Source organism: Streptomyces sp. cg36 (assembly GCF_041080675.1).
Lineage (GTDB): Bacteria > Actinomycetota > Actinomycetes > Streptomycetales > Streptomycetaceae > Streptomyces.
The window spans coordinates 8,098,443-8,329,128 of sequence record NZ_CP163520.1 but is presented as its reverse complement, the minus strand read 5'-3'; the positions used below and the strand labels follow the sequence as shown (position 1 = coordinate 8,329,128).

The window sequence follows — 230,686 nt, the reverse complement described above, 5'->3', positions numbered from 1 at the left end:
GAGCGGGGTGGGTTCGGCCTTGCCCAGCACGCAGGTCAGTCGGGAGACGCGTCGCGCTGGGACCCGGCGACCAGCTGCTGGGCGGACACCCCCGCCTGGTCGGCCCGGGGCGAACTGTCCTCTGCTGTAACGGACTTGAGGCTGCCGGGTACGACGAGTGCGTGCAGGCCCTCCTCTTCCAGGAGGGTCCGTGCCGGAGGGTTCTCGGCGCAGAACACGTCGGCCGGTGAGGCTGAGCCCTCCCCGCAGAATCTGAGGGGCCAGCTCCGCCTCGTCGCCCGGGCGCAGCCCCACCGTGAGCCCGGCACGCTTTCCGAATGCCGTGGTCAGGGCCTTGAGGATCCGCTCGCGCCGCCCGCTGCGGACGGTGGTCGACCGACCGGCCAGAGAGCGGGGGCCGCCTGCTGCGGGTGTGCCGTCGGCGCGCTCGTCATCCTGCGAGATGCCACCACCCGCCAGTGCGAGAGGCGATGGGGCCGTTGTCGACGGAGCCAGGAACGGCCGCCCAAGTCGGGGCAAGGTCAACGTCCTTACATCGATCGGGGAGCGGGCAGCGCGCGGTCACGGGCACGTGCCGACGGGAGAAACAGGGAGGAACCGCGCGAGATCGGGCGCCGCACGGTTAGCTGCGGGATACCTTAGCCAGCCAATCGGGCTGCGTCTACACGCCTGTAGACGTTTACCTGTTCCCCGGCCAGGCGGCCCACGCCGCCACACCCCCGTTGCCGCAGCGCCGCAACGCTTGTACGCCTTGATGGCATCCAGGCTTGCGGCCTCACGGCTTCGCGCCCGCTCAGTACCCCGACATCCCCCTCGGGGCCGACTTCACCCCCCTTTGGCCCGCTTCAGCACCTCGTGAAGGTCTTGGACCGCGTCCGCCGTGCACAGCGCGGCAGCCGTGACGTAGGCCGCCGCGACAGTTCCCCGCCATCGGCCACCGGCCGGCCGGGGCGAGAGCAGGGCGGCGACGCGCCGGGGAACGGGCCCCGGCTCCTCTCGGCGCCGCGGGCGGCCGAGCAGCCCCAGGGCCGCGGCCGGCAGACTGCGCCGACCGCCCGAGTGCTTCGCCGCGAGCGCGGCCTTCCCCACGGTCACGGCCACCCGGCGCCGGTCGCCGCTCTCCAGGACGGCGGCCTCGTCCGCCCAGCGCTCCAGCGTGTACGCGACCTGCCCCACCAGCGGGCGCAGCAACGGGTTGACGGCGGCGGCCAGTTGGACGGCCGCCATGAAGAGGTAGTGGTGGCCTCGCAGATGGGCCCGCTCGTGGGCGAGCAGGATCTCCCGCTCGGCGGCGTCGAGGGAATCCAGCATGCCGGTGGAGACCACGATGCGGCCGGGCAGTCCGGGCATGGCGAACGCGTCGGCCGCCCGTTGTTCCACTATGACGAGCGGGTTCTGCCCGGGGAAGCAGGCGGCCTCCAGGAAGGCCGCGCACACCGCCCGCAGCCGCCGGTACGCGAAGCGCGCGCCGGCCACCGCGACGACCGCGAGCAGCAGCGCGGCCACCACGGCGACCGGGACCCGTGCGGGGTCGTCGCGCGCCAGCACCGCCGGTGACAGCTCCGCCAGCCGGGCGACCAGCGGTATGCGGACCAGACCCGCCAGGGCCAGCAGCCCCAGCACCGTCGTGCTGCCGGCGGCGAGCACCACCGCACCCCCCGTCAGCAGCAGGGTGGCCGGCCGCGGCTCCAGGCGATCGGCGAGGCGACGGGCTCCCGGCGCGGCGAACAGCGGGAAGAGCAGGGGGAGATAGACGGCGAGATGCACGGCCTGCCTCGCGCCTACCGGCCCGTGTCCAGGTCGCCGCCCAGCAACCGGCGCAGCAATGCCTCGTCCCGGCTGGAGAGGTCGTCGACGAACCGTGTCAGGACCCTCTCGCGGTCCGGCACCTCTTCCATCGCCTGGCGCATCTTGCGGGCGGCGAAGCCAGGTTCGTCCGTGGCGGGGGCGTAGGCGAAGGCCCGGCCATGAGCCGCCCGGGTCAGTACGTCCTTCTCATACAGACGGGTCAGGATCGTCACCACCGTGCTGTACGCCAGGTCGCCGCCGATGCGCTCCAGCACCTCCCGGGGCGTGAGCGGTCCGGAGGCCGCGCGGAGTACGGCCACCACCTCGGCCTCCCGTTGCCCGTTGGCCAGGCGGCGGTCCCCCTCGTGCGGGATGCCGGTGCGGTCGTGCCCGTCCACTGTTGGCTGCCTCCTTGCCCATCCTCTACAGTCACCCTCGTCTTCTACGCGCGCGTAGAAGACGAGGGTCTTCCCCGAGTCTGCCATGCCTGCTGTCCCCCGTGCCCCGCGCCGTTCGCGGGGCGACGACAGGAATCCCGTGCTCTTCGCGGACGGCGGCACAGGCGCACCGGCCGGCCCACCGCTCCACCGCCATCGCATCGGACCCAACCTTTCAGGGACGGACGAATTGAGCACCATCGACATCGGGCAGGCAACAGTCCTCGGCATCGTCGAAGGGGTCACCGAATTCCTGCCGGTCTCCTCCACCGGACACCTGAAGATCACCGAAGGGCTGATGGGCATTCCGGTGGACGACAAGGCCGTCGTCGCCTTCACCGCCGTCATCCAGGTCGGGGCCATCGCCGCGGTACTGGTGTACTTCTTCAAGGACATCGTGCGGATCGTGCGGGCCTGGGGGCGCGGCCTGGCCCACCGCGAGGAGCGCCACCACCACGACTACAGGTTCGCCTGGTGGGTCATCTACGCCACCATTCCCATCGTGGCCGTGGGACTGGCCGCCAAACCCCTCATCGAGGGCGCGCTGGCGTCGCTGTGGGTGGTGGCCGCCTCCCTGATCGTCGGCAGCGGCCTCATGTGGGCCGCCGACCAGATGGGCCGCCACAAACGCGGCGAGGACGACACCACCCTCAAGGACGCCATGCTGGTGGGCTGTTCGCAGATCCTCGCCCTGCTCTTCCCCGGCTTCTCGCGCTCCGGCGCCACCATCTCGACCGGCCTCATCCTCGACCTCGACCGCGTCGCCGCCACCCGCCTTTCCTTCTTCCTCGGCATCCCCGCCCTGACCGGCGCGGGCCTGTACGAGCTCAAGGACGCCATCGGCGCCGGCGTCGACACCCTCCCGCTGGTCGTCGGCACCGCGGTGTCCTTCGTCGTCGCCTACGCCTCGATCGCCTGGCTCCTCAAGTTCGTCGCCAAGCACTCCTTCAACGCCTTCGTCACCTACCGGATCGCCGCCGGAGTCCTGCTCTTCGGCCTGCTCGCAACCGGCGCCCTCAGCGCCTGACGACAGCGCCCGCGCCACGGGCCCGGCACCTGGTGATCCGACCATCGCCCCCGATCCCCGCCTCGCCATCGTCTACAGTGCAGTAGACCGTCCCTGGGGCCGCAGCCACCCCGTGCCCCGCCCTGCGCCCGTCTGCCCGGCCCCCATGAGAGGCCCCATCCGCATGGCCGCTTCCGTCCACGCCACGCCCGACCCCGCCGCCGCATGCCCTCAGCACCCGCTCCCCACCGGCCACGCTCGGCGTGCTCGACGCAGCGGCGGCGACGGGCGCGGAGACCGGGCTACCGGTCGGATCCTTCCGGCCCGGGGACGCCGACCGGTACCGGCCGCCAACTTCCCCGCGCCCTTCGTGATGGCGTGCGCACTGCCGCCCTCCCGGCGGAGGGACCAGCACCGCAACGGATCCGCCCGGCGTACGGCCGCCCGGCCTCCGGCCGAGGTCTGACGTGCCTCGGCGCATCCTGGTCGTCGAAGACGACCACGCCCTGCGGGACGTACTGCTGCGCGGCCTGCGCGACGAGGACTTCGACCCGGTCCCGGCGCCCGACGGGGCAGCCGCGCTGCGACTGGCCCAGGACGGCTTCGACGCGGTCGTCCTGGACGTCGCACTCCCCGACGCGGACGGCAGGGACGTCTGCCAGGCGCTCCGGGCACGCGGATTCAGCGCCCCCGTCCTCTTCCTGACGGCACACCACCACCTCACCGACCGGCTGACCGGATTCGCCGCCGGGGGCGACGACTACCTCCCCAAGCCCTTCCACCTCGCCGAGCTCGCGGCCCGTCTGCGGGCGGCCCTCAAGAGGGCGGCCCCGCAGCCGCCCGCCGCAGCGGGCGACCTGCTGCTCGACCCCATCCGCTACACCTGCACCATCGCGGGAACGCCGGTGGACCTGACACCGACCGAGTTCCGGCTGCTGGCGGCGCTCATCAGCGCCGCAGGCGCACTCGTGACCCGCCGCGACCTCGTCCGCGCGGGCTGGCCCGAGGGCGCCCAGGTCAGCGACAACACCCTCGACCAGTACCTCAGCCGGCTGCGCCGCAAGCTCCGTACCGCGGGCAGCGACCGCGCGATCACCACCAGCCGCGGCATGGGGCACCGCCTGTCATGACGATGCACCCGCGCGGCTGGCGGCCCCGCACCCTGCGAGGGCGGCTCTCACTGGTCGCGTGCGCCGCCGCGGCGCTGCTGATGGTCGTGCTCACCGCAGGCTTCAACGCCGTCGTGCGCCAAAGGCTCCAGCAACAGGCAGACGACCACCTCTACACCCGCGCCGCCGCCATCGCGGCGACCGTGGACACCACCGGAGCCAGGGCCCGCGTGGTGGAAGTGCCCAACGACGACGCACTCGACGCAGACGTCTGGATCTACGCCGGACCGGTACGCCTCGAAGCCCCGCCCGGCACCGTACCCGGCGGCCCGCTCAACAGGGCCGCGGACACCCTCGCCGCCGACGGCGGCCGTCGTTGTGCCACCGCCGAAGCACCGGAGCCGGTCCGGCTGTGCGTCCAGCCCGTCACCGGTTCCGGCAGTGCCCCAGCCGCCGTGGTCACCGCCCGCGGCCTCGCGCCCTACCGCAGCACCGCAGACACCGTGCTGTACGCGTCGCTCGCCCTGGACGCGGCCATGCTGGCCTGCACCTATGTACTGACACGCCTCGCGGTGGGCCGTGCGCTGCGCCCCGTACGCACCATGACCGAGCAGGCCACCGCGTGGAGCACCCACGCCTGTGACGACCGGTTCGGCAACGCCCGCAGGCCCGACGAACTCGCCCGGCTCGGCCACTCGCTGGACGCCCTGCTCGACCGCATCCGGGCCGGGCTGCGCCACGAACAGCAGCTCACCCGCGAGCTGTCCCACGAACTGCGCAACCCGCTCGCCCGGATCATCGCCGAAGTCGACTGGTGGCAGAGCAGGCCACGCTCCGCCGCCGAGACACAACGCGTCTGCGCCGCCGTCGAAGACGCCGCCCAGAGCATGCGCACCATCTGCGACACCCTGCTCGACGATGCCCGCAGTAGCTCCGGCGCCCACCGCGGCACCGCCGACGTCCGGTCGACACTGATCCGCCTCACCGGCAGGCTCTCCCCACCGCAGCCCATCGACGTCCAGATCACACAGGTCGCCGGAGACCTGACGGCCGGTGTGCCACAGGCCCTGCTCGAACGCACCGTGAGCCCCCTGCTGGACAACGCCCTGCGCCACGCCCGCTCCCAGGTCCGCCTCAGCGCCTGCCGCCAGGACACGGGCATCCGCATCGACGTCAGCGACGACGGACCGGGAGTGCCGCCGTCCTTCGCCCCGGAGCTCTTTCGCCCGGGACGGCGCGCCAACCCCGACGACGGGCACGGCGGAGCCGGCCTCGGGCTGCCGCTCGCGCGACGCCTGGCCCGCTCCGTGAACGGTGACGTACAGCATGACCAAGGGCACCGTCCAGGTGCACGGTTCACCGTCACACTGCCGGCCGGCTGACCCGTTCGCGGTCCGTCACACCGCGTCGGGACACCGTGGGGAAGACCACGAGGCCCAGGGCCGCCTCAAGGAACACCGCGAGAGGACACCGTGCCGAGCTCCAGGCCGCCCCTCGCCGACCAGCTGTGACCGACAACCGCTCGCGGGCGCCCCCGGGCACCCACAGAAACGTTGCACCTCATGCGCCATGGCACGGACGCCGCGAGTAGCAGCCTGAACACATCCTGAGCACGTCGGCCACCACACCCCGAACACCCCACCCCCGAAGCGGCGCCGCGCCTACGCTCCCCGCCATGCCGACCGCGCCACCCTCCGCAGTCCCTCTCGCCGCGCCCCTGAACTTCCTGCGCAGACGGCTCGGACGGGCCACCTGCGGTGCCTACCTCGCCGCCGCGGCCCTGCCCGCCCCGGGCCTGTGGCTGCGCCACGCCCACACCGCTCCCCTCGGCGCGCACCTGCGCGTCGGCCTCAACATCACGCAACTGCTGCTCGCCGCCGTACTCTTCACGGCCGGGCTGCGCGCCTGCCCGCACGCCCTGACCCGGCTGCTGGGCCGACCCCGCGTCCTGCTGACCGGCCTCATCCTTCACCTCACCGCGCCGCTGCTGGTCATCCCCGTCATCGCTCTCACCCTGCGCTGCTCGCCCGACTCCGACGGCGGGAGCGGCATGATCGCCGCGATGATCCTCACCGTCTCCATGCCGGTGGCCGCCGGCGCCACCGTATGGACCGGCGGTGGCCGCGGTGACGAACCCGCCATGCTGGGCCTGGTCCTCGCCTCCACCGCCCTCAGCCCGTTCACGCTCCCCGCCACCATCAACACCCTCACCCCCCTGCTGAACACGGACTACGCCCAGAGCCTGGCGGGTGCCGCGCGCGGCACCGGCAGCGGCTTCGCCCTCACCGGCGTCCTGCTCCCCTGCGCCGCGGGCATCGGCTGCCGCCTCCTGCTCCCCCAACGCGCCAAGCCCACGGTGATGTCCCTGGCAGCACTGACCGCGGTCCTCGCCTCGATCCTGCTCACCTACGTCAACGCCGCGGGCGCGATCGGGCAGTTCCTCATCCACCCGCGCCCGCTGCTGCTCCTCGCGGCAGCGGGTACCGCAGCGGCCGCCTGTGCCATGTCCTTCACCTGGGGCCGCTGCTCCGCCCACCTCCTGCGGCTGGCCGCCCCCGCCCGTACCTCCGTCACCCTGGCCTGCGGCATGAGCAACAGCAGCGCGGGCGCCGTGCTCATCACTACGGCGATGCCCGACCGGCCGCAGGTCCTGCTGCCCGTCCTCGCCTTCAGCCTGCTGCAAAAGCTCGCCGCGAACCGGCTCACGCGTCCCCGTCCAACGGCAACCGCAGGGTGAAGCGGGCAGGAGCCGCTGGCCCGCGGAGCGAGCCGGTACGGGCAGTTGTCCCGCCCCCCTCCCAGCACAGTGCGAGTCGGTGGTGACGTACGCCTTGACCGTCTCTTCGGTCAGACAGCTCTGCCCGGCGATCCGGGCGTTGGACCGCCCCGGCGCCAAACGGAACAGGACGTTGCCGCACAGCGCATCCAGGGGGTGCTGCCCGGGACGCCCGTCGGGCTGCGGCGGACGGGGCGGGCGTCTTCGGGCCAGCCGGGATCTGCGGCAGCCGACCTGACAGCCGCCCCCACCGCGTTCCCGTCCCGCACGGAGGGCGGCCGAGCGCCCGACGTCGCGGCGCGCGATACGCGACACCGCCAGCCGCCGGAACTGACGCATCAGGTTCCGGCCCGTTCGCATCGACCTCAAGCCGCACTTTGCGGCGGAAGATCGACTTACCGGCCGGGCGTACCCCTACGAGACTGGAGGGCCTGATCCGAAGGAAGGCTGAGGTGCCGGATGACGGAACCGGATGAGGATGCCCAGCTCATCCACCTCGTCGTGGAGCGGTTGATGAAGACGCACCCTCACCTGGACGACAGGGTCGTACGGGTATCGGTGCAGACGGCGTACGACGAGCTCAGATACGCACGCGTGCGCACGTACCTGCCTGTCCTCATGGAACGCCGGGCCAAAGATCTGCTCCCTGACGACGAACGAGGCGAACGCGATGTTTGACGTCCAGCGGCTACCCGTCGGAACAACACGTCTGCGTGAGGCCGGCCTTGACCAGGGTGGCTCGGAGTCGGCGGTCAGCGGCGGCGATGCCTTCACCCGGACGTGGCGGCCACGGGTCTCGACAATTACTCGGCCAGCGGCCAGCACCAGCAGGCCGGGCCCTGGGTGCCCGCCCGGTCCGGGTGTGCCGGCTCCGTCATCCACTAACCGGTTGCACGAACACCGCAATTGAGGCCACCGCGTACGGGACAGGGAGATCCGCCAAGAAAGCACTTGCGTTACTGGCTGCACCTGCGGACCGCTTCCGCAGGAAGGCAGGTCTTCCCTGATCCAGCACCCGCACACCATACGTTCGCGTGGCGCGCCACCCATTGACCCTTGGCCGGGTCCCACATGATGACACGAATCAATGACGGATCAAGCCAGATCACCCCTACCGATTCACGCATTAGAACACCACGCAGAAGCCCTGCGTGAACCGCAAATTAGTGTTTACCGACCGCGAACCTGTGGAAATTCCGGCAAGCCGCACAACCGATTAACCCTTTCGGGTACTAGCAGAATTCGTCCCGTCTCGCCACGCTGTCAATGTCTGCTTTCCCCAGCGGAGAAGGAACCTTCATGCCGGTCGAGGTACGCCCGCAAGCACCTGCCGAACAAGGACGCGCACAGCAGAGCCTTGGCACCGCAGCCGCGCGCAATCTGGCGACGACCACCAAATCCGTCCCGCAGATGCAGGAGATAACCTCCCGGTGGCTGCTGCGGATGCTGCCGTGGGTACACGTCCAAGGCGGTACGTACCGGGTCAACCGGCGGCTGAGCTACTCAGTGGGTGACGGCAAGATCTCCTTCGTGCAGACCGGCGAGCGGATGGCCGTGATCCCGGCCGAGCTGGGGGAACTGCCCGCGTTACGCGGATTCGAGGACGGCTCGGCACTGACCGAGCCGGCGCACCGCTGCGAACAGCGCGAGTACGCCGCCGGCGAGGTACTGGCCGAGCTGGGCGGAACCAAGGACCAGTTACTGGTGCTCACCCGCGCGGACGTCCTCAACCTGGCCGAGCGCGCGACCTCACTGAGTGAACACCTCTCCGCATACGCGCTGATCCCGGAGCAGCGCACCAACAAGTACGGTGAGGCGGCCATCGACCTGGCGGCCGGCCATCAGCAAGTTCTTCCGGGCCCACCCGCGGGCCATCGCCGCCTTCGGCCGCGAGTGCAACAAACGCGGTCTGATCCCGGAGTCACTGGACTTCAACGGACACCGGATCCCCGCGTGGCGCGGCGCGCCCATCTTCCCGTGCGGGAAGATCCCCGTCCCGCCACAGCGCACCACCTCGATCCTGTGCATGCGTACGGGTGAGGACGAGCAGGGGATGATCGGCCTGCGCCAGGACGGTATCCCCGACGAGATCGAACCGAGCCTGTCCGTACGTTTCATGGGCATCGACGAGCAGGCGATCATCTCCTCCCCGGTCACCGCCTACTACTCCGCCGCGATCCTCGTCCCGGACGCCCTCGGTGTCCTGGAGAACGTGGAAGTCAGCCGCTGGCGCTGACCGTACAGGCCCCGGGCGGGCGACTAGGCGCTGTTTCTTGGATCATGTTCGGAGCCAGATGGTGAGGGCTGCGAGGGTGATGGTGCCGAGGTAGATGTAGGCCCGTTTCTCGTAGCGTGTGGCGACGGCACGGAAGCCCTTGAGCCGGTTGATGGCACGTTCGACGGTGTTGCGTTTCTTGTAACGCTCGCTGTCGAAGCCGGTGGGACGGCCGCCCCGGGAGCCTCGGTTGTGCCGGTGACGCTGCTGGTCAAGACGTTCGGGGATGGTGTGGCGGATCCCGCGTCGTCGCAGGTAGCGGCGGTTCTTGCGGGAGGTGTAGGCCTTGTCCGCCAGGACACGGTCGGGCCGGGTGCGGGGCCAACTCCGATACGGGGCACGGACAACCGCTCCAGCACACGCTCGAGTTGTGGGCCGTCACCGTAGTGACCAGGTGTCAGGACGAGACAGAGGGGCCGGCAGCGTCCGTCGGCGGCGAGGTGGACTTTGGTGGTGAAACCCCCGCGGGAACGTCCCAGGCACTCGCCGATCTGACCACCTCCTCCAGCCGGACGGCCAGTTTCCGAAGAACCGGATCGACCTGATTCGTCCCCGACGCGACCCCCTTTTGAGGAATCACAACGGGCGGCTCCTTCTTCGCACCGGCAGCATGCTGGTGAGCCCGCACCGTGGTGGAGTCCACCGACACGTCCCAGTCGATCCGCCCTTCGGCGTCCTCCGCAGCCTGCACCTTCGACAGCAGCATCGTCCACGTCCCATCCGCTGACCAGCGGCGATGACGTTTATAAACCGTCTCCCACGGCCCGAACCGCTCAGGCAGATCCCGCCACTGCACACCCGTCCGCACCCGGTACAACACCCCGTTGATCACCCGACGGTGATCACTCCACCGATCCCCACGAGCACCACCACGAGGCAAGAACGCCTCCAGCCGATCCCACTCCGCATTCGTCAGATCCCCACGACCCATACAGCCAGCGTGACCCCAACACCCCACACCTGTCAGGAGATCCAAGAAACAGCGCCTAGTACTCAGCGAGGGGCGCGGGCTGTCCGCAGGCACGAACACGCGGCCACGGGGCAGCCCGCTGCCGTGCCCTGGGCGGGGACCGATCCCAGGCGGCGTGCCCATATGGGCGGACCACCTCCAAGCCCGGGGGGCCACTGCCGCCTGGCGTGCCTTCACCGTCACCGGTCGCCCGCCTGCTCCGGAGTGCCCCGTGACCGCCGTACAGCGCCCTTGCCCACCCCGCCCGGGCCGAGTGGGTAAGGCGGCGGTACCGCCCTGCTCCCCGGGCCCAAGCAGCGGCCCCCGTCGTAGGCCCGGTGTTCCAGTGCCGCCCCGGTGCGACCCGCCTGCACCTCGGACGAACCGTCAGCTACCGCCAGCACTCCGCTGGCCCCAACACTCTGCTGAGGGAAGCAATGACCACGGATTCCGATGCGTCTCATGCCTGGCAGGGCAGTGGGACAGCGACACTCGTCAACACCGTGCTCGACACCTTTCTCGCCGACAAAATGCGGCAGGCACGCTCGGCCGGTCTGCCACTGGAAGTGGGCGAAGTACTCGGCCGATACCTCGGCGCAGGCGGCAAACGCCTGCGTCCCCGCCTGTGCCTGGCGGGCTACCGGGCGGCGGGCGGCCTGCCCGCCCTGCAGGACGAAGCAGTCCGCGTGGCGGCGTCACTGGAACTGTTCCACGCCTTTGCCCTGATCCACGACGACATCCTCGACCAGAGCAGCCTGCGGCGCGGCCAGCCCACCGTCCACTGCCGACTGACCGCCCGTCATGCCCGCAGCCGGGCACGCGACGCCGACTGGCTCGGCATCAGCCAAGCCATTCTTGTCGGAGACATGGCCTTCGCCTGGGCCGATGAACTGCTCTTCGCGGAGACCTGCGCGAAGCCCTGCCTCAACCAGCTGCGCCAGATCGTGCAAGCGATGCGGGAAGAGGTGCTTTACGGCCAGTACCTCGACCTTCTCAATCCCCTCGGCCCGGCCGACGACCTCGACGCGGCCCGCAGGATCATACGCTACAAGACAGCCAAGTACACGGTCGAAAGGCCCCTGCACATCGGAGCGGTCCTCGCCGGAGCCGACGAGGCGTTCTGCGCCGCGCTCAGCCGCTACGCGCTCCCGCTGGGTGAGGCGTTCCAGCTCCGCGACGACCTTCTCGGTGTCTTCGGCGACCCGCACCACACCGGCAAGTCCACGCTCGACGACCTGCGTGAGGGCAAACACACCATGCTGCTGGCCCTGGCTCACCAGCGCGCCGCCGCCGATCAGAGCCGGGAGCTCACCACCTTGGTCGGCAACCCGGACCTCGACGAGCAGGCCGCCGACCACATCCGGTCCATTCTCGATGCCACGGGCGCCCGCGCGACCGTCGAGGACACCATCGACGAACTCGCAAGCCAGGCACGGCTCGCCCTGCAGCACGTGGAGAAACACGGCGCGCCGGTGCAAGAACTGCACGCCCTCATCGCCATCGCCACCGACCGGGCCTCCTGAACCCCACACCCGGAGCCCCTGCACCCCACGGCCTCCTCCCCGCTCCCAAGACGTCATGCCGAACGAAGCGAGCAGCAGCGGTGGCCCGCAACTCACCGCTGCCCACGCTCGCGGAGAGGACAGCAGCACGTGCACCTCCCACTCGCAGCCGCGCCGAACCGCACGAGGACCGTCCCGCCCCCGGCCTTGTGGTCCGCAAGTGCGGCCCTTGCCGCACTCTTCACGCTCGCACTGCCCACCCACGCCCGGGCAACCACACCATTCCCCCTCCCGCCCCCATCCGTGGCCGCACCGCATCACGTACACTCCCCCGCCCTGCCCCCGGCAGCTCGCCTGCCCGCCTGGACACCAGGACGAGGCCGCCTGCCGCTGCCGCACGTCACCATCTCCCGTACCGGCCCGCGCGCCACCGTCGAATCGCACTTCGGCTGCGTCCACGCCGAGGTCCGCGCCGACCACGCCCAGGCCGGTATCAGTCTCTACTGCACTCCACCGCCCCGCCCCCGTCCAACACCCGCGCCAGCACCCGCACATCAGCGCCCGGCCCCCGCTCTACCGGCTATCCACCCCAACGCCCCGGCCACGCTCCCGCCGCCTCCCCCCGCCTCCAGTGCGGCCCCCGCACCGCCGCCGCGCACCCGCCGTATCCCGGCCTATCGCCCCCTCAGCAAAAAGAAGCCCGCCGCCGGCACCTCACCCGTCACCGCGATGCTGCTGCTCACCGCTCCCGCCGTCCTCGCCGCAGCCGCACTGCGCTCACGCTCCGGCGCCGGCGGGGGCAGCACCGGGGGCGGTGGGACGCGCTGACATCCGCACCAGATCAGGAGAAGACGTGAACCCGTGGCTCGTCCTGGCCCTCGCGATGGCCTTCGTCTGCGCCGTCGTGCTCGCCATCGTCCTGTGGCGCCAGCGCAGAATCGGAAGGCAGAGGATCCCAGCGAAACCCCCGACGTCATCGAATACATGACCATGATGATCGGAGTCGTCTACGCGATCGTGGTCGGCCTGGCGATCGCCGGGGTCTGGGAAGCCCGCAACTCTGCCCAGGCCACCGCTCTGGCGGAGGCACAGGCACTGCACGAGATCAGCAGCCGCGTCCAGGTCTATGAACCCGTTGCCCGCGACCGGCTGCGCGCCGACGTCGGCGCCTACACCGACTACGTCGTACACCATGAGTGGCGCACCATGCTGCGCACCGGCGACCTCACCCCCGAAGGTGATGACCTCCTCGCCAAGCTCCGCACCGACCTCAGCGCCTACCAGCCGCGCAACGACCACGAGATGCAGTCCTACCAACCCCTGCTCGACCAAGCCTCAGCCGTCGACACCGCCCGCTCAGCCCGCGCACAGAGCGCCGGTCCCACGATGCCCGGTGTCGTGTGGTTCGGGCTGATCACCGGCGCCGTGGTCGCCATCGGACTCATCTTCACCTTGCAGATCAGCCGCACCCGCCGCGAACTGCTGCTGGCCGCCCTCTACAGCGCCCTCATCGCTTTCCTGCTCTTCCTCATCTGGGACTTCAACTCCCCCTTCGGCCATACAGTCGCCGACAACACCAGCGTTTTCACCACCCTGCCCTGAAGCACACCAGCCGATCGAACTGCTGGAACAGGAGGGCGAGGTCCTGTGATGAGCTGTCGACGGATCGGATCTCTCGGGCCGATCCGTGCCTTCGCCCCACACACAGGCGCATCCAGCACCTAGGACAGCGCAACGACGAGCGGGGAGCAGCCGCACTCGGTGCCGGGGGCCACCACCCCGTAGGTGGTGGCCCCCGGGCGAGGTGCGCGGCGCTCCCCGGTCATCGCGCGTCCTCGCGGCAGCGGCCGAGGCCGGCACCGCGGGACAAGTGCCGCGCCAGGGGCTCGCGCCGGGCCGAAGCCACGTCGTTCACAGCTGTGACTGCGGCCCCTTCGGTGAAGACCTGCTGGTCAAGCCGCTGGAACCTGGTCGAGGATGTCGAAGCCGAGCCCGAGAGCCGGATGCCGGAGCAGCCACAGAGTGATCGGGTGGGTGCAGACCAGCCGCAGCCGGCCCTGCCGGTCCTCGGCCCGGCCGCGCACGTCGGCCAACGCGGCGACACCGGTCCCGTCGATGAACGTCAGGTGGCGGAGGTCGACGACGAGATCTGGTGTCGGCCCTTCAAGCAGCAGCATCAGACCGCTGGTGAGCCCGGGAGTCGTGAGGATGTCGATCTCGCCGCGCAGAGTGGCCAGGGTGGCCGCCCCATGTGCGTGCGCGGTCAGCAGAGACACTTCGCTGGGAACGGGCATAATGCCCCTCGATCCAAGTCGCCGTACATGGCGCCAACTTGGATCGAGGCAGGATCACCGAGCCCCAGGCTGACCTCACCAGCCTACCGCCGCACGAGTGCGACGCACAGCTACAACGAGGAGCCGGATTCAGGCGCTCCGTGAACACGCACGCCTACGCCGACGCCCGGGCGGAGAGCTACGGGATCGCGTGGACTCCCCGGCTCCGCTTGCCTGCCTCGGTTTCCAGCTCGACGACCGGCCACTCCTCAACCCGCACTTCACCACCGCCCTCGGGCACACACTCGGACACCGTATCCGCGTCGTCACAGGAAAGACCTGAGCCCCGCAAGCCCGGGAACTCAGGCTGGGGGAGGATCACGTGGACACCCGCCGCACGCACCGGTCAGTGCCGACGGGCACCAGGCCCGCTCCGAAGTCGGCGGCCGTGCGGACTTGTTCGATGGTCTCGTCAAAGGCCGGGCCATGCCTCCGCGGCGGCTGCTCCGACCGAGCCAGCGCAGCTCCACCGTCCAGCGGTCAGCCACCCCCGCCACCGTGGTCGCCGCGGCAGGGGCACTCGTCGGAATCGAGCAGTGGTGACGCCGCTTCCGACCGTCCCCTGATGCGGCCCGGCCGTCATACCGTGCTGCGGCATCCGGCGAGGAGGAGGGCGACCATGCGCTTGGCGTCGGCCTGGCCGTAGTCGGGGCCGGTGATGCAGAGGTTTCCGATGGCGCGCAGGAGCGTGTAGGCGGCGACGCCGGGGCGGAGTTCCTTGGTGGCGGCGCAGGCGTCCAGCAAGGACGCGCAGGCCGGGACCAGGGTGTCGAGCATGAGGGCGTGGAGGTTTTCCAGTCCTGGGTCACCGGATCCCAGCGCCGCGCCGAGGCCGTGCTTGGTCACCAGGAAGTCCACGAACGCGTCCGTCCACAGGGTCAGGGCGGTGAACGGCGAGGCGGATTCCTCAAGGAGGCGGGGCGCGAGAGCGGCGCAGGCGTCGATCTGGTGCCGGTAGACGGCGGTGACGAGATCCGCGCGGGTCGGGAAGTTCCGGTAGACCGTGCCGAGACCGACGCCGGCGCGTTCGGCGATGTCGCGGACGGGTGCCTGGATGCCCCGGTCCACGAAGACTGCCGCAGCGGCCTCCAGCACGCCGCTGCGGGTGCGCTGGGCCTGCGCTTGGCGGACCCCGACCGGCTCCGGCACGGATGCCTCCCCTTGTTCGCGGAACAATGTTCCGCTAATTTGGCGGAACGACGCTCCGCCAAATTATGGCATCCCGGTACTCACCGAAAGCGCAGGACCCTCATGTCCTCGTCCCACTCGCTCAACCAGCAGATCGTCTCGGTCAAGCCCATCACCGTTCCCTCGCCCGGGCGCGGCATCGACCTTCAGGTAAAGGTCACCGCACCCCGGTCGGGCCGGAACCTGCCTGTGATCGTCTTTTCCCACGGGAACGCGTGGTCACTGGACGGGTACGCGCCCCTCGTCGACCGGTGGGCCGCCGCCGGATTCGTCGTGGTGCAGCCCACGCACCTGGACTCCCGGCGCAACGCCATCGCCTGGGACGACCCGCGCTTCGCCACCATCTGGCGCGTGCGGATCACCGACCTGCACGCCGTCCTCGACCACCGCGCAGACGTCCTGGCCCACGCCGGCCTGGAGGCCCGCGCCGACCGCGAACGCATCGCCGTGGTCGGCCATTCGTGGGGCGCCCAGACCGCAGGCGCCCTCCTCGGGGCGCGCGTGCTGGACACCGAGGGTGTTGCGGGAGAGGACTTCTCCCACTCCGCGGTGTCGGCCGGCGCCCTGATCGGGGCGACGGGAACCGGCGACACCCTGACCCCGTTCGCCGCCGAGAACCTTCCGTTCATGAAGCCGGACTTCTCCACCATGACCACCCCGGCCCTGGTTGTCGCGGGCGGCAAGGACGACTCGCAGCTCTCCACCCGCGGACCGGAGTGGTTCACCGACGCCTACCACCTCAGCCCGGCGCCCAAGAGCCTGCTCAGCATCACCGAGGCCGAACACACCATGGGCGGCATCGCCGGCGAGAAGGTCGCCGAGACCACCGACGAGGACCCCGCCCGTGTCGCCCTCACGGCCGACGTGATCTCCGCCTACCTCCGCGCAGCCCTCACCTCCGACAGCACCGAATGGACCGCCCTCCACGCCACCGCCGAAGCCCACGACGGCACCTGGAGCCTCACCAGCAAGTGAACCCAGCCCGACCGCCCGGGCACACACGGCATTCAGCGCAGAGAGGGACGGAGTTCGACACCGATGCGGCGCCGGCGCCCCCTGGACCGTTTCGCGTGTGAGTAGTCGGCGTACAGAAAGTACCGCTGGGATTGTTCATCGTCGCCCGTCACACCGACCGCAGACTGTGCCGAGCTTCACGGAACCGAGCCGCGCGGCCAGGTCCTCGACCACCGGCCACAGCGCATCCAGCGGGTCGCCCGGATGGAACCGGCCGCCGCAGCACACCGTACGCTCGACGGGCCGGTGGTTGGTGCGACCCAGAGCACGCAGGATGTCCCGCGGCAGGTAGCCGGTGCGGGACGTGCGCGGGGTGAGGTCGACCGTGGCCTGGCGACCTGGGGGCCGGAACCGGCCCCGGCCGCCTGGAGCACGCGGGTGTCGTCGTAGGGCGAATGCCCGTGCGGCAAGGCGGCCTTGCTGGTACCGCCCCCGTGGCCGCGCAACCATCGTGGCGGCCAGGACGTCGGATCCGGTATGACGACGCCGCCCGGCACCCCCGCGTTCATCCCGCCGTCCTGGCCGCACTGCGATGATCCCGCCGGCTGCCGCGGCCGTCGCGCCGATCCCCACGCCCAGTGCTTTGCTCACCTCGCCGCACCCGAGCGGGCCGCCCATCTCGCAGGCTTGGCCCCTGGCGCCGACCTCGACCACCGCGGCACCACCTTCACCTCCGAAGACCTGACCGATCTCCTGGACGCTTTCCGCGACCCCGCCACCTCCGCACCACGCCTCGGTCTCGCCGAGTTCAGCGGTTCGGTGTTCAGCGGCGACGCCCCGTTCAGCGGTGTGATGTTCGCCCGCGAGGCATGGTTCATCGATGCGACGTTCGCCCGCGAAGCCTGGTTCGACGGCGCAACTTTCACCGGCGACGCCCGTTTCAGCGGCGCGAAGTTCACCGGCAGAGCCTGGTTCGACGGTGCGGCGTTCTCCCGCAACATCCGTTTCAGCGAAGCGCTGTTCACCCACGACGCCTGGTTCGATGACGCGGTGTTCGCCCGAAAAGTCTTTTTCGACGGCGCGACGTTCACCCGTGACGTCATGTTCCAAGGCGCCACATTCACCGGGACCGCTTCGCTGGGGCCGTTGGTGTGTGCCGGGGAGGTGGCACTGTCCCGGGTGGTGTTCGGGACGGCGGTGACCATCGAGGCCGCCGCCGCGCGGGTGAGGTGCGACCGGACACGCTGGGAGTCGACGGCAACGATGCGGCTGCGCCACGCCCAGCTCGATCTGACCGGTGCGGTGCTCACCCAGCCCCTCGCCGTGAGCGCCCACCCCGTCCCGTTCACCAGCAGGGCCCCGGTTCCCACCCCATTGCCGGAGCCGGGCCTGCCGGGCCCCGGCACGGTGCGCATCACCTCGCTGGGCGCCGTGGACACGGCACATCTGGTGCTCACCGACGTGGACCTGTCCGGCTGTCTGTTCGCGGACGCCTTCCACCTCGACCAGGTGCGGCTGCGGGGCCGGCGGCTGCGGTTCGCCGAGGTCCCGCGCGGTGTCCGGTGGCGCCACGGGTTACCCCGGCACTGGACGCGGCGCAAGACGCTACTGGAGGAGCACCACTGGCGGGCCACTGCCTACCCGGCACCACCCGGCGCCCCCGCCGACCAATGCTGGCGCCCCGGCCGCACGCCTTCCGATCCGGACCGGACCCTGGGTCCCGGTGACCTTGCGGTGCTGTACCGGGACCTGCGCAAGGCGTTCGAGGACGGCAAGAACGAGCCGGACGCCGCGGACTTCTACTACGGCGAGTGCGAGATGCGCCGCCACGACCACGACCGTCCACGTGCCGAACGCGCCCTGCTCGCCGGGTACTGGGCACTGTCCGGGTACGGGCTGCGCGCCTCGCGCGCACTGGGCTGGCTGCTGACGGCAATGACCTCGACGGTACTCGCGATGATGCTGTGGGGCCTGCCCACCCACGACCCCGAACCGGTCACCACCGGCACCCTGCCCGCCACCGGCCGGCCCCTCCGCCTCACCACCCAGAACCCCGACCCGCAGCTTCGCGGGCCGTACACGAGGCGCTTCAGCGCCGACCGGACGGAGAAAGCCGTACGGGTCGTCGTCAACTCCGTCGTGTTCCGCTCCTCCGGCCAGAACCTCACGCCCGCCGGCACCTACACCGAAATGGCCTCCCGCTTCACCGAGCCCGTCCTCCTCGCCCTCGCCGCCCTCGCCATCCGCGGACGCGTCAAACGCTGACACCGGCCAGCATCCACACGGTCACGCAGAGCACGGATGCCGGACTCGGGAACGGCACCTGCAAGATCCCGCGCGTCACCGCCGAGCTCCGGGAGGAGCAGACCCGCGCGGTGCAGGGGCATTTGGCGCATCCCGCTCTTCGAGGTGTGCGCTGGCAGAGCACGAGTGAGCCCAGCACCGAAACGCGCTCCAGGGCACCTCCGGACGGTGTGCACACCTCGTCCGCCTGTCACGTGCGCCCCCGGGATACGGCGACCCCGTGGCGATCGCCAGTGTCCGGAGGCTACGGCCTTGGCCCCAGCGGACGGGGCGGCTGGGACCTCGGGAGCACGTCTGGCGGGGGTTCCTCACGACTGGTCATGTGCTGCGGGGCGCTTGGGGTGCAGGAGTAGCGAAGACGGCCCGGACGGGCGAATGCGCGTCGAGGTGATGTGCGCGGTGGTGCGCTTTGTGGTGCCGACTGCGCCCTCCGGAGACACCGTGCGCAGCGCCATCCTTGGCTCAGACGGCGCCGCGTCTCCGGAGCGACACCGCGCCCTCCGAATGCCTCGGGGGAAGGCAAAGCCTGACGGCACCGGCCGGGCATTCCACGGATGACCACGTCACAGGTCCCATGCTCCACCCGTCACCCGCACGAGGGTCCTCCATGAGCACTCCCGGTTCATCCCCCGACCGTATTCGCTCCCTCACTGGCATCAGGGCGTTTGCTGCCCTCGCGGTCTTCCTGCCTCACGCGCTGTCTGTCTCCGGAGTCTTCGCCGGGTCCGCCGCGCGCAAGGCCGCAGACGCCACGATTCCGTTGGCCACCAGTTCGGTGACACTGTTCTTCGTCCTCAGCGGACTCGTCCTGACGTGGTCCGCCCCCACCAGACTCGACGCGAACGCCTTCCGAAGACGCCGTCTGGTACGGATCTTCCCCGCCCATCTGACGGTCTGGACCCTCGCGGTGCCGCTGATCGCCGGGTACGGCATCTCCGCGCAGATGCTCACGGTCTCCGGCCCCCTCAAACCCGGCCCGGCGCTGGCCGATCTCTTCCTGCTCCAAGCCTGTTACCCGAGATACGACCTCATGACCGCGGTCAATCCGGTCACTTGGTCCCTGGCCTGTGAACTCCTCTTCTACCTGGCCTTCCCCCTGCTGCTCACACTGGTACGGCGGATCCCACGACACAGGCTGTGGCACTGCACCGCACTCACCACCGGCATCGGCCTGAGCGTCCCCTGCCTCGCCCTGCTGCTGGACGGGCCCGACTTCATGCCCTCTGTGCCGGTCTCGCTCGAACAGCTCTGGGCGGCCTACATGTTCCCGCCGAGCCGGCTGCCGGAGTTCGTCCTGGGGATGCTGCTTGCCCGCATTGTCATGGAGGGGATGTGGCGTCCACTGCGCCTGCGGTGGATCCTTCCCCTGCCGTTCACGGCGATCGCCACCCTGGCGGTGCTGCCGCCGGTCTTCGCCTTCGGTCCGTACTTCGCAGCACCCGTTGCCGTCATCATCGCTGAACTGGCCTCCCGCGATGCCCGCCGCGCTCCGTCACCTCTTCGTGGTCGTGCCCTGGTCTTCCTCGGGGACCGGGCCTTCGCGTTCTACCTCGTCCACTACGTCGTGATCATGTACACCAGGCACTTCGTCCTCGGCCCCGGCACGCGGTACGGGACCTGGGCGGGCCTCGGCTGGGTGTTCCTGGCCTTCCTGCCCCTGTCATGCGCGGCCGCGTGGCTCCTCCACCGGTATGTCGAGAAGCCGGCCGTCGACCGCTTCTCGACGGGCAGGCTCCCGCACCCCGGTCTACACCGCCGAACCCGCCAAGTTCCCGGGCCGCCTCCGGCGTGACCCCATGGCCGGTCACGGCCCGATGCCGCTCTCCGACCGCCGGGCGTGCTCCCGGCGGTCCAGCCGAGGAGCAAGTCATGTGCCCCACCCGACCCACCCGAGACGACTGCCTTCGCGTACCCGTGGCCCAACCCGGTGACGTTGCCCTGGAGGCCGCGGTCGCGGCCACGGACCTCGACGCCTTCCGGGAGTTCGCTGTCACCCTTCTACCCGAACGATCCTCTGGCATCATGGACCACCGGGCCCTGGCCCTGATCGCGGGCCGGGGCTGCCTGGTCGTCGACGAGGAAATAAGAGATCTCCTCGCCCGTGAGCACCAGTCGGGCGCCGCCCACGACGCCACCGTCGCAGCGCCCTGCGTCAACCGCCGTCCAGGAAAACCCGCCGACAGAGCCGGCTCACTGCGGAGCTTCCTCGACGCCGCAGACCGGGTCCACCTCCACCTGGCAGATCTCGGCCTGACCGAAGAGTTCCAAGCCCTGCTGCACCACCTGCTCGCTGTCGAGACCTGGGCCACCGAACCCGACGACCTCGTGCTGCACCGCTGTCTGCACGCCGCATACGCCATCACCGAGACCCATGCCAGAGCCCTGCTCGCCGCACTCGATCCCACGGCCCACCACGAAGGCTTCGAGGAGGCCGGCTACGAGAAGGGCGACGCCAACACGGCCGTCCTGGACAGCGCGGCCGGCCCGGTCCTGGGCCACCACCACTACCTGAGCCCACTGGTCGCCACCTGCGCGGACAGCCGTGTCGGCCTGCGCGCAGCCTTCCTCTCCTACGCCGACGCGATCATGACCTACATGCCCGACTGGGAGAGCCTCCCGCGCGAACAGGGCATGGCAGCCGCCATCACCACCGCCTTCGGCACCTCCGTCGCAAAAGCCCGCCGCACCAGCCTCGCCATGGCCGACCCGCAATGGCGCTGGCTGCGGCGCAACGCCATCGGCACCATCACCCTGCGCTGGTTCGCCCGTATCGACGAGGTCGCCCGGAGCACCGGCAACGGCTCCCTGCTCCACACAGGCATCCTGTGCGCACTGCCGGACCCTCTGCGCAGACTGACCCTCCTGTGCCTGGGATACGGTCAGTTCGGCCTCTAGCCCCTGCCACGCGATCTGACGGCCGCCGACTACGGCCGCTACGTCTGCGCCGCCTTGGGCGAAATGGTCCGGGGATGGGCCTCGGACCATGACGCCGAGGCAGCCCTCGGCGAGCACAGCCCCCTGAACTGGCTGTGCACCGCCTGCGCGACCCGGGCCACGCGCACCTCCCTGCTCCGGGACAATGCGACCGCTGCACGCTCCACTTCCGAGATGCGCATCGCCTGGGCACCCCAGACCTTCAACTTCATCGGCGCACGCCATCAGGGCCTGCGACGCCGCACCGACAACCTGCGCAAACGCACACCGGCCCCGGACATCCCGCTGACCCGAGCAACCACACCCGCCTGCATCCCGGTCACCTCCGCGGATCCCCTGGAGACCATCACCGCCAAGCTCCTCGCCCTGGCCGGCCTCGCCCCCCGATCCGAACTCGTCCGACAACTGCGATTCGACCACTGGGACGTACATCCACGGATCTGCCCAACCTGCGACTTCCCCCGGAGCCGAGACCACCTGTTCATGCTGTCCGTGGGCTCCGCCAGGCTCGCGGCTCTCCTGCCGCACCACCTCGTGGAGAAATGGCTCCCGCTGATGGAGAAATACGCCTACCGGCTGCTCCCCGCCCTCCAGGTCCGGCTCCTGCTCCCGTGCGACTGCGTTCCGTACTGGGTCGCCGACGTCATGAGCGCCGGCTACGAGGAAGCGGGAACCCACTGCGGGCTCAGCCCCTGCAGGGCCACCCGTGACCCCATGCCCCGGACCGTGACCTGGGACCATCCAGCCGAAGACGAGACCTACGACGGTGTACCGCTGCGCCGTCAGCTACTCGGGCAAGCCGTGGCCGAAGCCCGCGAATACGCGGCACGGACAGGCAGCACGGACTGGCTGGACATCGTCACACGCCCCATCTCCGCCCTTTAGGCCAGAGAACCACCCTCCCACCACCGGTCGAATCCAGCACCGCTGTGACGGAGCACAGGCACATCCGAAGGCCGCATTCACGTCAGGCACTCAGCTCAACGCCAGCAACTTCGAGACAACGTACGACCGTAGAAGATTGAACGTGAAGCGCAGCGCCTGCGAATGCGGCGGTGTCTATGCAAGGCAGGTGACTGATACGGGAGGCGCGGGTGCCGACAAGCGGCATCCCGGTCAGCCCGGCATCGGTCTGGACGAGGTTGAGGGAAGCTGCGATGAGTACGTGTTGAAGGCGGCGCCAGTCGAGGCCGAACCCGTTGTGAGCGTGCATCCTGCCAAGATCCAGCCTCGCCCGTGGCGTGAACAAGCCCTTCCGAGAGCGCGGCGCATGGTCCGCCAGGCAACTGGGCACCGATGCCCGCGTGCCCCTCACAGACGACTTGCCTCGCTTCACCGACCTGTCGGCGCGGCTGACCGGCTTCGACGAAGCATCCCTGCAAACCACCGGGTTGACCGAGGTGTACCGGGCGGTCGCTGCGCAAGAGCTCGGCGTCGAGCGGTACGGGCGGCTGCTGCGCGAGGTGCGCGAGCCGGACGCCGCCATGGATGACGAACTGCTGGCAGCGGCCAGGGCGGTGACGTACCTCTGGTACACGGGCAGCTGGCCGGGACCGCCGCCGACCGTGGTCTCTCCGCGCGCCTACGCCGAGGGCCTGGTGTGGAAGGCGGCCGGCCTCAAGGCTCCGGCCACCGATCCTGGCGGGTACGGCAGTTGGGGCGAGACGGGCGACCGGACCGATCCCGACGCCGGGGCCGAAGGGAGCGGTCGGTGACACGGTACGACGTGATCGTCGTCGGCGCCGGTGTCGCGGGCTCGCTCGTCGCGCACCAGCTCGGTCGGCACGGCAGGCGGGTGTTGGTGCTGGAGGCGGGCGCGGCCGGCCCCGGCGCCCACGAGCCGCCCGCCGATCCGCTCACCACGTACCTGACGGCCGCTGCCAAGGTACCCGGCTCCCCCTACCGGGCCGACCCGGCGGCGCCCTGGCCCGAGGTGACGGATCTGTCCGGCCTCTCCGCAGCGGAAGGGATCTCCAGCTTCCGGGCGGACGGTCACCTGCGCCAGAACGGGCCGCTCCCGTACGCCAGCGGATACGTCCGCGTCAACGGCGGCACCGGCAACGTGTGGACCGGCCTCGCGCCGCGCATGCTGCCGGAGGACTTCGACACCGAGTCCTTCGGGTACGGGCGGCGCTGGCCCCTCACCTACGACGACCTGGAGCGCCACTACCGGGCGGCCGAGGAGGAGATGGGGGTGGCCGCCGACGCCGACGAACAGCGCACGCACGTCGGCCTGCCCTTCCCCGACGACTATGTGTTCCCCATGCGGGCCCTGCCCGCCTCGCGTGTGGACCGCATCCTCTCCGCCCGCCTCGACGGGCGGCGCGTCAAGGACCCCGTCTCCCTGAGCGAGGTCGAACTGCGGGTGGTCGGCACGCCGCACGCGCGCAACGGCGTCCCGGACCCCCGGTACGACGGTGGCCGCGGCTATGTGCCGCGCGGGCGCAACGGACAGCCCGCTGCGGACAGCCGGTGCGTGGGCAACGCGAGTTGCGTGCCGCACTGCCCCTCGTACGCCAAATACACTCCGCTCAAGACCCAAGGGCGCTGGAGTACGACCGTCACGCTCCGGGACCGGTCCGTGGTGAGCCGGGTCCTCGTCGACGGGCGGGGACGCGCCACGGGCGTGGAGTACCACGCCTACGATGGGCAGGTGTCCCTCGCGCACGCCGATGTCGTCGTGCTCGCCGCGCACGCCGTGGAAAACGCCCGCCTGCTGCTCCTTTCCGGGCTCGCCGGCCGCAGCGGCCAGGTCGGCCGCAATCTGATGGACCATCCGGTCCTGCTGACCTGGGGCCTCTTGCCCGAGGACACCGCGCCGTACCGGGGCCCGGGTTCGGTCTCCGGCCTGGAGGGCTTCCGCTCCGGTGCCGCACGCCGGCTGCGGGCGCCGTTCCGTATCGAGCTCGGGGCGTGGGGCTGGGTCTGGGCGAGGGGTTCCGTCGATGCGGAGGTACACCACTTCCTCACCGAGCGGGGCTTGTTCGGGGCGGAGTTGCGGCGGGCGGTCGGGGACCGGGTCCGCCGCCAGTTCACCCTCCAGTTCGAGATGGAACAGGGCGCCGCCCCCTCCAACCGGGTCACCCTCCACCCCTACGAACGCGATCCGCTCGGCCTGCCCCGCCCTCTCGTCACCTACGACCTCGACACACATGTCAAGGAAGGCATGGCGGCGGCCCGGGCGGTCTCGGACCAGATCTTCGCGCTGCTCGGCGCCGAGGACCACACCGACTACACTCCCGCGGCGTTCTGGCCGGGCCGCTTCGAGCACGACGGCCGCGTCTACGGCTACCGCGGCGCCGGCCACGCCGCCGGCACCCACGTCATGGGCGACTCCCCCGCCACCTCGGTGGTCGACGCGTGGCAGCGCTGCTGGGACCACCCCGGCCTGTACGCGATCGGCTGCGGCAGCATGCCCTCGGTGGCCACCTCCAACCCGACGCTGACGATGGCCGCCCTCGCCTTGCGCAGCGCGGAGCGCATCGAGGCGGACCTGGCAGCCCGCGACCACCCGGCCCCCCTCGTCGCACCTCCGACGTCGCCCGCGCCCAACGGGCCGTCACCGACCCCAGGAGTCCCGACATGACCGCCCCCCTGCCGCCCGTGCCCGAGCCTTTCCAGCTCCCCTTCCACTACGGCGCATTGCACCAGATCGGCATCGACTGGCTCGTCGACCCGGAACCGGTCCGCAAACTGCTCGCGCAACAGCACCCAGATCTGACCGCGGCCGTCTTCGAGGACGGGCAGGCGCTGGTATCGCTCAACTATCAGCTGTACTTCGCCCAGTACTCGTTCGGCGGCGGCACCACCCAGGAGATCGAGTTCAACGTCATCGCGTTTCCCACGCACGAGGGCGACCGGCTCCCACGGCTGACCTATGCCCAGTACGTTCAGGGCTGGGACCAGACGAAACTGCTCGGCATCGCCCGCCTCCACGTCGTGTGCGACAACCCCTTCGCCATCAGAGCCGGGCAAGAGCTCTACGCGGAACCGAAGCACCCGGGCTGGTTCGAGGTCGACCTGCCCTCCCTCAACGGACCCGTCGGTGACACCTGGACCGTCCAGTGCAAGGCCGCCACGATCAGCCCGGACGGCAATCTGGAGAAGGACCCGCGCCCGCTGCTCGACATCACCGCGAAGCTGGACGGCCTCACCTCCACTGCCGCCAACTCCGCCCCCATCACCGGTTACGGCACCGACCCCGAGGGGCGCCTGCTGGCCGGCCCCATGAACGTCTACCAGCCCTACCGCTGGTACGACCTGACCTCCCCCGAACACGCCGCCCGCACCCGGCTCACCGTCCACGCCCCACACGACAGCCTCGGCCACGGCATCCGCACACTCCTCGGCGACACAACACCGGCCGCCGGGGCATGGACCTACCAGTCTCCCCCCGTCGCCGCCCACAACCGCCCCTACTACCCGCCGACACGGCCACGCCCCTGACCACCGGGCCGGAACCGCTCCACCCCGACGATGTGCCGCACCTTGACCGGCCGTCTGCAGGTCAAGGTGCGGGCTGCGTGGGCGAGCGGTTCACTGATGGCTGCCTGGTCGCAGGCCAGAGGCCGGCGAGGCCACTCCTCCGGTATCTCCCCCACGGTGTCTCGGCGGCCTACACGTGTTCCGTCAGGTCATGGTCGCGTGCCGTCACCTCCCCGACCAGGTTGCGGCCCGTACTGACGACGGCTCGGCCATCCTCACCCTCATCCGCACACGCCTGGGGGCTCGATCCGGTATCCCGGACCGAGCCCCCAGCCGTTCGCCCTACCCACCCGTGTCGCAGCCCGACACCATTGGCGCCGACCCTCAGAAAACGTCGAAGATGTTGAGGGAGTGCTGCCGAATGCCCTTGCCTCTCAGTTCACCCAGGACATATAGGGATTCTTTTGATCGCAGCTCTTGTTGTACACGTAACTGTTTCCGTCTGCGACAAGGCAGGTGCCCTGGCCCTTGTTCACCAGCAGTGACACGCCATTGGACGAGTCCATCCTCCACCGCATGTACGGATTGTTGAGGTTGCAGTTGCGGTTGTAGGACCGACCACCCGACTTGTCACTGTCCAGACAGGTGTTCTGCCCCAGGTTCTGGAGTACGAAATAGCCATTGTCGTCGGTGTCCACCTGCCGCCAGTGCATGTACGGGTTATCGCTCTGGCACTGCCGGTTGCGGACCTGACCGCCTGCCTTGTCAGAGTCCAGGCACTGATTGTTGCCCTGGTCCCGGTACATCAGATAGGGCTGGGACTGAACGGCCTTGGCGCCCGGCGACACCGCGGCACTGGTGGCTGATGCCACCACAGGGGTTGCGACGGTGAGCGAGCCCGCAGCGGCCAGCGCCAGCATCCCCGCACTCATTCTGCGCACGATGGAATTCCTTTCCTCTACCGGCGAAAAGCGCCGGATTCACCTCACAGCACAGGATGTTATTAACGGGACGCCGGGCACGGAAGGACGCCCAATACGATGGAATATTATTCCACCCCCACCACCCTCACGGCCTTTCGAGAAGTCCCGTCACCCCATAGCCGGGAACCTTGCCCACTCCACCGCCACGCGCTTCCTCCTGACGCAGAGTGGGGTCGTGCGGTCACGGGAGCCTTCTGCTCTCCGGCGAGGCCCCCGACCACATCACGCTGATCGATGGCCCCGAGGACGTGGCGGGCATCGAGGTCCTGGTCGAGGGCGTCCTGGAGTGGCTCGCCCAGCGCGGCCTCAAGGACGTGGAGATCGTCGAGGCGGCCGAGGAATCGATCACGTTCTCCCTGCCGAAAGAGCTGCGCCGCGACCCGCACGCGGAGACGCCACCCCTTCTGCTCCATGAGGATGCCTGCAGGTGCTTGCGGCGCTCCGTGGCCGTTGGTATCGGTAAGAACGGCGGAACAGTCGTCAGTGTCGAGAAGCGGCCCTGCTCGCCAGCACAGCCTTCCCTTGGCCAGGCAACACCCGAAGGCTCCCCGCGCTGCCGAGAGGATCTCTCGTGGTGCCTACCAGCCATGCGCGGGTCGACTTCACCAAGCCATTCCAGGGACGCGTCAGTCCCTACGTCCCGCACACCAACGAGCACAGCGCTTCATGGGCGCTGGGCCTTGGGCTGCTCCCACACCCTGGCGCAGTACGCGCATCAGATACCCACGCATCTCAGCCCCGACCCGCAGTCAACAAACCACCGCTCGTCCAGGGTACCGATGACGAGGACTGCGGCAAGGCCCCCGGGCACGTCGGGGTCAAGTCCGCGGCTGCGAGGCTCCTGGCGACTTGACCGACAGATAGTTAGCTGCCATATTATTTTTCATGAGTGACGAGGATGCGAACCCCGGCGCTGCGCCCACGCTCGAACAGGCGCGGAAGCAGATCGCGCGGTACGGGCTTGAGGCCGACCCGCAGGCGGTGCTGGTCGCGGTGCGCCTGATGGCTGCCGGGGCACGCCTGGACCGGGCGTCCGAAGTGCACTTTGCGCGTTCCGGGCTGTCGACCGGACGCTACCGCCTCTTGGTGGATCTCGAGGACAGCGACGGGGAGAAGTCACCGTCACACCTCGCAAAGAGTCTTGGCGTCTCGCGCGCCACAGTGACGGGCCTGGTCGTCGGCCTGGAGCGCGAGGGCCTGGTGGCCCGCCGCGCCTCAGCGGAGGACGGGCGGGGCTCAGTGGTCGTACTCACGGCGCGCGGCAGCCATCGGTTGCGCGACATGGCCGGGGACCACTTCGCACGGCTTGAGGCACTGGTCGGCGGACTGGCCGCCGGCGAACGCGGACTGTTCCTCGACCTCCTGGAGCGGATCACCGAGCGGATCGACGCGCTGACTGCCGACTAGCTGCCGCACCACATCCGCGCGGGGCGGCCACCCCGACCGCACGGCGCCCTTTCGCGCACTCTACTAGTTAGCCTCCTAAGCATATGATTAGCCAGCTAATTTATTTTGGAGGAACCACATGAACCCCCCTCCCAGAACCGCCCAGCGCGCTTTCGCCACGCGTCCGTTCACCCTGTGGAAGGAAGTCGCGACCGCCTACCTGGCACCTGCCCTCACCGCCGGGCTCGGCGGACTCCTCAGCGGCCAGCCCGAACTGACCAGGGCGGCCTTCACCTCCATCGGGGCCACATCGGCCTTGATGGCCTGCATCATCGGCGCGTGGCTGCACCGTCGTGGCCGGCCCCGGCGCTGGACGGCCTCGGCACCGCGAGCAGTACTCACCCTCGGAGTTGCCCTGACAGCGGCCGGAATCGCCGCCCTGGCCGGATGGTTCGGATCCGGCTGGCTGCCGTCGCACACACCGGTGCCCGATGCGGGATGGCTGGAGCGGCTGCGGATCGACCTGCCGCTGTCGGCCGGCCTGGCCGCCGCCATCGTCACCTGGCGGTGGCACGGCACGGCATCCCGGCAGTCGGCCTGACCCACCCCTTCCCCATCCGGTACTCCCAACCCCTCACCTACGAAAGGCACACTGTGATCACCATCATCGGCGCCAGCGGCGCCACCGGCAGCGCCCTGCTCCGGCGGCTCTCCGAACGCGAAGTGCCCTGCCGCGCCGTCAGCCGTACGCCCGGCAATCTGCGCGCCGCCATCGGTACACACATGCCCGTCGAGATCGTCGGTGCGGACGCCGCAGATCCTCAGACGCTCCGCGCCGCGTTCGAGGGATCCACGCAACTGTTCCTCGCCATGGCCAACAGCCCGCGTCAAGCCGAGCTGGAGACCAACGTGATAGACGCGGCAGCCCACTGCGGGGTACGGCACGTGGTCAAACTCTCCGCCCCGGCAGCCGAGCCCGCCTCACCGGTGGCCTTCTCGCGCAGCCACTGGCAGGTCGAAGAACACCTGGCCAACACCGAAATGACGGCCACGCTGCTCCGGCCCTACGCGTTCATGCACAAGCTGCTCCTCAACGCCCCAGCCATCGCCGAGGGCGTACTCATCGGGGCCATGCGCGAGGCACCCTGCAACTACATCGACGTCCGGGACATCGCCGACGTCGCCGCCGAAACCCTCCTGTGCCCCAGCCTTGCCGGCGCCACCTACACCCTCACCGGCCCGCAAGCCTTCAGCCACCCCGAGCTCGCCTGTCTGCTCGGCGAGCTGACCCGCCGCCCCGTCCGCTACATCGACCTGCCTCCGAGCGATTTCCACCGCCACCTCGTGTCCGCCGCACACATGCCGCCCTGGCTCGCCAATCACGTCGTAGAGATCCAGCAACTGGCCATCGCACAACCGGAATCCCCCAACGACACCATCGAGACCGTCCTCGGCCGCCCCGCCAGGACACTGCACGCCTTCCTCCGCGAGCACCTCCACACGTTCACCAAGACCGCATGACCCACCACCCAACCGCCTGCCCCGCCCCTCACTCTTCTCCGGTGAGGGCGGCTCTGTCGGGGTATGCACGGTCAACGGTGGATCTTGAAAGTGGAGTGACATCTGATGACGGACGTGACCGTGTCGGCTGGGGCCGTGGAGGAAGTGCAGCCTGCCAGGCTGAGGACGGATGCTCGAAGCTGTCGGCAGAAAGCACACGAGGAACCGCAGGAGGGCGCCATGTCCATCCGGCACACGGTTGAGGAGAACGTCCTGCACGTGACCCTCCCCAGCGGCCGGGACGTATCCTCCCGGGCCGCGGCCGCGCTGGAGATCCAGATTGCTCCTGTTCGCCCACCGGCCGCGTCACGTACGGATCCAGCCGCCCGCCACCGACCTTTCACCGGCGTCCCTCAGCGTCCTGGCCCGTGCCCGCCGCCTGTGCGAGCACCTGACCGCCGCCTGACCGTCGTCGGCCCCGCCACCCCCCGCACCCCGCGCAGCCCGGCAGTTGCCGCTGCTCCCCGGAATGCTGCTCCTGGGCGTACCCGTGCGGCGCTCATGACCCACCGCATCACCTGATGCGCCCAAGCCTCCGCCGCCACTTCTGGCGCGGTCACTCCATTGGCGGGCGTGTAGCGCGCAATGCCCGGCCTATGGGGCTAGGCGCTGTTTCTTGGATCTCCTGACAGGTGTGGGGTGTTGGGGTCACGCTGGCTGTATGGGTCGTGGGGATCTGACGAATGCGGAGTGGGATCGGCTGGAGGCGTTCTTGCCTCGTGGTGGTGCTCGTGGGGGTCGGTGGAGTGATCACCGTCGGGTGATCAACGGGGTGTTGTACCGGGTGCGGACGGGTGTGCAGTGGCGGGATCTGCCTGAGCGGTTCGGGCCGTGGGAGACGGTTTATAAACGTCATCGCCGCTGGTCAGCGGATGGGACGTGGACGATGCTGCTGTCGAAGGTGCAGGCTGCGGAGGACGCCGAAGGGCGGATCGACTGGGACGTGTCGGTGGACTCCACCACGGTGCGGGCTCACCAGCATGCTGCCGGTGCGAAGAAGGAGCCGCCCGTTGTGATTCCTCAAAAGGGGGTCGCGTCGGGGACGAATCAGGTCGATCCGGTTCTTCGGAAACTGGCCGTCCGTCCGGCTGGAGGAGGTGGTCAGATCGGCGAGTGCCTGGGACGTTCCCGCGGGGGTTTCACCACCAAAGTCCACCTCGCCGCCGACGGACGCTGCCGGCCCCTCTGTCTCGTCCTGACACCTGGTCACTACGGTGACGGCCCACAACTCGAGCGTGTGCTGGAGCGGTTGTCCGTGCCCCGTATCGGAGTTGGCCTACCCCGCACCCGGCCCGACCGTGTCCTGGCGGACAAGGCCTACACCTCCCGCAAGAACCGCCGCTACCTGCGACGACGCGGGATCCGCCACACCATCCCCGAACGTCTTGACCAGCAGCGTCACCGGCACAACCGAGGCTCCCGGGGCGGCCGTCCCACCGGCTTCGACAGCGAGCGTTACAAGAAACGCAACACCGTCGAACGTGCCATCAACCGGCTCAAGGGCTTCCGTGCCGTCGCCACACGCTACGAGAAACGGGCCTACATCTACCTCGGCACCATCACCCTCGCAGCCCTCACCATCTGGCTCCGAACATGATCCAAGAAACAGCGCCTAGGGCGGCCCTGGCCAACCCACCTGGCTCCGCCCCGGCACGGAGCCGTTGACCGGCTCGTGCCGGGGCGGGGGCCGGGGATCAGTCGAACAGGACCGAGCGGAACTTGGTGCTGCTGCCCAGCATCTGGCCCGGGGTCATCACGGTGGACGTGCCCTCGCAGTCCTGCTTGAGGTAGACGGTGGCAGTGGCGGTGGTCTTGTTCTGCGGTGAGTGCGCGGGAAGCAGGGCGTTGACGGGCTCGGGCAGATTGATGCACTCGCCGCTGGCGGGATCCGTCAGCTTGTGCGCCTTGCCGAGGGGCCCCGTGTAGAGGAAGTCGCCTTCGGTGGCGTGGGCGGATGCGGGCAAGGTGACGATGAGTGCCACGGCGCCAAGAGCAGCCGCGAGGGAATGACGAAGACGCACGTGGTGAGCTCCTTACCTTGGCGGACGTCGGCCGACGGCCAACCATCCGGCACGGAGTCTGCACCAGCGCATGGCCTCCGGTGGGTAGACGTTGCGACGCCGCAGGGTGATCTTGGGGGCGCACAGAAGCGCGCTTCACCCCGGCTGCGCGCGGCTGACCGCTCCACCATGCGAGTACGCCCCCCGGGGCATCGCCGGCGTTCCGGCATGGCACCCACGACGACGGTCACCATCAATGGCCCCGCCGGATCCCGCGCCCCACTGGCGACGGTCGCGGAGGCCGGGGCCGCCCGCGAACAGACCTGGCCCACCGAGCGCCGCGCCCTTATCCAGCAGTGCACCAAGGCGCTGCCGCGCCCGGCCGGACCAGACGCCGGCCCCACCGCCGAGCGCCGCACCGCCCATCTGGTCGACCTGGCCCGCCTGCGTGTCAACCTGCTCGCACCGACCGCGCCGCCCCGCGTGGCACGGGCCAGCTGCGTGGCACCCGCGCCTGGTGGCCCACAGCGTGCGCGACGTCTTCGTGGCCCTGGGCTGGAACGCCCCCGTCGCCACCTCTACCCACCGCCACGGCTGCGGGTGCTCCCGGCCGTTTGTGCAGGCCGGTTTCGATCTGGCGCCGTCCGAGCGGGACCCGTACGGGTTGTGGGTCCGCCGGGAGGCGGATGCCGTCGTGGTGTCGTGGGAGCCGGGTTCCGGGCTTGATCCGGAAGGTCTGCACCAGTCGGCTCACGAGGGGATGCATTCGACTCTGCCGCGCGCTGACGGTGATCCTGGCGCAGACTGGGCACTCGGCGCGAGTCGACCGCGACACGGGCAACGTGCAGGTGAGACGGCAGGATGACGCGACACCGTAAGCCCACGCCTGCTGCGTCGAATACCGCCGCACTATCTGTGGCGACCGGAACTGTGCCGCGCTGGCAGGCTCGACCAGAACCCCCAGGCCGGTCGAGCCTCACGCATTTGGTGAAAATACATTCTTCTCAGGGCGCCATGCACTCAATACCGGCCTCTCCATGCCCAGAACTGGCGAAACTTGCTGGGGACCCAGCTCGTTCTGAGTGATGCCACGGGGCAGCATGACGCGGCGGTACTTGTCGAAGTCTCGGCGCCGTCAGCGAAGAGGCGGTGAGAACAGTCCTGACACGGTTCCCACGGCGACTGCTGCCGTTGGTCTTCCCGGCACAATCGCGCATCCCATGGCCGACGTGATCGGTGACCCTCCCCTTTCAGAGCCGACTCGCGCACCTTGACCCACTACTCCCACAGCCCGCCCCCACCGGTCCGTTGCAGGCCACTGCTGCGAGCCGGTCAACCACCACCCGCTCAACGGCCCGTCCGACGTGGCCGCATCAATCGACTCGGAGGCAAGCTCATCCTTTACTGCCAGCTCCCTCACTTGACGGCTCCATGATCAACAGATCGCCGTTGCCTGCCCGCCCGGTCATGGCACGGCGGAAGTGGGTGGGGGCTTGTCCATGGGTGCGGGTGAATGCCTTGCTGAAGGCGTACGAGGATGCGTAGCCGCTCCGGTGCGCGATGGCTTCGATGGGTGCGTCGGTGTCGCGCAGCTGCTGGGCGGCGAGGGTCATGCGCCAGCGGGTGAGGTAGGACATGGGCCCTTCGCCGAGGTGGTCGGCGAATCTGCGCGCCAGGGTGGGACGGGACACCTGGAGGTGATCGGCCAGGGCCTGGACGGTCCAGGGGCGGGAGGGCGCTTCGTGGAGGGCTTGAAGGGCTCGTTGCGTGAGCGGGTCACGCAGGCCGGTCAGCCACGGCGGGCAGGACTCGTCGGCGGGCTCGGAGTCGAGCCATGCCCGTACGGCCAGCACGAGAAGGATCTCGACCAGCCTCGCGACGACTGCGTCGGTTCCTGGCTGGCGCGTTGCGGTCTCCGCTGCGAGGAGGTCGACGGCGGCGGCCAGGTCCCGGCGGCGGCCGTGCTGGCTGGAGACGACCAGCAGCGGAGGCAGAGCGGCCAGCAGCGGGTGGGCGGTGGCTGCGCCGTGCTCGAACCAACCGCACAGCAGCGCCGCGTCGGCGGCCCCCGGGCAACCGGGGTCGGCCGCCGCCCGATGCCGAGCAGGCGCGTCGGCGATGACGTGCCCCTTCCCGGCGGGTGACAGCACGATGTCTCCGGGACTCAGCCACATGACCTGCTCGGGGCGGTCGGTCTCCCAGATGACGGCGGCGCCCTTGAGGACCACGTGGAAGCCGGTCCGGTCCGGGTCGTTGATCTCCATCGTCCACGGGCCGCGCGGCGTCGTCTGCACCGATCCGGCCTGACCGGTACGTGTCGCGGCCAGCACGTCCGTAAGTACGTCCATGTCCCCCAGCGTCGCATATCGATACAGATGGACATCCTTTTGATCCCCTGAGCCATTTTGCATATCAGGGTGGCTGCCTAGCGTGGAGGTATGAATAACTACACCGTGACGGTCACCGGCTCGACCGGCAAGACCGGCCGCCATGTCATCACCCAGGCCCTGCAGCGTGGCTGGCGCGTGCGGGCCGCCTCCCGCCGGGACGGCGGCCAGGGCGAGTGGGTCCCCATGAACTGGTCGGACCAGAACACGTGGGCCCCTGCCTTCACCGGCTCCGACGCCGCCTACATCGTCCTGCCGGCCGAACACCCCGGCATCCTCGACCAGGCACCCGCGATGCTGCGCACCGCTGCCGACGCGGGCGTGAAAAAGATCGTGCTGCTGTCCGCCATGGACGTCGACACAGCCCCCGCAGGCACACTCCAGCCCGTTGCCGAGCAGGCCCTGCGCGAGCTTCCTGTGCAGTGGGCCATCGTGCGGCCCACCTGGTTCATGGACAATTTCACCACCGGCGGCTTCGCCGCGATGACTGCCGCCGGGCACCTGCGTTTCCCCACTGGAGAGGGACGGCTTCCGTTCGTCGACAGCCGTGACCTTGCCGCCGTGGCAATCGCGGCCCTCGCCGAGGACGGGCCGGCCGGTATTCTGCCTGTCACTGGCCCGCAGGCCATCACCCACAGCCAGGTGGCCGCATCCCTCACCGCTGCTCTGAGCCGACGCATCGAGTACACCTCCATCCCGGCGGAAGACTTCGTCACCGACCTCACAGCGATGGGCTTCCCCCTCGAACACGCCTGGCACATGGCCAACACCCACATCCAGCCCTCCACAGGGCAACTCCTCGTCCCGGTGACCGACACCGTCGAACGCGTCACCGGAAGTCGCGCATACACATTCGAAGACTTCGCCCAACACCACGCCCGCACGGCTCACTGACTCCCGCACACCCGGGCGCCGAAACGACAGCACTGGCAAAGCCACAGCGCCGCGGACGGCGGGTAAGGGTGACTGCGGTACTCGTCAACGCGGCGTCCACCTGCTGCGGTTGACCCGCATGTTCGCCCAGACAACGCCCAGGCGGATTCCTTGCACGCGGTGGGCGGGGCGGTCCTTAAAGTTCGACGGCGGTGGTGGGCGTCGTGTCGTGCAGCGCCTGTTGCGCCCGGGCGGCCACTGACCGGGTGAAAGCGTTGAGTGCGTCGAGGCCGACGGTGCTGCCGTCGTCGTCGGAGACGACGACCCGCACCACGATGCTCCCGCAGCGCACTACCGAGAGTCCCTGCGACACGCGCGACCCCGTGCCGGGCACGGTGCCGGTCATCGTGACCGCCTCCGACTCGTCCCCATAGGACGGCAGAGTCGCCTGCGTCACCTGCTTCGCGTCGTTGCTGTCAGCGTTCTCGACCTCCACTCCCGCAAAGCCCTCGGCCGCCGCGGCCACCGAAGGGTAGGCCAGAACCTCGACATTCACCTTGTCGTAGTCGGTCCCGGGGCCCGGGCGGTACTCCGACTGCAGGTCGAGAACCGGACCGGTCTCGCAGATGGGGTGGGACTGCCCGTCCTTCGAAATGCCGACGCGACCGCGACGGCACTGCTGCGTCGTCGGCGAGCCGCTCGCGACGGCCCAGCCCTGCGGCAGGCTCGCTGCGTCCGGGAGGATCTGCTGGACCTTCGCCGCGTCACGCACTGCCGGGGCGCCGCCCTCCGACGCACCGGACGCCGAGCGGGAAGGCGTTGCGGCAGGGGACTTTCCGCCGGAAGACGGCGCGGCTGAGTGGGGAGAATCATCACCGGTGTGCAACTGCACGCCCCGGTAGAGGCCCAGGGCGAGCAACGCGACCAGCAGGGCGGCGATCCCGGTGAGGGATACGCGGGCGGCACGCGTATTGGTAATGGTCAGCGGGCCCAGTGAGATCTGGCTGTTCCGTACCTTGCTGCCACCCCCGATGATGATGCTGCCGGTGTACTGGGGACTGACAGCATGCGCGGGCGGCGCGTCCGGCGGCGGACCGGCAAGTGCTGCCGCCATACGGGCCCGGAACTCGGGATCGGCAGCCAGCACTTCCCGGATCGCCTCCTCCAGCCCGCGGACCGCCGACGGATCCGCGGGATCGGTGCTGACCCCGTCCAGAGCGGCGCGCCCGTCCTCGGAAGTACCCAGCCGCGCCCGGACGATGTCGCCCAACGCCCGGCCCGCCTCGTTCCCCACCGCCGTGGCCGCCCCCGTGGCCAGGCCGGTCAGTACCTGTACGGCAGATGACGCCATGCTCCCTGCCACATCCATGTGACACCCCCAGCCGTCGGACCTTGAGACAACCACAGCCCGGGCATCAGCGCCAGAATGCCCGGCACGTGCTCACGCACCACCTGCCGCCTGACCACGCCGCGCGCAGTGCGTCCGGGGCACGGCCGTGTGATCAGGCTTCGACGTACGCCATGATCGCGATCGTCTCCGGATCCGTCAGCAGCCGGTCGTCGGCAGGGGCGGGATCCGGTCAGGCCGTGCAGCGGCTCGGCACGGCAGGAGGAAGCGGGGTCAGGTGCGAGGCCAGCCGTAGCCGTCGATGAACTGCTCCAGGACCGGGGAGGTGCCGAGCCCCAGCATGATGCACGCCTCCAGCCCGTCACTGAAGGTCGCTCCGGGCCGGCGGGTGGCCTGCCTCATGCGCTCTTGGGTGGTGATGCCGAGCAAGCCGCCGCCGACGATGTGGTGCCAGATCCCCGCGTACTGGTTGCCCAGCAGGATCAGTCCCGCCGCCCCCTTCTTCGGGTGTGGGCCATGGAATTCCAGCTTCAGCTTGACCAACGGGTCGTGGCCGCCCATCCCGGACCAGCCCGTACCGACATCCATCCGCTCGTTCAGCGCGAACGTACCGATCTCATCCAGCAGAGTGAACGCCTCGCGCAGCTGCGGCGCCGGGCCAAAGGTCCGCTCGTCCTCGTGAACGTAGACCACGAACAGCGCGCCGATCGGCATCGCGCCCGGACCGTCCTGGGGTAGAGCGACATCGGCCCCGGCCGCGAACACCGTGCCCGCCAGGAAGTCCTGACGCTGCCTCGCCTCATCGGCCTCGGTGAACGCCGTACTGCGAATCAGCCGACCCTGCGCGGGTGAGCTCAACGACGGCCCGCCGTCAGCCTCGTTCTTACGCTGGGCACGCTCTGCGCGCCGCCGTTCCTCACGATTCACCGCGTCACCCCTCCCCGGGTCCGGTCAGGCCAGCCTGTCACAACGCAGATCGACAGGGCTGCATATTCGTGAGCATCAGGGGGCTGTGAGCGCAGGCCGAGATGCCGAACTGGCCGCGGGTCAGATGCGGCTACGTGCTGCGGACCGGCACCGGGTGCCCTGGCGAGTCGAGCCATGCCCGTTCACCTTCGTCGTCCACGGTCAGTCCGAAGCGCGTGAAGCCGGGGCGGCCTTGTCCCTGCCACCATCGGTGGGCGGCTTCGGTCTCGTCCCACAGCCGGCGTGGACCCGATTGCCATACGCGGGTGGTGTCTTCGTCCCGGAACTGCGCACACGCCCATGAGCGGTCCGACAGTCCGTAGAACCAGACGGCGCGTGCCCCGTCCTCCTTCGCCGCCACCGCACGCACACAGTCGCGGACGCCCAGACCCAGGACGAATTCCTGCGGGCTGAACCGGCCACTCAGGAACTGGTCTTCCGTGACCGTCGTCGACGACTCGTCCCCGTCGGCGACACTGCCGGGAACGTAGTCGGCGTGCCGCACAGGTGGCCGGCGCTGGGCTCGTGCCTTCATGAACTCCACGGGCCCGGTGAACGGCCCCGTGGCGCTCCTTCCGTCGTCCGCGACGGTCAGCCGGGCCACGGCGTCCCCGTTGCCGTAGTGCGTTCCCCACGGCGCCACGACGACCCCGCCGGGGCGGCACTGCTCGATCCATGCGTACGGGATGGAGCGCAGCCCGCACGTGGCGATGATCCGGTCGTACGGCGCCCCTGCCGGGTCCCCCTCGATGCCGTCGCCGTGGACCACGCGCACCGGCAGACCGAACCGGTCGAGAGCGGCCCTCGCGGCAGCCGCCACAGCCTCATCGACCTCCACGCTGACGACGTTCCCGGGGCCGAGCCGGTGGGCGAGGAGTGCGGCGTTCCACCCCGTGCCGGTGCCGATCTCCAGCACACGGGAGCCGGGTTGGACGTCCAGGTCCCGGAGCATGGAGAACACGACGCTCGACATGGAGGCGGAGCTGGTGGAGAGCTCCCCGGGTTCAGCTCCCGTGTGCGTGCCGTCGTCCCATTGGGTGACCACGGGAGCGTCGGAGTCCGCGTATCCGTACCAGGTCTTCGGGTCGTCGGTCCGCGACACGGGGACGCTCTGTCCCGTCTTCATGTCCCATGGCCAGATGAGGTCAGAGAGGAAGCCGGCGCGTGGAACGGCAGCGAATGAGGGCGCCCAATCCGAGGTGAGGACGCGCCCGGACATGAGGGCACGCCCCAGCTCTGTGAGGCTGGGGCGTTCCTGGTCTACGTCAGCGGCCACTAGCCCATGGCCTTCGGCGGGTTGGGGACGCGGGGGCCGCCGCCAGGGGTGGGCGACTGGTGCGGACCGGGGTAGGGCTCACCCGGCAGCTTGTCGCCGCCATTGCTGCGCAGAATGGCGTCCGTCTTGCGTCCTCTCCTCGCTGTACCGACACAGAGACCCTCCCCCGCGCCGCCGCGCACGTACTGACCCGTTCTAGCAGTCTGCCCCGAGCCACGGACAGTGCCCCGAGAGCTCCGCCCTCCCGGTTCCGCTGTCTTGCGTGGTCTGCCGGCCGGCGCGTCGAGGTCGTTCCCGGTTCAGGGAAGCAGCAGGAGTTTGCCGGTGGTGGCGCGGGACTCGATGTCGCGGTGGGCTTGGGCGGCGGCGTCGAGTGGGTAGCGGTGGCCGATCCCGGGGTCGAGGTCCTTGTTCCGTACGAGGTCGAAGAGGTCGGCGCTGTGGTTCAGGAGTGCCTCGCGGGTGGGGATGTGGTCGCTGAAGACGGGATAGGAGATCTTGATGCTGCGGGGCAGCTCCCGCATGTTGATGACGGGGGCTGAGCCCAGGAAGGCCCCGTAGTAGAGGAGCAGCCCGTGCCGGCGGAGCACGCTCATGGAGGCGCGGAACGTGGTCTCGCCGCCGCCGTCGAAGACGGCATGGACACCCTCTCCGCTGGTCAGGTCCAGCACCGGCTCCACGAACGCGGCGCCGCTGGACAGCACGACGTGATCGGCGCCTGCACGGCGGGCGATGTCGGCCTTCTGCGCACCGGACACGATCCCTATGACGGTGGCGCCGCGCGTCTTGATGAGCTGGGTCAGTTTCTGGCCGAGGCCGCCGGCGGCGGCGTGCACCACCGCGGTCTGGCCGGGCTGGATGTCGGCGGCCTCGGTGACGAAGTGATGGGCGGTGATGCCCTGCATCATCAGGCTCGCGGCCACGTCATCAGGGATGTCGTCGGGCAGCGGTACGGCGTCGGCTGCGGGCAGCACGATCTGCTCGGCGTAGGAACCGTACGCGTACACCCAGGCGACCCGGTCTCCGACGGCGAACTCGCTCACGTCCGGCCCCAGCGCGCTGATGCGGCCGGCGCCCTCCACCCCGAGCACGAAGGGGAGTTCACCGGTGGCCGGGCCGAGTCTGCGGGCCCCGGTGTCCATGAAGTTGGCCCCGGCCGCGGTGACGTCCACGCGGATCTCTCCCGGCCCGGGTACGGGGGTGGGGAGTTGGGCGATGTGCAACTGCTCGGGTCCGCCGAGTTCTTCCACAACGATGGCGCGCATGTCAGGCACCTTTCTTCCGGATGCCGTTCACTTTCCCCCGCATAAAATGGACCGGCAAGTCCACTTCTGGAGCCTCGGGAGGCACCCGTGACCATCGGCCAAGACGCAGCGGACCGGTTGACCCGCAAGGGCAGGGAGACCCGGCGGCGCATCGTCGAGGGCGCGGCCCAGGAGATCCGCGAGCGGGGTGCCGCCGGCGCGACCCTCGACGACATCCGCGCCCGGACCGCGACCAGCAAGAGCCAGATCTTCCACTACTTCCCGGGCGGGAAGGAGGAGTTGCTCCTCGCGGTCGCCGCCCGCGAGGCCGACCGGGTCCTGGAGGACCAGGAACCCCACCTGTCCGACCTGCGCACATGGGCGGCCTGGCAGGACTGGCGCGACGCGGTGCTGCGGCGCTATGAGCAGCAGGGCATCAACTGCCCGCTCGGAGTGCTGCTCACCGAACTGGGGCGCACCACTCCGGCCGCGCAACAGCTGACGGGCCAGTTGATCAGTACGTGGCAGGCGGCCCTGCGCGAGGGCATCCGGGCCATGCAGAAGACCGGCCAGATCGACCACCGCCTGGACGCCGACCGTACGGCCGCCGCACTGGTCGCCGCGGTGCAGGGCGGCGTGACCATCCTGACTGCCACCGGCAGCACCACGCACCTCGAAGCCGCCCTCGACACGACACTGGCCCTGCTACGGGCCAGCGCTCCGGATGTGCGGTGAGCTCGGCCAACCGCGCGGGCGCACAGGAACCGTGGCCGAAGGACGGCTCAGGAGGCGGACGGACCGATCTCCCCAGCGAAGACGATCACCTGGTCGATGAGGCTCCGCCGCAGATGGACGACGTCCGTTCCCGCCAGGCGGGGGCCTCCGCCCGGCGTCGTGAAGACCCACTCGTACCGGGCCCACTCATCAGGCATGTCCACCGCTGAACAGCGCACCATCGTGCCCGTCCCCGCCGGGTGGCGGCGGATGTCCAGCACGAACCGCTCGACCGCCTCGATGCCCTCGCTGCGACCCAACGGCCCCCAGAACACCACATCTGAGGTCAGGGCCTGGGACAGCAGGGCAGTCACAGAGCTGTCGTCCGAGGCGTTGAACGCGGAAATGAACGTGTCGATCGCGGAGCGTGCCGTCTCTTCCTGCATACCCCAGTAATACCAGCCGTGCGTTCGACGACGTTACGGCGCCGGTGGACGACGTGGTCGAGGCGGGAGAGGATCTCGCCACGTCGTTGACGTTGCGCCCCTGATCCCGCCGCCCCCGACCGGGCATCATGTCGCCATGATCCAGAACGACCGGCACGCGCCCAAGACCCTCCCTCAGCATCCGGACGTCACCGAGGCGATCGTCCGGGAGCGACGCCTCCACGACCCCTCCATCCGTCTCTCCACCTCTCTGGCCCAAGCCCTCTTCGACCCCGATTTCATCGAGGTCGGCGCCTCCGGACGACGGTGGACGCACGCGGAGATGGTCGCCGCCCTGCCCACGCTCCACGGCGGCGCCGAGAACAGCACCCCCATCACCGCAGAACACTTCGAGGGCACGGTCCTCGCCCCCGGGATCGTCCACCTCACCTACGAGACCCACATCGAGGACCGGCATGCCCGCCGTTCGTCGATCTGGCGCCGCGACGCCGCCGGGGAGTTCCGGCTCTACTACCACCAGGCCACACCGGTGCCGGACGGGACGGCCCAGCCGTAGGTCCGTCCCGGGGCCAGTCTGGCGCCGTGACGACGTGGTGGGGAAAGGGATTGAGGGGGTAATCGTCGGGCTGGTAGCTTCCAGTCGACCGTGACGCCGCCCGAGGAGGTGAGACCCATGAACGCTGTATCCATGTGGGTGCTCCCCCTTGCCGTCACGGCCGGCGATTGACGTGAGTGTCGCCGGGAGCGCCTCACCAACAAGGCACTCCCGAAAGGCAACACCTATGCACTCTCTGCACTTCACCGCCGAGTCGTCGTCCAACGGCATGATCGAACGCGACTTCACCCTGGCCCGCGTCCCCGGCGTCCTCTGGTCGCCGGCCTCCCATGCGGCCGATCGCGCACCCCTGATCCTGATGGCTCACGGGGGCGGCAACCACAAGAAGCACCCGGCGATGTCCGGCCGTGCCCGTCTCCTCGTGACCGGCTGCGGTTTCCACGTCGCCGTCATCGACGCGCCCGGCCACGGCGACCGGCCGCGCACGGCACACGACGAGGCGGAAATCGCCGAGCTGTTCCGGGCGAGGGCGGCGGGCGAGCCGGAAGGCCCGATCGTCGTGCGCTACAACGACCACCTGGCCAACCTCGCCGTGCCCGAGTACCAGGCGACCCTGGACGCCCTCCAGGAACTCCCGGAGATCGGCGCCGACGGGCCGGTCGGCTTCTGGGGCATCAACATGGGCACCGCGATCGGCGTGCCGTTCGTGGCGACCGAACCCAAAATCACCGCCGCGGTCTTCGGTCAGCACTGGCCCGACGCCCTGGCCGAGAAGGCGAAGCAGATCACCATCCCCATCGAGTTCGACCTGCAGTGGGACGACGAGCACATCGCGCGCGAGGAGGGTCTCGCGCTGTTCGACGCCTTCGCCTCGAAGGAGAAGTCGTTGCACGTGAACTCGGGCAAGCACAAGGAACTGCCCAGGTTCGAGGCCGACAGCGCGGTCCGGTTCTTCGCCCGGCACCTCGGCCGGGCGGTCACCCCACCGGCCTGACGCAACTGGTCGCGGCGTCCGCTTGCCGGCCGGACACCGGGGCTACGGCCCCGGGTTGAGACGGCGCATCCGGATGACTGCCACTTCCGTGACCCGGGCCTCACCCCGGAACGGACCAAGCAACTGGGCGGGCAAGCTCACCAGCGCCCTGCGGCACCAGCTCGGACGGCAACTCGACCAAGCGGCCCGGGCCGCCGCCGCCCTGGCGATGGTCTTCAAGCTCGTCGTGTCCACCCAGGCTCATCGGCGAGCCGTGCATGCCCCTCACCTCGTTGCCCTCGTTCGCGCCAGGGCCCGCTTTGAACGCGGCCAGCTCGCTGAACCGCCGCGGACGAGCGCAGCGTGAAGAGGGTGGCGGGCCTGTCTCGAAGTTCGAGACCATCCGGTCATGTTGGATGGCACGGCAGGACAGGACCTTCCGGTCGGCTTCGGGTTCCGGCCGTATCGGGGCGACGAGGACCACGGCGTCATGGCCGCGGTGAGGCTGGGGTGCGTGGAACGGGACCGCGTCGATGTCCATTCGGTGGTGGAAGGACTCCCGACTGCGGCCGAGATCGCTGAAGCTTCTGCCGAGTTGGAGGAGCCGTCCAAGAACCAGATCCTGGTGGTGTTCGACGGGAGCGTCGTCGGATACTCGACGATCCGGCGGTGGCAGGAGCGGGACGATACGTGGCTGTACCTGCACCGCGGCCACCTCTTGCCCGAACATCGCGGCCAGGGCATCGGCTCGGCCATGCTGAGCTGGGCCGAAGAGCGGATCCGCCGGCTCGTCGAACAGCACGGAACGACGCGGAAGGCAGTGATCGGCGCGAACGCTGCGGCCTCCGAGCAGGACGCCACGGCGCTGCTGCGCACAGCCGGCTACCGACGTGTCTTCAGCCTGGTCGAGCTGGAACTGGGCGATCTGCAGCAGTTGCCCGAGCCGGACGGCGAACTGCCGGACGGGATACGAACAGGGCCGATCGGGACAGGCCACTACCGTGCAGCTTGGAGGACGGTCGTTGATTCGTACGCGAATACCGGTTTCACTCAGAGATGGCCTTTCCAGGACTTCGTCGACGCCGCCGACCCGGCGTGCTGGCGGGCTGCCTGGAACGGGCAGGACATGGTGGGCGTCGCCCTCTGCTCCATCCGCCGTCACGACCACACCGTGGGCGAGGTGGAGGAGCTGAGTGTCCGGACGGACCAGCGGCGCCTCGGAATTGGCCGGGCCCTGCTGCTGGACGGGTTGCGGAGCCTTCGCGAGCGGGGTGCAACGACCGCCCGGCTGTTCACGGGCACGGCAAATCCGCACCGGTCCTACGACCTTTACGAGGGTGTGGGGTTCCGCCGGCAGAACGAGTACGTCCGTTACCGCAAGCCCCTTGCTTGATCGACCGCCCCTGGGGCTGTCTGGCCAGTCCACAGGCTCTGGCAATGCCTCCGGCCATCCCGCTGGACATGCATAAGGACGCCTCGGGCTCACCGTCCGGGATGCTGCGATCGGATCCCAGGGCAGCGCTTCGTCGGTCACGTGCGGATCTGCAAGTGCCGGGCAGGCCGCGTTGTCAGTGGTGGGTGCCATGCTGCACTCATGACTGCACCTGTGAAGGGCCCGGCCAGCTACTTTCCGTCGATCGAGAAGAAGTACGGCCGCCCCATAGCCGAGTGGAAGCACCTCATCCGTACGTCCCCGCTGTCCCAGCACATGGAGCTGGTCGCCTGGCTCAAGGCCGAACACGGCTTGGGACACGGCCACGCCAACGCCCTTGTCGCCCACACTCTCGCCGAGGCCGCCGGAAAGTAGAGACCCTCCGGGCCCGTCTCGGCGTCCGGTTGCGCGCCCAGGACGGAACGGGCCCGCTGGGCACCTTCAACTACACGTACATCTGCGACGGCGGTCATCGTGAACGGCAAGGTGACCAACCCCGAGAACGGGCAGTGCCCGGACCAGCGCGGTGGGCCCGTACGGACAGGTGCATGATCTGTTGACCAGGGCTGAACCCTTTGGGCAGCATGCGCTCTCGGCCGTCCCGGGCACACGCCTGGCTGCGTGAACTGGCCGCATGCGAACTGCGGAAGGCCACCGACGCGGAGGTGCCCACTTCCGCGGGCTCTTCCGCGCCCCCCGAGCTGCCCGGCTCAGAGGCCGCGCCGACAGGCGCGGTGGGAAGCTCAGCAGGCCGGTCGTCCGCGTCCCATCCATCCCAGGGCCACGTGCAGCAGCCGCCGGAGTGCTCTGATCATGGTCGTCCCAGCGTGGGCGGGCAGTCCGCTGGTGCCCTCCCCCGATCGGGGGAGCACTTTCTCCCTCCTTACCGCGATGCGCATCCGCACTCCCGACGGCCAAGATCGTTCTCGCAGCAGTCGACCGGAGGATGTTTGATGAACACGCAAGGAATCCAGATGCCGCCGCAGCGCACGGCATCGGCCAACGGTCTGGCCCGGGTGGCCAGGGTGCTCGGGATCGTCGGCCTGAGCACGTCCGTCTTCTTCATCGGCGGCCTGATCGGCGTCATCGGCCTGATCCTGGGCCTGATCGCCTTGGCCACGGGCCGACGGACCGGTACCGGCCGTGGCAAAGCCGTCACCGCCGTGGTGACGTCGGCCGTCGCGATCACCGTCTCCGTCCTGGCCGCCGTCCTCTTCCTCTGGTACGCCGACAAAACGCAGGACTGCTACCGGCCCGACAGCTTCCAGCAGTACAAGCAGTGCGTCCGCCAGCAGCTCACCGAGAACTGACCAGCGGCGGACGGCTTCTCCCCCGCGCGGACGGAGATCACTGTGCGCAGCTCGCCGATATCTCTCTCTGGTTCCCCTGCTAGCGACACGCCGGCCCCAGCGACCTGGCTCGGCGTACGGTCCAGGAAGGACCGTCAGGCCGCTGCTGGGGGATACTCCCTCTCCTGGCAAGATCGTGCCCATGAACTGCATGCCCTTCGACGCAGTGCTGTGCGACCTCGATGGAGTCCTTCGCCTGTGGGATCCAGACGCGATGTCCGGCCTTGACCGTGAGTACGGGCTTGCGGCCGGAACTCTTGCAGCGACAGCCTTTCGTCCCGAGCGCCTCGTACCTGCCGTCACGGGAGAGATCACGGACGAAGAATGGCGTTCGGCGGTCGCAGAGGACCTTGCCGAGGCATGCGGATCGGCCGAGAGAGCGCAGGCCCTGTCCGCCGCGTGGGGGCTCCTGACCGGCCGGGTCGACGGAGACGTCCTGGCCCTCCTGGCAGCGGCGCGTCGGCGGGTTCCTGTCGTGCTTGTCTCCAATGCCACCACCCGGCTGGAAGCGGACCTCGCCCAGCTGGGGCTGACCGACGCGGTGGACGCCGTAGTGAACACCGCGCGGATCGGTGTGGCCAAGCCCGACCCGCGCGTCTATCAGATCGCCGCCGAACGGGCCGGGGTTCCGGTCTCGCGGTGTCTGTTCATCGACGACACCCTCGCGAACGTCACCGCGGCGACCGCAACCGGCATGACCGGCCTGCACTTCCAGCGGATCCAGCAACTACGTGATGCGCTCGCACCGCTCCTCGGCGCCGACCTGCCACGGTAGGCAAGCACCGCCCCTCGCGAGACTCATGCCCCTGTGAACGTCAAGCGAAGTGCCCCGGCCGCCGCCTCAACGCCCTCGATGTCCCGTGGCCACCGCGGCGTTCGCGTCCGCCGACAGTGCCGGGGCTTGGCGGGACCACAGCCGTATCGTCCCCAGAAAGGCGCAACCCGATGAACACGACATCATTGCCGTCCCAGACGGGGCATGCAGACGGGTCGTCCGTACGCCTGGGTGCTCTCGTCCCGCTGACGCGGCCCGGCTGGGTCGAGACGGGCCGGCACTTGCTCGCCGGTCTCGATCTGGCCGTTCGCGAGGTCAACGATGCCGGCGGGATCGACGGCAGACCACTGGAGCTGGTGGTCCGGGACACGGCAGCTGATCCGGAGCGGGCGGCGGCGGCCGTGGACGAGCTGGCCGGCCTGGGCGTGGCCGCGGTGGCGGGCGAGTACCACAGCGTCGTCGCCCGCGCCGCCGCCACCCGGGCCGACGCTCTCGGCGTGCCGTTCCTGTGTTCGTCCGCGGTGCTCGACGCGCTCACCGAGGAGCCAACGCAGTGGGTCGCGCGCCTGGCCCCGGCGCAGTCGCGCGGCTGGGCGATCTATGCGGACTTCCTCCTCCGTACGGGCCGGAGCCGGATCGCCGTGGCGACCCAGCCGAGCGCCTACTGGGCTTCGGGGGCCCGGATCCTGCGGGACCGGCTCGTGCCCCGCGGTGGCACCGTCCTCGAACTCGACGCGAACACGCTGACCCCCGAGGCCCTGTGTGACAAGCTCGTCGATCACGGTGCGACAGCGCTCCTGCTGCTGGTGGGCCATCCAGAGCCAGCGGTGCCGATCGTCGAGGCTGTCCGCGGCGACCGTCGGCTCGCGCAGATCCTGATCGGTGCTCCGGCCGGGCAACCGGAGTTCGCCGAATGGGACGCCGCGCTGGGCCAGGACGGCGCCGGGATTCCGTTCTTGCGCTACCTGCCCGAGCGCCTCGGTCCGCTCGGCCAACGCGTCGGCAGAGAGCTTCGTGAGCGGCTGGGCGCAGCGCCCTCCTTCGTCGCCTTCGAGGGTTGGGACACCGTCACTGTCCTGGCTGCGGTGTTGCGTTCCCACGGCACGAACCGGGCGGCCATTGCCGAGTCATGGCCGCGCGTGGCGGTCGAGGGCACTCGCGGGCCCATCCGGTTCTCCCGCACACCAGGCATCAGCGTCTGGCAATGGGCTTGGCCATCCATCCATGTTGTCGATCGGGACCCGGCGGAACCCGACCGTTTCCGGGTGCTCCACACCGGCCAGGAGAGCGCGGGAGTCCGACGGCCACTGCCCGGCCTGGCCGGTCGTTCACATCCGCCCAGCCATGAGTCGCCATGTTGAACAGCATGGGGCGGGACCTGCACGAGGTCACTGACACGTCCTACCCCGGTCTGGCAGACGGGTTCGGTCAGAAGAGGCTCGCCAGGCGCTTGCCGACGGCCCATGCTTCATCGACGGTGCAGGCGGCCGGGTCGGTGTCGTGCTCTGCTGCGGCTTCGGCGAGTTGGCTGGTGGAGAGAGGGGCGAGTGCGGCCCCAGCCGAATGAACCGTGGCCAAGGCCGGCCAGGGCAAGGAGCGGGAAGGGGTACGGCCGCCTCACTCTCGCGATGCGCGGACACGGAGTCCGGTCATGGCCGACCAGCACAAACCCCTCACCAACACCCGACTGCGTACCGTGCGCGGGCTCGACCTACTGTGCGCGGGCTCGACGTCCAAACGCGCTGCTCAATTCCCCGATCTGTGATGTCTGATGACGGTTGGCAGGTCGCTTCACGGCATGCCGGGACCGGGTCGCGTTGACGTGGCAGCCCCCGGACGGCGCCCCGAGCAGCCCCTCCCACGCCGACGGCTCCGGCCGCGCCGGGGTTGACAGATCCACGAATACCTAAAATGCTAACGCTGTTAGATTTTCTAACGGCGTTAGGGTTTTTCGTGGGGAAGCGGGAAGAGGTACGTCGGCAAACGTTCGCCGAGATCCTGGAGGCAGCGGGCCGGATGGCCGAGGCCGAGGGCTGGCGGGCCGTGACCATCCGGAAGGTCGCTGCCGAGATCGGCTACAGCGCGCCGGTGATCTACCAGCACTTTCCGAGCAAGGAGGCCCTCCTGCACACGCTGCTGGAGCGGGCCAACGGCGAGTTGGCGCAACGGATGCGAGCCGCGGTGGCCGATGAGCCGGCGTCGCGGGGCCCGCACCTGGCGGCAGCCGCGTACCTGGAGTTCGCCAGGTCACAGCCGGGCCTGTACCAGCTCGTGTCGGGGGCGCCGGGCACGGACGTCGATGCCTCCGCCCGCCGCACCGCCGCCGCCGACGTGATCGCCTTCACCAGGCAGTTGATCGGCGCGTGGGCGGCCGAGACCGCAGCCGAACCTGTCAGCGTCGAGGACGCCTGCGACCTGTTGTGGGGCACGCTGCACGGCCTCGCGGGCATCGGGTCGATCGAGGACGTCGGCTTCGACCGCACTCTTCGCCTGGCCGACCAAGCGGTGAGCGCACTGCTCGGCTACTGGTCAGCCCCGACCGCGACACCCCGAAGCCCCGAGCAGACCGCCAAGGGAGAGAAATGATCTACCACCACAACCGCTTCACCTTCAAGGCGACCGCCACCGCCGAGCAGCGCGAGGCAGCACTCGCCAGCCTGCGCAATCAGGGCGAGTCGATCGACGCGGTCACACGTTACGTAGTCGGCAGGGACATCGGCGGCGAGTTCGAGTACGGTGCCGTCTTCGTTCTCCAGGATCTCGACGGCTACTGGGAGTACCTGATGGCCCCCTCCCACGCCCACACCGACCGCATCGGCCTGCCGCTGCTGGAGTCCTTCGTCTCCTACGACACCACCGACAGCGACGACCCCGACATCGCCCGCAAGATCACCGACCTGCACACGCGGCGCTATGCCGGCGACCCGGCTCTCACCGAGCTGGTGGCCAACCTCCCTTCCTACACCGGCAGCGGCGCACCGACCCCCGCCAACCCAGGCAGCGCATACCAGCCCACCGAGCCCCTCAGCCCGTGAGCGTCAGCCGAACAGCCAACACCCGCACCCGCACCCGCACCCGCACCCGCACCCGGAATCGTCTCGAAGAGCACCCGTCACGTGTCGGGCTGCGATGAGCGGCGGAACCGCCGAGGTACGCGAACCCGTGGCACCGGGCTGGGAGGGCGCCCACTGCGGAGCCCCCGCCGCCTCGGCGGGGTCGGGCTCCTCGGCATCCGACCAAGATTAGCCTGGTCCCCCACCGGGCTGCCGGGCTGCGCGAGTACGCCGCCCGGCTGCCGTGCCTGGGGCCGCCGGGGGTGCGGTCAGTTCAGGCGGAGTTCGTAGATCGAGTATCCGTAGGGGGTGCCGCGTTCGATGCCCTGCATCCTGACGTAGCGGGCGCTGGTCGGGGGAAAGTGCAAGTCGTCAGCGTCGGGGGAGGTTCGGTTGCGCCGGCTCGCAACGGTGGTCCAGTGCGTACCGTTCGTGGAAACCTCAAGGTCGTAGTCCTTCGCGAAGGCGGCCTCCCACACCACGGTCGCCTCGGTGACGGTCTGTACGGATCCCAGGTCGACCTGCAGCCACTGGTCGTCGCTGCGACCGCTCGACCAGCGCGTGGTGCCGTTGTTGTCGAAGGCACGGTCGGCGGTGAGGCCGGCGGTCTCGTCGGACGAGGACGTGGCCGGCCTGCCTGCGGCCAGATCGCCGGCGCCCCACACCTCCAGCTCGTGGAGCGAGTATCCGTATGCCGTGCCGCGTGTGATGCCTTGCATCCTGACGTGGCGGGCGTCGACGGCCGGGAAGGAGAGTTTCTCCGTCGTCGGCCCGGTGAGGCCGCGGCGGCGGGCCACGGTGGTCCAGTCGGTGCCGTTGACGGAGACCTGGAGGTCGTAGTCCTTGGCGTAGGCGGCCTCCCAGATGAGCGTGGCCGAGGCGATCCTGCGGACCGAACCGAGGTCCACCGTCAGGGAGGCGTCGTCGGTGCGGGCGCTGGACCAGCGGGTCTCTGTGATGCCGTCGGTGGCGTTGGATGCCTGGAAGCGCAGGGACTCCACAGAGGAGGCCGTGGTGGTGCGCCCGCGAGCCAGGTCCGCGCTCACGCTGTTGGAGCCGAGGGTGTCGGGCAGGAAACTGGTGCCGGGGCCCTGGCCGACGCCGCGCACCGTGTTCAAGAACGCCTGGTAGTCGGTACCGGCCTTGGTACCCGACCACATCTTCTGGGCAAGGGCGGCCATGCTCTTCTCCACCATGCCGTGCACTTCGATCTCGGTGTACGGGGTGTGCACCAGGTCGTTCCAGACGGCCGGCATGGCTCCCAGCAAGTGCGGCTGCTGGGGGGTGAGGCACTTGCCGCGCGGGAAGACGTGCGGCTCCCACGATTCGAAGATCTGCCGGCCGTCGAGGCCGTAACCGTGGTCGTTGCTCGCGTGCGGGATGACGTACAGCAAGTCGTCGTTGGAGTTGATGACGTCGTAGCCGTCGTCGATGGCCTGCTGGGGACCGTACCAGCCGTTGTTCCAACTGTTGACGGTCAGATCGGGGTCGTAGCCCGCGCCGCCGCCGGACATCATGTTGAAGCTGCCCCATACGTGGACCTTCTTGCCAAGGCTGCGCACGTAGGTAGCGATGGTGTTGATGTACGTCTTGTACTGGTCGACGAGCTTGCCCTCGTACTCGTCGGCGCCGATGTGGAGACTGGGGCCGCGGAACCAGGGGGCGAACTCGGAGTAGACCGACTTCATGAAGGTGGTGGCGGCCGGATTGCCCAGATCGAGGTGATCGGAGTTGCCGCCCCTGAGTCCGATGTCCGGCCGGAACTTAGTGAACGCCGCCGCGTGGGCGGGTGCGTCGATTTCCGGAATCAGCGTGACACCGGCGGCTGCGGCGGTGTCCTCGAAAGAGTCCCAGTCGGCCTTGGTGTAGGACCCGTCCGGGGCAGCCAGACCGGCGAAGGCCGGGTTGTCCGTCCGAAGGCGGAACGCGGACTGTGCCTTCGACCAGTCACCGCCGGGCGCGCCGATCTCGTTGTCGTTGAGGTGGATCTGGAGAGTGTTGAGCTTTTGATAGCCCATCCAGCGGATGTAGGAGCGCAAGAACTCCGGTGTGAAGTACCGGCGCCCGACGTCCAGCATGAATCCGCGCACGGCGTAGTTCGGGTAGTCGACCGCTGTCCCCACGGGCACGCTGCGCCGGTCGGGCGAGCTCACCAGGGCCTGCAGGAGGGTGTGGGCGCCATTGACGGCACCCGGTTGACCGCCTGCCGTAATGGTCACCCGCCCCGCGTTGACGTCGAGCCGGTACGCCTCCTGCTTGAGCTGGGGCAGCACGTTGCCGAAGTGCGCGGACGGGTCGATCCTCAGTGTGACGTCACCCGGTTCAGGCGCTCCGGTGGCCGTCTCCAGCCGAAGAGCCACCAACTCCTCGGTGTCTAGACCTAGTTGGTGTGCTGTCTGCTTGAGCTGGACCGAGGCGTCCGGCGGGGTGACGATGCGGCTTCTCGCGGTCAGGGCGACCCTCCCCGTACCGGCGCTCCACTGCTGGGGCGCGGGTACGACGGCGGGAGCGATATTGAGCGGGGCGGAGTGGGCGCCGTCGGCGGCCGCAGCCGACGGTGCGGGAAGTATCGGGGCCGTGCCGACGGCCAGCAGACAGCCGAGCGCCATGCCGGCCAGGAGGGTGCGTTTCACGGGAGTCCTCGCGGTAGGGGGTGGCATGTCCGGACCCTCGACCGTGACGATCGGAGGGACTGGAGTTGGGCAGGCGACACCGGGGCGGAAGACGGCCCGCCAGCACCAAGTGGTCTAAACCACTGGCTAATTCTTAACACGGCCGTGTTACGAAGGGAACCTCCATAAGGCGCGGGTTCTCGACCCAACTGGAGGGGGCCCTCTGACCAGTTGACCTGACCAATCCGCCGCATCCGTACGCGGGCCACGATGGCGCCCGGCAGGCCACTGCACCTGCCGACCGGGCGGGGGTACACCTGGATGCCCCCTTCCCCACGCTTACGGCGAGGTACGTCCGGACACGGCGACCACCACGCCACCGGTCGCCGCGTGGAGCCCGCCGCGGCGTCGGTACGTCAGCCAGATGCCCACCACCACGAGGGCGCTCGCCGGCCAGGTCGTGATGCTCAGCGGCCCCGCGAGCAGCGGGTCGACGAGCTCGCCCGAGACGTGGCGGGTCAGCGGCAGTGCGAACTCGTTGAGCGAAACGTGCGCCGCCACGGCCGCCCACACCGACCCGGTTGCCAGCCGCACGGTCGCGATCACCGTTCCGAACAGCATCGCGGTCACCACCGCGACCGGTATCCCCAGCACCACCGGATGACCGGGGTAGCTCCCGCCGAGCGCGGTCATCGGAACGTGCCACGCCCCCCAGATCGCCCCGCCGAGCAGCAGTCCGCGGAACCTGCCGCGCGCCACCAGCCGAGGCAGCATGTAGCCCTGCCAGCCGAGTTCCTCGCCGAAGTACAGCGGTACGGACACCAGCGCGCTCAGCACGAGTGGCGCGACCGTGCCGGGCCCGGGCAGGTGCGCGGGGACGTACCAGCCGGCGAGGGTGGAGAGGGCCAGGCCGGCGGCGGTGAGGCCGAGCGGGATCGTGAGCGCCGCGGCCACGCAGCGCAGTTCGTGCCGCCACGGTGTGGACCGCAGGAGGCCCAGGACACGTACGGCCTCGCGCGCGCCCCGCCGGTGTGCCGTGAGGCCGAAGGCGGTCAGGGCCGGCACCACCATCATCAGGAGCATGCAGACTGCCGCGAGTGGCGGCGTCTCCTGCTCGGCGCTCGTGCGGCGCAGGCCGTCGAGCCACAGGGGGACCATGGTCAGCCACGCGCCGACGAAGCTGATCACGAGGAAGGGGAAGAGCCCGGGGCTCGTACGTTCTGGGGAGTTCGCTCGTTTCATGGCGGCGACGCTACGAACCGACGGGTGACCGGGGCGATCGTGTGCGCTCCCTTGCGCATGGTGTAGCTGGCTCCACTGTGGCCGGAGGCCCGCAGAGGAAGACTGGGTCCGTGATGGACCTGTCAATGGCGCGTACGCACGCGCTGCGCTCCGCCCGGGCCGCCGGATACTGCGCCACCGCGTCCGCCCGCGGCCTGGCCCTGGTCATACTGGTACCCGTACTCCTGTACTCGGCCGTGCTCTGCCTCGTCGGCGTGGGCCTGCTCGTCCTGCCGCTCGAACTCCGGCTGCTGCGCCGCCTGGCCGACGCCGAGCGCGCCCGCCTGGGCCGCTGGGCGGCGACACCCCCAGCGCCAGCCGGGCCGCACGCGCGAAGCACCCTGGTGGCCGTGCTGTCGGACCCGGCAACCCGCCACGACCTGCGCTGGGCACCCTGCATGGCGGTCGCCGGCACCCTGCTCGGGCTCATCGGCACGGCGCTCTTCCTTTTCCCCGCCGCCGTGCTCGTCCTCGTCGCACTGTGGTGGGTGTTCCCCGCGGACGAGCCGATCAAGGTGATGATGAACATCCCGATCGACGGCTGGGGATCCGCGTTGTACGTCGGCGTGCCCCAGCTCCTCCTCAGCCTGCTGCTCGCCCTCCTCGGCCCGCCCCTGATCGCCCGGCTGGTGGCGGCATCCAGCCGGCGGCTGCTCACCGCCTCGGCCGCCGTGGTCCTCGCCGAACGCGTGGCGGCCCTGGACCGTACGCGCACCGGGGCGATCAAGGCGCACGGCGACGAGCTGCGTCGCATCGAACGCGACCTGCACGACGGCACCCAGGCCCGCCTGGTCTCCCTCGCCATGCAACTCGGCCTCGCCGAACGGACCCTCGGCTCCAATCCCGAGGCCGTGGGCCCGCTGCTGACCCGGGCGCGAGAAGGCGCCGAGGAGGCGATGGCCGAACTGCGTGACCTCCTGCGGTCCGTCTACCCGCCGGTGCTCGCCGACCGGGGCCTGGCCGGGGCGCTCTCGGCCGTCGTCGCCCGCTGCCCGGTACCCGCCACCGCCCACCTCGGCGAACTGGACGACATACCGGCGCAGGTCGAGGTCGCCGTGTACTTCGCCATCACCGAGGCCCTCACCAACACGGCCAAGCACAGCCAGGCCCGCACCGCATCGGTCACCCTGGCCAAGGCCGGTGACACGCTCCGCGCGGAAGTCACCGACGACGGCCGGGGCGGGGCGGCCGAGGGCCGCGGCACCGGACTGCGCGGCATGCGCCGGCGCATCGAGGCGGTCGACGGCGTACTGCGGGTGCAGAGCCCTCCCGGCGGCCCCACCGTCATCACCGTGGAGTGCCCGTGCGCATCCTGATCGCCGAGGACAACGCCCTCCTCGCCCAAGGTCTTTCCGCGCTGCTGGAGGCCCTGGGGAACGAGGTCCTCGCCATCACCGAGGACGCCGACTCCTTCGTGACGGCCGCGCTCACCGACCGTCCGGACGTGGCCGTGGTCGACGTCCGCCTCCCCCCGTCCTTCACCGACGAAGGCATCAGAGCCGCACTCCGCGCCCGGGAACACCTCCCCGGACTCCCCGTCCTCGTGCTCTCCCAGTACGTCGAGGACACCTACGCACGCGAGCTCGTCGCCGACGGCACCGGCGTCGGCTACCTCCTCAAGGACCGGGTCGCCCGCGTCGACGACTTCCTCGACGCCCTCCACCGGGTGGCGGCGGGCGGCACCGCACTCGACCCCGAAGTGGTCCGCCAACTCCTCGCGGCGAGCGCGGACCCGCTGGCGCGGCTGACCGAACGCGAACGCGAGGTACTCGCGATGATGGCCCAGGGATACGGCAACACCGAGATCGCCGACCGGCTCGTCGTCACCGAGCGGGCCGTGCACAAGCACGTCGGCAACATCTTCATGAAGCTGGAACTGCCCCCCGAGGACAGCGGCCACCGGCGTGTCCTCGCGGTCCTCACCTACCTCGGCGCCCCGCAGAGACCCGCCTCGCCGCCGCTTCCCGCAGAGGGCGCGCGGCACGCGGCACGGGCCGAGCCGGACACTGCGTCACGGACCGGTCCAGCGCGGCTGTCCACGCGCACCGCGCCATGGTCATTGCCGGGACTGTCCCGCAGGCGGCCCGGCCCCCGGGACAGAGACTGGTGACCGAAGTACGGTCCCGAACCCGCGCTCCCCCGCTGCTCCTCCCGTACGGCCCCGCACTCCAGGACGACATCCTCACGAAGGGAGCCCTCCCAGTACCTGTATCACCAGGAACTCCCAGCCGCACGAAACGCCTGTCAACCTGGTTGAGCCGAGGAAGCACCCCGGAGTGCGTGACCGTCTCGGCGAATTCCGTCACGCCGGACTACAGAAGGGATGGTGGCCAATGACGATCAGTCAATTCACCACTCACACAGGGCTTTTCGATCTGAGCGGGAAGCACGCACTGGTCACTGGTGGCACCAAGGGCATCGGGATGATGATCGCGCGCGGCCTTCTCCAGGCGGGCGCCCGCGTCACCATCAGCTCGCGCAACGCGGACACGTGCGCGGAGGCACAGCATCTGCTGTCAGAATTCGGCGACGTCGAAGCAATCCCCGCCGATCTGTCCAGGCACGACGAATGCCAACGCCTCGCTGATCTCGTCCAAGCCGACTCGGAACGCCTGGACATCCTCGTCAACAACGCGGGAGCGATGTGGCGCGAGCCGCTGGCCACATTCCCGGACGAGGCTTGGGACTCAGTGATCGACCTCAACCTCAAGTCGCCGTTCTGGCTGGTGCAAGCGCTGCTTCCCGCACTTCGCAGAGCGGGCACCGCCGACGATCCCGCGCGGATCATCAACATCGGCAGCATCGCCGCCATCCATGTCGCCCAGTCGCCCAACTACTCGTACGCCAGCAGCAAGGCTGCACTCCATCAGCTCACCAGAGTGCTTGCCAGGGAGCTGGGCCCACAGCACGTCACGGTGAACGCGGTGGCACCGGGGGTGTTCCCGTCGCAGATGATGACGTCCACGCTCGAGGCGATCGGCGACACGATCGCGGCGGCGACCCCTCTGCGCCGGATCGGCCGCGACGACGACATGGCGGGCATCGCCGTGTTTCTCGCCAGCCGGGCCGGCTCCTACCTCACGGGCACCATCATCCCGGTAGACGGCGGCATCGCGACGACCGCGTCGGGCACGCCATAGACTGCGGGCCGAGCTCACGGTGAGAGGAGGGCCATGATGGATCTACGCACCGAGATCCGGGAGTTCCTCAGCTCGCGCCGCGCCCGCATCGCACCCGAGCAGGCCGGTCTGCCCGCTTTCGGCGGCAACCGTCGAGTCAAAGGTCTGCGCCGTGAAGAGGTGGCGCTACTGGCGGGGGTGTCGGTCGACTACTACGTGCGCATGGAGCGCGGCAGCCTCGCCGGTGCCTCCGATGGCGTACTCGACGCATTGGCCTCTGCCCTGCAACTCGACGAGGCCGAACGCGACCACCTGTTCCAGCTCTCGCGCCAGTCCAGGACGCCCGGCGGCCCACGTCGGCGCAGGCGTGCCGTGCCGCTGCGCCCGGCACTGCGGCAGGTGCTCGACGCCATCTCCGGTGCGCCCGCCGTCATCGGTAACGGCCGTTATGACGTGCTCGCCATGAACCAGCTCGCTCGCGCGCTGTACGCACCGATGCTGGCCGACCCGCGAAGGCCCGCCAACACAGCACGGTTCGTCTATCTGCACCCCGAGGCGGCCAGAGACTTCTTCGTCGACTACGACCGCATCGCCATGGACACGGCCGCAAAGCTACGCATGGAAGCCGGCCGCAATCCGCATGATGAGGATCTGATCGCCCTGGTCGGCGAACTCTCCACGTGCAGTGAGCTGTTCCGGCACCGGTGGGCGTCTCGGGACGTACGGTTGCACCGGTCCGGACGCAAACGGCTGCACCATCCGATCGTGGGCCAGCTCGACTTGGACGTCGAGTCCCTGGAACTGCCCGCCGAACCCGGCCTGATCCTCAACGTCTACACCGCGTCGGCAGACACACCGACCGCTGAGAAGTTGGCGCTCTTGGCGTCCTGGACAGCCACCCAGCAGACGCTGGCAACCGAGCTCGAAGCGAACAACGGATAGTCCACGCGCACCCCGACCGGCGTGCTGACGCATTTCGAGCTCTCAGAGGTCAGCCGGTCTGGGGCAGCTCGCTTCAGGGCGACACCTTCCTGTGGACTGTGGCTGGCAGCAGCCCGCAGGAGCCGTCGAGTTCACCTCTGAGCTGATGTCCGGGGCTACGGTCAGGGCAGCAGAAACCGCAGGCCGCGACGCCCCCGGCGAGCGCCGCGAGGGCCTGCTCGCGGGTGATGAGGTCGACCCGCTCCTCGGCCATCGTGCAGCCCCCGACGTGCACGTCGTGTGGGGCCGAGCCGCGGGCGGTGCGCTGGTAGGCGATCACCCAGTCCGGCGGCGGTGGGGGCGGACAGCGGGCAACCTCCTCGGCGGCGCGCTGCCGTCTCTGCTCAATCCAGCGCTGTGTCCGGGCGAGGTCGGCTCGCTGCACGCGCTCCAGGAACAGGAGCGCGGCAAGGAGGGGCGACGGATCTTCGGATGCACGTTCGAGTCTGGTTGAGCGTGGGAGACCGGCCGCGACGCCCGGTCTCTTCTGGGTAAAGAGGGGGCATGCTCCGTCTTGGCTACACCGGGAGGGCCGCGATGGCCGCCGCCCACGGGTACCCGTCCAAGTCACCATGCCGAGGGCGGTGCGGGGTGAACCCGCCGTCGCCCAGCAGCACAATGACACCCTCCTCGCGCAGGGTAGAGACGTGCCGGGCGATGGCCGGGTGCGCACCCTGCGCGTTGTTCCAGTGGGGCAGGGCAACGATCGGCAGGCCGAGCCCGATCCCCTCAGTGATGAGCCCGAGCGCGAGGGTGTCACTGACGGCCATCGCCCACTTGGCCAGGGTGTTGGAGGTCAGCGGGGCCACGAGCAGCGCGTCCGGTGGCGGCAGCACATCGTCCTGACTCGGCAGCTTGTACTGATGGCGTACCGGGTGCCCCGTAAGCGCTTCAAGGGCCTCGATCTGGATCTCACCCTCGGAGTCTTCGGCGGCCCATCGATACGCGGAGGGCGTGAGGATCACGCATACGTCCCATCCGGCCTGCTGCGCAGCACGGATGGGGGTTTCGAGACGCCGTACGGGCGGAGCCGCGCAGGCGATCAGATACAGAGTGCGGTTCTTCACCGGGACAGTCCACAGCGATCAACGAGCAGACGCAAGCGGCTCTCGGCGGTACCCACGCCGAGAAGGCGCAGATCCTCGACAAGTGCCTTTGTCCGGGGTCGGCACCGCACCTCCTCCGGCGCGAGTTCATCGGCCTCCAGGAGGGTATCGACGGCCCGCTCCCGCAGCCCGGCCTGCGTCTCGCCGATCGCTCGGTCGGTGAGTAGGTGGGCTCGGCGCTCGCGCGGAAGATCGTTGAAGGCGGCGGCGGGGATGTCCCCGGCGACGGCGTCCGCGCCTTCGGACAGGTAGATATGGGAGGCGACCCGGTAGAGGTTGCAGTTGGTCGGGCCGAATGCGGTCCAAAGCCGGTTCTGGTCGCCGCCGAGCCGCTCGGCGTGCTCGTCAGCCTCGTCGAGATAGTCGGGCACGCGGCGGGCGTAGCGAGCCGGATCGCGGTCCTCGGCTTCGCTCGCTGCGGCGGCTGCCATCGCTGCTTTGAGGTAGAGCATGCCGAGCACGCTGAATCCGTCGGGCCCGCTGCGGAGCAGGTCCGGCTCCAGGCGGCGCGCGGCGCTGAGCACGAACTCGGCAGCGGCTGCCGCCCGGCCGTGATTGGTCATCGCGTCACCGAGATGCCGCGCGGCACTGGCCATGATGACCGGGTTCCCAGACCGCTCAGCAGCGGTGACCGCACGGTGTCCGGCAATGACGGCCAACTCTGAGTCGCCCCATTTGATGGCTGCGGCCTCGGTGAGTTCCAGGGCGAGGGAGAGCACTTCATACGCGGCGAGCCGGTCGGCGCCCTCGTAACGTTGGGCAGCGCGGGTGGTGTCCACCAAGAGCACGGGGATCTCGGTTCCAAGCTGCGCGAAGTGGCCGGCCTGGAAGCCGGTGCGGGCATGGGCGAGCCTCCGAGAGAGCGCGGCGACGGGGAGCGGGTCGGTTGAGGAATCGTCACAGGACCCGGTAAGCACGTCGTGACGCTGAAGCGCGGCGCGCACAGCATCGATCTCGCTCTCGTCGACGCACTCGGCGTCCAGAGCATCAGCCATGAGTCGTTCCGCAGTGATATTGAGGCGCAGGGCCGCGAGCTGGATCACGGACCACTGGGGGTCGGCCTGGCGACGCCCGGCCTCAAGTTCCTCGACCCAGCGCAAGCTTTTGCCCATGAGGCGGGCGAACTCGGCACGTGGGATGCGTCGGCGGGTGCGCCAGTAGTTGACACGACGGCCGAACTGGGAGCTGTCCATGGCGTGCTCCGGAAGCAGGTGAAGAACCCACACACATCGTGTGGTCTGCTTTCGGTATACCGCCCGTACGGTCTGGTCATGGCCGAACCCAAGAACTCTGCCCAAACGGGATCCACAGACCCCGCACAGCTGGCGACCGAGGTGACCGCGCCGTGACGGACCAGACCGCGGCCATCACCGACTGGCTCGCGTCCGCGCACCCAGCACCCCCGGCGGCCCGCGGGGAGTGGATGATGAGTGGCCTGGCGATACTGCCGACCGGCCGGGCCTTCGACACCGTCCGCATCTCCGCCGCCATCGTCCACGCCGCCGCACAGAGCGGCGACTCGGACACGGTCGCCGCGTACCTGGACCACATGATGGACGGGCCCGTCATCCACGACGCCTACAACTCAGGCGTCTGGTACTACGCCCTCGTCCCCCTCGGCACCTGTACCCACCACAACACCCCGGACGCGCAGTTGCTCACCCCCGAGACGACGTGGCTGGGTGTCCCCGCTGTGCACCGCACGGCCCGCCCGGGTGCGTACTGGATCTGCCCGCCGCGCCGTCGGGAGGACTTCTGCGTCCCGGCCGGGGTCGACGGGGTCATCCGCCTCGGCCGCCGCCGCGCCGCCGAGCCCGGGGGCGTCGCTGCTACGGTCCGGCCCGACCTGGCCAGGATCACGCACGAGTGCCGCAGCCTCCTCGACGGAACCCCGGCCCGCGCCGACACCCTCACGCTGGACGACGCGACGGCACGGACACTGCGCTACCGCGGCCACCTCATGATGCTGCTGCCCGCCCTCCAGGACACCGAGGCACACCTGCCCGTGGACGACCCGTCACGCAGCCGCGTCCTCCTCGGCGTCACCGAAGCCCACCGCCAACTCGCCCTCGACAGCAAGTCGGAGCACCTCTCGACGCAGTACGCCCACGCGCATCGCCTCGCCAGATGCTGCCTCGACACGGTGCAGCTGCTGCGGGCCCTCGATGCGCCGGCGGCGGCGCGCTGACCGCCCGGTGCACGGCGGGTGCTGGCGTCAATTAGTTGAGGAGCTGGTACGCGGTGAAGTGCGCCTGGCGAAGGCGGAGATGTCGCAGAAGGACAGGCATTCCGGCAGGGGCGGACGACTTGAGCGCTGGTGCGCCGGACCTCACGCCCGGGCAACCGGCGTTCACTCCCGCCCCTCACGTACGCGAATCCCCCAGGGCCCCGCATCACCCCCCGCGCCGTTCCGGCACCCCGAACTCCGCCCGCTCCTCGGCCGTGAGCGGGCGGCGCAGCCGGGCGCGGGCCTCGCCGGTGAGGGCGGACAGGTCGCGGGCGGCGTCCCAGACGCGCAGGGTGAGGTCGTGCGAGACCGACGCGACCGCGCGACCGTCGGGCGACCAGGCCACCGCCGTCACGGGCGCGGCGTGGGTACCGATCACATCGGCCTCGGCGTCCTCCGCCGGTGACCAGGAGCGGACGGTGCAGTCGTTGGACCCGGTGACCACCCGGGTGCCGTCCGGGGACCAGGCCAGATCGCGGACGAAGTCGTCGTGGCCGCCCAGGACACGGATGAGGGAGCCCGTGCGGGTGTCCCACAGCCGGGCGGTGCGGTCCCGCGAGACGCTGGCAAGCACGGTGGGGTCCGGGGACCAGCGAATATGGGTGACCGTGTCGGTGTGTCCGCGCAGCACGTGCAGGAGTCGTCCGCTCGCCGCCTCCCACAGGCCGACGGTGTGGTCCCATGCCATGGTCGCCACCAGTGCCCCGTCCGGTGACCACGCCACCTCGAACACCGTCTTCTCGTGGTGGCGCAGCACCCGCACCGGTTCGCCGGTCTGCGCGTCCCAGATCCGGGCCGTACGGTCGTGGGAGCCGGTGACCAGATGCCGCGCGTCCGGCGACCAGGCGAGCGTGGCGACGATGCCGTCGTGGCCGCGCAGCACCCGCGCCGCACCGGCGCCGTCGGGCTGCCACAGCCGGGCCGTGCCGTCGGAGGACGAGGTGGCGACGAGGCGCCCGTCGGGCGACCAGCGCGAGCGCCACACATAGTCCTCGTGGCCCGTCAGGACGACCGGCGCGGCGGAGCCGTCGAGCGGCCAGATGCGGGCGGTCCGGTCGTGGCCTGCGCTGGCGAGACGGCGGCCGTCGGGCGACCAGCTGGCCTCCCACACGGGCAGTTCGTGTCCCTCCAGGACGCGCGCCACCGCGCCGTTCGCGGCGTCGGTGACCCTCACCGTCCCGTCGTCCGAGGCGGTGGCGACCAGCGCACCGCGCGGCGCCCAGGACACATCCCGCACCAGCGCCTCATGTCCACTCATGACCCACCGCTCGGTGCCGTTGCGTACGTCCCAGATCCGGGCGACGGAGTCCTGGCAGCCGGTCACGAGCCGGTCACCGCGCGGGGACCAGGCGACGCTCCACACCAAGTCGCGGTGCCCGGCGAGGACTTGGAGCGGAGCCATCGAGCCCGCGTCCCACAGCCGCGCGGTGTAGTCGGAGGAGGCGGTGGCCAGCCGTCGGCCGTCCGGGGACCAGGCCACGTCCCAGACCGTGTCGGTGTGGGCGGGCACCGCCAGCAGGAGCGCACCGTCGTCGGCGGCCCAGACGCGCAGCGTACGGTCGTCGGAAACGCTGGCGAGCCGGTCGCCGCCCGGCGACCACGCCACCGAGGTGACGGCCGAGCGGTGCCCGGTCAGGACGCGGGCGCCCCGGGTCCGGTCCGCGGGCCAGATCCGCACGGTCCCGTCGGCACCCGCGGACGCGAGGCGCCCGTCGGCCGACCAGACCACGCGGCGCACGTTGCCCTGGTGCCCCGTCAGCACGTGCAGGCACGCTCCGGTGTCCGCGTCCCACACCCGTACCGTCGCGTCGGCCGACCCCGAGGCCAGCAGCCCGCCGTCCGGAGACCAGGCGAGGGCGTCGATACGGTCGGTGTGGCCGGACAGCACACGCAGCGGGGCACCCGTTTCGGTCTCCCACAGCCGCAGGACCAGATCGCGCCCGCCCGAGCAGAGCCGCCCGCCGTCGGGCGACCAGCACACGGCGTCAACGGCATCCGCGTGCCCGGTCAGCACCCGCACAGCGGACCCGTCGTCCGCGCTCCACATGCGTACGGTGCGGTCGTGTGCGGCCGTGGCGATGAGGCGGCCGTCCGGTGACCAGGCCGTCTGGCGGACCATGTAGGCGTGGCCGCGCAGCACCTGCCCGAGCCGGAACGCGTCGAGCCCGGACACCAGCGCCCGGCGGGCCCGCGCGGTCGGCGCGTACTCCTCCACCGCCGTCAGCGCCAGCAGCAGCCCGAGCTCCGGGTCGCGGCGTTGGCGGTCGAGCGCCTGCTGGGCCAGGGCGTCGGCCCGGCGCCGGGCGCTCTCGCCGTCCGCCGCTCGGGCGGCCTCCAGGAAGGCGCGGGTGTCGGCGTCCGCGCCGAGCTGCCCGTCCTGCGCCAGCCACTGCTCCACCGTGCGCAGCCGCTCCTCGCGGACGAGATAGGCGGGCTCGCGCCCGGACCGGATCCAGTCCTGGACGAGGGCGCCCAGCTCCGCCAGCCGCTCCAGGAACACCGCCCGCGCGGCGATCTCGTCGGCCAGCGGGCGCCAGTGGACGAGCAGGGCCTCGTGCGAGAGGGTCACCACCTGGCCGTCCCCGTCGTCCGAGGTGGTCAGCAGACGGGCCGTCACAAACGCTTCCACGACGGCCCGTTCGATGGCGTCGAGTTCGTCACGGCGCACGGGGCGCCGGGCGGGCGCGCCCTCGCTGAGGGTGACGAAGCGCAGCAGGGTGGGCAGCGCTCGTTCCCGCTGTTCCGGGCCGAGGCCGGCGAGTGCCTGGTCGGCGTGGGCCGACAGGGCGCCGTGGACCCCGCCCGACTCCTCGTAGGCCCGGGTCCGCACGAGGCCGTCGCGCTCGGCGCGCCGGGCGAGCCCGGCAAGGGTGAAGGCGAGCAGCGGGAGTGCCTCTCCGCTGCCGGTGTCGGCCACGATCCGGGCGACGAGGCCGGGCTCGAAGGAGAGCCCGGCCCGGGCCGCCGGCCCCTCCACCACTTCGGCCAGCGCGTCAGTGCGCAGCGGCGCCACGAGCACGGGGTCCTGGAACAGCGCACCGTAGGGCTGTGCGAGGAGCGCCGCCATGAAGTCGAGCCGCGTCACGAACACCAGACACAGCCCGGGATCGACGGCCTGCGCCCCGCTGAGCACGGCGAGGAAGGAGGCCGTGGACCGCTCCTCGGCCAGGGTCAGCAGCTCCTCCGCCTGGTCGACGACGAGGAGGACCCGGGCGGGACGGCCCGTCTCGCGGCTGCGGACGCGGTCCAGCGCGCGCACCAGTTCGGCGGACCCCTGGGGACCGGCCAGCGCGGTGGCGAGCGTGTGCGGGTCGCTGTCCGGCAGCAGCTGTCCGAGGGCGAGCGCGAGCCCGTGCAGCGGTGAGCGGCCCGGGGTGAGGACGGACGGGGCGATCCACTGCCGGGTGCTCTTGAGCCGGGGCAGCAGACCGGCGCGCACCAGTGACGACTTGCCGACGCCGGAGGCTCCGGCGACCGCCAGCACCCGCGCGGCGGGGGCGTCGCCGAACGCGGCCACCTTGGCGGCGAGGCGGTCGATGTCGGCGGTGCGGCCGAAGAACACCGCGGCTTCGTCCGTGTCGAAGGACCGGAGGCCGGGGTAAGGGATGCGGTCGGTGGACCATACGGGACGCGAGGGCGGGGCACCGTCCAGCAGCGAGGCGGCGAACTGGGCGGCGACCGCCAGGACGACCGCCCCCACCAGGATGCCCAGGGCCCACCGCTGCACCCAGGCGACGGCGGTCGGCGGGTGGCCGGCGTCACCGGTGAGGAAGTTGGCCGCCAGACCCGCCACCACGCCGATCAGCAGCAGCGCCACCTGTAGCCCCGCAGCGACGAACCGACGCACCTCGCCCCCACCCCCTCGAACGGTGCGGCCCGTCCGTCCGGGCGTCGCCCCTCATCTCCCGTAAGGCTAGGGGTACTTCGCGCGCGGCGCGGCGAACGGCCGGTGCCAGGAGGACACTTTTACCAGGCGCTGATGCCATGTCCCGGGCCGAATCCGCCAGGCACTCCGGCAGTGGTCGAATCGGACCGGCCCGGGGAGATGCGCCAGACCTCACTGCACCGATCACGCGAGCGATGCGCGCACTCCGTGTCCTCCCCCGGCACGCCCAAAGCGGCGATTGGCCACCGAACACGCCGAAATCGCGGCCGGGCCGCAGGAGTTACACGTAAGGCCGCCCCCAAGACCCGCGCGATGGACCCCGCCGTCCGGGTCCGAGGGCGGCCGGGGCGCCGGGTGGCGGGCGGCCACCGCGACCCATGTTCTCCCGTGCAACCGCGACTCCGGCACACCGACGGGTCGGTATTGTCGCGGCCATGCCGAGTGCCGACGAGCTGCCGCTGAACGAGCTCGGCGACGAGCAGCTCCCCAAGCTCCCGTGTGCGATCGCCTCGGGCGCTACCAGGGCTGGGGGCTGACGGTGCGTCGACCGACGGGACCGGTGGACGAGGTCACCCGGGGTTCCTTCCCCGGCCGGCACTTGTGCGGAGCATCGCGCATGGCCCGATTCCCCCACTTCTCAGGAGCCGTGATTCCGGCCCGAACTCATCGCAGGCCGGAGGCGTCCTCGTCGCGGGGAGGGCGGCCGACGAACGCCTCCCGCCCCGCTACGGGTTCGGGCCCGGCCCAGTTGGCTCAGCTGAAGACGACGGAGCGGAGCTTCAGCCGCTCGCTGCCGCGGCCGACGAGCGGGCGCAGCGTGAAGTAGTCGCCGTCGCAGTCGGGTCCGGTGAAGACCGTGGCCGTCGAGGTGGTGCGGTTGCGCGGGGAGTGCGCAGGCTCACTGGCGGCGGGGTCGGCGACCTCGGACAGGGTGATGCACTCACGGCTGTCGGGGTCGAGCAGGATGCGGACGTGGGGCTTGCCGTCCAAGCCGACGTAGGAGTACTGGAACTCGCCCACGGCGGCGGAGGCCGAGGACGGGATGGCCAGCAGGAGGGTGAAGGCGCCGAAGGCGGCGAGGGAAGCACGGCGAAGCAGCATGGGACGTCTCCTCAAGAAGCGGTAGACCTACGGCAGTCACCCTTCCGGCTTCCTTCTGGCCCGGTCACTCCCCGCCACACGCTGAACCGATTTTCCTCACCCGAACGGATCACACGCCCTCGGCGGGCCGTTTACGACCTCCATAGGGAAGTTCACCGACGGCCACCGGAAGCCGTGGAAGCCGTCGACTCGAACCGGCCACAGGCCACAGACCCGCGCTACCGCGAGGTCTGCCGGACCAGGGCAGGGGCGGCACAGCGGCAGGCCGAAGCCGGCGAACGCAAGGGCCAGGACGTGGTCAGGGCACTCGGGGGCACCCACCCCGAGGGATCAGCCGATGCCGCGTTCCTTGAGCGCCTTCGTGAAGGCGCCCGCCTCGTACAGCGCGTCATCGGGTCCGAGGGGCCTGCCGTCCAGGAGGACCGTGGGCGTGCCGCGTGCGCCCGACGTCTCGAATGCCTTCTCGGCGCGGGCGGACCAGTCGGCGTGGGCGCCGGAGCCGACCGCCTTGTCGAAGGCGGCGCCGCGCAGCCCGGGCACCTGGTCGGCGACCGTCAGCAGGAAGGCGGGCGTGAAGCCGTCGACCGACTCCTTGGGCTGGGAGGCGTAGAGGGCCGCGTGGAACTGCGGGAACTTGCCCGCGTCGACGGAGGCGCGCAGGGCCCGGGCGGCGTTGGCCGAGCCGCTGCCGCCGAGGTTCGCGTCGAGGAACGAGGCGATGGTGTACTCGATCTTGATCTTGCCGTCGGCCGTGAGCTCGGCGAGCTTCGGGCCTGCCGCGGTCTCGAACTTGGCGCAGTACGGGCAGCGCGGGTCCTCCAGCACCTTCACCGTGTGCGGAGCGGAGTCCTTGCCGACGACCAGCGAGACCCCGTCGGCGCCGAGCTTGGCGGGCAGGGTGGCGAGCGTCGCCATCGCCTGCCCGGCGCGCGCGGTCGGGCCGACCGTGGAGACGGTCGGCGCGGGCTCGGCCTTTTCCCCGCTCCCGGAGGAGCAGGCAGCAGCGCCGGTGCACAGCAGCACGGCCAGTGCCCCCAGGGTGGTGCGGCGTCGGGTGGAACGGTTCAGCACGGGGACGGACTTCCTTGAGCAGACGTAGAGGGAACGTGGAGAGGGAGAGGCGGGCCGACCGCGTGGGCGTGCGCCCGTGGCGCGCGCCCCGGGTGGTCAGAGCCAGCGGCCCCAGACGAAGGTGACCAGATACGCCCGGCGGACAGACTCCCAGGTGAAGCCGGCCAGACACTGCGCGCCGAGGACGACGAGGAAGATCGCGGCGAAGGCACCCGCGACGAGCAGCCCGTAGAGCGGTGCGACGAAGGCTCCGACGAGAGCCGACAGGATGATGGCGGCGGCCAGTCCGAAGTGCGCGTCGGGCAGGTCGGCGCGCAGGGCCTCCCGCTCGGCGGCTTCGTCGGCGGCGGCGCGTGCGTGGGGGTCGTGCCCGTCGCCGGGTCCGGTCCCGAAGTTGGGGTCGTGGCTCACTTGGTACCGCCCGTGCTGGTGCCGGGGCGGCCGAGCAGCGCCGTGACGGCCTTGGTGTCGGGGGCGCTCGTCATGATCCGGATCTCCTGGCCGTCCAGGGTCCGGTAGAGCAGGTCGGTGTTCCCGGCCCGCCAGCTGTTCGCCGTCTGCGCGATCCGGCCCGCCGGGACCGGCACGGCAGAGCGCATCGGGCGGACGAAGAGGACCTGGCCGCCGTCCGGGGCCGCGGTCAGCTTTCCGTAGACCGACCGCCGGCTGCCCGTCCCCTGCTTCCAGGTGATGCGGCAGGGGATCTCCACGCGGTTTCCGTCCCGCAGCTGGGCGGACCGCTCGGCTGCCCGGCGGCGTCGCACGGACATCACGACCCGCGTCGTGGCACCCGCCACCGCGAGGATCAGAAGCATCTCGATGATGGTCGACATTTTCCTTTTCCGTATCCGCTTTCGTGTCGGCTTCCGTGTCCGCGGATTCCGCGTCCGGCAATTCTGTCTGCGCTTTTCCGCGCCGCCGCTCCGGGAGTGGAGCGGTGGCGCGGCAGGTGGGCGCCGGAATGCATCCGACGCCCACCGGGACCCACCCTAGAAGAGGTTCCGCACGTGGTTCACGATCGTGCTTCCCCACTGGCTTCTGGGTACGCCGTACAACAAGGGCGACGATCCGGACCGGCTGCTGAGCGCGGAGACCGCCGGGGACTTCGCGCCCTTGAGCAGTCCGCCCACCAGGCCGCGGCCGAACAGTGTTCCGCTGATGATGCCCTTGGCTTCCGCCTTGCCCGTGCGCAGCAGGAACTGGGTTCCGCCCTTTCTGCGCTCGTCGTCCGAGGCGACCGCCATGTGGGCGCCGAGGCCCGCGGTGAACAGGGCCGCGGCGCCGACGATGAACAGACCGCCACCGCAGACGACCGAGGCGACGCAGGCCGCGGTACCCGCGGCCGCGACCGCGCCGATGGCCACGTCGACCACCTTGTGCTTCCAGTCACTCTTGAAGGAGTCGACCTTGTGCGAAATCGCGTCGGACGCCTTCTTCGCTCCGCTGGAGACCGAGTCCCCGGCCTTGCGGATCCGGTTGCCCGCCGCCTTGACCTGCTTGGCCACGTATTTGCGCGTGGCGTGATAGGCCCGCTTGATTGTAGGCCAGACCTTGGTCTTCACCCACCGCTTGGTGGACTTCCAGATCTTGGTCGCCTTCTGCTTGACGCTCCGGACGATCTTCTGGAGCTTTTTCGGTACGTACTTGTGGTAGACCTTCTTGACCTGCTTGACGACCGGGGCGACGACTTTCTGCTTCACCCAGTTCGTGGCCTTGTGGGTGACCGTCGCCACCTTCTTCTTGGCCTTCTTCCACACGCTTTCGCCCCACCAGGTCCCGTCCGGGTCCGAGATCGTCGCGGGCGCGCTGTTGGCGTACTGGTACGCGTTGAGCTGCTGCGGACTGGTCGGGTCCAGGACCGGGTCGACCGAGATGAACCGGCCGAGCTGCGGGTCGTAGGGGCGGGCGCCGAGCTGGGTGAGCCCGGTGGTCCGGTCGAGCGTGCCGCCCACGAACCCCTTGTTCCCGGTCCACGGCGCGGACTGCTTGAGCCGCTCGTTGCCGAACTCGTCCAGGGTGCGCCGCGTCACGTCCAGGCCGACCGAGCCGATCTGGGTGACGTTGGTGCCGTGGTGGTCGTTGATGAGGTAGCTGACCGGGGTCGTGCCGTCGTCGGCGGCGGTGCGTACGGCGACCTGCTCGTCGCCGTGGGTGTAGTAGCGCGTGCCGCGCAGCGACTTCTTCGCCGGGTCCCAGGTGAACTGCTCGTCGCCCAGGTTGAGGGTGACGCCCTGCGGGCCGCGGGTGATGAGCTGCTTGCCCTCGGCGTCGTAGAGGTAGCTGCTGGTGTTGCCCTCGGTGTCGGCGGCGACGAGGTCGCCGCTGGCGTCCCACTTCAGCGACTGGCCCTTGGGCAGCTCCGGGAGGGTGCGCTTGACGGTGTTGCCGGACTCGTCGTAGTCGAAGGACGACTCGCCCGTCATGCCGCCGGTCGTGGTGACCTTGCGCACGGCGTGCGGCTGGGCGGTGCCCGGCGCGTTGTAGGTGTAGGTGTCCTTGATGTCCTTGGCGGTGTTCCCCGTGGTGTCGTGGGTGGTCCGCGAGGTGCGGTTGCCCATCACGTCGTAGGTGTAGGAGTGCCAGTACGGGGCGAGCCCCGCCAGGTCCTCGGCCTTGGGCGCGGAGTCCGCGGCACAGCCGGACTTCGGCGTCCAGGAGTCCGTGGTACGGCCGAGGTAGTCGTAGCGGAAGCACTGGTTGTCGGTGCCCAGCGCGTTGTTGTCCTGCTTGGAGTTGATCCCCAGGACGTTGCCCATCGGGTCGTAGACGTAGGAGCGGTCGTCGGTGTTGGCCCCGCCCGTGACTTCGCGGTCCACGACCGAGCGCTCCAGGCGCCGGGTGGCCTCGTCATAGGTGGTGGTCACGCCGACGCGCGCGCCGGCGGTGCCGTGCACCAGCTGCGTGGCCTCGCCGAACGGCGAGTAGCTGCTCTCCTGGACGTAGCGCACCCCGCCGCCCGTGGTCGCGGCCGGCACGCCGTCCGCGGTGTAGGTGTGGGTGACGCGCTCGGCCTTCAGGCCGCCCTTGGCCTCGTACTGCTCCCAGGCGATCTGGCCGGTGGTGGTGTAGCCGAACTTGACGTTGTACGTGCCCGCCAGGCCCGTCTCCTCGGCCGGGACGGTGACCGTCATACCCGTGGGCTGGTAGTCGTCGGTGTAGCCGTCGATGGCCTCGGTGTAGGCGCGGCCGTCCTGGTAGCGGGTGGAGGAGCTCAGATATCCCTTGGCCAGGGAGTCGTAGGACCAGGAGGCGAGCTTGGTGCCGTCGGTGCCGCCCTCGTACTCGGCGGTCTTGCGGCCCGCGATGTCGTACTCGTACGACGTCTTCTTGCCCCGCGCGTCCGTGGTGGAGGTGAGGTGGCCCTGGTCGTCGTAGGCCATGGACTGGGTGCCGGAGTCGGGGTCGGTGACCTTGGTCCGGTTGCCCGCGACGTCGTAGGTGTTGGTCCAGGTGTTGCCCGCCGCGTCGGTGATGGTGGCGAGGTCGCCCTCGGGGGTGTAGGTGTACTTCGTGGTGTCGAAGGTGCCCGGCCCGGTGGTGGTGCGGTGCTGGCGCTGCTCCACCACGTGCCCGCGGACGTCGACGACCGTGGTGGTGGGCGTGCCGCCCCTGGGCGGGACGGTGGTGGTGACGTTGCCCGCGTACGTCGTGGTGGTGCGCCACTTCTCGTCGCCGAGGGAGTAGAACACCGACGCCGTGGGCCGGCCGGCGCCGTCGTAGACGTAGCCGGTGGCGCGCTGGAGCTCGTTGTCGTTGGGCTTGAGCAGGTCGCCGGTGACGGCCTGGTCGTTGTAGTAGGGACCGTTGTGGGCGATCTCCAGGCCGCGTGAGTCGAAGACGCTGTCCTCGTTGACCCGGCCGCCGCCGACCGCGGGAACCTGGGTCTGGCGCTCGCGCAGCAGGGCGTCGTAGATCACGTTGGAGGCGGCGTAGTTGCCGTCGTCCTTCAGCGTCTCCGTGGTCACCACGGAGGGCTTGGTCTGCGACATCTCGTAGCGGTAGCGCACCGAGGGCGTCTGGGTGTCCTTGGTGCGTCCCGGTGCCCAGACGGCGAGGGTGCGGCCGAGCGCGTCGTAGTCCGCGTCGGTGCGCCGCCCGTTGGGGTCGGTCTGCGCCAGCGGCAGGTCGCGCGTCGGGTTGATCTCCAGGGTGGTGACGTTGCCCAGGACGTCGGTCTCGGTCGTCTTGACCGGGTTGGCGCCGGTGGCCGGGACGTACTCGGTCCGGCTGGTCCTGCCGCTCGCGTCGACCTCGGTCAGCGGACGCCCGTAGGTGTCGTACGTGGTCTTGGACGCGCTCTTGTACTGCGCCTTGCCGTCGGCGTAGTCCTTGAGGCCCTTGACCTCGGTGACGTTGCCCTTGTCGTCGTAGGAGGTGACGGTGTCGGTCACCACGTCCCCGGGCCGCTGCACGGTGGCCGCGCAGGACACCGAGACGGTCTCGGCGCGCTCGGGGTCCTCGAACATCCACTTGTCCGCGTTCTCCGCGTACGTGGTGCGCGTGCAGAGGTTGTCGGAGTCGGTGGACAGGTCACCGGCGTCGTCGACCTCGACGGCTTCGCCGTGGTCGTTGTACGTGGTGGTCTTGCGGGTGCGGATCCACTGCTCGCCCTCGCCCAGGGTGCGGGTGCGGGTCTCGGCGGTGGCGGTCATCCACGCGGTGAGCGGGGCAAGACCGGTGCGCGGGCGGGACGCGGTCGCGCCGCGCAGCCACGGGTCGGACGCCTCGGCGCCGAGCAGCTTGCCGCCCTCGCCGTCGTAGCTGAGCGTCTCGCGGACGGTGCCGGCGAGTGCGTCGGCGTCGGTGATCTCGCGGCCCTCGGAGTCGGCGACCTTCACCGAGCGGGTTCCGGAGGCGGCCTTGTCGCCGTCCATGCCGCGGAAGAAGACGGCCTCGGTCTGGGTCCGCCCGGCCTGGCCCTTGGTGCCCAGCAGGGTGCGCACCTTGCCGTAGCCGCGCCACTGGCTCCAGGTGCGGTGCTCGGGCTTGGCCATCTCACTGTCGTCGAAGTGCCAGGCGGGGGCGCCCAGATACTCGTAGGAGCTCTCCTTGGCGGCGGCGCCGCCGGTGGTGTCGCTCTCGACGACGCGGGTGACCACGTACTTGTGGAACCAGTCGACGGTCGGCTTCTCGGCGCCGTCCTTGGCCCAGAACACCGGGTAGCAGCGCTTGGCGTTGGTCGCGGGCTCGGGCAGCGAGGAGGGGGTGCACTCGGGGGCCGAGTAGGTGGCGCCGATGACGCCGCCGGCTTCGGTCTTGATGGACGCCACGCGCCAGCGGACCATGGGCGCCAGGCCCTCCAGGCCGTCGACGCGGTTGGCCAGCTGCTCGCCGGTGAAGGTGACCGGCGGCAGGGTGACGGGAGTGCCGTCCTTGCCGGTGCGGGTGATGGACTTCAGCCACAGCGGCGGCGGCATGCCGTCGCCGGTCTCGGGGAAGCTCTGCTCCAGCTTGTAGGAGTCGACGTCCTTGAGGGCGCCGCCGACGAGGACACGGGTGGTGATGTCGGTCAGGCGCTTGCGGCTGAAGAAGGTCGGCGACTTCTGCGTGGTGCACTTGGCGCCGTCCGCGCAGATCTGGTCGAACGGGGTGTCCGGCCAGTTCTTCGCGGTGGTCTTCGTCAGCTTGGCCGGGTCGCAGTCCACACCGGCGCCGGGCACACACCGCTCGGCGGTGGTGAAGGCGACTTCGGCGGGCGGCTTCGCGGTGAACAGCTCGTCGGACTTCTGCCCGTAGCGGATGGCGTTGAGGTGGCCGCCGCGCACGTAGGAGGTACCGGTGTCGCCGTTGTTCTTGCCGTAGTTGTTCCGCTCGGCGGTGTACCAGTACGTCGAGGTGTTGCCCTGCGGGTCGACGACGTAGTCCAGGTTCCAGCGCCAGCCCTGGGTCTTGAAGGAGTTCGCGAACGCCGTGGCGTAGCCGGGCTCGCCCTTGTTGTTGCCGGCGACGGGGACGGTCCAGGCGGAGTTGGTCTCCTCCTTGCCCGTGCCCCAGCCGGGCAGGCGGTTCAGGCCGAAGAAGTACTGGGTGCCGTCGGTCGCGGTGACCTTCCAGTGCTCTCCCTCGTCGGTGCCGTTGCTGGCGCCGCTCAGGCGCTCGACCTTCTCGCCGGCGTCCTTGGTGGGCCGGTAGACACCGGTCTTCTCGTCCTTCACCAGCTGTGAGGAGGAGCCGCCCAGGGAGAGCGTGACGATGTCGGGGCCCCAGCACAGGTCGCCGGTCTTGGCGGTGTTGTTGGCGCCGCCTCCCATGTCCTGCGAGCAGGACTTGTAGGAGCGCTCGACGTAGCCGGTGGAGTAGTCCCAGCCGTCGCCGATCCAGGACGACTGGTTGTTGGTGGCCGAGGTACGGCCGTCCAGCGCCTGGGAGTTGTAGGAGAGCGCGACGGTGGGGCCTTCGCCTGCCGGGGATTCCGGCGTCTCGACCGGGTACGAGTAGGTGAAGGCACCCGAGGATCCGCCCTCGGCCCATGCCTGCGAGGCGGAGAGCGAGGAGGCGCTGAAGCTGCCGCCGTCGCCGGCTGCCTGGGCGGCCAGGGCGTAGGTGGCCGGGGCCGCGCCGAAGGCCGCGAGGGGCACGTCGGCGCTGAGTGTGCGCAGCTTGGGGTTGTTCTTCACCCCGGTGAGCGGGACGGCCGGGCCGCCGTTCTTGCCGTCGCCCATGCGGAACAGGGTGAGCCGGGAGGCCCAGTCCCCTCCGTATGCCTGAGCAAAGGCGGAATAGTCCATTTCGACCCGTATGGACCCGCCTGCCGTCTTGCCGTCCTTGCGCTCAAGGCGAACGAGCAGGCCGTCCACGCCGGCCTGCTGGGCCGCCGTGCGGTCGAGGAGGGAGATGCCGACCTTGCCGGGGGCGGGGTCGAGGGCAGGGGCCGAGGCGGCACTGCGCGCGGCGGCCTTCAGCGGGGCCGGGGCCTCGGTGCGGCCCACCTTCACCGGGAGCGTTCCGGCCTGCTTGAGGCCCTGGGCCGCGGCGCGTCCGGCGGCCGGGGCGCCCGCGCCCAGGGAGCGCAGGGCGGGCGCGGCGGGTGCGTCGGAGAGGTCGACCTCGGCGGTGCCCGCGGCGGGCCAAGTCGCCTTGGCGGGACGGTAGTCCCGGCCCCTCATCGGGTCGCCGCCCGGTGTTTTCACCGCTACCGGGGTGCCGGAGACCGACTTCTCCTGCTGGGTCTTGCGGAGGTGGAAGTCGAGCAGTGCGCGCTCGGCGGCCAGTGCGGGCCAGCTGCCGAGGAGGGGGGCGAGCAGCGCGGTCAGCAACACGCCCGCCAGGAGTCTCACATGGCTCCGGGACCGAGGTCTCCGGGCCCTACGAAGGCACCCAAAACCGGCATACCTATTTGAAGATATCAAAACGAACTTCCCGCTCAAAAGCATTGAATGCATGACGGCATGACTGGGACGCCACATGACCTGTCGGTCAAGGGCGACTCAAAGCACATGGAAGCACAGGCAAACCATTAGTAAATGCTGTGTAAAGTGTGCGCGTTCTACCCGTCATGTCTGAGAGGACCACCTGTGCCTCGGCCCCCGAGCCATCGCATCCGCACCACCGCGATGGCCACGCTGCTCGCGCTGGCCGCGCCCGCAACCGCCGCCCACGCCTATGGGCTTCACGTCCAGAGCAAATCGCCTGAATCACCCCGAACCTCAGCGGAGGACGGCGCCCGCGCCGAGGCCCGCAAGACCGGCAAGCGGGTCCGGGTCGACCGGGCGACCACCGAGACGAGCGAGCTCTTCGCCAACCCCTCGGGCACCATGACGCTGGAGGAGACCCTCGGCGCACCCAAGCGCGTCAAGCGCGGCGACACCTGGATCCCCGTCGACACCGCGCTGCACAAGAACGCCGACGGGCGCTGGCAGCCGGCCGCCACCGCGATGCAGATGTCCTTCTCCCCCGGCGGCGACGGCCCGCTGCTCACCATGGAGGGCGCCGACGGCAAGGCCCTCTCCTACCACTGGCCCACCGCCCTGCCCGCACCGCGCGTCGACGGCTCGGGCGCCCTCTACCCCGAGGTGCTGCCCGGCGTCGACCTGCGGCTGACCGCCGCCGCGGCGGGCGTCGAGCAGGACCTGGTCATCAAGGACCGCAAGGCCGCCGACAACCCCGCGCTGGGCGAGATCAAGCTCACCGCCCGCTCGGCGGACGGCCTCAAGCTCAGCGCCGACTCCACCGGAAACGTCGCCGCCGCCCCCGCGCGCGGCGCCGACGAGCCGTCACTGGCCGCGCCCGCCCCGGTCCTGTCGGACTCCACCGGCGGCGGCCCCGGCCGCGACGACGCCCCCCAGGGCCCCGACCGCTCGCGCACCGCGCTCGGCGGCGCCCAGGTCGAGGGCACCACCCTGCGCCTGGCCACCGACACCGCCTTCCTGCGCGCCGCCGCCACCCAGTACCCCGTGCAGATGAGCCAGCAGTACGCGCAGGGCAACCGCGCCAACTGGAGCCGGGTCTACAAGCGCTACCCCACCACCAGCTTCTGGAACTCCACCGACCCGGCACGCGTCGGCTTCGAGAACGAGACCGACGGCCTCTCGCGCTCGCTGTTCACCATGGACTCCCGCAACCTCAAGGGCGTCAAGGTCACCAAGTCGACCTTCCGCGCCTACGAGACGTGGTCCTGGTCGTGCTCGGCGCGGCCCGTCGAGCTGTGGCAGACCGGCCAGATCAACTCCGGCACCAACTGGAACAACCAGCCGAGCTGGATGTCCAAGATCGGCTCCGCGAACGTCGCCAAGGGCTGGGGCAGCGACTGCCCGGCGGGCGGCGTCGAGTTCGACGTCACCCCCACCGTGCAGCAGGCCGCCGAGGGCAGCTGGAACGACATCACCCTGGGCCTGCGCGCGGGCAACGAGTCCGACACGTACGCCTGGAAGAAGTTCAAGAACGACCCGGTGCTCGTGACCGAGTACGACCGGGCCCCCGACACCCCCTCGGACGTCGTCACCGACCCCGCCATCCCCTGCGGTCGCACCCAGCCCCTCCCCAAGATCGGCAAGGTGCTCACCGAGAAGGGCATCGGGCTCCAGGCCACCGTGAACGACCCGGACGGCGGAGACGTCACCGCGAAGTTCACCTTCAAGCACTTCGGTGGCGCGGACATCACCACGCCCGAGACCACCGTCAAGTCGGGCTCGCCCGCCAAGGTCCGCATCGCCACCGAACTCCTCAAGGACGGCGAGTCGTACTCCTGGAACGTCCAGGCACGCGACCCGTACGGCGTGACCTCGGCCACGACCGCGACCTGCTCCTTCGGCGTGGACTTCACCCGCCCCGCCGAGCGGCCCAAGGTCTCCTCCGAGCAGTACCCCGAGGACAAGGCCGGCGCCGCCGCCCGCACCCCCGGCGTCTTCGTCCTCGACGCCAACGGCATCGCCGACGTCGAGTCCTTCCAGTACTCCCTCAACCACGACTTCACCACCGGCTCCAAGCCCGCCACGGTCAAGGCCGACAAGCCGGGCGGCACCGCCCAGGCAAAGCTCACCCCGTTCAAGTGGGGCGCCAACACCCTCTACGTCCGCAGCGCGGACGGCGCGGGCAACCTCTCCGACACCTACAAGTACGCCTTCAAGACCGGCACCTCGCACGCCGACCCCGAGGGCGACATGAACGGTGACGGGTCCACCGACGTCTTCACCATCGACGGCGACAAGCTCTCGCGCCACCCCGGCAACGGCAAGGGCGGCTTCGGCGACGCCAAGGTCTTCGGCGGCGGCTGGTCGGGCGGCAAGCTCAGCCACCGCGGCGACTGGACCGGCGACGGCTACGAGGACCTGCTGGCCCTGCTGCCCCTCGACCCGAAGAACCTGCGCCTCTACCCCGGCGACGGCATGGGCGACTTCCAGGCCACCACCACGCTGCCGCGCCCGGCGGGCGCACCCAGCCCCGACTGGTCCAAGGTCACCAGCTTCGTCTCCGCCGGCGACGTCACCTGGGACACCTACCCCGACCTCCTCACCGTCGAGGACGACAGCCTCTACCTCTACCCGGGCACCGGCGACGGCAAGGTCGACACCCCGGTGAAGCTCGGCGCCACCGGCTGGGCCACGACCGACCTGCTCGCCCCGGGCGACGCGGACGGTGACGGCCTCGCCGACCTGTGGCTGCGCGACGGCGGCTCCGGCGACCTCTTCCAGATCCTCAACAGCACCGACAACCCGGGCAACTCGCTGGGCGAGACGGACCGCCGGGTGCGGATCGCCGAAGGGCTCACGCGTGCCGGTCACCCCCAGCTCGGCGCCGACGGCGACCTGACCGGGGACGACCACGGCGACCTGTGGATCCAGACCGCGACCGGCCGCCCGGCCATCGTCGCCGGCCACCCGGACCCGGCGGCCGGAACGGTCTTCCGCGGCCCCTACCCCAAGGCCACGCTCGGCGACGCCGCGCAGTGGAAGGGCGTCAAGCTCAGCACCGGCGGCGACTTCACCGGCGACGGCAAGACCGACCTGCTGACCGTGCGCACCGACGGCGAGATCCGTATCGCCCCGGGCACCGGAACCAGCTGGTTCGGCGCCGAGATCCAGGCCCAGGCCGCCGACGGCCTGTGGGCCAACCACGCCACCGTCATCACCGCCGGGGAGTTCACCGGCGACGGCAAGACCGACCTGGTCGTCCGCTGGAGCGACGGCGAGCTGAGCCTCTACCCCGGTACCGGGGACGGCAGGTTCGCCAAGGACATCATGCTGGCCGCGCCGAGCGAGGCGTGGAAGAGCGCCGTCGCGCTGGCCGCCGCAGACTTCACCGGCGACGGCAAGACCGACCTGGTCAGCGCCCGCTCCACCGGTGTCCTCAGCCTCTACCCCGGCAACGGCACGGGTGGCCTGGGCGCCGAGAAGCAGCTGGCCGCAGCCGGTTCCGTCTGGAAGTTCGACGTCCAGCTCACCTCGGGCGACTTCAACCAGGACGGCAAGGCCGACCTCGTCGCACGCTGGGTCGACGGAGAACTCAGCTTCCACCCCGGCAACGGCACCGGCGGACTCGGCCAGGACGTGACACTGCTCGCGCCGAACGCCGAGTGGAAGGAGACCAAGGCGATCGCCGGCGGTGACTTCACCGGCGACGGCAAGGCCGACCTGCTCACCCTCTGGAACAACGGCCGCCTGGCCCTCCAGAACGGCAACGGCACCGGCGGCCTCGGCACGGCGAACAATCTCGTCACGCCGTAACACCGTGCGATGACCTGTTGGCCGGGGAACTCCAGGCCAACAGGGACGCGCCGCCAGGGGGGGAGCGAGGCCGGACCACCGGCCCCGCTCCCGCCCCCACTCAGTTGCCCGGGGTGGAGGCCGCCCTCGGGCGGATGGGCCATCGGGCAACCACGGTCGAGAAGACCATCCGGATGACCGGCACGATCCTGGCGGACACCGCAAGACCGGCGTTCACACACTCCCTCGCCCGCTTCCGCTCCAGCCCGAGGGTGCCTCTCCGACAGCGCGCGGAGGCCGATCACGCGGAAGGGGAGAGCTGTTCGCGCACCCACTCAGGACCCGGGTTGGTGTGTGGCCGACCCGCCACGGCGACGGTCGGCACGGTCTCGTTGCCGTCGTTGGCCGCCCGCACCGCCGCTGCTCCCGCCGGGTCACGCCAGATGTCCACCCAGTACAACTGGCGGGCGCTGCGGCCCAGCCGGATGCGCAGTCGTATGCAGTACTTGCAGCCCGGCCGCCAGAACACGACGGGCCGGCCGTCGGCCGCGCTGCGGCGCTGTGCCTCCAGTGCGCCGATCGACCGGGGGAAGATCAGGGGCGAGTGCATGCCTGCGAGCACCAGGAACACCAACAGGAGTACTGCGGCTGAGCCGGGGCTTCCCTGGACGAACAGCCCCGTCGCGGCGGACGAGCCGCCCAACACCAGCAACAGGGGCAGCCCCCAGGTACGCATCATGGTGACGCAGCCTATCGGTGAGCCGGAAGTGCCACGGGGGTCCGCCTGGGACTGGGCGGCCAGGGCGCGATCAGCTGGTGGTCGGACGCGCCCTCCTCCCCCATCGGTCCAGCCTCGGCTGGTGATCCTGCCAAAGCTCCCTCAGCGGTCCCGAAGACCTTTCGCCGTACCAACGGGCCACCGCCGGGTGCGTGAACGTGATGCCCCGGCCGGTGCACTGCAGCAGACCTCGGCGCCGTGCGAGGTCCAAGGCTTCCTCAAGGCGCGGCGGGGTGAGGTCGTTCAGTTGCAGGAGCGAGCGGATGTTCGCCCGCAGCCACGCTCCATCGAGCGTGGCCAACAGCAGACAGCAGCACCCCAGCACCGTCACGGTCGACAGAAGTCTCGCCCAGAACGCCAGTTGCGTGCTCTCGGCTGCTGAGAAGGTGGGGACGAGAGCCACACCGAGGAGGCCGAGGAGACATTCGCCCAGCAGGCTGAGCCTCGCCCAGCGCGGCAGGCTGGGCAGTCGGCCGCCGAGGAGGGGCCGTTCCAGGTCGTGGCGCAGGTACAGGTAGCCGCCGATCGCCGCCATCAGTGCGAGGGGCAAATCGGCGATGAGGAGGCACAGGAAGAAGAAGGCGACGCCGTACGCGGCGGCGGACCGGCGGCGTTGGCGACGCCGTAGGTACACACTGCGCAGCTTGCGGACGGGTTCGCCGGTTTGGTTCGTTGCGCTGGCCACCAGCCGGAGCGCCTTGTCGACCTGGGCATCCGTCACCGGCTCGCTGCCCGTGCGCCGCGGCGGCGGCGCCGTCGCACCCAGCAGACGCTCCAGCAGGCGGGCCTCCAGGCCGGCCGTGGTCACGCCGTCACGGACCAGCTCGCCCGGGTCGGCGCGGCCGTCGCTGTACAGCAGCCGGGCGGCGCCCGCGAAGAACGGGTCGCTCAGCAGCTCCCGGGCCGGAGCGTTCGCGTCGGCGCGCAACGCCTCCAGCACTTGGGACCACTCGGCGGTCTTGGACACCGTCCGGAAGGTGCGCTGGATCCAGCCGTCCAGGTCGGCGACGTCCAGTCGGCAGATCCGGATCCCGACGCTGCGGGCGATGACGGTGTCGGTCCGCTCCACCGTGTCGGTGAACTCCTTCCAACCGCTGACCAGCACGAACGGCGCCTGCTGCGGGAGCTGGTCGAGTGCATGCAGGACGTGGGCGCGCGCTCGCGCGGGGAGCTGGTCGAAGTCGTCGAGTATGGGCAGGAGTCGGCGCTGGGTGAGGAGTGCGTGTACGTCGTCGGCGCCGGTGCGGGTGCCGGTGAGCCGGCGGGCCAGCCAGCCCGCCATCCCGTACGGTTCGTCCTCGGCCGTCCAGTCGGTGAGCGAGATCATCACCGGCAGGGCGGCGCCTGTTCCCGCGACAGCTGCGGTGACGTCCTGGCCGGGATCCGCATCCGTACGCGCCCCTGGACGCGGGACGCCCTCCGCGTCGGCGAGGAGCGAAACGCCCAGCTGCCGGGCCAGTTCGGTCTTGCCGCTCCCCTCGTCGCCCAGGATCACCAGACGGTGCGAGCCGGCGAGGGCGAAGACCTCGCCGATGTCGTCGTACGTACCGCTCAGATCCGGGGCGGTCGGGCCGGGGTCGGTGAAGTCCGCGCCCACGGTGGCGTACCGCAGCGGGATCGGCGCCGGATGCGCCTTCGGCCCCCAGGCCCGCTCGTCCTCGGCCAGGGAACTCCGGGCATATTGGCGCAGCGCTTCGTCCGCTGCGGGCAGCGGTGTCACGGACACGGCCGGCCCTGGGTCCGGGCCTGGTGCCGGGGCCGCAGATGGCGCCGTGGCCAGGGCGGAGGCAGGGGGTGGCGGCCCACCCCGTCCGAGACGAAACCGACCGTAGTCCTCGGCGGCCCGCGCGTAACGGGCCAGCCACAGGTCCGCGTTGGCCCCGGGAGCACAGGTACGCACCCACGCCGCGACGAGCTCCGGGCTGGGCAGATCCCGGCCCGTGGTCGCCTTGCTGAGTGCGCCCTTGCTCCAGTTCGTCGCGTGGGACAGGTCTTCGAGGGTCAGCCCGGCCGTGCGGCGGAGCCCGCGCAGGTGGTGCGCGAGCTCCGCCAGGGCCGGGACGGTGGTGTCGAGCGGGCGCTGCGGGCGTCCGGGCCGTCCCGTGCCCACGGCGCTTACCGCCGCTTCCGCGAAACAGTGGTGAGCTGGCGGGCCAGCTCACCGGCCGTGGCCGTGGCCATGGCGACGAGGGAGAGTGCGGCGCTCGCGCTGTACCCGCTGCGCGTGAGCGCGGTGGTGATCACAGCGATGACTATGACGATGACGACAACTCGGACGGATGGAACGGAGGCGGACGAGCGGGAAGGGAAACCGGAGATCAGCATGGTGGCGACTCCTGCCGCGAAGTGACGGTCCGATACCTGGCGCCTGGTCCCCGCCCTGCACGGGCCGCAGTTGGCGCTGCGACCCGCTCGCTCCGCCGCCGGGGCGGCGGAACGGGTGGCGACCGGCACCCTCAGCATGCCCCCGGCAGGGCTCTCTGGACACCTATAGCAAAATGACCGACTTACGCCATAACAGCTACATTGTCCTTCGCGATGAACTAATCCACAGCCCATCCACCCGGCGTGAACAATTGCCGCACCACCAGCGTTCTTCCTGTTCACAGCCTTTCCGGGGACTGTGAAGAAGCAGACGCGATGAACAAGTCCGCACAGCGGCATACTCACGGCAAGGGACAGAACCATGAAGAATGGCTGCCTTTGCGCCGGGACTGACGGTCCGACGCGCAAGCTCCACCGGGAGGGGCCGTTGGCGCGGCCCCTCCCCCTCCCCCTATGTCAGCCCAACGACCGCCCCCCGCCACTGCACGGCTGAGGACGCCAAGAGGGGCTTCTGACACCCCAGTTCGGCCCGGTCTGGGCGCGGCGTTCAGCGGTAGTAGGGCTCGACCGCGGCCCGTACCTCGTCGAGCAGTGCGGGGCCGTCCTGCGGCACGGGCGGTCGGTCGGTGCCCGGTCTGATGTCCAGGAGCTGTTCGTTGGACAGGGCGAAGACCACTCGGCGCAGTCCCGCCAGTTGGATGACGGCCTCGCACATTCCGCACGGCTGGCAGCTGGTGTACATCGTGGTGCCTGCCGCTGTGTGCGCGTCGAGCTCTCTTGCGGCCCACCTCGCCAGTTTGAGTTCGGGGTGTGCGGTGACGTCGTTGTCGGTGAGGGTGGTGTTGTGTTCCTCGGCGAGGATCGTCCCGTCCGGTCCTGCCAGCAGGGACCCGAAGGGCGGGTTGCCGCTCACGCGTGCCTTGGCCGCGAGAGCGATGGCCCGCCGGAGGAGGACGTGGTCGTCCGGTGTGATCATGGCTGCTCCGTCTTGGGACTGGGTGGGATGCTGGGTGGCGCGAGGTGCGCGGCCACGGTGGCGAGAGCCTGCCAGGCCGCCTGTGGGCGACATGTCGTGCGGGGGTCACCCGTGTAGGTGTCGAGGACAACGGATTCGGCACCCAGTCGCCGCAGTTGGTCAAGGTCGTCCATGACCTGGTCGATGGTGCCTTCACCGGCGAGCCGTTCCGGTTTGTCGACCGGTTCCTTGGTGAGTCGCAGGGCGATGCGGGGAGCCAGGGCGGGCGTGGGCAGGTCTTGCTGGCCCGCGTACGTCGTGAGCCTGCCGGTGGCTTCCCGCAGCCACGGCAGGGTGGGGCGCAGCGGATGCCAGGCATCTCCATGGAGAACGGCCCGGCGCAGCCCTGCGTCGCTGTTGCCGCCGACCCACACCGGGATCCGCCGCTCTCCGTAGGAGGCGGAGTCCTTCCAGGCGGCCCGCATGTCCCGCAGATGGCTGTCGGTCAGCCGTCCGCGCTGTGTGAACGGGATGCCGAGGGCGGCGAACTCCTGCCGTGCCCAGCCCACTCCCATGCCGAGGACGAGGCGGCCGCCGCTCAGCTCGTTGAGGTTGGCCGCCATGCGGGCGGTGAGCAGCGGGTGCCGGTAGGGAGCGAGGAGGACCGTTGTGCCGAGCTCTATCCGGGTGGTGAGGGCGGCCAGCCAGGACAAGGCCGTGAAGGGCTCGTAGAAGGGGGGCGGATAGCGCTCGGCGACATCCGGTGTGATGGCGATGTGGTCCGAGATCATCAGGAGGTCGAAGCCCAGGCCCTCCATGGTCTGGGCCCAGCTCCGCAGCGCTCCAGGGTCTGTGCCCGGGCCGAAATTGGGGACGTTCACTCCGATCTTCACAGGGCCCAACCCTAGGCAGGGCGTAGGGGTCGGCAGAAGGGATTCCCGCCTGTTCAGAGGCGGTTCTGCCGTGGATACGCCGGTAGAGTGGGCGTATGACCGTGATTCTCGACGCGACGGACTGGGCGATCCTGGCAGAGGTTCAGCGGGACGGCCGGATCCCGTTCACCGAGCTGGCACGGCGGGTGAACCTGAGCGCGTCGGCGACCAAGGAGCGGGTGCGCCGCCTTGAGGAGGCCGAGGTGATCACGGGGTACCGGGCAGAGGTGAACCCGGAGCGGACCGGTTACCCCGTGATGGCGGTGGTCCGGCTCAAGTACCCGGGGCCGGGAACCCGGCACCAGCCGCTGCGCCGACTGCTGGAGGAGCGCCCGGAGATCATGGAGTGCCTGCGCACCACCGGAGACGACTGCTACGTCATGAAGGTGGCGGCCACGTCGATGGCCCACCTGGAGGAGATCGTCGACGAGCTGGCCGAGTTCGGGAGCACCACCACCAACCTCGTCCTCAGCCGCACGCTCCCGCTGCGGGGGCCAGGGGTGCCTCGGGTGGACACCGTCGGGTAGGCACGAAGACCCTCCGTCGCCGAGCCGCTCGCCGCCCCCGAGCGAACTGCACCCAAAGGAGCTTCGCCCGCCGCCACCACGTATCCGGCGCGGCCGTGCGCTCCGCACGGGACGGCTCTCGCTGACCAGGCGGAAGGAGCACCCGGCAGCGCTTCGCGTCATGCCTACCCGCGAGCGAGACCGACCTCGCTGATCGCGCCCCGCTCCCGGACCAGGACACGCGACGGCGTGGAGAACGAACCCCGAAGGAGCAGCTCGCCCAGTCATGCAAGTGGCAAGCAGGCTTGCAGGGCGCGCTCGACGCCGGTGCCCATGCAGCCCCTTCAGAACTGGCCGGGACACTGTGCGGGGACTGGTCACTCGGTGGACGCCTCGCCGGCTCTCGACACCCTTACTTACTGGTAAGTAAGATGGCGCGCCATCCGTGCCCCGATCACAGGGAGGCCCCCATGCCCCGCGCCCGTTCCCCGCACCTCCTCGCCGGACTGCTCGCCGGGGCGGGGGCAGCCCACTTGCTGCTGCCCAAGCCGTTCGACGCGATCGTGCCGCGCGTCCTGCCAGGATCAGCACGCGCCTGGACCTACGCCAGCGGCGCGATGGAGCTTGCCCTCGCCGCCGGCATCGCTCTGCCGCGCACTCGGGCACGTACAGCCTCCGCGGCCGCCGCGTTCTTCGTCGCGGTCGTACCCGCCAACGCGCAGATGGCCCTCGACTGGCGTGACAAGCCCACGCCGTTGAAGCGTGCCGCTCAGGCGCGGGTGCCGCTCCAGATTCCCCTGGTGCTGTGGGCGCGCCAGGTGTCCCGCGACGCTGCCGCCTAGCGACACCGCACCCGCCACGGACGTCCGGCACGGGCGCCATCCGGACCCGCCCAAGGCTCCAGTATCCACTCAGGGATCCCAGCGCACGGCGGCTCCTGCGGTGCGTTACAAACCCCCGGAACAGCAAGCCGCCTTGGGACCGCACCGTCTCCGTTGGGAACATGGCGGCGAAAGCGGGCGCAGACCTTCTGCCTCCGATCACCTCGGCGAAGCCCCGCGCGACGGCCAGCCCGAGGCCGACTCCAGCACCACGCAAGACATCTCCGCACCGTGGGAAGGGCGCGAAGATTTGGCCCTTCGCCGCGTCAGCATCACGAAGGCCCTGGTCGACTACACGTACCTCGGCCGACCGGTGATAGTGCTCGCGAAGACGAGTATCCGTTCACCCCGGGGCCGTTCGGTTCGCGAAGTCGTGCGCAGCGCATGAAGTCCGCCCGATCTTCGGCGCTGTCCTGGCGGTTGCCTTCACGAGGATGGGTGATGGATTCACGCCTGTCCCCCGGCCCACGCCCGAGCCACGCCGATCTCGCGACCCGGCGGTCCCGTCCCGCCTCCGATCCCAGGCGGGGCGTCAGTCCGCGGAGCCTCTCTCCTGCGCCCCGTCGTCCACGGTGTCCGGGCGTGAGACGCGGGCGGGCTGGTCGTCGATGTGGTCCGCGCCTTGTGGATCGATCGTGGCTGCCCAGCGTCCCGCCCACTGGGCGAGGGGGTTGAGGGCGTCGCGCGCCTCCTGTCCCAGCGGGGTGAGTTCGTAGCGGCTGTCCGGCAGTTGGTGAATCACACGCGCCTCCAGGAGTTCGGTCAGGCGCTGCCGCATCACGCTGGAGGACATGTCGTCGCACCGCTTCTGCAAGGGGCGGAATCCGAGCGGCCCTTCGTGAAGCTCCCACAGGATGCGCAGACTCCACCGTCGCCCGAACAGATCGAGTGCGGCCATGAGGGGGCGGCCGGTGGTCGAGCCGCGAACAGGACTGCCAGGTCTGGGTGTTGCCATGTGGGGATGCCCTGCCTCCGGGGTTGATGCTTCGAATACCGACACGCTAGCATCAGCGACCGCTTCGGAAATCGAAACATAGGAGAGTGTCGTGGCATCTGCCCCAACGGCCTCGGTGACAGGCGTTCCTCAATGCCCGTGTCGCCCAGGCCAAGACCGGCCGGGCGGGCCAGTACATGCACATGGCGCCTCGGGTCCGACGCCGCCACCGAGTCACACGAACGACTCACCTGGCATCTGTGCATGGTGGTGGGACGGATGACCAGCGTGCGGGAGACCGAGTACGGCGTCCGCCGAGCCCTGTGGACCGGCCCAGCGGACCTTCGGTGCTGCCCCGTCGGCAGTTGCCGCCACCAAGCCCAGATCAGCTCAGACATGGAGACCAGATGACCACGACCGAGTTTCCCTCGGCCGCAGCACGGGCCGCCGCCGCTACCGCCCTGGCCGAGGACGCGTCAGGGCGGGACATCACCACCATGTGGAGCGTCCCCGAGGACCTGGTGGCCACGGCCGAGATCCGCACCCGGCAAAGCGGCATCGCCGCCGGCCTCCCCCTGGTCGCTGAGGTCTTCGCGCAGGTCGACCCCGAGGTCAAGGTCGAGCCGGCCGTCGCCGACGGCACCCGCCTGGCCGACAGTCAGGTTCTGGTGCACCTGTCCGGTTCGGCGCGCAGCCTGATCACCGGGGAGCGTACGGCGCTGAACTTCCTGCAGCGCATGTGCGGCATCGCGACCCTGACCGACCGCTACGTCCAAGCCGTGGCAGGGACCAAGGCGCGCATCCTGGACACGCGCAAGACGGCGCCGGGCCTGCGCGCCCTGGACAAGTACGCGGTCACCGCAGGCGGCGGCCACAACCTTCGCCTCGACCTCGCGGCGATGGTCCTGCTCAAGGACAACCACATCGCCGCGGCGGGCGGGGTGACCGCCGCGATCGAGGCCGTCAGGCGCGGGATGGCACGCACCGGGCAGACCGTGGAATGCGATGTCGAGGTACAGACCGTCGCCCAGGCCGTCGAAGCTCTCGACGCCGGAGCCCGCTGGATCATGCTCGACAACATGCCGATGGCCGACATCAAGCAGGTCGTGAAGATCCGGGACGCGGGGGACGACGCCTCCCAGATCCTGCTGGAAGCTTCGGGCACCATCCGGCTGGACACCGTTATCGCCATCGCCGAAACGGGCGTCGACCTGATCTCGGTCGGGGCGTTGACGCACAGCGCGCCCGCACTGGACCTGACCATGCTGCTGACCACCGGCCCGGCGCCATGTCCGAGGTAGCAGTCGCCCTCGCTTGTCAGCGCGACGGCGCGGGTGGCAGCCCGACCGCCGTTCTGGACGATGGGCCGTTCACCGACGAGGAGCGGTGCCGATTTCCCGCGGAGTGGGGGACATCGCACGCCGTCTTCCTCTGCCCGGCCGGAGTCGAGCGTGGTCGCCCCTCTTACACCCTGCGATTCTTCACCGCCCAGGGTGAGCTGCCCGCCTGCGGTCACGGCACCGTCGCCGCCCTTGCCATACTCGCCGAACGGGAAGGCGACGACGACTACCGCGCCGTCCTGCATACGGCCCACCGCAGCTTCGACGGCCGGGCAAACCGGAACGGCGTCGGCCTGATGGCATCGTTCGATCCGGGTCCGGTCAGCCTGCGTAACACTGGTGGAACCGAACTGAGGGCAGTCGCAGGGGGCCTCGGACTGACGGAGGACGCGATCACGGGCGACGCCTGCGTGGCGTCGAACGGGCGGCCGAGGCTCCTCCTGCCCGTACGGTCCCGCGCCGCACTGGCCGAACTCGCCCCGGACTTTGCCCTGTTGCGCGCAGCCTGTGACCGTAACGGCCTGCTGGGCTGCTACGCCTACTCGCCCCCAGACCGGCACGGCCGAGCAGGAGCCCGGATGTTCGCCCCGTCGATCGGCGTCCCCGAAGACATCGCCAACGCCAACAGCACGGCCTGCCTGGCAGCGCATGTTGCCGGATTCGGCACACACCATCTCGCTGTCGACATGGGTGACCACCTCGGCAGCCCGTCCACCATCACGGCGACCGTGCACCGCGACCGTACGGGACCCCGGATCCAAGTCGGCGGCCAGGCAGCAATCGTGCGCGCCGTCATGCGATGAGGCGCGCGCGTCCAACGCGAGGGTGCCGGTTGCAGCAGGTCCAACTGCTGCGGCGAGAGGCCGGCAGGTTCAGGCGGTACCTGCGGGCGGAGCCACAGCTTCAACGCCGACCCCGTCGGCTCGCTGACCCACAGCGCGTCGGCCATACATCTGAGCAAGCTTCCGATCATCCATTCCAAACACCGGAGGTACCGTGGCCAAGGGCTATTGGGTCAGCGTCTACCGCGCCATCACAGACCCTGAGACGCTTGCCGACTACGACAAACTGGCCGGTCCAGCCGTCAGGGCCGCAGGCGGGCGGGTGCTCTCCCGCGACGGCCGGGTCGTCGCACATGACGCCGGAATCGCCGAGCGCACCATCCTGATCGAGTTCGACAGCTTCGAACAGGCGGTGGCCGCACGCACGAGTGCGGCCTACCAGGAGGCACTGGCCGTACTCGCTGACAGCGTCGAGCGCGATTTCCGCATCGTCGAGGGCCTCGACTGACGATCGATGCCGCGTCGGGGAGGAACACGATGCAGGCCGCGGGGATCGCCCCAGCCCGTCCGCGCGCCCTACCGCCCTACGCCAGTGCCGCCGGCCTGCCACTTTGCGCGGCGGCCAAGGGGCACATGGGCGACGTCCGCCAACACACCGCGCACTCCACGGGGAACGGCCCGGTACGCATCGCGCGTACCGGGCCGCTCCCCGTGTTGGACCGCTACTTGGTCTGGACGCTGAAGCCGCGCAGGAAGTTCTTGAACCCGCACTGCACCTTGGACTTCTGCCCCGGACCGACCCACGCCCCGTGCAGCGTGAGCGTCACGACGCGCTCCCGGGCTCCCTGGACCTGGTCACACTTGATCTGGACCCGGTGCTGCGAGACGTTCTTGCTGCCGCCACCGTTGCACACGGAGTAGGCGTTCGGCCGCCCCGCCCGGTCCATGTCGGCGTACGCCTTGCAGGTGTACTTTCCGGCCGCCTGAGCCGGAGCCGCAGCGATGAGACCTGTACCGCCGGCCCCCAGCACGACGGCGAGTGCTCCTGCGGCAGCCTTGTTCCCCCAACGCATCATGTGCGTTCCTTTCTCTGTGCAGTCGAACCCGTAGTACGACGGTGGTCAAACCGTCGGGTCACGAGCTCAATGAAATTGATAGTCGCCGCTCCCCCTGGCGCCCAGCGAGGAGGAGCTGCCCCCTTGGGGCTGCGGCTTGATCGGGAAACCGACCCTGAACCGCCCCTGCAATAGCTTGCCAAGGCGATCACTTCCCTCAAATCGCCCAGCGGACTGATCCCTCCCCCGCCAGCCGGCGGGTACCTGCCCCGCCGAACGGCTCACGGGCAGGGTGGTGAGAGCCACCACGCTCGTGAAGGCACGGAGGCACCGGGGCCATAGGTGGCGAGCGCCACGAGCAGCGCCCACCCCTCTACAGCCTTGCCTCTCAGGCTCCGCGGTCAGGGCGAGTGGTGGGGCTCGGCGCTCCGCTCACCGGTCCAGTCGGCCCAGGATGTAGGCCACCAGGACTGCTGTGACGGCGGTGAAGAGGAGTTCGCCCCAGAGCGGTTCGATCCAGAATTTGTTGACCACCGCCAGCGTGGCGGACCACACGGCTAGAACGGCAACCTTGCGGAGCATGCGCATACCTCGACCTACTTGATCATGGAGGAGAGGCAGGCAGCCGCCCCCGCTCCCACGGTGTTGACGGCGATCTCACGGGCGACCTTCTTGTTGATCCGCCCCACGATCAGTGCCGCGGCGCTGCCGACTCCCGCCCGCAGAAGGCAGTTCCTGGCCGCCTGGGTCATCGGGCGGCCTTCGAGTGCCTTGCAGTACTTCGCCCTCTGCTGGCCCGTCTTGCTCTTGTCGAAGTAGCAGTTCGAGATGTTGTGCTCCTGCCGGGGGTCCACAGCCTGGGCCACGGGAGCGGCACCGAGGACGATCGCGCCCGCCAGGATGCCCGTGATGATCTTCTTCACTCTGTTCCTTGCCTGATGCGAGGGAGAGGGCAAGGCGTTCCTCACGTCACTCCGATGACCTCACCGGGGCCGTCGCGACGGAGGTGACGGCAGCACGAAGCGCACGCAGGAGCGCTTGACGTACTCTCCCCCTGTGGTTTCCACACGGTGGAGCAGCCGTGATCTTTGGCGGATGCGGCTGCTCCACGCCCGCCCCGGACCGGGGCGAACAGGTGGGATTTAAAAGCACCTTTCATAAATGGGTCAAGATTCGGCAAGCCCGCTATGAGATGAGTCATGCCGAAGGTCACGCGGCGGTCTCGATAGGGGAAAAGCGGCCTGCTCGGAGCAACCTGCCAGCCCCCGAACCACCTCTTCGTCCAACCCGACCGCGCACCTCCCCGGCCACCCCCACCCTTACGACCGCCGCCCCGCCCTGGTCGCCACGATCGGCATGACACGACATCCCGGCATCTGCGGGCTATCTCGCCCGGCCCGGGGCGAGAGCGGAGGAGGGACATGGACGGCCAGGGAAACGGATCGGACACGGCTCATGCCAAGGTGACGTCCATGCCGGCCCAGGTGTTCGCGGCGGCCGGCGGTCCAGCGAGCCGCCGCTCCCAGATCGAGCGGGCATGTTCGGGGACCGGTGTGAAGCGGCCTCCGTCGAGCTCCAGGTCGATCAGGTCCGCGCCGCAGGAGGATGGCCGCCAGGCGCTGATCGTGGCCCACAGCAGCCGACCCGACCACGTTTGGACGACAGGCGCCAGGATCTTCCGGCCGACCGGGCGGCAGGGGCCGTTCTCAAACATCAAGGACAGCCTCCGCCCACCTCCTAGCACGTGGTCAGGCTGGGTGGTGGTCAGGGACCGCATTGAGCTCGATGCCGTGTTCGAGCAGGGCTTTCATCGCGCACAGAGCGGTGGTGAAGCCGCCGACGGTGTCGTTGACCCAGCGGACGGCGTCGTCCCCCGAGCCCTGGAAGCCGGTCTCGGTGACCTCGACGAAGGTGGTCTCTTCCGTGCGCGGGCTGAACTTCAGCTCGACCGTGGTCGGCTGCTGATAGTTGCCCCACTCGAACCGGATCAGACGTCCCTCCTCCGCCTCCTGGACCCGGACGTCGGCCGATGCCCCGTAGGTCTCCCACTCCCAGCGCACTTCGGCCCCCGTCACCATGGGTCCGCTGCTCTTGCTGTACCAGAACCGGGTCGTGACCGTCGGATCGGCAAACGCCCGGAACGCCTCCGCCGCGGGCGCGCGCACCATCATGCAGGCGTATGCCGCAGGGGCGTGGGTGAGGTGTTGGTTCTCCACAGACATGATCATGCTCCTCTACGGGGTCACTTCGGTGGATCTGACGCGTTACGGCTCGTCCGGCCGGCTGGCGATTCCCGCTCTGCGGCCTCGGCGATGTGCTTGATGCGTGCCAGGCGCCGGTCCCAGTCGACGGCGAGCGCGGCCATCCACTGCGCCGTCGCATCGAGCGCCGCCGGCTGCACCGCATAGCGCACCTCCCGCCCGATACGGCCGCCGCTCACCAGCCCGGCGGCGTCCAGGACACCGAGGTGTTTGACCACGGCCTGACGCGAGACGGGAAGATGCGCGGCGAGCGTCGTCGCGGTGGCCTCGCCCTGGGCGGCGAGCAGTTCAAGCAGTCGGCGCCGTGTCGGGTCTGCCAGGGCGGCGAGGACGGTGTCGACCGCCTCTGCGGCGCCGCGGGGTTGGTCGGTCACGCGGCGGGCTGCTCGGCGCGCGTCTTGAGTGCGTCGAGCTCCTGCTGCCAGCCGCCGGTGTTGTCCTGGACGGCCCTGCCGCGCAGCTCCTCGGATCCGGCCAGCGCCGAGAACCCGCTCTCGACCACGCGCAGCCGCGTCCTGCCGTCTTCCGGCGTCAGCGTGAACTCCACGAGAGTGCTGTTGTCCTCTCGCAGTTCTTCTCCGGGGAACGCGCTGGCCCAGCGGTAGGCCAGATAGGTCGGCGGTTCGACCTTCTCCACGCGCACCGGGAAGTCGCCGTACTCCGGGTTCTTCGCCACCACGGTCTCGCCCTCCCTGGCCACCGTGCCGGGCAGGCTCGCCTTGTCGGCCACCCAGAAACCGGGCTCAGCCACCAGGGACCAGACCCGCTCCAGGGGTGCTTCGATCAGGGTCTCGCGTTCGATACGGTCCTCGCTCATCAGGGGACTCCTTTCATCACCACCATCGAGATGCAACTCAAGGGTTGCATGTCATGGCGTTGAGTGCAACCTGACGGTTGCACCTCGACGGGGCCGGCTGCTTGCCGGAGGTGATGAGGACGAGCTGACGACATCTGCCGCCGACGCGCCCCTTACGCTCTGGCGTCCTCGCCGGATGGCGACGGACAGATCAGGCCGCCGGGCCTGTGGCCGCAGCCGCTTCGACGCGGCGGTCGAGCCGGACGTACACGCCTCGGACCACGCCCCCGGGGAACATCGGCAAGCCCCGGACAGGCTCGCCCGGTCACTCAGGGGGCCCACCGGAGACCTCGATGCGCTGGCCGGTCATTCAGCGCAGGCCATCGGGCGACACCGTGCACATCTCCGAGACGTTCCGCCTTGTGCGCGGCAACCAGTACATCCTCGACATGCTCGACGTCCTGCACCGCGACCGCCTCGCCCTGCGCATCCACAACGGCGCCTCCTCCGCGATGGACCTCACCGCCCGCCACCCGCGCACCGGCGAGCTGCTGTCCACCGTGAGGGTGCTGTACGGGCTCCTGGCCAGCGAGTTGCGCGGACAAGCATCCACTCACTTCGCCAGATCGATGGAGAGGAAGGGAGCAAGGAGCGCGAGCAATGCGTCCGGGCGGTCGAGGGGAATGATGTGGCCGCAGTCCTGGAGGTGGTATCCGACCAAGTCATCAGTGATGGGACGGAGTTGGCGTTCGAGCGCCGCGCCGACGGGGTGAGAGCCAACGGCGATGGTGGGCATGGTCAGCCGAGCCGTCGCGACGGCGTCCTGGATCTGCTGCGCACTGGTCGGCAGGGCCCGGTAGTAGGAGAACGCGCAGCGAAGGGCCTCGCTGCCGGTGTACGCATGGACGAAGGCCGCGCGGACGTCGTCGGGTACTCCGCGCCCGAGCGTCCCCGAGTTGAGGAACCAGTCGATGTATGGGGCCTCGTTGCCGGCCAGGACGGTCTCGGCGAGGCCGGGGACGGTGTGGAAGCCGAACCACCACGGTGTGCCGCCCGCGACGGCGTGCTCCGCCCCGGGCAGGTGGCCGAGCAGTGCTTCCATCACGACCAGGCGCCGGACAAGGTCGGGTCGGCGCAGTGCGAGCAGGACAGCGGGGGCGGTGCCCGCGTCGATGGCGACCACCGCTGCAGAGGGCTCGCCGAGGGCGTCGAGCAGCCCTTCTGCGTCGGCGGCGAGGGTGCCCGCGTCGTAGCCCTCGACGGCGCGTGTACTGGCGCCGCAGCCTCGTAGGTCCGGGGCGATGACCCGGTAGTGGCTGGCCAGTTGGCCCATGATGCCGCTCCAAAGCTGCCAGGTGTGCGGGAAGCCGTGCAGCAGGAGAACCGCAGGTCCGTCCCCGGCGATTGCGACGTTGAGCTGGACGCCGTTCGTTGCGATGCGGCGCAGATCGGGTGCGTTGGTATCAGGCATGACGGTTCCCCTTGAGCGGTTACTATTAGTGACCACAAAACGATAAGTAACTGTCCGATCGCTTCCAAGACGGCACTTTCAGGGAAGGTGGTGAGCCACAGGTGACCACCGCAGGAACCGGGGCCGCCGACCGCGGGGCACGCGGCGATCTGTTCGATCCCCAGTGCCCGACGCGGCAGTTGCTGGACCGCATCGGTACGAAGTGGACGTCCATGGCCGTCAAGACGCTCGCCGATGCCGCACCGGACGAGGTGCGCTTCGCGGAACTGAAACGCCGGATGCCCGGCGTCTCGCAGAAGATGCTGTCCGTGACCCTGCGAAGCCTGACCCGCGACGGGCTGGTGTCACGCCGGGTCGAACCGACCGTGCCACCACGGGTCTTCTACCGACTCACCGAACTCGGGCTGTCCCTGGAAGCCGCGCTAGCGGGACTGCGGAACTGGGCGGAGGAGCACATGGCCGAGATCGACCGTGCCAACGAAGCCGACGACCAGGAAGCCGATGAGGGATAGGCAGCACGATCCGGTACCGAGCACTGAAGTTCCCGCTGCGGCGCGACCGGGGGCCGAATTCCACCACCTGACCTGACGCCCTGACCGACTCATATCGAGTTCGGCAGCGTAGCGTCCGAGCCACGTGTGGCAGGAGCTCGATCAAGTAAGGGCAACAGCAGAGGCGCTGCTGGCGGGACCGCAGGTGCGCTCGGCAGGCCCGGACCGGCGCTCAGGGGCGGGGGTCTTCGCCCCCCATTGACATGCCCGCCCGCCGCCCCCTCTTCCGTCAACTCCGCCTCCCGACAACGGCGTTGATGAGTCGCCGCCACGCGATTTCAAATCGTTCACATGAAGAACACTTGATCTTCACACAAGCTGTGCAATATCACATGTCATACGAGCCGAGCGGGATCCACTCGACGGCCTCTCCTTGTAGGGAGATCCACCATGAAGTCTTCGATGTTCCTCACTGCCGCAATCACGAGCCTGAGCCTCGCCGCCCTCACCCCGGCCATCGCCGTCGCCGCCCCTGCGAACTCCGCCCAGACCGTAGTCACCTGCGGCAACTCGGGTCTGCAGTCCGGCCTTTCCACCCGTCTGTGCGCCGAAGTCGCCGGCAACACCATCACCTTCGTCGGCAAGGTCGGCCTCGCCGGCCCGCCCTCCCCCGGCAGCCCGGCCCCCACGCCGAAGGAACTCACCACCACCTTCACCGCCACGGTCGATGGCGCTCTGCTGCCGAACGCCACCAAGTACGCCCTCTTCAACAGCGCCAACCTGGACGTTGCGGGTCTGAGCACCGACGTGGCCTGCGGCTCCACCGTCCGCGCCACCTTCGGTGTCACCACCTACCCCTGGACGGCGCGCCCGGTCACCCACGAGGTGACCGTCACCTGCTGACCGCTCCCCGTCTGCTCCTGCTACGGAGCCGTCTCGCGCAGATCCGGGCGGTTCGCCGGATTCACCACAACGTCCTGGACGTAACAGATGTGCTCGTCGTCGGAGAGGGTGCGGGCCAGGCGCAGGAGGGGTCCCGAACCGTCTCGTGCCGTGATACGGGGTGGCGGGACTTCGGCCGCCACGCCAACGGGCTTCACTCTGGCCGTTGCTGATTGCGCAAGGGGCCGTCCACGACGCTCTCCCCGTACAGGAACTCCCGCAGCAGCATCCGACGCTAGCCCCGCTCCGCGCGCCACACGAAGGTGTGCAGCACCGCCGTGCCCTGCTGGGCGCGGCGTACGAGGGCGACCTCGTGACCGTCGTACTCGCTCGTAGTCAGGAGGTGTATCTCGCCCGTCCGCTCCCCCGCGCATCGTTTTGGTGCGTGCGGGCCGGACAGCAACTCTTGCCGGGTCAGCTTCACGACGCGCCCGGCTTCGTCGCACCGGATGCTCTCGAAATCCGGGGCGCAGGCGGCGTCCAGTGCCGCCGTGTCCCCGGCCAGGCCGGCGCTCAGCCAGTCCAGTACGCGCTCCACGAGTGGCTGGTCCATCCGTGATCGTCCCCTGTCGTGTTCGGTGTCGCGGCCTTCACGACATCGAACAGCCTGGTCGACGGGGCTTTGGGGGCGACAGAGATCTCTGTCCCAGGAACCTTGGGACATTTGTCCGCCCTTGGGGTCAACGGGCGCTGTGTTTCGGCTCGTTGCCCCAAGGACGGTGTCTTGATCCGTAGTGGCTCGTCAGGTGTACGGGCAGGTCACCAACCCGTACCGACCTGGGTGCGGTCGCCCAGGGCGCCCGTGCCGGTGCCGGGGTAGAAGTAGAGCGGGCCGGTGGTGCCGGTCGGGGCCTGGACGGCGTCCACGTCGCCGGCGCCGTCGCCGTTGAAGTCCGCTCCGACGAGCTGGCGCATGCTGTCCCAGTTGGTCCCGATCTGGGTGCGCGTGCCGAGGGTGTTCATGCCGTTCAGGGAGCCGGTGGCGGGGTAGTTCCACAGCGCGCCGCTCTTGTCCACCGCCACCACGTCGCTCTTGCCGTCGGCGTTGAGGTCGCCCGGGGAGGTGAGCTCGGTCAGGGTGTCCCAGCCGGCGCCGATCTGGGTCCGGTCGCCCAGGGTGCTGGTGCCGTTGAGGGAGCCGCTCGCGGGGTAGGCCCAGAACCCGCCGCGCACGTCCACGGCCAGCAGGTCCGGCTTGCCGTCACCGTTGACGTCGATGGCGGTGAGTTCGCGCATGCCGTTCCAGCCGGTGCCGATCAGGACGCGGTTGCCGAGGGCGGCGCTGCCGGTGCCGGGGTAGAGGTAGAGGTTGCCGGTGCTCTTCTCGACGCCGACGAGATCGGCTTTGCCGTCGCCGGTGTAGTCGGCGGCGGTGAGCTTGTCCATGGTGTTCCAGCCGGTGCCGATCTGGACGCGGGGGCCGAAGGTGCCGTTGGCGGTGCCCGCGTAGAGGAACAGTTTCCCGGTGGCCGCCTCGATGCCGGCCAGGTCCTGCTTGCCGTCGCCCGTGAGGTCGGCGGCGGCCAGGTCGGTCATGCCCGCCGGTGCGGGGTCCTTCGGCCAGGCCGTGCGCGCGACGATGCGGTTGCCGGGGTTCTCGTTGACCATCCACAGTTCGTCGGTGCCGGGCCAGTACGAGAGGTTCTCCAGGTTGATGGCCGTGCGGGTGACCAGGCGTACGGGCTCGTCGGGCCATGCGTGGTAGAGGCAGCTGGGGATGTTGGTGCCGCCGTGCTCGGCAGGAACGAATTCCGGGCAGGGGCCGGACAGGGCGAAGCGGCCCTTGTTCATGGCGATGCCCTGGACGCCGCCCAGGGGTGAGGCGAACGCCTCGGCGGCCTGCACGCGACCCGTGGCGTCGGCCTTCAGGCGGCCGGTGGCGGTGTCGATCGGCCAGCGCACGATGCGGGCGGCGACCTTGCCGAAGTCGCCCTCGACGCCGGCCGAGTCTCCCTCCGCGGTGACCAGGGCGGGCTGGGCGCCGGTGAGGTCGAGGGAGGCGGCGGTGATGCAGGGGCGCTGGGGGACGTCGGCGCCGGGGTAGCTGCCGCAGCCGGTGCCCGCGCCGGTGTACTCGTAGGTCCCCTGGCGCGGCAGGACGTAGTCGTGGCCACCGCCGTGCGTCTTGCCGTTCGCGTCGATCCCGACGGCGGTGTCCGAGGTGATGTACATCTGCCAGATGTCGTTGAGGTCGAAGACGTCCAGGGTGCTGCCCGTGCTCGCCACGTACAGCTTCGAGCCCGACCAGACGATGCCGTGCGCGTGTCCGCCGATGACGGGGACGTAGTTGTTCCCGTCGCTGGAGGACGTCACCAACTGGGCGTGCTTGTAGGTCACGTGGGCCGGGTCGGTGACGTCGGCGAAGGTGATCCGCTCCATGCCGTTCGGCGAGTTGGTGCCGTACCAGCTGGTCAGGAGGACTTTGCGGCCGTCGACCAGGGTTTGCGACTGGGGTGACTCACCGGAGCCGGTGAGACCCTGCGGGATCCAGGTGCTGGTGGCGTCGTCGGCGGCGGACCAGCAGAAGCCCTGCGCACCCGCCGTGTTGGAGGGGTGGCACAGCGGTCGGGCCTGGGTCTGCGACGGGCTGGTGAGGACGCCGTTGATCGTGGTGCGCTTCAGAGCGGGGTGGGCGGACTCGAAGTCCGCCGCCCAGCGGGCCTGCGCGCCGCTGTCCCGCAGGCCCATGCCGTCTGCGGCGACGTGGGTGATGGTGTTGTACGTGGCGATGGCCCCGTTGGGGACCGTGGGGGCGGTGGTCGCGGCGGCCGGGCTCGCGCCGGCGGCCCCCGCGAGCAGCGAGGTCAGCGCCACGGCGGCTGCGGCGGCGCCGCGTGCCGAGGTGCGGATCCTGCGGACTGGGATGGTCATGGCGGTGCTGGCCCTTCCTGGTAGATGGTGCGTGGACGTGGTGCGGGGCAGCTGCCGCACCGGTGGTGCGGCGGCTGCCCGAAGGTGGAGCGGGTGCGGTGTCGCCGGAAACTACCAGCCGGTGCCGATCTGGGCGCGGTCGCCCAGGGTGTTCATGCCGTTGAGGGAGCCGGTTCCCGGGTAGGTGTAGAAAGTGCCGGTGGAGCCTACGGCAGCCTGGACGGCGTCCACGTCGCCGACGCCGTCACCATTGAAGTCACCGCTGACCAGGTTGGTCATGGCGCCCCAGCCGGAGCCGATCTGCACCCGGTCACCCAGGGTGTTCATGCCGTTGACGGAACCGGCACCCGGGTAGGCGTACAGATTGCCGGTGGACACCTCACGGGCGACGATGTCGTCCTTGCCGTCCTTGTTGAGGTCGCCGGGGCTGACGATCTGGTCCATGCCGTTCCAGCCGGCGCCGATCTGCACGCGGTCCCCGAAGGTCCCGTTGCCGTTGCCGGGGTAGAAGAACAGCTTTCCGGTGGACGACTCGACCGCCACCAGGTCGCTCTTGCCGTCCTTGTTGAGGTCGGCGCCCGCCAGGTCGTGCATACCGTCCCAGCCGGTGCCCGCCTTGGTGCGCTCCCCGAAGGTGCCGTTGCCGTTGCCCGGGTAGATCCACAGCACACCGTCGGCGTCGACGGCGGCCATGTCGAGCTTGCCGGACCCGGTGAAGTGGCCGGAGGTCAGCTCGCTCATGGTGTCCCAGCCGGTACCGATCTGGACCCGCTCGCCGAGCGAGCCGCCACCGGTGCCGGGGTAGAAGTACAGCTTGCCGGTGGCCGCCTCGACGCCCACGACGTCGGCCTTGCCGTCGCCGGAGAAGTCACCGCCCGCGAGGTTGGCCATGCCCGCGTCCTTCGGCGGGGTCGGCGCACCCTCGACGATCTTGTTGTAACGGTACGGCTTGAAGCCGTTGCTGTTGATGTAGCTGCGGCTGTACGTGGCCTTGCGGGCGTTGGTGCCCGTGTGGGCCTCTTCCATGATGTTCGCCGTGGCGTGGCTGGAGTCGGTCCAGCTCACGAAGAGCACGACATGGGAGTTGATGTTGTCGAGCATGTCGCCGGGCTGGAGCTGGTCGAGGTTGGAGAGCGGGGCGGACACGTCCGGCAGCGACCAGGTGGTCAGGCTGGTGGGCAGGTGCCAGGCGAGGGAGACGAAGCCGGAGCAGTCCTGACGGTAGTTGCGGCCCTGCGGGTCGCCGGTGTAGCTGGACTGGCTGTACGGGACGCCGTTGTTGACCCAGTACTGGGCGCGGGAGAGCACCTCGGCGGTGGTGATGCTGCCGCCGACCGAAGAGGTCCCGGCGGCGCCGGCAGTGGCGGCGCCCGGTCCGGCGACCGACAGACCCGTCACGGCGGCGGCTGCGACGAGGGTGGCGACGGTGGTCTTCTTCAGCTTGGCGGTGAACTGCGACATGGTGGATTCTCCTGTGGAAAAGGGCGCGGTGAACCGCGTCTGGAATGAGGGAAGTCGGTAGTGCGCAAAGGTGCGTGGCAGTACGCGACCGCGGTGTACGCCCGCGGTGGTGGCCGTCGCTGCCGGAGGTCGTGAAGCAGGTGGTGACGCAAGGCGCGTCGGGCCGGCGCTGCCGGGTGCGCTGCTGGGTGCGACGAAGGACGTGAGCGGGTGGGCCCGCTGCTACCAGCCGGTGCCGATCGCGGCGCGGTCGGCGAAGCCGCCGCCGCCGTTGCCGGGGTAGAAGTAGAAGGTGCCGGTGGATCCGGCGGGGGCCTGGACGGCGTCGAGGTCGCCCTTGCCGTCGCCGTTGAAGTCGGCGCCGACGAGCTGGCGCATGGTGGTCCAGCCGGTGCCGATCTGGTTGCGGTCGCCGAGGGTGTTCATGCCGTTGAGGGAGCCGGTGCCGGGGTACTTCCACAGCCCGCCCGCAGTGTCGACGGCCACGAGGTCGGCCTTGCCGTCGCCGTTCAGGTCGCCGGGGCTGGCGAGTTCGGCCATCCCGCCCCAGCCGGAGCCGATCTGAACGCGGTCGCCGAGGGTGTTGGTGCCCTTGAGCGAACCGGCCCCGGGGTAGGCCCACAGCGCGCCGGCGGAGTCGACGGTTAGCAGGTCCGGCTTGCCGTCCTTGTCGACGTCCATCGCGGTGAGGTCCCGCATCCCGCCCCAGCCGGTGCCGATCTGCACCCGGTCCCCCAGAGTGCCCATGCCCGCCGCGGTACCGGCGCCCGGATATACGTACAGGTTCCCGGCGGTGGAGTCGACGGCGAGCAGGTCCGGCTTGCCGTCACCGGTGTAGTCGGCGGCGGTCAGACCGCTCATCGCGCCCCAGCCCGAACCGATCAGCACCCGCTCGCCCAGTGTGCCGTTGCCGTTGCCGGGGTACAGCCACAGCTTGCCGGTCGCGGCCTCCACACCGACGAGGTCGGCCTTGCCGTCGCCGTTGAAGTCGGCGGCGGTGAGCTGGACGATGCCGACGGGCGCGGGCGGGATGTTCGTCGTGGGGTAGGGGTCGATGCCGTCGTCGGTCAGGCCCGCCTGTCGCCCGCAGCTGCCCCATGCCTGCGGCCCCTGGTGTCTGAGGACCTTCTCGGCGATGAGTATCTGCTGTTGTTTGGTGGCCCGGTTGGGATACGTGGCGTACTGACGGCCGCCGAAGGCGTCCCAGGTGGAGAGGAGGAACTGGAGGCCGCCGTAGTACTGGTGGTTGGACGAGATGATGGTCCAGTCGTCCGTCGACTCGCAGTGGGCGACCTTCTCCCATGTACTGAGAGAGGCGGCGTTCGCGGTGCCGCCGCAGGTCAGCGAGAGGGTCACCCCGGCAAGGGCCAGGGCGGCGGTGGCCGTTTTCGCAGCGGTACGGGAGGGGGTACGGCGTGTGGGCATGGCGGAACCTTCACTGGGCGAGGAGGAGAGACAGGAAGCGGTGTCGCCGGGCGGCAGTTGCCCGGTTCTGCACCGACGCGGGCGCCGACGAATGAGGCGGCCTGGCCGGGCGGCACGGCACGGCACCGGGTATTGAGGGTGAGGGCCCGGGGGGGGGTGCGGGGAGGGCGACTGCTACAGCTGCCCTGCAGGAGCAGCTGGCGCGGCGCTCACAGGCCGTGCGGCGGGAGGCCGCAAGACGTAACGGGCGCTCTGGGCCCGGCGGTTAGGACCAGCCCATGGTCTGCGGGGCGGCGACGGGAGCCGTGGCGGAGGTGCTGTGCGCAGGTGCGGGGCACAGGGCGCTGCTGAGGCCCAGAACACTGGTGAGCAGGGCAGTGACCGCGGTGGCCCGGGCGAGCGTGGTGCGGAGCATGGCAGGTCCTCTTCTTCTGACGTGGTGTCGGTGACGGGAACCGGTTCGCATCCCGCGGTGACGCTGTCCGGTTCCGCCTGCCAGGTGGTGTTCCCTGCTGGCGAGAACTACTTTCGCCGCTGGTCAGGTCCAGTGGAAGGGTTTTCCGGTGGCCCCAAACGGCCATGGCCGCTTCCGTCCTCGCCGGACCGCGCCGGGCCGGAAGCGGACAGCAGCGCCTCATAGAACGGCGCCACCAGGGGTACCTGGGCCGACAGCAGTGACCAGCCGCCGAACTCGGGGCGGCTCAGCACCCGCAGGCACACCTCGGCCGCCCGCTCCTCGGCGTCGGCAAGGCTGTCCGCGCGTACGTAGAGACCGAGTACGGGGTCGGGCGAGGCGTTGGCGTGGACGGCGACGTGCTCGATGCCGCCGCCCTCGTGGGCCTGGGCACGGACCAGCGACCGCGTGTCACCGGGCAGACGGGCACCGAGCGGCCCGCGCAGACGGGCGTGGACGAGATACATGCGCCGAACTCTTCCAGAAAGTCAACCCGCCTCCCAGGCGCGGCCGATGGACACTTTGGGCCATGGCCGCTTCCGCACCCCTGAACTGCCGCCCGCGCCGCCTGAGTCACGCGTGGCGTGGCATGATCTTTGTGGACCCGAGTGGGGGTCACGGCACAGGCTCTGGGGGGTTGCTCGATGCTGACGGAACTGGGACTCGACGCGGCAGCTGAATCCGTCTACCGCGCCATGCTCGCCGATCCGGCGGGCGGGGTGGCCGACATCGTCGCCAGAGCGGGTCTGCCCGAGCACGAGGTATGCGCAGCCCTGGACGTCCTGAGCGAACTCGCCCTGGTGCGGCCCTCGGCCGACCACGAGGGCGGCCTGCGGGCGGTCTCGCCCGACCTCGGCATGGAGATCCTGATGGCCCGTCAGCAGGCCGAACTGGCCGCGCAGCAGCACCGTCTCGAAGCGTCCCGGGCCGTGGCGGCCCAGCTCATCGCCGAGTACGCCGACCTGCGTCCCACCGCCGCCAGCCCTGGCGTCGAACAGCTCATCGGCATCGACCGGATCCGCGACCGGCTCGCCCGCCTCACCCGCGACGTCACCGCCGACGTCATGTCCTTCGCTCCCGGAGGCGCCCAGCCCGAGGCTCAGATGCAGGCATCACGCCCCCTCGACGAGGAGCTCCTCCGGCGCGGGGTGCGGATGCGCACCGTCTACCTCAGCAGTGTCCGCAACGACCAGCCCACCGTCGAGTACGCCGACTGGCTCGCCCAGCGCGGCGGGCTCGTCCGCACCGTTCCGGCACTGCCCACCCGGATGATCATCACGGACCGGTCCACCGCCGTCATCCCGGTCAACAGCGACGACACCTCCGCCGGAGCCGTCGTCCTGACCGGACAGGGCACGCTCACCGCGCTGTGCGCGCTCTTCGAGAGCGTCTGGGACACCGCACAGCCCCTCGGCCAGGCAGCGCGCCAGGACCCCAACGGGCTCAGCCCGCAGGAGTCCACCACCCTGCGGCTGCTGGCACAGGGCCACACCGACGAGGCCATCGCCAAACGGCTCGGCGTCTCCCCGCGCACCGCCCGGCGCACCGCGACCGAACTGATGGAACGCCTCGGCGCACGCAGCCGTTTCGAGGCGGGCGTCCGCGCCGTCCAGCACGGCTGGCTCCCGCCTCAGCCCTCCTGATCACTCCGCAGCCCGACGCGTGACCGTCCGGGCGAGAGGAGTTCACGGGCCCGCGGTGGTCCGCAGTCTGCGGCGGAGCGCCGCGGAAGACTGGCACGCCCGCGGCTCGCCCCGAACCCGAGTGCATCCCTGTGCCGCGATTCCCCGGGGCATCCGCGCCTTCACCCTCCGATCGCCGGATCGGCAGATCACGCACTCCCGAGCATGCTGGTGGCCAGGGCATGCGCCTGGGTGCGGATTTCGGGGATGGCGGTGGATTCGAGGTGAGTGCCGCGCAGCAGGGGGCCGAGGGCCCAGAGCGGGGCCTGCATGGACTCGTCGCTGCCACGGAGGCGGCCAGATGAGGTGGTGTGGAAGCCGCCGAGGCCGGTGGGGTCGGGCGCTGCCAGCCCAGTGGCGAGGAGGTCGGTGACCAGCGGGTCTTTCACGCGGCGGACGTCCGCCTCGGGGCCGGTGCAGTTGACGACAGCGGCGACACGCAGCGTGCGGCCGTCGCGCAGGCGGACCGAGACGCCGTCCTCCCCCGGTACCGCGTCGGCGACCTCGCCCGCCGCGACCTGGATCCGGCCCGCGCTGATCCCTTCCCGCAGGGCCCGGGCACTGGCCGGCGGGATGCGGTGCCGGTGGGCGTTCCACAGGCATTGGTCGTGGCGGAGGAACTGGGTGCGGTCGGCAACGGTGAGCTGCTGCCAGAGCTCGGCGGTGACCGGGCGCAGACTGTCGATCCCCACCCGCCAGTTGCCATACGCACGACGGCAGGCCGAGACGTGGCGCAGCAGCGCGCGGCGGACGTGGTGCAAGCCCGCGCTCGGGTCGATGGTCGGGGCAGGGATCGTGGGAAGGGCGGACTCGGCGTGCGGCTGGGGCAGGAGGCCGCGCCGGGAGATCGCCAGGGCGGTACGCCCTGCGCGGCTGACGGTGAGCGCCACGTCGACCATGGTCAGGCCGGTGCCGACGAGGAGGACGTCCCCGTGGCGCGGCAGCCTGGCGAGAGCGCCTGGGGCCCAGGGGTCGGGCAGATACCGGGGAGACCCGTGCAAGGCGGATGGGACCCATGCCTCGCCGGGCGGAAAATTGCCGAGGGCAAGGACCGCCGCGTCCGCCCGCAGGGCTTTCCCGGAACCGACGGCGACAGTCATGCCACCCCCGTGCTCGCGCACGCTCACAACCCGCTCGTGGACCCGTCGCAACCGCCCCGCCCCAGGACGGGCTGCTGTGGTGGAGAGGACATCGGCGAGGTACTCCCCGTACAGCGCCCGGGGGACGTGGTCGCCACCGCCATGGGCTCCAGGCGCACGCCGTGCCAGCCACCCGACGAAGTGGTCCGGCGCATCGTGGTAGGCGCTCATTCGACCGGCGGGCACGTTGAGGAGGTGGTGCGGGGCGTCCGTGGCGTAGGCCGCACCCCGCCCGGTGGTGGCGGCCGGGTCGATCAGCTGCACCTCCAGGTCGGCCTGGAGTGCGGCAGCCCTGCGAAGCAGCTGCATCGAGACCAGAGTGCCCGCGGCTCCGGCGCCGATTACGGCGATGCGGCGAGGGGGTTGGGACATCGGTTCGTTCACCTCAGAAGGGAGAGTTCGGCTCGCCGATCATGCCTGCGGTGAGTGTGGTGCCGTCGGTGGGGTCGATGAGGATGAAGGCGCCGGTGCGGCGGGAGTCGGCGTAGGTGTCGAGGGGGAGGGGGTGGGCGGTGCGGATTTTGACGCGGCCGATGTCGTTGGCGGCGAGGTGGCCGGGGTGGGGGTGCAGGGAGAGGTCGTCGAGGGTGAGGCGGGAGGGGATGTCCTTGACGACGGCTTTGACGGTGCGGGTGCCGTGTTTGAGCAGGACGCGGTGGCCGACGGTGAGGGGCTGGTCGGCGACGTGGCAGACGGTGGCCTCGACGTCCTGGGTGGTGGCGGGTGCGTCGCCGCTGGGCACGATGAGGTCGCCGCGGGAGATGTCGAGGTCGTCCTCCAGCAGGAGGGTCACCGACTGGGGGGTCCAGGCCACGTCCACCGGCTCGCCCAGCAGGTCGATGGCTTTGATGGTGGTGGTGCGGCCGGAGGGCAGCACGGTGACCTTCTCGCCGGTGCGGAAGGTGCCCGCGGCGATCTGCCCGGCGTAGCCGCGGTAGTCGGGGTGCTGGGCGGTCTGGGGGCGGATGACGTACTGGACGGGCAGGCGGGCGTGGCAGGTGGTGAGGTCGTGGCTGACGGGGACGGTTTCCAGGTGTTCCAGGACGGTGGGGCCGCCGTACCAGTCCATGTGGGCGGAGGGCTCGACCACGTTGTCGCCCTCCAGGGCGGAGAGGGGGATGGCGGTGATGTCGGGGATGCCCAGTCCGGCGGCGTAGGCGGTGAACTCGGCGGCGATCGCCGCGAAGACCTTCTCCTGGTAGCCGGCCAGGTCCATCTTGTTGACCGCCAGGACCACGTGCGGCACCCGCAGCAGGGCGGCGACGGCGGCGTGGCGGCGGGTCTGCTCGACCACCCCGTTGCGGGCGTCCACCAGGACCAGGGCGAGGTCGGCGGTGGAGGCGCCGGTCACCATGTTGCGGGTGTACTGCACGTGTCCGGGGGTGTCGGCCAGGATGAAACGGCGCCGCGTGGTGGCGAAGTAGCGGTAGGCGACATCGATGGTGATGCCCTGCTCGCGCTCCGCGCGCAGCCCGTCGGTGAGCAGGGCGAGGTCGGGGGTGTCCTGGCCGCGGCGGGCGGAGGCGGCCTCGACGGCCTCCAGCTGGTCGGCCAGGACCGACTTCGAGTCGTGCAGGAGTAGGCCCACCAGGGTGGACTTGCCGTCGTCGACGGAGCCGGCGGTGGCGAAGCGCAGCAGGGTGGTGGCGGCCAGGCCGGCCAGCGGCTGGTTCGTGGTGGTGGTCATGTCAGAAGTACCCTTCGCGCTTGCGGTCTTCCATCGCGGCCTCGGACATCTTGTCGTCGGCGCGGGTCGCGCCCCGCTCGGTCAGGCGGGAGGCGGCGATCTCGGCGATCACGGCGTCCAGGGTGGCCGCGTCCGAGTCGACGGCGCCCGTGCACGACATGTCGCCCACCGTGCGGTAACGCACCCGCCGCCGCTGCACCCTCTCACCGCTCGCGGGGCCGCCCCAGCCGCCCGCCGTCAGCCACATCCCGCCCCGCTCGAACACCTCCCGCTCGTGCGCGAAGTAGATGTCCGGCAGCGCGATGCCCTCACGGGCGATGTACTGCCACACATCCAGCTCGGTCCAGTTCGACAGCGGGAAGACCCGCACATGCTCGCCCGGCGCGTGCCGGCCGTTGTAGAGCTGCCACAGCTCGGGGCGCTGGCGGCGCGGATCCCACTGCGAGAACTCGTCCCGCAGCGAGAACACCCGCTCCTTCGCCCGTGCCTTCTCCTCATCACGGCGCCCGCCGCCGAACACCGCATCGAAGCGGTGCGCCCGGATCGCGTCCGTCAGCGGCAGCGTCTGCAGCGGATTACGCGTCCCGTCCGCCCGCTCCCTCAGCTCGCCCCGGTCGATGTAGTCCTGCACCGAGGCGACATGAAGCCGCAGCCCGTGCCCGGCCACCACCCGGTCGCGGTAGGCCAGGACCTCGGGGAAGTTGTGGCCGGTGTCCACGTGCAGCAGCGTGAAGGGCACCGCGGCCGGCGCGAACGCCTTCAACGCCAGATGCAGCATCACGATCGAGTCCTTGCCACCGGAGAACAGGATCACCGGCCGCTCGAACTCACCCGCCACCTCACGCACGATGTGCACCGCCTCCGACTCCAGCGCATCCAGATGGGTGAGCGCGTACGGACTGTCCGCACCCCCGCCCGCACAGCCCCCGTCATGCCAGACCCCTCTCACTCAGCACGCCATGCACCGCGGCAGCGGACTCCCCCACTCTGCAGATGCGACTCGATCCGCAGATCCGGCGCCAGGGGCACCTCACGGGTCATCCACCCCCGTCAGACCGGCGAGCTCCCCCGCCGCCTGCCGCGCATACAACCCCTTCACATCACGTACCGCACACACCTCCACCGGAGTCGCGACATGCACCTCCACAAACGCCGTCCCCGCCTCCCGATGCCGCGCGCGCACCGCCTCCCGGCTGTCCGCGAACGGCGCGATCACCGGCACCAGCACCAGCACCCCATGCGAAGCCAGCAACTCCGCCACAAAACCGATCCGCTGCACATTCACAAACCGGTCCTCACGGCTGAACCCCAGCCCCGCCGACAAAAACTCACGCACCTCATCCCCATCAAGCACCTCCACACGACGCCCCCCACCCCGCAACCGACCCGCCAACTCACACGCAATCGTCGTCTTACCCGCACTCGGCAGCCCGGTCAGCCACACAGTGGCACCAGCGGTGACCACTGGAGATGGACGGAGGGTGCGGGATCGGCGGGGTTGCATGGTGGATATCCGTAATTCGGGAGTGGCCGACGGGTGTGAGACATCAGTGTGGTGGCGGCGCAATGGCGGGCCTTGTTCCGTGAACCCAACGGTGGACTGGCGGATTGATCGTGGCGTGTGGAATTTCCCCTGGTCATCATCATCCGCCAACGCGAAAGAGCTCAAGTCCCGAGTTGGATGGGCCGATTGTGTGGTCCAACAGATCCGGGACTTGACAGCTGCCCCGCCGGGGAGCGTATCGGCCGGTGCTTCCAGGCACGCTCTCCGAAGGTCCCAGGCCCGCGGTACCGGATTCACGTGGCTGCCGGAGGACGAGGCCGTCTGGCATCGTTGCCCCCCATGGATACGAACCTGGACCTGCATCCGGAAATGCGGCAACCCCGGATCGGCGACGCGGTGGGCCGCGTGATGGGCCGCTGCTGGGACGCCGGCGCCGCACCGTGGTCGGCGGTGGAGGTCATCGAGCGCGACGACGGCCTGATCGAGGCCAACGACGCGTCGCGGTACTTCGACGCCCCGGAGCGCTGGTCCGACCTGGAGCGTTGGGGCTGGGAGCAGGCCACGGGGCGGATCCTGGACGTCGGGAGCGGCGGTGGGCGACACGCTGTTCCGTGGGTGGAACTCGGCCGTCAGGTCGTGGGTTTGGAGCCGTCACCGGAGGCGGTGCGCGTCTCGCGTGAGCGGGGTGTCGAGACGGTGGTGGGCGAGGTGCCGAACCTGCCCGAGGGACTTGGGATGTTCGACACGATCGCCCTGTTCGGCAACAATCTTGGCCTGTTGGGCGGACCCGTTCAGGCGCCTGAGATCCTGGCGGCGCTCGCCACGGTGGCCCGACCCGGCGCGCGGCTGATCGGCAAGGGCATGGACCCTCTCTACGGCGCCGAGGCCCATGCCGAATACCACGCCTGGAACCTCAGCCGCGGGCGGGCCCGCGGGCAGCTGCGCATCCGGATGCGGGACGGCGACACGGCGACCCCGTGGTTCGACTACTGGTTTGCGACGCCGGACGAAATCGCCACCGCTGTCGCCGAGTCGGCGTGGACGCTGGAGGTCCTGGAACGCGAACCGGCAGGCCCCGGATACGTCATCTGCCTGCGCCGCTGAACCCACTGTTCACGAATGTCGGATGCCCCCGCGGGGGGCTCAGACTCGGGCCGCCCGTTGCGCTGCCTCGCCCAAGGAGAAGAACTCTTCGGGCGAGGGCGTTGTCCGGTGCAGTGGCGAAAGGCATGGAGTGCGAATCCCCTCTCCCGCGCCCGCTTTCCCCATTACCCCCTGCGGAATGGACCGGGATATATACCAGAAATGTTCCAACAGCCTCTAATGTCACGACCATGACAGATCTTTTTGCCTTCACGGTAAACGAACTCCGCCGATCCGTCCGCCCGCACCCGGCGCCCCAACGGATGAGTGTGCAGATCGCCGATCTCTGCGATTCCATGTACACGATGTTCTGCTGGACGGGCCGCCAAGCCACGGAGAACCTGGCGTACGAGTCCGCGGGGGCGATATGAGCGCCCGTCCCATCCCGCCGCTCGTCTCCCCGGAGAACGGGCGTGACCCGTACCCGCTCTACCAGTTGTTGCGGGAGCACTCGCCGGTGCACTGGGACGCGGCGACCTCCTCCTGGTACATCAGTCGCTACGCCGATGTGGCGGAGCTGCTGCTCGATGCGCGCCTCGGCGCGCACGACTACCCCGATGTGATCCACACACTGCCGGAGCAGGACCGTGCCGTGATCGCGCCGGTCGAAGACCACCTGGCGCGCTGGCCGGTGTTCTCCGACCGCCCTTCCCAGGCCCTGCTGCGCAGGCGGCTCCAGTCGGTGCTCACCCGGTCAGCGGTCCAGCCCCTGGAGCCGGAGATCCGGGCGGCGGTCCGCCGCCACGTCCAGGAGGGGCTGGCCGGGCCGGCCGATCTGCTGGACGACTTCGCCCGCCCGGCCGCCCGATGGACCGTCAGTCGGCTGCTGGGGGTGCACGCGGAGCAGGAGGGCCGCCAACTTGAGGCGTGGTCCGACCTATTGATCGAGTACTTGCGGCACGCCGGACTGGATGCCGAGGTGGCGCGTGTGGCCCTGCCGGCCGTCACGGGGCTCACCTCGTTCGTGCGCGACGAACTGCTGCCCCGGGCGACCACGCCGATGGCCGTCCAGTTGGCCCGGGCGACGGAGGATCCCCGGATCGAGCCGGCAGACGTGGTGGCGATGGTCGCCCAACTGGTCACCGGCGGCATCGAGCCGACCGCGACGGCCACGTGCACCGCTGCCCTGGGCATGTCCGTCCAGAGCTCGCGCACCGCAGGAGAAGGGGGCGTGCCGACGGATGACGCGGCGGTGGTCGAGGCCGCGTTGCGGGCCGAGCCACCGTTCCAGTTCGCACCGCGCGAGGCGAAGGCTTCCTTCGACTACAAGGGCCACCAGATCATCAAGGGCCAGCGGGTGGTCCTGCTGCTGGCCTCGGCCGGGCGTGAGGACATGGCGGAGGCAGGCACCACCGGCTGTCCCGTGACGGGGGCTGGGGGCGCCGGTCACCGGCCGCGCCCCCACCTGGCCTTCGGGCGGGGACGGCACTACTGCCTCGGGGCACCGTTGGCGCGCATGCACCTCCAGGCCGCTGTGGCCGAGCTGCGCGCGGCCGGGGTCCCGGAGCGACTCGACCGGACGGCGGTGGTGCGCGACGAGGTCTTCGGGCTGGCCGCCTACCGGTCCGTGCCGTTGAGGGCATAGCCATGGACGGGCCCTGAGCGGACGGGCGCTCAGGGCCCGGGGCCAACTGTCGCGCGGAGGGTCACACGGGATAGCCGAAACGCTGGAGGTTGTTGCGCATCAGCACGGTGGACAGCGTCCGTTCGACGGGCTTCATCTCCTTGCGCCAGCGCAGGGTCTTGCCGGGGTTGTACGGCTGGCGGTAGAGCTCCTTCGTGAAGTAGGCCCCCTCCAGCACCACGCCCGTCTGCTGCTCAGTGATCGCTTCCGGACTGCGCTGGAGGTCCTCGATGGGGAGGTCGAGGAAGCCGAACAGCTTGGCCAGTTCGGGCTCCGGGTCGGAGACCAGCTTCTCGAACTCCACCAGGTGGACCCGGTCGCGAAGTTCGGGGCGGGTGCTCAGGGCGAAGTACTGCTCGGCGCTGGCGTTCCAGTAGCGGGAGACGTTGAGCAGGTGGTCCCGCTCGGGGTTGCGCTCCCCGCGCTCCCGATAGCGCCGATTCACGTCCCGGTGGGAGAGCACGACGTCGCGTCCGTCCCGGACGACGTTCACGAAGACCGCGTCGGGCCACAGGCGAAGCAGGGTCTCGGCGACGGCCAGGTTGCTGGGCGTCTTCTCCGATATGAAGCGGGCGCTGGTCTTGTCAGCCGCCACATCGGTGAAGAAGCCCTCGTAGAACTGCTTGAACGACTGGGCCAGCCCAGCGGCGTCGTAGTAGAAGGACTGCCGCTCCAGCCGCCAGGGCTGGGCCATGTCCCGATACATCCGGAAGATCGCCGCCGTGTGGTCGAACTCCGGGCCTCCGGCAATCGCCGAGTGGCTGACCAGCAACTTCTGGACCAGTGAGGTGCCAGAGCGGGCTGAGCCGCCGACGAAGATGAATCGCATTTTCTCTGCTCCTGTCACAGGGGACACGTATCCGGTTGGGGTCTGTGTGGTGGGTTGGCTCTGCGGGTGCGGCGGTTCAGCGGGAAGGCGGGAGGACAGGGCGGCGCTGGCTGGTACGCCGCGATGAGCCGAGGAGGGAGGAGCCGGGCAGAGGGCGGCCTGCTACCACCTGGGCGCGGGGCTCGGGTCGGCGGTGACCGCGACGCGCGGGTTGGGGCGGTAGGACGAGAAGCCGAGCTGGGCGGCCAGGACGGCCAGCTCGGTGCGGTTGGCCGTACCGGTCTTGCCGCGCAGCCGCCGGATGTAGGTGTCGACCGTGTGCCGACTGAGCCCCAGGCTGTGCGCGATGGCCTGGTAGGTGGTGCCGTCCGGCAGTTGGGCAAGGATCTCGCGCTCACGCGGGGTGAACGAGTGCTGGGTGGCCGTGCTGTGCACCATGGGCGGGCTCCTAGAGGGCGGGATCGGCTCGATCACCAAGCGTGGCCGCTCCGGCGCGCGCTCTCCACTTCGACGGCCCTCAGCAAAGTGCCTGGCAGTAAGGCGACGGGCGGCAAAAAGGGAAATTGGGCCCACATTGGTCGTGACGGGTGGGGTTGGCGACCGCGGTCACGTCAGTGTCGGGGACCCGACCGGTCCCCCGGCGGATGGCTGGGGATGGCGTCGGCCGTCGGGTGGTGGTTGCGCAGCACCCGTGCGACGACGGCCGGTTCCAGCAGGGACGCGGGCGGGCGGAGCATGTTGAGTACGCGCAGGAACGCCAGCTGGACGGGGAAGTCGTGGGTACCGGCGAGCAGGACGCGGTCCAGGTAGCGCCGGGTGATCCGCTGCCGTGGGGTGGGCGGCGGCCCGTCCGGGTATCCGCAGTCGGCCGTGGTCGCCAGGGTCCAGCAGTTGGCGAGGAGCGGGCGGACACGGCGGTAGTAGTGGCTGCTGATCCTTGAGCGGCTGCCGTCGGCGTCGTGGCGGTCGAGGCAGTCGCCGAGCAGGGCGGCGCAGGTCGCGGCGGCGGTCATGCCTTGGGCGTAGACCGGGTTGAACGAGCAGAGAGCGTCGCCCGTGACGAGGAGGTTGTCCGGCCGCTGTGCCACCCGGTCGGGGTGTCGGCGGTGGTTGCTGGTGGCGGTGCTGATCGCGATGTCGGTCAGGGGTTCGGCGTTGTGGAGGGCCTCGGCGACGATCGGGCTGGGCAGGCTGCGGGCGAACGGGAGGAAGTCTCCTTCCCGGCGAGTGGGCCTGTGGGGGCCGATGCCGATGAGGGTGACCACCCAGCGGTTGTGCTCGATGGGCATCAGTGCCGCGCCGCGCAACGGGCCCGTGGGGGTGGTCTGCAGGAGGCAGAGTTTCCAGGTGGCGCAGTGCTGGGCGGGAATCTCGTACAGGCGGCTGGCGTAGCCCACACGCGAGTTGAGGGTCTGCTCGGGAGGCGGCGGGCACCCCAGGTCGCGGAGCCAGTGACTGGATCGCGAGCCGCGTCCGGTGGCGTCGACGACCAGGTCGACCGGCAACTCCTCAATGGCGTTCTCCGTGAACCCGGGGCGGACGCGGACGGCCGCGATACGGGTGCTCGTTCCGGCCAGTGCGACCACCTGGGTCCGGTCCCGGATGGTGATGGTGGACCGGGTTGCGACCCTGCGGCGGATGACCCGTTCGACCAGGATGCGGCTGGCGCTGACCGTGCGCAGGTCGGAACGGGCGCGCCGACCCCAGCCGAACGGGCTGCGGATCGCGAGGTCGGCGGCGAGGTCGATGGTGGGTGCGCCGTGCGCGATGAGGTCGTCGGTGAAGCCCGGCACAAGCTGTTCGACGACTTGCCGTCCGCGTAGGAGCAGCCCGTGCAGATGCGCGTCCTGGGGGGTGCCCCACCGGTGCGCGGGGTGATCGGGCAGTGTGTCCTTCTCGATGACGGTGACCCGCTCGAAGTGGTCGGCGAGCACCCTCGCGTTCAGCAGACCCGCGATGCCGGCGCCGATGACCACCGCGTGTGCACGCCCCAAGGGTCGGGCACGCTGCGGCGGGGTGTGCGGGGTCAATGCAGGCTCCAGAGCCAGGCCGGAGTGTCAGGCGGGAGGGGATCCGGTCCGGAAGCGGTGACCAGGAGCGGGGTGAGGATCCAGTACGCGGCTACGACGACGTTCATGAAGCCGATCCCCGCCAAGGCCCGCAGCCAAGGGCGGGTGCGGTCGGTGAAGCGTTCTTCGCCACGGAAGATGTGCGCTGTCCTGCCCCGGCGTTCGGCTGACCACTGCATGGCGGTGGGCATGCAGGCCAGGGTGATTCCGCCGATGGCCACGTTGACCAGAGGGAGTTGGTACCAGTGGCCGCCGAAGACCGCCCATGACCGGTTGGCCGTCAGATAGGCGTAGCCGCCCATGCCGCTGAGGAGCACCCCTTCGATGAGCACATCGGCCAGCAGGCCGGACAGCAGCAGGGAGAGGACGATCCGCGGCATCCGTGAGTGGGGCGTGCAACGGAAGACGTACCGCAACAGGAGCTGCTGGACCCAGGCCCAGTAGATGATCCCTATGTACATGAAGGTCTGTGCCGCGAACAGCGTGTCGATCTGCCGTTCGGGGTGTGGTCCGTGCCAGCCGGGAACGTACGGCGCCCAGCTGGTGACGTTCAGCGCGTACCGGTTCCCGGCGGCGTACTGGCGGTCCCAGCAGCTCAAGAATCCGAGCCAGAAGGTGAACGCCGAGCCGATCACGATGGCCGCGGTCCACGACACATTCCGCTCTCGTCGACTCTGGACGATCGCTACGGCGATGCACGCCGCGACGAGCAGCAGCCCCAGGGCCTGTTCGGTCCATATCAACGCTGCTCGGTACGTGGGCACGGCGAAGTCGCGCGGGGCGGCGTGGATGTCACCCGCCGCGATCCACCGGGCGAAGACCGCCGCTTGCAGGCCCAGGGCGACGGCTCCACCGGCTGCCCAGAGCATGAGGGACGTGCGCCAGCGATGTCTGCGCGACGGGATGGGGCCCGGTGTCCCTCCTGCCAGGTCAGTTGTTGCTGACCCCGTGACACCTCCCGTCCCTCGACCGGTTCCGGGGCCGTGGTGATTGACCGGGTCCGCCTTCATCCGGGTGTCCCAGGTGGTGAAGTGGCCGAGTCGGGCTGGTAGCCCATCTTGTGCAGGATCCAGTCGGTGATGCCGGCCGCGGTGGGCTTGAGCCACACGACACCGGTCTCGAAGGAGATCTTGAGGGCGTGTTGCAGGCGCTGTTGGAGTTGCACCGCCCCCAGTGAGTCCATGCCCAGTGCCACCATGGACGTGACCGGGGTGACGCGGCTGGTGGTACCGAGGATGTCGCGTACCACCTCGATGATGTGCTCGTGCAAGATGTCCCGCCGCTGCGTGTGACTGTCGGCGGCACGCAGGTCGGCGAGCAGTCGCTCGCTGTCGTCGTGGCCGTGGCCCACGCCTAGGATGTCGGTGAACAGAGCCGTCTCGGCCGCCCCTGGATAGGGCTTGGTCCAGCGTGCCAGGTCCGGCGGGGCGTAGGCGATGGTGGTGTAGCCGGCGGCCAGGATGCGGTCCAGGGCGTCCAGGCCGTCGTTGGGGGAGATCATCGCGTAGCCGCGTTCGGCCATGTGCTGGCCTTCGCCGACCTCGCTCCATCCACCCCACTGGATGGAGGTGGCGGGCAGGCCCTGGGCGGCACGCCACGCGGCCAGTTCATCCAGCCAGGCGTTGGCCGAGGCGTGGGCGGCCTGGCCGGGCGAGCCGACCAGGGCCGCCATGGACGAGTACAGGACCCACCAGTCCAGGTCCCGGTCGAGAGTGGCCTCGTGCAGGGCCCACGCCCCGTGCGCCTTGCCGCGCCACACCTGTGCCAGCTGGTGCAGGTCGCCTGCGGCGAGGGTGGCCAGGGTGGCGTCCTGTACGACGCCGGCACAGTGGAACACTCCGCGCAGGACCGCCCCTTCCTGTTCGGCGGCCAGCACCGCGGCCTGCGCGGCACCGGGCTCGCCGATGTCGCCTTGCAGGACGGTGATCTGCGTGCCCTGCTCGCGTAGCGCCTCCAGGGTCTGCTGAGCCTGTGCCGAGGGCGCGGAGCGGCCCACCAGGACGAGGCGGTGGGCTCCGTGGCCGGCCAGCCAGGCTGCGGTGACCAGTCCGATCCCGCCGAGCCCGCCGGTGATCAGGTAGGCGCCGTCGGGCCGCGCGACTGGTTTCGGCGGAGCGGGGGTTGGGCTGTCGGGGGCGGTGAAGCGCAGGCGGGCGATGTGGCGACGGCCGCCCCGCCAGGCGACCTCCACAGGGGGTCCTGGTCGCAGGATCTCGGCGGCCAGGTGATCCAGAGGGGTGTCGGCCTCGGCTTCGACCATGCTGGGGGCCAGCTGCGGGCATTCGTAGGTCGCGGTGCGCAGCACGCCCCGCATCCCGGCTGCGGTCAGGGACGCACCGTTGGTGCGGGCGGCCACCCAGAGCCGGGCTGGGTGCGGCCGAGTGGCCAGCAGTCCGGCGATCCGGCAGGCCCGGCCGACCCGGGAGCGAGCCGCCTCGCACGGGTCGTTGCCGTCGCCGTTGCCCAGCGCCAGCACGATCCCGGCGCATCGGCCGTGGTGGAGGAGGTCCTCGATGTGGGGGGCGGGATCAGCGTGCAGCGCGATCTTGTGTACGTGGGCCTCGGCGCCAGCGCCGCGCAGGGCTCCGGCCAGGGCCTCGGCCCACGGGTCGGTGGTTTCGGCCACCACCACCCAGCTCCCCTGGTCCGTGAGGGCGGCGGCGGCGGTGGAGGGCCGGGGAGTCTCGGCCGGTACCCAGGCCAGGTGGGCCAGCCGGGAGGCGAAGCGTTGCTCGGGTGGGGTGGCGTTGACGATGCGCAGCCCCTCGACCTGGGCCACCACGTGTCCGTCGGCCAGGCTCAGCAGGCCGGACACGGAGGTCGACGTGTGGTCGGCGGCATCGAGCTGGACGTGGGCGCGGCGGGCGTGCGCGGCGGGCCCGGACACGGTCAGCCGGTCGATGCCGGCGAACACCACGGGGCCGGGGGCCAGCACGTGGCGATCCCGCCACACCGCCGCCCCCGTCTGAGCCAGCTCGTCCAGCAGGGCCGGGTGCAGCCGCATCATCCAGGAGGACACCCGGGCTTCATCGGTCAGCCGGAGCGTCGCCACCGCCCGCGCGCCGGTGGGTTCGAGCTGGATGCGTTCCAGGCCGGTGAAGGCCGGACCGTGCGTGACGCCGTGCCGTTCACGGAAATACGCATAAAGGTCGCTGGGGGCGATGTCGGTCCAGTCCGCTGCGGGCACCCACTGCTTCACGTCCGGCTCACCGGGATCTTCGTGCAGCGGCGCCACGGTCGCGTGGCCGTGCCGGACATGGTCCTGGTGTGCGTCCGCTCCCGTCGCGCGGGAGAGGACCTCCACCCGCGCGCCGTCCCCGTCGCGGACGGCGACCACGGACACCAAAGGCTCGGGGTCCAGCACCAGGGGCCGCTCAAGCCGCAGGTCCCGCAGTTGCACCCGGTCGGTCTCGAAGATCGTGGCGGCGGCGGCCAGCATCATCTCGCAGATCCCGGCGCCGGCCATGATCGGTACTCCGGCGACCTGGTGGTCGGACAGCCACGGCAGGCGGTCCGGGCTGATCGGGGTCTGCCACAGATGCCGCTCGGAGTGAGCCGGGTCGTGGACATGGCCGCCCAGCAGAGCATGCTCAGAGGCGCCCACCAGCTTCGGGGCGACCAGCGTGTAGGGCGGGTCCACCCGGTGGTGCACCCGGTTCCAGGTCGTCGTCGGCGCCTCCACCAACTCGCCGTCGCCGTAGTGGTCGGCCCAGCCGACGGGGTGGCCGCAGGTGTGCACCGTGGCCAGGTTGGTCAGGAACATGTCGTGTTCACGGGCGCCGCGCCGCAGACTGCTCACGGCCGCCACATCACGCGTGCGGGCTTCCCGGGCGATGTCAGCGATCGCCCGCATCGCCAGCGGATGTGCCGAGCACTCGATGAACAACCGGTAGCCGTCGGCCAGCGCGGCAGCACAGGCGGAGGAGAACCGCACCGGCCGGCGGGTGTTGCGTACCCAGTAGTCGGTGTCGAGCACCCGGGCACCGTCGTGCGGATTCTGAGCGACGGTCGAGTAGAAGGGGATGCGCGGCAGCCCGCCGGCCAGGTCCACCTCGTGCAGCAACTGCCGGTACTGCTCCAGCACCGGGTCCATGTCGCGGGAGTGGGAGGCAACGTTGACGGCCACCCAGCGTGCCGTCACGCCACGCTGCTGCCAGGTCCGCATCAGACGCGTGATCTGGACACGGTTGCCGGAGACCACGGTGGCCCGCGGAGATACGTACACGCCGACCGAGACCCTGTCGGCACCCACGGCGACGATGTCCCGTTCCACCTGATCGGCGGGCAGCAGCACCGAGGCCATGCCGCCCCCGGCAGCGGCCTCCAGGATGACGGCCCGCGCATGGGTCACCGCGACCGCCTCGTTCGGGCTCAGCGCACCGGCGACCACCGCGGCGGGCACCTCTCCCAGGGACTGTCCGATCACCGCCGCTGGAGTGATCCCCCAGGACCGCCACATCGCGGCCAGCGCGATCTGCAGGCCGACCATGGTGTGGTAGATGTTGCCTGCCTCGTCCCACAGCCCGGGCCGGGAGATCAGGGTCCGCAGCGACCAGCCGCATGCCTCCAAGGTCGGCGCGTCGAGCTCGTCGACCGCAGCGGTGAACGCCGGTTCCGTGGCCAGCAGTTCCTGCCCCATTCCGGGCCACTGCCCGCCCAGACCGGGGAAGACCAGCACGGGACCGGCGTGGTCGGGCGGCAGGACCGTCTGCCCGGCCACGACCCCGTCGCTGTCGCGCCCCTCCCCATGCGGCCCAGCGGCGAACGCCCGCAACCGCGCGACCAGCTGCTCCCGGGAGGAGGCGACGACCCCGAGGCGTTCAGCGGCATGCCGGCGCCGCAGCGTCAGCGTGTGGGCCAGGTCCCCCAACTCGACGCCCGCGCCGTCGGTATCGAGCCACTCGGCGAGTCGGGCCGCGGCGGGTTGCAGGGCCGGATCGGAAGCCGCCGACAAGGTGAACACCCTGGCAGGTTCCGGCGAGCCGGGGGCCCGGAGCCTGGACTGTCCCTTTCGCCGGGCAACGGTGGTGGGGGCCTGCTCGACGATCACGTGCGCGTTCGCGCCCCCGATTCCATAGGAGCACACCGCCGCCAGCCGGGGCCCGTCGTGCACCGGCCACGGCTCCTTCTCGGTCGGGACGAACAACCGTGAGCCCTCGTCGACCGGGATGGCCGGATGCCACTTACGGAAATGCAAGTTGGGGGGAACGGTGCCGTGCCGAACGCACAAGACCGCCTTGATCAGCCCCGCAGTTCCCGCCGTGGCCTCCGTGTGTCCGATGTTGGTTTTGATCGACCCGATGGCACACCGGCCCCGGCCGCGCCCGTACACAGCGTTGAGCGAGGTGTACTCGACCGGGTCGCCCACCTCGGTGCCCGTGCCGTGTGCCTCCACGAACCCCACATCACCCGGATCGACGCCCGCCCGCTCCACAGCGGACCGGAAACACGCCTGTTGCGCCACCGTGGACGGCGCGGTCGCACGTTGGGTCTGGCCGTCATTGGTGACCGCCGACCCTCGGATCACCGCGAGCACCCGGTCCCCAGCAGCCAAGGCATCGTCCAGGCGCTTGAGCAGCACCACGCCGGCGCCCTCACCGCGCACGTACCCGTCGGCCCGCTCGTCAAAAGCGTGGCACCGGCCCCGCCTGGACAGCAGCGAGCTCTCCAGCATCTGGGTCACCGGCGCCGGTATCAGCTGCGAGGCACCGGTCAGCGCCGCATCGCAGTCTCCCGACTGCAGCGCCACGCACGCCAGGTGCGTGGCGACCAGACTGGACGAGCAGAAGGTCTCGACCACCATGTTGGGGCCCCGCAGATCCAGCCCGAACGACACCCTCCCCGCCACGGCCGCGTTGAAGTTGCCGTACATGAACAACGGGTCGGGGTGGTCCTCCACCGGACGGGCCGAACGCCACTGGTTGTCCCCGGCGAAGTAGCCCAGATACACCCCGGTACGCGTACCGCGGACCCGGTCCATCGGGACACCCGCGTGCTCGATCGCCTCCCGCACCACCTCCAGCATCAGCCGGTGCTGCGGGTCGACCACGGCCGCCTCCAGCTTCGCGATCGACAGGGCTTCCGGGTCCCACGCCCAGATGTCACCGTCCAGGAAGCAGCCCCAGCCGATCCGGGGCGCGTCATCGGGGTGCTGAAAGGCCATCAACCGCCCCGCGTCCCAGCGGTCCTCCGGCACCCGCCCCGCCGTGTCGCGGCCCTCGACCAGCAATCGCCACAACCCGGCCGGTGAGTCCACGCCCCCCGGGAACCGGCACCCCATCCCCACGATCGCGATCGGCTCGTAGCCCGACGGACCGTCCACGGCCATCGCTGTTCGGGACATCGTGCGGCCTCCTCGCTGAGGTTCGGTGTGCATGTCTCCAGACCGGCGCGATCACGCTGACGCCGGTCGTCCAGGAAGGCGGTTCAGGAACGTCTTCTGCGGTTCGGGAGGGGTGCCTTGGCCCCTTGGCTCCTCCCCTTGCGACGACCACTGCCGGGGCCCACGCCAGACCGGGGTCCTGCAAGCCGAACCGCAACCGCGAACTCCCCATGACCCGCAGAGCTTTCCCCAACCCTCCAGTCCCCCACGTACGTGCCACACCCTCACGCGCCCCGACCGTCCGGCACGCGGGCCCGGGGCACAGAGCTCCCGCGGCTACACGGTTCCCGGGCGGGTGAGCTCGGTCAGCGCGGGGGCAGCGGCGGGCCGGTCGGACGGGTCCCGCTCCGCCGGCGGCACCTCGCCGGCCACGGCGAACCGGGGCGCGGTCAGCGGCGCCCTGCTCACGGCGGAGACCGCGTCCCGGGGTCGTTGCTGCCGGCCGACCAGGCGCGCGAGCACATCGGGCACCGAGAGCGCCTGGGCGCCGTCGGACAGGAGCGGAACCGCCTGCGCGGTCGCGGGCAGGTTCGCGGCGACCAAGCCGGTGAGAAGCTGGCCGGCCCCGCACTCCACGAAATCGGTCACACCGTCGTCGTAGAGGTGGAGCAGCGCCTGCCGGAAGGCGACGGGCAGCACCAGCAGCCCCGCCAGGAGCTCGCGCACGTCCCCAGCACTCCTGACATAGCGACCGAGCTGGGGCGAGTACACCCGCCCGAGCGGGGCCCGCACCTCGATGCCGGCCGTGGCCTCGGCGAATCGGTGGGCGGCCCCGCCGAACATCGGATTGTGGAAGGCCCCGGGCGCCTCGAGGACGGTCGCACGCACCATGAGCGCCTCCGCCAGCCGCTGCAGGCGGTGGACCGCGTACGAACGGCCGGAGACGACGACTTGGCGGGGGCCGTTGTCGACGGCCACCGCCAGGGAGACATCGCCCACCGCCGCACACATGTGTTCCACGCGCCGGGCCGCAGCCTCGACGGCGATCATCGCGCCGGTGGGCAGGGCCGTGTCGTTCACCGCCCTGATCCGCTCACACAGCACGCGCGCACCGGCATCAGCGGTCAGCGCGTCGGCCGCGACCAGGGCGGCCACCTCCCCACTGCTGTGGCCCACGAGAACGTCCGCCGCCACGTCCGCACTCCGCAGCATGGCGGCCAGGACCAGCGAGGTGGAGTAGAAGGCCAGCCAGTAGTGCTCCGGGCGCTGCTTCACCTCACCGGCGTGGGCCTCGTCGGCGCGCAGCAGGAGATCGGACACCGGCTCCCAGCCATACTCCGCCGCAATGCGGTCAATCCGCTCCAGCATGCCACGCAGCTCGGCGCTGCCGCTGACCAACGGACCCAGCGAGCCGGCGCTATGCGCCCCAGGTCCCGGAAACATCCACGCGTAGACTGACACGGATCCATGCCTTCCTCTTCGCCGGACGTGCGCTCAACACCGCAAGTGCCTTCGCACCCATCACAAGTGGCACAAGAAACGTCATGCGTCCCAGGCCGGTTCGACCGGTACAGCCGAGACCCTCGTGAGTCGTTCCGACTGCGACACAACCAGCCCGCACCGCCTCTGGCCAAATGCCGGAACTGGCGTCCGCACCGCCCCAGCGCCCGGCCGTTCGACCCTGCTGCCGCGTGGCTCGCTTGAGGGGATCCCCATCCGGAGCGAATGCACAAACAGGGGCGCAGGTGTTCTGGGGAGCACTGGGCGCGCACGGCGCGTTCACTCCTCACATGCATAGAACAACGAGTTATGACACGCGCTCCTGCGCTCTTATGCGCCTCCGCGCGCCCGCCGGGAGGCGAGTACGGTCGATGCAGTGGGCATCTGGGCAGGTGCACCGACCGGCGTTGCCCGCGGACTTGCTCGTAAGGGATCGGGGTACGGCGGGCCGCGCCAGGGAAACGATCAGTGCTCCCACGACGAAGACGGCACCCTCCAGTGCCAGCGTCTCGCGGCGCCCCAGACGATCGGGCGTCCGCCCGGCGGCCAGCGCGCCGATCATGGCTCCGATCAGCAGCACGCTGACGAGACAGCCCTGCTGGAACGGCGAAAGCCCGTAGGTGTCCCGGATGAACAGCAGCGCGCCCGAGACCACGCCCGTGTCATGGCCGGACAGGAAGCCCTCGAGGGTGATCAGCGCTCGGTCCGACCGATGCGTTCTGGTTGCCCACTGGACTGCGCAGCGGACGCCGCGGCTCCAGAAGTAGCAGTGGACCAGGGACAGTTGACGCTGATGCAAGTGGAGGTTCCCGCGTTTAGGGGACGTTCATGGCGTATGGAGTGGTCAAAGGTGCACTGAGTGCGGTCGATGTGACCGAGACCTCCACCGGATCAATCCAGACGCATAGGAGACACTCGTGCTTTCCGCCAGACGCACAGCCATCATCGTCGCTTCGCTGAGCATGGCCCTCGCCGGGACCGCGGCCACCGCCCAGGCGACGCCCAAGGCCAAGGCCGGCTCCCACTGCACGGCCGACCTCTCCACCCACAAGACCAGGTGTTACGACAGCTTCCGCGAGGTGATCGCCGCGGCGACCGGTGGCCGGGTCACCGATGCCCCGGCGACCCCGCAGCAGGCCGCGAAGGACAAGAAGTTCCTCGCCGAACTCAACGCTCCGGCCAACTCCGCCGCACAGACCCGGACCGCTCTCGCCCAGAACACGGTCGTGGGCGGCATCCTCTACGAGGACTGGAACTACGGCGGTTCGTCCCTCACGCTCACGATCCCCTCGGCGTGCAAGGACGACGGGCAGTGGGACTGGGGGTACAACAACCTCGACGACTGGAACGACAGGGTCAGCTCCGTGATCCCGGCGGGCAACTGCTACGTCGCGCTGTACTCGGACATCTACTACAACGGCACCCAGCAGCAGTACAACACGTCCACCCCCTACGTCGGCGACGCGATGAACGACCGGGCGAGCTCGGTCAAGCTGCTCTGACCCGGGCGTCGGGTTCCGACATCCCGCTGACGCCGCGGCGGTCAACCTGATCGGCGCCGTCCGGGGCCCGGCATCCTGTACGTCGTCGGGGTGCCGGGCCCCTCCCGAATACCCGGGGGCCGATTCGGGCCTTCCGCGTCCATGGTCCGCCGGACCCGCCGGACCCGCCGGCCGCGACTGCCGCCCTCACGCCAGGGTCACCTCCACGGGCAGCCGTTTGATTCCGTTGACGAAGTTGGAGCGGACCCTGGGTACGTCCCCGGTCAGGCGGATGTCGGCGAGGCGGGGTATCAGTTCCTCGAACATGACGCGGACCTCGGTGCGTGCCAGCAGGTTCCCCAGGCACAGGTGGGGGCTTCCCTTGCCGAAGGTGACGTGGTCGATCGCGGTGCGGGTCGTGTCGAAGGCGTACGGGTTCTCGAACACCTTCTCGTCCCGGTTGCCGGACGCGAACCACATCACGACCTTGTCGCCTTGCCTGATCCGCTTGCCCCCGAGCGCGACGTCGCGGCTCGCCGTGCGGCGGAAGTGGTACACCGGGGACGCCCAGCGCAGGAACTCCTCCACGGCTCCGGGAATCAGCGCGGGGTCGCGGCGGAGCCGGTCGAGTTCGTCGGGATGCTGGATGAGGGCGAGCATGGCGTGGCTGATGGTGTGCCGGGTGGTCTCGTTGCCCGCGACCACGAGCAGCAGGAAGTAGTTGTCGAAGTCCTGCGGGGAGAGCGGGATGCCGTCCCGCGGGGTCTCGTTGACCAGCCGTGAGATGAGATCGGTACCCGCGCCGCCCCGGCGTTGGCGGGCCAGTTCCCGTCCGTACGCGAAGACCTCGACGGCGGCCGGGGAGCGGAAGGGCAGATCGCGGTAGCGCTCGCTCGCCGCGCTGTGCAGCAGTACGTCGGCGTAGTCGGGGTCGGTGTGGCCGATGATGCGGTTGCCCCATTGGATGAGTCGCTGGTTGTCCTCGGGCGGTACGTCCAGGAGGCGGGCGAGGACGTTGATGGGGAAGTCGGCGGAGACGTTCGCCACGAAGTCGAAGGACTTCTGCGCGAGGGCCGCGTCCAGGGTCCGCGCCGTCAGACCGCGCAGGAAGTCGGTGTAGCCGCCGATCACCGTCTGCCCGAACTGGCGCTGGAGCAGCCCGCGCAGCGCACGGTGGCGTACCCCGTCGAGTTCGAGGATCGAGGCGCGCTTCTTGATCTGGTCGTCGTCGAGCTCTTCGAGGTTGACGAACCTGGTGGAGGTGAAGGTCTCGGGGTCGCGGTCGACGCGGACGATGTCCTCGTGCCGGGTGAGTGCCCAGAAGCCGGAGTTGGGCGACGGTTCCGGCTGCCAGTGGACCGGGTCCTGGTGGCGCAGGGTGTGGAACATCCGCCAGGGGGTGACGCCGTCCGTGAACCGGTCAAGGTCGGTGAGGTCGACATCGGCCAGGGCGAGCGGGTCGTTCGGCGCGGGCTCGGTCATCACAGCCTCCTTGTCCCCCACCCGAACAACGGGTCACAGGTGGTAGGCGTACTCGGTGAACTCCCAGTCGGTGACGTGCTGTTGGAAGCGCTCGATCTCGTTGCGCTTGTAGGTGAGGAACGCGGTGGTGAACTCCTTGCCGAGGACCGCCGTGAGCGCGGTGTCCGCTTCGAGGGCGTCGAGCGCGGCCGTGAGGCCGGAGGGCAGCAGGGCCGACCTCGTGGTGTCGTATCCGTACCCTTCGAGGGGTGTGGGGGGCTCTTCGCCGGCCGTGATGCCGAGCAGTGCCGCGCCGACCGCGCCCGCGATGAGCAGGTAGGGGTTGGCGCTGGCGTCGCCCAGGCGCAGTTCCAGGCGGGCGCCCGCGCCGCGTTCGGGCGGGACGCGCACCATGGCACTGCGGTTGTCCAGGCCCCAGTCGATGAGCCACGGGGCCAGGGTGTGGGGGCCGAAGCGCTTGTAGGAGTTGATCGTCGGGTTGGCGAGCGCGGACAGCGCCGGGGCGTGGGCGAGCAGTCCGGCCACGGCGTGCAGCGCGGTGACCGAGAGGCCGTGGGGCCGCGAGGGGGCGTCGAAGACGTCGCGGCCCTCGGCGTCCTGGAAGGACAGGTGGAGGTGGAAGCCCGACCCGCCCGCGTTGTTGAAGGGTTTGGCCATGAAGGTGGCCAGTCGGCCTTCCCTGCGGGCCAGTTCCTTGACCGCCGACTTGAGGCGGAAGGCGCGGTCGGCGGCGTCCGCCGCCCCGGAGTGGATCAGGTTGATCTCGAACTGCGCGCCCTCGAACTCGTGGTTGCCGTTGGTGACGCCGATCCCCAGGTCCCGCAGGAGCCTCAGCAGGCGCAGCAGGTGGTTGTCGGGGTCGGCGCGCAGCCCGGTGGTGTAGACGGCGCCGGACGTCTCGCAGTAGCGGCGCCAGCCGCCGGGGGCGGCGGGGTCCGTCTCGCACAGGAAGTATTCGAGTTCGGGGCCGACGACCGGGCTCAGCCCGTGCTCGCCGCACCGCGCGAGGACCGCGCGCAGCAGGTCGCGGGGGGATTCGGGCGCCGGGGCCCCGGTGCGGGGGTCGCTGACGTCGCCCAGGCACCAGGCGACGCCGGGTTCCCACGGCAGGGCGGCCAGGGTGTCCAGGTCGGGGCGGACGAGGATGTCGGGCAGTCCGGCGTCCAGGCCCCCGGTCACCGGTACGACGTCGCCCTGCGGTGTGGTGTGGTAGACGGCCCGGCAGAAGGCGAGTCCGTGTGCGCAGGCGGACGGCAGATGGCTGAGGAGCACGTCGCGGGCCCGGTCGGTGCCGATGAGGTCGGGGTAGCCGACCCGGACCACGTCGATGCCTTCGGCGGCGAGTCGTTCGACCACCTCGTGGGGCTGGTGGGCCTGTTGGGCGTGTTGAGCACTCACGGATGTCTCCCAGGGGATCCCAGGGCGGAGCACCGTCCATATTGTTTGGTGTCAAACAATATGGAGGGCGTGGCGCCGGGCCACAAGGGTCCGGGCGCCAACTACTTTGTGAGTGCGGGGCGTTGACCTGGTCTGCGCAGGCGCCTATGTTGTTTGACATCAAACGACTTCGGGATCCAGGAGGACGGGCCCATGAAGGTCGTCGTCGACATGGACAAGTGTCAAAACCACGGACAGTGCGTGTTCGCCGCCCCCGACGTCTTCCGTCTCGACGACGGCGCGCAGCTCGTCCACGTCTCCCACCCCGACGACGCCCTGCGCGACGACGTCGAGGAGGCCGCCGACGTCTGCCCCATGCAGGCGATCCTGATCGAGGGCTCGGAGCCATGACCGCACGGGTGGTGGTGGCCGGAGCCTCCCTGGGCGGGCTGCGGGCAGCCGAGCGGCTGCGCGCGGCGGGCTGGACCGGGGCGATCACCGTCGTCGGGGACGAACCCCACATGCCGTACAACCGCCCGCCGCTGTCGAAGGAAGTCCTCGCGGGCAGCGCGCCGTTCGAGTCGCTCGCGTTCACGCCCCGGGCGAGCGCCGCCGACGTGCGGTGGCGGCTCGGCACCCGGATCACCGCGGCCCGTCTGAACGAGCGCGTCCTCACCCTGGACGGCGGCGAGGAACTCGCCTTCGACGGCCTCGTCGTCGCCACCGGTCTGCGCGCCCGCCGGCTTCGCTGCGCGGGGCCCTCCGGTCCGGGCAGCGGACGGCACACGCTGCGCACGCTCGCCGACGCACGCGCCCTGCGCTCCCGGCTCACCCGGCCCGGGACCAGGCTGGTGGTCGTCGGCGCCGGGTTCATCGGCTGCGAGGTCGCCGCGACCGCCGTCGGACTCGGCGTCGCCCGGGTGACCGTGGTCGACACCGAACCGCTGCCGATGCTCCGCCCGCTGGGAGAACTCCTCGCCCGCGCACTGCTGCACCGCCACGAGCGGCGCGGTGTGCGCTTCGCCCTCGGCGCGGGCGTGGCAGGCTTCCGGGGCGATACCAGGATCACCGGTGTCGCCCTGAGCGACGGCCGGGTCCTGGACGCCGATGTCGTCGTCGAAGCCGTCGGCGCCCGCCCCAACACCGAGTGGCTGGAGGGCAACGGCCTGGACCTCACCGACGGCGTCCTGACCGACGGCCACCTGCGGGCCGGCGGGCTGGCGCACGTCGTCGCGGTCGGTGACGTGGCCCGCTTCCCCAACGCCCGCTACGACTCGGTGCCACGCCGGGTGGAGCACTGGTCCATCCCCGGTGACGCGGCCAAGTGCGCGGCCAGCACCCTGCTCGCGGGGCTCGCCGGACATCCCCCGCCACCGGCCCCCTTCACGCCCCTGCCCACCTTCTGGAGCGACCAGCACGACTTCCGGCTCCAGTCCTTCGGTACTCCCGAACTCGGCACCGGCGACATCCGGGTGCTCCACGGCGACCCGGCGGGCGACGTCGTGGTCGGCCACCACAGCGGCGGGCACCTCGTCGGCGTGGTCTCCCTCGGCAACCCGGCCGCGTCCGCCGCCGCGGCCCGCCACCGGGCCCGGCTCCTCAGCCAGCCCTCCCTCCTCCCCCAAGGAGCCGCACCGTGACCGGCGTCCGTGGCTACTTCCATCCCAAGACGGCGACCGGTGCCGCCTCCCTGGTCCCCGCTCCCCCCTGGCGCTACTCCGGCGACCTGCTCACCGTCGAGTACCGCACCGATCCCGCCCGGGTCCGCGAACTCCTGCCGCCACCGCTGGAGACCGCCCCCGACGACCCGGGCGCGGTCGCCCTGATCTGGGCCGACTGGCAGTCCTGCTCGGCCTCGGGCGAAGAGCTGCTCGACCCGGTGCGCGCCCAGTACAAAGAGGCGTTCGCCGCCGTGCGCTGCTCCTACCGCGGACGTCTCTACTCCCGCTGCGTGTACATCTGGGTCGACAAGGACTTCGCGATCGCCCGGGGGCTGCACCAGGGCTATCCCAAGAAGCTCGGCTCGATCCACCAGACCCGGCCGCACCCGTTCGGCCCCGCGCCCCGCCTGGAGGCCGGTGCGCGGCTGGGCGCCACGCTCGCCGCCGCCGACCGCCGGATCGCCCAGGCGGTGGTGACCCTGCACGGGCCCTCGTCCACCAGCGGGTTCGTCAACGCCCACCCCATGGCCCACCACCGGTGGCTCCCGTCGATCGAGAAGGGCAAGGGACTCGCCCTGGACGAGCTGGTCGAATCGGCGGCGGCCTCCTTCGACGGCGGCCAGGCGTGGACCGGCGAGGCCGAGCTGGAACTGTTCGAGGCCCCCACCGAGGAGCTGGCACGGCTGGCCGTGCGCGAGCCGATCGCCGCCTACTACCGGCAGGTCGGCGTCGTCTGGGACGGCGGGCGCCTGCTGGAGTCCCACACCTCCGGCGCCGGAGACTGACATGAGCGACCACCTGGCCACCGTGGCCGGTACCGACGTCGACACCCGGCACTGGATCGACGGCCGGCGCCGCGGATCCGCCACCGTCTTCACCGACCTCTCCCCCATCGACGGCCGCCCCCTCGCCTCCATCGCACGCGGTGCGGCCCCCGAGGCCGACGCGGCAGTGCAGGCCGCCGCCAACGCCTTCCCCGACTGGGCCGCCACACCCCCCGCCGAGCGGGCCCGCCTCCTGCACGCGATCGCCGACGGGGTGCACAAGCGCCTCGACGAGCTCGCCCAGGTCGAGACCGCCGACAACGGAGCGCTCCTGCGCTCGCACCGCGTCGGCGTGATGCCCCGGGTGGCCCACAACTTCCGCTTCTTCGCCGACCGGCTCCTCTCCCTGGCGCACCCGGACTTCGCCACGCGCGGCCACACCAACCAGGTCGCCTGGCGCCCGGCGGGACCGTGCGCGCTGATCACACCGTGGAACGCCCCGCTGATGCTGGCGACGTGGAAGGTCGCCCCCGCGCTGGCGGCCGGGAACACCGTGGTCCTCAAACCCGCCGAGTGGTCCCCGCTCACCGCGTCACTGCTGGCCGACATCGCCCACGAGGCCGGCCTGCCGCCGGGGGTCCTCAACGTCGTCCAGGGATACGGCACCGAGGCGGGCCGCGCACTGGCCGCCCACCCGGGCATCCGCCGCATCAGCTTCACCGGATCGGTGCCCACCGGACGTGCGGTCGCCGCGGCAGCGGCCCGCAACCTCACGCCCGTCAGCCTGGAACTGGGCGGCAAATCACCGCTGTTGGTCTTCGCCGACGCGGATCTCGACCTCGCGGTGGACCTGGCCGTGGAGCAGTACGACAACGCGGGCCAGGTGTGCCTGGCGGCCACCCGGCTGCTGGTCGAGGAGCCCGTCGCCGCCGAGTTCACCCGCCGCCTGGTGGCGCGCGCCGAAGGGCTGCGCCAGGGGGACCCGCGCACCGAATCCACCGAGCTCGGTCCCCTGGTCCACCCGCGCCAGCTGGAGAAGGTCGACGGTTTCGTACGGCGCGCGGTGGAACAGGGAGCCCGGGTCCTGACCGGTGGCAGCCCGCACCCCCAGCTGGGCCCGCTGCACTACCGGCCCACCCTGCTCACCCAGGTGGCCCAGGACAGCGAGATCGTCCAGGAGGAGGTCTTCGGCCCGGTCCTCACCCTCCAGACCTTCCGCACCGAGCAGGAGGCACTGACCCTGGCCAACGGCACCCGGTTCGGCCTGGCCGCCACCCTCGCCACCGGCGACCGCGACCGCGCCGCCCGCGTGGCGGCCCGGCTGGTCGCGGGCACCGTCTGGGTCAACTGCTTCTTCGTACGGGACCTGCGCGCCCCGTTCGGCGGGGCGCGCAGCTCGGGGATCGGCCGCGAGGGCGGCACCTGGAGCTTCGACTTCTACTGCGACCTGCACACCACGGTGACCGCCCCGACCGGCTGGAGCGAGCATGGGTGAGATCGTCGGGGCGGGACTGCTCGCCCATGTGCCCACCATCGTCCTGCCCGAGCCGGCCCGCCTCGAACTCAACGGGGGCGAGGAGATCACCCTCGTGACGGGGCTGCGCCGGCTGCGCCACGACGTCTTCGAGGCCCTCGACTACGACACCGTCGTCGTCCTCGACTCGCACTGGGCGACCACGGTGGAGTTCGTCGTGACCGCGCACAGCCGAAGGGCCGGCCTGTTCACCTCGGAGGAACTGCCCCGCGGGATGTGCCGGATGCTCTACGACTACCCCGGCGACCCCGAACTCGCCCACGCCCTCGCCTCGTTCGCGGAGCGGCACGGCACCTGGATCACGGCGGTCGACGACCCCTACCTGCCGGTGCACTACGCCACCATCAACCTGTGGAAGTTCCTCGGCGAGGGGCTGCCCGACAAGAAGTGGCTGTCCATCGGGGTGTGCCAGACCGGTGACACCGAGGACCACCTGCGCCTGGGCCGGGCGCTGGCCGAGGCCGTCGCCGCCACTCCGAGCCGCCGGGTCCTCCTCATCGCCTCCGGGGCGCTGTCGCATTCCTTCTGGCCGCTGCGGGAACTGCGCGCCCACGAGTCGAGCGACCCGGCCCACATCCGCACGCCCGAGGCCCGGGCCGCCGACCTGCGCCGCATCGACTGGTTCAAGGAGGGCCGGCACGACGCGGTCCTGCGGGCCATGCCGGAGTTCGCACGCTTCAAACCCGAGGCCCGGTTCGCCCACTACCTGATGCTCGCGGGCGCCCTCGGCGAGGACGCCTGCACCGCGCCCGCCCGCCAGTACGGCGCGTACGAGAACGCGATCGGCACCGGACAGGCACACCTCTGGTTCGACCGGCCCGCCGACGGCTGGACCGGCACCGGGCCGCCCGCTCCCCCGCCGCCGCGCACACCGCACAGCCGACCCCGAAAGGCATGACATGGCCGAGTACCGCCGCATCCTGCTGGACGGGGCCGCCGTCGAGGTCGTGCGCGAGGACGACGAGCTCGTCGCGGGCGACGGGCGCCGCGTCAAGGCCGACCAGGCCGTGCACCTGCCGCCCACCGTCCCGTCCAAGGTGATCGCCGTCCACCTGAACCACCGCAGCCGGGTCGAGGAGTTCCGGGCCCAACTGCCGCCCGCCCCCACCTACTTCCACAAACCCACCTCGTCCCTCAACTCCCACCAGGGCGCGGTGGTGCGGCCCCGGGGCTGCAAGTGGCTGAACTACGAGGGCGAGATCGCGATCGTCATCGGCCGCGCCGCACGCAACATCGCACCGCACGAGGCAGCCGCCCACATCGCGGGCTACACCATCGCCGACGACTTCGGGCTGCACGACTTCCGGGACACCGACGCCGGTTCCATGCTGCGCGTCAAGGGCTCCGACACCCTGTGCCCGCTCGGTCCGGGGCTGGTCACCGACTGGGACTTCCACGGCAAGCGCCTGCGCACCTACGTCAACGGGGAACTCGCCCAGGACGGTTCGACCGACGAGATGGCCTGGGACATGCACTACCTCGTCGCCGACATCGCCCGCACGATCACCCTCCACCCGGGCGACGTACTGCTCTCGGGCACCCCGGCGGGCTCCCGCCCGGTACGCCCCGGGGACGTCGTGGAGGTCACGGTGGAGGGCCTCGGCCGGCTCACCAACCGTGTCGTCGAGGGTCCCACCCCCCTGCGCACCGACATCGGCGCCCAGCCCACCGAGTCCGAGGAGGTCCGCTCCACGGCTCTCGGAGGCGACTGGGAGCTCCGCGGCATCCGGCCGCCGGTGCGCTGAGCACCACACCGACGTACCGCACCGGGCCTGCCACGGGGAGGCCCGGTGCGGGCGCCCCCTCCCCACGCCCGCCGCCCAGAGGAGTTGGCATGCGAAAGACTCCGGGAGCCGCCCCCGTCGTCGCCAGACTCAAGCCCAACGCGCTCGGCGTGCTGGGCATCCTCTTCCTCGTCCTGTCCGCACAGGCTCCGCTGACCGGCATCGCCGGGGCCGTCCCGCTCTCGGTGGGCCTGGGCAACGGACCGGGAGCACCCGCCGCCTATCTGCTCGCGGGCGCGGTGGTCCTGCTGTTCTCCGTCGGATTCGTCGCCATGGCACACCATGTGGTCGACGCGGGCGCCTTCTACACCTACATCGGCCGCGGCCTGGGCCGCACCGCCGGCGTGGCCGGCGCGGGCGTGGCGCTGCTGGCGTACTGCACCATCCAGGCCGCGATGTACGGGCTGTACGGCGCGACCGTGCGGGCTCTCGTGGAGCGCCACGCGGGCGTGGACGTGCCGTGGTGGGCCTGGGCGCTGGCCACCATGGCCGTCGTGCAGGTGCTCGGCGCCGCCGCCATCGACATGGGCGCCCGGGTACTGGCGGTGTTCGTGCTCGCCGAGACCGGTGTGCTCCTCGCCTTCGCCCTGACCACCCTCGCGCGCGGCGGCGGCCCCGAAGGACTCGGCCTCGCCCACAGCTTCTCCCCGCACGCCGCGCTCCAGGGCGCCCCGGGGGTGGCCCTCATGTTCGCCGTGGCCTCGATGTTCGGTTTCGAGGCGACCGCCATCTACGGCGAGGAGGCCCGCGAGCCGCACCGGACGGTGCCCCGCGCCACCTATCTGTCGATCACCCTGGTCACGGCGTTCTTCGCGTTCGTGTCGTGGATGGTCGTCTCGGCGTACGGGGCGTCGAGGGCGGGCGACGCGGCCGGACGGGCGCTGGCCGGCGGCGATTCCCCGTCCTTCGTGTTCCAGCCGATCGCGGACCGGTTCGGGGGCTGGGCCGACGACGTCCTGCCGGTCCTGCTGGCCACCTCCCTGTTCGCCGGGATGCTGGCCTTCCACAACTCCGCCGACCGCTATCTGTTCTCCCTCGGCCGCGAAGGCGTGCTGCCCCGGATGCTGTGCGTGCTCAACCGGCGGCACGCGCCCTGGGTGGCGGGATGTGTGCAGAGCACCGTGGCGGTACTGCTCGTGATGCCGTTCGCGGTGGCCGGGCGGGATCCGGTGCTGACGCTGTTCTCCTGGTTCAGCGGCGTGGCCGTGCTCGCCATCATGCTGCTCTACTTCCTCACCTCGGTCTCCGTGGTCGTCTTCTTCCGCCGTGCGCGTCTGGACGCCCGCATCTGGCACACCGTGGCCGCCCCGGCGCTCGGCGCACTGGGCATCGCTGGTGCCCTCGCGCTGATCCTCGCCAACTTCACCACGCTGATCGGCGGTGACACGGCGACGGCCGTCCGGCTCGCGGCCATCGTCCCCGCCGTCCTCGTCGCCGGCGCGGTCGCGGCCCGGCTCGTCCGCCCGCGTGCGCCGGGCCCGGAGAACGGGCCATGACCGCGCTGCCCCGGCCCCTGATCGCGATCCCCGCCCGTTTCTCGGCCGGTGCCTCCGCGCTGCGCTACGCGGCGGAGGTCAACGCCCGCGCCCTGGTCGACGCCGTGTGGCGAGCGGGCGGCGAGCCGGTCTCGGTCCACCCCTACGCGCCGGGCGGCATCGCCGACCCGGTCGACGTGGCGGTGCGCCTCGCCCGCTTCCAGGCGGTGCTGCTGCCGGGCGGCGGCGACCTGGCGCCCAGCCGCTACGGCGGACGCACCGTCCACGGCAGCGTCTACGACGTCGACCGCGACCAGGACGGCTTCGACCTCGAAGTCGCCCGCCAGGCCCTGGGGTCGGGGCAGCCGCTCCTGGCCATCTGCCGCGGCCTGCACGTGGTGAACGTCGCGCTCGGCGGCACCCTGCACCAGGACATGAGCCCCTGGCGGCGCCCGCACCGCCATCTGGTGCACCAGGTGGCGGTGGAGCCCGGCACGCTGCTCCACCGGATGACGGGTACGGGGATGGTGACGGCCTCCTGCTACCACCACCAGTGCGTCGACCGGCTCGGCGCGGGCCTGGTGGTCACGGCACGGGCCGCCGACCGCACCCCCGAGGCCCTGGAGGGCCCCCGACCGCGCGGCTGGTTCAGCGCCGTCCAGTGGCACCCCGAGGACACCGCGCACCACGATCCCGCACAGCAGAACCTGTTCGACGCCCTGGTGCGGGTCGCCCGGGCCCGGCTCTGAGAGCCCCTCGACCGGTCCCGCCTCAGCCCTTGGCCCGGCGGCCACTTCGGCGCGGCGCCGGGTCGGCGCCGTCGAGGAGGGCGAGCCTGCGCTCCTCACCGTGCTCCTCGACCTGGAGCACCACCCGGCGCAGGGCGTCCGCGGCGCCGCGGCACTCCTGGTCGCTCAACTGGCCGGTGACGAACGCCTCTTCCTCGTTGAAGCGCGGGAAGAGCGTTCCCATCAGCTCCTCGCCCTCGTCGGTCAGGCTGAGCAGCACCAGGCGGCCGTCGGTGGGGTGCCCGGCCCGGCGCAGCAGGCCGCGCGCCTCCAGGGTGCGGGCGACGCCGGTGAGGGTGCCCTTGGAGATGCCCGCCTCCTCCGCGACGTGGCGGGTCTCCGACTCGCCCCAGATCCACACCACCCACAGGACGACGAACGCCGTCCACGTCAGATCGCAGCCGCGCAGCACCGAGTTCTCCAGGTGCTGGCGCACGGCCGAGGCCGCGCGGTAGATGTTGGCCACCACCGCCATCTGGTCGTGGCGGATCGGCGCACCGCCGAGCCTCGCCCTGGCGAGCCGCTCGGCTTCGGTGATGGACCGCCGACCGGGCACAGGCACCCCTCCCCCTTCGCTGTCCCGGCGCACGGCCGGGACGACGACACCGCGGGCATCGTCCGGAACCCACATCTCATGCCGGAGCAGATTCTACGGAGCCGGGCGGTCTCAGGGTGCGCTACCCCGCCACGTCCCGGGCGGCGGGCCGTACGCGCCGCCCGGGCAGGGCCGGTCAGCCGGCTGGCAGCAGGACGTGTTCCCCCATTCCCGGCAGGTGGAACCGGCCGCCGAGGCCCGCCTCCTCGAAGGCGTACCGCAGGTTGTCCCGGCCTTCGGTGTAGTGGTTCCACTGCTCGAAGTGCACGGCGACGACTTCGCGGGCCCCGAGGATGCGGGCGGCCTGTGCGGCCTCGGCGCTCGTCAGGGTGAGGTAGGCGCCGGGCATCGCGGAGATCTGGACGGCCCCGACGAACAGGATGGCCACATCGATGGGCGGGGACTGCTCCTTGATCTCCCGGACGACGTCGAGGGAGGCGTTGTCCCCGCTGACGTACACGGTGGGCACCCGCTCCCCGGAGAGGACGAACCCGGTGACCTCGCCGACGAAGGGTTCGCTGCCGGGCGGGCCGTGGAGCGCGGGCACTCCCGTGACGCGCAGGGCGGTGCCGTCCGGGCACGGGAGGTCCACATGGCTCCAGTTGGCCAGGTGGCGGGTGGACCCGCCGAGGCGTTCCTCGGCGGAGCGGGTGGACAGGACCAGCGGCATCTCGGCGAGGTGGGCGCGTCCCGCGTCGTCGAGGTTGTCGGGGTGCTGGTCGTGGGAGAGCAGCACGGCGTCGATCGCGCCGATGCCGGTCCGCGGCAGTGCCGGACCGGCGGTCTTGGTGAGGATCCCGGCGGGGGTGGGGTAGTCGCCGGGCGGGTCGAAGGTCGGGTCGGTGAGCAACCGCAGCCCGCCGATCTCCAGGACCGTGGTGGGTCCGCCCAGATAGTGCACGCTCAGGGGCGGTCGCTGACCCGTCGGTGGTGCCATGGCCGTCTTCCTTCCTGCCGTCTCATGGTGGTGCTCCTTCCGTCCGCACCGGGCCGGGCCCCGGCAGGGCGGCCCGGCCCGGTGCGGGACCCGTGGCGTGGGGGTCAGACGGCGAGCACCCGGATCGCCGGGTGGTCGACGGTGTTCAGGTACAGCTTCTCCTTCTTGCCGTCCTGTTCCAGCTCCAGAACCAGCCGGTAGCGGTAGACGCCGGGCCGGGCGGTGCTCAGGACGGTGCCCGCCCAGTAGTAGTAGACCGGGGTGAACTTGTCGCGCATCCGGTCCGGTGCCCCGTAGATCTTCAGCTCGGTGAAGATCTTCCGCTCGATCACGTCCTCCTCGTCGCCGAGTTCGGTGTCGAGGAAGACGATGCTGTTGATCTTGGGCATCGGCGGCCAGGTGCCGTCCGGCCGCTTCTCCATGTCGATCGGCCGGATGATCCAGTTGATGACCTGGCCCTGCTTGCAGACGGTCTCCAGGTGGTGGGTGCCCTGACCGGCCCCGCCGACGCTGTTGTCCATCATGTACATCGCTTCGCTCAGCTGGCCCGTCTCCGCCGCCCGCTCCATGTTCACGAGCGTGACGACGTTGAGCTGTACCGAGTTGAGCTGTCCCGGGTTCTGCTTGTCCACCGTGTCCTGCGCGCGCTGCTGCGTCGTGCTCATCAACACTCCTCCTTGGCCACGCCGCTCGTATTTGCCCGACCGGCTAGCCGACCAGGGAGGCCGACACCGGTGCGGTGAATGCTTCGGTCCGGGTGCCGACCTTGAACTTGATCTGGTACGGGACGGAGGTGATGCCGTCCTTCTTCACCGTGGCGATCCAGTAGGCGACGTCCGTGCCCGGATACACCCGCCGCTCCGGCTCGCACACCTCCCTGTCGACGACGATGTCGTCGATGCTCACGTACGCCTCGCACTCCAGCGCCAGGACGTTCCACAGCAGCTGGTCCCCGCGCCGCACCCGGGTCCGCAGCTCCTCGGTGCCGAACCCGGTGGAACCGCCCGCCTTGTTGGTGTCGTACAGGTACAGCTGGCCGTGGACGCTGCCGGTGGCGAGCACACCGACGCAGTCCACCACAGCCGTGATCGAGATCGGCCGCTTGGCGCCGTTGTTCTCCTCGACCCTCTGACGGGGTTTGGTGGTCATTGCCTTCCTCCTCGTTCGCTGTGGCTCAGGGAGTGTCACGGGCGCGGCGGGGACGGCGGAATGGGGAGCATGCCCACACCGGCCTTGGTGAACGCGTTGCGCCGGGGAGCGCTGGTCACCTTGATGTCCGACTGGCACGTCAGGTTGACCGGCTGCCACAGCGCCTCGCCCCCCTCCTGCACCAGCCTGTGCAGCTGGATGCGCATCGAGTAGGCGTACGTTCCCGGGCGCGAGGTGTCGACCGTGGCGGACCAGTACCAGCCGTCGGTCACCAGGTCCGGCGAGCCGTACTCCGCCGGATACATGATCTTCTCGTCGACCGCCGCACCGAAGACGTCCGTGATGACCGGGGCGGGATAGCTGTGCGCGCCCGTGTTCTCGTCGGTGACCACCTGCCCGGTGACGTCCAGGATCTTCTGCCCGGACAGCCGGCCGCGGGTGCGCCGGGTGGTCTTGATCCGCGTACCGACGGTCCGTTTGATCCGCCCCAGTTCGGCGGCGGCCTCGGTGTCCGTCGCGGGCGGCTTGACGGAGAGCGCGTCCAGGTCGGCCAGCGCCTGCTGGTCGGTCTGGCGGGCCCGCTCGGCCGTGTAGCCGCGCGGCACCGTCGGCGGAATCGAACCCAGGCTGTACGGGAGCCAGTTGAGGACCTGCTCACTGGCCTGTGAACCGTCCAGCCAGTAGGAGCCGTTGATCGCGGTCACCAGCTCACCGGTGCCCTGGTTCGTCGAACCCTGCAGCTTCATGTTGTCGAACAGGTAGGTGTTCCCGTCCAGCGTGCCGGACTCCAGCGCGTTGCCGACGTCCACGAGCACGATGATCGCTAACTGCTGGGGCATGAGCCCGCCTTCCTCGTCGGATTTCCGGCTACTGGCACATCAGGGCGGGGGAATCGATGTGCAGGACGCTGTTGGCGCCGTCGTACATCTGCAGTTCGAGGCGGTACTTGTGGGGCACGCCCGGCGGCAGGTACGGGACCACGCCGCTCCACACGTCGAGGTCGAGGCGTGCGGCGTCCGTCTGGGCCTCCTCCTGCGCGGGCTCACCCGCCTCGGCGCCGTCGGCCCGCAGGAACGTGATGTTCCTGATTTCGACCGGTGTCTGCAGGTCGACGGCGAGCGCGGTCCACTGGACGGTCTGGCCCGGCTCCACGACGGTGCACAGGCTGGGCGTACCCTGCCCGGTGCTGTCGAACGAGCCGTCGTCCACGAGGCCGAGGTTGCCGTTGAGCAGCGTCCGGTCCGACAGCGCCCCGATCACGTCCACCAGGGCGATGATGCTCACATTGGGTTTCATGCGCACTCCTTGTCTTCTCCGGCTGACTTCCGCTTCATTTCTCCGGTTTCCCCTTTGGCCGGCGCCCGCCCGGTGACCCGCTATCCACGGTCGCGGACCAGCGGCACCTTGCCGACGTCGGTCCGCTCGATGTCCGGCGAGGAACGGGGCACGAACACCAGGCGGAACTGGTACCCGGTCTTCTCGATCGACGCGGGGTTCGCCTCGCCCGCGTTGAACAGGGAGAGCGAACGGGGCAGGGCGTTCACGAACAGGTGCTGGACGCCGTACGGTCCGAGCGCCGTATCCACCCGGTACGTCAGCGCGTGCGCCTCGTCGACCGCCGCGAACAGCGTGATGGTCTTGCCCTCGCGGTGGTTGACGAACTGGGTCTCGTGCGCCACCTCGTCCAGGTTCACCGCGGTCACCGACCGCAGTTCGTCACGGACCGCCTCATAGGCACGGACCGCCGAGTACTGGCTGTCGTTGATGTGCAGGATGTCCCCGGTGCGGCCCGCGAACTCGAACTGCTGGGTCTTCAGCCCGGGCCCGTCCAGCCGGGGCCTGCGGATCATGCGGTCCCCGAGCTTCAGCCGCAGCAGCGGCGCCTCGTGGGCGTGCAGCCGGGTGACGACGAGCTCGCCCTCCTGGCCCTCGGGGACCCAGCGGCCCCGCTCGTCGACGATCTCGATGAAGTGTAGTCCCGGCACCGCCGCCAGCCAGGGCACCTCCTCCCGCAGCTGGAGCCCGATGGTCTCCGCCTGGGTGGCGGCGAAGTAGCTCAGGATCGACAGGTTCGGATACATCGCCTTGAGTTCGGCGCGCTTGCGGTGCGGGAGCACCCCGCTTCCGTACAGCGCGACCCGGAAGCTCTCCTTGGCCGCGCGGCTCATCCCGGCGCCGAGTTCGCTCAGGATCGCGATGCCCGCCGAGATCCCCATCAGGGCCTTCGGGCCCCGGTAGGAGAACATGTGCTCAAGGACCGGGGCGGTGACCGGCCCCGCGCCGATGTAGTTGACGCCCGGCACGCTCTGCAGCACCCCGCCCACCATGGTGCCGCTGCTCCACATCTGGTAGTCGGCCAGGGTGGTGTAGAGCCACTTCGGGTCGTCCCCGCGCAGATACGCGTCGAGCTGGTAGCTGCCCATGAAACGGCCCGCCACCTCATAGGTGTCGCGCAACTCGGCCAGCGAGTACACCGTCTCCAGCGGACGTCCGCTGCTCGTGCCGCCGCTGGCCACGATCTCGAACTCACCGCGGGTGAGGGGGACGACCATGCCCGCGCGGTCGTCCATGAAGAACTCCCGCTGCACCTCCTTGTCGGAGAGCGGAATCGCCTGCCACGCCTCGAAGGAGTCCGGGGTACGGTCGGCCGCGGAGCTCGCCAGCCGGTCGCGCCACAGCGGATTGAGCAGCACCGTGTGCACCATCTGCTGGAGGCGGCGCAGCACCAGGGCGTCCTGGATGTCGTGGGCCACTTCGCTGAAGGGCGCCTTGCACACCCGTTCCGCCTCGCGCATCTTGCTGGCGAAGGAGGGCAGCCGGGTGACGGCGTCGACCGAGTCCGGCCGCCATTCCCAGTCGGGGATCAGCCACTTGGCGAGTTCATTGGCATCGCTGGGTACCACGTGATTCTCCTGCGGCGCTTTCACCGTGGTCATCGGGTTCACTCCTGTCCGTCATCGCCGTCGCTGCCGGCCAGCAGCTCCTGTCCGGTCCTGCGTATCTCGCCGAGCAGCATCCGGAAGTGCCCGGCCGTGATCTCGTGGTTCATCATCACCACGCGCAGCGCGGCGACCCCGTCGACGTTCACCTTGGAGATGAAGAACCTGCCGCCCCGCTTGATGCGGTTGCGGATCGCCACCTGGAGCCGGTGGAGCTCCTGTTCGCCCACGCCTTCCGGCCGGTAGCGGAAGCACAGGATGTTCGCCTCCGGACGGTGCACGGGGGTGAAGTCCGGCTCGGTCAGCAGCATGTCGTGGGCGTCGGACGCCAGTTGGCACAAGTGCTCGATCTTCTCGGCGAACAGTGCCCGCCCGTAGACCGCCCAGAGCGTCCACAGCGTCATGATCATGGGGCGCTTGGTGCACTCGAAGTTCTTGTCGCCGCTGTCGAGTTCGGTATAGATGTCCGGCTCCTCGTCGAAGACGTAGCTCGCCTTCTTCTGCCGGAACGCGCCGAGACTGTCCTCCCGCCTGCGGTAGAACAGCAGTGTGCAGGGCGCGGGCACGAACATCATCTTGTGCGCGTCCCAGGTCAGCGAGTCCGCCTGGTCGATGCCCCGGAGCTTTCCGCGCAGCTTCTCCGAGACCAGCAGGCTCGCCCCGTGCGCCCCGTCGACGTGCAGCCAGATGTCCTTCTCCCGTGCGATCGCGGCGAGTTCGTCGAGCGGGTCGAAGGCACCCACCGAGGTGGTTCCGGCCGAGGCGACCAGGCAGAACACCTTGAGGTTGCGCCGCTCGGCCGCTTCGAGGGTGGGGCGCACCATGTCCACGTCGATCTGGTGCCGGTCGTTGGAGGGAAGGCGGACGAGCTGGTCCTCACCAATGCCCATCACCCCGGCCGCACGGGCCATGCTGTAGTGGACGTCGGCGCCCACCGCGATGGCCGGACGGGCACCGCCGGCCAGGGCGGAGCCACCCTGGGACCAGTACGCGGGGAGCTTGCGGTTCCTGGCGGCGAGCAGCGCGGTCAGGTTGGCCAGGGAGCCTCCCGACGTGGTCAGCATGGCGAAGGTGCCGGGGTCCCAGCCGATGAACCGGTTGAGTTCATCGGCCATGATCCGTTCCGCAACGTTCGGCAGCTGGCCCGCCTCGTAGAACGACGACGGCTGGTTGACCACCGAGCTCACGAAGTCGATGACCCCGGCCAGCGGCACGACCCCGGAGAACTGGCGCCCCATGTAGCCGGGCGAGTGCACCTGGATGCCGGTCCTGATGTACAGGTCGATGATCGCGGCGAGCTTCTTCTCGTCGAACTCGGCGATGCCGTCGGTCTCCGTGGTCATCAGCGACCTGGCGGCCTCGGTGAGGACCGCGGGTTCCGTCAGCTCCACCCCCCGCAGCGAGAAGTCCGAGAGGTGTGCCTCCAACTGGTCGATGGCCTGGCCGGAGGTCTGACGGAACAGCCGGGCGTCGAACGTGTCGCGCAGCAGCCGCCCCTGCCTACTGCCGTGCTCCAGCCGGGAGACCGGGGCCGGTTGCACGCCGACCGAAGGAGACGGTGCGCCAGGACGCCGTTCAAGGTCACGATTCATCGACCGCGTTTCCGTCACGAGGTTCTCCTTTTCGCAATGGACTGAACCGGCCCGGATGTGCTTTCGCGGGATACCCTGAAGACCCTCATCAGGGCAGGGGACAGCGGCGCCTCACGTCGTGGGCGGAATATTCGCAGGCGGGTTTCCTCTTCCGCGCAGCTGCTTTTGTCAGGACACCCGAAGAATGAGGAAATCAACGCTGTTGCTCGTCGCGGAACGGGGAGATTACCGACGGACAGGCCCAGCTGATCGAGCCGGGCGGGTGCGAGGTCCCGCGGGATGGCCGCGAAGCCTCTCGCCGAGGAGGACGATCCGGAATCGGGGCGGCCCGGGTCGGGCCCACGCCCTCGGGTCAGGGCCCGGAGCCGGGACTGGCCCCAGGGAAGGAACAGTCAGAATCCGTACGCGGCGCACGCCCGGCGCGTCCCCGCGCCCGATCGCACACCGGTGGCCGGAGTGCAGTGGGACCGCAACCGAACAGGCGGGTCGGACAACAACCGACCGGGATGACCGCCAAGGGCCGAACCACACCCCCATGGTCGCCGCCGCCCGGACGCGAAGACCCGGCGCCAACCGGAGACCCACCGACGCACTGCCGAATGCCGTGTGAACGTGCAGGTGGAAGCGGCTGAGCGGGAGTTCGCCGGAAGCCGTCGCAGCAGTGCACGCCGAGCGGTGGTACACCCCGCGCCTCCCCGACACCGCTCGGGCCCGCGACGCTTTCGCGCCCCTCGGCCATGAACGGCATGGCAGCCCGGTCGGCACCCGCCCGGCATCTCGCACCCCACCACTGCCTCCCCCACGCTCACTCAAAACGGAAGGCCGCCTCGGGCACCCGGCCGATCGCGCACCCGAGTACCTCGCCGTGCCTCTCCCCGCGGTGTCCCGCCCCGTACGAGCACCGAGTACTCACAGGTCAGATCACGCCCGCGCCCCACATGACGGACAGGTGCGAACCATCTGCTCATGGTCCGTGACTTGCAGCAACGACAATAGGGCCCAGGAATCCACGAACTGCGACACTCGCCGGTGAGTGTCCGAAAAAAGTGGACCGTACCAACGGAAACAGGGAGTCAAAGTAACTGGTCACAGGCATATACCACGTGGATGCCACCTTGATTGCTTGCAACCCGAACGTCTCGTTTCGGCGCCATCGAATCGCGTGTTTGCGGACGCGCGGCTGATTTCTTCCGCCCATTCATCTGAAGGAAAAGCAGCCTTCTGATGCGGTCTCGCACTACCGGTACCCAAGTGATTTCAACGGCCCCGGCGACACGACCCCAAGGGCAGACGGTCCGAAGCGGTGGGCCACCGTGCGAACACGCGTCAGCGAGGGCCCCACTCCCCTGCCCCCGCCACCTCAGTCGGAGCCGAACCGAGCCACGCCATCGGTCACGCCCGACGACCGGGGGAAGCCGAACCCGACGACCGGGGGACAAACGGTATCTCCCCACTCCACCAGGTGCTCGATGGCGGGCGGTGACGTGCGAGCGGATCGTCGGAGGAAACATCCCCTGCGGGAAAGGCCGCCGCCCATGCCCACCCCCCACAACCGCACGCTTGCCCTGGCGGTGTGTTCGGCTGCCATCAGCATGGTCGGCATCGACGTCACCGCACTGAACGTCGCCCTCCCCGCCATGGAGCGGGACCTGGGCGCCTCCGTCTCGGGGATGCAGTGGGCGATCGCGGCCTACAGCCTGGCCATGGCCACGCTGATGCTCTGGACCGGGTCGACAGGTGACCGGATCGGCCGCAAGCGGGTACTGATCGCGGGAGTCGTGATCTTCACGGTCGCCTCGGTGCTGTGCGCGCTCGCCCCCAACCTGCCCGCGCTGCTCTGCTTCCGGATCCTCCAGGGCGTGGGCGCTGCGGGGCTGGGCCCGGTGAGCATGGCGATCGTCTCGCACGCGTTCCCCAGGCAGCGGGCGCGCCTGCGTGCCATCGGCGTCTGGATGGGGGCCTACGGCATCGGTCTGGCCCTCGGTCCGGTGGTCGGCGGGGTCCTGGTGGACACCATCGGCTGGCGGTCGGTGTTCTGGCTCAACGTTCCCTTCGGCATCATCGCCTTGCTCATCGCGGTCCGCAGCGTCACCGAGTCGAAGGCCGAACGGCCGCGCCGTGCGGACCCGGTCGGCCAACTGCTGGTCATCATGCTGCTGGGGCCGCTGGCCTACGCGGTGATCGAAGCGCCGCGGGCCGGCTGGAGCGCCCTCGCCGTCATCGTCTGCCTCGCCGTCGCCGCCGCTTCCTGTGCCGGACTGCTCGCGTATGAACACCGGCGTCGAGAGCCGCTGATCGACCTGGCACTCTTCCGTGACCGCCGGTTCGGCGGGGCCATCGCCTCCGCCGTTTCCGTGTTCGGTACGTTCGGCGGCTTCTTCTTCCTCACCGCCCTCTACCTGCAGAACCCGCTGGGCATGTCCGCCGCCGAGGCGGGCCTGTGGATGCTGGTGCCTGCCGGTGTGCTCGCCGCCTCCTCCCTGGGGGCCGCCGCGATCGCCCGGTGGTGCGGCACGCGGTCCGTGCTCGTCGCAGCGGGGGCGGCCCTCGCCATGAGCGGGGCTCTGACCGCGCTCTGCGCAGAGGATGCCTCCCGGGTCCTGCTCGTCGTCGAGTACGTCCTGTTCGGACTGGGGATCGGCCTGTCCAGCCCGCTCGTGATGACCGCCGGAGTGTCGGGCCTGCCGTCGGACCGGGCCGGGCTCGCCTCGGGGATGCTCACCACGTTCGGCCGATCTGCCTTCGCGATGGGCGTCGCCCTCCTCGGGGCGATCCTCAACACCGGGCTGCACGGCGCCCCGTTGACCGACGCCGCCGCCTTCGCCGCCGCCGTACGTCCAGCCTGGTGGATTCTCACGGCCGGCGGTGTGGTCACCGCCGCCCTTGGCCTACTGATCACCAGCAAGCCGCACGCCTCCCCACAAGACCCGTCGAACGCCCGCTCCCCCGTGCCCGCACATCGGCAGCCCGTCTGACCCCACTGAGGACACCGCGCCCGGGCGCCGCGCCGCGAGTGTTGCGCCAACAGCACCGAGGCGGGGGTCCTCCAGCGGAGCCCGGCGTCGGCAGGACAGCCGTCATCCACCGGCTCTCGCATCGGCAGTGCATCACCGGCTGCGGTTGACCTCCTCGTCCCGTGCCACGCCGTTCACGGGATCCCCCGGCGTCGGAGCCCCGTGCCTCGGCTTCGGCGCCTTCGGGGGTGCGCTCTCCACCTTGGTGCGGTCGCTGAAGACCTTCTGGCCGTGCGTGCCGCAGGATGCCTTCTCATCCGCGGTCATGGGGCGTGTCTTGACCACCACCACATTGCCTATGCCGTCGGTGCCGTTCGGTGCGGGGCTGGTGACCGTGTCGTCCCAGTACCAGTAGTAGTGGCCCCAGTGCTGGTTGTCGTAGTGGGTCTGCCAGCGGCCGGACACCTGCTGCATCACCTGGGCACGCGAGATCCAGCCGACCTCGCCGGGCTTGACGATCATGCCGATCGAGCCGCCGTCCCGGTGCTCGGTCGTCCAGCTGTGGCCGTACTTCGCCGTAACGCTCAAATCGACGATGCCCGCGATCTTGCCGCCCGCCGTGATCGAGACCTCCAGGCTGTCGGAGGACCCCACGCTGTCCGACCAGTCCATGCCCTGCGACGCGGGCGAAGTGCTGCAGTTGTAGAGGGTGTTGGAGACCTGGTGGTAGTCGCCCAGGTAGGCCCGGTCGATCGTCGGGTTGTTGAAGGTGCATTTCCCCACGCCGCTGGCGCAGTCCGCCATCAGTTCCGCCTCCGTGGGTTCGTCCGCGGCGACGGCGGGCAGGGCCGCTCCACCCACCAGTACACAGGTCATGGCTCCCAGGGCCATGACCCGCCGCCCGACGCTCATCCTGATCTTTGCCACGTCTCATCTCCGTTCTTTCGACGCTTCACCACAAAGGTGAAAGCATGCAAACCGTGGCAGGCGATAAGCACATTGAACCACCAAGAAATGGCAAACTTGATATTTGAGTGGCCTGTTTCACATTTCACTTCGAAGGCATCGAACAGAAAGCCGAACATTCCCATCCGAACGGCATGAGAATTCTTCTACGGAAGCATCGATAAAAACATGCGGCCCGACATGGAAAAGGGCACTGTAAACCCGTACGGTGATGACAGATCCCCTGCCATACCGCTGACCAGCAGGGTTCCCAGACGCTTTTGTGTCCGCTCGCCCTGCGGACGATTTACGCAGCGTCGACACACAATACCTGTGAAAAACGCAAGGCCGACACCTGCATTCCCGTACCGTCCAGTGATCACAGTCGACGCCACAGCCAATGGCGCGACCCCACCCCGCAGTAGATCAGGGCCGGCCCAGAACCGTTTCTGCTCTCCCATCACAAGCCCGCCCGGCAGTCACCATCATCACCGGCTGCGGGGAAAGGACGTTGGTGGCGCAGCCCGATGCTAGTGAAACCAGGATGCTCCGACAGCCATCGGTCGGGTAGCGTGCGGGCCATGTCGAGTCCTGAGTCAGACACGGTGGGGGCTTTCGGTCACGCCGTCAGCCCCCTGCACCACTCACGCTCGTAGCCCTGCCGTCGTACCGCTTCGCGCGGTGGGACGTATGTGCGCTCGGGGTTGGCCGCGGTGACGAGATGACCTTCTCGTGCCTCTCATCACCTCGGAGCCACTCGATGCCTCTCCCGCTGTATCTGCTTGCCTTGGCGGTCTTCGCCATGGGCACCTCGGAGTTCATGCTCGCCGGTCTGCTGCCGGACATCGCCTCGGATTTCGACGTCCCCGTCGGCACAGCAGGCGTACTCACCTCGGCCTTCGCGATCGGCATGTTCGTGGGCGCCCCCCTCGTGGCCGTGTTTGCCCGCAACTGGCCCAGGCGCCCAGCCCTTCTCGGGTTCGTCGTCATGTTCGCGGCAGCTCACATCGTGGGTGCCGTCACGACGAGCTTCCCCCTCCTGTTCGCCACCCGCGTCGTCGCCGCGCTCGCCAACGCCGGGTTCCTCGCCGTCGCTCTGACGGCCGCCGCCTCGCTGGTCCCACCCGACAGGAAGGGACGCGCGCTGGCCGTACTGCTGTCCGGCACGACCCTGGCCACGGTGGCCGGTGTCCCCGGCGGGTCGGTGCTCGGCACGGCGGCCGGCTGGCGAGCCGCCTTCTGGGCTGTCACCGCGCTCTGCCTGCCCGCCGCTCTCGGCATCCTCAAAGGCATCCCAGCAGAACGCGACACGGAAGACGGCACTGGCAGGCCGACGTTGCGAACGGAGTTCGCCCAGCTCGCCCGGCCGCGGTTGATCCTGGTGATGCTGCTCGGGGCGCTGGTGAACGCGGCAACCTTCGCGAGCCTCACCTTCCTCGCCCCTCTGGTGACCGACAGCGCCGGGCTGGGCGAGCTGTGGATCTCTGTCGCTCTGGTGCTCTTCGGCGCCGGGTCCTTCGTGGGCATCACGGCTGCCGGACGGCTCTCCGACCGAAGTCCCGGTCCGGTCATCGCGGTCGGCGGCCCGATGCTGCTCATCGGCTGGCCGGCCCTGGCGGTGCTGGCCCACGAGCCGGTCGCCCTGCTCGGCCTCGTGTTCGTGCAGGGCGCGCTGTCGTTCGCCCTGGGCAGCACGCTCATCACGCGAGTCCTCTACGAGGCCGGGGGTGCCCCCACCATGGCCGGTGCGTATGCGACGGCGGCTCTCAACGTGGGTGCCGCCGTCGGCCCTGTCGTCGCCGCGGCCACACTCGGCACAGCGGCCGGGGGTTCCGGTCCGCTGTGGGCGAGCGCGCTGCTCGTGGCGGTCGCGCTGCTCATCGCGTTCCCCCTCCTCACGGTCATCACGGCCGACCGGGGCACCGAGGCGATGCGGTGACTCCTGCGATCGCCTCCTTGAAGATCAAGAGAGGCGCCGCCGGCTGTGCCGCGCCGCCCCACCCGCCCATGAGCCACTTCACGCATGGGCGAGGGCTCGTACGACATACGACACCGGAACACCCGCCGATGAGTTCTGCGCGGTCGTCCGGTCTACCCCTCAACGAAAGGAGCGCACCATGCGCAAGATCATCGTTTGCACGTTCCTGACGCTCGACGGTGTCATGCAGGCACCGGGCGGTCCGGACGAAGACGCCGAGAGCGGCTTCGCACACGGCGGCTGGCAGAAGCCGGTGGACGACGACGAGGTCGGCGCGGCGATCGCCGGCTGGTACGAGCACTCCGACGCCATGCTGCTGGGCCGCAAGACGTACGACATCTTCGCGTCGTACTGGCCGACCGCAGATCCCGCCAACCCGTTCACCGACCGGATGAACAGCATGCACAAGTACGTGGCGTCCCGGACCCTGACGTCCGTCGAGTGGCAGAACTCCACGCTGCTGGAGGGGGACACCGTCGACGCCCTGCGCAGGCTCAAGGCGTCCGACGGCGGCAGCATCAACGTCGTCGGCAGCGGCGACCTCGCCCAGACCCTCATGCGGCACGATCTTGTCGACGAGTACCGGCTGACCATCCACCCCGTGATCATCGGCACCGGTAAGCGGCTGTTCGCCGACGGAGCGGTCCCCACCGCGCTGGAGCCGGTCAGCGTGACGACGACGAAGGGCGGCACCGTCGTCGGTGTCTACCGGCCGACCGGCAAGCCCAGCTACGACAGCTACTAGGCAGGATCACTCACCGCGTTCCGCCGGTTCTGGCCCTGGATCACGCGGTCCGGGGCCGCTCCGGCGGATGCCTGCGTGCTCGTGGGCCCGGCCGACGGCAACCGGTCCCCCGAGCGTCCCCGCCGACCGCTCGTCAGGCGGGGTTCACCGTGTTGGAGTCGTTTCCCCGCCGCAGTCGCAGGGCCACGGCGGAGACGGCGAGCACGCCGAGGAGCGTCAGGAGCTCGTCGCGCTGGACGAAGCCCGAGAAGTACAGCGTGACCATGAACGGCGCTGCGGCGACGGCGAGTTGGACCGTGGTGCGGATCCGGGCGAAAGCCTTGCGGCCGGCCAGGGCCAGCGCCGCGACGGTGGGAACGCCGAACCTCCACGGGATCATCAGCCCGAGCCCGAGGGGGTCGATGACGACGACCGCGCCCACCAGGAGGAGGGCCCACACCACCAGCGCGAGCATCCCCGCCGGACCACGTACCCGGCGGGCCGGTCGCAGGTCGGGTGGGCAGGCCAGCGGAAGGATGGCGATCAGCACCGGCGCGAGCAGAAAGCCCACGAGTTCCCACCGCAAGTCGGAGGGCACGATCCAGACCGGGTAGAGGAAGGACGCCGAGATGCCCGCCGTGCCGGCGGCCGCACACAGCACACCGGGCAGGTAGCGCCCGGCCAGCGCGACCACCGCGCCGATCAAGGTCAGCAGATAGCAGCCGTTCATGAAGGTGAAGAGCGCACTCACGCGGTCGGGGGTACCCACGCCGCGCATGACGTACCAGTCGCCCACACTCCCGATGAGGTTGAACGCGGCGTACGAGGCTGCCGCGGCCAGCGCGAACGGGGCAGTGGTGGCGAAGAGGCGCCCGCCCGGGTATGCGGAGCCGAGGCCCAGGCGCATCCTGAGTGCGTGCGCGGCGACATCGGCGGTTTCGCGGAGACGGGCGAGCGGGCCCGCCCCCTCCGTCGCTTCCCGGTAGGACTCGGCTATCTCGTCGCCGAAGGCACGGCGGAAGCGGGCGGGGTACAAACGCAGCAGTGCGGAATTCACGCGGTGGCCGCCTTGCCCACGGAGCCCAGGCGCCGGGTGGCCTCGCGCGCGGTGGCCGCGATCCGCTCGGCCTCGGCGGCCAGTGCCGCACGGCCGGGGGACGTGAGGGTGTAGGTGCGGCGCAGTCGGCTGTCGACGACTTCCTCCGCGTGGACCTCGATCAGCCCCTGCTGCAGCAGGCGCTCCAGCGCCCCGTACAGCGTGCCGGTCCGCATCTTCACCCGCCCGCCCGAGATCACTTCCACCTCGCGCGCGATCGCGTAGCCATGGCGCGGTTCATCGGCGAGTGCGGTCAGAAGGAGCAGGGTCGGCTCCTGCATCGCACGGTCAGTCATGACATCACCATATGCCATTCACCAGCATATGGCAGGGACCGCTACCCGCCTGCTGCGGGCGCCGCTCACGGAGGCGGCCTGCGGCGGCGCCCGACCACCGCAGCCGTCTTCATCGGGCAGCGACTCCTCCTCCGACCCGGACACGGTCATGCGCCGCGAGCACGTCGCGTGGCCGGAGCACCGGACACTCGCCGTTCTCGGCGATCTCCCGCACAGCCTCCATGGCCTTTGGGACGCGGCTGGTGTGACGGAGAGTCGGTTTCCGGACGAATGAGGCTGGGTGCCTGTTATGGACGGTTTGGTGACCTTTCTGGGTGAGCGGCGGGGTGGCTACGTTGCGGGGCAGGGGGTGGCAGGGCGCGGGCGCATGGGGCGGCCGGGGCCACTCGCCGTTTCGGGAGGAACGTCGCGTGACGCAGTCCGATGTGTCTCACTTCTACATCACCTACCGGCAGACGGGGCCGGAGCCGGGCGGCATCGCGGTGCTGGATGCGGGAACCGGCCAGATCAGGGCGGCCCGGGCCCTGATGCCCAGCCGCGGCCTGACCGCCCGCTCCGGCGGCACCGCGACGAAGCTCTACGCCCTGTCCGAGGGAGGCCGCAACATCAGCACGGTCGACACCCGGACCCTGGAGACGGACACCCTCTACGCCGAGCAAGAGGATCTCTGGCCGATGGACGTGGCCGCGAACGCCGACGGCAGCCGTCTGTTCCTGGCCCAGGGCCCGGGCGTGATGGAGGTGGACACGGCCTCCGGGAAGGAGGAGGAATACCCCGTCCCGCAGAAGCCCGTCTTCGCCATCTGGGGAACGATCGCGGTGTCCCCCGACGGCAAGCGCCTCTACCTGGGCCGACAGGCTGAGAGTTCGAACCGCGAAGCGACCCCCTGCGTGCTGGCGATGGACGTCCCCGAGAAGGCCCAGGACGGAAGCAACACGCAGGACGACAGCGCGGAGGAGGCCGATCCGGGACCGGGGCAGGCGGTCGACATCGCCGCCCCCGCGGAGAAGTTCCGTGCCGTCCAGGTCCTCCTCAGCGCCGACGGCGCCACCCTGTACGCGTTCGTGCCCCATCAGCCCGACCCGCTGGTCGCCATCGACACCGCCACCCTGACCGTCACCGCCCGCGCCCAGGGCCCCGCGCCGACCGCCCTCGCGCTGTCCCCGGACGGCGACCTCCTCTACGCCGTCCACGCCGAGCGCGCGGGCAGCATCCTCAATGCCACCGACCTCACCGAGACCGGCACCTTCCCCAGCACCCCGGACAGGGCGCCCGCCATCGCCGTAGCCCCCGACGGCACTGTGTGCGTGGCCTACTCCGACCACACCTGTACCGTGATCGCCCCCGACGCCGCAGAGGCATCCGCTCCCGCCCGCCTGGCCGGCGCACCGCTGGCCGTGGTGGCCGCCGCGGCCAGCGAGGCCGAACCCGAGGCTCAGCCCGAGTACGTCGGCCGGTACCGGCGCGATGCCATGCCGCGCCGGTACAACGAGTACTCCGGAGGGCACGGCATGTGGTCCACCGAAGTGACCTGCGAGCAGGGCACCTTCGTGCCCGCCTACGACAAGGTCTACGAGGGCCGCTACACCCTCACCGACGGCGTCGGTGTCTGGCGCAGGAGCGAACTCGGCGGCGGCGAGAGCAAGAAGTTCTACCGCGTCCCCGCCTGGGACAACCTGATCGTCGACGGCGACGACGTCACCTGGTTGTAGGCGCCGCCCCACCCGGCGCGCAGCCGATGAGAACCGGTTCCCACCAGCAGTTCCAGAACTGCAGAGGACCCCGGCCGTCATGGCCGGGGTCCTCCCCCGGTGCGGATCGCCTGCGATCCAAAACCGTCGGCGGGCCACCTGGGGACTCGTCCACCGCTTGCCAACGGCGCTCAACATGCCCAAGAAGGTCGGTGAGGTGTGTCCGACGGGTTGAGGGGCGCTGGAGCGCCGCCTCAACCCGTCGGAAGCCGTGGTGACATGCGCCCGGCGCTTCTAGAGAACCGTGACGTTGGCTGCGGAGGGGCCCTTCTGGCCGTCCAGGATCTCGAACTCGACGTTCTGACCTTCAGTGAGGGTCTTGAAGCCGCCGCTCTGGATCGCGGAGAAGTGCACGAAGACGTCCTTGCTGCCGTCAGCGGGCGTGATGAAGCCGAAACCCTTCGCCTCGTTGAACCACTTCACCTGGCCTTTCAACTTCGCCATACGCACTCCTTGGGTCGGGCGCCCTGGCGGGGGCGGGTCTCGGTCAGTCGCGCGTGGCTACGGCAACCGGCGCGGGGGGGCGGGTCTTGACGCAGTGCTCGCGCTTGCCCAGGTGCTGTCGTCCGACCCTCGCACCGCCGCCCGACAGCGCGGGGTCACCCCTCGGATCCCCCGTCGGGCAGCGGCTTGACGATCGTGTGGGTGATGACCTGCCCCTGGATGGACTTGTTCTCCAGGGTCTGCCGGCCGACCTGCCGGGCGACGGGCTTGGCGGTGGGAGCCTCGTCGGTGGACGTCTCGTCGGGCTGATTGTCGGACATGGAGGTCTCCTTCTGCGTGCCGAGGTCGGACGTAGTCGATCTTCCCGGGGGGAGCGGAGAGTAACTAGTCGATTACGGGCCAATGAGTGCGGCGAGCCGCGCGGGCCCCGCGGAATCAGGCCCGGCACGGAAAGGGCGCGCGGCCAGGAACGAGGGGTCCGCTGCGGCCCGCACCGGGGGCATGCGTCCTCGCCCCCAGGGGGAGCGTGCTGCCCGGCTTCACGCGCGGTGTACCGTGCGCGCCCCTTGGACGCGCCCTGCCCGGTGTGCGCCGTTCACGCTACCTAATAAGTGAAAGCTGACTTTCGGGCTCCGCTTGTGTGTGCGGACGTCGTTGGTGAGGTGATCGATATGTCGGGGCAGTCGGCGGTGGGCTCGGGACGGCTGGTGGCGCTGCGCGGCGGCCCGCCCGAACTGCCCCGGCTGTACCAGGTCCCGGACGGCGCCGGTGACGCGTCACGCGTGGTGGTCGCGTTCTACGGGCGGCATCAGCGGTTCGAGCGTACCGGCGAGACGGAGCTGGTGGAGGGACGGCGGGTGGCGGTCTTCCAGTTCGCGTACAGCACGGCGATCGCGGAGTAGGGCGGGGCGAGAGATGTCAGCATCCGGTGCGGAGCCGATCGCGATCGTGGGGATGGGATGCCGGTTCCCGGCAGGCGTGGAGACGCCGGGGGGTCTGTGGCGCCTGGCGGCCGAGGGCCGCCGCACCGCGGGTCCGGTACCGCCCGACCGGTGGGACGCGGCAGGGCTCGCGGACCTGCACGATCCCGAGCTGGTGGGACAGGCCGCACTGGGCTGCTTCCTTGAGGGCGATGTGTGGGCGTGGGAGCCCGGGGCACTCTCAGTGGCCCCGGCGGAGCGTGACTGGGTGGATCCGCAGTCACGCGTCATGATGGAGGTCGCCTGGGAGGCGGTGGAGCACGCGGGCATGCCGGTGGACCGGGTGCGCGGCTCGCGTACGGGCGTGTACATCGGAACGTACGCGCCGGACAACCTGTTCCGCGAAGCCCGTCCCGTCGAGGACTACCCCAACAGCCCGTACCTGTTCGGCAATTACACGGCGGGGACGGCGGGCCGGGTGGCGTTCGCGATGGACCTGCGCGGCCCGGTCATGGTCGTGAGCACCCACTGCTCGGCGGGACTGGTGGCGCTGGACACGGCGTGCGGAGCGTTGACTTTGGGCGAGTGCGACCTGGCGTTGGCGGGTGGTGTGCTGCTGATGCTCGCACCGCAGACCCACTACATGGAGGCGCCACTGCTGCTGTCCAGGCAGGGCGGGTGCTACGCCTTCGATGCGCGCGCGGACGGTTACGTACGCGGTGAGGGCGCGGGCGCGGTGCTGCTCAAACGGCTGGCCGACGCTCGCCGCGACGGCGACCGGGTGCTGGCGGTGATCCGGGGCAGCGCGGTCAACAACGACGGGCAGGCCACCCGGCTGACCGCCCCGTCCACCGAGATGCAGCAGCGGCTGTTCAGGGCCGCGGTGGACCTGGCCGGAATCGATCCCGGCCAGGTGGGACTGGTGGAGGCCCATGGGCCGGGCACCGTGGTGGGAGACCCGATCGAGTACACCTCGATCCAGGCCGTGTACGGCCGGGGCGGCACCGGACGGTGTGCCCTGGGGTCGGTCAAGACCAATATCGGGCACACCGAGCCGGTGTCCGGGATCGCCGGGATCATCAAGGCCGTGGAGTGCCTGCGCCGCGGCGTGATCCCTCCCAACCAGAACTTCACCCGCTGGAACCCCGGCATCGACCGCTCCGAGGCGTCGCGCCTGTTCGTACCCACCGCGCTGACCGGGTGGCCGGTCCGGGGCCGGGAGCGGCTGGCGGCGGTGTGTTCCTACGGCGTGAGCGGCACCAACGCCCACGTCGTCCTCGAAGCCGCGCCCATCAAGCGCAGGCGGCCCGCCCGTCTCCCTGCCGCGCCTGCGGCCAAGCGCCTCTTCCTGCTCTCGGCCGGCTCCGCGGCGTCCCTGGCCGGTGCGTGTGCCCGGCTGGCCGACTGGGCACAGCAGGACGGCGCGACCGTCCCGGTGGACGATGTGGCGCACACCCTCGCACTGCGCCGCCGTCATGCCGACCACCGTCTCGCCGTCGTCGCCGACGGCCTGCCCCAACTGGCCGCGCGGGCCCGGGCGTTCGCCGCGGGGGCGGGGTCCGAGGGGGTGGTGAGCTCGGTGCCGGTGCTACCGCCCGGCCACCCCGGGCCGGTGTTCGTCTTCACCGGCCAGGGCTCGCAGTATCCGGGTATGTGCCGGAGCCTGCTCACCGGCGAGCCCGTGTTCGCCGCGGCCGTCGACGAGCTGGAGCCGCTGATCCGGGCCGAATCGGGCTTCTCCCTGCGGGAGATGATCGAGCACCCCGGCAAGCTGGTCGGTGTCGACCGGATCCAGCCGGTGCTGTTCGGAGTCCAGGTGGCGCTGGCCGCGCTGTGGCGCTCCTGGGGTGTCCAGCCGGCCGCGGTGATCGGGCAGTCGCTCGGCGAGGTGGCGGCGTCCGTGGTCGCCGGGGTGCTGAGCAGGGCGGACGGGGCGAAGGTGATCTGCCGCCGGGCCATCCTGCTCGCGCGCATCGCGCACGGGGCGATGGCCTCGGTGATGCTCGGCGCCGACGAGACCCGGGCCGCGATCGAGGCGGCCGGGGCCGACGGGGTGGCCGTGGGGGTGCTGACCGCCCCGCGCACCACCGTGGTCTCCGGAGACGCACAGCAGGTACGGGAGCTGGTCGAGCGGTGGACGGCGGCAGGCACGGTGGCCCGGATGGTCGACGTGGACGTGGCCTCGCACTCGCCGCAGGTCGACCCGATCATCGACGAACTGCGTGCCGTCCTCGCCGAGCTGCCGGACCAGCCTCCCGGGGCCGTCACCTTCTACTCCACCGTGAGCGAAGAGCCCCGCTCCCCCGGCCCGTTGAACGCCGGCTACTGGGTGCACAACCAGCGCGACACCGTCCGCTTCCAGCAGGCGGTGGAAGCCGCCCTCGCCGACGGGCACCGGATGTTCATCGAGTGCACCGCCCATCCCCTGGCGGCCCGCCCCATCACCGAGATCGCCGCCGAGGACGGCATCGAGGACGTGGTGGCGGTCGGCACCCTGCGCCGCGAAGCCGACGACAGCGAGGCGTTCCTGACCCACCTGGCCCACGCGCACACCGCGGGTTTCGACGGCATCGACTTCACCACCCGCTACGGCCACGGGCAGTTGGCCGATGTGCCCACCACGTACTGGAACCGCACCCGCCACGGCGGCACCACCACCCCGTACGCGCTCATCGCCCCCCGGCTGCCCGCCGCGGCCCAGCACCCGCTGCTCGGCGGACACGTGACCGATCCCGACCAGCCCGGGCGCCACCTGTGGCAGACGCCCATCAGCCCGGCCCGGTTGCCCTGGCTGGCCGACCACCAGGTGGCCGGGACGCCCGTGCTGCCCGGCACCGGGTTCGCCGAGATGCTGATCGCCGCGGGCGCGGAGGTCCTCGGCAGCGACCGACTCGTCCTCGAAAAGCTGCGCATCGAGGCACCGTTGATCCTCGCCCCCGAGCCCCAAGTCACCACCCGCCTGGTGGAAGCGGCCGGTGCGCTACGGGCCGAGGTACTCACCCGCACCGACGCCGGAGTCCTCGTCCACGCCCGTGCCACCGTGCGCGCCCTGCCGGAACAGCAGGCGCGCCCCGCCTGGCAGGTGCCCGACACAACGGCTCCCGGCTGGACCGACTCTCCCCCGGGCGACCTGCACCGGCGCTTCCGCGAGCGGCACCAGGTCCTGCACGGCCCGTCCTTCACCGCGCTCGACCGCATCCAGCTCCAAACCGACCAGGGCCGGGCCGTGAGCACGCTGCGCCTGGCCGCCGGTGCCCGCGCCTCGGCCGCCGCGATGCGACTCCACCCGGCGCTCGCCGACGAGTTCGTCCAGACCGCGGTCGCGGCCTGGCTGGGGCAGTGCGCAGGCTGCCCGGGGCCGGTCGTGGTCGCCGGATTCGGCAAGATCCGCCCGTACGGCCCCACCGGCCACGCCCGCTACGCCGATGTCACCCTGCACCACGCCGACGACATCGCCTGCACCGCCTCCGGCGTCCTGGCCACCGCCGACGGCACGGTCGTCGCCGAACTCAGCGACCTGCGCCTGACCAACATCACCCCGCCCGAGCAGCGCTACGCCGAGCGGCTGGCCCACCTGGCCTGGCACCCCCAACCCGCCCCGCGCACACCGCACTGCGGTGAACAGCAGTGGCTGGTACTGGCCCCGGAGGGGACCCGGTGGGGCGAAAGGCTGTCCACCATGCTCGGCAAGAAGGCCGCGGGCAGCCGCCTGCTCCTCGACCGCACGGACCGTCCGCCAACCCCCGGGCCGCTGTCCGAGGCACTGGAGGACGCGACCCAGCCGGACGCGACCCACCTGCTGCTCCTGTTCAACGGCCCCGGCACCGGCGGCACGCCCCAAGGTGCCCTTGCCGCCGTCCGCCGCACGGTGACCGCGCTCAAGGAGCTGGCCGCCCGCACCAGGCCGCCGCGCCTGTGGGTGATGTGGCGCGGCGATCACCCCCTCAACACCGCGGGAATCCACGGCCTGCTGCGGGTGGCCGCCTTCGAACACCCCGAACTGCGGCCCAGCAGCGTGGAAGTCTGCGGCGCCACCCCGCTGGAGCTGGTCCTGCCCGACCTGCTCGACGACGCGGCGCCAATCACCGAGATCGCCTGGCGGCACGGCACCCGCCACGTCGCCCGGGTCCGTACCGGCCCCGCCCCGCACACGGGCCACGCCCCGGCATGGGTACGGCCGGACGGCGGCTATCTGGTCACCGGCGGCCTGGGCGGCCTCGGGCTGCTCACCGCCCGCCGCCTCGCCGAACGCGGCGCCCGCCGCCTCGTCCTGGTCGGCCGTACCGCCCCCTCCGGCGCCGTCGAACGCGCGGTGGAGTCCCTGCGCACCACCACCGCGGCCCGCATCGAGGTCGTCCCCGGCGACATCGCCGCACCGGGGACCGTCCGGCAGGCACTCGCCGCCGCCGAGGACGGCGCGAGACTGCGCGGCATCGTCCACGCGGCGGGCGTCGTCGAGGACGCCACCCTCGACCGCCTCGACGATCCGCTCCTGGAACGCGTCTGGCGCGGCAAGGCAGAGGGAGCGTGGGCACTGCACCAGGCCACCCTGGAGACGGAACTGGACTTCTTCGTCGTCTACTCCTCCATCGCCTCACTCATCGGCTCCCCCGGACAGGGCGCATACGCCGCCGCCAACGCCTTCCTCGACGCCCTGGTGTCCCACCGGCTCGCCGAGGGCCTGCCCGCCACCGGCATCCACTGGGGCGCCTGGGCCGAGGTCGGCCGCGGCCGGCACCTGGCCCGACGCGGCTTCGTGATGATCAATCCCGAGGACGGCATGGACGCCTTCGAACGGATCCTGGCCGACGGCCACCACCAGATCGCCTACTCACCCGTCGACACCGCCCTGTGGACGGCCCCCTACCCGCAGCTGCGCACCTCCACCCTGCTCACCGAGCTCCTCACCGGTTCCCCGGCCACCGAGGACGACGCCACCTCGCCGGTCCTCGACGCACTCCGCACGGCCGCGAGCGAATCCGAACGCCGCCGCCTCCTCACGGACTTCATCACCAGCCAGGTGCGCGACCTGCTCGGCGGCACCACCCGCCACATCGGCCCCCACACCAGTCTGGTGATGCTGGGACTGGACTCCCTCGGCGGCATCCAGCTCCAGCAACGCCTGGCCGCCACCCTGCGCGCCGACATCACCCCCGGCGTCATCTGGACCAAGCCCAACGCCGCCGCGCTGGCCGACTGGCTCCTGCACGAGATGGGCGTCGTCCCGGACCAGACCCACCAGCCGGCCGGGGCACAGAAGGCTTGACCAGCCACGTCGAACCGACCCCGGACCGCATCGCCCGGTGAAATCGCGACCGCACCACCCACTCCGCAATCCCTGGAGCTGCCCGATGGGACGCTACAGCCGCCTGCGCCACATCCAGACCCTCGACCCCGAACGCGACTACGAAGAGATCTTCCAACTGGTGACCCGGTACGAGTTCCCCTGGGACTACAACCAGGGCTACTCCTTCGCGTTCGTCACCGACTTCGCCATCCCCAGCATCACCCAAAGCCTGGCCGCCACCGGCGAGTTCGCCCACCACGGCATGAAACGCTTCGACGACACCATGCTCTTCCCCTACGAGGCCCACCGCGCCGGACTGGAATCCCGCTACGGCCGGGACGTCGTGCGCGCCCTCAACAACATCCACTCGCACTACGAGATCTCCAACGAGGACTACCTGCACATCCTGACCGGCCACCTCGTCTCCGCCGTCACCTGGATCAACTCCTACAGCTGGCGGAAGCTGTCCCCCTCGGAGACACACGCCCTGGTCCTGGCCCACCGGCGGCTCGGGGAACTCATGGGCATCAAGAACATCCCCGTCGACTACGCGGGCTTCGCCGCCTGGCTGGAGAGCGACCTGGAGGAACGGGCAGCGTGGCACTACGCCAACCGGGAGATGGCGATGAACGCCATCCGCATCATCGCCGCACTCTGCCCGCGCGGCCTGCGGTTCCTGTCGACCCGATCAGTGATGGCCCTCATCGACGAGCCCACCCGCAAGGTCCTCGACCTGCCGGCTGTGCCCGCGTGGTTCGCCACCACCGTCCGCTGGGGGCTGCGCACACGCGGCCGACTCGTCCGCCTCCTGCCGCCACGCCCCACCTCCCGCGCCTACGCCCGCAGCCCACAGACCTACCCACTGGGGTGGACCCTCGACCAGCTCGGCCCCCGCCACCTCGCCGAACCCGGCGGCCGACGATGACCAAGGACATCCGCCTGGCGGGCTGGGCCGGGATCGCCTCCTTCGTCACGGGCGCTGCGGTCGTCCTGCTCACCGGGACCCCCGCCCAGCCCTACCCCAGCTGGAAGTGGACCGACCAGCAGATCACCGACCACTTCGCCGTCCAGCAGACCAACGTCACGGTGCAGTTCTACCTGGCGAACTTCGGCTTCGCCCTGGTGGTGTGGCTCGCCGCCGGAGTCAAACGCGCCCTGCGCACGGACTCCCGGCCCTCGGTGTACACATCTCTGATCGTTCCCTGCGCGCTCGCCCAGGCCGTGACCCTGCAACAGACCAACGGCATGTGGTGGGTGGCGGCGCTTCGCGACCTCCCGCCCGACCGTGCCCGGCTCGCCTACGAGCTGTCCATCGCCGTCGGATACACCGCCGTCCACTTCTTCATGGCGTTCATGCTCTTCGCCACGGGCATGGCGATGCGCCGCAGTTCCGCCTTCCCCCGCCGGCTCACCACCATCACGCCCTGGGTGGCCATCCCCGTCATGTCCGGCACCTTCTTCCTGCTGGACAAGGACGGCCGGCTGGCCCCCACCACCCTGTACAGCCTGTCCGCCTACCTCACCTTCTACGCCTGGGTCCTGGCCGCCGGAATCGCCCTCGTCCGCATCCCCGCAGAAGGCACCCCAGAGAGCTGAGACAGCCTTGGGCCCTCCTTCGACCAGTTCCGAATCCCCCTGACAGCAGTCGCTACGCCCCCTCAAGCACCCGCTGACCAGGCAGGATCAGGCCCAAACCATGGCGGGGGGTCGCACTTGGCGCATCATCCGCAGCCCTGTGCGCCTCGGAGCACCGGCCCGCGCCCTGGAGCACGGGAGGCAGCCCGTATGCCCCCTCCCGCGCCTCCCGGAACCTGCACCTGGCGCTCTAAATCGTATAAACACAAGGCATTCCTCCAGGCGGAGAAGCCCCGGTCGCCCCCGGAAACCGTGAGGTCCCGAGCGCGAGTCAACCCGGCACAGCAGGACGGCGGAACGAGAGGGTCGGTGAACGCGTTGCGCAGCTTGAGGTCTCTTCCCGACGGTCCCCACAGCCCCGGCAGTGCCGAAACAGCGGTCGCCATCGTGGGCGTCGGGCTGCGGCTCCCGGGCGGTGTGTCCTCGCTCGACGCGTTCTGGCATGCACTGGCCGACGGCATCGACCTGGTCTCCGACCAGGCACCCGCCGACCGGTTCGACCACTCGGCGTTCGTCAACCCCGCGGGGCAGAGCCCGGGGAAGGCATACACCTCCGCGGGCGGCTACCTCGATGACATCGCCGGCTTCGACGCGGACTACTTCGGCATCTCGCCGAAGGAGGCGTCACGGATCGACCCCCAGCACCGGCTGCTGCTGGAGTGCGCTGCGGAGGCGTTCGACGACGCCGGCATCGACCCGGCCGAGCTCGCCGGGAGCGACACCGCGGTGTTCATCGGCATCTCCACGAACGACTACAACGAGCTGCAGACCCGCCGGCTGCGGACCTACAACGCCTACACCATGGCCGGCGCCGCCAACTCCAACGCCGCCAACCGCCTCTCGTACTCCTTCGACCTGCGCGGGCCCTCCGCCGCCCTCGACACGGCCTGCTCGTCAGCGCTCAGCGCCCTGCACGAGGCATGCGAATCCGTACGCTCGGGCGCCAGCGCGGTGGCCCTGGCGGGCGGGGTCAACGTGGTGCTCGGCCCGTACGCCTGGGTCGCCGCCTCGCACGCCTCGATGCTGTCGCCGACCGGCCGGTGCCATCCCTTCTCGGCGCTGGCCGACGGGTTCGTGCGCGCCGAGGGCGCGGGCGTGTTCGTCCTGAAGCCGCTGAGCACCGCGGTCACCGACGGCGACCGGGTCCACGGGGTGATCCTGGGCAGCGCGGTCAACTGCGACGGCCGGACCGCGGGCCTGTCCATGCCCAGCGCCACCGCCCAGGCGCAACTGCTGCAGAGGGCCTACGCCGTCGCCGGGGTCGACCCGTCGGAGATCGCCTACATCGAGGCGCACGGCACCGGTACGCAGGCCGGCGACCCGGTCGAGTGCGCGGCGCTCGGTGCGGCGCTGGGCCGGCGCAACGGCGGGGCGCCGATTCCGGTGGGGTCGGTCAAGTCCAACGTCGGGCATCTGGAGGCCGGTGCGGGCGTGCCGGGCGTGTGCAAGGCGCTGCTCATTCTGCGCGAGGGCCGGATTCCGCGGACGCTGCACAGCGAGCCCGTCAATCCGGCGATCGACTTCGCCGGGCTCGGTCTGACACCGGTGACCAAGGCCCTGGACCTCGCCCCGCGTGGGGACCGGACCGTCGTGGGCGTCAACTCCTTCGGCTTCGGCGGCGCCAACGCGCACGTCGTGCTGACCGCCCACCCGGCCGCCCCGCCGAAGCAGCCGGGGCCGCGCGAGCAGCTGCTGCCGGTGCTGGTGTCGGCGCGCACCGACGCGGCCCTCCACACTGCCGCGACCCGTCTGGCCGACCACCTCGACGGCCCGGCCGCCGCGCACTTCGAGGACGTCGCGTTCAGCAGCTGCCGACCGCGGGCACGGCACGACCGCAGGTTGACGGTCCTCGCCTCCGGTGCCGCGGAGGCCGCGGTGAAGCTGCGCGGGCTGGCCGCGGGCCGCGAGGTCGACGGCGCCGCGACGGCCTCGGCGGTCGACCGGGGGGCCGTCGGGTTCGTGTTCTCCGGCAACGGCGCCGCGTGGATCGGGATGGGCACCGAACTGCTGGAGGCAGAACCGGCGTTCGCCGCCGAGGTCGCCCGGGTCGAGGCGGTCTTGGGGCCGCTCCTGGGCTGGTCGGTCCGCGACGAACTCGCCCTGCCGGGTGACCGGCGCCGCTGGGACCACGCCGATGTCGCCCAGCCGCTGCTGTTCGCCGTCCAGGCCGGGCTCGTCGCCGCCATGGCGCGGCGGGGCATCCGGCCTGCCGCGGTGGCCGGGCACAGTGTGGGCGAGGTCGCGGCTGCCTACTGCGCCGGGTTCCTGGATCTGCGGGACGCCTGTCTGGTGATCGCCGAGCGGAGCCGTGCCCAGGCCACCACCCACGGCACCGGGAGGATGGCCGCGGTCGGTCTCAGCGCCCTGGACGCGGAGGAGCGCCTGCGCACGGCCGGCCTGGAGCGCGAGCTGGTCGTCGCCGGCATCAACAGCGACCGCGACGTGACCGTCTCCGGCGCCGGCGGGGCCCTGGAGCGGTGGGGCCGGGAGCTGGAGGAGGAGGGAATCTCCTTCCACCGCCTGAACCTGGAGTACGCCTTCCACAGCCCCGCGATGGACGGGCTGCGCGACATGCTCGCCGCAAACCTCGCCGGGATCGCGCCCGGCCCGTCCCGTATCCCGCTGTTCTCGACCGTGACGGGCTCGGCCCTCGATCAGCCCCTGGACGCCGACTATTGGTGGCGCAACATCCGCGAGCCCGTCCGCTTCCTCGACGCGATCAACGCCATGCTCGGTGAGGGCGGCTGTGATGTGCTGCTGGAGATCGGTCCGCACCCGATCCTCGGCGGCTACCTGCGCCGGGTCGCCACGGCCGCCGACCACCGGGTCGAGGTCGTCGGGACGCTGACGCGCACCGCCTGCGGGGCGGACGCCCTCGATGCGGCCCTGGCAGGACTGTTGGCCGCCGGCGCCGACTTCGACCTCGGCACCTGCTTTCCCGACGGCGGCCGTGTGGTGAGCCTTCCGGCCTACCCCTGGCAGCGCGAGGCGCACTGGAACGGAGAGCCGGGCTGGTGGCTGGAGCTGGGCTCCGACGACGCCGTCGGCGAAGCGGGCCACCCGTTGCTGGGACGGCGGCAGGCGACCCCCGACCCGCAGTGGCAGCAGCGGATCGACCCGGGCCGGCTGGGCTGGCTCGCCGACCACAGGGTGGGCGCCGCCGCCGTCATGCCCGCCGCGGGCTACCTCGACATGGTCCTGTCGGCAGGCGGACGGATCTGGAACGGCCCGGTCGAGGTGCGCAGCCTCGCCATCAGCGCCCCGCTGGTCCTGCCGTTCGACGACCCCGGCGCCGACGTCCGTCTGCAGACCCGGGTCACCCCGGACGACGGCCGGATCACGGTGGCGAGCCGGGTGGGGCAGCAGGAGGGCTGGACCGAACACGTACGCGGCCGGGTCCGCCGCCTGCTGCATGCCCGGCCCGCCGCCCTGGACGTGGCGGCGCTGGCCGCGCGGACGCCCCGGGAGCGCACCGCCGCCGACCACTACGCACGGTGCGAGGAGCTGGGCCTTCGATACGGCCCCGCCTTCCGGGTGCTGCGGCGGATCCGGATCGGGGCGGGTGAGGTGCTCGCCGACTACCGGCTCACTACCGCCGCCGACACGGGGCACCACGCCCACCCGGCCGCACTCGACGGCGCCCTGCAGGCCGCCATCGGGCTGCTGGACGAGCAGGGCGTGTCCGCACCGTTCCTCCCCGTCGGGGTGGACGTCGTGCGATGGTGGCAGCCGCTCCCCGACACCGGGCGGATCCACCTCCGGTCCCGGGCGAACGGCGCGGCGCCCGGCGCCGAACTCCTGGTCGACCTGACCGTCACCGGGCGGGACGGCACGGTCGCGCTGGAGCTGCGCGGGGCGCGCATGCGGCGGTTCAGCGGCGGCGAGGCCGAGCCCGTCCCGGTCATGTCAGAAGTACTGCGGGCCGCACCCCTGCCCGGGCGGCCCGTCGCGCCCACGCCACTGCCTGCTCCCAGCCAGGTCCTGGAGCGAACCGCCGCCGCCCGCCGCACGATCACCGACCGCTTCCGCACTCTGCGCTACCGCGACCTGCAGCCGCGGTTGCTGGCTGTCAGCGCGCACTTCGCGGCGGCGGCTGCCCGTACCCTGCTGCCCGGCCGGGACACCTTCACCCTCGCCGACCTGTGCGCCGCCGGCGTCGACACCAAACACACGCCTCTGCTGCGGTCACTGCTGCACCTCGCGGACGGCTGCGGCCTGGTCACGCCGACGGGCGCCGGCGCGTGGCGGCACACCGCGCACCCCGAGCCCGAACGGATCTTCGCCCAGGCCCTGCTGGACCTGCCTTTCCACAGCGTCCTGGTGCACGGCTACGGCGTCTGCGGGCGCCACCTGCTCGACGTGCTCACCGGCGCCACGGACCCGCTCGACCTGCTGTTCTCCGAATCGGACGCGCTCGCCGCCCGGCTCTACGACAGCACCCCCGTCATGACGTACCTCAACGAGACCGCGGCCCTGCTCCTGGGCGAGGCCATCGCGAACTGGCCCGCCGACCGGCCCCTGCGCGTCCTGGAGGTCGGTGCCGGGACAGGCGCCACCACACGGCACCTGCTGCCGCTGCTGCCCGCCGCCCGCACCCACTACACCTACACCGACGTGTCCGCGGTGTTCTTCGGCGCTGCCCGCGAACGGTTCCGCGCCTACGACTTCCTGCACTTCCAGACGCTCGACCTGGACGGTGACCCGGCGGAGCAGGGGTTCGACCTCGCCGGCTACGACCTGGTGGTCGCCGGACATGTCCTGCACGCGACCCGGGACCTGGCCGCCACGGTCGCCAAGACCGCCTCCCTGCTGGCTCCCGGCGGCCACCTGCTCGCCATCGAACCGACGAACGTGGCCCTGATGGCGGGCGTCTTCGGACTCCTGGACTCCTTCTGGGTCAACACCGACCCCGACCTGCGACCGCACGGCCCGCTCCTGAACCGGGACCACTGGAGCCAGTTGCTGCGGCGCGAGGGGTACCGCGACGTCGTCTGCGCCGGCGACCCCGAGGAACCCGCGCGCGGCGACCTGTCGGTGATCCTCGCCGCACGGGCACCGGACGCGCCCGTCGCACACCGCCCGGACCCGCCCGGCGCCGAACGGCGCCCCCTGCTGATCGGTGTGTACGAGGGCAACGGCGGTGCGACGACCGCCGCGCGGCTGGCCACGCGGGCCCCCGGGCCGCTGCGCCGGATGGCGGCCGACAGCTCCACGGAGGCATGGGCTCAGGCCCTGTCGGAGTGCGGCGCGCCCGCCGACATCGTCCTGCTGCTGGACGCCGACGACACGGCCGCCGCCGCGCCCGCCGCCGTCACCGAGCAGGCCGTCCGCCACTGCGCCGAGCTGGGCGCCATCGCCCGCGCCACCGCGGGGATCCCGACGAGTGCCCAGCCGCGCCTGTGGCTCGTGGTGAACTCCCACCAGCCCGCCCCCCTCGCACTGCCGCCCGCTCCCGGCGCCTCCGCCGCCGCCTGGGGTGCGGCACGCGCCCTCGCCAACGAGGCCCCGGCCCTGGCCATCCGGAAGATCGCTCTCGGCCGCTCGCCCGGCCATCCCGCCGACACCGACGCCGTCGTCGACGCCCTCCTCGCGGAGATCGCCGCGGCGACCGACGAGGACGAGGTGCTCCTGACCGCCGCCGGACGCTTCGTGCCCCGGCTGCTGCCCGACCGGCCGCGGCAACGGACCACGCCCAGCAGCGCTGCCCAGCCGTTCGGCCTCGACTGCCCGAGGACCGGCCAGCGGTACGAGCTGCGGTGGCAGAGCGTGGAGGTACCCGAGCCAGGACCCGACGAAATCACGATCGATGTACGGGCCGCGGGCCTGAACTACCGGGACATCGCCACGGTCACCGGAGCCGTCTCCCCGATCCTGCCGCGCAAGCACCGCCCCGGCCAGTTCCCGTTCGGCACCGACTGCGCCGGGACCGTCATCGCCGTCGGCAGCGCCGTCCACGACATCAGCGTCGGCGACCGGGTCTGCTCCACCGCCCCCTACCGCAGCTCCCAGGTCGTGGTGCGCGCCGACCGCGCCATCGCGATCCCCGACGGCATGTCGTTCGCCGAGGCCGCCACCATCCCCGTCGTCTTCTACACCACGCAGCACAGCCTGGACCACCTCGCCCGGCTGGCACCCGGCGAGACCCTGCTGGTCCACGCCGCCGCGGGCGGCATGGGGCTCGCCGCCTGGCAGTACGCCCGCACCATCGGCGCGACCGTCATCGCCACCGCCGGCACCCCCGCCAAACGCGATCTGCTGCACCTGCTCGGAATGGAACACGTACTGCACTCCCGCGACCTCGCCTGGGCCGACCGGGTCATGGAGATCACCGGCGGACAGGGCGTCGACGTCGTACTCAACTCGCTCGCGGGCGAGGCGGTCACGCGGGGCATCGACGTCCTCAAACCAGGCGGGCGGTTCATCGAGCTCGGCAAGCGCGACATCCTCGCCGACAACACGCTGCCCCTGGCACCCTTCCTCCACAACCTCAGCTACTTCGGGGTCGACATCGGCCCGCTGGTCGAAGAGGTGGAGAACTCGCCGCTGATGGACGCCTGCCGCGACACCATCGCCCGACGCCTCCACCACGGCGACTACCGCCCGCTGCCCTTCCGGACCTATCCGGCCGCACAGGTGGCGGATGCCTTCGCCTGCCTGCAGTTCTCCCGGCACTTCGGCAAGGTCGTCCTCACCTTCGACGAACCGGTACCGCTCGCACACCGGCCCGCGGACAGCGCGCTCCGCCCCGACGCCACCTATCTCATCACCGGTGGGCTCAGCGGGTTCGGCGCCGAGACCGCGCGGTTCCTCGCCGATCAGGGCGCCCGCCACCTCGTACTGTGCAACCGCCGCGGCGAGGCATCACCCGAGGCACCCGCGCTCCTCGCGGAGCTGCGCGACCGGGGGGTGACCGTGACCGCGCCCGCCGTCGACGTCACCGACGCAGACGCGGTGGAGCGCCTGTTCGCCGACATCGACACGACGGGCCGCCCCCTCGCCGGTGTCGTGCATGCCGCGATGGTGCTGGACGACGGCCCCCTCACCGACCTCACCGACGACCAACTGCGCCGCGTCATCGCCCCGAAAGTCACCGGCGGGTACCACCTCGACCGGCTCACCCGCGCGCGGGACCTGGACTTCTTCGTCGTCTACACGTCCGCCACCACCGTGCTCGGCCACTTCCAGCAGTCGGCCTACGCCGGGGCCAACATGGTGCTCGACGCCCTCGTACGCGAGCGGCGCGCCGCCGGTCTGCCGGGCCTTTCCGTCCAGTGGGGCCACATCGAGGACAGCGGCTATGTGGCGCGTCGGGGGATCGGGAGCCAACTGGACGCGTACGGCATCGTGCCCGTCCGCTCCCGGGAGGCCCTGACAGTGCTCAAGCAACACCTGCTGGACCCGGGTGCACCCGTCGTCGCGGTACTCAGGTTCGACGGCGCCCGCCTGGCCGACACCTATCCGAACATCACCGCCCCGCGCACCACCCACCTCGTCGCCTCGGGGCAGGCCCGCCGGGCCGCCCGGCCCGCACGCGTCGACCTGACCGGCCTCGCCCCCGGGGAGGCGGTGGCCCTCATCGCGGACACCCTCACCGGGCTGCTCGCGCAGATCATGCAGACCGAACCCGGCAGGATCGACCACGGCCGCCGACTCGACCTCGTCGGCGTGGACTCCCTCATGGCGACCGAGCTCGCCACCGCCGCCCAGCGGACCTTCGGCTGCCGGCTCACCGGTCTGGAGATCTCCAGCGCCGCGCACCTGACCGCACTCGCCCAGCTCATCCAGGACCGGTCCACCGGAACCCTCACGCAAGCGGAGGTGTCGACGCCATGAAACCCTTGGACGACTCCCAGGCACACGAGGCCGGCCTGCCACTGCCTCCTCCGCTGCCATGGCGGCTGCCCGGCATCGCCCATGCCGGAGTGTTCACCCTGGCACGACCGTTGGACGTACCCGGCGGCCTCCACGCGCTCGCACCCCGCAAGCTGATGGTCTTCGTCAACCGCTACCGCGGCGGTGACGCCTCCTACGAGGTGCTGGGACTGGCGTCCCTGGTACGGCGCAAGGGAAGGGTCGCACTGGTCCTGCGACAGGTGTGGGTCGACGAACCCGGCGTCCGGCACGTCGGGCGGGCGCAGGGCCTCACACCGTCCGACCCCGGCGTCTTCACCTGGGAGGATTCCGGCCTCTCGGTCTCCTCGGAGAAGGCGACGGCGGCCCTCTCCTGGCGCGACCGCGCCCGGCTCGCGCTCCCCACACCGATCACGTTCACCTACTTCGTGTCGGACGGCGACCGCCTGGGCCTCGTCAAGGCACCGGGACGCGCCACGGCTCGGCCCATAAGCCTGCGCCTCGACGAGTGGCCCGGCCACTTCCCCGAACTGACCAGCCACCAAGCCTCGTTCGCACTGCGCCTGGACTTCACGCTGACCGTCCGCCCGCCTCGCATGATCGGCCCGCCCTGACCGGTCCGTCCCGCCCGCGCGCCCGCGCTCCACCACCGCCCGGGGAGGCCCAGTGACACACCCGGCACCGCCCCGCACCGTCCTGCTGACCGGCGTCACCGGCGGTCTCGGCGCGGAGATCGCACGCCAACTGCTCGACACCGCCGCGGTGCACGTGGTGTGCCTCGTCCGCGCGCCCGACACCGAGGCCGCACGGACCCGTGTCATCGACCGTCTGGGCCTGCCTGCGGCACTGCGCATGACCATACTCCCGGGCCGCCTCGACCATCCCCGGCTCGGGCTGGACCCCACCGCCTACGACGGGCTCGCCGCCAGGACGGAACTGCTCATCCACTGCGGGGCCGCCGTCAACTTCGCGGCAAGCTACGAGCGTCTCGCCCCCCACAATGTCGACGGCACCCTCCACATGATCGCCCTGGCGCAGCGGCGGCACGAACTGACCGGACAGTGGCCGCACTTCGGCTTCGTGTCCACCCTGGCGACCTTCATGGCGGGAAGGTCGCAGGGGCTCGGCGAGATCGACGAGACCACCATCCCCACCGAAGCGACGGCCGGGTCACTCGGCTACGCCCGCAGCAAGGTCGCGGCCGAGCGCGTGCTGAGGGAGGCCGCCGGCCGCGGTCTGGCGGTGTCGATCCTGCGCCCCGGCATCATCACCGGGGATTCCCGTACCGCCCGGACCAGTGGCTGGGACCTGCTGCGCGACATCATGGGCGCGCTCGCCGAACTCGGCGTCGCACCCCGGATATCGGGCGGCGCCCCCACCGAGATGATCGACGTGGTCGCCGCCGGGACCGTCGCCCTGCTCGTCCGGGCGGCACCGCCCGGGGAGACCCGCTGCTACCACCTGGTCCGGCCGCAGCCGCTGCCGGCCGCCGAGCTGTTCTCCGCCCTGACCCGAGCCGGCTTCCGGCTGGACGTCATACCGCCCGACCACTGGCAACAGCACGTCAAAAGCAACACCCGGCCCGCCGCCCGGCAGCGAGCCGTGAACATCGAACTCGTCTCCCACCTCATCGGCCTCACCAGCTTCTCCGCCCCGCACATGCGGTCCGAAGCGACCTGGTCGGAGCTGGCGGCCCTCGGCGTCCGGGCCCCCGCCCTCGACTCCGCCTTCCTCGACCGCCTCGTCGCCGTCCTGTGAACACCAGGGAGGCAACGGGGCCGTTCTGGCCACCCCCTCGCCACTGGACACGCGGCCCGAGCACGGCACTGACGGGCGCGAAAGACAAATCCGCCCGACAACACGCACCGGGAACCCACAAATCCGGCAGCGCCCGCAGACCGGAAGCCACAAGTTCAGCTCACACAATCGATTGCATTGACAGTCATGCAACAGCACCTTGAAGACGATCCCCGCAACCGTGAGAATTACCTTCCGAGAAGGAGCTGCGGAGATGACGCCAGATCACGAAATCCTTGTCGTGGGGGCCGGAATCAGCGGTATCGGCACCGGTGCGGCCTTGCTGCGCGCCGGCTTGATCGACTTCCTGATCATCGAGCGATCCCACGACATCGGCGGCACCTGGCGGGACAACACCTATCCTGACGTCGCCGTCGATCTGCCTTCGTTCGTCTACCAGTTCTCCTACGAGCTCTATCCGCACTGGACCCGCCTGTTCCCCAAAGGATCGGAAGTCAAGCAGTACATCGACCACATGGCGGACAAATATGGACTGCGCGGGCACATCCGACTGAATTCCGAGATGACCTCGCGACAGTGGGACGAGAAAGAGCACCTGTGGCACGTGCGGTTGGCCGACGGCTGCACATTGACCGCCCGTTTCGTGCTGACCGCAGTCGGCTTGTACACGGAACCGCTGCGGCCGGACATTGCGGGACTGGACGATTTCACCGGCAAGGTGATCCAGAGCGCCAGGTGGGACCACGCCCACGACCTTACCGGCGAGCGCGCTGCCGTGATCGGCACCGGCGCGTCGGCCGTGCAACTGATCCCCAAGGTGGCCGAGGCAGTCGGCAGACTCACCGTCTTCCAGCGGAGCGCCATCTGGGTGTTCCCCAAGCCGGACCCGCCGATCCCGCGTTGGCTGCGAGGTCTGCTGGCCCGGGTACCACTGGTCAACGCCGCACTGCGGACGATCAGCTCGGCGGTGGTGGAGATGCTGCTGGTCGGCATTTTCCTGCTGGGTAAACCGGGTGCGGTGATAGCCAGGTTCGCAGCCGCCCTGGTCCGGGTCTACCTGCGCACGCAGGTCCCCGACCCGGCGCTGCGCCGAAAACTCATTCCGGACTACAAGTTCCTGTGCAAGCGACCCAGCGTGTCCAACGCCTATTTCCGCACCTACACCCGGCCCAACGTGGAGCTGGTCACCACCGGTATCGCACGCATCACGTCGAAGGGGGTACTCGGCAGCGACGGCCGCCTGCATGAGATCGACACCCTCATCCTCGCGACCGGGTTCCGCCTGTTCTACGATCCGGAGAACTACCGGAAGGTGCCGGTCCGGGGCAGGGATGGGTTCGACCTCGCCGAGTTCTTCACCCACCAGCGTGTCCAGGCATATGAAGGTGTCAGCCTTCCCAAGCTGCCGAACCACTTCTTCATCTTCGGGCCCTACTCCTGGAGCGGAGGTTCGTGGCCCGGGATGGTGGAAACCCTGTCCACACACGCGATCCGGGTGATCACCGAGACCCGCAGGCGGGGTGCGACCGCCGTCGAGGTGACACAAGAGGCCAATGACAGGTTCCTGCGATTCGCGCGAGAACGCATCGGCAAGTCACTGGTGTACACCAACGACTGCGCCGGCTCGAACACCTTCTTCCTGGACCACCACGGAGACTCTCCCCTCTGGCGGCCCACAACAGCATCCGCCGCGAAGCGCGCCGCCAGGACGTTCTCACTGGACGATTACATCTACACAACCCGTCAGTGACCGACAACCCGGATCCCTTGACGCCCGGTACCCCGCGCGACGGCCAGCGGCTGCGGCGACCGTGCCGCAGCCGCACGACCCCACGCCCCGCCCCTCAACGAGCCCGATACGGACACGCACATCACCTGCGTCGGCCGGTCGACGCAGGAGTCACGGAAAGGCGTCGTCACCGCCGATGGCGACCTTGGCCACGGGAGGCAGGTCGGCACGGCAGAGGCCGGTACGCACGCTCGGCGCGCCTACCGGGAGCACAGGCGCAAGGCGGGGTCCCGCACACCTCGCGACGGACCCTCAGCGTCTCGTCTCGTACCGGCTCAGGACCACGCCGCCGGGGAACCTCCGCGTCTCCACCAGGTTCAGGTACACCCAGTTGTCCACAGCGGCGAAGAACGGTGTGCCGCCGCCCACCAGGACCGGCGCGGTGGCCAGCACGTACTCGTCGATCAGCCCGGCCCGCATGGCCGCCCCGGCGAGCGTCGCGCCGCCGATGTCCATCGGGCCGCCGTCCTCGGCCTTGAGCCGGGTGATCTCGGCGACCGCGTCCCCGGTGACCAGGCGGGTGTTCCAGTCGGCTTTCTCGATCGTCGAAGAGAACACCACCTTCGCCATGTCCCGCCAGCGGCGCCCGAACTCGATCTCCGCCGGGGTGGCACCGGGTTGCTGGTCGACCGTCGGCCAGTAGGGGCTCATCGTGTGCCAGAGCCTGGTCCCGCACAGAGACACGTCGGTCGCCTGCAACTGGTCGGACCAGAACTGGAACAGCTCGTCGCTCGGCGGCCCGCTCCAGCCGATGTCGTGCCCGGGCGCGGCGATGTACCCGTCCAGGGTCAGGTTCATGCCGTAGATCAGCTTCCGCATGGCGCCAGCCTTCCGTGTGAGTCGGTCTTACGCGTACAGACCGGCGCGGAGCGGGAAACTCATCGGTCGTGACGATGCCTCATTCGTTGAGGTACCTGCCGGTGCCCATCGGGTTCCTAGTCTGGGTTCGCCCCCCCTTCCTGAACCAGGAGAGTCATGCGAGTCATCACCCAGCACAGGCTCGGCGGTCCCGAGGTGCTCACCGTCGTGGACGCGCCCGAGCCCCGTCCCCTCCCGACCGAGGTTCTCGTGCGTGTCAAGGCGATCGGGCTGAACCCGCTGGAGGCGCGCCTGCGCGCCGGCGAGTTCCCGCTGATCGGCCCGCCGCCGTTCACCCTCGGCTGGGACATCAGCGGCGTGGTCGACCAGGCACCGCAGACGTGGCGGTTCAGGCCCGGCGACGAGGTCTTCGGGATGCCGTTGTTCCCCCGGGCGGCGAACGCGTACGCCGAGGTCGTGTCGGCTCCTGCGCTGCACCTGGCACACAAGCCGGCGTCGCTCTCGTACGCCGAGGCGGCGGCACTGCCGCTCGTGGGGCTGACGGCGTGGCAGGGGCTCGTCGACCTCGCCGGTGTACGGGAGGGCGACCGCGTCCTGGTCCACGGCGGTGGCGGCGGGGTCGGCCACGTCGCGATCCAGATCGCGAAGGCGCTCGGCGCACACGTGATCACGACCGCCGGCCGGGGCAAACGCGCCTTCGTCGAGGGATGCGGCGCCGACGAGGTGATCGACTACACGTCGGTCGACTTCACCGAGGCGGTCCACGACATCGACGTCGTGCTCGACACGATCGGCGGCGACACCGCAGAGCGCTCCCTCGAAGTCCTCCGCCGGGGAGGTCACTTGGTGACGGCGGTCGCCGAGGAGGACACGCAGCTCGCCGCCACGTACGAGGCGGCCGGTAGGCATTTCAGCGGCATCGCCGTCGACCCCGATCCGGTCGCCCTGCGCAGCCTCGCCGCACTCGTCGAAGAGGGCAGTCTCCGCGTCCACGTGCAGAAGACGTTCCCCTTCGCGCACGCCGCCGAGGCGCACCGATTGCTGGACCACGGTCACCTTCAAGGCAAGCTCGTCCTCACCGTTTGATCCGGTCGTGAGTCTCGCGGTGGGTCAGCGGGCGAGCGAGACCGCGAAGGGCTTGAAGCCATGCCGGCGCAGGAGGTGGGGAACCACCAGGATCATGGCCTCGGTGGCGCGGGCCGTGGTGATGCCACCGAGGTCCTCGATCCACGCGGGCTGCCAGCCCAGGTCGCCGAGCAGGGCGGCGGTGATCTCCTTCGCGTTCTGGTCGTCACCCGAGAGGTACGCCGTCGGTGGTGTGGCCAGGATTTCGGGAGCGGTCATGACCGTGAACAGCATCGTGTTGAGGGTCTTCACCACGTGGGTGTCGGGGAGTTGGGCCTGGAGCTTCTCGGCGAGGCTGCTGCCGGGGTAGCACAGATCGCCGGGCAGGCCGTCGGCGTCGTCGTGGGTGGCGTTGGAGACGTCGATGAGTATCTTGCCGCTGAGTTCGGCGCGCAGAGCGCCCAGGCGGTCGAGGGCGCTGTCACCGGGCGTCGCGTTGATGACGACATCCGCGGTACGTGCGGTGGTGGCCTGGTCGGCGAAGTTCGTGCGCGGGGGAAGGGCCGCGGTCCCTTGCGGGTCGCGGACTCCGAGGGTGACGCGGTGTCCGGCGGCGGAGAGCTTGTCGGCGAGGTTCATGCCGACGCGGCCGGCGCCCAGGATGCCGATGTGGGTCATGGGTGGTGCTCCTTGCGGTTTCGGGGTGGGCAGAGTGGAGGGGGACGGTCAGGCGATCGGCGCGAGGACCTTGAGGGCGTCGGCGTGGATGCCGGGGGCAGCGGCCAGGAAGTCGTGGCCGGCCGTGCTCCAGGGCTCGCCCGCCAGGTCGGTGACGGTGCCTCCGGCCTCGGCGACCAGCAGGGCTCCCGCGACCAGGCCGGAGCGGACGTCGGAGAACTGCCAGAACGCGTCCATGCGTCCGGCGGCGACGTGGATGAGCTGCATCGTGGCGGGCACGGACACCCGTACGACCAGGCCGTTGATGAGCATGGCGGTGACGGAGTCGCCGATCTGCCGGAAGACGCGCTCGTCCTCGCCGGGCCTGGCCTGGCCGGTGCCGATGAGGGCGGCGTCCAGGTCGGTCTTGGCCGACACCTTCAGGGGGTGCCCGTTGAGGTGTGCGCCTCCCCCGGCGACCGCGGTGTAGGTGTCGCCGGTCAGGGGAAGGTGGACGACGGTGAGCACCGGCTTGTTGTCGCGGACCAGGGTGGCCGTCACGGCCCAGTCCTCCATGCCGTGGACGTGGTTGATGTTGCCCTCGGCGGGGTCGACGACCCACCACTCCCCCGGCGGGAGCGCGCCGCCGGCCAGCTCGTCCTCCGCCCACTGCGATCCTTGGCGCGCCCGCAGCAGCGGCTCGCGCAGCACGTCCAGCACCGCGTCGTCATTTGCGTGGATCTCCGCGACGATCCCGTCCAGACTCACGCCCCGGGCGTGCGGGGTGTAGCGGTCGCGCAGCGTGGTGCCCGCGGTCTTCACCGCGGCGATCACCTCGGACAGGAGCGGCGTGTCGGCGGCGAAAGGCATGGCTGTGCTCATGACGGTCTCCTTGAGTGCGGTGTGTGCGGTGTGTGCGGGAGCGGTTTCCGTTCCCGCACACCTCGAAGGTAGGCCGCCGAATCATTAACAACAAGTGCATGCTTGTCACTTGTAGAGTTACTCTCATGCAACTGGATCTGAATCTGCTCACCGCCCTGGACGCCCTGCTGGAAGAGGGCAGTGTCGCCGGTGCCGCATCCCGCCTCCATGTCACCGCACCGGCGATGAGCCGCTCCCTGGGCCGTATACGCAAGGCCACCGGCGACCAGATCCTGGTGCGCACCGGCCGCAGCATGGTTCCCACCACCCGGGCGCTGGCGATGCGCGCCGAGGTCCACGCCCTCGTCCAGCAGGCCCATCAACTTCTGTCCGCGCAGCAGGAACTCGACCTGGCGGAGCTGGAGCGGGTCTTCACCGTGCGCTGGCACGACGCTCTGGCCGCCGCCTGCGGCACCGATCTGATCACCGCTGTCCACCGCCGGGCCCCGGGCGTCCAGCTGCGCCTGACCGCCGAGCCCGGCACCGACACCCCCGAGCTGCGCCGGGGTGAAGTCGACCTCGAATCGAGCTCCGGCCTTCCCGCGCTCCCGGACATCCGCCACCAACTCATCGGCAGGGACCGGCTGGTCGTCGCCGTCCGCCCCGGCCACCCGCTCACCGAAGGGCCGCTGAGCATGGAGCGCTACGCGGACGCCGAACACCTCACCGTCTCGCGGCGCGGGAGTCTGCGCGACCCGATCGACGACGCCCTCACCACCCACGGCCTCCGGCGCCGTGTCACCGCCGCCGGGCCCAGCGCCGCCTTCGCCCTGCAACTCGCGCTCGCCACCGACCTGGTGGTCACCCTTCCCGACGCGGTCACGCGCGCGGCCCGCGAGCAACTCGGCCTGGCAACCTTGCCGTTGCCGCTCCAGTTGCCGGACGTCCCCCTGTACCTGCTGTGGCACCAGCGCTACGACGACGACCGCGCCCACACCTGGCTGCGCGAGACGGCCGCCGAAATCCTCCAGTCACTGTTCGCTCCGCCAACCGCCTCCCCCAGCCCCTCGCCGACCGGGCCGGACGGTGACGGAGACGCCCCTGACCCGGCGAGCGGCTGACGTCAAGCCCGCTCACCTCCTGTTCCGCGGAGGCCGGTACGTTACTCGGGCCGACCGCGCATACCTGGTCGCAGGTGGATGCCGACCTCACAAAGGGGCGTGAGGCGGCGGTGCAGTGCGGGCGAGGATCGACGCGCCGGTTCGGCACTCATGGCCGATGGTTTACGTGAAGGACAAGGTGGGGGCGGGATGAGCGAGCACGGCCGACGGCGGCATCACCGTACGGTGGACCGGGTCGTGTGGATCCTGGAGGCTGCCGCGCGGGCGCCCGGCGGGGTGACCGTGGCCGCGTTGGCGCGGACGGTCGGGGCGCCGGCGAGCTCGGTGCAGGACCTGGTCAACGGCCTTGCCGCGACCGGGTTTCTGCTGGAACAGCACGGGCGCTTCAGGCTCGGCCCGGCCCCGCACGTCCTCAATCTCATCGCGGGCCGGGCCGTTCCGCGGATCAGTCAGGCCGAGCTCAATGAACTGAGCCGCGTCGCGGGTACCCCGGTGCTGCTCACGGTACGGGTCGGGCTCGCCGCCGTACACCTCGCGCGCGGCGGCGAGGACGAGATTCCCCGCCTCCTCCATCTCGCTGACGAGCACATGTCCCGGCCGCTGCTGCGCACCGCCGCGGGGCGCCTGCTGCTGGCCTTCACCGACGAGACGGAGCGACGCGGGCTGCTCGACGAGCTCGCCTGTCACGACCCCGAGGCGGTCGCGGAGTTCCGCCGCGCCCTTCCCTCGATCCGCGCGTCACGCATCAGTCGCAACGAGGGGCTTGCCGACCCCGAGGTCAGCGCGCTCGCGATCCCTGTCACCGAGGGGTCCACCGTCACGGGCGCGCTCGTTCTGACGCACCGGCGCCGTGGCCGCTCGGAGCGGCTGAGTCTGGACCGTGCGGCGGCCCGGCTGCTCGCGCACATCCAGGAGGGGCAGACGTGACGTGCGCATCAGTTCACGGATATCCGTGGATGCGGGCGCACGTAGGGTGCCGGGAACGAGCATCCCGGCATGACTTCACACACGCTCACCACGACCGAGCAGGCGTCTGCGCCGTCCACCGGCGACATACTCTCCGGGCTGCTGCACACCCTCGAAGGTCCTGACCCGGCCCGGGGCGCCGAGGACATCACCGTCGTAGGGGCCGATCCCCTGGTGCCCTCGGTGCACCGCCTCGCCGATGCCATGTCCGCCGCGATCGGGGTCTTCGGGCGGCAGACGGCGGCGCTCGGCGAACTGCGCGGTCACCCGCACCAGCGGGTTCAGGTGGAAGCCGGGGCCGCGATCGACCAGCTCATGGCGACGTACCACACGACGTTGGCGGGGCGTTCCCTCGGCACGCTCTTCGACGATCCGGCGCTGCTCGCCCACAACGACTTCTACCGGACCCGCGACGGCCGGTGGATCTTCCTCATCACCACCTATCCACATCTGCGCGACGCGGTCCACTCCGTGCTCCGGTGCGGGCTCGACAAGGTGGGGATCGCGCGGGCCGCGGCCGACTGGGACGCCTTCACCCTGGAGGAGGCCGTCTGCGCGCGGGGCGGCGCCGCCTGCGTGGTGCGCAGCCGGTCGGAGTGGCTCGCCCACCCGGCGGGGCGGTTTGTCGCGCGGCGCCCGGTCGTCGAGATCGACCGTGTCGCGGACGCACCGGCCCGGCCACTGACACCGGTCCCTGCGGCCCAGGAGGCACTCGCGGGCGTACGGGTACTCGATCTCACCCACGTCATCGCGGGGCCGGTCGCGGCCCGGCTGCTCGCCCAGTTCGGCGCCGACGTACTGCACCTGTCACGTCCCGACCGCCCCGACCCGGTCCCCATGATCGCGATGACCGGCGCAGGCAAGCGGAACGCCTACTGCGACCTGCGCGACGAGCACGACCGTGCGGCCTTCCACGACGCGCTCGGGGATGCGGACGTCTTCGTACACGCCTACCGGGGACTCGCCCGGCACGGGGCGTCGACCGAGGACCTCGTGCGGCGCCGCCCCGGCCTCATCACCCTCGAATACCACGCCTGGGGTGCCGAAGGCCCCTGGGGCGAGCGCGGCGGATTCGACCAACTCGCCTGCTCCGCGACCGGGTTCGCGGTCGAGGAGTGGACCGACCGGCCGTCGCTGCCGCCGACGTATCTGCTCAATGACTACCTCGCCGCGTATCTCGGGGCCGCCGCCGTGGCAACGGTCCTGCGCCGACGCGCGACCGAGGGCGGCTCCTGGCGGATCCGCGTGACCTTGGCCGGGGTGTGCCACTGGGTGCAGGAGCTCGGACTCCTCACACGGGAGGACGTCATCGATCTGCCCCGGCCCGGACGTACGCCGTTCGCCGCGCTGTCGACCACCGCGACCGACTTCGGCCCGCTCACCGAACCGGCGACACCGTTCACGTACAGCGGGCGTCCGGTCCCCCAGCCCGGCCGACGCTCCCCACTCGGCTCTGCCCCGCTCCAGTGGCTCTAGGTCCACCTCCACCCGGCCAACGCGCCGCCCCGGCAAGCACCCCGTGTCCGCCGCCCGCGCCACACCACCGTCCCATCCCCGTCTCCAGGAGGCACCGGACCATGTCCGAGCAACCGACCGTCCCGTCCGGCCGCGGACTCCTCGCCGGGATCCGCGTCATCGAACTGGCCAGCGTGATCATGGCCCCGTACGCCGCCCAGCAGCTCGGCGACCTCGGCGCGGACGTGATCAAAGTCGAGCCGCCCACGGGCGACATGACACGCCACTACCCGCCGCGACGCCACCCCGGCATGGGCGGCCCGGCACTCAACCTCAACCGCAACAAGCGCAGCGCCGTCATCGACCTCAAGGCCCCGCACGGCCGCGATGCCCTGCTCGCCCTGCTGCGCACCGCCGACGTCTTCATCACCAACCTGCGCCCGCAGGCCCTGGAGAGACTCCGCCTCGGATACGACGAGGTCGCGGCCGTCAACCCCGGTCTGATCTACACCCAGGCCCAGGGCTTCCGCAGCGACAGCCGCTACGGCACCCACGCCGCCTACGACGACATCATCCAGGCGGCCAGCGGCCTGGTCTGGCTCAACCACCAGGTCTCCGGCCAACCCCACTACGTCCCCACCGTCCTGGCCGACAAGATCTGCGGCATGCAGATCGCCCAGTCGGTCCTGGCGGCACTGCACTACCGGGAACACGGCGGCACCGGTCAGCGCGTCGAAGTCCCGATGGCCGACACCATGCTCGCCTTCAACCTGGTCGAGCACCTGGGGGATGCCTCTCTGGAGGCCGACGGGGCGTTCGGCTCGGCCCGCTCGCTCAGCCCTCGGCGCCGCGCCCTGCGCACCGCCGACGGCTGGATGTGCATCCTGCCGCACAGCGACCGCAACTGGCAGGACTTCGCCGCCTTCGTCGGCCGCCCCGAACTGGCCTGCGACCCGCGCTTCTCCACCGCCCCCGACCGGGCCCGCAACGCCGACCAGTTCTACCCGCTGCTCGCGGAGCTGACACCGCGGCACACCAGCGCCGCCTGGCAGGAGTTCTGCGACCAGGCGGGCATCGCCGCCGCCCCCGTCCTCGACCTGGCCTCCGCCGCGACCACCGCCTACGCCCAGGAGGGCGGCCTGCTGTACGAGGCCGAGCACCCCACCGAGGGCCGCTACCGGGTCATCGGCAGCCCGGTGCGCTACTCGGCCGACCCCGAGCCGCGCCTGCGCCCCTGTCCGGGCATCGGCCAGCACACCGACGAGGTGCTCCGCGAAGCCGGTTTCGACCCGTCCCTGCTCCACTCCACGCACTGACCCGTCCCTGCTGCACCCCACGCACGGACCCGTGTCCCCGACGTAGACGCACCGATCCCCTCACCAACCCGGGAGCGAATGAACCATGTCCCCTTCCACGCTTTCACCGCTCGCGTTCCCTGATGTCGCCCTGCCCGAATCGGCCCGTCTGCTTCGCACCGAGGTCCGTGCCTTTCTCCAGGAGGAACGCGTACGCGGCACCGTGCTCGGCCGCCCCGACTCCTGGCTGGCGGGCTGGGACCCCGGCTTCAGCCGACGCCTCGCCGGGCGCGGCTGGGTCGGCATGGCCCTGCCCACCGAGTACGGCGGCGCGGGCCGCGGCTTCCTGGAGCGCTATGTGATGATCGAGGAACTGCTCGCCGCAGGAGCCCCGGTCAGCGCCCACTGGGTCTCCGACCGGCAGGCAGGACCCTCCATCCTCCAGCACGGAACCGAGGAGCAGCGCCGCTTCTTCCTGCCCCGGATCGCCGCCGGGCGGTGCTTCTTCTCCATCGGCATGAGCGAGAAGAGCAGCGGCTCCGACCTCGCCTCGGTCGCCACACGCGCCGAACACAGCGCTGACGGCTGGCGGTTGACCGGCACCAAGATGTGGACGGGCGGCGCCCATGTCAACGACTACGCCATCGTCCTCGCCCGCACCGGCGACGCCGAGGACAAGCACACGGGGCTCAGCCAGTTCATCGTCGACCTGCGCACCCCGGGCGTACGCGTCGAGCCGATCCACCTGATGAGCGGCGAGCACCGCTTCAACGCCGTCCACCTCGAAGGTGTCCACGTCCCCGACACCATGCTCCTCGGCCAACGGGGAGACGGCTGGAAGCAGGTCACCGGCGAGCTCGCCTTCGAACGCAGCGGCCCGGAACGCTACCTCTCCACCTTCCCTCTGCTCCTCTCCCTGCTCCGCGAACTGGAGCAACGCCCGGCCACGGCCGAACAGCTCACCCAGGTAGGCATTCTGACGGCTCGTCTGCACAGCATCCGCCGGCTGTCCCTCGGCGTGGCCGCCGCGCTGGACGCCGGGGCCTCTCCCGATGTCCAGGCCGCCCTGGTCAAGGACCTCGGCACCCGTTTCGAGGGCACGCTGACCGACGCCGTCCGCACCATCCTGCCGACCCCGGCCGACCCGCACGCCACTCCCGGCACCCACGCCGAACTGCTTGCCTTCGCCCAGCTGCACAGCCCGGGCTACACCTTGCGCGGCGGCACCAACGAAATCCTTCGCGGCATCATCACTCGCGGAATGGAGCAGCACCGGTGAACACCCACACGGCAGCACCGATGGACACCCACACCATCGACACCAGCGCCCCCGTCATCCCCGCCGACGCCTACGACACCACCAGCTTCTTCACCACCCCGGACTCCATCGCGGTCGTCGCCAACACCACCGCCCCCGACGCCGTTCCCCTCCCTTCCCCGGACGCCTCCACCGTCGAACTCCTCGCCGCCACACAGGAGTCGGGGCGCCGAGCCGTCCCCGGGCCGTTCGCCGAGACCGCCCTGGTCGCCCGTCCGCTGCTGCACCGCACCGGCCTTCCCGTCCCCGACGGCCCGCTCAGCTACGCCATCGCCCCCGGCCTCACCGTCCAGTACACCCACCCGGCCGCTTCCGCCGTCGGCTCGGCGGGATGCTCCGGCGAGGAGGACACCCTGCTGGTCACCGGCACCCTCCGACGCGTCCCCTGGGCCCGTACCGCCACCGCCGTGGTCGTCGTGGCCACCGCCCCCTCCGGCCCCGTCCTGTTCGCCCTCACCCCCGACCAGGCCATCCTCACCCCCGGCGGCAACCTCGCGGAGGAACCCCGGGACGACCTGCACCTCACCGCCGTGGAGATCCCGGCCTCGCGGGTGCGCCGCGTCTCCCCCGAGCTGGCCGACGAGGCCCGGCTCCGCGCGGCCCTGGCCCGCTCCGCCCTGATCGCCGGCGCCGCCGAACGCTGCGTCGGTCTCACCCTCGCCCACACCACCGCCCGCACCCAGTTCGGCCGCCCGCTCAGCCACTTCCAGGCCGTCAAGCAGGAGGAAGCCCGGCTGATCGAGGAGGCCGCGCTGGTCCGCGCCGCCGTCCAGGCCGCCGCCGTGCCGCTGGACACCGGCGGGGAGGCGGCACGCTTCGCCGTCGCCGCCGCCAAGACCCAGGCATCGGTCTCCGCGGCCGAGATCACCCGCATCGCCCACCAGCTCCACGGCGCCATCGGCATCACCAAGCTCCACCCCCTCCACCTCGCCACCACCCGCCTGTGGTCCTGGCGCGACGAGGACGGCGACGAAACCTCCTGGGCACACCGCCTGGCCCGCCCCCTCACCGCCACCACCCTGTGGCCCACCCTCACCACCACACCCTGATCCCCTTCTGCCCTGCTCAGCCGCCCACCGCCCTCCCGGTGGGCGGCTGAGCAGGCAGAACGGCAACCGCCGAGCGGCGGGGGTGGTGCTCCTCCTCGGGAGGTAGGTGTGCCCGCGCCGTCGGGCCGTACAGTTGCGGCGGAAACCGACGGGGACAGCTGAAGGCGGCGGGTGGGTGGCACAGGAAATACCCTGCGGAAGCGACATGCTCAGGGTGGTGGTCGTCGATGACGAGTCCCTGATCCGCTCCGGTCTTCAGATGATCCTCTCCAGCGCCGGGGACATCGACGTCGTCGCTGCCTGTGAGGGATCCGTCGCGGTGGAGACCGTGGCACGGACCCGCCCGGACGTGGTGCTGCTGGACGTCCGCATGCCGGGCACGGACGGTCTGGCCGTCCTGGCCCGCCTCCGGGCGCAGCCCGAACCGCCCGTGGTGGCCATGCTCACCGCATTCGCCACGGATGAGTACCTCTACACCGCACTCAGCGAAGGCGCGGCAGGCTATCTGCTCAAGGACACCGACCCGGAGCAGCTCGTCCGTGACGTACGCACCCTCGCGGCAGGCGGTCGCCTACTGTCGCCGGCGGTGGCACCGGCGGTGATCGAGGGCTATCTGGGACACAGCGCGCGAGCGGCCTCGGCCTCGGTCGACGCCCTCACCGCTCGCGAGGTGCAGGTGCTGTCCCTGCTGGGCACCGGACTGACAAACGCCCAGATAGCGACCCGTCTCGGCCTGGCCACGAGCACGGCCAAGGACCACATCAGCACGGTGATCAACAAACTGGGACTGGACAACCGGGTCCAAGCCGCCGTCTTCGCCGAGCGAGCGGGCCTGATCCCGCCCGCGGCCGACCCGGACCGCAGCCCAGCGCCTGAGCGGCACCACCAGGCAGGCACCCGGTGAAAAGTCCGAGCGCCGCAGTTCTCCTCTCGTGCGCCCTCCTGGTCCTGCCCACCCACGTCATGTTGTGTGACCTGTGGATCCGGTACGGGGACGGCCTTGAGCCCTGGGCGATGTGGCTGCTGTGCACCCAGGCGGGGCTCCTCCTCGTACGCGGGAGGTTTCCGCTGACGGTGGGCGCGACCGTGCCGCTCTCCCTCGTGTCCAACATCGGGTGGCTCGCCTCGCTCTTCGCCCTCTACAGCCTCGCCCGGCACTACGGGGTCCGCTGGCAGACCTGGCTGGTCTACGGGCTCATCGTCGTCTTCGAGGTGGTGAGCGCGCTGACCTGGGCGTGTATGGGCAGCTGGCCCATAGCCCTGTACGAAGCGCTGCTGAACTGCGCCCTGCAGGGCCTGCCCCTGGTCCTGGGCATCCTGGTGCGCACCCGGCAGGAACTGGCGCGCCGGCTCACGGACCTGGACCGCGCGCGCGAGCGCGAGGACTACCTTCTGACCCAGCAGGTCCTGGTGGCCGAGCGGACGCGGCTGGCCCGGGACATGCACGACGTGATCGCCCACAAGGTCGCGCTCATCAGCGTGCAGGCCGCCGCCCTCCAGGTCACCACCCCCGACCCCGCCGCGCACACGACGGCCCGCACGGTCCGGGAGCTGGCCTCGGCCACCCTGAGCGAGCTGCGCGACATGCTCGGCGTGCTCCGCACCCACGACACCGACCGGCACAGCACCACACCCCAGCCAGGACTGGCCGATCTACCGCACCTGATCTCCAGCACCGAACTCGCGGCGACCTTCCACACCACCGTCGCGCTGACCGGCCCCAGCGCCCGGGCCTGGCCCGACACCGTGCAGTCCGCGGTGTTCCGTACCGTCCAGGAGGGGCTCACGAACGCGGCGAAACACGCCCCCGGAGCAGCCATCCATGTCGAGCTGTACGAGGAGGGGAGCACGCTGCATGTGTCGGTCCGCCACGCCTCCCCCGAACCCGGTGCCCCCCGGCTGGAGCTGCCCAGCAGCGGGTTCGGCCTGGAGGGGCTGCGCGAACGCGCCCGCCTGGCCGGCGGCAGTGTGGACACCCACCTCGGCGCGGACGGGGCGCACCTCCTCACCGCGCGCTTCCCCGCCCGTTGACCCACTGCGGGCCCGCTATCCGTAGAAGACCCAGAACAGCACGCCGGCGACAACCCCGATGGTGACCGGGACGACACCGCCGCCCCATGGCGCCTTCCGGGAGATCGCACTGCGTATCAGCATCAGCAGCGGTCCGATCCAGCCCAGGGCGTAGATGGTCCAGCCCCTGGTCGTGTCTTCCTGGACCGCGAAGGTGATCCAGGCCCAGAGGGCGGCGCCGATGGGCAGGTCCCACACTCCGCGCTCCAGGCTCCGCTTCTTCACGGCAGTGGTCACTTCTCTCGTCGTCCTTTCACTCGGCCGGGTCCACTGAAGCCGGTGGCCCCAGGAGGAGCGTGAGGTCGGTGGCCCGGGCCACCGAGCGCGAGAGCCGCCATCACGGCAGCGGCGGAGATCTTCAGGTTCTTGCTGTTCACGTAATCTGTTCCTTGCTCAGGAGAAGACAGCGCGCCCGTACACGGCTTCCCAACCAGGCGGACGCGCGGATCAACCGCGGCAGGTGGACGGCGATGACAGTCGCGGGGCACTATCCCCACGCTGTTCGCCGCCCGCCCTCTGCGGTGCTGGCCAGCACCTTGATCATTCCGCTGCCGCCACCGCCGCCACAATCCCGCCGTTCGGACCCCGGCACCCCCGCCCTCCGGAGGAAGTCGGCCCCGCCGTATGGCGACAAGACGGTCCTGGCCAGGTATCCCGTACGTGGCTGTCTCCACGCCTTCGCGTCCACCGCGCTACGGACGCGCCCCGCCCCGGCGCCGACCCCCAGACGCATCCACCGGGCTTCGCCGGCCACCGCACAACTCCAGCCGCTCCCCCGCGAAACGCTCGCGGAAGTCACGGTCGTGCGAGACCACGACGACCGCTCCCGGAAACACGGCGAGAGCCGCTTGCAGGTCCTCGGCCAGGTCGAGCGCGATGTGGTTCGTCGGCTCATCGAGAACGAGGAGATCCGCGGGCCGGGTCACCAGTCTCGCGATCTGCAGCCTGCGCTGCTGGCCCGCCGAGAGAGCCGCGACGGGGACGTGCAGGTCCTCCTCGCGGAACAGGCCCAGCGCCAGCAGCTGTTCGGCGTGCTCCTCCACCGGCCCCGGCCGCCCAGCCGCGAAGGCGGCGAGCAACCCGAGCCGCGTGGAGCGTACGGGGAGTTCCTGCTCCAGGTATCCGACCCGGGCGAGGCGCCGCACCGTTCCGGCGTCCGGTTGCAGATCACCCGCCATCACTCGCAGCAGCGTGGTCTTGCCTGCGCCGTTCACCCCCGTCACCAGCAGCCGCTGCCCGGAGGTGATGGCCAACTGGCCTTCCAGGAGCAGCCGTTCACCGACCGCCACCGCATCGAGCACGAGCAGCGGATGCTTGGTGGCGTGCTCCTGCTGGGCGGCGGTCAACCGCGCGGTGAACCGCAGCGGTTGCGACGGTTGCCTGACGGGGTTGCGCCGCAGGTGGGCCAGGCGTTCCCGGGCGGCGCGCACATGACCGCCGAGCTTGGCCTCGTGCGAGCGGCGGTGCTTGCCGAAGCCCTCCCGCGGATCCCGGCCGGTGGCGGCCAGCCGCTTCCCGGCGGCCTCAAGCACTTCCTCGGTACGGGACACCTCCTGGATCCAGTCGACGTAATCCTGCTCGGCGCGGCGCCGGGCAGCGGCCTTCGCCGTGCGATAGCCGCTCCAGCCGTCGCCGTACCGGTGCACCGTGCGCGCATCCCGGTCGACCTCCAGGATCGTGGTGGCGACGCGCTCCAGGAATCCGCGGTCGCGCGTGACCGCGACGACAGTGCCACGGTGCGCCCGCAGATGCTCTTCGAGCCAGTGCACGGCCGCCGCGTCGAGGTGGTTGGTCGGCTCGTCGAGCAGGAGCAGTTCAGGGGCGGCAGCCAGTACGCAGGCGAGTGCGAGCCGCGACTGCTCGCCTCCTGAAAGGGAGCCCAGCACCCGGTCGCGGGTGATCCGGGCGAGGCCCAGACCGTGCAGAGCCATGTCCACCCGGGCGTCCGCCTCGTATCCACCGCGCTGCTCGTATGCGGTCAACAGCTCCCCGTAGGAGGCGAGTTCGTCCGGCTTCGCCTCACCGAGGCGCTCCTCGGCCGCGCGCAGCCTGCGCTCCATGTCGCGCAGGTCGACGAAGGCCAGGTCGACGGCGTCCTGCACCGTGCAGGACTCGTCGAGGGCCGGGGTCTGTGTGAGATGGCCGGTGCCGCTGGCGAACCGGACGGTGATCTCCCCCGTGTCGGGTGTCTCAGCTCCGGCCAGCAACCGCAACAAGGTGGACTTGCCAGACCCGTTCTCCCCGATGACGGCGGCCTTCTCACCTGGGCGGATGGCGAAGGAGAGCTGGCCGAGGACGGTTCGGGTCGCGTAGGACTTGGTGACGTTCTTGACGGAGAGCTGTGCCGTGGCGGCAGGCACAGCTGTGCGGACGTATTTACGCATGGGGGTTCCCTGGAGATCTACGTGTCGTCTACGGGCAGCAGAAACGGCGGTGTGGGCCGTGCCCGGACTCAGAGGAAGTAGAAGAAGGAAGCCATGACGCCACCGTACAAGACGACTCGTATCGTCTCCACCGATTTTCCCGCAGGCATCCGCCGTGCACCCCGACGCGCGGCCCGGCGGAGCCCCTGCACGGCGGTGCAGCGACGGCGAGGCACACTCCGGCGTCCCGTGGCACGATCACAGCGTGTCAGTCATCAGCAAGCTGCAAATCAAGCCGGGGCAGCGCGTGGCCGTGCTGGGCAAGCCCGACGACGTCCACCTGGAGGTCGAGGGCGTGGTGGCCCCGGACTCGGCCGACGCGGTACTCGCATTCGTGACGACGTCCGGTGACCTGCACGAGGCGGAGGCCCGGGCGGCACTCGGCGCGGCGAGGCGTGATGCCCTCGCCTGGGTGGCCTACCCGAAGGCCGGAAAGCTCGGAACGGATCTCAACCGCGACACCTTGGCCGCCGCGCTCGCCGAGCGAGGCGTGCGCCCGGTGCGGCAGATCGCCATCGACGACACCTGGTCCGCACTCCGGTTCCGGCCCGCGTGACGCTGCCGCGCCCACGGGCTCCAGGGGCGCGGTATCGATTGTGGCTGTCTTCGTCATCGGCAAAGCAGCCCATGCGCGGAGCGCGCCCCGGACGAGCACCAGGTCCACTCGCGCCAATTGGGGAGTTCGGCACAGAACCCGGCAAGGCGCGGACACTCCACCTCAAGACGCTGCACGACGCCACGGGACCCACGAGCCCGCGCTCGCCAACCACCCTTTCAGCCAAAGAACTTCAGCCTGCGGCGTAGTGCCGGCGCGCGGGCCGTCCGTCGCTGGCGGCACCACCTCGGAAGTGGAAGAAACCCCTTCGCCCCGCGGCTCTTGACACCCTGCCCCCTGCGGGTCGCATAGTTGCGATTGGTCTGAACCATTGACCAGATTGGTCGAGACCACAACGGAGGAGAACCATGCGCCGTTCCATCTGGAGCAGGCTCGCCGTGATCGCGGCGGCACCGCTGATCGCCTTCTCGGGGGCCACCGCCGCCCAGGCCCACGCACCGCTCAACACGAGCGCGTACACCGTGTGGGACACCACCGGCACCTGCTCGATCTACGTACACTTCTACTACAACAGCCATTGGTTCGTGGAGTACGACCTGACCAACCACAGCAACGGCACCGTCGGCTGTGCGGCAGGCGCCTACACCAGCGATCTCGGCTACGTCGGCGCCATCACCGGCGGCGGGTTCTCGACCAACGACGACGGCTCCCGCTGGGTGCAGCCCTATGTCCAGCGAGTGGGCAACTCGTCCACCACCGGCTGGGGCGCCAACCGATAAGGCCATGGCGCGCGGCAGGTCCTGGACTTCTCTCGTGCGGGGCCTGCCGCAGCCGCGAGAACTCTGTGACAGGGCCGCACCGCCGGGAGCCCAGCCGTGGAGGGCCGAACAGCGTCTGTGGCGGTCCTCGCTCAGCAGATGCCCCGGACAGTGTCACCATCGGTATCTTCGTGATTGCGGAATGCGAGCACAATGGAGATGTTCGCTCTGTCCACAGAGAGGGTCCCCCATGACCGCGGATCACGCAGAGACCAATCTGGCCGTCAGGCTCGGCTTCCAGCCCGACATGGTCGTCCAGGAAATCGGGTACGGCGATGACGTCGACCAGGAACTGCGCGACGCGATCGAACAGGCCACCGGCACCGAGCTGGTCGACGAGGAGTACGACGACGTCGCCGACGCCGTGGTCCTGTGGTTCCGCGAGGACGACGGCGACCTCACCGACGCCCTCGTCGACGCCATCGCCTACATGGAAGAAGGCGGCTCGCTCCTCCTGCTCACCCCGAAGAGCGGAAGGGACGGCTACGTCGAGCCGAGCGAGATCGGCGAGGCAGCCACTACCGCCGGTCTGTCCCAGACGAAGTCCATCAACGCGGGCAAGGACTGGAACGGCTCCCGCCTCATCACGCCCAAAGCCGCGGCCCGCAAGCGATAGCCCTCCCTCACGACCCGGTCAGGCAGCCGAGGAGGCCGAGTACGGTGACGGCCGCGCCGAGGAACCCGGCCGGGCACCCATGAGCGTGAGCCCTCCCGAAGCGGCCGATGCCCTCCAGTCATCCCCGCGGGCCGGACATGGGCAGAGCCTCACGCGGCCGTACGGCGCCGCCGCCGACCCGCACGTCGGCGGCGGCCTTCGCGGTGACAGGCCCGCCTCACACAGCCGACAGGGCAGGTAGGACCTCTTGCCCTTCGGTCCGCTGGGGAAGCCGCTTGAGCCGCATTAACGCGACCACGGCCGCTACGGGCGGACCAGTCCGCCGAAGGTCGGGCCGGGCAGCGACTTTGGTCGAGGAGTACGAGCCCTTCGGCCGACGTGCCACCGGCCGCCCCGCGTACAGGCTGGCGGCATGACACCAGCACCGATCGCCCGCCGGACCGTGCTCGCGGCCACCGCGGCCCTGTCCGCCACCTGTGTCAGCGGCCACGCGCACGCCCGTACGAGGCCCACCGGCGCGGCGGCTCCTCCGCAACACGCTTCCTCGCTCACCCACAAGGGCGTCAACTTCGATACGGACCGCGAGGTCTGGCGCACGGAGTTCGTACGCCGGGAGATCGCGGCCATCAGGCAGCAACTGCACTGCAACGCCGTCCTGCTGCTGGGCCAGGATCTCGACCGGCTCACGGAAGCCGCCTCGATCGCAGCCACGCACGGCCTGTTCGTGTGGTTCGAGCCGCGCCAGTTCGACCAGAGCGCGGAGCAGACCCTCGCCTTCCTCGGCTCGGCGGCCCGCGCCGCCGAGCGGCTGCGCGCCCGCCATCCCGGCGTGGGCATCTCGGTCGGCACCGAGCTGACCATCTTCATGTCCGGCCTGGTGCCGGGCAAGGACTACAAGGAGCGCGCCCAAGCACTGGGCCTTCCGGAGTCGGCCGGCTACCAGGAGCGGCTCAACGCCTTTCTGGAGCGGGCGCTGAAGACCGTACGGCCGCTGTTCAAGGGGCGGGTCACCTACAGCGCGGGAGAGTGGGAGGAGGTCGACTGGCGCGGCTTCGACATCGTGGGCGTCAACCTCTACCGCGACGCGGACAACCGGGCCTCGTACACCACGAAACTGCGCGCCCTCACCCGGCACGGCAAGCCCGTCGTCATCACCGAGTTCGGCTGCTGCACCTTCACCGGCGCCAGGGACCAGGGAGGGGACGGCTTCAACGCCGTGGACTGGGAACGGCAACCACCGCTGGTCAAGGACGGCTACAGGCGCGACGAGCGGGAGCAGGCGCAGGAGATCGGAGAACTGCTGGACCTCTACGCGGCGGAGCGCCTGCACGGGGCGTTCGTCTACAACTTCATCGCCCCCGACTCCCCCTTCTCCCCCCAGCGCCGTCACGACCTGGACATCGCCAGCTTCGCCCTGGCCAAGACCTTCCCCACCGGGACGGGCCGCGGCTATGCGGAGACGGGGCAGTGGGAGCCCAAGCAGTCCTTCCGCACGGTGGCCGACCGATTCCGCGCAGTGCCCAGGAGTCCCGGCGCAACAGGTGCCTGACAGCGACGGCTTCCCACCACCAGTGCGGCGGCCGGGCCTCCGAACCGGCCGGCCGCAGCATCATCCCTCCCGGAGCGCCCCCATCCCGGCGTCGGCGAGCGCCGCGCCCGCCTGCCCGGCCAGGGTGGCCGCCACCAGACGGGCCCGCAGCGGTACGACGCCGCCGTCCCCGGGACGGAGCAGGAACCTGCCGTAGTAGTGGCCCTTGCCGGTGGCACGCAGTTCCACCTCTCCGGACGGCCAGCCCTGCCGCTCCAGGTCCCAACCGCCGCGCACGGTGATGATCTGCCCGTCCTGCCCGAGCTGCGGCGGGTGGCCCAGCAGCGACCCGTACTCGAAGCGGCAGCCGGCCAGTTGGAGCACATCGATGAGTTCGGCGCGCACATGCTCGACGACAGCGTCGGCGGACGGGGTGCTCTGGGCGAGTTTCGCTGTGCCGTGGATGCGGGCCAGCTGTTCGGCGTCGGTGACGGTGACCACCTTGAGGTGTCTGGCCCGCGCAGCCAGCTGCGAGACGGCGAGCCCCACCGCGAGGAGCAGTACGGCGGTGGTGATGTCGCCGCCGCTGGTGATCGTGAGCCGCTCGTAGGGGCGGGTGAGGAAGAAGTCGAACCATACGGCCGAGGAGAGCGCGGCCAGCGCTCCTGCCCCGCGGTGCCCGTTGGCGGCGACCGTCACCACGACCACGACGAGGATCAGCGCCATGTTGGTGTTCGCCAGGTCGGTACGGAAGGGTGCGAGGAGACTGGTGACGGCCAGCGGGACGACGACGGCCGCCGCCAGCGCGAGCCGGTCGCGGGGCGGCACGGCCAGCCCGGCCGGCCCCGAGCGTCGCTCCGCGAGTCCTTGCAGCGAGATCCCGGACATGGCCACCTCCTGAGCTCTCCCCCCGCTCCACGGTGCTCCGGCACAGACGGCGGCGCAGCCGAGCGCCGCGGATCCTGACGCTGCCCTGACGCGTCCCCGTCGCGTACGGCACGCGGCGAGGCGGGCTCGTGGCCAGGACGAACAGGCTCCGCTGAGTGCCGGTCCAACCCCACCCTGACGGCCCGCGCGGGTCAGACCGTCCGCTCGGGGGTGTCCAACCAGACGGACTGCCCGGCGGGCGTGACGGTCAGGCCGAACCGGTCGCGGGACGGCGCGCCGTGCTCCTGCCACCGCCGGTACGCGAGGGCGGCCTCGTCCCACAGGCGGCGCGGCCCGTACTGGTCCACTTCGAAGGTGTCGTGTCCGGGGACGTACTCGGCCGCTGCCCAGGAGGCGCGGTCGTCCGCCAGCAGCCACAGTGTCGCCTCGTCACTGCCGTCCTCGGCCTCGGCCAGCAGGTACCAGGCGTCGGTCAGGGCGAGACCGGTGAAGAACAGGGCGTCGCTGTCGCCCACCAGTTCCCGCGGCGACAACGCGGTGCGGGTCGTGATCGCGTCGTCGGCGTGGTGCAGGAAGTCGGACAGGTAGCCGCGGTGCGGACGGCCGGTCCGGCTGCGCATGAACGCCGGATACCCGGCGAACCGCCCCTGCGCGATCCCGTCGGCGGTCTCCAGGACGGCGAAGGAGTGGGAGAACCAGCTGCCGCCCCAGGGTGCCACGATGCGCCCCGAGGGCACCTGAGCCACCCACGTACAGGGGATCTCCGCGACCGTGTAGGTGGCGATGAGCCGCTGGTACGGGGCGCCGTCGGGCCAGCCCGCCGCTCCGTCGCCCACCACCACCTGCGGACGGTAACCGGCCGCCTTCAGGTTGGCGCACGCCTCCTCGGCGAGGACCGCGTCGATGTCGAGGGTGGTCACGCGCGCATCCCCCAGACGATGGCACAGCCAAGCGGCGTTGTAGCCAGTAGCGGCCCCCAGTTCCAGAACACGCTGCCCGTCGTGGACGTCGAGCAGGTCCAGCATCTCCACCATGACCGACGGCATCGAGCTCGACGACGTGGGCAGCTCGTAATCGCCCTCCGAGACGGGCCGCCCGTCATTGACCTGCGTGGTCAACGGGAGGTCACCGTAGACGGCGGTCAGCCACCGTTCCGGGGACGTACCGCGCGAGATGACCCGCTGCGGCGTCTCGACCACATCGGGCAGGAACGCGGCCCGCGGCACCTCGCGCACCGCCCGCTCCCACGGCGAACCCACCACCAGGACACCCTTGTTGAGCAGGATCTCCCGCAGCCGCTCCGGAGTGCTCACGCGGCCGTCACTTCTTCTTCGGCGGATCGCTGACGGGCTTGTTCCACTGCCCGTCGCTCTCTTTCGGAGACTGCTGCCTGTCCCCGTCGGACCCGCCCTTGCCGTCACCGTGCTTACCCATGCCGACTCCTCTCCCGCGGGTCTTGCGGGGTGAAAGACGCCACAAAGGAGGGTGCCCCGACCGCGTCCGCGTTTCTAGTCGTCCCCGCCGCTGTTCCCGCTCACACTCCGGCGCCGCCGCTTCCGGGACTGGCGCACCAGCTCGCCCGCCGCGAGCGTCACGGCCGCCACACCACGGGCCCACCGGGGGCCGCCGCGGTCCGCCCACACCACACACGCGCACCCCCCGACAGCGAGCACCAGCACACCGACCAGCAGCAGACTCATCATGTTCCCCACCTTTGCTTGCTTTCCTGCGGTCCTGCTGATCGTCCCAGGCTGGGAGAGCCGCTCCAACCGGGGACCCAGTTGAAGCGCCATTCCGGGCGGCACCGCTCTTGACCGGTGCGGGCGCGGTCTCCGGAGTACTGGCCGATGCCCTCTCAAATTCGGGGCAGTTCGGGGCGGGACCGTGCCAAGATCACGCAATGGCTCTCTCACCAGCAGGACACGTCACCACACCAGTACTGGACATCGCCTACGAACACGCGGGTGAGCGCGACGCCCCGCCGGTGATCCTGCTCCATGGATTCCCCTACAACGTCAGGGCGTTCGACGACGTCTCCACGGCCCTCGCCGACCGGGGCGCCCACGTACTCGCACCCTACCTGCGCGGCTTCGGGCCGACCCGGTTCCGGGACCGTACGACCGTCCGCTCCGGGCAACAGGCGGCGCTCGCGCAGGACTTGCTGGACTTCATGGACGCCCTCGACATCGAGGGCGCCGTCCTCGCAGGCTACGACTGGGGCGGCCGGGCCGCGTGCATCACCGCCGCCCTGCACCCCGAGCGCGTGCGCGGCCTGGTCACCGTCGACGGCTACAACGTCCAGGACCTCGCCCATGCCGGAGAGCCCACCGCCCCGGAGTGGGAGCGCACGTACTGGTACCAGTACTACTTCCACTCCGAGCGCGGACGGCTCGGCCTGGAGCGCAACCGCGACGCCCTGTGCGAACTGCTCTGGCGCACCTGGTCTCCGACCTGGGCCGGGGCGAACGCCGCCTTCCCCGCCAGCGCCGCGAGCCTGCACAATCCCGACTTCGTCGACGTGGTCGTCCACTCCTACCGGCACCGGTTCGGCCTGGCCGAGGGCGACCCCCGCTACCAGGAGCTCGAAGACCTCATCGCCCACGAGCCGCCGATCTCCGTACCCACCGTCGTGCTCGAAAGCGGTGACGACGGGGTGGGCGGTCCGAGCGCGGCCGAGGACCGCGACTGCTTCACCGGACCGTATACGCACCGGCTTCTGCCGGGCGTAGGACACAACGTTCCACAGGAAGCCCCGGGAGCGTTCACCGAGGCGGTGGCCAGCCTGCTGCCGCCCCGCTGAGGCGTGCACTGACCGCCGCACGCCCGTGCGCGTCAACCGGATCCACTCAGCGGGCCCTCCAGGATGCGGCGTACCGCCGTGGCCGGTTCGGCGTGCGCGCCCGCCCTGAACGCCCTGTCGTACGCGTGGTCCCCGATGCGCCGCCGCGCCGCGCGGGTGGCACTGTCGCGGACCTCCGCGAGTTCGGGCGTGCCGCGCTGGGGGTGGCCCGTCGCGCGCCAGCAGGCCAGGGCGGTGCCGGAGAACTGGGCGGCCTGTTCGGCCCGGCCTTGTGCGGCCAGTCCGGCGCAGAGCAGGTCCAGGCCGAGCGCCACGCCGAACACGTCGCCGAGATGGTGTTTCGCGGCGACCATGCGGCGGGCGCTGGCCACCGCTTCGGCGGGGCGCCCGCTCAGCACCGCGGCCAGGGCGAGCTGGTGATCGGTGTAGGCCCTGGTCCAGAGTTCGCCCCGGCCCACGCACTCGGCCCGCAGGATCCGGGCGGCGCGGGCGGCTTCCTCCAGCCGTCCCGTACCGGTCTGCGCGAAGATCACCACCAGGCGGCACCGGGCGCGTCGGCCCGCGCTGCCGCCCAGGGCGTCGAGCGCCTGTCTGCATCGGTCCCCCGCCTCCTGCGGGCGCCCCTGGAGCAGCAGGACCAACCCGTGCAGGTAGACGGCGTCCAGCAGCCGGTCCTCGTCGCCCGACAGATGGGCACAGGCATGGCTGTGGCGGGCGAGTCCGGATGCCGCGCCGTGGTCGCCCTGGAGCACGCGCACCACGCCCAGCGCCCAGCGAGCCCTGGCGTGCACGGCCATCGGGGCATCGGCGTGTTCCAGGGACTGCGTCAAGTAGTGCCCGGCCTGGTGCAGATGGCCGCAGCAGACCCAGAAGAACGCGACCAGCGCGGCGAGTTCGAGGGCGGCGGACGGCTCGTGGGTACCGAGGTGGTCCAGCGCCGCGCAGACATCGGCGTGACCGTGGCGCAGGTTGCGGTAGGTGTCGGCCTGGGCGGGCCCGTACCAGGCACGGTCCGCCTCGCGGGCCAGTTCGAGGACGTAGCGGGCGTGCCGGTCGGCGAAGCGGTCCCGCTCGCCGAGCTCGTCCAGCCACATCTCCCCGTACTCCCGAACGGTGTCGAGCATGCGGTAGGTGCCTGCCGGTGTCCGGGTCAGTACGGACTTGCGGCACAGCCCCGCCAGGGCTTCGCCGAGCGCGGGCCCGTCCAGCGGTCCGCCGCCGCAGACGGCGCGCACGGCCACCGCACCGGTTGCGGCGCGGAACACCGACATACGGGCCCACAGCAGGCGTTCCACGGGTGTACACAGTTCGTGGCTCCAGCCGATGCTGGTGCGCAGGGCCCGCTGGTGGGCGGGCCCGGGTGACAGCCCGTCGGGGAGGCCGTCGTCCGGCGCGGTGAGGTCGAGGCGTGCCTCCAGGGCTGCGGCCATGGCGCTGACGGGCCGCTGGGGAAGCTGCGCCGCGGCGAGTTCCAGGGCGAGCGGCATGCCTTCGAGGTGCCGGCAGACGGCGGTGGCGGCGGCCAGGTCGGCGGGCCGGGTCAGCGGCGCTCCGGCCAGGGCCGCGCGGTCGAGGAAGAGTTCCAGCGCGTCGGTGGTGGGCGGCAGCGGTTCCACCGCGTGCACCTGCTCGCCGGGCAGCCCCAGCGGTTCGCGGCTGGTGGCCAGGACGGTCAGGGCCGGGCACGCGATGAGCAGTTCGGCGACCAGGTCGGCGCAGGACGGGATCAGGTGCTCGCACGAGTCCAGGACGAGGAGTGTGCGACGGCCGCCGATCCACTGCGCCAGTGCGTGCACCGGTCGCCTCGTCGTGTGGTCGGACAGCCCCGAGGCGTCGGCGACCGTGGCCGCCAGCAGCCGGTCGTCTCGCAACTGCCACAGCGAGGCCCAGCCCACGGAGGCCGTGAGCAGTGCGGGCGCCATTGGAGGTGTGTCCGCCGCGTGCGGGACGCCTTCGTCCGACTCACCTTCTTCCGGGCCGTCTTCACCCGAAAGGAGTGCCGTCAGGTGGGCGGCGAGCCGTGTCTTGCCCACCCCGCCCGGGCCGGTGAGTGTGACCAGCCCGGGCGCGCTCACGCACGGGGCGAGCAGGGCCAGCTCCTTGCCGCGACCGACAAAGACGGTGTCCTGGGGCGGAATGACAGCACGCATCCGCCGATTGTGCCCGCTCGCGGCGTACGGTGCTGTCGCTTGCGGGAGGTTCCTCGCCGCCGCCCAGCGGCCCGCGCAGGGCGCTGGCTTCACGTCCTGGGCGGCGGGGACTTCCTACCTTGGTTCAAGCACTTCCCCGCCCCGTCTGCATCCAGGACGGCCACAAGGCGGCCTACCTGTCGGGGAGTTCGCGACCATCCGGTCCCGGGGAGGCGCTCGGCGAGGGCAGGGCCTCCCGGCCGACAGCCGCACCGGCCCACGGACAAACGGACCCACGGGCCCGCCGCCGTCGTCAGCGCGCGGTCCCGCCGTACTGGTCCGACGACAGCTCGAACACCCGGACCCGCCGACCGTTGGTGGGATGGACGGTCTCGTGGGCCGGACGCATCCCGAGTTTGGTCATGATCCGTTCGGAGGCGTCGTTGCCCACTTGGGCGATGCTGACGAGCCGCTCCAGCCCCCGCTCGACGAACCCGAACCGTACGGCGGCCACAGCGGCCTCGGTGGCCAGGCCCTGCCCCCAGTGGGAACGTCCCAGCCGCCAGCCGACCTCGACCGCCGGCAGCACCTCGGGCAAGTAGCCGGGCACCGAAAGGCCGGTGAACCCGGCCATCTCACCGGTGGAGCGGAGCTCCACGGCGAACAGGCCGAAGCCCCGCGACTCCCACTCGCCCTCCCACGCCCGGATGCCCTCGCGGGTCTGCCGCTCGTCACGGACGCTGCCGTCACGGATCCACCGCATGACCTCGGGGTCGGCATTGACGGCAGCCATCGGCGCGACGTCCTCCTCGCGCCAGCGACGCAGGATCAGTCGGGGAGTCTCCAGCGTGACCATCCGATCATTCTGGATCACGAAAGGGCCCGTACGCCATCCTTCTCATCCGGCACTTCCGTACAACGCGTCAGTGACGCAGGAGGGTGAGCACGGGCCCGATCAGGCCGGCGATCTCCGCGGCGACGCTTCCGCCCCACCCCTGCCCCTGCGGCTCCTGGGCTGGTTCAGGGCTGGTGGCTCTGCCCCGAATGCACTGTTGTTACTATCTGTGCGCACCTGTGGGGGATCACGTACATGCCGTACCGCGGGACCCTCACGTCCTTCGCTGCCCTCCGTTCACCGCTGTTTCCGTTCTGTCCAGGAGGGCACATGACTGGCTCCCGTATTCCGCGACGGCTCATGGCGCTGGCGATCAGTGCGGGGCTGGCGGTGACGGCGGGGCCGCTGGTCGCCCCCATCGCCGCGGCCATGCCCCTTCCGGCCGCCGCGCACTCCCCTCGCGCGCTCGTCAAGATCGCTCCCGGGGCTGAGGTCCTGAGCGCGGGCACGACCGGTTTCCTCTCCGCGAACGCGGACGGCACCCTGCGGTGGACGCGCTACTCCGACGGCGTCTCCACAGAGCTCGGCAAGGACACTGATCACAGCCCCACCCTGCACGGCACTGCGTCCGACACCGTCGTCCTGGGCGATCATCCCGAGCGCCCCAGGTCCTCGGACAAGATCACCCTGCGGAACATGGCGACCGGCACGTCGACCGTCGTCGACCTCGCCACGCGCGGCTACCGGTACGCCGGAACGGTCGGCGACACCGTCGTCGCCACGAAAGGCAGCGGCGACACCTCCGAGGTGCATCTCCTGGCCCAGGTGGACGGCTCGATGACCGACCGCGTCGTCACCGGCCTGCCTACCCGACTTCAGGACGTCAAGGTGACGGCGGGGACGGCGGGGGCGGTACTGCTGGGCTTCAAGGAGGGCTCCTACGACCCCTTCACCAACCACCTCGTGGTGGATCTGGCGTCGGCGAAGGCCGTGGACTCCACGGTGCGCCACCTCAGCGGCGACTACGCGCACACTGCCGTCTCCTCAACCCATGTGGCCACGCTCGGTGTGCTCATGAGCGGGCGGTACGAGACGAATCTGAGCACCGCCCGCCGCGACGGGAGCGACAGCTGGTCCGGGGAGATGCTGGATGTGGGGCACCCGCCCCTGGTGGGCCTGGTCGGCGACTGGGTCCTGTACGGCAACGCCCGGACCGTGGACAAGAGCGTGCTCGACAACGCCTGGAAGACCTCTTTCAAGGCCATGCCGCTCGGCGGCGGCACCGCGCGCAAGGTGCTCGACCACGCCACTTCCGTGACGCCCGCGCCCGACGGCTCGGTCCTGGTGACGGGCGGCACCGTCGAGCAAGGCGAGGGGCTGTACCGCCTCTCGGCCTCGGCGGACGGCGCACCGGTCGCCGAGCTGGTGGCCCCCACCGGCGAGCCGACCAAGATCACCGTGCTCGGCAGCGAGGTCCCCGCGGTGCTGGACCGCACCCCTTGGCGGGCGCGCTGGCGGTTGTCCCGCCTCAACGTCGAGGTGAGCGTTACCGTGCGCCACACGGTTTCCGGCCGCGAATACGTGTCGAACCCCAGCTCTGTGTTCTCGGAGCACCCCGGTGCGGGCTGGGTCGACTTCGAGTGGGACGGCCTGTTCCACCCGTACGACGGTACGGTCGCCGCGCCCAACGGCGCCTACACCTGGCGCCTGGTGGCCAAGCCCATGAACGGTCTCGGCCCCGACCTCGACGTCAACGGCACCTTCACCCTCGCACGCCCGGCCGCCGCCCACGACTACACCGACAACGGCTCCCCCGACGTCCTGGTCCGCGACTCGGCGGGCTGGCTGTACCGCGAGGACACCTTCCACGACCCGGCCGCCGCGAAGCTCGACGGGCGTAACCGCGACCTGATCGGCTCGGGCTGGAACACCTACGACAAACTGGTCTCCGTCGGCAACGTCGCCGGAGCCCCGAACGCCGATCTGGTGGCCCGGGACAAGAGCGGTGTGCTCTGGCTCTACCTGGGCAAGGGCGACGGCAACTTCACCGCCCGCACCCGCATCGGCGGCGGCTGGAACACGTACAACGAGATCACGGCCGGATCCGACCTGACCGGCGACGGTCTGGGCGACCTGCTGGCCCGCGACGCCTCGGGGACCCTGTGGCTGTACAAGGGCACCGGCAATCGTCAGGCGCCCTTTGCCGGGCGCGTGAAGCTTGGCGGCGGCTGGAACGCGTACAACCAGATCACCGCCGTCGGCGACATCGCGGGCGCCAAGGCCGGGGACCTGGTGGCCCGCGACAAGGACGGCGTGCTCTGGCTCTACCTGGGTAAGGGCGACGGCAACTTCACCGCGCGCACCCGCATCGGCGGCGGCTGGAACACCTACCGCCAACTGATCGGCATCGGAGACGCCGACAACGACGGCAAGGCCGACGTCCTCGCCTACGACCAGCAGGGCAAGCCGTACGTGTACCACGGCACGGGCGAGCGCCAGGACCCGCTGGCGGACCGGCGGGAGACGTCGCTGGAGGACGCCCCCTCGTACCAGACGGTCGTCTGAGGCTCCGGCACGGCGGGGATGGCCGGTGACCGGTCTCGACGGGTCTGCTTGATGGGTCGTCAGTCGGGGTTTCCTGCCAATCCCGGCCAGTCCCCCCGTTCGGAGAGGTGCAGTACGAGCCCCGCGATGTTCCAGGCGTCGTCCTCACCCCGGTGGTGACGGCCTTCGAGGCGCCGCCCGGCAATCTCCAGGGCCTGCGCCATCCCGGGGCGCTTGCGCAGGCCGTACGCCTGGGTGAAGACGGCCTTGGCGTTGGTGTGGTGGCGGCCGAAAGGGTAGGGCGTCCGGGTGGCCCGGCACTGCCGTGTGAACTGGTTGCGGTCGTAGTCGCCCCAGCTCACCCACGGCCGGGTGCCCGCGCCGTGCTCGGCCGCCAGCAACCGGCACACCTCGGCGAAGGCGAGCCCCTGATCCACCTCGTCCTGTGTCAACCCGGTCAGTTCCGTGCAGAACGCGCTGACCCTGGACCGGGCGGGCCGCACTACAATCCGGTGCCGGGCAAGACGCCGGCCCGCGTCGAGGTCGATGACGGTCAGCCCGACCTCGATGATCTCGCTGACCTCGCCCGGCGGCCGGGAGCCGGGCCAGCAGGTCGCTTCGACGTCCACGACGTTGATGAGGCTCTCGGGCCGGGTGCTGTCCACGGCGGGAAGCGTAGGTAGAACCAGCGGCTGGGGCACGTGGTTTTCGTGTCGCGCAATCTACGCGCTCGGCCCGGTGAGCGGGGTTGTCCAGGTCGGCTCCGTCGCCGTGATCGCACCAGCCACAGCGAGATCATTCCACTGTGGTTGCCCCCTCCAGCCGGTGAGGACGGGGCCCGGATACGAAGGCGAGGACGTCGCGGACTACCTCGTACAGGCTGCTGAAGTGACGATGCACGCCTTCGACCGCCACAGGAGTGTTGACGCCCCACACCGTCATCCCGGCACGCAGCCCGGACTGCACCCCGGAGGGGGCGTCCTCGATGACCAGACAGTTCTCCGGTTGGGCACCAAGTTGCGCGGCTGCCTGCAGATACGGCACCGGCGACGGCTTGCCCTCCGTTACCGCGGCCGCATCCACGACAACCTTCGGAACCGGCAGGCCCGTCCGTGAGAAACGTCCACGAACGCGGTGCTCGTAGTTCGAGGTCACCAGCGCCCAGGCCCCGGGCGGCAGAGCATTGAGCAGTTCCGAGGCGCCGTCGAAGGCCGTATACACGCCGGAACGGACGTCCTCGTCTTCCAGCTCGTGCAGTACGGCCAGGCACTCCCGGGGGTCCTGGTCCGGGGCAACCTGCGCGAACGTCTCCATCGGCCTCGTCCGCAGGGCCACTCGGTAGACCTCATCAGGGTCCAGCCCGTATCGCTCTGCCCACATGTGCCAGACCAAGCGCTGATTGTCCACGGCGTCAATCAACGTGCCATCGACATCAAATAGGACATACCTCATCGCACCAGGACGGTTGGCTTCACTGATCACGTCCCGATCATGCCATCAGGTCCTGGGCCAGCAGTTTGCGGGGACATGCCTTCTCCGCCTCCCTCCCCTCCTGTCAGAGAATGGCGCGTTCTGCCGCCTGGCACGATTCACTCCCGCTCACTGCCGCGCCGAACGGCACGTCCACCCTTCCCCGCCCTCTCTTGGCGAGTTATTGGCTGCCTTTCCCCGCGCTTCTTCCCAAGACTGTGCGAATCAGGCTGTTACGAGACAGCCCCTGCCACAGGAGCCGATCCGAGCGCGGACGAACACTCTGCCCGGATGCATGCCGGCGCTGTGCTCAGGTCGACTCCCGTACGTCCGTAGACCGATGGACGCAGACTGAAGGAGCCATCTTGACGACCCGTAAGTTCGTGCCCATCACCGCCCTTTCAGCGGTCGCAGCCACGGCTGCCGCGCTGGTGTGGGGTTCGGCCCCGGCGTCCGCCACCCCCGAACCCGTCGCCCCACGGCACGCTCCCACGGCCCTGGTGCTCACCGTCGGCCAGGGAGAATCGTTGACAACGACCTCCCCCGACCGTGCTGTCACCCTGACCTGCGGCTACGCCCCAGCAGGTACGCACCCCACACCCGCGGCGGCGTGCGACGCGCTTCAGGCGTCAGGGGGTGAACTTGCCGCCCTCACACCTGCCTCCGGACAGTTCTGCGCGTTCATCTACCTTCCCGTCACCGTGACATTGCAGGGGTCCTGGCGAGGACACCGGGTCAATGAGGCCCGCACCTTCGCCAACAGCTGCATCAAGGACCTTCACGGGCCGCTCGTGCGCTTCTGAGCCTGTCCCCCTCGCTCAGAACAGCCGGAAGAACTCCCCCGCTGAGCGGCGTCATCGCGTGAGACACATGCCAGGGTGTGTACGGCCGCTGCACACCCGCCGGGGGGCGACATGCATGCCCGGCCACGCGTCACAGCGCATCCCATTTACTTTCTCCCCGTCCGCTCTTTCATGGAAAACAGGAGGGCGGAACCTTCCGGAGGAATTCGGTCTGGGGCCGATGACACCTCGTCCGACCTGCCGTCATAAGCCGTGGTGATCGAACGGTGCGATCTTCGGCGTTGATGAGCGCGGCGCGCGACCTCATGATCGGCAACGGCTCGGAGCCTCGGTGCGACAGCAGTGCACACCGCGCCGCCGCGGCTTCGGCCTCCCCGCTTTCATCCAGCACCCGACCACCAGGGTGCTTTGTCCCCTTGAAAGGTCATTCCCCATGAAGGTCCTCCTCGTCGGTGCCTCCGGCTACATCGGCTCCGCCGTCTCCTCGCACCTGGCCGCCGCCGGTCACCAAGTAGTCGCGCTGGTACGGACGCCCGGACGCTCGGACGTAGGACACGAGCAGCGCGTCGGAGATCTGACCGACCCCACCTCTCTCTCCCGCGCGGTGACCTCCGACATCGACGCCGTCATCAACCTCGCCACCCCTACCGGCGACGCCTCGGCGGACGCCGCTGCCACCACCGCACTCACCGATCCGCTGCGCGGCACCGGGCGCGCCTTCGTCTACGCGAGCGGCGTCTGGGTCCTGGGCGTCACCGGCCCGGACGCCGCCGACGAGAGCGCCCCGGTCAACCCCCTGCCGATCGTCGGATACCGCCCGTCCATCGAGCGCCAGGTCCTCGACCTCGCCGCCCACGGCGTACGGGCGACCGTGATCCGCCCCGGCGTCGTACACGGCAACGGTGGTGGCATACCGGCGCTGCTCGTCGAACTCGCCCGCAAGCACGGGCATCCGACGTATGTCGGCGACGAGACCGTGCGCTGGCCGATGGTGCACGTCGAGGACCTGGCCGAGCTGTTCGTCGCCACCGTCGAGAGGGCCCCCGCCGGAAGTCTGTGGCACGGTGTCGCCGAGTCCGCGGTGCTCGTACGCGACCTCGCGGCGGCAGCCGGTGCGGTGGCCGGGGTCGCCGGGGAAGCCCAGCCGTGGCCCCTGGAGGACGCCCGTGCGGAGCTCGGCACGCCGTTCGCCGACGCGCTCGCCCTCGACCAGACCGTCAGCGGGGATGCGGCGCGGACCAGCCTCGGCTGGCTGCCACGCCGCGCTGGAGCGGTCGCCGACGTGCGCGAACTCTCCTGACCGCGCGCGGCTCGGCTCCGTCGGCAACACCGGCAGAGCCGGGCCCGTCGCCGTCGGTCGGGGCGACACCACGGACACGGGCCACTTGCGGCTCCGGTGCCCGCGCACCAGCGGCGGCGAGCCGGTCGTCAGGGACAGCGCCTGGAACCGCATCTGGTTCAGCGATCTGGGCAGCGACGACGACAACGAAGCGGGCAGCTCGGACGGCTGGGGCTCCGACGGCGGGGACGGCAGGACGGCGGCGGAGGCGATGGGGGCGGCAGGACCGTGGCGGCGATTAGCGTCGGCGCGTGGCCGCCAGCAATTGCCGTATCGCCGTGACGGCAAGGCTCACGGCCAGTGCGGTCTCCAGGCCGTAGGCCAGGCACCAGCGGGCGTCGCGGTAGCCCAGGTCGTCGTTGGTGACGGTCAGGGCGACGCCGATTCCCGTGAGGACGGCGATGACGGTCGGGCGGAGAACGGGATGGGGCTGCGGCCGGACGGCGAAGGCGGCGGCCACCCCCGCACAGGAGGAGCACAACACCATCGCGGGGCCCAGGAGCGTGGCGGGGTGGCCGGTGAGGAGTCGGGTGTACCAGTCCGAGGACAGGGCCACCGCGGCGAACGCGATGATCGCCGCGCACCCGGCCCACCCGCGCGGGGTACGGCCCCAGTCCTCACGTGTCCGCGGCGGAGCCGCTCCCGCGCTTACGCCCAGCAGGCGGCCGAGCGCCGGGGCGCCGAGCAGGACGGCCACGGCGGGCACCAGCCACGAGAGGTCGGAGAGATAGTTGTCGACGGCTGTCGCGTTGGCCTCGGTGACGGCGAGCAGCAGTCCCGGCAGCCGGCGCAGCGGCGAATCGGAGTGTTCGACGAACAGGTATTGGAGGTGCAGGCCGAACAGGATGGGCGCACACGTGACCAGCACGGCGGCCACCGCCGCCGTCGGCAGCAGGCCGAGGAGCCACGGATGCCCGGCCCGCGCGAGGGCCCCGGCCCAGGCGGAGGCGAGGAACCCCAGCCAGCCGGTGAGCAGCCAGGCCATCCCCGCCGGTATCGCGATGTGCCCGGCTTCGACGCCCGGTGAGGCTCCGGGAAGCAGCATGGGTGTGTTGAGTTCGCTGGGGGCAAGCAGGCTGCCCGTCACGACACCCAGGCTCAGTCCGTACCTCAGCGCGGTCAGGCGCAGGGTGGTGCCGGATGTCTGGGCGTGGAGACCCGCGCGCAGGACGCCCAGGGCGAGCAGCGCCGACAGCAGGACCGTGAGCGGAACGGGCTGCCAGAACGTATTGACGCTGCCCACACCGATCTGGGCGGGCGGAGACCTGCTCGGGTCCCAGACGAGGACCAGGCAGACGCCGAGCACCAGGGAGAGGCCGAACGAAGGGGTCAGCAGCGGCGCCGGATCCGTCAGCGCCGCCGCTCTGGCCTGCGGTAAGGGGTGAAGGAGCGCCACCTTGTGGAGGAAGCCGCGTCGGCGGGACGGAGCGAGCGTCTGCCCTGCCGCTGTGTTCCGGTCTGCCATCGTGGTGCGGCCCGCCACCGTAGTCCGATCCGCCGCCAGGACGCGTTCGAGCGGACGGGGGTCGCGCTGCCACTGAGCGACCCGCGCGTCAGCCTCGAACTCGCGGCTCTGCAGCACTGCCGCGCGGGCCAGTGCCAGGACGCCTGCCATGCCGACCAGCTGGGCGAGTTGGCCCAGGCTCAGCCAGACGTGCACACCGAAGGGGATCGGCAGCACGGCTCCCACCATGCTCGGGGCGAACACCGCGACGCCGTAAGCACGCAGAAAGGCCAGGGTCACCAGCGTCAAGTCAAGGTCGCAGTTGCGCAGATGGGCCAGCTCATGAAGGACCAGGGCCTCGAATCCGGCCTGGTCGGCATCGCGCAGACCGATCACGCCCCGTCCCAGGACGACGTGCCGACGTCCGACTCTGCCGCGCGCGACCCCGGTCCTCCGTGCGTCCAGCAGGTCGAGCCAGAAGCGGACGGGCACGCCCGGCACCGCCCGCGAGGCCAGCCGAACCACGTCGTGGTGCAGGTCCGGGAAGCGGTCTGCCGTGATCTCCACTACCCCGGGGCGGCGCGTGCGGCGCGTGGATCCCAGCCAGTACTGAGCGAACGTCAGCACAGCGAGGAGCGCCACCATGAGGAGGAACGGCATGGTCTGGTCGGCACGGCGGTGTATGGCCCCGCACTCTTCCGTGCCGGGCAGGTGTCGGCCGCTGAACCAGATCCGCAAGGCGGCATCCGTGCCCCCGACCCGGTCGATCGCCGTGCGGACGCAGGAGTTCCCCGGACCCGGCACAGCGCCCTCGCGCCCGAGGACGACTCCGTAGAAGGCGGGGTGGGCGATCACCGAGAAGGCCAGGACCGACGCGATGAGGAGGAGGAAGGCCGACAGGGTGGCCGAGGGCAGGACGAACGCGAGAGGTCGGCGCCGGGCTGTCGCGGGAGACGTCTCCGGTGCGCGGTCGGCGGCCCCGGTCACCGAGGAGCGTCGCCGGGGCCGCCGAGGAACTCCACCACCGCGTCGGCGAGCAGTCCGGCCCGGTCCTCGGACAGTCCCAGGAGTACGGCCCGGCGCTGCGCCACGCCCCTGACTCCGTCCAGTTGCTCCGCGGTCAGCGGCTGCGGTGCCGTGTCCGCGGCCCGCCCGCCGGGGCGTGCGCCGTCTTCCGGGTCACCGTCAGCGTTCGCGGCGCGGGAGCGCCTTCGCCCGGCGAACCATGCGGTCAGCCGACCTGACAGCGAGGCCCCCGCCTGCTGGGCCAGGCTTTTCAGGACGTCCTGCGCCACGCCCACCGCAACCGTGGTCACCAGCACGGCCGATGCCTCGTCGGCGCCGAACCCCAGCGGGTCGTCATGACGTCGCCTGCGGTCCGCGCCATGTTCCAGGGCTGCCCGGGCGGTCTCGTCGAACAGGTCCAGCTCCTCGGGGGCCAGACGCCCCACGGCGTGGCGGGCCACGGCAAGGACTCTCGTGTCGCCGCTCGCCGACTCCGCCACAGCCCCTCCCCACCATCCCGGCCGGATCAACTGGGCTCAGAGTAATGGCAGTTGAGTGCAAGGGCAGGTCCCCGGCATCAGACGGTCCGGGTCGAGCGTGAATGATCCGACGGGCTGCCCACACGAGCCCCGGCCTCCGCACCGCTCGCCTTGGCGGCGTTCACCCGCGCGCGAACAAGGCGTGGTCCACCACGTCGTCAGCGATATGTCCGAAACATTTCAGTGCACCGCTTCCTCCGCTCCGGGGGCGGTGACAGGGCATCAGGGCAGTGCCAGAGTGTTTCACGTGAAACGTCGCGGGCCCCGGCCGGACCCGCCCCCCAACCCTGTTGCTCCCCATTTTTTCCGGGACGCCAGGGCTTGAGAGTACGTGTCACTTCAGCATGCCCCGCCCGCTGAAGCCGGGCTGTGGGCTGGAGAGGGAACTCGATGGGTGCATGGCAGTGGAGCGACCAGGCAAGCCCCACCCCCACGGTCGGCGTCAGGGCCACGGCGGGCGCCGTCACCATGAAGGACGACCCGCAGGCCGTGCAGCGGCCGTACGCCTTCGTGCGCGGCTACGACTCACGCCTGCACGTCAACTGGTGGGACGGCAAGGCATGGCACTGGAGCGACCAGGGCACGCCGAACGGTCGCACGATCAGCGAGAAGGTCGGCGCCATCACGGTCCAGGACGGCCCTCAAGCTCAGCAGCGGCCATACGCCTTCGTCATCGCCGACGACTCGAAGCTGTACGTCAACTGGTGGGACGGCGCGGCATGGCACTGGAGCGACCAGGGCGCCCCGAACGGGCGGTCGATCCGCGAGGCTGTCGGAGTGGTCTCCGTCAGGGACGACCCGAACGCGAAGCAGCGCCCGTACGCCTTCGTCATCACCGACGACTCCCGGCTCTGGGTGAACTGGTGGGACGGCAGCAGCTGGCACTGGGCCGACCAGGGCACGCCGCCGAGCCACACGATCTCCCGTCCCCTCGGCGTCACCACCATGAAGGACACCCCGAACTCCTTCACCCGCCCGTACGCCTTCGTCATCACCGAGGACTCCCGGGTCTGGGTGAACTGGTGGGACGGCAGCAGCTGGCACTGGGCCGACCAGGGCGCACCGTCGGGGCAGCCGGTGAGGAAGGGTGTCGGTGCCATCAGCGTCCAGAACGATCCGAACGCGGCGGAGCGGCCGTACGCCTTCGTGGAAGGCTATGACTCCAGGCTCTATGTGAACTGGTGGGACGGGAGCAAGTGGAACTGGAGCGACCAAGGGGCGCCCAGCGGGCGGTTCATCCTCGACTCCGTGGGCGTGGTCACGATGAAGGACGACCCGAACGCCTTCACCCGCCCCTACGTTTTCGTGATCGCCGACGACTCGAAGCTGTACGTCAACTGGTGGGACGGCGCGGCGTGGCACTGGGCCGCGCAGAACACCCCGCCCGGACGCGTCATCGAGCGCCCCGGTGAAGCGATCACCATGCAGGACAACCCCAGCGCCACGCAGCGGCCGTACGCCTTCGTCATCACCGACGACTCCGACCTGTGGGTCAACTGGTGGTCGCTGCCGTAGGGGCACCCGCGCCTGGGGCGGGCCGGTGGGCAGTACCCGGCGGCCCGCCCGGAGCAGACAGAGCACCACCAGCGAACAGCCGTCGGCGTCAACCCGGTCCGGCTACGGGCAGAGTCCCTCTCCCCTGCTCAGCGCCACGGTGGTGGTCACTCGGGTGAGGCACGGGCGCGGGGGTACGGAACCGAAGCCGAAGCGCACCGGCGGCGTGACCGGCGCCATCGGTCCGAGGTCAACCCCCTCGAAGGCCGCCGAAACCGTGCGCATTGGCCGCAGGTCCCGCGCCCCGTACCACTCCGTGCGGCCTCCTCCCGCGCTCCCCCGGGTCCGCACCCCGCTCAGCAGCAGGCGGGCCGGGACGTCCGTCAGAGCGCTCCACACCGGGCGGCGCGCCAGCACGGCGGGGACGGCGCGGAGCGCCAGCCCGAGAGGGCCGCGTCGGCCGACGACGAAGCGTAGCTCCAGCGACGGGGACGCCACGCTCCAGCTCTCGCCGGACACCGTCACCTCGACCGGACCGACACGGATGTCGTCGAAGGCGTAGGTGGAGCGGATGAAGTCGGCCGTCCGCTGTGTGGGGGCGATGAGCAGACGCTCACCACTGCGGTGCTCCAGCATCACGTCGCTGAACGGCCCGAACGGGGTGCGCTGCCAGTGCCCGAGCACGATCCGGGTGCCGCTCGCGGTGCCGAGGCCCGCGATCCACCCGTCGAACCGCAGCCAAGAACGCGATGACTGTGCGGTGGTGAGAATGCGGTTCATGCCGACGCTCCCGCGCAGAGGCCCGTGACGGTCGCGGGCCACAACCGGAGCTCAATCTACCGGCGGAGCACGCAGGCGCGCACGGCGTGCGGTGACGTCACGCTCAACTCGTTCCTCAGTCACCGGCTCCCGGGGACGCGGGTGACGTCCCCGCTCGAACGAGGCCGTGGTGAGGACGGAGGGCCGGGGCCGCAGCGCACCCGACGCGTCCGGTGGGCGCGGCTCCAGGCGCCCGGAGCCAGGGGCCGTGGCGGGGAGCGGCGATGCCGACGGAAGGGCGCACACGGCCGGGCTCCCCGCCTCACCAGCGCAGGGCGGCACCGGGACCGGACAACGCTGCACGAACCAGCCAGACTGGTGGTGCCCGGCGGGGCCTGTTGTCGCAGCGCTCGTGACGCCCGGGTCCCCCGGGCCGGTCAGTCAGTCCCGTCCGGCGCGATCTCCGCGATCAGGCCCTCGACCAGCACCTTGATCGCGTCGCGGATGGGGCGTACGGCCTCGACACCCTGTCCGGCCGGGTCCTCCAGCTGCCAGTCCAGGTACCGCTTGCCGGGGAAGACGGGGCAGGTGTCGCCGCAGCCCATCGTGATGCAGACGTCGGCCTCCCTGACCGCGTCGGCGGTGAGGACCTTCGGGGTTTCGGCGGAGATGTCGATGCCGACCTCGCGCATGGCCTCGACGGCGGCCGGGTTGACTTCCCTGCCCGGGCTGGAGCCCGCCGAGCGGACCTCGACGCGGTCTCCGGCGAGGTGGGTCAGCCAGGCGGCGGCCATCTGGGAGCGGCCCGCGTTGTGGACGCAGACGAAGAGCACGGAGGGCTTGGCGGAGGGCATGGCTTCCTCTTTCGCGGAAGGGGTCAACAGGTGGGGTGCGCAGGGGTGTTCGGGTTGCGGGGGGCCCGGCCGGCGGAGCCCGTCGCACAGCGGGTGCCCGAGGAGAGGAGATGGGGACGCGGTTACGAGGCGGCCATGGCGCACTCCGCCCGAGGAGCCTGTGATATCAGTACGTACTGGTGTCAGCCCAGAGTGATGTGACAGTATCAGCCCATGATGACGTCAGTCGACACTGATCTGATCCGGGTTCTCGCCGACCCCCTCCGGCTCCAGATCGTGACCCTCCTCGCCCGCGAGACGCTGTGCACCACCCACCTCGTGGAGGAGACGGGCGCCAAGCAGACCAACCTGTCCAACCACCTGAAGGTCCTGCGCGAGGCCGGGGTCGTCGAGACGGAACCGTGCGGGCGGTTCACCTACTACCGGCTGCGCCCGGACGTCATCGCCACCCTCGCCGACCAGTTCGCCGACCTCGCCCAGCGCGCGCGACTCACCGCCGAAGCGAACATCAAACGATCCTGCCCCTAGAACCCACCTGCGCCCCCTTCTTCCTCCTCACCTGCCACAGGAGACGTCCTTGACCGCCACCGAGCCCGTCGGTGCCGCCCCTGCGGGGGCCGTCATACCCGCCGACGCGCCCCAGCCGTCCCCCGGCGCCACCCCGCCCCGCGCCCCGCTCGTCTCCCGGGCCGCCGCCGAGTTCATCGGCACGGCGGCCCTGGTGGCGGTCGTCGTCGGTTCGGGCATCCAGGCCACCGAACTCAGCCGGGACGTCGGCCTTCAGCTCCTGGCCAACTCGCTCGCCACGGTCTTCGGCCTCGGCGTGCTGATCACTCTCCTCGGCCCCGTCTCCGGCGCCCACTTCAACCCCGCCGTCACCCTGGCCGAGTGGTGGTCCGCCCGGCGCGGCGGCGCCGGGGTCGGCGCCCGCGAGGTGGCGGTGTACGTGCCCGCGCAGATCTCCGGGGCCGTGGCGGGCGCCGTCCTGGCGGACGCGATGTTCGGTGAGCCGCTGGTGAAGTGGTCCACGCACGACCGCTCGGCCGGACATCTGCTGCTGGGCGAGGTGGTGGCCACGGCCGGGCTGATCCTGCTGGTCTTCGGCTTGGCCCGCACCGACCGCCTCCGCTTCGCCCCGGCCGCGGTGGCCTCGTACATCGGCGCCGCCTACTGGTTCACCTCGTCGACCTCGTTCGCCAACCCAGCGGTGACGATCGGCCGCGCCTTCACGGACACCTTCGCGGGCATCGAGCCGGCCTCGGTTCCGGGGTTCGTCTGTGCCCAGCTGGCCGGAGCCGTGGTGGGTCTGGCGCTGGTGGCGGTCGTCTTCCTCCGCCCGGGGACCGGCAGCGAGGAGCCGACCGTATGACGCGCCTGGTGGACGTGGTGGTGATCGGCGGCGGCCAGGCCGGGCTCGCCGCCACCAGCCTCCTGCGCTGACGCGGGGCGCGAAAGGCGGGGTTCAGTGCGCGGCGGTCAGCAACTGCCCCATCGCCGCCAGCACTGCGGGCTCGACCCGGTAGTACACCCACGTCCCACGCCGCTCCGAGCCGAGCAGGCCAGCGTCCTTGAGCTTCTTCAGGTGGTGGGAGACGGTCGGCTGCGAGACGCCGACGTCGGAGATGTCGCACACGCACGCCTCGCCGCCCTCGTGCGAGGCGACCAGCGAGAACAGCCGCAGCCGCACGGGATCCCCGAGCGCCTTGAACATCGTCGCGGTGCGTTCGGCCTCTTCGGCCGTCAGCGGCCGTTCGGTCAGCGGCGGGCAGCACGGGGCGACGGGCTCGTTGAGGGCCGGCAGCTCCACCGCACCTGAATTCGACATGAGTCAATATTGACATCCATCGATGCGGTGGAGCAAGCTCGGAACCGCCCAAGACATCGATACCTGTCGAATCAGAAGATCGACGGCCCCCCTCCTCCGGAGCACGCGATGAGCGAGAGCACCCCCACCGCCCTGCCGACCGTGGTCATCGGAGCCGGCCCGATCGGCCTGGCCGCCGCCGCCCAGCTCGTCGAGCGCGGCATCACCCCGCTCGTCCTGGAAGCGGGTCCGACCGCCGCCCGCGCGGTGCGCGAGTGGTCGCACGTACGGCTCTTCTCCACCTGGGCCGAGCTCGTCGACCCGGCCGCCGAGAAGCTCCTCGCCCCCACGGGATGGGTCAAGCCGGACAGCGCCTCCTACCCCACCGGCGGTGACTGGGCCGCCCAGTACCTCCGGCCCCTCGCCGACGTCCTGGGCGACCGGGTCCGCTACGGCTCCCACGTGACCGGTGTCTCCCGCACCGGCCGCGACCGGGTCGTCGACGCCGACCGCGCACAGCAGCCCTTCACCGTCCACATCACGCAGGCGGACGGCCGCGAGGAACGCCTGTCGGCACGCGCCGTGATCGACGCCTCCGGCACCTGGTCCACCCCCGCGCCCCTCGGCGGCGACGGCCTGCCCGCACTCGGCGAGCACACGGCCGCCGACCGTATCTCCTACCGCGTGCCCGACCTCAAGGACCCCGCCGTACGCGTCCGTTACGCGGGCAAGCGCACGGCCGTGATCGGCTCCGGCGCCTCCGCGTTCACCGCCCTCGTCTCCTTGGCCGAACTCGCCAAGGAGGTTCCCGGCACCCACGCGGTGTGGATCCTGCGGCGCGGTCTGAGCGGTTCCACCTTCGGGGGCGGCGCGGCCGACCAGCTCCCCGCCCGCGGCGCCCTGGGCCTGGCCGCCAAGGCCGCCGTCGACAACGGCACCGCCGACGCGGTCACCGGATTCCGTACCGCCGCCGTCGAACCGTCCGGTGACCGGCTCGTTCTCATCGGTGAGGACGGCCGCCGCCTGGACCCGGTCGACGAGGCCATCGGCCTCACCGGATTCCGCCCCGACCTCACCTTCGTCGGCGAACTGCGCCTCGCACTCGACGAACGCCTCCAGGCCCCGGTCGCCCTGGCCCCGCTGATCGACCCCAACGTCCACTCCTGCGGCACCGTCTACCCGCACGGCGTGAACGAGCTCTCCCACCCGGAACAGGACGTGTACCTGGTCGGCATGAAGTCCTACGGCCGCGCCCCGACCTTCCTCGCCATGACCGGCTACGAGCAGGTCCGCTCCATCGCCGCCGCCCTCGCCGGAGACCAGGAGGCCGCCGAGCGGGTCGAGCTGACGCTGCCCGAGACCGGCGTCTGCGGCGGTGCGGGCCTGTTCGACGAGCCCGAAGCCGCCGCGTCGGGCGGCTGTTGCGCGGCCCCCGCCACGTAGGCGACTCCCGCCTGGACGGGCGGCAGTTCCACAGATGGGCCGGGTTTCCGTCGTACCGTCCGACGATCCATCGCCCTGGTGTCGCACGCCTGCCCTGCCAAATCGGTGGACCGCCTACTTTCGGCCCTCCCCACCAGCCAGCACCGGAGTCGCCCCGCACGGACAATCCGTACGGCGACGGGCAGGCCGCCCCCCGCCCCCCGCCGCGTGGTGCCTACGGGTGACTGCTGGGGGTGGCCGCCAGACCCGCGCCGCTGCCGCGCCCGGTGTGACACCGCCGGGCGGCTCCCCCTCAGTCCGCCGCGGCCAGCTCCACCGCCGCCGTCACGTCGGCCCGGGTCGGCGGCCCGGAGGCGCGGCGCACGACGCGGCCTGCGCGGTCCAGGACGAGCACCGTCGGTGTGCGCATCACCTCGACGCGGCGGACGAGATCGAGCCGCACCTCGGCATCGATGTCCACCAGACGCACACCCGGTGTCCCGGCTGCCACGTCGGCCAGCAGGCGCCGCGTGCTCGGGCAGACCGCGCAGAGTGCCGTCGAGAACTGCACCAGCGTCGCCCGATCACCGAGCGGTGCGCCGAGCTCCTGCGAGGACAGCTGGATCGCGGCGCTCCTGCCGCGGTGCAACCTGCCGTCGCGACGGGCGCGGACCAGCCCGAAGACGGTGGCGGCGGCCAGCACGGCGACGGCCGCGATCAGTCCGGTCGGATCGGTCACGGCTGCCTCACCCGTGGCCGAGCCGGGCCCGGCCGCGGACCGCGAGCAGATACAGCTCGCAGCCCAGGCAGTAGGCGAAGGCCGCGTTCAGGAAGGCCGCCGCGAGCGCCGCCGCGCCCGCGGTGATGCCGAGCCAGGTGGCACCGGACAGATAACCGGCTGCCCCGACCGCCGCGAAGCCGAGCCCGACCGCCTGCGCGAACCGCGGCGGCCTCGCGTCCTCCAGCTCTTGCGGCGGCCTGATCCGGGGGCTTACCAGCCGCCGGTAGAGCCAGCCGTACGGGGAACGGCGCACCCCCAGAACGGCGCCGAGGGCGAAGACGACGGCCTGGGCCACGAGCAGCGCGCCGCTGCCGGTGGCCAGGGCCAGGAGAAGGACGAGGGTCGTGAGCCCGGCGGCGAAGCGCGGCCCTCGCGGGTCGATGCGGGCGGGGGTGCCGGGAGTGGAGTGGGAGGCTGAGGCCGGGTCGGGCATGGGGGTGCTCCTGAGCGAGACGGATCCTGGTGTGTCGGGCGCGCGGTCAGTGACACGCGGCGGACCACACGCGACCGAAGTCGATGTGGGCCCTGATGACCAGGTGCATCGCGGAGTGCATGGCGCCATTGCAGCAGCCGCCCCCGCCACGGTCAATCACCGCCCGCCTGCCGGACGGGCGGAGGCATCGGCAGCCCGTGCGCAGTACTGGCCCGGGGCCCCCGGCGGACATACCGGCGGCACGGCGACCCCACCGCCCGTAGAGATGCACCGTATTGACCAGTTATTCAACACTCACCCGTTTGATTCTTCTTGTGATACAGCCCACCGCGGCACGGCGGCCCTGTGCCCCTCCCCGACCGCGACCGCGCGCCGCCGGGCCCAACTCCCGCCCGCTGTCGGCCCGCTGGCCCGGCGGCGGGAATCCGTCCGTTCAGCACGCGCCCCGAGCGCTTCATGCGGCGTACCGGCGGCCCTGTCGGCGCTGGATACGTTGTGCCGGTGCGCGGACCGGAGAGCTTGCCGAGGCGGGCCTCGAAGGGGCTGCTCTGCGCTTTCGCATGCCTGTCGCTGGGCGCGGTCAGCCACCTCGCCGCCGGCGGCCGGCTGCCCGGTCCCGGTGGGCTCGGGCTCGTCTTCGCCGCGCTGACCGTCGTGGGCACCGCGCTCTTCGGCGGTCGCCGACGGCGCTTCGAGGTGACCACGCTCGCGCTCGGCGCGATCCAGTTCGGCCTCCACCTCGCCTTCCACCGTCTGTCGATGTCCCACGGCAGCCACTCACCCGCGATGTCGGGGATGAGCGGCATGGCCGGGATGAGCGACATGGCCGGGATGACCGCCGGTGGCACCGAGCAGCACACCATGACCGGTCACGCGCCGGGCTCGCACATGGGCATGGACATGGCCGTAATGGGCCATGCGGGCTCCGGGCACGCCATGACGGCCGGGATGACCCTGGCGCACGCCGCGGCCACGCTCGGGACGGCGCTGTGCGTCATCCACGGGGAGCGGATCCTGCGGCGCCTGGCCGCGCTGGTCCTGCCGCGCCTTCCCAGCGCCGAACGCCCGTCGCTCCCCGTACCGTCCAGGCGGCGCCCGCTGCCGCCGCCTGCCCCGGCCGTTCTCCACACCGCCGTTCTCTTCACCCGCTGCCGCCCTCGGCGCGGCCCTCCCCCGGTGATGCCCGCCTGATCGCACGTACGCGATCACGACACCCGCCGCGCTCGCGGCGGCTCCCATCACCTATCGGCTTCGCTGTACGCGCCGCCCGCTCCGGGCTTCGCGTACCCCTTGGGGAACACGCATGTCTTCAACCATCATCGATCAAGAGCGGCAAAGACCTGTCGCACCGCCGACGGAGGCGCCCGCAGGGCGCTCCCGCCAAGCCGTACGCGCCCTCCTGCTGCGGCTGCACTTCTACGCCGGGGTGTTCGTCGCCCCGTTCCTGCTCGTCGCCGCGCTCACCGGCCTGATCTACACCTTCGTCCCGCAGCTCGACCAGGCCGTCTACGGCGACCGGCTGCGCGTGGAACAGGTCGGCGACCAGGTACGTCCCCTGTCCGAGCAGATCGCCGCGGCACGCGCCGCACACCCGGAGGGCACCCTCGCCTCCGTCACCACCCCGGCCAAGCCGGAGGACACCACCCGCGTGGTGCTGTCCGTGCCCGAGCTGGGCGACAAACAGCGGACGGTCTTCGTCGACCCCTACACCGCGAAGGTGCGGGGCGACCTCACCACGTCGTGGGGTGCGACACCGCTGAAGACCTGGCTCGGCGACCTGCACAAGAACCTCCAGCTGGGTGAGAACGGCCGGCTCTACTCCGAGGTCGCCGCCAGCTGGCTCTGGGTGATCGTCGCGGGCGGCCTCGTCCTGTGGATCGGCCGCGCCCGCGGGAAACGCGCACGGTCCGCGCGCGGCGTCCTGCTGCCCGACCGCACCGCCCGAGGCGTACGGCGGACCCGCGGCTTCCACGCCGTGACCGGCCTGTGGCTCGCACTCGGCCTGTTCTTCCTCAGCGCCACCGGTCTGACCTGGTCCCACTACTCGGGCGACCGCTTCGGGCAGCTGCTCGACGCCGCCAAGGGCCATGCGCCGGAGCTCGACACCCAGCTGCCCGGCGCCCGGCCCGCGGCCGTGCAGGAGGGCGGCGAGCACGCGGGGCACCTCGGCCACGGAGGTGCCGCCAAGAGCGCCGACCCGGACCCGGCCGCCTTCGACGCGGCTCTCGCCACCGCCCGCGAGAGCGGGCTGGGAGGCACGGTCCAGGTGACGCCTGCCGCCGACGCCTCCAGTGCCTGGGTCGTCGCGCAGAAGGACGACGTCTGGCCGGTCCACTACGACCAGGTCGCCGTCGACACCGCCAAGGGCGAGGTCACCGCGCACACCCGATGGGCGGACTATCCGCTGCTGGCCAAGTTCAGCAAGCTCGGCGTCCAGGCGCACATGGGCGTGCTCTTCGGCGTCGCCAACCAGATCGTGCTGGCGATCGTGGCGCTCGGCCTCATCCTCGTGATCATCTGGGGCTACCGGATGTGGTGGCAGCGCCGCCCGACGCGTACGGACCGTACCGCCCGCCTCGGCAGAGCACCGGCCCGTGGCGCCTGGCGCGGCCTGCCGCTGCCCGTGCTCCTCGTGGGCGTCGCGGCGCTGGCCGCGCTGGGCTGGGCGCTGCCGGTCCTGGGGGTGACGCTGCTCGCCTTCCTGGTGGTGGACGCGGCCGTCGGTCTGGTACGCCGGACCCGCCCGGCCGAGCGGAACGCCTAGCGGTGACGGGGAGGGCCCGCCCGGCGGGTCCTCCCCGCACCGGGGCCCGGCGGCGCTGTGCCGCCGGGCCCCGGTACGCCGGCTCTTTCACACGGCCTCTCCGCCGCGGCCCGGTTCAGTCGAGCAGACTGTTGATCCGGTCGTACGAGGGCGTGCTCGCCAGGAACCCGAACGTGCCCTCGGTCGCCGTCTCGGCGGCTGCCTCCAGCACCTTGCCCAACGCCGCCCGCGTCAGCGCGGAGCCGAGGCTCACCCGGCGTACGCCCAGCTCCGCCAGCCGCTTCACACTTTCGACTGCGGGGCCGGCCAGCACGTTCACGGGCTTGCCGACCGAGGAGCACACGGCGCGGATCGCTTCCGCGTCGGGCAGCCCCGGCGCGTACAGCACGTCCGCACCGGCTGCCTCGAATGCCTGCAGCCGCGCGATCGTGTCGGCCAGGTCGGGTCGGCCGTACAGGAAGTTCTCCGCCCGTGCGGTGAGGACGAAGGGGAAGGGAAGCGCGCGTGCGGCTGCCACGGCTGCCGCGACCCGGTCCACCGCCTCGTCCAGAGCCCGGATCGGACGGTCCTTGAGGCCCGTCGCGTCCTCGATCGAACCGCCGACCGCCCCGGCCCGGGCCGCCAGACGGATCGTCTCGGCCACGTCCTCCGGGGTCTCCCCGTAACCACTCTCCAGGTCGACCGAGACCGGCAGGCGCGTGGCGTCGGTGATCTCGGCGGCGTTGGCGAGCACCTCGTCCCTCGACAGCAGGTTGTCCCCGTCCCGCCGGGCGCGCGCGAACGCCAGTCCCCCGCTGGTCGTCCCCAGCGCCGGGAACCCCACCCCGGTCAGCAGACGCGCGGAACCGGCGTCCCACGCGTTCGCCAACACGAACACACCCGTCTCGTGCAACTGGCCGAAGACCTGTGCCCTCGCTGCCTGATCCGACATCCGCCACACTCCTTGGTCGCCTTCTCGACAGAGCACCACAACCTATCGATCCCACCACCGCGCCGGGCGTCTGTGTACGTGTCGGCACGGCAGGCTGTCCGCTCGCCGCGACCGGTCAGACAGCGGGACCGTCCAGTCGGTCAGCGGTGATCGCGTCCAGTTGGGCCCGCAGATAGGTGTGGGAATCGACGCCCCGGACGTCGGTGCCCGGGTCGCACTCGTAGAAGTAGACCAGCGACATCAGCTCCTCCGCCGGGATGTCCGCGGGCGGCGGCAGCACCCGGTGGCGGCCCGCCTTCCAGCGTCCGTCGGACCAACGGGCCATCAGATCGCCGATGTTGACGGTCAGTGCGGCCGGGTCGTAGGGGGCGTCCTGCCAGCCGTATCGGTCCGTGAACACCTGGAGCCCGCCCTTGCCGTGCTGCCGGTCCAGGACCGTGACCGTGCCGAAGTCGGTGTGCGGCCCGATCCGGAACTGGCCCGGCCGGGCGGCCCCGACCGTATCGGCGCCGGGGTACCAGTTGATGTTGAATCCCCAGGTGGGGTGGGTGGCGTGCCGGGTGAAGAAGTCCACGGGCCGGGCGAGGGCCACGGCCAGGAGCTCCAGCAGACGGTCGCTGAGCGCCCGCATCGCGGTGAGGTAGTCCGCCAGCAGCGGTGGGAGGCCAGGGGTCTCGTCGGGCCAGACGTTGGGCGCGAACCACTCCGTGTCGGCAGCGGCGTCCCCGTCAGGGGGTTCGGCGGCGAATGACAGCGATTCCTTCAGGTCCGGCGGACTCGCGGTGCCCTCGGCGTACCCATTGGCCTCGGCACCCGGGCCCAGCCAGCCGCGTCCGCCCACCTTCACGGCGTACGGCTGCTTGGCCGGGCCGGGGAGGCGGAAGAAGCCACCGGCGGCTTCGCGGATCGCGGCCGGCAGCGACGGGTCGATGCCATGGCCCGTGACCAGCAAGAACCCGGCGTTCCGCAGAGCGCGGTCGATCCGGGCGGGGTCGGGGGCAGTCAGGTCGATGGTGGGGATGAGGTCCACGCCGGAGGTCTCCCCCGACCGGCCTCGTCCCCAAACCCGGGCGACGCGGCGCCCCGCGTCCCTCTGCCGGCAGACAGTGGCCCAGCAACCCTGCCCTGCCACAGACACCAGCGGTCCACGCGGTCGGCCTGTTCGGCGCGCGGCGGTGGGCGGGGCGGGGGCCCGGTGTCCGCGTTCCGTGGGTCAGGGCATTTGGCTGGGCTTGTCGACGACGGTCCGTTCCAGGATCGCGTTGGCCCAGACCAGGGTTCCCGCCTCTCCCCATTCACCGGTCTTGGTGAGGTAGGTGCGCTGGCCGAGAAACGTCAAGTTCCCCTTGTCGAAGACCCATTCGGTGCGTTGGTCGCGGTCGTGGTCCTCGCGTGCGATGGCGAGGCCGTGGCGGCCGTCCGCGTCGGCGCCGTCCGCCAGCTCCACCACGCCGGGGATCTTCGCCGCCGCCTTGTAGAAGGCGGCCTGCATGCGGGGCGGCATCACCGTGTCCCTCAGCAGATTGCCGAAGGTGTCGAAGACGGCCTGATCGAAGTCCAGGCCCTTGATGGGCATGGTCTCCTTGCGGATGCGCTGGTAGAGGGCGTCGGGGTCGGTGGGCAGAGAGGCCAGCCACCCGTAGGTGGGGCGGTTGATGCCGGCCGGCGTCGGCTCGCTGTTGCGAATGGGCAGGTATTTCCCGTCCTCGCGGAAGAAACCCCCGTCCCTGGTCGGGCGCGAATCCTGCGACCTCCAGTCCTCACGTTCCTTGAGCGGGCCCGCCTCGACCGGCTTGATGTGGGCCGTGATGGTGGCCTTGCTGCGGGTGTAGACGTACTGGTCCTCCCGCACCGGCCCGACGTGGACCGCGAGCGCCACGGTGGCGAGCCGGTCCAGCAGCGCTGTCGCCCCGTGTGCGGTACCGGGTGCGGCCACCCTGATCCGTGCCGCGGAATCGTTCTCGGGATGCGCCCCGGGCAACACGGTGACCAGTACGGCAGCCGCGACGGCCGACGCGGCGAGCGGCAGCAGGACGGGCGGGCGCATGAGCCGGCGCCGCGCCCGGGAGCGGTCACCGTCGACGGCGCTCAGGAGCAGTTCCTTGTGGTGGCGGTGGCGGCCTGGAGGCAGATCCCGCTCGGCGGGGGTGGGCAGCAGCCGGGCGAGCTCCTGCTGGTCGTGGGTGGTCATCGAGCCTCCTCCTGAATGGCCAGGGCCGGTGGAACGGCCGTGGGCCGCGCCGTCGCACCGACGGGCCGCCGGTCCCCGGAACGTGTGCCGAGCTGTTCGTCGGTGAGCTTCCGCAGTCGGACGCGGGCACGGGAGAGGCGGGAGCGCACGGTGCCCGTGGGGACGCCCAGAGCCTCTCCGGCCTCGGCGTAGTCCAGGCCGCACCACACGCACAGCGCCAGGACCTCCCGCTCGGGGCGGCGCAGCAGCGTCAACGCGTGGCGTACGGCGGCCAGTTCGCGGCTGTCGTCGATGCGGGACGCGGACGCGTCCGCGAAGTCCACGACCTCGTCGGTTCCGGGCCGGCGGGCCAGGAAGGCGATGCGCCGGCGCACCCGCCGGTTGGCGTTGCGCGCCTTGTTGGTGGCGATGCCCAGCAGCCACGGCCGCAGGGATCCGCCGTGCGGCTCGATCTTCCCCCGTGTGCGCCAGGCTTCCAGGAAGGTGTCGGACATGACTTCCTCGGCCGTCGACCAGTCACCGGTCAGGCGGAAGGCATGGTTGTAGACACCCCGCGAATACTCCTCGTAGAGCTCGGCGAATGCCTCCCGGTCACCCGCTCGTATGCGCTCGCGCATGGATACCTCTCCGTCGGTTTCCCCTCATGCCAGGTACCTCTCCGCGACCCGCCACCAGTTCCGGTGACCTGCGTCACACCACGTCACACCGCAAGGTCACGCCTGCGAAGATCCGGCCTCCAAACCGAGGGCGGGGCCCAGCCGTCTCCCGGCCGGACCCCGCCTTCAGTGCTGTGATGATGATGCCGGACGGGCCGGGCCGTCATGTTTTCGGCCCGTCCGGCGGGTGGATGCGTCAGGGGCGCGTCCACTGCGCGTTGGTGCCGTTGCCGCACTGCCACAGGCCCACGATGGAGGCGTTCGCGGTGGCTTCGCTGAAGACGTTCACGCACTGGTTGGGCTTGAGGGCGCTGGTGATCGTGGCGTTGTCGGTGTTGACGTTCCACTTCTGCTCGGCGCGGCCGTCACAGTCGATCACCTTGAGGTGCGAGCCCTGGTTGGCACCGGGCTCGGCGGTGAGGCACTTGCCGCCCGAACGCAGCTCCTTGGCGGCCGTGGTCACCCACTGCTGGTTGGCGCCGCCCCAGCAGTCCCAGATCACGGCGTCGTTGCCGTTGTAGCTGTCGAGGCAGCGGCCGGACTGCTGGCCCCGGAAGGAGCTGCTGGCCCAGCGCTCACCGCCGGAGTTCCAGCGCACGACGAGGGAGCCGTTGGTCTCCAGGGTGGCGTACGAACCGGCGCCGTTCCACGTCTGCGTGGACCACAGGGCGCCGTCCTTGCCCTGGCCGCCGTCCTTCTTGTAGAGGACGAGGTTGCCGTCGTTCTGCATGTGCAGGTAGGAGTACCAGTCCCAGGTGACCTTGCTCCACAGCTCACGGCCGGTGGCCAGCTCGCGGATGAGGACGTTGCCCTGGATGTCCATGAGGAGGACGGTCTTGCCGTTGGTCAGCCACTGCCCCGGCATCAGCTTCGCGTCGGCGGCGAGCTTGTCGCCGCGCGGCCCGGTTCCGGTCTGCCACAGGAGCTTGCCCATGCCCGCGTTGCCGTTGGTGACGACCTCGGAGACCACCAGGTTCGCGTCGGCGCCCAGCGACAGGGTGGCGCCCGCGTGGCCCCAGGTGCCGCTCGCCCACAGGGCGGAGTTCGCGACGGTGTCGCCGCCGCCCTTCTTGTAGACGACGAGGTTGCCGTCGGCCTGCATCCGGGCGAACGCGCCCGGGTTGCCGCCCGTGCCGGACGCCCACAGGGCGCCGCCGCGGCCTTCGCCGCCGGTGCCGTGGTAGATGACCAGGTTGCCGTCGGCCTGCATGACGAGCTTGCCGTACTCGGAGGTGAGCGTCGCGCCGGAGGCCAGCGTCGCCCCAGACCGCAGGACCGCCGGGCGCTGCTTGGCGGAGGCGATCCAGTCGTTCAGGCCGTCGGTGCGGGCCGCGACGGCGCCGGTGCGGGTCTCGGCCGGGTTGGTGCCGAGGCAACCGCCCATCCAGGAACGGCTGTTGACGCCGACCAGTTCGCCCGCGGCGTTGAAGAGCGGGCCGCCGGTGTCACCCTTGCAGATCGCGTCCGTGCCCTTGCCGGTGATGGCCAGGCTGGTCGGGTTGGCGGTGGTGACGGTGAAGGAGCCGGTGTGGAGCTTGCCCGGCACCCACTCGGTGGCGGTGCGGCCGAAACCGGCGGCGACCAGATCGGTACCGGCGGCGGGAGCGGTGGCGGCGCGCGACGCGGCGGACACCGAGGTGACGGGCGCGGCGAGCCGGGCCAGGGCCACGTCCCGGTCGTCACGGGCGACGACGTCGGTGACCTCGACGGACTTGCCGTCGCTGAGGGTCGCCGTGGTCGCCAGAGCGGGGCGGCCGGACGGGACGGACGAGCCGGGCGTCGAGGCGAAGCAGCTGGCGGCCGTCATGATCCAGGACGGGTCGACGAGCGTCGCGGTACAGCTGCGACCGCTCTCCACGTCGCCGATGCTCAGCTTGACGGCGGAGGCGTGCTGACCGGCAGCGGCCTCCGGGCCGGTGACGGCCTGCGCGGTGCCGGCGGTGACCAGTCCGGCGGTGACGGCGGTGGCGGTCACCACCAGACCGGCCGTCCGCGTCAGACGGGAATACAGGAGGGACATGCGGAGTGATCCTTCGAACAGGAGCGGGCTGTGGCGCACACGGGCGCGAGCCGCGCGGGGATGCGGGGGCGCGGGAGCGCCCACCGCGGATTTCGGGGGCGAGCCGCTCAGATCTTCCAGACCTGGTCGACGTAGCGCGAGTCACAGCCGACCTGGGTCACCGGCGCGCCCCACTCGGGCGTGCGCCACGAGACGTACATGCACTTGTCGGACACCGAGTTGCGCACCGAGTAGCCGCCGCCGGCGACCGGCTCCAGCTTCCACACCTGGTCGGCGTAGTCGGGGTTGCAGTCGTACTGGGTGACGGGCGCACCGTCCTCGGGGGTGCGCCAGGACACCACGAGGCAGCGGTTGCTGTTGTGGTTGCGGATCAGGTAGCCGCCCTTGACCGGCTCCAGCTTCCAGACCTGGTCGGCGTACTGCGGGTCGCAGTCGACGGCCTGGGCCGGGGCGCCGTTGTCGGGGGTGCGCCAGCCGACGTACGCACAGCGGTTGCTGAGCGCGTTCTGGATCGACGCGGTGGTGAAGCGGACCTGCTGGAGCCAGGGGGCGAGGTCGTCGGTGCGGCTGGAGACCGCGCCGGTACGGCTCTCCGTCGCCGGGGCACCGAGGCAGCCGCCCTGCCAGGAACGGGAGTTGACCGCGACGATGCGGCCGGAGGCGTCCAGCAGCGGGCCGCCTGTGTCGCCCTTGCAGAGCGCGTCGGCGCCCTTGCCGGTGATGGCGAGGGTGGTGGACGTGGTGGCGTTGAGGGCGAAGGTGCCGGTGTGGGGCTTGTCCGGCACCCACTCGCTCTTGGTGCGCCCGAAGCCGAGGGCCTTCAGCTCGGTGCCGTCCGCCGGAGCCTTGTCGGCCAGGGTGGCGGGGGCGATCGAGGTGACGGGGGCGGCGAGGCGCAGCAGGGCGGCGTCGCGGTCGGTGCGCGGGGCGACTTCGGTGACGTCGAGCGTCCTGCCGTCGCTGAGCGTGGCCCGGGCGGCGAAGGCGGGCTTGCCCGCCTCCACGGAGGCGCCCGGGGTGGTGGCGACGCAGCTCGCGGCGGTCAGGACCCAGAAGCGGTCGACCAGCGCGCCGGTGCAGGCGCGGGAGGACTCGTCGGTGCCGATGGAGAGTTTGACGGCGTAGGGGTGCGCGCCGGTGGCGGCCTCGGGGCCGGTGACGGCGGCGGCGGGGGTGGCGGTGATCAGTCCGGTCGTCAGCAGGGCCGAGGTGGCGAGCAGGCCGGAGATCCGCGTGGCGCGCGGACGGTGTGCAGACACGTATGTCCTTCGAAGACAGGGTGGGCGGGCGGGGCCGCACGGACGTCGAGGGGTCGGCCCGGGGCCGACGGGCTCACACGAGCGGCGGCGCGGTGCGACGCCGACCGGTCCTTACTTGCTGGTGCGGATTTCCAGGAGCATGAAATCGCGGCCCTTTTCGTCCGCGGTCTCACCGACGGCGGTCCACGCGTTCTTGTCGACCGGGAACGTCTTCTGCTCGGTCCCCGTGGTCATCTCGACCTGGGCCGCGTAGTTGTTTCCCTTTACGCCGAACACGGCCGGGATCTCCAGGCTCAGGTATCCCTTGTCGCCGGTCACCTTGAAGCAGATCTTCTCATTCTGGTGGGAGAAGACCTCCATCAGTTCCGGAGCACCCGTGCAGGGGGCGAGAACAATGTGGCCGTCGCCGCGCTTGAGCTTGATCTTCTGCTCGGCGAGGATTTTGTCGGCGTTCGGGTACGCGAAGTCCTCAATGGCGTAACCCGGGCCGTCCTCGGCGACCGGCTCGGTCGCGATGGTGTCGCCATTGGCCCCGCCGCTCGCCCCGCCGGCGATGACTGCCCAGGCCAGAGCCCCTGCGGCGGCAGCGGTGGCGGTGATGCGCAGGACGGTGCTGCGTACCTTCATTTTCGTCCTCAGATGTCGTTCCAGAGTTTTGCCCGCATGCGTCGGCGCCTCTGAAAGAACACGCGCGCATACATGGGCAGGAGGGTTCCACGATGTATTGCGCGTCCCCCCGGACAGCACCGGACAACGCTGTCGGAGGGGATCTCCGAGGGCGCCGGCCGGTGGCTGACGATCCCCTGAATGAAAGCAGCCACATGAGATCCAGCCAAGAAGATAAATAGGGCATAAGTTCTCAAAACCATCGCCGCAGACGTGACTTGCGTCACAATCTCGAATGGTTGTATCGATTTTGCGAAAACTTGGGGGCGAGATCCAGCCATCTTTGCGCCAGGTGTCAGGTCGGGTTCTGGCCAGGTGTTCCCGGACCGCTTTCCGCGCATAAAGTCAGGCGACCGCCGCCACGGTGAGATGTCCCGGGCGGGATACGTCCTCACTCGAGGAATCGAGACCAGAAAGGTCTTTCTGTGCAGGAAACTTTTTGGAGTCGGCGCCGTTTCACGACCGCCGTCGCGGCGGGCACGGCCGCACTCTCCACTCCCTGGCTCTTCACCACGCCCGTGCGGGCCGCCACCGGAACCCCGACGGCCGGAGACGCCCTGGCCCTTCCTGACACCGACCGCGCCAAGGCCGTCAAGGCATGGATCCTCGGCGGGCGTTCGGTCAAGGCGGCGGCGGCGTACGCGCTCAGCGGCACCGACCAGGACATCACCACCTTCCTCACGGAGCAGCTGCCGCGCGCGACGCGCATCGACAACCGCGTCGCCGCCTTCACCTACCTCGGCAACGGCGGCCGGAGCGTCCGCCGGGACGCCACCGCGGCCCTCAACGGTGGCGACGACACGGTGGCCGCCTTCGTCAAGGACGGGTTCCGCTCCGCCATCACCGAGGACATGCGGGTCACGACCCTCACCGTGATGGCCAACGGCGGGCGGAGCGTCAAGCGCGAGGGCAACACCGCGCTGAGTGCGGGCACCGACCAGGCGCTGGAGCAGTTCCTGCTCACCGCCCAGTACAACGCCCGGCTGGAGGACGCCCGGGTGGACATCCTGCGCAGCCTCGCCACGGCCGGACCCGAGGTCAAGAAGTACGCGAACCGCGCCCTGAGCGGGACCGCCGACGACGTCCAGTGGTACCTCGACACCGGCGTCCACATCGCCCGCGCCCGCGACCAGGAGGCCGCCACCATCGGCCAGTTGGTCGCCATCGTGGAGCGCGAGAGCGCCCGGGCGCGCGAGCAGACGGACCTCGCCGTCGAGGCGTCCGAGCGCGCCACGACCGCCGCGGAGCAGGCCAGGCAGAAGGCGGAGACCGCCGCGGCCGAGGCCGAGCGCGCCAAGGAGGACGTCCGCAGGTCCGCCGAGGCCGCCCGTCAGGCGGCCAGCGCCGCCAGCGGTGCCGCGTCCGCGGCCCGGACGGCCATCCACGCCTCCACCGCCGCCGTCCAGGCTTCCCAGCGCGCCTCCTGGGCCGCCACCGCGGCCTCCCAGGCGGCAGCGGCGGCCGGTTCGGCCGCGACCCGCGCCTACAACGCGGCGATCGCCGCGTCGAAGGACGCCTCGAAGACCGAGGAGGCGAAGAACGCCGCCGTCGCCGCCCGCGACGCCGCCGCCAAGGCCAGCAGCGCGGCCAAGGCGGCCGACGACGCGGCCACCGCCTCTGACCAGTCCGCCGGCGCCGGTCTCGCCGCCGCCTCCGCCGCGCGCAACGCCGCCGCGGCCGCCAACGCCTCCGCCCAGGCGGCGAGCGCCTCCGGCGCCGCCCAGGGCGAGGCCGCCGAGGCCAAGCGCCAGGCCGACATCGCCTCCTCCGCCGCCAACCAGGCCACGAACGCGGCCTCCACCGCCCAGGCCCTCGCCTCCACCGCCGCCCGTGCCGCACGCGCCGCCAACGCCGCCGCCAAGTCCGCCGCGGCGCACGCGGAGAACTCGGCGGCAGCCGCGGAGGAGGCCGTCAAGTTCGCCGGACAGGCCGTCGACTTCGCCAACAAGTCCACGGCGTACGCGGACGAGGCCGTCAAGGCCGCCAACCTCGCCACCAAGGCCATAGCCGACGCGCTGGTGGTGGAGAAGAACGCCCGCGACGCCGAGGCCGCGATGCTCGCCGCCGACCGGCTCCAGGGCATGAAGGAGGCCGCCCAGCTCGCCCTCATCGACAAGAGCGAGCGCGCCGAGGCCCGCGACAAGCGCACCCAGGCCCAGCAGACCGCGCAGGCCACCAAGGACCTCATAGCCCGGGCCGAACAGGCCCTCCAGAGCGACAACCTCGGCGTCGCCGCCACCCTCGGCCGCCAGGCCGCCACCGCGCTGCTCGAGTCCCGGGGCACCTGGACCCGCCAGGCAGCCCGCTTCGCCCTCGCCGGCACCGACGACGACGTCTACTCCTGGATCGACCTCGACCGCCAGCTCGCACAGGCCCAGGACGACCGCGAGACCATCCTCTTCATCGCGCAGGTCTCCGAACCGGCCGTCGCCCGCGCCGCGGTCCAGGCCCTCGCCGGGGGCGTGCCCGCCCAAGGGGACTTCAACACCGGCGGCGTCATCAAGTCCCGGGCGGACGACAACCGGGTCAACATCCTGAAGATCCTCAACTCCAAGCCCGGCAAGACCGTCACCAAGACCGCCAACGACGCGCTCAACGCCAACACCCCCGAAGCCCTGCAGAAGTTCTTCGACGAGGACCTGGCCCAGGCGATCGCCGAGGACGACGCCGTCGCCACCATGAAGGTGATCGCCTCCGGCGACGCCTACGCCAAGGCGTACGGAGAAGTGGCGATGGAGGGCCCCGCCTGGATGCGCCGGCGCTTCGTCGAGTCGGTCCAGTACCGCGCCGCCCAGCTCGACTTCGACTCCCTCAGCCACTCCGCCGCCATGCAGGCGACCATCGCCGCCGCAGCCAAGATCGCCCAGGAGGCGCAGCGCGACGCCGCACTCGCCTCCCAGGTCGCCGCCGAGGCACGGGACGCCGGCGCCAAGGCCCAGGAGTGGGCCCAGAAGGCGGTCAACGCCTCCACCGCCGCGGACAGCTACGCCAAGCAGGCCCAGGAGCACGCGACGGCCGCGGACAAGTCCGCAGGCGACGCCCAGGCTTCGGCGAACAAGGCCAAGGACGCGGCCGTCACCGCGCAGGGCGCCTCCCGGGCGGCCAACTACTCCGCCAACCGCGCCATCGACGCGGCCCAGAGCGCCCTCGCCTCCTCCTACGCGGCCGCGGCCTCCGCCGCCAACGCCCACCAGGCCGAGCTCGCCGCCGGACGGGACGCCAAGACGGCCGCCGCAGCCGCCGCCGAGGCCCGCCAGACGGCGGCCGACAAGCGCACGGCCGAGATCCAGGCAGCCGCGCAAGCCGCCGCCGAACAGGCCCAGAAGGACAAGGACGCCAACCGCAACCCCTCCAACTCCACCACCAACGACCAGGTCAACCCGAAGGGGACCCAGCCCGGGAGCGGCGGAAGCCAGCCCGGCAACGGGAACCAGGGCGGCAAGGACGAGTGGTGGAACGACGCCAAGTGGTGGGCCGACACCGCCGACAAGGTGAGTGTCGCCGCCGGCCTCCTGGCCACCGGCTTCGGCATCGCCTGCGTGTTCTGGCCCGCGGCGCCCGTCCTCGGCAGCATCGCCGCCGTCTGCCTCGGCGTGTCCGCCGTCGCCTCCGGCATCAGCGCGCTCGCCAACGGCATCGAATACGGCTTCGGCAGCGCCCAGTTCGCCGCCGCCGCGGGCCGCAGCGCCCTGCAGCTCGTCACCCGCGGCGGCGGGAAGGCCGCCTCGGTGGCCAAGCCGGTCGTCAAGAAGGTCGAGAAGGTCGCCGAGGACGTCGTCTCCGGCATCGTCAAGGTCTTCTCCTGACCCACACCCCGCCCCCGCGTCCCTCCTCCCGCTGAGGACGGTCACGCACCAGGGCGGCGGGAGAGCCCGGTGCATTCCGCGCTCCCCCGCCGCCCCGGCTCCCCCTGCCCGGATCCGGCGCGCCAGGTGCGCCCCGGGCACGGGGAGCGGTCTCCAGCACGGCCACGCGGGCCGTGCTCCTACCGAGAGAAACCATGCTTTCACCACGCGCAAGACGCATACTTCCGGGCGTCCTCCTCGCCCTCACCCTCACCGCGACCGGCACGGCCGCGGCGGACGGGCACACCACACCGGCGCGCACCTCCGGCGATGCCCCCACCGGCAAGGCGCTGGGGTCCCCGTCGCACCCCAAGGTGGGCCGGATCGACCAGGGCCCACACTCCCCCGCCTCCGTCCCGACCCGCACGCTCCCCGTCGAGCCTGGCTCCGGCGAGCGGTGCGAGCCGACGCTCGCCGGCTCGCGCGAGCGCAGGGCCGGTGCCGTCAAGGCATGTGTCACCACGCGTACCAAGCCGGTGGCACAGCCCAAGCGCCAGGCACGCGCCGTCGTCCAGCCGCAGGCCGCTGCCGCCGCCGCTGCCACCAATGAGGGCAGCTGCGCCATCGCGGCCCCCGGGACGTGGAACTACAGCCGGTTCGGCTACTGCGTGAACGGCCTCGAAGTGCTGTACACGCTCAAGGACACCAACGGCAAAGTGGTCGGCACGGGCACGCTGAACGTGGCGAGCAGCGCCCTCCTGCCCGCCGCACGCACGGCGTGGAACGAGAACGTGACCGTCGCCATGACCGGCGCCACCGGGGCGGTCACGACCCTGACCGCCAAGTTCCGTGCCGAGTGCTCGGCGGGCTGCAAGGTCACCAAGGCCGCCCCCTGGTTCGGGGGCCAGCTGACCACCGGCCAGTCCGTCAGCGGCAACGTGTCGTACTCCTCCTCCCCCGCCCCGGGGACCAAGGTCGACTTCACCACCTCGTACAAGCTGTACGTCACCGCCCCCGGCGCCCAGGCCACGGACCCCAACGCCTCCTGGGACAACCCGGAGAAGGTCCGCTGCGACGACGACGTCCGCGACACCAGCGCCCCCAACAGCACCCCCGCCGCCGGATGCGTCGTGCCCAGCGTCATGCCGGTCGTCAGCATGAGCACCTCGACCTCGGGCGCCGCCGCCGCCGGATACCTGTGGGCGCAGCAGAACCTCGCCGACGGCTGGGGCCGCGCCAAGCCCCTGACCCGCGCCCGCAGCGGCATCGCCGACCGCACCGCCCGCACCTGCGGGGGTTCGCAGCCCTTCGAGGACAGGTCCGACCTCGTCCCCGACGACAGCTGCGGCGAATTCCCCTTCGCCTCCACCCATGAGGGCGGCACCGACGGCGCCCAGTGCGCCGAGGTGATCCCCAACGCCAGCAACGGCGGATGGGACATCTACGACCTGGGCGGCGCGGACTCCAGCAAGCGGTGCGTGCGCGCCCACGTTCCGCAGGCCGACAACCAGGCCGCCCTGGCACAGCTCGCCGAGGGCTACGCGAACCAGCGGGTGCTGGAAGCCGACCCGTTCAAGCTTGACATCGCCAGCACCACCTCCCAGCCGCGCGGCGCCTGTCTGCAGGCGAGGCCGTCCAACACGCTCCCCAACGGCGACGGGTGGATCAAGAACACCACGGAGGCGGTGGCCCACCGCAACAAGAACACCACTCCTCCCGACGCGGCGGGTACCAGGCCGACCGCAGCCGAGGCGTGCCTCGGCAAGAAGATCGGCAAGGGCACCTCGGCCTCGGGTGACATCACCGGCTGGCAGGACGCCCAGCTCTACGCCAAGCCGCTCGCCGCACCGGGCACCAAGGCACCGTACGGCCTGGCCCGCTGCCACCTGATCGCCAACATCCTCGGCGGCAAGGGACGCACCCGCGACGGCGGCCAGGACAACCTCGTCCCCTGCTGGCAGGTGGGCATGAACACCGGCACCCCCAGCATGCGCACCTATGAGTACGAGGCGCAGACCCTGCTGGGCGACAACAACTTCGGGGCCAACGACGCCATCCTCTACCAGGCGACGCCCACCTACCTGGACGCGACCAGCACCGTGCCGGTGGGAGTCACGATAAAGGCCACCGTGCAGCGGGCGGACGGCACCACGCAGCCGCTGTTCCCCGACGTCTACATCCCCAACACCAAGGCCGATACTGGCCAGTACAACCTCGGTAACTAGTCCCACCCGCTCACGCCATCGGGAGCCAGCATGAGTCGTACCACCCCCGCACGGCCGCTCGACGTCGCCGCGCTCTTCCCTCGGCTGGCCCCGCTGGCACGCACGGCGACCCGGCTGCACCCGCACCCCGGGTCGCCGTCACCGCACGACAGCTCCGTCGGCGGGCCGCTGCTCTGGCCCGCCGACGAGCCCTGGCCCCACTGCGACGGCCCGCACGTGTGGGACCGCGTCAACCCCGCGCTCTCGCCCGAGGACGTACGGCAGCAACGCCACATCAGGGACGTCGTGGCGAGCCGGCCGTCCGGCATCCCCGAGAGGGAGCGCTACACCCCCGAGGAACGCGCCGTCGACCAGCGGATCGCCGCGGGCCGCCCTTGGCCGGACGGCCCCGTCCCCCTGCTGCCCGTGGCCCAGCTGTACGTACGCGACGTCCCCCTGCTGCGGCCTCCCGGCACGGTGACCGCCGACCTGCTCCAGGTGCTGTGGTGCCCCTTCGACCATCCGGCGCACCCCAGGACCGCGCTGTACTGGCGCTCGGCCGCCGAAGTCACCGACGTCCTCGCGGCGCCGCCCGAGCCGTCCGCGATCCAGTTCCCCGGCTACCTTCCCCGGCCGTGCCTGCTCGCACCCGAGCAGGTCACCGAATACCCCAACCTCCTTGAGCTGGACGAGGAGGACCAGCAGGAGCTGGGCGAGTGGCAGAGCTGGCAGTCGGCCGGACCGGCGGTGGACAGCTCCTACCGGGTCGCCCCGGAGGAGTTCTACATGGACCAGGTGTCCCACGCACCCGGCTGGAAGGCCGGCGGCTGGACCCGCTGGGGCCTGACCGACCCGGTCGACCGGGTGTGCGAGGTGTGCGCGAGCACGATGGACCCCCTGCTCACCATCGCCTCGGCGGAATGGGACCCCAGCTCCGAGAGCTGGATCCCCGAAGAGGACCGGGCCCGTTCGGTCCAGACAGCCGCAGACCCCCAGCCGTGGAACCCCACGATGCTCGACCTGGCCCGCGGCTACGACCTCCAGCTCCACGTCTGCCCGGTGTCTCCCGACCATCCCCACCTCGAACTCGTCCAGTAGCGGCCGCCCCGCCATGAGCCGGAGCGGGAGCACGCAGCCGCCCGAAGGTGTTCAAACTCCGTGGCCAGGGCGCGTTTGGTCCCGGCCCCGTCCGGATGATGTGGTGGGGGAATGAAAACGCGCACGACCGGCGACGCCGTACGCGTGCGGTCGGCGCGACCTGGGTGAAGCTTGGTTGGCGCCCTACCTGCTTGAACTCAGAAACCTCGCTGGCTCTAGGATCCGCCGCATGGACATCATCGTGCGCTCGGCGATCGCGGAAGACTTGTCGTCGCTGCTGGCTCTGTACGGCGAATTGAACCCTGACGACACACCCTTGCCCCAGCAGTCCGCCGACACCATCTGGGCGGGGATCTGCCGGCAACAGGGCCGTACGGTGCTGGTTGCCGAGGCCGATGGTGTCGTTGTCGGTACCGCTGACTGCATGGTCCTGCCGAACCTCACCCGTGGCGGTCGGGCGATTCTGTTCGTGGAGAACGTGGTGGTCGCCGACTCCGTTCAGCGGCGTGGCATCGGACAGCGACTGATGGAGGCCGTCGTACAGCTCGGCGAGGCCGCCGGCTGCTACAAGGTCCAGCTGCTGGCAGCCGACGACCCGTACGTGCACACCTTTTACGAAGCCTGCGGCTTCAAACCCCTGGCACAGGGGTTCCGCCGCTACCTCCAAGAGGAGGAGACCGGCGCCACGTCGGCCAGTACCGAGCCGGTAACCGACTTGCCGATGAATCGCGCAGCGCGCCCTTGAATGACGTCGGCGCGTGCGCCGTGGCCACCCGGGCGCTGCCCCCGGCTCGCACGCTCGGAAAGTCCCCTCTCGGGATCCGCCGAAACCCCCAGACACCAGGAAGCGACCACAGCACCAGTTCAACGTGACGCTCCTCACACTCCGGCCCCCGCGCGTCAAAACTACGCAAATACGGTCGGCGCAACCCGCGGCCCGGGTCTACTCTTGTCGAGGTTTAGAAAGGCACCTCGTTCGGTGAGGCGTCTTCACGGACACAGGCCACTGACCCGACGACGTCGAGAGACGCCCAGGTTCAGGACAGATCTTCCCGACTTAAGGGTTGATCCCAAGTGGCTTCCCCGTACGGGGATCACGCCGTGGAGTGCCAAAGCTCTGACGAGTTGGGGTGTACCGGCTTTCGCTGTTCCCTGCGGGCCGGTCCGCTCCTTGCCGTGTCGATACGGCGCACCTCGTGTGCGACCCCGGCCGGAAGGAGGCGAAGGACATGGATTCGAGTTGCAGTAGTCCGGGCCACGAACGGCCCCCCACCCGCCTGTCCTCGTACTCCACCGGCACGCGGTAACCACCCTCCCCACATAGCTTTCTGACGCACCATCACCCCCGCGCGGCCCCATGCTGCCGCGGTGGGTGTCTTTGGTGCGCGCCCGTGGGGCGGATCACTGCCGCGCGCCCCGACCCGCCCCCGCCAAGGGGGCTGGAAGGCACGTCATGACCAACGTGACGCTCGACCCGAATTTCCCCGCGCCGCACACGGCCGTGTTGGACGAAGCCCATACGGGCGACATCAAAGGCGCGCTCGGCACCATCCGCCTCGACGACACCGCCCCGCGCCAGGGCCTGACCGCCAAGCTCAAGACCCTCCTGGCGATCATCGGCCCCGGCCTCATCGTCATGGTCGGCGACAACGACGCCGGGGCGTTCGCCACCTACGGCCAGGCCGGCCAGAACTACGGCACCACCCTGCTGTGGACCCTGCTCCTGCTCATCCCCGTCCTGTACGTCAACCAGGAGATGGTGCTGCGGCTCGGCGCCGTCACCGGCGTCGGGCACGCCCGCCTCATCCTCGAACGGTTCGGGAAGTTCTGGGGCGCCTTCTCGGTGATCGACCTGTTCCTGCTCAACGCGCTGACGCTGGTCACGGAGTTCATCGGCATCACCCTGGCCACCGGCTATCTGGGCCTGCCGAAGGCCGCTTCCGTGGTCGTGGCCGCCGCGATCATCATCGCCTCCGCGTTCACCGGCTCCTTCCGGCGGTTCGAGCGGATCGCCATCGCGCTCTGCGCCGGATCACTGCTCCTGGTGCCCGTCTACTTCATGGTCCACCCCAAGACGTCACAGATGGCACAGGACTTCTTCGTCCCGTCCATGCCCGGCGGCAGCGGCGAACTGGCCACCGTGATGCTGCTGATCATCGCCATCGTCGGCACGACGGTCGC

At 70.7% G+C, this 230,686-nt stretch carries 192 protein-coding genes, 7 pseudogenes and 1 riboswitch (2 of these 200 only partly in view); of the genes and pseudogenes, 100 read left to right on the top strand and 99 right to left on the bottom strand.

Annotated features, from left to right (window positions below; genetic code table 11):
• The 4 genes from AB5J87_RS36650 to AB5J87_RS36635 all read right to left on the bottom strand — a co-directional run.
• Nucleotides 1-30 carry the 5' portion of a hypothetical protein gene (locus tag AB5J87_RS36650; protein WP_369383079.1) on the bottom strand. The gene continues 162 nt to the left of window position 1, outside the view, so only the first 30 of its 192 coding nucleotides appear in the window; it begins with the start codon at nt 28-30; the stop codon falls past the left edge of the window.
• A gap of 5 nt (nt 31-35) precedes the next feature.
• Nucleotides 36-218 (bottom strand): hypothetical protein, encoded by a 183-nt coding sequence (locus AB5J87_RS36645; protein WP_369383078.1) that lies wholly within the window; start codon nt 216-218, stop codon nt 36-38.
• A gap of 607 nt (nt 219-825) precedes the next feature.
• On the bottom strand, nt 826-1,767 hold the full coding sequence (locus tag AB5J87_RS36640; protein ID WP_369383077.1) for a M56 family metallopeptidase: 942 nt from the start codon (nt 1,765-1,767) through the stop codon (nt 826-828).
• A 14-nt stretch (nt 1,768-1,781) separates the two neighbouring features.
• Complete coding sequence (locus AB5J87_RS36635; protein WP_369383076.1) at nt 1,782-2,186, bottom strand: BlaI/MecI/CopY family transcriptional regulator; 405 nt, start codon at nt 2,184-2,186, stop codon at nt 1,782-1,784.
• Nucleotides 2,187-2,415: 229 nt separating this feature from the next.
• On the opposite strand from AB5J87_RS36635, the gene AB5J87_RS36630 reads away from it, so the two are divergent.
• The 6 genes and pseudogenes from AB5J87_RS36630 (at nt 2,416) to AB5J87_RS36605 (ending at nt 9,352) form a co-directional block, all read left to right on the top strand.
• On the top strand, nt 2,416-3,252 hold the full coding sequence (locus AB5J87_RS36630; RefSeq protein WP_369383075.1) for an undecaprenyl-diphosphate phosphatase: 837 nt from the start codon (nt 2,416-2,418) through the stop codon (nt 3,250-3,252).
• Nucleotides 3,253-3,698: 446 nt separating this feature from the next.
• A complete protein-coding gene (locus AB5J87_RS36625; RefSeq protein WP_369383074.1) occupies nt 3,699-4,361 on the top strand; it encodes a response regulator transcription factor in 663 nt (220 codons plus the stop codon).
• A 2-nt stretch (nt 4,362-4,363) separates the two neighbouring features.
• Nucleotides 4,364-5,722, top strand: a complete 1,359-nt coding sequence (locus tag AB5J87_RS36620; protein ID WP_369383763.1) for a sensor histidine kinase — start codon at nt 4,364-4,366, stop codon at nt 5,720-5,722.
• Nucleotides 5,723-6,015: 293 nt separating this feature from the next.
• Nucleotides 6,016-7,077 (top strand): sodium-dependent transporter, encoded by a 1,062-nt coding sequence (locus tag AB5J87_RS36615; RefSeq protein WP_369383073.1) that lies wholly within the window; start codon nt 6,016-6,018, stop codon nt 7,075-7,077.
• 498 nt (nt 7,078-7,575) lie between these two features.
• Nucleotides 7,576-7,794: a three-helix bundle dimerization domain-containing protein gene (locus tag AB5J87_RS36610; RefSeq protein WP_369383072.1), complete on the top strand. Its 219-nt coding sequence runs from the start codon at nt 7,576-7,578 to the stop codon at nt 7,792-7,794.
• Between the two features lie 621 nt (nt 7,795-8,415).
• Nucleotides 8,416-9,352: pseudogene (locus AB5J87_RS36605) on the top strand (hypothetical protein).
• 42 nt (nt 9,353-9,394) lie between these two features.
• Here the strand turns inward: AB5J87_RS36605 and AB5J87_RS36600 are convergent.
• Nucleotides 9,395-10,322: pseudogene (locus tag AB5J87_RS36600) on the bottom strand (IS5 family transposase).
• Nucleotides 10,323-10,777: 455 nt separating this feature from the next.
• Here AB5J87_RS36600 and AB5J87_RS36595 point away from each other — a divergent pair.
• Both AB5J87_RS36595 and AB5J87_RS36590 read left to right on the top strand, forming a co-directional pair.
• Entirely contained in the window at nt 10,778-11,863 is a 1,086-nt protein-coding gene (locus tag AB5J87_RS36595) for a polyprenyl synthetase family protein (RefSeq protein ID WP_369383071.1), read from the top strand.
• An 832-nt stretch (nt 11,864-12,695) separates the two neighbouring features.
• A pseudogene (locus tag AB5J87_RS36590) lies at nt 12,696-13,444 on the top strand (hypothetical protein).
• A 350-nt stretch (nt 13,445-13,794) separates the two neighbouring features.
• Here AB5J87_RS36590 and AB5J87_RS36585 read toward each other — a convergent pair.
• Nucleotides 13,795-14,118 (bottom strand): STAS domain-containing protein, encoded by a 324-nt coding sequence (locus tag AB5J87_RS36585; RefSeq protein ID WP_369383070.1) that lies wholly within the window; start codon nt 14,116-14,118, stop codon nt 13,795-13,797.
• 636 nt (nt 14,119-14,754) lie between these two features.
• On the bottom strand, nt 14,755-15,324 hold the full coding sequence (locus AB5J87_RS36580; protein WP_369383069.1) for a TetR/AcrR family transcriptional regulator: 570 nt from the start codon (nt 15,322-15,324) through the stop codon (nt 14,755-14,757).
• 102 nt (nt 15,325-15,426) lie between these two features.
• On the opposite strand from AB5J87_RS36580, the gene AB5J87_RS36575 reads away from it, so the two are divergent.
• The 8 genes from AB5J87_RS36575 to AB5J87_RS36540 all read left to right on the top strand — a co-directional run bounded on the left by AB5J87_RS36575 (nt 15,427) and on the right by AB5J87_RS36540 (nt 26,001).
• Nucleotides 15,427-16,338 (top strand): alpha/beta hydrolase family protein, encoded by a 912-nt coding sequence (locus AB5J87_RS36575; RefSeq protein ID WP_369383068.1) that lies wholly within the window; start codon nt 15,427-15,429, stop codon nt 16,336-16,338.
• Between the two features lie 516 nt (nt 16,339-16,854).
• Complete coding sequence (locus tag AB5J87_RS36570) at nt 16,855-18,582, top strand: pentapeptide repeat-containing protein (RefSeq protein WP_369383067.1); 1,728 nt, start codon at nt 16,855-16,857, stop codon at nt 18,580-18,582.
• Between the two features lie 613 nt (nt 18,583-19,195).
• Complete coding sequence (locus AB5J87_RS36565) at nt 19,196-20,413, top strand: acyltransferase family protein (protein WP_369383066.1); 1,218 nt, start codon at nt 19,196-19,198, stop codon at nt 20,411-20,413.
• 230 nt (nt 20,414-20,643) lie between these two features.
• Nucleotides 20,644-21,516, top strand: coding sequence for a hypothetical protein (locus AB5J87_RS36560; RefSeq protein ID WP_369383065.1), 873 nt, complete (start codon nt 20,644-20,646; stop codon nt 21,514-21,516).
• A 213-nt stretch (nt 21,517-21,729) separates the two neighbouring features.
• Nucleotides 21,730-22,440 (top strand): hypothetical protein, encoded by a 711-nt coding sequence (locus AB5J87_RS36555; RefSeq protein ID WP_369383064.1) that lies wholly within the window; start codon nt 21,730-21,732, stop codon nt 22,438-22,440.
• Between the two features lie 356 nt (nt 22,441-22,796).
• The gene (locus tag AB5J87_RS36550; RefSeq protein ID WP_369383063.1) at nt 22,797-23,270 is read left to right on the top strand and encodes a hypothetical protein; all 474 of its coding nucleotides are present in this window, start codon (nt 22,797-22,799) and stop codon (nt 23,268-23,270) included.
• Nucleotides 23,267-25,141 (top strand): GMC family oxidoreductase, encoded by a 1,875-nt coding sequence (locus AB5J87_RS36545; RefSeq protein ID WP_369383062.1) that lies wholly within the window; start codon nt 23,267-23,269, stop codon nt 25,139-25,141. The genes AB5J87_RS36550 and AB5J87_RS36545 overlap by 4 nt, the downstream gene beginning before the upstream one ends.
• Nucleotides 25,138-26,001 carry a hypothetical protein gene (locus AB5J87_RS36540; RefSeq protein WP_369383061.1) on the top strand — a complete coding sequence of 288 codons (864 nt, stop codon included), beginning with the start codon at nt 25,138-25,140 and terminating at the stop codon, nt 25,999-26,001. The genes AB5J87_RS36545 and AB5J87_RS36540 overlap by 4 nt, the downstream gene beginning before the upstream one ends.
• 413 nt (nt 26,002-26,414) lie before the next feature.
• Here the strand turns inward: AB5J87_RS36540 and AB5J87_RS36535 are convergent, their stop codons facing one another.
• Nucleotides 26,415-26,912, bottom strand: a complete 498-nt coding sequence (locus AB5J87_RS36535) for a ricin-type beta-trefoil lectin domain protein (RefSeq protein WP_369383762.1) — start codon at nt 26,910-26,912, stop codon at nt 26,415-26,417.
• Nucleotides 26,913-27,223: 311 nt separating this feature from the next.
• Between AB5J87_RS36535 and AB5J87_RS36530 the strand changes: the two are divergent.
• The 6 genes and pseudogenes from AB5J87_RS36530 to AB5J87_RS36505 all read left to right on the top strand — a co-directional run.
• A pseudogene (locus AB5J87_RS36530) lies at nt 27,224-27,355 on the top strand (4-hydroxy-3-methylbut-2-enyl diphosphate reductase); the annotation flags it as partial.
• A 493-nt stretch (nt 27,356-27,848) separates the two neighbouring features.
• Nucleotides 27,849-28,370, top strand: a complete 522-nt coding sequence (locus AB5J87_RS36525) for a MarR family winged helix-turn-helix transcriptional regulator (protein ID WP_369383060.1) — start codon at nt 27,849-27,851, stop codon at nt 28,368-28,370.
• A 118-nt stretch (nt 28,371-28,488) separates the two neighbouring features.
• The gene (locus AB5J87_RS36520) at nt 28,489-28,950 is read left to right on the top strand and encodes a hypothetical protein (RefSeq protein ID WP_369383059.1); all 462 of its coding nucleotides are present in this window, start codon (nt 28,489-28,491) and stop codon (nt 28,948-28,950) included.
• Between the two features lie 53 nt (nt 28,951-29,003).
• Complete coding sequence (locus AB5J87_RS36515) at nt 29,004-29,870, top strand: NmrA family NAD(P)-binding protein (RefSeq protein WP_369383058.1); 867 nt, start codon at nt 29,004-29,006, stop codon at nt 29,868-29,870.
• Between the two features lie 319 nt (nt 29,871-30,189).
• Nucleotides 30,190-30,315, top strand: coding sequence for a hypothetical protein (locus AB5J87_RS36510; RefSeq protein ID WP_369383057.1), 126 nt, complete (start codon nt 30,190-30,192; stop codon nt 30,313-30,315).
• 255 nt (nt 30,316-30,570) lie between these two features.
• Nucleotides 30,571-31,506, top strand: a complete 936-nt coding sequence (locus AB5J87_RS36505; protein WP_369383056.1) for an IS5 family transposase — start codon at nt 30,571-30,573, stop codon at nt 31,504-31,506.
• A 97-nt stretch (nt 31,507-31,603) separates the two neighbouring features.
• Here AB5J87_RS36505 and AB5J87_RS36500 read toward each other — a convergent pair whose 3' ends face one another.
• Nucleotides 31,604-31,930, bottom strand: a complete 327-nt coding sequence (locus AB5J87_RS36500) for a hypothetical protein (protein WP_369383055.1) — start codon at nt 31,928-31,930, stop codon at nt 31,604-31,606.
• 1,373 nt (nt 31,931-33,303) lie between these two features.
• Complete coding sequence (locus tag AB5J87_RS36495) at nt 33,304-34,257, bottom strand: AraC family transcriptional regulator (RefSeq protein ID WP_369383054.1); 954 nt, start codon at nt 34,255-34,257, stop codon at nt 33,304-33,306.
• 90 nt (nt 34,258-34,347) lie between these two features.
• Here AB5J87_RS36495 and AB5J87_RS36490 point away from each other — a divergent pair, with 90 nt between their 5' ends.
• Nucleotides 34,348-35,190: an NAD(P)H-binding protein gene (locus AB5J87_RS36490; RefSeq protein ID WP_369383053.1), complete on the top strand. Its 843-nt coding sequence runs from the start codon at nt 34,348-34,350 to the stop codon at nt 35,188-35,190.
• 175 nt (nt 35,191-35,365) lie between these two features.
• On the opposite strand, the gene AB5J87_RS36485 is transcribed toward AB5J87_RS36490, so the two are convergent.
• The 4 genes from AB5J87_RS36485 to AB5J87_RS36470 all read right to left on the bottom strand — a co-directional run bounded on the left by AB5J87_RS36485 (nt 35,366) and on the right by AB5J87_RS36470 (nt 40,024).
• Nucleotides 35,366-36,520 (bottom strand): hypothetical protein, encoded by a 1,155-nt coding sequence (locus AB5J87_RS36485; protein WP_369383052.1) that lies wholly within the window; start codon nt 36,518-36,520, stop codon nt 35,366-35,368.
• Nucleotides 36,521-36,790: 270 nt separating this feature from the next.
• Nucleotides 36,791-37,444 (bottom strand): hypothetical protein, encoded by a 654-nt coding sequence (locus AB5J87_RS36480; protein ID WP_369383051.1) that lies wholly within the window; start codon nt 37,442-37,444, stop codon nt 36,791-36,793.
• A gap of 130 nt (nt 37,445-37,574) precedes the next feature.
• The gene (locus tag AB5J87_RS36475; RefSeq protein WP_369383050.1) at nt 37,575-38,702 is read right to left on the bottom strand and encodes a methyltransferase domain-containing protein; all 1,128 of its coding nucleotides are present in this window, start codon (nt 38,700-38,702) and stop codon (nt 37,575-37,577) included.
• A 356-nt stretch (nt 38,703-39,058) separates the two neighbouring features.
• Nucleotides 39,059-40,024, bottom strand: a complete 966-nt coding sequence (locus AB5J87_RS36470) for a quinone oxidoreductase (RefSeq protein WP_369383049.1) — start codon at nt 40,022-40,024, stop codon at nt 39,059-39,061.
• A gap of 87 nt (nt 40,025-40,111) precedes the next feature.
• Here AB5J87_RS36470 and AB5J87_RS36465 point away from each other — a divergent pair, with 87 nt between their 5' ends.
• Complete coding sequence (locus tag AB5J87_RS36465) at nt 40,112-40,738, top strand: TetR/AcrR family transcriptional regulator (RefSeq protein ID WP_369383048.1); 627 nt, start codon at nt 40,112-40,114, stop codon at nt 40,736-40,738.
• A 47-nt stretch (nt 40,739-40,785) separates the two neighbouring features.
• On the opposite strand, the gene AB5J87_RS36460 is transcribed toward AB5J87_RS36465, so the two are convergent.
• Nucleotides 40,786-41,163 (bottom strand): nuclear transport factor 2 family protein, encoded by a 378-nt coding sequence (locus tag AB5J87_RS36460; protein ID WP_369383047.1) that lies wholly within the window; start codon nt 41,161-41,163, stop codon nt 40,786-40,788.
• Nucleotides 41,164-41,299: 136 nt separating this feature from the next.
• Here AB5J87_RS36460 and AB5J87_RS36455 point away from each other — a divergent pair, with 136 nt between their 5' ends.
• The 8 genes and pseudogenes from AB5J87_RS36455 to AB5J87_RS36420 all read left to right on the top strand — a co-directional run bounded on the left by AB5J87_RS36455 (nt 41,300) and on the right by AB5J87_RS36420 (nt 47,609).
• On the top strand, nt 41,300-41,719 hold the full coding sequence (locus AB5J87_RS36455) for a DUF4440 domain-containing protein (protein WP_369383046.1): 420 nt from the start codon (nt 41,300-41,302) through the stop codon (nt 41,717-41,719).
• A 226-nt stretch (nt 41,720-41,945) separates the two neighbouring features.
• A complete protein-coding gene (locus tag AB5J87_RS36450) occupies nt 41,946-42,713 on the top strand; it encodes an alpha/beta hydrolase (protein WP_369383045.1) in 768 nt (255 codons plus the stop codon).
• 193 nt (nt 42,714-42,906) lie between these two features.
• A pseudogene (locus AB5J87_RS36445) lies at nt 42,907-43,059 on the top strand (IS256 family transposase); the annotation flags it as partial.
• Between the two features lie 42 nt (nt 43,060-43,101).
• Nucleotides 43,102-44,085: a GNAT family N-acetyltransferase gene (locus AB5J87_RS36440; protein WP_369383044.1), complete on the top strand. Its 984-nt coding sequence runs from the start codon at nt 43,102-43,104 to the stop codon at nt 44,083-44,085.
• Between the two features lie 201 nt (nt 44,086-44,286).
• Nucleotides 44,287-44,499, top strand: a complete 213-nt coding sequence (locus AB5J87_RS36435; RefSeq protein WP_369383043.1) for a DUF4287 domain-containing protein — start codon at nt 44,287-44,289, stop codon at nt 44,497-44,499.
• 578 nt (nt 44,500-45,077) lie between these two features.
• Nucleotides 45,078-45,434, top strand: a complete 357-nt coding sequence (locus AB5J87_RS36430) for a DUF4190 domain-containing protein (protein WP_369383042.1) — start codon at nt 45,078-45,080, stop codon at nt 45,432-45,434.
• A 181-nt stretch (nt 45,435-45,615) separates the two neighbouring features.
• Nucleotides 45,616-46,248: an HAD family hydrolase gene (locus AB5J87_RS36425; RefSeq protein WP_369383041.1), complete on the top strand. Its 633-nt coding sequence runs from the start codon at nt 45,616-45,618 to the stop codon at nt 46,246-46,248.
• A 170-nt stretch (nt 46,249-46,418) separates the two neighbouring features.
• Nucleotides 46,419-47,609 carry an ABC transporter substrate-binding protein gene (locus AB5J87_RS36420; protein WP_369383040.1) on the top strand — a complete coding sequence of 397 codons (1,191 nt, stop codon included), beginning with the start codon at nt 46,419-46,421 and terminating at the stop codon, nt 47,607-47,609.
• A gap of 67 nt (nt 47,610-47,676) precedes the next feature.
• Here the strand turns inward: AB5J87_RS36420 and AB5J87_RS36415 are convergent, their stop codons facing one another.
• On the bottom strand, nt 47,677-47,826 hold the full coding sequence (locus AB5J87_RS36415; protein WP_369383039.1) for a hypothetical protein: 150 nt from the start codon (nt 47,824-47,826) through the stop codon (nt 47,677-47,679).
• 375 nt (nt 47,827-48,201) lie between these two features.
• Here AB5J87_RS36415 and AB5J87_RS36410 point away from each other — a divergent pair, with 375 nt between their 5' ends.
• Both AB5J87_RS36410 and AB5J87_RS36405 read left to right on the top strand, forming a co-directional pair.
• Nucleotides 48,202-48,834: a TetR/AcrR family transcriptional regulator gene (locus AB5J87_RS36410; RefSeq protein WP_369383038.1), complete on the top strand. Its 633-nt coding sequence runs from the start codon at nt 48,202-48,204 to the stop codon at nt 48,832-48,834.
• Nucleotides 48,831-49,283: a Dabb family protein gene (locus AB5J87_RS36405; protein WP_369383037.1), complete on the top strand. Its 453-nt coding sequence runs from the start codon at nt 48,831-48,833 to the stop codon at nt 49,281-49,283. The genes AB5J87_RS36410 and AB5J87_RS36405 overlap by 4 nt, the downstream gene beginning before the upstream one ends.
• Nucleotides 49,284-49,570: 287 nt before the next feature.
• Here AB5J87_RS36405 and AB5J87_RS36400 read toward each other — a convergent pair whose 3' ends face one another.
• Both AB5J87_RS36400 and AB5J87_RS36395 read right to left on the bottom strand, forming a co-directional pair.
• Nucleotides 49,571-51,934 (bottom strand): discoidin domain-containing protein, encoded by a 2,364-nt coding sequence (locus AB5J87_RS36400; RefSeq protein ID WP_369383036.1) that lies wholly within the window; start codon nt 51,932-51,934, stop codon nt 49,571-49,573.
• 318 nt (nt 51,935-52,252) lie between these two features.
• Entirely contained in the window at nt 52,253-53,155 is a 903-nt protein-coding gene (locus tag AB5J87_RS36395) for a lysostaphin resistance A-like protein (protein WP_369383035.1), read from the bottom strand.
• Nucleotides 53,156-53,268: 113 nt separating this feature from the next.
• On the opposite strand from AB5J87_RS36395, the gene AB5J87_RS36390 reads away from it, so the two are divergent.
• The 4 genes from AB5J87_RS36390 (at nt 53,269) to AB5J87_RS36375 (ending at nt 57,255) form a co-directional block, all read left to right on the top strand.
• On the top strand, nt 53,269-54,510 hold the full coding sequence (locus AB5J87_RS36390; protein WP_369383761.1) for a histidine kinase: 1,242 nt from the start codon (nt 53,269-53,271) through the stop codon (nt 54,508-54,510).
• Nucleotides 54,498-55,304, top strand: a complete 807-nt coding sequence (locus AB5J87_RS36385) for a LuxR C-terminal-related transcriptional regulator (protein ID WP_369383034.1) — start codon at nt 54,498-54,500, stop codon at nt 55,302-55,304. Before AB5J87_RS36390 ends, AB5J87_RS36385 begins: the two co-directional genes overlap by 13 nt.
• A gap of 223 nt (nt 55,305-55,527) precedes the next feature.
• Nucleotides 55,528-56,334: an SDR family oxidoreductase gene (locus AB5J87_RS36380; RefSeq protein ID WP_369383033.1), complete on the top strand. Its 807-nt coding sequence runs from the start codon at nt 55,528-55,530 to the stop codon at nt 56,332-56,334.
• A 36-nt stretch (nt 56,335-56,370) separates the two neighbouring features.
• A complete protein-coding gene (locus AB5J87_RS36375; protein WP_369383032.1) occupies nt 56,371-57,255 on the top strand; it encodes a helix-turn-helix transcriptional regulator in 885 nt (294 codons plus the stop codon).
• 73 nt (nt 57,256-57,328) lie between these two features.
• Here AB5J87_RS36375 and AB5J87_RS36370 read toward each other — a convergent pair whose 3' ends face one another.
• The 3 genes from AB5J87_RS36370 to AB5J87_RS36360 all read right to left on the bottom strand — a co-directional run bounded on the left by AB5J87_RS36370 (nt 57,329) and on the right by AB5J87_RS36360 (nt 59,593).
• Nucleotides 57,329-57,679 carry a DUF6233 domain-containing protein gene (locus AB5J87_RS36370; protein ID WP_369383031.1) on the bottom strand — a complete coding sequence of 117 codons (351 nt, stop codon included), beginning with the start codon at nt 57,677-57,679 and terminating at the stop codon, nt 57,329-57,331.
• Nucleotides 57,680-57,812: 133 nt separating this feature from the next.
• Nucleotides 57,813-58,361, bottom strand: a complete 549-nt coding sequence (locus tag AB5J87_RS36365) for a flavoprotein (protein ID WP_369383030.1) — start codon at nt 58,359-58,361, stop codon at nt 57,813-57,815.
• The gene (locus AB5J87_RS36360) at nt 58,358-59,593 is read right to left on the bottom strand and encodes a helix-turn-helix domain-containing protein (protein WP_369383029.1); all 1,236 of its coding nucleotides are present in this window, start codon (nt 59,591-59,593) and stop codon (nt 58,358-58,360) included. The genes AB5J87_RS36365 and AB5J87_RS36360 overlap by 4 nt, the downstream gene beginning before the upstream one ends.
• 152 nt (nt 59,594-59,745) lie before the next feature.
• On the opposite strand from AB5J87_RS36360, the gene AB5J87_RS36355 reads away from it, so the two are divergent.
• Nucleotides 59,746-60,588, top strand: a complete 843-nt coding sequence (locus tag AB5J87_RS36355; protein ID WP_369383028.1) for a DUF6415 family natural product biosynthesis protein — start codon at nt 59,746-59,748, stop codon at nt 60,586-60,588.
• 205 nt (nt 60,589-60,793) lie between these two features.
• On the opposite strand, the gene AB5J87_RS36350 is transcribed toward AB5J87_RS36355, so the two are convergent.
• From AB5J87_RS36350 to AB5J87_RS36325, 6 genes are all read right to left on the bottom strand, one after another.
• Entirely contained in the window at nt 60,794-64,474 is a 3,681-nt protein-coding gene (locus AB5J87_RS36350) for a hypothetical protein (RefSeq protein WP_369383027.1), read from the bottom strand.
• Between the two features lie 792 nt (nt 64,475-65,266).
• Nucleotides 65,267-65,614, bottom strand: a complete 348-nt coding sequence (locus tag AB5J87_RS36345; RefSeq protein WP_369383026.1) for a hypothetical protein — start codon at nt 65,612-65,614, stop codon at nt 65,267-65,269.
• A gap of 330 nt (nt 65,615-65,944) precedes the next feature.
• A complete protein-coding gene (locus AB5J87_RS36340) occupies nt 65,945-66,685 on the bottom strand; it encodes a DsbA family protein (protein ID WP_369383025.1) in 741 nt (246 codons plus the stop codon).
• Between the two features lie 96 nt (nt 66,686-66,781).
• On the bottom strand, nt 66,782-67,096 hold the full coding sequence (locus tag AB5J87_RS36335; RefSeq protein ID WP_369383024.1) for a hypothetical protein: 315 nt from the start codon (nt 67,094-67,096) through the stop codon (nt 66,782-66,784).
• Nucleotides 67,093-67,518, bottom strand: a complete 426-nt coding sequence (locus AB5J87_RS36330) for a hypothetical protein (protein WP_369383023.1) — start codon at nt 67,516-67,518, stop codon at nt 67,093-67,095. Before AB5J87_RS36330 ends, AB5J87_RS36335 begins: the two co-directional genes overlap by 4 nt.
• A gap of 156 nt (nt 67,519-67,674) precedes the next feature.
• Nucleotides 67,675-73,962 carry an RHS repeat domain-containing protein gene (locus tag AB5J87_RS36325; protein ID WP_369383022.1) on the bottom strand — a complete coding sequence of 2,096 codons (6,288 nt, stop codon included), beginning with the start codon at nt 73,960-73,962 and terminating at the stop codon, nt 67,675-67,677.
• Between the two features lie 237 nt (nt 73,963-74,199).
• Between AB5J87_RS36325 and AB5J87_RS36320 the strand changes: the two genes are divergently transcribed.
• Nucleotides 74,200-77,847 carry an FG-GAP-like repeat-containing protein gene (locus AB5J87_RS36320; RefSeq protein ID WP_369383021.1) on the top strand — a complete coding sequence of 1,216 codons (3,648 nt, stop codon included), beginning with the start codon at nt 74,200-74,202 and terminating at the stop codon, nt 77,845-77,847.
• A 280-nt stretch (nt 77,848-78,127) separates the two neighbouring features.
• On the opposite strand, the gene AB5J87_RS36315 is transcribed toward AB5J87_RS36320, so the two are convergent.
• Entirely contained in the window at nt 78,128-78,565 is a 438-nt protein-coding gene (locus tag AB5J87_RS36315; RefSeq protein WP_369383020.1) for a glutaredoxin domain-containing protein, read from the bottom strand.
• Between the two features lie 70 nt (nt 78,566-78,635).
• Entirely contained in the window at nt 78,636-80,330 is a 1,695-nt protein-coding gene (locus AB5J87_RS36310) for a hypothetical protein (RefSeq protein ID WP_369383783.1), read from the bottom strand.
• 255 nt (nt 80,331-80,585) lie between these two features.
• Here AB5J87_RS36310 and AB5J87_RS36305 point away from each other — a divergent pair, with 255 nt between their 5' ends.
• Complete coding sequence (locus tag AB5J87_RS36305; RefSeq protein WP_369383781.1) at nt 80,586-80,954, top strand: hypothetical protein; 369 nt, start codon at nt 80,586-80,588, stop codon at nt 80,952-80,954.
• A gap of 522 nt (nt 80,955-81,476) precedes the next feature.
• On the opposite strand, the gene AB5J87_RS36300 is transcribed toward AB5J87_RS36305, so the two are convergent.
• Both AB5J87_RS36300 and AB5J87_RS36295 read right to left on the bottom strand, forming a co-directional pair.
• Nucleotides 81,477-81,905: a nucleoside deaminase gene (locus tag AB5J87_RS36300; RefSeq protein ID WP_369383019.1), complete on the bottom strand. Its 429-nt coding sequence runs from the start codon at nt 81,903-81,905 to the stop codon at nt 81,477-81,479.
• Nucleotides 81,902-82,777, bottom strand: a complete 876-nt coding sequence (locus tag AB5J87_RS36295; RefSeq protein ID WP_369383018.1) for a TIGR03619 family F420-dependent LLM class oxidoreductase — start codon at nt 82,775-82,777, stop codon at nt 81,902-81,904. The genes AB5J87_RS36300 and AB5J87_RS36295 overlap by 4 nt, the downstream gene beginning before the upstream one ends.
• A gap of 95 nt (nt 82,778-82,872) precedes the next feature.
• Between AB5J87_RS36295 and AB5J87_RS36290 the strand changes: the two genes are divergently transcribed.
• Together AB5J87_RS36290 and AB5J87_RS36285 are read left to right on the top strand one after the other, a co-directional pair.
• Entirely contained in the window at nt 82,873-83,343 is a 471-nt protein-coding gene (locus tag AB5J87_RS36290; RefSeq protein WP_369383017.1) for an Lrp/AsnC family transcriptional regulator, read from the top strand.
• Nucleotides 83,344-83,792: 449 nt separating this feature from the next.
• On the top strand, nt 83,793-84,164 hold the full coding sequence (locus AB5J87_RS36285) for a hypothetical protein (RefSeq protein ID WP_369383016.1): 372 nt from the start codon (nt 83,793-83,795) through the stop codon (nt 84,162-84,164).
• A 178-nt stretch (nt 84,165-84,342) separates the two neighbouring features.
• Here the strand turns inward: AB5J87_RS36285 and AB5J87_RS36280 are convergent.
• Together AB5J87_RS36280 and AB5J87_RS36275 are read right to left on the bottom strand one after the other, a co-directional pair.
• Nucleotides 84,343-84,542, bottom strand: a pseudogene (locus AB5J87_RS36280) (hypothetical protein); the annotation flags it as partial.
• A gap of 193 nt (nt 84,543-84,735) precedes the next feature.
• Nucleotides 84,736-85,101, bottom strand: a complete 366-nt coding sequence (locus AB5J87_RS36275; protein ID WP_369383015.1) for a winged helix-turn-helix transcriptional regulator — start codon at nt 85,099-85,101, stop codon at nt 84,736-84,738.
• 443 nt (nt 85,102-85,544) lie between these two features.
• Here AB5J87_RS36275 and nadC point away from each other — a divergent pair, with 443 nt between their 5' ends.
• The 3 genes from nadC (at nt 85,545) to AB5J87_RS36260 (ending at nt 87,767) form a co-directional block, all read left to right on the top strand.
• The gene (nadC, locus tag AB5J87_RS36270) at nt 85,545-86,438 is read left to right on the top strand and encodes a carboxylating nicotinate-nucleotide diphosphorylase (RefSeq protein WP_369383014.1); all 894 of its coding nucleotides are present in this window, start codon (nt 85,545-85,547) and stop codon (nt 86,436-86,438) included.
• Nucleotides 86,426-87,280: a PhzF family phenazine biosynthesis protein gene (locus AB5J87_RS36265; RefSeq protein WP_369383013.1), complete on the top strand. Its 855-nt coding sequence runs from the start codon at nt 86,426-86,428 to the stop codon at nt 87,278-87,280. Before nadC ends, AB5J87_RS36265 begins: the two co-directional genes overlap by 13 nt.
• Nucleotides 87,281-87,473: 193 nt before the next feature.
• The gene (locus tag AB5J87_RS36260) at nt 87,474-87,767 is read left to right on the top strand and encodes a DUF1330 domain-containing protein (protein WP_369383012.1); all 294 of its coding nucleotides are present in this window, start codon (nt 87,474-87,476) and stop codon (nt 87,765-87,767) included.
• 214 nt (nt 87,768-87,981) lie between these two features.
• Here AB5J87_RS36260 and AB5J87_RS36255 read toward each other — a convergent pair whose 3' ends face one another.
• The 8 genes from AB5J87_RS36255 to AB5J87_RS36220 form a co-directional block, all read right to left on the bottom strand.
• Nucleotides 87,982-88,335, bottom strand: coding sequence for a hypothetical protein (locus tag AB5J87_RS36255; RefSeq protein WP_369383011.1), 354 nt, complete (start codon nt 88,333-88,335; stop codon nt 87,982-87,984).
• 411 nt (nt 88,336-88,746) lie between these two features.
• Nucleotides 88,747-88,896, bottom strand: coding sequence for a hypothetical protein (locus AB5J87_RS36250; RefSeq protein ID WP_369383010.1), 150 nt, complete (start codon nt 88,894-88,896; stop codon nt 88,747-88,749).
• Nucleotides 88,897-88,910: 14 nt separating this feature from the next.
• Entirely contained in the window at nt 88,911-89,237 is a 327-nt protein-coding gene (locus AB5J87_RS36245; protein ID WP_369383009.1) for a hypothetical protein, read from the bottom strand.
• Nucleotides 89,238-89,767: 530 nt separating this feature from the next.
• A complete protein-coding gene (locus tag AB5J87_RS36240) occupies nt 89,768-90,028 on the bottom strand; it encodes a hypothetical protein (RefSeq protein ID WP_369383779.1) in 261 nt (86 codons plus the stop codon).
• A gap of 34 nt (nt 90,029-90,062) precedes the next feature.
• On the bottom strand, nt 90,063-90,536 hold the full coding sequence (locus AB5J87_RS36235; protein ID WP_369383008.1) for an SRPBCC family protein: 474 nt from the start codon (nt 90,534-90,536) through the stop codon (nt 90,063-90,065).
• 20 nt (nt 90,537-90,556) lie between these two features.
• The gene (locus AB5J87_RS36230; RefSeq protein ID WP_369383007.1) at nt 90,557-90,949 is read right to left on the bottom strand and encodes an ArsR/SmtB family transcription factor; all 393 of its coding nucleotides are present in this window, start codon (nt 90,947-90,949) and stop codon (nt 90,557-90,559) included.
• A complete protein-coding gene (locus AB5J87_RS36225) occupies nt 90,946-91,392 on the bottom strand; it encodes an SRPBCC domain-containing protein (protein WP_369383006.1) in 447 nt (148 codons plus the stop codon). Before AB5J87_RS36225 ends, AB5J87_RS36230 begins: the two co-directional genes overlap by 4 nt.
• A 592-nt stretch (nt 91,393-91,984) precedes the next feature.
• On the bottom strand, nt 91,985-92,842 hold the full coding sequence (locus AB5J87_RS36220) for an alpha/beta hydrolase (protein WP_369383005.1): 858 nt from the start codon (nt 92,840-92,842) through the stop codon (nt 91,985-91,987).
• A 101-nt stretch (nt 92,843-92,943) separates the two neighbouring features.
• On the opposite strand from AB5J87_RS36220, the gene AB5J87_RS36215 reads away from it, so the two are divergent.
• Entirely contained in the window at nt 92,944-93,354 is a 411-nt protein-coding gene (locus AB5J87_RS36215; RefSeq protein WP_369383004.1) for a winged helix-turn-helix transcriptional regulator, read from the top strand.
• A gap of 429 nt (nt 93,355-93,783) precedes the next feature.
• Nucleotides 93,784-94,236, top strand: a complete 453-nt coding sequence (locus AB5J87_RS36210) for a hypothetical protein (protein WP_369383003.1) — start codon at nt 93,784-93,786, stop codon at nt 94,234-94,236.
• A 274-nt stretch (nt 94,237-94,510) separates the two neighbouring features.
• Here AB5J87_RS36210 and AB5J87_RS36205 read toward each other — a convergent pair whose 3' ends face one another.
• From AB5J87_RS36205 to AB5J87_RS36180, 6 genes are all read right to left on the bottom strand, one after another.
• Nucleotides 94,511-94,828, bottom strand: a complete 318-nt coding sequence (locus AB5J87_RS36205) for a hypothetical protein (protein WP_369383002.1) — start codon at nt 94,826-94,828, stop codon at nt 94,511-94,513.
• A gap of 206 nt (nt 94,829-95,034) precedes the next feature.
• Nucleotides 95,035-97,146: an FG-GAP repeat domain-containing protein gene (locus AB5J87_RS36200; RefSeq protein ID WP_369383001.1), complete on the bottom strand. Its 2,112-nt coding sequence runs from the start codon at nt 97,144-97,146 to the stop codon at nt 95,035-95,037.
• A gap of 111 nt (nt 97,147-97,257) precedes the next feature.
• Nucleotides 97,258-98,607, bottom strand: a complete 1,350-nt coding sequence (locus tag AB5J87_RS36195) for an FG-GAP repeat domain-containing protein (protein WP_369383000.1) — start codon at nt 98,605-98,607, stop codon at nt 97,258-97,260.
• A gap of 222 nt (nt 98,608-98,829) precedes the next feature.
• Nucleotides 98,830-100,032: an FG-GAP-like repeat-containing protein gene (locus AB5J87_RS36190; protein WP_369382999.1), complete on the bottom strand. Its 1,203-nt coding sequence runs from the start codon at nt 100,030-100,032 to the stop codon at nt 98,830-98,832.
• 265 nt (nt 100,033-100,297) lie between these two features.
• On the bottom strand, nt 100,298-100,447 hold the full coding sequence (locus tag AB5J87_RS36185; protein ID WP_369382998.1) for a hypothetical protein: 150 nt from the start codon (nt 100,445-100,447) through the stop codon (nt 100,298-100,300).
• Between the two features lie 107 nt (nt 100,448-100,554).
• Complete coding sequence (locus AB5J87_RS36180; RefSeq protein ID WP_369382997.1) at nt 100,555-100,953, bottom strand: hypothetical protein; 399 nt, start codon at nt 100,951-100,953, stop codon at nt 100,555-100,557.
• A gap of 177 nt (nt 100,954-101,130) precedes the next feature.
• Here AB5J87_RS36180 and AB5J87_RS36175 point away from each other — a divergent pair, with 177 nt between their 5' ends.
• Nucleotides 101,131-102,129 carry a LuxR C-terminal-related transcriptional regulator gene (locus tag AB5J87_RS36175; protein ID WP_369382996.1) on the top strand — a complete coding sequence of 333 codons (999 nt, stop codon included), beginning with the start codon at nt 101,131-101,133 and terminating at the stop codon, nt 102,127-102,129.
• Between the two features lie 188 nt (nt 102,130-102,317).
• Here the strand turns inward: AB5J87_RS36175 and AB5J87_RS36170 are convergent, their stop codons facing one another.
• From AB5J87_RS36170 to cysC, 4 genes and pseudogenes are all read right to left on the bottom strand, one after another.
• Nucleotides 102,318-103,679: an FAD/NAD(P)-binding protein gene (locus AB5J87_RS36170; RefSeq protein WP_369382995.1), complete on the bottom strand. Its 1,362-nt coding sequence runs from the start codon at nt 103,677-103,679 to the stop codon at nt 102,318-102,320.
• 13 nt (nt 103,680-103,692) lie between these two features.
• Nucleotides 103,693-104,994, bottom strand: a complete 1,302-nt coding sequence (locus AB5J87_RS36165; RefSeq protein WP_369382994.1) for a sulfate adenylyltransferase subunit 1 — start codon at nt 104,992-104,994, stop codon at nt 103,693-103,695.
• A gap of 1 nt (nt 104,995) precedes the next feature.
• Nucleotides 104,996-105,943 carry a sulfate adenylyltransferase subunit CysD gene (gene cysD / locus AB5J87_RS36160; RefSeq protein WP_369382993.1) on the bottom strand — a complete coding sequence of 316 codons (948 nt, stop codon included), beginning with the start codon at nt 105,941-105,943 and terminating at the stop codon, nt 104,996-104,998.
• A pseudogene (cysC, locus tag AB5J87_RS36155) lies at nt 105,924-106,498 on the bottom strand (adenylyl-sulfate kinase). Before cysC ends, cysD begins: the two are co-directional and overlap by 20 nt.
• A 339-nt stretch (nt 106,499-106,837) precedes the next feature.
• Between cysC and AB5J87_RS36150 the strand changes: the two are divergent.
• Entirely contained in the window at nt 106,838-107,602 is a 765-nt protein-coding gene (locus AB5J87_RS36150) for a class I SAM-dependent methyltransferase (RefSeq protein WP_369382992.1), read from the top strand.
• Between the two features lie 406 nt (nt 107,603-108,008).
• Nucleotides 108,009-109,226: a cytochrome P450 gene (locus AB5J87_RS36145; protein WP_369382991.1), complete on the top strand. Its 1,218-nt coding sequence runs from the start codon at nt 108,009-108,011 to the stop codon at nt 109,224-109,226.
• Between the two features lie 61 nt (nt 109,227-109,287).
• Here AB5J87_RS36145 and AB5J87_RS36140 read toward each other — a convergent pair whose 3' ends face one another.
• From AB5J87_RS36140 to AB5J87_RS36110, 7 genes are all read right to left on the bottom strand, one after another.
• Entirely contained in the window at nt 109,288-110,094 is an 807-nt protein-coding gene (locus AB5J87_RS36140) for a sulfotransferase (RefSeq protein WP_369382990.1), read from the bottom strand.
• A 162-nt stretch (nt 110,095-110,256) separates the two neighbouring features.
• Nucleotides 110,257-110,532 (bottom strand): response regulator transcription factor, encoded by a 276-nt coding sequence (locus tag AB5J87_RS36135; protein WP_369382989.1) that lies wholly within the window; start codon nt 110,530-110,532, stop codon nt 110,257-110,259.
• A gap of 173 nt (nt 110,533-110,705) precedes the next feature.
• On the bottom strand, nt 110,706-112,088 hold the full coding sequence (locus AB5J87_RS36130) for an FAD-dependent oxidoreductase (protein WP_369382988.1): 1,383 nt from the start codon (nt 112,086-112,088) through the stop codon (nt 110,706-110,708).
• Between the two features lie 32 nt (nt 112,089-112,120).
• Nucleotides 112,121-113,032, bottom strand: a complete 912-nt coding sequence (locus tag AB5J87_RS36125) for a spirocyclase AveC family protein (protein WP_369382987.1) — start codon at nt 113,030-113,032, stop codon at nt 112,121-112,123.
• 137 nt (nt 113,033-113,169) lie between these two features.
• On the bottom strand, nt 113,170-118,506 hold the full coding sequence (locus tag AB5J87_RS36120; RefSeq protein ID WP_369382986.1) for an SDR family NAD(P)-dependent oxidoreductase: 5,337 nt from the start codon (nt 118,504-118,506) through the stop codon (nt 113,170-113,172).
• Nucleotides 118,507-118,821: 315 nt separating this feature from the next.
• Nucleotides 118,822-119,928, bottom strand: a complete 1,107-nt coding sequence (locus AB5J87_RS36115) for an ACP S-malonyltransferase (protein ID WP_369383760.1) — start codon at nt 119,926-119,928, stop codon at nt 118,822-118,824.
• 364 nt (nt 119,929-120,292) lie between these two features.
• Nucleotides 120,293-120,784, bottom strand: a complete 492-nt coding sequence (locus tag AB5J87_RS36110) for an MFS transporter (protein WP_369382985.1) — start codon at nt 120,782-120,784, stop codon at nt 120,293-120,295.
• A 118-nt stretch (nt 120,785-120,902) separates the two neighbouring features.
• On the opposite strand from AB5J87_RS36110, the gene AB5J87_RS36105 reads away from it, so the two are divergent.
• Complete coding sequence (locus tag AB5J87_RS36105; protein ID WP_369382984.1) at nt 120,903-121,487, top strand: peptidase inhibitor family I36 protein; 585 nt, start codon at nt 120,903-120,905, stop codon at nt 121,485-121,487.
• A 186-nt stretch (nt 121,488-121,673) separates the two neighbouring features.
• Here AB5J87_RS36105 and AB5J87_RS36100 read toward each other — a convergent pair whose 3' ends face one another.
• On the bottom strand, nt 121,674-122,948 hold the full coding sequence (locus AB5J87_RS36100; RefSeq protein ID WP_369382983.1) for a cytochrome P450: 1,275 nt from the start codon (nt 122,946-122,948) through the stop codon (nt 121,674-121,676).
• A gap of 33 nt (nt 122,949-122,981) precedes the next feature.
• Nucleotides 122,982-124,346 carry a glutamine synthetase family protein gene (locus AB5J87_RS36095; protein ID WP_369382982.1) on the bottom strand — a complete coding sequence of 455 codons (1,365 nt, stop codon included), beginning with the start codon at nt 124,344-124,346 and terminating at the stop codon, nt 122,982-122,984.
• A gap of 192 nt (nt 124,347-124,538) precedes the next feature.
• Between AB5J87_RS36095 and AB5J87_RS36090 the strand changes: the two genes are divergently transcribed.
• From AB5J87_RS36090 to AB5J87_RS36055, 8 genes are all read left to right on the top strand, one after another.
• On the top strand, nt 124,539-124,736 hold the full coding sequence (locus AB5J87_RS36090; RefSeq protein WP_369382981.1) for a ferredoxin: 198 nt from the start codon (nt 124,539-124,541) through the stop codon (nt 124,734-124,736).
• Nucleotides 124,733-125,965 carry an NAD(P)/FAD-dependent oxidoreductase gene (locus tag AB5J87_RS36085; protein ID WP_369382980.1) on the top strand — a complete coding sequence of 411 codons (1,233 nt, stop codon included), beginning with the start codon at nt 124,733-124,735 and terminating at the stop codon, nt 125,963-125,965. The genes AB5J87_RS36090 and AB5J87_RS36085 overlap by 4 nt, the downstream gene beginning before the upstream one ends.
• Nucleotides 125,962-126,771, top strand: a complete 810-nt coding sequence (locus AB5J87_RS36080) for an acetoacetate decarboxylase family protein (protein WP_369382979.1) — start codon at nt 125,962-125,964, stop codon at nt 126,769-126,771. The genes AB5J87_RS36085 and AB5J87_RS36080 overlap by 4 nt, the downstream gene beginning before the upstream one ends.
• A 1-nt stretch (nt 126,772) precedes the next feature.
• The gene (locus tag AB5J87_RS36075) at nt 126,773-128,245 is read left to right on the top strand and encodes an aldehyde dehydrogenase (RefSeq protein WP_369382978.1); all 1,473 of its coding nucleotides are present in this window, start codon (nt 126,773-126,775) and stop codon (nt 128,243-128,245) included.
• Entirely contained in the window at nt 128,238-129,182 is a 945-nt protein-coding gene (locus tag AB5J87_RS36070) for a 3,4-dihydroxyphenylacetate 2,3-dioxygenase (RefSeq protein WP_369382977.1), read from the top strand. The genes AB5J87_RS36075 and AB5J87_RS36070 overlap by 8 nt, the downstream gene beginning before the upstream one ends.
• Before the next feature lies 1 nt (nt 129,183).
• A complete protein-coding gene (locus AB5J87_RS36065) occupies nt 129,184-130,029 on the top strand; it encodes a fumarylacetoacetate hydrolase family protein (protein ID WP_369382976.1) in 846 nt (281 codons plus the stop codon).
• Nucleotides 130,030-130,118: 89 nt separating this feature from the next.
• The gene (locus AB5J87_RS36060; RefSeq protein WP_369382975.1) at nt 130,119-131,564 is read left to right on the top strand and encodes an APC family permease; all 1,446 of its coding nucleotides are present in this window, start codon (nt 130,119-130,121) and stop codon (nt 131,562-131,564) included.
• A gap of 5 nt (nt 131,565-131,569) precedes the next feature.
• Nucleotides 131,570-132,292 carry a gamma-glutamyl-gamma-aminobutyrate hydrolase family protein gene (locus tag AB5J87_RS36055; RefSeq protein WP_369383759.1) on the top strand — a complete coding sequence of 241 codons (723 nt, stop codon included), beginning with the start codon at nt 131,570-131,572 and terminating at the stop codon, nt 132,290-132,292.
• Nucleotides 132,293-132,314: 22 nt separating this feature from the next.
• On the opposite strand, the gene AB5J87_RS36050 is transcribed toward AB5J87_RS36055, so the two are convergent.
• The 8 genes from AB5J87_RS36050 to AB5J87_RS36015 form a co-directional block, all read right to left on the bottom strand.
• Complete coding sequence (locus AB5J87_RS36050; protein WP_369383758.1) at nt 132,315-132,887, bottom strand: MarR family winged helix-turn-helix transcriptional regulator; 573 nt, start codon at nt 132,885-132,887, stop codon at nt 132,315-132,317.
• 175 nt (nt 132,888-133,062) lie between these two features.
• Nucleotides 133,063-133,863, bottom strand: a complete 801-nt coding sequence (locus AB5J87_RS36045; protein ID WP_369382974.1) for an MBL fold metallo-hydrolase — start codon at nt 133,861-133,863, stop codon at nt 133,063-133,065.
• Nucleotides 133,864-133,967: 104 nt separating this feature from the next.
• Complete coding sequence (locus AB5J87_RS36040; RefSeq protein ID WP_369382973.1) at nt 133,968-134,528, bottom strand: hypothetical protein; 561 nt, start codon at nt 134,526-134,528, stop codon at nt 133,968-133,970.
• A gap of 43 nt (nt 134,529-134,571) precedes the next feature.
• On the bottom strand, nt 134,572-135,012 hold the full coding sequence (locus AB5J87_RS36035; protein ID WP_369382972.1) for a hypothetical protein: 441 nt from the start codon (nt 135,010-135,012) through the stop codon (nt 134,572-134,574).
• 35 nt (nt 135,013-135,047) lie between these two features.
• Complete coding sequence (locus AB5J87_RS36030) at nt 135,048-135,851, bottom strand: hypothetical protein (RefSeq protein WP_369382971.1); 804 nt, start codon at nt 135,849-135,851, stop codon at nt 135,048-135,050.
• Nucleotides 135,852-135,879: 28 nt separating this feature from the next.
• Nucleotides 135,880-136,308, bottom strand: a complete 429-nt coding sequence (locus AB5J87_RS36025; protein WP_369382970.1) for a hypothetical protein — start codon at nt 136,306-136,308, stop codon at nt 135,880-135,882.
• Between the two features lie 80 nt (nt 136,309-136,388).
• A complete protein-coding gene (locus tag AB5J87_RS36020; RefSeq protein ID WP_369382969.1) occupies nt 136,389-137,915 on the bottom strand; it encodes a hypothetical protein in 1,527 nt (508 codons plus the stop codon).
• A gap of 38 nt (nt 137,916-137,953) precedes the next feature.
• Complete coding sequence (locus AB5J87_RS36015) at nt 137,954-139,492, bottom strand: aspartate aminotransferase family protein (protein ID WP_369382968.1); 1,539 nt, start codon at nt 139,490-139,492, stop codon at nt 137,954-137,956.
• A gap of 1,520 nt (nt 139,493-141,012) precedes the next feature.
• Here AB5J87_RS36015 and AB5J87_RS36010 point away from each other — a divergent pair.
• A complete protein-coding gene (locus AB5J87_RS36010; RefSeq protein ID WP_369382967.1) occupies nt 141,013-142,518 on the top strand; it encodes an MFS transporter in 1,506 nt (501 codons plus the stop codon).
• Nucleotides 142,519-142,650: 132 nt separating this feature from the next.
• Here AB5J87_RS36010 and AB5J87_RS36005 read toward each other — a convergent pair whose 3' ends face one another.
• The gene (locus AB5J87_RS36005; protein WP_369382966.1) at nt 142,651-143,424 is read right to left on the bottom strand and encodes a hypothetical protein; all 774 of its coding nucleotides are present in this window, start codon (nt 143,422-143,424) and stop codon (nt 142,651-142,653) included.
• 778 nt (nt 143,425-144,202) lie between these two features.
• On the opposite strand from AB5J87_RS36005, the gene AB5J87_RS36000 reads away from it, so the two are divergent.
• Nucleotides 144,203-145,381, top strand: coding sequence for a Cmx/CmrA family chloramphenicol efflux MFS transporter (locus AB5J87_RS36000; RefSeq protein WP_369382965.1), 1,179 nt, complete (start codon nt 144,203-144,205; stop codon nt 145,379-145,381).
• Nucleotides 145,382-145,559: 178 nt separating this feature from the next.
• Nucleotides 145,560-146,165: a dihydrofolate reductase family protein gene (locus tag AB5J87_RS35995; protein WP_369382964.1), complete on the top strand. Its 606-nt coding sequence runs from the start codon at nt 145,560-145,562 to the stop codon at nt 146,163-146,165.
• Between the two features lie 133 nt (nt 146,166-146,298).
• Here AB5J87_RS35995 and AB5J87_RS35990 read toward each other — a convergent pair whose 3' ends face one another.
• Both AB5J87_RS35990 and AB5J87_RS35985 read right to left on the bottom strand, forming a co-directional pair.
• On the bottom strand, nt 146,299-147,201 hold the full coding sequence (locus tag AB5J87_RS35990) for a hypothetical protein (RefSeq protein WP_369382963.1): 903 nt from the start codon (nt 147,199-147,201) through the stop codon (nt 146,299-146,301).
• Entirely contained in the window at nt 147,198-147,536 is a 339-nt protein-coding gene (locus AB5J87_RS35985) for a PadR family transcriptional regulator (protein WP_369382962.1), read from the bottom strand. Before AB5J87_RS35985 ends, AB5J87_RS35990 begins: the two co-directional genes overlap by 4 nt.
• 410 nt (nt 147,537-147,946) lie before the next feature.
• Here AB5J87_RS35985 and AB5J87_RS35980 point away from each other — a divergent pair, with 410 nt between their 5' ends.
• Nucleotides 147,947-149,248: a hypothetical protein gene (locus AB5J87_RS35980; protein WP_369382961.1), complete on the top strand. Its 1,302-nt coding sequence runs from the start codon at nt 147,947-147,949 to the stop codon at nt 149,246-149,248.
• A 273-nt stretch (nt 149,249-149,521) separates the two neighbouring features.
• Here AB5J87_RS35980 and cspC read toward each other — a convergent pair whose 3' ends face one another.
• Both cspC and AB5J87_RS35970 read right to left on the bottom strand, forming a co-directional pair.
• Nucleotides 149,522-149,731, bottom strand: coding sequence for a cold shock-like protein CspC (gene cspC, locus AB5J87_RS35975; protein WP_369382960.1), 210 nt, complete (start codon nt 149,729-149,731; stop codon nt 149,522-149,524).
• Nucleotides 149,732-149,886: 155 nt separating this feature from the next.
• The gene (locus tag AB5J87_RS35970; protein WP_369382959.1) at nt 149,887-150,051 is read right to left on the bottom strand and encodes a hypothetical protein; all 165 of its coding nucleotides are present in this window, start codon (nt 150,049-150,051) and stop codon (nt 149,887-149,889) included.
• 351 nt (nt 150,052-150,402) lie between these two features.
• Between AB5J87_RS35970 and AB5J87_RS35965 the strand changes: the two genes are divergently transcribed.
• The 8 genes from AB5J87_RS35965 to AB5J87_RS35930 all read left to right on the top strand — a co-directional run bounded on the left by AB5J87_RS35965 (nt 150,403) and on the right by AB5J87_RS35930 (nt 168,932).
• The gene (locus tag AB5J87_RS35965) at nt 150,403-150,633 is read left to right on the top strand and encodes a DUF5988 family protein (protein WP_369382958.1); all 231 of its coding nucleotides are present in this window, start codon (nt 150,403-150,405) and stop codon (nt 150,631-150,633) included.
• Nucleotides 150,634-150,646: 13 nt separating this feature from the next.
• Nucleotides 150,647-155,917: a type I polyketide synthase gene (locus AB5J87_RS35960; protein WP_369382957.1), complete on the top strand. Its 5,271-nt coding sequence runs from the start codon at nt 150,647-150,649 to the stop codon at nt 155,915-155,917.
• 85 nt (nt 155,918-156,002) lie between these two features.
• Complete coding sequence (locus tag AB5J87_RS35955; protein WP_369382956.1) at nt 156,003-156,863, top strand: oxygenase MpaB family protein; 861 nt, start codon at nt 156,003-156,005, stop codon at nt 156,861-156,863.
• Complete coding sequence (locus tag AB5J87_RS35950; protein ID WP_369382955.1) at nt 156,860-157,534, top strand: hypothetical protein; 675 nt, start codon at nt 156,860-156,862, stop codon at nt 157,532-157,534. The genes AB5J87_RS35955 and AB5J87_RS35950 overlap by 4 nt, the downstream gene beginning before the upstream one ends.
• Nucleotides 157,535-157,900: 366 nt before the next feature.
• Nucleotides 157,901-165,406 (top strand): SDR family NAD(P)-dependent oxidoreductase, encoded by a 7,506-nt coding sequence (locus AB5J87_RS35945; protein ID WP_369382954.1) that lies wholly within the window; start codon nt 157,901-157,903, stop codon nt 165,404-165,406.
• The gene (locus AB5J87_RS35940) at nt 165,403-166,038 is read left to right on the top strand and encodes a hypothetical protein (protein ID WP_369382953.1); all 636 of its coding nucleotides are present in this window, start codon (nt 165,403-165,405) and stop codon (nt 166,036-166,038) included. The genes AB5J87_RS35945 and AB5J87_RS35940 overlap by 4 nt, the downstream gene beginning before the upstream one ends.
• A gap of 52 nt (nt 166,039-166,090) precedes the next feature.
• Nucleotides 166,091-167,182 carry an SDR family oxidoreductase gene (locus AB5J87_RS35935; RefSeq protein ID WP_369382952.1) on the top strand — a complete coding sequence of 364 codons (1,092 nt, stop codon included), beginning with the start codon at nt 166,091-166,093 and terminating at the stop codon, nt 167,180-167,182.
• Nucleotides 167,183-167,435: 253 nt separating this feature from the next.
• The gene (locus AB5J87_RS35930; RefSeq protein ID WP_369382951.1) at nt 167,436-168,932 is read left to right on the top strand and encodes a flavin-containing monooxygenase; all 1,497 of its coding nucleotides are present in this window, start codon (nt 167,436-167,438) and stop codon (nt 168,930-168,932) included.
• A gap of 291 nt (nt 168,933-169,223) precedes the next feature.
• Here the strand turns inward: AB5J87_RS35930 and AB5J87_RS35925 are convergent, their stop codons facing one another.
• Nucleotides 169,224-169,790: a dihydrofolate reductase family protein gene (locus AB5J87_RS35925; protein WP_369382950.1), complete on the bottom strand. Its 567-nt coding sequence runs from the start codon at nt 169,788-169,790 to the stop codon at nt 169,224-169,226.
• Nucleotides 169,791-169,946: 156 nt separating this feature from the next.
• On the opposite strand from AB5J87_RS35925, the gene AB5J87_RS35920 reads away from it, so the two are divergent.
• Nucleotides 169,947-170,876, top strand: a complete 930-nt coding sequence (locus AB5J87_RS35920; protein WP_369382949.1) for an NADP-dependent oxidoreductase — start codon at nt 169,947-169,949, stop codon at nt 170,874-170,876.
• A 24-nt stretch (nt 170,877-170,900) separates the two neighbouring features.
• Here AB5J87_RS35920 and AB5J87_RS35915 read toward each other — a convergent pair whose 3' ends face one another.
• Together AB5J87_RS35915 and AB5J87_RS35910 are read right to left on the bottom strand one after the other, a co-directional pair.
• Nucleotides 170,901-171,533, bottom strand: a complete 633-nt coding sequence (locus AB5J87_RS35915; RefSeq protein ID WP_369382948.1) for an NADPH-dependent F420 reductase — start codon at nt 171,531-171,533, stop codon at nt 170,901-170,903.
• A 48-nt stretch (nt 171,534-171,581) separates the two neighbouring features.
• The gene (locus tag AB5J87_RS35910) at nt 171,582-172,394 is read right to left on the bottom strand and encodes an inositol monophosphatase (RefSeq protein WP_369382947.1); all 813 of its coding nucleotides are present in this window, start codon (nt 172,392-172,394) and stop codon (nt 171,582-171,584) included.
• A gap of 125 nt (nt 172,395-172,519) precedes the next feature.
• Here AB5J87_RS35910 and AB5J87_RS35905 point away from each other — a divergent pair, with 125 nt between their 5' ends.
• The 8 genes from AB5J87_RS35905 to AB5J87_RS35870 all read left to right on the top strand — a co-directional run bounded on the left by AB5J87_RS35905 (nt 172,520) and on the right by AB5J87_RS35870 (nt 181,608).
• Nucleotides 172,520-173,494 (top strand): LysR family transcriptional regulator, encoded by a 975-nt coding sequence (locus AB5J87_RS35905; protein WP_369382946.1) that lies wholly within the window; start codon nt 172,520-172,522, stop codon nt 173,492-173,494.
• Between the two features lie 189 nt (nt 173,495-173,683).
• Nucleotides 173,684-174,421 (top strand): helix-turn-helix domain-containing protein, encoded by a 738-nt coding sequence (locus AB5J87_RS35900; protein WP_369382945.1) that lies wholly within the window; start codon nt 173,684-173,686, stop codon nt 174,419-174,421.
• A 69-nt stretch (nt 174,422-174,490) separates the two neighbouring features.
• On the top strand, nt 174,491-175,936 hold the full coding sequence (locus AB5J87_RS35895; protein ID WP_369382944.1) for a CoA transferase: 1,446 nt from the start codon (nt 174,491-174,493) through the stop codon (nt 175,934-175,936).
• Between the two features lie 101 nt (nt 175,937-176,037).
• The gene (locus AB5J87_RS35890; RefSeq protein ID WP_369382943.1) at nt 176,038-177,231 is read left to right on the top strand and encodes a CaiB/BaiF CoA transferase family protein; all 1,194 of its coding nucleotides are present in this window, start codon (nt 176,038-176,040) and stop codon (nt 177,229-177,231) included.
• Nucleotides 177,232-177,316: 85 nt separating this feature from the next.
• Nucleotides 177,317-178,489 carry an acyl-CoA dehydrogenase family protein gene (locus AB5J87_RS35885; protein WP_369382942.1) on the top strand — a complete coding sequence of 391 codons (1,173 nt, stop codon included), beginning with the start codon at nt 177,317-177,319 and terminating at the stop codon, nt 178,487-178,489.
• Nucleotides 178,486-179,577: an acyl-CoA dehydrogenase family protein gene (locus tag AB5J87_RS35880; protein ID WP_369382941.1), complete on the top strand. Its 1,092-nt coding sequence runs from the start codon at nt 178,486-178,488 to the stop codon at nt 179,575-179,577. Before AB5J87_RS35885 ends, AB5J87_RS35880 begins: the two co-directional genes overlap by 4 nt.
• A 205-nt stretch (nt 179,578-179,782) precedes the next feature.
• On the top strand, nt 179,783-180,481 hold the full coding sequence (locus AB5J87_RS35875; RefSeq protein ID WP_369382940.1) for a response regulator: 699 nt from the start codon (nt 179,783-179,785) through the stop codon (nt 180,479-180,481).
• Nucleotides 180,478-181,608 carry a sensor histidine kinase gene (locus AB5J87_RS35870; protein ID WP_369382939.1) on the top strand — a complete coding sequence of 377 codons (1,131 nt, stop codon included), beginning with the start codon at nt 180,478-180,480 and terminating at the stop codon, nt 181,606-181,608. Before AB5J87_RS35875 ends, AB5J87_RS35870 begins: the two co-directional genes overlap by 4 nt.
• 15 nt (nt 181,609-181,623) lie before the next feature.
• Here the strand turns inward: AB5J87_RS35870 and AB5J87_RS35865 are convergent, their stop codons facing one another.
• The gene (locus tag AB5J87_RS35865; RefSeq protein ID WP_369382938.1) at nt 181,624-181,884 is read right to left on the bottom strand and encodes a hypothetical protein; all 261 of its coding nucleotides are present in this window, start codon (nt 181,882-181,884) and stop codon (nt 181,624-181,626) included.
• A gap of 455 nt (nt 181,885-182,339) precedes the next feature.
• Nucleotides 182,340-184,031, bottom strand: a complete 1,692-nt coding sequence (gene abc-f, locus AB5J87_RS35860) for a ribosomal protection-like ABC-F family protein (protein ID WP_369382937.1) — start codon at nt 184,029-184,031, stop codon at nt 182,340-182,342.
• A 244-nt stretch (nt 184,032-184,275) separates the two neighbouring features.
• Between abc-f and AB5J87_RS35855 the strand changes: the two genes are divergently transcribed.
• The 4 genes from AB5J87_RS35855 (at nt 184,276) to AB5J87_RS35840 (ending at nt 187,609) form a co-directional block, all read left to right on the top strand.
• Complete coding sequence (locus AB5J87_RS35855; protein ID WP_369382936.1) at nt 184,276-184,626, top strand: hypothetical protein; 351 nt, start codon at nt 184,276-184,278, stop codon at nt 184,624-184,626.
• 407 nt (nt 184,627-185,033) lie between these two features.
• Nucleotides 185,034-185,405: a hypothetical protein gene (locus tag AB5J87_RS35850; protein WP_369382935.1), complete on the top strand. Its 372-nt coding sequence runs from the start codon at nt 185,034-185,036 to the stop codon at nt 185,403-185,405.
• Nucleotides 185,406-185,634: 229 nt separating this feature from the next.
• Nucleotides 185,635-186,060, top strand: a complete 426-nt coding sequence (locus AB5J87_RS35845) for a DUF3052 domain-containing protein (RefSeq protein ID WP_369382934.1) — start codon at nt 185,635-185,637, stop codon at nt 186,058-186,060.
• A 412-nt stretch (nt 186,061-186,472) separates the two neighbouring features.
• Nucleotides 186,473-187,609 (top strand): abortive infection protein, encoded by a 1,137-nt coding sequence (locus AB5J87_RS35840; protein ID WP_369382933.1) that lies wholly within the window; start codon nt 186,473-186,475, stop codon nt 187,607-187,609.
• A gap of 60 nt (nt 187,610-187,669) precedes the next feature.
• Here the strand turns inward: AB5J87_RS35840 and AB5J87_RS35835 are convergent, their stop codons facing one another.
• From AB5J87_RS35835 to AB5J87_RS35825, 3 genes are all read right to left on the bottom strand, one after another.
• The gene (locus AB5J87_RS35835) at nt 187,670-188,476 is read right to left on the bottom strand and encodes a DUF4118 domain-containing protein (protein WP_369382932.1); all 807 of its coding nucleotides are present in this window, start codon (nt 188,474-188,476) and stop codon (nt 187,670-187,672) included.
• A gap of 191 nt (nt 188,477-188,667) precedes the next feature.
• Nucleotides 188,668-189,789 carry a methyltransferase domain-containing protein gene (locus AB5J87_RS35830; RefSeq protein WP_369382931.1) on the bottom strand — a complete coding sequence of 374 codons (1,122 nt, stop codon included), beginning with the start codon at nt 189,787-189,789 and terminating at the stop codon, nt 188,668-188,670.
• A gap of 195 nt (nt 189,790-189,984) precedes the next feature.
• Nucleotides 189,985-190,179, bottom strand: coding sequence for a hypothetical protein (locus AB5J87_RS35825; protein ID WP_369382930.1), 195 nt, complete (start codon nt 190,177-190,179; stop codon nt 189,985-189,987).
• Between the two features lie 197 nt (nt 190,180-190,376).
• Here AB5J87_RS35825 and AB5J87_RS35820 point away from each other — a divergent pair, with 197 nt between their 5' ends.
• Nucleotides 190,377-191,276, top strand: a complete 900-nt coding sequence (locus AB5J87_RS35820; RefSeq protein WP_369382929.1) for an alpha/beta fold hydrolase — start codon at nt 190,377-190,379, stop codon at nt 191,274-191,276.
• A 32-nt stretch (nt 191,277-191,308) separates the two neighbouring features.
• Here the strand turns inward: AB5J87_RS35820 and AB5J87_RS35815 are convergent, their stop codons facing one another.
• Nucleotides 191,309-193,426 (bottom strand): AAA family ATPase, encoded by a 2,118-nt coding sequence (locus AB5J87_RS35815; protein ID WP_369382928.1) that lies wholly within the window; start codon nt 193,424-193,426, stop codon nt 191,309-191,311.
• A 292-nt stretch (nt 193,427-193,718) separates the two neighbouring features.
• Complete coding sequence (locus AB5J87_RS35810) at nt 193,719-194,261, bottom strand: GNAT family N-acetyltransferase (protein ID WP_369382927.1); 543 nt, start codon at nt 194,259-194,261, stop codon at nt 193,719-193,721.
• Nucleotides 194,262-194,570: 309 nt separating this feature from the next.
• On the opposite strand from AB5J87_RS35810, the gene AB5J87_RS35805 reads away from it, so the two are divergent.
• A complete protein-coding gene (locus AB5J87_RS35805) occupies nt 194,571-196,805 on the top strand; it encodes an FG-GAP repeat domain-containing protein (RefSeq protein ID WP_369382926.1) in 2,235 nt (744 codons plus the stop codon).
• Between the two features lie 59 nt (nt 196,806-196,864).
• On the opposite strand, the gene AB5J87_RS35800 is transcribed toward AB5J87_RS35805, so the two are convergent.
• Together AB5J87_RS35800 and AB5J87_RS35795 are read right to left on the bottom strand one after the other, a co-directional pair.
• Entirely contained in the window at nt 196,865-197,449 is a 585-nt protein-coding gene (locus AB5J87_RS35800; RefSeq protein WP_369382925.1) for an exonuclease domain-containing protein, read from the bottom strand.
• A gap of 130 nt (nt 197,450-197,579) precedes the next feature.
• Nucleotides 197,580-198,266: an HAD family hydrolase gene (locus AB5J87_RS35795; RefSeq protein WP_369382924.1), complete on the bottom strand. Its 687-nt coding sequence runs from the start codon at nt 198,264-198,266 to the stop codon at nt 197,580-197,582.
• A 353-nt stretch (nt 198,267-198,619) separates the two neighbouring features.
• Between AB5J87_RS35795 and AB5J87_RS35790 the strand changes: the two genes are divergently transcribed.
• Entirely contained in the window at nt 198,620-199,057 is a 438-nt protein-coding gene (locus AB5J87_RS35790; protein WP_369382923.1) for a subtilase-type protease inhibitor, read from the top strand.
• A gap of 433 nt (nt 199,058-199,490) precedes the next feature.
• Nucleotides 199,491-200,357 carry an NAD-dependent epimerase/dehydratase family protein gene (locus tag AB5J87_RS35785; protein ID WP_369382922.1) on the top strand — a complete coding sequence of 289 codons (867 nt, stop codon included), beginning with the start codon at nt 199,491-199,493 and terminating at the stop codon, nt 200,355-200,357.
• A gap of 277 nt (nt 200,358-200,634) precedes the next feature.
• Here the strand turns inward: AB5J87_RS35785 and AB5J87_RS35780 are convergent, their stop codons facing one another.
• Both AB5J87_RS35780 and AB5J87_RS35775 read right to left on the bottom strand, forming a co-directional pair.
• On the bottom strand, nt 200,635-202,827 hold the full coding sequence (locus AB5J87_RS35780) for a hypothetical protein (protein WP_369382921.1): 2,193 nt from the start codon (nt 202,825-202,827) through the stop codon (nt 200,635-200,637).
• A complete protein-coding gene (locus tag AB5J87_RS35775) occupies nt 202,824-203,306 on the bottom strand; it encodes a hypothetical protein (protein WP_369382920.1) in 483 nt (160 codons plus the stop codon). Before AB5J87_RS35775 ends, AB5J87_RS35780 begins: the two co-directional genes overlap by 4 nt.
• Nucleotides 203,307-203,774: 468 nt before the next feature.
• On the opposite strand from AB5J87_RS35775, the gene AB5J87_RS35770 reads away from it, so the two are divergent.
• Entirely contained in the window at nt 203,775-204,899 is a 1,125-nt protein-coding gene (locus AB5J87_RS35770) for a hypothetical protein (RefSeq protein ID WP_369382919.1), read from the top strand.
• Nucleotides 204,900-205,001: 102 nt separating this feature from the next.
• Here the strand turns inward: AB5J87_RS35770 and AB5J87_RS35765 are convergent, their stop codons facing one another.
• Both AB5J87_RS35765 and AB5J87_RS35760 read right to left on the bottom strand, forming a co-directional pair.
• Entirely contained in the window at nt 205,002-205,658 is a 657-nt protein-coding gene (locus tag AB5J87_RS35765; protein ID WP_369382918.1) for a hypothetical protein, read from the bottom strand.
• A gap of 416 nt (nt 205,659-206,074) precedes the next feature.
• Nucleotides 206,075-206,491 (bottom strand): arsenate reductase ArsC, encoded by a 417-nt coding sequence (locus AB5J87_RS35760; protein WP_369382917.1) that lies wholly within the window; start codon nt 206,489-206,491, stop codon nt 206,075-206,077.
• A gap of 213 nt (nt 206,492-206,704) precedes the next feature.
• On the opposite strand from AB5J87_RS35760, the gene AB5J87_RS35755 reads away from it, so the two are divergent.
• Together AB5J87_RS35755 and AB5J87_RS35750 are read left to right on the top strand one after the other, a co-directional pair.
• On the top strand, nt 206,705-207,019 hold the full coding sequence (locus AB5J87_RS35755; protein WP_369382916.1) for an ArsR/SmtB family transcription factor: 315 nt from the start codon (nt 206,705-206,707) through the stop codon (nt 207,017-207,019).
• A 49-nt stretch (nt 207,020-207,068) separates the two neighbouring features.
• Entirely contained in the window at nt 207,069-207,860 is a 792-nt protein-coding gene (locus AB5J87_RS35750; RefSeq protein WP_369382915.1) for an aquaporin, read from the top strand.
• Between the two features lie 93 nt (nt 207,861-207,953).
• On the opposite strand, the gene AB5J87_RS35745 is transcribed toward AB5J87_RS35750, so the two are convergent.
• Entirely contained in the window at nt 207,954-208,316 is a 363-nt protein-coding gene (locus tag AB5J87_RS35745) for an ArsR/SmtB family transcription factor (protein ID WP_369382914.1), read from the bottom strand.
• A 108-nt stretch (nt 208,317-208,424) separates the two neighbouring features.
• On the opposite strand from AB5J87_RS35745, the gene AB5J87_RS35740 reads away from it, so the two are divergent.
• Nucleotides 208,425-209,738: an NAD(P)-binding domain-containing protein gene (locus tag AB5J87_RS35740; protein WP_369382913.1), complete on the top strand. Its 1,314-nt coding sequence runs from the start codon at nt 208,425-208,427 to the stop codon at nt 209,736-209,738.
• A gap of 292 nt (nt 209,739-210,030) precedes the next feature.
• Here AB5J87_RS35740 and AB5J87_RS35735 read toward each other — a convergent pair whose 3' ends face one another.
• Nucleotides 210,031-210,456: a thioredoxin family protein gene (locus AB5J87_RS35735; RefSeq protein ID WP_369382912.1), complete on the bottom strand. Its 426-nt coding sequence runs from the start codon at nt 210,454-210,456 to the stop codon at nt 210,031-210,033.
• 7 nt (nt 210,457-210,463) lie between these two features.
• Nucleotides 210,464-210,931, bottom strand: coding sequence for a DUF4395 domain-containing protein (locus AB5J87_RS35730; RefSeq protein WP_369382911.1), 468 nt, complete (start codon nt 210,929-210,931; stop codon nt 210,464-210,466).
• A gap of 501 nt (nt 210,932-211,432) precedes the next feature.
• On the opposite strand from AB5J87_RS35730, the gene AB5J87_RS35725 reads away from it, so the two are divergent.
• Together AB5J87_RS35725 and AB5J87_RS35720 are read left to right on the top strand one after the other, a co-directional pair.
• Nucleotides 211,433-212,122 carry a hypothetical protein gene (locus AB5J87_RS35725; protein ID WP_369382910.1) on the top strand — a complete coding sequence of 230 codons (690 nt, stop codon included), beginning with the start codon at nt 211,433-211,435 and terminating at the stop codon, nt 212,120-212,122.
• A 112-nt stretch (nt 212,123-212,234) separates the two neighbouring features.
• Nucleotides 212,235-213,695, top strand: coding sequence for a PepSY-associated TM helix domain-containing protein (locus tag AB5J87_RS35720; RefSeq protein WP_369382909.1), 1,461 nt, complete (start codon nt 212,235-212,237; stop codon nt 213,693-213,695).
• 115 nt (nt 213,696-213,810) lie between these two features.
• On the opposite strand, the gene AB5J87_RS35715 is transcribed toward AB5J87_RS35720, so the two are convergent.
• The 7 genes from AB5J87_RS35715 to AB5J87_RS35685 all read right to left on the bottom strand — a co-directional run bounded on the left by AB5J87_RS35715 (nt 213,811) and on the right by AB5J87_RS35685 (nt 221,379).
• Complete coding sequence (locus tag AB5J87_RS35715; RefSeq protein WP_369382908.1) at nt 213,811-214,626, bottom strand: isocitrate lyase/phosphoenolpyruvate mutase family protein; 816 nt, start codon at nt 214,624-214,626, stop codon at nt 213,811-213,813.
• Between the two features lie 115 nt (nt 214,627-214,741).
• Nucleotides 214,742-215,656 carry an isopenicillin N synthase family dioxygenase gene (locus tag AB5J87_RS35710; RefSeq protein ID WP_369382907.1) on the bottom strand — a complete coding sequence of 305 codons (915 nt, stop codon included), beginning with the start codon at nt 215,654-215,656 and terminating at the stop codon, nt 214,742-214,744.
• A gap of 183 nt (nt 215,657-215,839) precedes the next feature.
• Nucleotides 215,840-216,817, bottom strand: a complete 978-nt coding sequence (locus AB5J87_RS35705) for a CU044_5270 family protein (RefSeq protein ID WP_369382906.1) — start codon at nt 216,815-216,817, stop codon at nt 215,840-215,842.
• Nucleotides 216,814-217,434, bottom strand: a complete 621-nt coding sequence (locus tag AB5J87_RS35700; protein WP_369382905.1) for an RNA polymerase sigma factor — start codon at nt 217,432-217,434, stop codon at nt 216,814-216,816. Before AB5J87_RS35700 ends, AB5J87_RS35705 begins: the two co-directional genes overlap by 4 nt.
• A 235-nt stretch (nt 217,435-217,669) precedes the next feature.
• Complete coding sequence (locus AB5J87_RS35695) at nt 217,670-219,493, bottom strand: trypsin-like serine protease (RefSeq protein ID WP_369382904.1); 1,824 nt, start codon at nt 219,491-219,493, stop codon at nt 217,670-217,672.
• A 107-nt stretch (nt 219,494-219,600) separates the two neighbouring features.
• Nucleotides 219,601-220,752 carry an RICIN domain-containing protein gene (locus tag AB5J87_RS35690; protein WP_369382903.1) on the bottom strand — a complete coding sequence of 384 codons (1,152 nt, stop codon included), beginning with the start codon at nt 220,750-220,752 and terminating at the stop codon, nt 219,601-219,603.
• A gap of 111 nt (nt 220,753-220,863) precedes the next feature.
• The gene (locus AB5J87_RS35685; protein ID WP_369382902.1) at nt 220,864-221,379 is read right to left on the bottom strand and encodes a hypothetical protein; all 516 of its coding nucleotides are present in this window, start codon (nt 221,377-221,379) and stop codon (nt 220,864-220,866) included.
• Nucleotides 221,380-221,843: 464 nt separating this feature from the next.
• Here AB5J87_RS35685 and AB5J87_RS35680 point away from each other — a divergent pair, with 464 nt between their 5' ends.
• The 5 genes from AB5J87_RS35680 to AB5J87_RS35660 all read left to right on the top strand — a co-directional run.
• Nucleotides 221,844-225,224, top strand: a complete 3,381-nt coding sequence (locus AB5J87_RS35680; RefSeq protein WP_369382901.1) for a hypothetical protein — start codon at nt 221,844-221,846, stop codon at nt 225,222-225,224.
• Between the two features lie 194 nt (nt 225,225-225,418).
• A complete protein-coding gene (locus AB5J87_RS35675) occupies nt 225,419-227,428 on the top strand; it encodes a hypothetical protein (RefSeq protein WP_369382900.1) in 2,010 nt (669 codons plus the stop codon).
• Nucleotides 227,429-227,458: 30 nt separating this feature from the next.
• Nucleotides 227,459-228,505, top strand: coding sequence for a hypothetical protein (locus AB5J87_RS35670; RefSeq protein ID WP_369382899.1), 1,047 nt, complete (start codon nt 227,459-227,461; stop codon nt 228,503-228,505).
• 229 nt (nt 228,506-228,734) lie between these two features.
• Nucleotides 228,735-229,250: an N-acetyltransferase family protein gene (locus tag AB5J87_RS35665; protein WP_369382898.1), complete on the top strand. Its 516-nt coding sequence runs from the start codon at nt 228,735-228,737 to the stop codon at nt 229,248-229,250.
• 219 nt (nt 229,251-229,469) lie between these two features.
• Nucleotides 229,470-229,642, top strand: a riboswitch (M-box (ykoK) riboswitch).
• Nucleotides 229,643-229,958: 316 nt separating this feature from the next.
• Nucleotides 229,959-230,686, top strand: the beginning of a protein-coding gene (locus AB5J87_RS35660; RefSeq protein ID WP_369382897.1) for an NRAMP family divalent metal transporter. It continues 916 nt past the right edge of the window; 728 of the gene's 1,644 nt are visible here — the first part of the coding sequence; the start codon lies at nt 229,959-229,961; the stop codon falls past the right edge of the window.

Excerpts from the sequence above, each read along its gene's own strand:
- AB5J87_RS35950 (WP_369382955.1), top strand. The coding sequence starts at position 156,860 with ATGACCAAGGACATCCGCCTGGCGGGCTGGGCCGGGATCGCCTCCTTC.
- AB5J87_RS35875 (WP_369382940.1), top strand. The coding sequence starts at position 179,783 with ATGCTCAGGGTGGTGGTCGTCGATGACGAGTCCCTGATCCGCTCCGGT.
- AB5J87_RS35890 (WP_369382943.1), top strand. The coding sequence starts at position 176,038 with ATGTCCGAGCAACCGACCGTCCCGTCCGGCCGCGGACTCCTCGCCGGG.
- AB5J87_RS35895 (WP_369382944.1), top strand. The coding sequence starts at position 174,491 with ATGACTTCACACACGCTCACCACGACCGAGCAGGCGTCTGCGCCGTCC.
- AB5J87_RS36090 (WP_369382981.1), top strand. The coding sequence starts at position 124,539 with ATGAAGGTCGTCGTCGACATGGACAAGTGTCAAAACCACGGACAGTGC.
- AB5J87_RS35925 (WP_369382950.1), bottom strand. The coding sequence starts at position 169,790 with ATGCGGAAGCTGATCTACGGCATGAACCTGACCCTGGACGGGTACATC.
- AB5J87_RS36220 (WP_369383005.1), bottom strand. The coding sequence starts at position 92,842 with ATGCCTGATACCAACGCACCCGATCTGCGCCGCATCGCAACGAACGGC.
- AB5J87_RS35740 (WP_369382913.1), top strand. The coding sequence starts at position 208,425 with ATGAGCGAGAGCACCCCCACCGCCCTGCCGACCGTGGTCATCGGAGCC.
- AB5J87_RS36420 (WP_369383040.1), top strand. The coding sequence starts at position 46,419 with ATGAACACGACATCATTGCCGTCCCAGACGGGGCATGCAGACGGGTCG.
- AB5J87_RS36535 (WP_369383762.1), bottom strand. The coding sequence starts at position 26,912 with ATGAGTGCGGGGATGCTGGCGCTGGCCGCTGCGGGCTCGCTCACCGTC.
- AB5J87_RS35755 (WP_369382916.1), top strand. The coding sequence starts at position 206,705 with ATGATGACGTCAGTCGACACTGATCTGATCCGGGTTCTCGCCGACCCC.
- AB5J87_RS36140 (WP_369382990.1), bottom strand. The coding sequence starts at position 110,094 with ATGCGATTCATCTTCGTCGGCGGCTCAGCCCGCTCTGGCACCTCACTG.
- AB5J87_RS35930 (WP_369382951.1), top strand. The coding sequence starts at position 167,436 with ATGACGCCAGATCACGAAATCCTTGTCGTGGGGGCCGGAATCAGCGGT.
- AB5J87_RS36225 (WP_369383006.1), bottom strand. The coding sequence starts at position 91,392 with ATGAGCGAGGACCGTATCGAACGCGAGACCCTGATCGAAGCACCCCTG.
- AB5J87_RS35960 (WP_369382957.1), top strand. The coding sequence starts at position 150,647 with ATGTCAGCATCCGGTGCGGAGCCGATCGCGATCGTGGGGATGGGATGC.
- AB5J87_RS35985 (WP_369382962.1), bottom strand. The coding sequence starts at position 147,536 with ATGACTGACCGTGCGATGCAGGAGCCGACCCTGCTCCTTCTGACCGCA.
- AB5J87_RS36290 (WP_369383017.1), top strand. The coding sequence starts at position 82,873 with ATGACCGTGATTCTCGACGCGACGGACTGGGCGATCCTGGCAGAGGTT.
- AB5J87_RS35955 (WP_369382956.1), top strand. The coding sequence starts at position 156,003 with ATGGGACGCTACAGCCGCCTGCGCCACATCCAGACCCTCGACCCCGAA.
- AB5J87_RS35705 (WP_369382906.1), bottom strand. The coding sequence starts at position 216,817 with ATGACCACCCACGACCAGCAGGAGCTCGCCCGGCTGCTGCCCACCCCC.
- AB5J87_RS35825 (WP_369382930.1), bottom strand. The coding sequence starts at position 190,179 with ATGATGAGTCTGCTGCTGGTCGGTGTGCTGGTGCTCGCTGTCGGGGGG.
- AB5J87_RS35905 (WP_369382946.1), top strand. The coding sequence starts at position 172,520 with ATGCAACTGGATCTGAATCTGCTCACCGCCCTGGACGCCCTGCTGGAA.
- AB5J87_RS36405 (WP_369383037.1), top strand. The coding sequence starts at position 48,831 with ATGATCTACCACCACAACCGCTTCACCTTCAAGGCGACCGCCACCGCC.
- AB5J87_RS35770 (WP_369382919.1), top strand. The coding sequence starts at position 203,775 with ATGGGTGCATGGCAGTGGAGCGACCAGGCAAGCCCCACCCCCACGGTC.
- AB5J87_RS36475 (WP_369383050.1), bottom strand. The coding sequence starts at position 38,702 with ATGTCCGGGCGCGTCCTCACCTCGGATTGGGCGCCCTCATTCGCTGCC.
- AB5J87_RS35965 (WP_369382958.1), top strand. The coding sequence starts at position 150,403 with ATGTCGGGGCAGTCGGCGGTGGGCTCGGGACGGCTGGTGGCGCTGCGC.
- AB5J87_RS35885 (WP_369382942.1), top strand. The coding sequence starts at position 177,317 with ATGTCCCCTTCCACGCTTTCACCGCTCGCGTTCCCTGATGTCGCCCTG.
- AB5J87_RS36390 (WP_369383761.1), top strand. The coding sequence starts at position 53,269 with ATGGACCTGTCAATGGCGCGTACGCACGCGCTGCGCTCCGCCCGGGCC.
- AB5J87_RS36575 (WP_369383068.1), top strand. The coding sequence starts at position 15,427 with ATGTCCTCGTCCCACTCGCTCAACCAGCAGATCGTCTCGGTCAAGCCC.
- AB5J87_RS36265 (WP_369383013.1), top strand. The coding sequence starts at position 86,426 with ATGTCCGAGGTAGCAGTCGCCCTCGCTTGTCAGCGCGACGGCGCGGGT.
- AB5J87_RS36380 (WP_369383033.1), top strand. The coding sequence starts at position 55,528 with ATGACGATCAGTCAATTCACCACTCACACAGGGCTTTTCGATCTGAGC.
- AB5J87_RS35805 (WP_369382926.1), top strand. The coding sequence starts at position 194,571 with ATGACTGGCTCCCGTATTCCGCGACGGCTCATGGCGCTGGCGATCAGT.
- AB5J87_RS35785 (WP_369382922.1), top strand. The coding sequence starts at position 199,491 with ATGAAGGTCCTCCTCGTCGGTGCCTCCGGCTACATCGGCTCCGCCGTC.
- AB5J87_RS35670 (WP_369382899.1), top strand. The coding sequence starts at position 227,459 with ATGAGTCGTACCACCCCCGCACGGCCGCTCGACGTCGCCGCGCTCTTC.
- AB5J87_RS36315 (WP_369383020.1), bottom strand. The coding sequence starts at position 78,565 with ATGATGCGTACCTGGGGGCTGCCCCTGTTGCTGGTGTTGGGCGGCTCG.
- abc-f (WP_369382937.1), bottom strand. The coding sequence starts at position 184,031 with ATGCGTAAATACGTCCGCACAGCTGTGCCTGCCGCCACGGCACAGCTC.
- AB5J87_RS36035 (WP_369382972.1), bottom strand. The coding sequence starts at position 135,012 with ATGACCACCAAACCCCGTCAGAGGGTCGAGGAGAACAACGGCGCCAAG.
- AB5J87_RS36075 (WP_369382978.1), top strand. The coding sequence starts at position 126,773 with ATGAGCGACCACCTGGCCACCGTGGCCGGTACCGACGTCGACACCCGG.
- AB5J87_RS36190 (WP_369382999.1), bottom strand. The coding sequence starts at position 100,032 with ATGCCCACACGCCGTACCCCCTCCCGTACCGCTGCGAAAACGGCCACC.
- AB5J87_RS36520 (WP_369383059.1), top strand. The coding sequence starts at position 28,489 with ATGAACCCCCCTCCCAGAACCGCCCAGCGCGCTTTCGCCACGCGTCCG.
- AB5J87_RS36490 (WP_369383053.1), top strand. The coding sequence starts at position 34,348 with ATGAATAACTACACCGTGACGGTCACCGGCTCGACCGGCAAGACCGGC.
- AB5J87_RS36135 (WP_369382989.1), bottom strand. The coding sequence starts at position 110,532 with ATGGTGCACAGCACGGCCACCCAGCACTCGTTCACCCCGCGTGAGCGC.
- cspC (WP_369382960.1), bottom strand. The coding sequence starts at position 149,731 with ATGGCGAAGTTGAAAGGCCAGGTGAAGTGGTTCAACGAGGCGAAGGGT.
- AB5J87_RS36040 (WP_369382973.1), bottom strand. The coding sequence starts at position 134,528 with ATGAGCACGACGCAGCAGCGCGCGCAGGACACGGTGGACAAGCAGAAC.
- AB5J87_RS35700 (WP_369382905.1), bottom strand. The coding sequence starts at position 217,434 with ATGCGCGAGCGCATACGAGCGGGTGACCGGGAGGCATTCGCCGAGCTC.
- AB5J87_RS35910 (WP_369382947.1), bottom strand. The coding sequence starts at position 172,394 with ATGAGCACAGCCATGCCTTTCGCCGCCGACACGCCGCTCCTGTCCGAG.
- AB5J87_RS35900 (WP_369382945.1), top strand. The coding sequence starts at position 173,684 with ATGAGCGAGCACGGCCGACGGCGGCATCACCGTACGGTGGACCGGGTC.
- AB5J87_RS36285 (WP_369383016.1), top strand. The coding sequence starts at position 83,793 with ATGCCCCGCGCCCGTTCCCCGCACCTCCTCGCCGGACTGCTCGCCGGG.
- AB5J87_RS36615 (WP_369383073.1), top strand. The coding sequence starts at position 6,016 with ATGCCGACCGCGCCACCCTCCGCAGTCCCTCTCGCCGCGCCCCTGAAC.
- AB5J87_RS36555 (WP_369383064.1), top strand. The coding sequence starts at position 21,730 with ATGCGCATCGCCTGGGCACCCCAGACCTTCAACTTCATCGGCGCACGC.
- AB5J87_RS36165 (WP_369382994.1), bottom strand. The coding sequence starts at position 104,994 with ATGACCACCACCACGAACCAGCCGCTGGCCGGCCTGGCCGCCACCACC.
- AB5J87_RS36565 (WP_369383066.1), top strand. The coding sequence starts at position 19,196 with ATGCTCCACCCGTCACCCGCACGAGGGTCCTCCATGAGCACTCCCGGT.
- AB5J87_RS36610 (WP_369383072.1), top strand. The coding sequence starts at position 7,576 with ATGACGGAACCGGATGAGGATGCCCAGCTCATCCACCTCGTCGTGGAG.
- AB5J87_RS36045 (WP_369382974.1), bottom strand. The coding sequence starts at position 133,863 with ATGGCACCACCGACGGGTCAGCGACCGCCCCTGAGCGTGCACTATCTG.
- AB5J87_RS36195 (WP_369383000.1), bottom strand. The coding sequence starts at position 98,607 with ATGTCGCAGTTCACCGCCAAGCTGAAGAAGACCACCGTCGCCACCCTC.
- AB5J87_RS36240 (WP_369383779.1), bottom strand. The coding sequence starts at position 90,028 with ATGTTTGAGAACGGCCCCTGCCGCCCGGTCGGCCGGAAGATCCTGGCG.
- AB5J87_RS36330 (WP_369383023.1), bottom strand. The coding sequence starts at position 67,518 with ATGTCGACCATCATCGAGATGCTTCTGATCCTCGCGGTGGCGGGTGCC.
- AB5J87_RS36460 (WP_369383047.1), bottom strand. The coding sequence starts at position 41,163 with ATGCAGGAAGAGACGGCACGCTCCGCGATCGACACGTTCATTTCCGCG.
- AB5J87_RS35765 (WP_369382918.1), bottom strand. The coding sequence starts at position 205,658 with ATGAACCGCATTCTCACCACCGCACAGTCATCGCGTTCTTGGCTGCGG.
- AB5J87_RS35685 (WP_369382902.1), bottom strand. The coding sequence starts at position 221,379 with ATGAAGGTACGCAGCACCGTCCTGCGCATCACCGCCACCGCTGCCGCC.
- AB5J87_RS35675 (WP_369382900.1), top strand. The coding sequence starts at position 225,419 with ATGCTTTCACCACGCGCAAGACGCATACTTCCGGGCGTCCTCCTCGCC.
- AB5J87_RS36115 (WP_369383760.1), bottom strand. The coding sequence starts at position 119,928 with ATGTTTCCGGGACCTGGGGCGCATAGCGCCGGCTCGCTGGGTCCGTTG.
- AB5J87_RS35745 (WP_369382914.1), bottom strand. The coding sequence starts at position 208,316 with ATGTCGAATTCAGGTGCGGTGGAGCTGCCGGCCCTCAACGAGCCCGTC.
- AB5J87_RS36505 (WP_369383056.1), top strand. The coding sequence starts at position 30,571 with ATGGGTCGTGGGGATCTGACGAATGCGGAGTGGGATCGGCTGGAGGCG.
- AB5J87_RS36430 (WP_369383042.1), top strand. The coding sequence starts at position 45,078 with ATGAACACGCAAGGAATCCAGATGCCGCCGCAGCGCACGGCATCGGCC.
- AB5J87_RS36470 (WP_369383049.1), bottom strand. The coding sequence starts at position 40,024 with ATGCGCGCCATCGTTGTGGAAGAACTCGGCGGACCCGAGCAGTTGCAC.
- AB5J87_RS35760 (WP_369382917.1), bottom strand. The coding sequence starts at position 206,491 with ATGCCCTCCGCCAAGCCCTCCGTGCTCTTCGTCTGCGTCCACAACGCG.
- AB5J87_RS36440 (WP_369383044.1), top strand. The coding sequence starts at position 43,102 with ATGTTGGATGGCACGGCAGGACAGGACCTTCCGGTCGGCTTCGGGTTC.
- AB5J87_RS35835 (WP_369382932.1), bottom strand. The coding sequence starts at position 188,476 with ATGTCCGGGATCTCGCTGCAAGGACTCGCGGAGCGACGCTCGGGGCCG.
- AB5J87_RS36375 (WP_369383032.1), top strand. The coding sequence starts at position 56,371 with ATGGATCTACGCACCGAGATCCGGGAGTTCCTCAGCTCGCGCCGCGCC.
- nadC (WP_369383014.1), top strand. The coding sequence starts at position 85,545 with ATGACCACGACCGAGTTTCCCTCGGCCGCAGCACGGGCCGCCGCCGCT.
- AB5J87_RS36275 (WP_369383015.1), bottom strand. The coding sequence starts at position 85,101 with ATGGCCGCACTCGATCTGTTCGGGCGACGGTGGAGTCTGCGCATCCTG.
- AB5J87_RS36210 (WP_369383003.1), top strand. The coding sequence starts at position 93,784 with ATGAAGTCTTCGATGTTCCTCACTGCCGCAATCACGAGCCTGAGCCTC.
- AB5J87_RS36425 (WP_369383041.1), top strand. The coding sequence starts at position 45,616 with ATGAACTGCATGCCCTTCGACGCAGTGCTGTGCGACCTCGATGGAGTC.
- AB5J87_RS36345 (WP_369383026.1), bottom strand. The coding sequence starts at position 65,614 with ATGCTGCTTCGCCGTGCTTCCCTCGCCGCCTTCGGCGCCTTCACCCTC.
- AB5J87_RS36085 (WP_369382980.1), top strand. The coding sequence starts at position 124,733 with ATGACCGCACGGGTGGTGGTGGCCGGAGCCTCCCTGGGCGGGCTGCGG.
- AB5J87_RS36025 (WP_369382970.1), bottom strand. The coding sequence starts at position 136,308 with ATGAAACCCAATGTGAGCATCATCGCCCTGGTGGACGTGATCGGGGCG.
- AB5J87_RS36595 (WP_369383071.1), top strand. The coding sequence starts at position 10,778 with ATGACCACGGATTCCGATGCGTCTCATGCCTGGCAGGGCAGTGGGACA.
- AB5J87_RS35715 (WP_369382908.1), bottom strand. The coding sequence starts at position 214,626 with ATGTCGGATCAGGCAGCGAGGGCACAGGTCTTCGGCCAGTTGCACGAG.
- AB5J87_RS36620 (WP_369383763.1), top strand. The coding sequence starts at position 4,364 with ATGCACCCGCGCGGCTGGCGGCCCCGCACCCTGCGAGGGCGGCTCTCA.
- AB5J87_RS36235 (WP_369383008.1), bottom strand. The coding sequence starts at position 90,536 with ATGTCTGTGGAGAACCAACACCTCACCCACGCCCCTGCGGCATACGCC.
- AB5J87_RS36170 (WP_369382995.1), bottom strand. The coding sequence starts at position 103,679 with ATGTCCCAACCCCCTCGCCGCATCGCCGTAATCGGCGCCGGAGCCGCG.
- AB5J87_RS36300 (WP_369383019.1), bottom strand. The coding sequence starts at position 81,905 with ATGATCACACCGGACGACCACGTCCTCCTCCGGCGGGCCATCGCTCTC.
- AB5J87_RS35810 (WP_369382927.1), bottom strand. The coding sequence starts at position 194,261 with ATGGTCACGCTGGAGACTCCCCGACTGATCCTGCGTCGCTGGCGCGAG.
- AB5J87_RS36570 (WP_369383067.1), top strand. The coding sequence starts at position 16,855 with ATGACGACGCCGCCCGGCACCCCCGCGTTCATCCCGCCGTCCTGGCCG.
- AB5J87_RS36065 (WP_369382976.1), top strand. The coding sequence starts at position 129,184 with ATGGCCGAGTACCGCCGCATCCTGCTGGACGGGGCCGCCGTCGAGGTC.
- AB5J87_RS36175 (WP_369382996.1), top strand. The coding sequence starts at position 101,131 with ATGCTGACGGAACTGGGACTCGACGCGGCAGCTGAATCCGTCTACCGC.
- AB5J87_RS36070 (WP_369382977.1), top strand. The coding sequence starts at position 128,238 with ATGGGTGAGATCGTCGGGGCGGGACTGCTCGCCCATGTGCCCACCATC.
- AB5J87_RS36060 (WP_369382975.1), top strand. The coding sequence starts at position 130,119 with ATGCGAAAGACTCCGGGAGCCGCCCCCGTCGTCGCCAGACTCAAGCCC.
- AB5J87_RS36125 (WP_369382987.1), bottom strand. The coding sequence starts at position 113,032 with ATGCTCTGGGCAGCCGGTGGAGCCGTCGCCCTGGGCCTGCAAGCGGCG.
- AB5J87_RS36010 (WP_369382967.1), top strand. The coding sequence starts at position 141,013 with ATGGCGGGCGGTGACGTGCGAGCGGATCGTCGGAGGAAACATCCCCTG.
- AB5J87_RS36145 (WP_369382991.1), top strand. The coding sequence starts at position 108,009 with ATGAGCGCCCGTCCCATCCCGCCGCTCGTCTCCCCGGAGAACGGGCGT.
- AB5J87_RS36485 (WP_369383052.1), bottom strand. The coding sequence starts at position 36,520 with ATGGCGTCATCTGCCGTACAGGTACTGACCGGCCTGGCCACGGGGGCG.
- AB5J87_RS35940 (WP_369382953.1), top strand. The coding sequence starts at position 165,403 with ATGAAACCCTTGGACGACTCCCAGGCACACGAGGCCGGCCTGCCACTG.
- AB5J87_RS36120 (WP_369382986.1), bottom strand. The coding sequence starts at position 118,506 with ATGTCCCGAACAGCGATGGCCGTGGACGGTCCGTCGGGCTACGAGCCG.
- AB5J87_RS36435 (WP_369383043.1), top strand. The coding sequence starts at position 44,287 with ATGACTGCACCTGTGAAGGGCCCGGCCAGCTACTTTCCGTCGATCGAG.
- AB5J87_RS36000 (WP_369382965.1), top strand. The coding sequence starts at position 144,203 with ATGCCTCTCCCGCTGTATCTGCTTGCCTTGGCGGTCTTCGCCATGGGC.
- AB5J87_RS35720 (WP_369382909.1), top strand. The coding sequence starts at position 212,235 with ATGTCTTCAACCATCATCGATCAAGAGCGGCAAAGACCTGTCGCACCG.
- AB5J87_RS35820 (WP_369382929.1), top strand. The coding sequence starts at position 190,377 with ATGGCTCTCTCACCAGCAGGACACGTCACCACACCAGTACTGGACATC.
- AB5J87_RS36205 (WP_369383002.1), bottom strand. The coding sequence starts at position 94,828 with ATGGACCAGCCACTCGTGGAGCGCGTACTGGACTGGCTGAGCGCCGGC.
- AB5J87_RS35920 (WP_369382949.1), top strand. The coding sequence starts at position 169,947 with ATGCGAGTCATCACCCAGCACAGGCTCGGCGGTCCCGAGGTGCTCACC.
- AB5J87_RS36180 (WP_369382997.1), bottom strand. The coding sequence starts at position 100,953 with ATGTATCTCGTCCACGCCCGTCTGCGCGGGCCGCTCGGTGCCCGTCTG.
- AB5J87_RS36185 (WP_369382998.1), bottom strand. The coding sequence starts at position 100,447 with ATGCTCCGCACCACGCTCGCCCGGGCCACCGCGGTCACTGCCCTGCTC.
- AB5J87_RS36450 (WP_369383045.1), top strand. The coding sequence starts at position 41,946 with ATGCACTCTCTGCACTTCACCGCCGAGTCGTCGTCCAACGGCATGATC.
- AB5J87_RS35815 (WP_369382928.1), bottom strand. The coding sequence starts at position 193,426 with ATGCGTGCTGTCATTCCGCCCCAGGACACCGTCTTTGTCGGTCGCGGC.
- AB5J87_RS35845 (WP_369382934.1), top strand. The coding sequence starts at position 185,635 with ATGACCGCGGATCACGCAGAGACCAATCTGGCCGTCAGGCTCGGCTTC.
- AB5J87_RS35850 (WP_369382935.1), top strand. The coding sequence starts at position 185,034 with ATGCGCCGTTCCATCTGGAGCAGGCTCGCCGTGATCGCGGCGGCACCG.
- AB5J87_RS35915 (WP_369382948.1), bottom strand. The coding sequence starts at position 171,533 with ATGACCCACATCGGCATCCTGGGCGCCGGCCGCGTCGGCATGAACCTC.
- AB5J87_RS36395 (WP_369383035.1), bottom strand. The coding sequence starts at position 53,155 with ATGAAACGAGCGAACTCCCCAGAACGTACGAGCCCCGGGCTCTTCCCC.
- AB5J87_RS36100 (WP_369382983.1), bottom strand. The coding sequence starts at position 122,948 with ATGACCGAGCCCGCGCCGAACGACCCGCTCGCCCTGGCCGATGTCGAC.
- AB5J87_RS36150 (WP_369382992.1), top strand. The coding sequence starts at position 106,838 with ATGGATACGAACCTGGACCTGCATCCGGAAATGCGGCAACCCCGGATC.
- AB5J87_RS36360 (WP_369383029.1), bottom strand. The coding sequence starts at position 59,593 with ATGGACAGCTCCCAGTTCGGCCGTCGTGTCAACTACTGGCGCACCCGC.
- AB5J87_RS36495 (WP_369383054.1), bottom strand. The coding sequence starts at position 34,257 with ATGGACGTACTTACGGACGTGCTGGCCGCGACACGTACCGGTCAGGCC.
- AB5J87_RS36250 (WP_369383010.1), bottom strand. The coding sequence starts at position 88,896 with ATGCTCCGCAAGGTTGCCGTTCTAGCCGTGTGGTCCGCCACGCTGGCG.
- AB5J87_RS36255 (WP_369383011.1), bottom strand. The coding sequence starts at position 88,335 with ATGATGCGTTGGGGGAACAAGGCTGCCGCAGGAGCACTCGCCGTCGTG.
- AB5J87_RS35730 (WP_369382911.1), bottom strand. The coding sequence starts at position 210,931 with ATGCCCGACCCGGCCTCAGCCTCCCACTCCACTCCCGGCACCCCCGCC.
- AB5J87_RS36030 (WP_369382971.1), bottom strand. The coding sequence starts at position 135,851 with ATGCCCCAGCAGTTAGCGATCATCGTGCTCGTGGACGTCGGCAACGCG.
- AB5J87_RS35995 (WP_369382964.1), top strand. The coding sequence starts at position 145,560 with ATGCGCAAGATCATCGTTTGCACGTTCCTGACGCTCGACGGTGTCATG.
- AB5J87_RS35970 (WP_369382959.1), bottom strand. The coding sequence starts at position 150,051 with ATGTCCGACAATCAGCCCGACGAGACGTCCACCGACGAGGCTCCCACC.
- AB5J87_RS35665 (WP_369382898.1), top strand. The coding sequence starts at position 228,735 with ATGGACATCATCGTGCGCTCGGCGATCGCGGAAGACTTGTCGTCGCTG.
- AB5J87_RS36455 (WP_369383046.1), top strand. The coding sequence starts at position 41,300 with ATGATCCAGAACGACCGGCACGCGCCCAAGACCCTCCCTCAGCATCCG.
- AB5J87_RS35840 (WP_369382933.1), top strand. The coding sequence starts at position 186,473 with ATGACACCAGCACCGATCGCCCGCCGGACCGTGCTCGCGGCCACCGCG.
- AB5J87_RS36560 (WP_369383065.1), top strand. The coding sequence starts at position 20,644 with ATGGACCACCGGGCCCTGGCCCTGATCGCGGGCCGGGGCTGCCTGGTC.
- AB5J87_RS36200 (WP_369383001.1), bottom strand. The coding sequence starts at position 97,146 with ATGACCATCCCAGTCCGCAGGATCCGCACCTCGGCACGCGGCGCCGCC.
- AB5J87_RS36540 (WP_369383061.1), top strand. The coding sequence starts at position 25,138 with ATGACCGCCCCCCTGCCGCCCGTGCCCGAGCCTTTCCAGCTCCCCTTC.
- AB5J87_RS35695 (WP_369382904.1), bottom strand. The coding sequence starts at position 219,493 with ATGTCCCTCCTGTATTCCCGTCTGACGCGGACGGCCGGTCTGGTGGTG.
- AB5J87_RS36525 (WP_369383060.1), top strand. The coding sequence starts at position 27,849 with ATGAGTGACGAGGATGCGAACCCCGGCGCTGCGCCCACGCTCGAACAG.